The sequence below is a fragment of the Shewanella putrefaciens genome (assembly GCF_016406325.1).
In the GTDB taxonomy this organism is placed as follows: Bacteria; Pseudomonadota; Gammaproteobacteria; order Enterobacterales; family Shewanellaceae; genus Shewanella; species Shewanella putrefaciens.
In genome coordinates this window covers 2,997,198-3,227,883 of record NZ_CP066370.1, presented here as the reverse complement: position 1 = coordinate 3,227,883, position 230,686 = coordinate 2,997,198, and the positions used below count along the sequence as shown (strand labels likewise).

Sequence of the window (230,686 nt, the reverse complement as noted above, 5' to 3'; positions counted from 1 at the left end):
AGCTTCAATCGCTAGGCCGTATTTTTTTGCAAATTCAAAGTCACGTTGGTCGTGCCCAGGAACTGACATTACGGCACCTGTGCCATAGTTCATCAACACAAAGTTAGCTGCCCAAATCGGGACTTGTTTACCAGTGATAGGATGAATGGCGAAAAGCCCTGTAGCGACACCGCGTTTTTCCATAGTCGCGAGTTCGGCTTCAGATGTTGTGCTGTTTTTGCACTCATCGATAAAGGCGGCAAGGTCAGGATTCGTTTGCGCGGCGATTTCTGCCAATGGATGACCTGCGGCAATCGCCACATAGGTCACGCCCATTAAGGTATCTGGACGTGTGGTATAGATATCGAAGCTTTTATCGTGACCTGCAACGCCGAAGGTCATTTCTACGCCTTCACTGCGACCAATCCAGTTACGTTGCATGGTTTTGACCTGTTCAGGCCAGCCATCTAAGGTATCGATATCGTTTAATAATTCTTCTGCATAGGCGGTGATCTTAATAAACCACTGTGGAATTTCTTTTTGTTCCACAGGGGTATCACAGCGCCAGCAGCAACCGTCTTGTACTTGCTCGTTCGCCAGCACGGTTTCATCGTTTGGACACCAGTTGACGGAAGCGGTCTTTTTATAGACTAGGCCCTTCTCGTACAACTTAGTGAAGAACCATTGTTCCCAGCGATAATATTCTGGGGTACAAGTGGCGATTTCACGGCTCCAATCGTAACCAAAACCTAGCAGTTTTAGCTGGTTTTTCATGTACTCTATGTTTTCATAGGTCCATGGCGCAGGTGCTGTTTTATTATTAATCGCGGCATTTTCTGCAGGCAAACCAAAGGAGTCCCAACCAATTGGTTGCAGCACATTTTTGCCTTGAAGACGCTGGAAGCGCGCAACGACGTCACCTATGGTATAGTTGCGAACGTGTCCCATGTGGAGTCGGCCAGAAGGATAGGGAAACATCGAAAGGCAATAAAACTTTTCTTTGTTTGCGTCTTCAGTGACTTCGAAGGTTTTGTTGTCATGCCAGTGCTTTTGCACTAAGGCTTCAATTTCTGAGGGATTATATTGCTCTTGCATCACTCTATTTCCGGCAGTGCCGCCTATTTATTTGATCTAACGCCATATCGGCGCGAATAAGATCTGCATAGAATAAACTAGAAGTGATGCATTAAAAAGGTTCCTATGAAGGAGTATTGGTTATGAATGAGAGAAGTGGCGAACTACTAGGACTGTACCAAGCCTTAATTACCGAGGTGAAATCGCAATTTGCAGAAGATAACACGCTGACTGCAAAGAATTTATTTAAATCTGTCACACAAGGTAAGGAGTTTTTGCGTCTAAAAGAACAGGCCAAAGAAGATGAGCTTGCTTTGGTGGAACAATTTTTAAAGCGTGATATTGCCAGCTTTCTTCGAGAACAAAATGCCGATAGTCTCAGCCATAGTCCCAGTTTAATCGTGCTGGAAAATACACTCTGGCATTGGTTAAGTGAGATTACTGATCGTAGCCAAGTGGAATGGCATGAGTTAACACAGGATTTTAAACACCACGGTTATTACCAGAGCGGTGATATTGTTAATCAAGGTATTATGGTCTGCACCAATTGTGGCCATGAAATGAGCATCGAATTTCCCAGCGAAATTCCAGATTGTCCTGAATGTGATAATGAAGAATTTACCCGCGAGCCGCTAACACCTTAACCAAGGTGATGATGTTATGCAGTTAAAACGACGCCTCAGCGTCGTTTTTTTTGGGATTGATTAGACCTAAATTGCTCATATTTGCATTCACTAGGCAATATCAACTGTTGGTTCGAGAGTAGCTGAGGATTTGCCCACCGAAAGGCGCTAATAAAAATTCAGTGTGAATGGGTTTATGTTGTGAGTGTTCGTAACCTAAGGTCACCATACGTTTACTGAATTTTGCATGATTGCCGCGACCAGGGTCGACCAAAATCACATCGCAAATAGGTTTGGCGTGTTGCTCAATAAATTGCGAAAGCAAGTCTGCATGTTCCTGCTCATACAGCAGATCACTGCCGATAATTAAATCAAATAACCCTAATTTTGATGTTTCATCTGCCCAACCCGTTCGTACAAAGGGAATAGTACGCCCCTTATTCAAGGCTACATTCTGTGAAAGAAAGCTGCCTGTTTCTGGGTGATAGTCAGTTGCCGTGATATCGGCGAGCCTATGATTCAGTACTAGACTGGCGAGCCCTATACCGCAACCTACTTCTAAAATGCGTTTACCCTCAATTGGGTAGTCCAACATATGATGCGAGAGAACTTGCTCAGATGGCCAGACTATGCCAAATAATGGCCAAGTTGCAGATGAGATACCGAGCTTTTCTGCCTCGCCATTAATATCTTCAAATTCCTGATTGTCTCTTAGGGTACGAATATGAATATCGAGGACACCAAACTCATGGGTTTGGTAGCGGATCCTTAAGGGAGCCATAGATTTGCCTTAGTAAAATGATACGAGGCAATAGAACTCGGCCGCGAATGATGCTGCACTCTAGCGCGAAACGAGGGCGTGTCCTAATTTATTTTTAGGCAGATTATAAGCAGTTTAACAGCCTTGTAGATTGAGATCATACAGAGGTGGGGTATTGGCATCCGTTGCCTGAGTATAACGGAAATAACATTGATCATCATTCACTAAGGTATTGTTGTTAAGATCGTAACCTATATAAGTGATATTAATCCCTTGATACTGAATAATGAGCTTATCATCTGATGTAATCCATTTTTCTACATCGGTATTATCAAGATAACCCCATTTAAGACGCGTCTCTGCCGTACCATCACCATCTAAATCGATATCAATAATATCGTCACGATTCACTACTGCTTGGCTCTTAAGGCTGGACATTTGGGTTTTAGAATAGACTAACGTGTTTGCCGTTTTGACACTGGCCTGAAGTTGGAGCAAGGTTTTCTCCCGAGCTTCTTTGCTTAAGCCAATAAATTTCGGTGCGGCGATTACCGTCAAAATACCAAGGACAATAATGACTATAACCAGTTCAATCAGGGTAAAGCCTGCCGTTTTTTTATTATTGACATTAAGGTACATAGTCTAAATCCTATCGTGCTTTGAAGCATCGTTGAAGGCCAAAAAGCACGAGTAAGCCACAGAGTATCAGCAGGGGATTTTGGCCCATTTTAGCAAACCAGGTTTGGCCTGCGACCAGTGGAATAGTGGCACGCAACACGCCCGTTTCAAATTGAGGCAGCGCAGCGGTGATATTGCCATTTTCATCAACGACGGCGGTGACGCCATTATTGGTGGCGCGCACCAAAGGTCGGCCTAATTCAATGGCACGCATTTGGGCAATTTCCATATGTTGTAATGGACCATTTGAAGTACCAAACCAAGCATCGTTAGAGACAGTTAAGAGTAAATCGGTCCCTTGATTGACGCTATCGCGTAACTGCTCAGGGAAGGCGATTTCATAGCAAATAGCGGGTGCAACTTTATGTCCTAGGGCACTCAAATTCGGTTGTTGATATTCGCCTCTTGCAAAGGAAGACATGGGCAAATTAAAGAAAGGGGCAATCGGGCGCAGTAGTGTTTCAAAGGGCACAAACTCGCCAATTGGTAGTAGGTGATGTTTCTTAAATTGATTGCTGCCATCGCCCTCATAGTCAGGAGCGGTTTGTTGTTTCTGACTATGATTACCAAGCACGATTAATGAATTATAAAACTCATTATGTTGATGGCTAATAATGCCTGTGATGATCGAGGTGTCGTTTAGGTTAGCGACTTTATTGGCATTATCTAAAAAGTCTTGCACCATGGATTCAGGTGCTGGAATCGCCGCTTCGGGCCAAACAATAATGTCTGCATCAAAATGTTCGCGGGATAAATCCATGTATTTTAATAGCGTCGGCCACAGCGCTTCGGGTTCCCATTTCATACTTTGGGGAATATTGCCTTGTACTAATGCGACTTTAACTGTTTCACCCGTAGGATGAATTTCGAAAAGTTTGGGGGCGGTCCAAGCCGCCAATGCAATAATGGGGATTAAAAGTAATAAGCTTTTAAAGCGTTTAGCAAAACAAAGGGCTAAAGCACCTGACAACATAGCGATAAGAAAACTGAGTCCTAAAGCACCAATAATACTCGCAAGGGGTTTTAATGGGCCTTGGGTTTGAGAGTAACCCGCCCAAAGCCAAGGGAATCCTGTCATCACCCAACCTCTCGCCCATTCAGTCAAGGTCCAAAGGGCAGGGAACAGAGCAAGATTACGCCAAAATGGGTTGATTTTACCCTGACTCAGCCACGAGAGCGCGCATCCCGTTATTGCGGGATATAAGGATAAATACAAGGCTAATAAGGCCATCAAGCCGATGGAGGCGATAAGCGGCATACCACCAAAGGTATCAATGCTCACATGCACCCAACTGATCCCGACAGCAAAACAGCCAAATCCAAAGCTTAACCAATAGTAAAAGTTCGCTTTAGGGCTTAAGGATTCACTCTGCCAAAGGGCTAACGCCATGGCGATAGGATAGATGATCCAGAAGGAGTAAGGCGCAAAGGAAAGCGCCGTACTGGCGCCTAAAATAAACGCCAGTACGAGTCGTAACGCACTCAGTCGGGACTTTTGTTGGGCAAAAGCCCGAATGTTAGTTAGCACGGATCATTCTTCTTACACGGAGAGTTATTTTTACGCAGAGAGTTATTCTACGTCTTCGCCAATATTAGGATCGGGGAGTTTAACTCTGAGTTGGATTAAACGCCTAGTGTCAGCATTGATAACTTTAAATTCAATGCCTTCAATTATGATACTTTCGTTACGCTCTGGCAGATGGCCGAAGGCATGGGAGACTAAGCCACCGACAGTATCAAATTCTTCATCGCTGAAATCAGTATTGAACTCTTCGTTAAAATCTTCAATTGGCGTTAAAGCCTTTACCATATAAACCGTGTTGCCGACTTTGCGGATCTCGGTTTCTTCGGCGCTATCGTGGTCGAACTCATCTTCAATCTCACCGACGATTTCTTCCAGAATATCTTCGATGGTTACAAGTCCAGATACGCCGCCGTACTCATCGACAACAATCGCCATATGGTAGCGTTGTGAACGGAATTCTTTAAGCAACACATCGACGCGCTTGCTTTCTGGTACAACCACAGCGGGACGGATCACGCGGCTGAGGGAAAACGGCTCATCACTGTTTGAGAAACCGTATGGGATCAAATCTTTAGCAAGTAAGATACCTTCGATATGATCTTTATCTTCATTGACGACAGGGAAGCGCGAGTGGCCTGAACCGATAACGGTTGAGAGCAATTCTTCTACAGTGTTATCGATTTGTATTGCAACAATTTGCGCTCTTGGGATCATAATATCCCGAACACGCATATCAGAAACTTCTAATACACCTTTGATCATTTCGCGGGTATCTTGGGTGATCAAATCGCGCTGCTCCGCACCATCAATCACGTCCACTAGATCTTCACGATTTTGAGGTTCGCCCTGGAATAACTGACTTACTCTATCAAACCAGCCTTTCTTATGGGCGTTCGTACTCGGGGGGATATCGTCACTCATAGTTTTCTCATTAACCTCGACAGATCTTATCTTAGTTAATTATTGTTCCTTGTATGGATTGGTAAAACCTAAGCTTTCAATGAGTTGAGTCTCCAACGACTCCATATCTTCAGCTTCTTCATCTTCAATGTGATCATACCCTAGCAGATGCAAGCAACCATGTACAACCATGTGTGCCCAGTGGGCTTCTAGGGTTTTATTTTGCTCACGGGCTTCATTTTCAACGACTGCGGCGCAAATGACAAGATCCCCAAGCAAAGGAAGTTCAATTTCTGCTGGTGCTTCAAAGGGGAATGACAGTACGTTGGTCGGTTTATCTTTGCCGCGGTAAGTACTGTTTAGCATTTGGCTTTCACGGCTATCGACAATGCGAATTGTTAATTCAGCCCTATCCATACCGTTGCCAATCGCTGTTTTTGCCCAAAGCATAAGCAGCTCTTCTGTGGGCAGCCAATCACTTGTTGTTGCATATTGGACATCTAATGCTAGCTCAAGACTCATGTTTTAATGCTTCCTGCTGCAGTTGTTGGTAGTGGCTTTCTTTCTTTGCTTTTAAGGCTTGCTCTTTTTGATCGAAAGCTTCATAGGCTTCAACAATGCGTGCTACCACAGGGTGACGCACAACGTCTTGGGAGACAAAAAAGTTAAAGCTGATTTCTTCGACTTGGCTTAAGACTTCAATCGCGTGGCGCAGTCCTGACTTGATGTGCTTAGGTAAGTCAGTTTGAGTGATGTCGCCCGTGATCACCGCACGAGAGTTAAAACCGATGCGGGTTAAGAACATTTTCATTTGTTCTATGGTGGTATTTTGGCTTTCGTCGAGAATGATAAAGGCATCGTTTAAGGTACGACCGCGCATATAGGCAAGTGGCGCCACTTCAATCACATTTTTCTCGATTAAGCGTTCTACTTTTTCAAAGCCGAGCATTTCAAACAACGCATCGTATAGTGGGCGTAAATAAGGATCGACCTTTTGACTTAAGTCACCGGGTAAGAAGCCGAGTTTTTCACCCGCTTCAACCGCAGGGCGAGTGAGTAAAATACGGCGCACTTCTTGGCGCTCCAATGCATCGACTGCGGCTGCAACCGCAAGGTAGGTTTTGCCTGTACCTGCAGGCCCAATTCCAAAGGTAATGTCATGGCGCACAATATTTGCCACATAAGCGCTTTGGTTTGGATTGCGCGGTTTAATCACACCGCGGCGGGTTTTAATCTGCAGGGCTTTATCGTCACCGCTGTCATCCTGTTCAAGGGAAATGGCCTCTTGAATGGCAATGTGGACTTGCTCTGGCTCGAGATCTGGCGTACTACCTTTTACAGTCTGGGTTTCGATATAAAGTTGCTTAAGTAAGTTATTAGCACTTAGACAATTTCGTGGTAATCCAGTGATTTGAAAGTGGTTGTTTTTTCTAACGATCTCTACGCCTACGCGACGTTCTATCTGTTTGATATTGTCATCGAATGGGCCGCAAAGTGATGCCAAACGGCGTGTTTCTGCAGGTTCGAGATACAGATTCATTGTGGTTAATTTACTGGACAAATAGCACTCCCAATAGCAAATAAGAAAGTAAGGTACGAGGTTGGTTAACCATTGCAATACAATTTCAGTTTACGAGCCATAGCCGATAATTGCTAACGGAAAATAGCAATTGCCTCGGTAGACTTAAACAAAAGTGTGTAAAAGCAAAAGGGCGACTAAGTCGCCCTTCTTTATTATACCCAAGCTACCTGAATCCTTTATCTTCAGGTTGTTTGGGTATATATGTACTGTTTCATCCAATTTAAAGCTTATGGCTTAAATTGAGTCACACCCAGTTCATCATCTTGCTTGCGCTTGGCCAAAATTTCAGCAGGGCGCAGGCTACGACGCAGATCCATTTCATCTTCACCACGGATAAACTTACCGCGTAATGAATTAGTGTAAACGTCGACGATTTCGACATCCACAAAGGTACCTATGTGTTTAGGCAAACCTTCAAAGTTCACTACCCGATTGTTTTCAGTACGGCCGCGTAGTTCCATAGGATTTTTTACCGATGGACCTTCTACCAGAATACGTTGCACCGTGCCCATCATATGGCGGCTATAACGCATGGCTTGCTGGGTGATACGGTCTTGCAGAATGGCCAGACGCTGTTTTTTCTCTTCCATATCGACATTATCGGGTAAGTCTGCCGCTGGCGTACCCGGACGTGCGCTGTAGATAAAACTAAAGCTGTGGTCAAAACCGATTTCTTCAATCAGCTTCATAGTATCGGCAAAATCTTCCTTGGTTTCGCCAGGGAAGCCAATGATAAAATCTGAGCTGATTTGAATACCTTCACGGGCTTTACGTAGGCGGCGGATGATTGACTTATATTCAATCGCCATATGGCCGCGTTTCATTGCCGTGAGAATACGGTCAGAACCCGATTGTACTGGTAAGTGCAAGAAGCTCACAAGCTCAGGGGTATCTTCGTAAACGTCGATAATATCCTGTGTAAACTCAATAGGGTGACTGGTTGTAAAACGGATACGGTCGATACCGTCAATTGCTGCAACAAAACGCAGTAATTCCGCAAAGCTACAAATTGAACCATCGTGAGTCGCACCGCGATAGGCATTCACGTTTTGGCCGAGTAGATTGACTTCACGCACTCCTTGCTCTGCTAATTGGGCGATTTCAAGAATGATATCATCCAGTGGACGGCTGACTTCTTCACCGCGAGTATAAGGTACCACGCAGAATGAGCAGTATTTGCTGCAACCTTCCATGATAGACACAAACGCCGTTGGGCCTTCGGCGCGTGGCTCTGGAAGACGGTCAAATTTTTCGATTTCAGGGAAGCTGATATCGATAACGGCTTTGTCACCGCGGCGTACTTGCTCGATCATATCGGGCAAACGGTGTAAGGTTTGTGGACCAAAGATAATGTCGACGCATTGTGCTCTGTCTTTAATGGCTTTACCTTCTTGCGAGGCAACGCAACCACCCACACCAATGATCAAATTGGGATTTTTATCTTTAAGCGTCTTCCAGCGTCCTAGCTGATGAAACACTTTTTCCTGCGCTTTTTCGCGGATAGAACAAGTGTTGAGCAGGAGAATGTCGGCTTCAGACGCATCTTCAGTCAAGGTGTAACCTTGATATTCGCCTAACAGATCAGCCATCTTGGATGAGTCATACTCATTCATTTGACAGCCCCAAGTTTTAATATGGAGTTTCTTACTCATCAGTTGTATCGCCCTAAGATGCCCAGTAAAAATAGCGCGACATTTTACCTGCAGTTATAGCTGCTGACCAGCTTTGTCCGCACTTTTACCTGTTCGCTTTTATTGTTTTGGGTACCCACATTAATGGTAGGTTTTTACTGGCGTTGTTACCAATAGTGACTAATGCCGCGGATAGGTTGTGCATTAACCATTATCATCAAGCAGTTGCACACTTGAATGCTCATGTTATCTTGAATTTAGGTGCGAAAGATGCTGAACATTTCCGTGATATCTTGATATAAGGCATAATCGACATGCTTTGATACTCTGTCCAACATTTTCTAGCCGTATTGGACACAAATATAAAGAAGGGAATAAACCGTGGTCACTAAGATGAGCGAGACTAAACATGCAGTTACACAGGTCGTGTCCGATACACACTGTGGCGATGTGATCCTATTTGATGTCATTTTAGTGGGTGGGGGCATGGTCGGTGCCACTACCGCAATTGGACTGGCACAAATGGGGCTGAAAGTCGCGGTCATAGAGTCTTTGGTGCCAGAGGCTTATCATGCCGAACAGCCGTTAGATGTTCGTGTATCTGCTATTAGTGTGGCTTCTGAAGCATTACTTGAACGCTTAGGTGCTATGGACACGTTGCTTAAAATGCGTAACGCGCCTTATCTAGGCTTAGAAACTTGGGAGCTCGATGGCTGCATCACCCAATTCCACAGTTCACAAATTGGCGCCAGCCATTTAGGCCATATAGTAGAAAACCGTTTAATCCAACTTGCCCTGTGGCAACAAATGGCCCAATTGAATAGCATCACGTTATTTTGTCCCGATAAAGTGACTGCGTTTGCTCGAGAAGCTGATGGCGTGAGTGTGTGCTTACAATCAAGTGTTAAACTTGTGGCTAAGTTATTGGTTGGCGCCGATGGTGCAAACTCACAGGTCCGCCAGTGGGCGGGAATTGGTATTTCAGGTTGGGATTATGCTCAATCGGCCATGCTGATCAATATCAAGACTGCGCAGGGGCAGCAGGATGTGACTTGGCAGCAGTTTACGCCTAAAGGGCCACGTTCTTTATTACCTCTGCCAGGGAATAACGCTTCGCTGGTGTGGTACGACGATGCCAATCGAATTAAACAGTTAATGCAGCTTAATCACAAACAGCTCGCAGAGCAGATAAGAGTGCATTTCCCTGCGCGTTTGGACGCTGATTTCACCGTTGAGAATAAAGGCAGTTTTGGCCTCACTCGTCGCCATGCTCAGCGCTATTATGCTAATAATGTGGTGATTCTAGGGGATGCCGCCCACACCATTAATCCGCTAGCGGGCCAAGGTGTTAATCTTGGTTTTAAGGATGTTGAAGCACTTTTAGCGGTAATAAAAGAGGCGTTAGCTCAAGATCAATCTTGGTGGAACCAGGCGGTTCTTGCTCAATATGAACGTCAGCGTTACCGCGATAACCAATTGATGATGACGACTATGGATATGTTTTACGCAGGATTTAGTAACGATATTTTGCCGCTTAAACTGTTACGTAATGGCGCGTTAAAGCTGGCTAACATCAATTCACCCATCAAAAAAATCGTACTTAAATACGCTATGGGGCTTTAGTTATTTGGCTTTTCCCCAACAAAAGAACACGGCATTTGTTGACTTTGGCTTTGAGTGCTAAAATGCCGCGTTTTTAGCAGCTATGGCCAGCACTGATGATATTTTATGCTGGTTGCCATCGACCAAATAACGATTTTGAGTGTCATGAGCGAAATAAAATTAATAGTGGGCCTTGCTAATCCGGGGGCAGAATATGCTCAGACCCGCCATAATGCGGGCGCTTGGTATGTTCAAGAGTTAGCTCGAATTTGCGGCGTAACATTAGTCCCTGACAGCAAATATTTTGGCTTAACCGCCAGAGCGGTACTACAGGGTAAAGATGTTCGCTTGTTGATCCCAACGACGTATATGAACTTAAGTGGTAAAGCCGTAGGTGCTTTGGCTAATTTTTTTCGTATCACGCCTGAAGAAATTTTAGTCGCCCACGATGAGCTTGATATGCCGCCTGGTGTCGCTAAATTTAAGTTGGGTGGTGGCCATGGTGGCCACAATGGTTTAAAGGATATTATTGCTAAATTGGCTAACGATAAAAATTTTTATCGTTTACGCATAGGTATTGGTCACCCCGGCGATAAAAACCAAGTCAGTGGTTACGTACTCGGTAAAGCACCTGCGAAAGAGCAAGAGCTTATTGAGGCCGCTATTGATGAGGCGGTACGTTCCACTGAAATTTTATATAAAGAAAACATGGTTAAAGCCATGACTAGATTACACTCCTTCAAAGCGGAGTAGAGTGATATTTGGCAAAATGCCGAATGTCACTATAACAGTTTTATGATTCAGTCATGTGTTGCCATTGGGTAGCACAACTAAAACTCGCTGGTGAGTGTGACTTGCTAGCTAATAATTGAGAGAAAGGTAAGCATATGGGTTTTAAATGCGGCATTGTTGGTCTTCCTAACGTAGGCAAATCAACGCTTTTTAATGCGTTAACTAAGGCTGGCATCGAAGCGGCTAACTTCCCGTTTTGTACTATTGAACCTAACACGGGTGTGGTACCTGTGCCAGATCCACGTTTGGATGCGTTAGCTGCAATTGTCAATCCCCAACGTGTATTGCCAACAACGATGGAGTTTGTGGATATCGCAGGCTTAGTTGCTGGCGCATCTAAAGGCGAAGGTTTAGGTAACAAGTTCTTAGCTAACATCCGTGAAACCGATGCAATCGGTCATGTTGTGCGCTGTTTTGATGATGACAACATTGTTCACGTGGCCAATAAGGTTGATCCTGCGGGCGATATTGAAGTGATTAACACTGAATTAGCCTTGGCTGACTTAGACAGTTTAGAGCGTGCCGTTCTGCGTCAGCAAAAACGGGCTAAAGGTGGCGATAAAGACGCTAAGTTTGAAGTGGAAGTATTAGAAAAAATGCGTCCAGTGCTCGATGAAGCCAAAATGTTGCGTTCAATGGATTTATCAAAAGAAGAATTGGAAGCCGTTGCTTACCTTAACTTCTTAACCTTAAAACCGACAATGTACATTGCCAACGTGGCGGAAGATGGTTTTGAAAATAACCCGCATTTAGATGCAGTTCGCGCCATTGCGGCGACAGAAAATGCCATTGTTGTTGCCGTGTGTGCGGCGATTGAATCTGAACTGGCTGAGATGGAAATCGAGGAGCGCGATGAGTTTATGGCCGATCTTGGGTTAGAAGAGCCAGGTTTAGATCGCGTTATTCGTGCGGGATATCAGTTACTTAATCTGCAAACGTACTTTACTGCTGGCGTAAAAGAGGTTCGCGCTTGGACTATTCCTGTAGGAGCGAGTGCTCCACAAGCTGCGGGCGTTATTCATACTGACTTTGAACGTGGCTTTATTCGTGCGCAGGTGATGGCGTTTGAAGACTTCATTACCTACAAAGGGGAAGCTGGTGCCAAAGAAGCGGGCAAACTACGCGTTGAAGGTAAAACTTATATCGTGAAAGATGGCGATGTTATGCATTTCTTGTTTAACGTATAAGCACGATTATTCAATGGCTAAGCATTCGTAAATTAGACTAGATAAGGGCAATAGGGCGCAATTTAGCGTATCTGTTGCTCAGTTTGGTGAAGTAATAGCCGAATAGCTTAAGCTAAGGGAAATAGCGAAAAAAAGCTGTTGACCTAGATAGATCGAATAAGCATAATACGCCCCGTTCCTCGCTACGAGGGGCGTGCAATACCGAAGTGGCAATGTAGCTCAGCTGGTTAGAGCACAGCACTCATAATGCTGGGGTCGCAGGTTCAAGTCCCGCCATTGCTACCATCTTTTAAAGATGAGGTTATTGCTACTAGGTAGTTGCTAGCATCCTTTCAAGATGTAAAATTGAGACTGTGCGGGAATGGTGAAATTGGTAGACACGCCAGATTTAGGTTCTGGTGCCGAAAGGTGTGAGAGTTCAAGTCTCTCTTCCCGTACCATTATTTAAAAGACATCGGCGATAGCGGATGTTTGAAACAGAGTTTAGTTGGGGTATCGCCAAGCGGTAAGGCACCGGGTTTTGATCTCGGCATCCCTAGGTTCGAATCCTAGTACCCCAGCCATTTTTTAGTTTCTTAAGTTGTTTGGGGTATCGCCAAGCGGTAAGGCACCGGGTTTTGATCTCGGCATCCCTAGGTTCGAATCCTAGTACCCCAGCCATTGGCAATGTAGCTCAGCTGGTTAGAGCACAGCACTCATAATGCTGGGGTCGCAGGTTCAAGTCCCGCCATTGCTACCATATTTAATCCATGTTAAATCTTTTGATTTATCTGGGAAAAATCCAGAGCTGTTTTTATGAGCATTTCTGGTACATTTTTGATGCGGGAATGGTGAAATTGGTAGACACGCCAGATTTAGGTTCTGGTGCCGCGAGGTGTGAGAGTTCAAGTCTCTCTTCCCGTACCATCAAAATGTCATCTTCGAGAGAAGATAAAAGTAAAAAGTTTATTGGGGTATCGCCAAGTGGTAAGGCACCGGGTTTTGATCTCGGCATCCCTAGGTTCGAATCCTAGTACCCCAGCCATAATAAAAAGCCCGTCCTATGACGGGCTTTTTGCTTTCTGAGTTTCAATATCCGCTATTATTCCCACTTTCTCTTCTGCAATGATCTTTATCTTTACTCTGTATAATACTTTTTTAAATTCAGTAGATTAACTTTATTGAGTGGAAGTTAAAGAATTCATAAACAGTGTTTATACCAGCGTGGCCCATGAATAGGCCACTCTGGTTGTTATATTTACTGTTTTTTTTACTTCAGGTATAACAGGTTGCGTTATTTCTGCTGGAACAATTGGAGCGGTTATCGTGGTTGCGGCTTCTGTTACTGGAGTTGTAATGACTGCGTCTTGAACTGCCTTAACATCCCCAGTTGCTAATGCTTTGGTTGCATTAAGTTCAGCAGGGCTTACATCTAGTTGCTGTTGTACTTGATTTGTGCCTGCTTCAATCACTTTTTGCTGCAGTTTTTGCGGATCGGTATAGTCGGCGAGTTCTTTTGGCCAACTAGGAACGAGTTTCTCAGCCTGATCCGTAAACTGCTCAGAGATAATTTTGGGTGAGCCACCAGTTAGCAGCATCACTGCCATTTGGTTAGTATCCGAGTTCCATACAAATCCGGCTTTCTCGGCCATTTCTGGTACAGGGGTGTAAGTGGATACAAGGTAAAATAACGGCCCTTCTTGCTGTATTTTATCTGCTGTTTTTAACAGTGACACGGTTGTTTCATACTTATCACCTAAGAGTGACTTCAGACGATCTTTAATCAATGGCTGTTCAAACAGTCCGACATCATTAGGGTTTAAACCGACAAGGGGTTTAAGTAATGCCCACATCAATTGACCTTGAGGTGACATTAATAAGAGGGGGGCGACACAGGCATTAAGCATCATTGCGAGCAAAACAATGTGTAGGCAACGCAGTTTTTTGAGCAGAGATGTACTCAAGATAAATTTTCCTTTGGAAGTACCAGCAAGTCACCGGCGGCGGAATTGTAGCCGATTCTGACGGGGTAAACGAGAGGTGATAAAGGTAAATTTTAACATTCTGAAATGGTGATAATGTTGATTTAATGGCCTATTAAGATGGCTGTTTTTACAGACGTTGCATGGGGGGAGTTTGAGGGGGGCTATTCTTAACAATTAAATCAACCAACTGTGAAAAAGTGGTTTTTCAGTACTCAATATGTAAAGTTTGTAAACTTGGTACTGTTTGATAATAAATATCATTTAATCTTCGGGCCATTAATTTTGTTTAATGCGATCGTAAATCCTGTTGCGTAATAAAGGCTGATATTGAAGTTTTGAGGTTCAATTCAATATGGTCTCTTTTAGAGAATGTGTCATTGAAATTAAAAGTCAGTAAGTCATCGTTATCCTATGCCCGTATTATCCATGTTTATGTTTCTATGGCGTTATTATTGCTGATGCTGTTTTTCGCGGTAACAGGAATAACATTAAACCATCCAAATTGGTTTTCAGGAGCAGATCAGGAGCCTTTGCGTGAGCAAGTTGCAATTCCTAGTTATTTACTCCCTGTCGATGCGCAAGATCCACAGTGGCGTTTAGCCGCTGGGCATTGGCTAAAAAGTGAATGGGCGATGGATATCGCGAGCGCTGATATCAGTGACGATGAAATTAGCCTCGTCAATAAAGGGCCTGGAACCTATCGCAGTGTGACACTGGATTTACTTGATGCAAAAGCCTATGTCGAAAGTATTGATTATGGTGTTGTGGCGGTACTCAATGATTTGCATAAGGGGCGAAACACCGGGACCGTTTGGGCTTGGATACTCGATCTGAGTGCAGTGCTCATTATCTTATTTTCGCTGACGGGGGCTTACCTTTTGCTCCCACAAACAAAACGTCTTAAAAAATCATTGCTATACATGGTGTTAGTCAGCGGAAGCTGCGGACTTGTGTATGTTTATTTTGTTCCATAAGGAGTGTAGGCGAGTATGCGTTATCTTATTTGCACCATTGCAGCCAGTGCAATGTTAATGAGCTCAGCGGCATTTGCTGCGCCGAAAATGACAGTTGATTTGACTTTACCTGAAATTACCGAAGGGCAATACCATAGGCCTTATGTTGCTGTATGGGTTGAAAACGCCCAAGGGCAACCTGTTAAAACCTTAAGTCTATGGGTATGGAATGAAGGGTATAAATGGCTAAAAGATATTCGTCGCTGGTGGCGTAAAGCGGGGCGTGAAGATATGAGTTTTGTGGATGGTATCGCGTCAGCTACCCGTCCAGCAGGCCGATACAAAATTGATTGGGATCTAAAAGATGACGCTGGTAAATCCATAGAACTTGGTACTTACACACTCTTTGTTGAAGTGGTGCGTGAGCATGGGGGGCGTGATTTAGTGCGTCAAAATATTGATTTGAGCGCGGGGGACTTTTCGGTACAGATCCCTGCAACAACTGAAACTGGCATTATCGATATCCGCTTAAGCGGAATGACTCGCTAAGCTCGCTATAGTTGATTGTTTAACTTAAGGAAAAAATATGAAATTACGTCTGATTGCATTATTCACCTCGCTCTGCATTAGCCCTTTGGCAAGCAGCCATGACAGATGGATTCTACCTAGCCATTTTAATGTTTCCGCCGAAAGCCAAGAGGCTGTGTGGATCACTTCCGATGTGTCGGCCAGTAATCAAGTTTTTATGATGGATAAACCTTATACTGCCAGCGATGTAAGGGTATTACAGCCCAACGGAAAATCAACGTCTCCAAGCTCAAGTTACACTGGAGGGCGTAAATCGGTGTTCGATGTGCAGTTAACACAAGATGGTACCTATAAGTTTGAAAAAGAAGTATCTCCGCGTTATTTTTCTCAATATAAAGTCAAGGGAAAGGAGGGCGTTGTCCGTAGTCGCTTAGATAAAAAATCAACGGCAGCGGCTATGCCTAAAGGGGCCTATGATCTTGAAAGTGCCTTAAATGTGTCGCGGGTTGAAACCTACGTAACACGTAATAAGCCAACCGATGAAGTGTTAAAGCCTAAAGGCGAGTTTTTAGAGCTAGTGCCTGTAACCCATCCTGCAGATATCGTTGAAAATGAAGCCGCTATATTGCAATTTGTTTTCGATGGTAAGCCTGTTGAAGGCGTAAAAGTCGCCATTATGAAAGACGGTAGCTTATATCGTAACAAGCCAGAAGAAATCGAATTCACCTCAGATAAAGAAGGTAAAATTTCAATGACCTTACCTTCAGCGGGACGTTATCTCTTACATGCGGCGATTGAGCGCCCGAATTCAGATAAATCCCTTGCTGATAAAACCGTAAGCGAAATATTTTTAACCTTCGAGGCGGGGCTTGAATAGGCGGGTTAACTGCTATTTGAGGTTTAAATTTTAAGTATTTATGCCCACTCTCTTAATGGCGAGTGGGCATTTTTTATTGCCATTCCATACTAAAATTTGTGCGAAACTTCCCTAGATATACAGATTTGAATTTCAATGCTGGTAACTCTGCTTCAGGTTGGGTAAGCTGCGTGAACGCATCGTTCTTGATGCATCAAAAGCGCATAACGATTAGAATAGCGCAATTCCACCTTCATTTGACTGTGCTGACCTCAGCGTTGGCACGGGTTGCTTTTGTTTTAAAGGAGACGAAAGAAGTTATGACTAAGGTTCCTATGACAGTTGTCGGTGCAGAGCAGCTGCGTAAAGAGTTAGATATTCTCAAGTTTGAGCGTCGCCCAAAAATCACTGAAGCGATTGCCTCAGCCAGAGAATTAGGTGACCTAAAAGAAAATGCGGAATATCATGCGGCCCGTGAAGAGCAGGGTATTTGTGAAGCCCGTATTCGGGATATTGAGGGAAAACTCTCTAATGCGCAGATTATCGATGTGACTAAGATGGTGAATAACGGCCGGATTATTTTTGGCGCCACAGTCACCATTTTAAACCTAGATACCGATGCTGAAGTGACTTATCGTATCGTCGGTGACGATGAAGCTAATATTAAAGAGAATCTGATTTCGGTTAATTCACCTATTGCCCGTGGTCTTGTGGGTAAAAATGAAGGTGATGAGGTCTCTATTACCACTCCAGGCGGAGTAACCGATTACGAAATCATCTCCGTACAATATATATAGCCTGCTTAACATGCTTGAGTGTGGCTCGTTGCTGTTCTCAAACCGCCTTTGGGCGGTTTTTGTTATCCGCTAGTTAAAGTGTGTATCTTTGTTTAGGACTTGAACTGGCGCTTTCATCCATGGCTTTGGTCAAGAATAAATAGATAAGATGGATAAAGATTAATTTGTCTCTTGGTCAGTTTTTACTTAAGCTTCAAAGCTCGCGATATCAACATTAGCATATAGATATATTGTTGATTTTGCGTATTTAGAACCACTTTTTTCATCATCAACTAAAATGTTATTTTAATTTTAATGATTTTTCTTGTGTTTTAAGAGGGCAAGCTTTGGTAAAGCATTGGTGGACGGGATTGATGTTAGTTTGCGTGGCGATCATGTTGATTGCCCACTCGGCTGCCAATATTCAAAAAAACTATGTGCAGCGCAGTGATGTAACTCACCAGCATGTTTTGATGCAGCATGTATCAACACACAATCTAAAACCAAACACTGCTCCTCATCGCCCTTCAGATACAAGCCCCATAGCCCTATCTAATGCGCAAACTGTTGAAAACTGCAGTTTATTGAATACTCATGATATTAATCTAGCCAGCGCAAATTTGGCATCCTTGCCATCACCTTGTCCGAGTTCTGATTATGTTAGCCATTCGGACGACTTAGATTTTGCCCCCATAAATTCGGCGCGATTTATCAGTCTTGCCCAGCACGATGTGCGAGAGGTCAAGCCGGAATATTTGCTCGCACTGGATTTTACTTCAGAATCCGCGCCTAATATCGTGGAATTGCCCAAGCTTGATATCACATCCGATTGGACGCTTTCGGCTGTATCTTCCCCTGCGCGAATTTCGGGTTGGAAAGTCTCCAATCTTCAATATCGATTTAGCCAACAAGCCGCTTAATTCGCCTATTTAGGTGTGCCATCAACTGGAGTCTGCTCCCGTTGAGCTTGCATACCATTGCATTTTTGTTCTCACCGAAACTTTTGTTTGCGGCTAAATAGGGCGTGATGACTTGAGCCTTACGAGCTTAGCTGCTGGTACTTAATAACATGTTTCGGACTGATATCAATATGTTCGTTTAGCGATTTGACTCAAATGCTGAGCGATAAATAGCGAGTTAATCCCATGGAAAGAAAACCCAATCAACGGCTGTTAAATCACTATTCAGCCTGGAAATACGTAGTCTTGGTTGTTACTCTCATTGTGATGTTATTCAGTGCCTTGCCAACATTTTATGGTGAGGATGCCGCAGTGCAAGTGGGCGCGAAGGCGGGGTTAACACTCGCGCCTGTTGCCCTTCGAGATAAGCTGCAAGCTGAAGGCGTGACGGTAAAACGTATCGACCAAAAGAATGGTGAAACCTTAATTGTCCTCGATGAGGATAGCCAACAAACCTTAGTCAAAACTTTGGTTTCTTCTATGGTGACAGAGCCAAAAGAGTTGACTTTATCCCTTGCCAGTGCGGCGCCAAGTTGGTTACAAAACTTAGGCTTTCAGCCGATTAAACTCGGGCTCGACTTGCGCGGTGGCGTACAGTTCTTACTCGATGTGGATGTTGAACCTGTGTATCAAACTCAGGCAGAAGCACTTGTCGATTCACTACGCCAATTTATCCGTGAGCAGAACATTCGTGGCGCTAGCGTGCATTTGGATCAAAGCAGCCAATTGAATGTAACCTTGCCCGATAATGATGCTCGCGCGGCCGTGCGTCAGATGATGAAACAGTCCTATCCCAATTGGCAGTTATCTAATGCAGATGATGCTGGTTTACAGATTAAGTTGAGCCAAGAAGAACAAACGAAATTGCGTAATTTAACCGTGCAGCAAAACCTGCAGGTTATGCGTAGTCGTATTGAAGAACTTGGCATCACTGAAGCCTTAGTGCAGCGCCAAGGCGAGCACCGAATTCGGATTGAATTGCCTGGAGTACAAGATCCTGCCGCCGCCAAAAACGTGATTGGTGCTACAGCGAGCTTGGCTTTCTTCGAGGTGAAAGAGTCTGGCTCTGTGAATGCTATGGTACTTAAAGATAAGTCAGGTAATTCGGTTTATGTTGGTCGCACACCAGTGCTGGGTGGCGATCATATTGTCGATGCGAGGGCAAGCATAGGCGAGATGGGTATGGCCGAGGTGAACATAAATCTTGACCGTGTCGGCGGGCAGAAAATGTCTGAGTTTTCCCGTACCAATATTGGTAAGCCTATGGCGACGTCTTACAGTGAATACAGCCGTGATGAGCAAGGTAAAGCCAAGCAAACTCAAGAAATTATCAGCGTCGCGACCATTCAATCTCAGCTTGGGGATCGTTTTCGCATCACTGGTGCGGGCACCTACCAAGAAGCACAACAATTAGCCCTCTTACTGCGTGCGGGTTCTATGACGGCGCCTGTGACTATCGTTGAGGAGCGCACCATTGGTCCGACATTAGGTGCTGAAAATATTGAAAACGGTTTTGCCGCGCTCGGTTTGGGTATGGGTATTACCTTGTTGTTTATGGCGCTTTGGTATCGCCGTCTCGGTTGGGTGGCAAACATTGCACTGATTAGCAATATGGTGATCCTGTTTGGTTTACTGGCGCTTATCCCTGGCGCTGTATTGACCTTACCCGGTATTGCCGGCCTAGTGTTAACTGTGGGTATGGCGGTTGATACTAACGTGCTGATTTTCGAGCGGATAAAAGATAAGTTAAAAGAAGGTCGCAGTTTCGCGCTGGCGATTGATACTGGGTTTGATAGCGCATTTTCTACCATTTTCGACGCTAACTTCACCACGATGATCACCGCTGTTGTGCTTTATTCCATTGGTAACGGTCCGATCCAAGGTTTTGCCTTGACCTTAGGTCTAGGTCTATTGACCAGCATGTTTACCGGTATCTTTGCTTCAAGGGCCTTGATCAACTTAGTTTATGGACGTGATGCTAGCCGTCATGTGAGGGTATAACCATGAAAAATATCAATCTAACGGGCCAATTAACTCAGTGGCGCTATATTTCGAGCGCGATTTCGATCTTTTTAATGCTGGCATCGTTAACCATTATCGGCGTGAAGGGCTTTAACTGGGGCTTAGATTTTACCGGTGGTGTGGTTACCGAAGTGCAGCTCGATAGAAAAATTACCAGCAGTGAGTTGCAACCTTTACTCAACGCTGCTTATCAACAAGAGGTCAGTGTGGTTTCTGCCAGTGAGCCGGGGCGTTGGGTGTTACGTTATGCTGACACTGCACAAAGCAATGTGGATATTGCGCAAACCTTAGCGCCATTGGGCGAGATACAAGTGCTAAATACCAGTATTGTTGGCCCGCAGGTAGGTAAAGAATTGGCAGAGCAGGGTGGTTTAGCACTGCTAGTCGCTATGCTGTGTATTTTGGGGTACTTAAGTTATCGCTTCGAATGGCGGCTTGCTTCTGGTGCACTATTCGCGTTAGTGCATGATGTGATTTTTGTGCTTGCTTTCTTTGCGCTGACGCAGATGGAGTTTAATTTAACTGTGCTCGCTGCTGTGCTGGCGATTTTAGGTTATTCCTTAAATGACTCGATTATCATTGCTGATCGTATTCGTGAGTTATTAATTGCTAAGCCAAAACTTGCGATTCAAGAGATTAATAATCAAGCGATTGTGGCGACGTTTTCCCGCACTATGGTGACATCAGGGACCACCTTAATGACGGTTGGTGCACTGTGGATCATGGGTGGTGGGCCGCTGGAGGGGTTTTCGATTGCCATGTTTATCGGTATTTTAACGGGAACATTCTCATCTATTTCTGTTGGTACTTCATTACCTGAACTGTTAGGTTTATCGCCAGAGCATTATAAGGTGCAAGTCATTTCAGATACGCCTTAATCGTTCAACGTAAAGTGAAAACAAAGAGGCCACTCAATTGAGTGGCCTCTTTGTTAACACGATAAAAATTAAGAAAAATTACTTTGCCTTTGGCAGAGCAATCTTCATTTCCGGCGATTGACGATAAATCACCAGAATATGACCAATAAGTTGCACTTTTGCGGATTGAGTTTCACGTACTATGGCATCAACGATGGCATTTTTTAGCTCTCTGTCGGCAGAGGCTACTTTCACTTTAATCAATTCATGATAAGCGAGTGCGCTTTCAATTTCAGCGAGTACACCTTCAGTCAATCCATTGGCACCAAGCAGCACCACTGGCTTTAGCGGATGCGCTAGACCTTTTAAATGCTGTTTTTGTTTGGTTGTTAAGTTCATTTCTACCAACTTTTGCTGAGTTACTGTTGAAAAACGGCTATTCTACCCTTATATAGCCCTTGTGTAACTCTCAATTGTTGCGGATTTTAAATGTCAGGTAAAAAACGTACGGCCAGTTCCAATCGCTGGATGCTGGAACACTTTGATGATCATTATGTCAAACTAGCACAGAAACGGGGATTGCGTTCTCGCGCTGCGTTTAAGCTTGAAGAACTTCAGCAAAAGGATCAACTTATTCGCCCTTGTATGACGGTAGTCGACCTGGGGGCTGCACCAGGTGGCTGGTCACAGGTAGCGGTTAAGTTGGTTGGAGATAGGGGAAAGGTTATCGCCTGTGATATTTTACCCATGGATCCCATCGTTGGGGTAGACTTTTTGCAAGGGGATTTTCGTGAAGAAAAAGTCCTTGAAGCATTGCTTACCCGCGTCGGTGCAGATAAGGTTGACGTTGTGTTGTCAGACATGGCGCCTAACATGAGTGGTTCAGACGGTGTCGATCAGCCGCGCGCTATGTATTTAGTGGAACTCGCCTTAGATATGTGTCATCAAGTATTGGCACCTAATGGGAGTTTTGCGGTGAAAGTCTTTCAGGGGGAGGGCTTTGACGAATACATGAAAGCGGTTAAAGAAGCGTTCAAAGTAGTTAAAACACGTAAACCGGACTCTTCTCGGGCGCGTTCCCGGGAAGTCTATCTTGTGGCGACTGGGTACAAGTTGTAGTAACCTAGCGTTAATCATCGCAAGACTTAATGAGGTCTAGTAATTTGAGTGACATGGCAAAAAATCTAATACTCTGGGTTGTCATCGCCGTTGTGCTGATGTCAGTGTTTCAGGGTTACTCCCCCTCTTCTTCGTCATCGCAGAAGATGGATTATTCTACCTTCTTAGACAATGTTCGTGATGGACAAGTCGCTACGGTCGAAGTAAAAAGCGACCAACGTACTATCGAAGGTTCTAAACGAACTGGTGAAAAATTCACTACTATTATGCCGTTATATGACCAAGATTTAATTAATGATCTTGATCGTAAAGGTATCACAATGAAGGGGCAAGAAGCCGAAGAGTCAGGGTTCCTAACCCAAATCTTCATTTCTTGGTTCCCGATGTTATTGCTTATCGGGGTATGGATTTTCTTCATGCGCCAAATGCAAGGCGGCGGTGGCAAAGGCGCAATGTCCTTTGGTAAGAGCAAAGCCAAGCTGATGAGCGAAGATCAGATTAAAACCACTTTCGCCGATGTTGCTGGTTGTGACGAAGCAAAAGAAGAAGTGAAAGAGCTGGTTGATTATCTGCGTGACCCCACTAAATTCCAAAAATTGGGCGGCCGTATTCCAACGGGCGTGCTGATGGTGGGTCCTCCTGGTACAGGTAAAACCTTGCTGGCAAAAGCCATTGCGGGCGAATCTAAAGTACCTTTCTTCACTATCTCGGGTTCGGATTTCGTTGAAATGTTTGTTGGTGTCGGTGCATCCCGTGTGCGTGACATGTTTGAACAAGCGAAAAAGTCTGCACCTTGTATCATCTTCATCGATGAAATTGATGCGGTCGGTCGTCAACGTGGCGCGGGTTTAGGTGGGGGGCACGATGAGCGTGAGCAAACACTGAACCAAATGCTGGTTGAGATGGATGGCTTTGAAGGTAATGAAGGCGTTATCGTTATCGCGGCGACTAACCGTCCAGACGTACTCGATTCTGCGCTATTACGTCCGGGGCGTTTTGACCGTCAAGTGGTCGTTGGCTTACCTGACGTTCGTGGCCGTGAGCAGATTTTGAAAGTGCATATGCGTAAAGTTCCGCTTTCAGAAGATGTAAAGGCAAGCGTTATTGCCCGTGGTACACCAGGTTTCTCGGGTGCTGACTTAGCTAACTTAGTGAACGAAGCTGCCCTGTTTGCGGCTCGCGGAAATCGCCGAGTTGTAGGCATGGAAGAATTTGAGCGTGCAAAAGATAAAATCATGATGGGTGCTGAGCGCCGCTCTATGGTGATGTCCGAAGCCGAAAAAGAAATGACCGCTTACCATGAAGCGGGTCATGCGATTGTGGGTTGTTTAGTGCCAGAGCACGATCCTGTGCACAAGGTGACTATCATTCCTCGCGGTCGTGCACTGGGCGTGACTTTCTTCTTACCTGAAGCAGACTCAGTCAGTCAAAGCCGTCGCAAGTTAGAAAGCCAAATTTCAGTCGCTTACGGTGGTCGTTTAGCTGAGGAACTCATTTACGGTAGCGACAAAGTGTCGACTGGCGCATCACAGGACATCAAATACGCGACATCTATTGCGCGTAACATGGTGACTCAGTGGGGCTTCTCGGACAAGCTAGGTCCATTGCTGTATGCCGAAGAGGACGGTGAAGTGTTCTTAGGCCGTAGTATGGGTAAAGCCAAAGCCATGTCCGATGAAACGGCAACTATTATCGATGCAGAAGTGAAAGTCTTTATCGACAAAAACTACGCCAGAGCGAGACAGATATTGACGGATAACCTCGATATTCTGCACTCAATGAAAGAAGCCTTAATGAAGTATGAAACCATTGATTCACTTCAAATTGATGATTTGATGAATCGCCGGGAAGTGCGTCAGCCTGCCGATTGGCAAGTGGATGACAATGGTTCTAACGATAAAGGCAATGGCCATGGTGAACCAGCTGCGAAAGCGGAAGACAGTGTTATTGCAGCACCTGTTGAGCCAGAACTGAAAGATCCTGATGAATCTCCAGCTAAATAACGTGTTGTGAAACCAAAGAAAACCCCGTAAAGGGGTTTTCTTGTTTTACCTTGTTAGCAATTTGACGGCACTGTCATTAATATTGTCTATCACGACAGATATTTGTCCTTTGACATTAGTTAGTTCGAATAGAAAGTGATAGCTTAAAAGTAATGACGCAAGTGATGCCAGCGAGTAAAATCGTACGTGTTCGTATTACAGGAGTAAATGCGTGTTTGAACTGATTGCTGGCACTAAACGCCTCGCATTATCTTCGCCCATTGTGATGGGTATTCTTAATGTCACTCCCGATTCTTTTTCCGACGGTGGTCAATATTCTTCCTATGAATTAGCCTGCCAACATGCCGATGACATGGTGGCTCAAGGCGCGGGAATGATTGATATTGGCGGTGAGTCGACAAGACCGGGTGCCGCCGAGGTGAGCTTAGCCGATGAGCTTGCGCGGGTGATCCCGTTAGTGAAATATGTTGCGGCGCACCACGATGTGTGGATTTCGGTCGATACCAGTAAAGCTGAAGTGATGCGTCAAGCTGTTGCTGCAGGCGCACATTTGATTAACGATGTGCGCGCCCTGATGGAACCTGGAGCGCTTGAAGCCGCCGCAGAGTTGCAAGTCCCCATATGTCTGATGCATATGCAAGGTGACCCCCAAAGCATGCAGTTTTCTCCGACTTACCATAATGTTATTGAAGACGTTTCTGCCTTTTTAACTGAACGGATTGAGACTTGTTTGCGAGCGGGGATCTCCCGTGAGTTATTAATACTCGATCCGGGATTCGGTTTTGGCAAAAGTTTAGAACATAACTATGAATTACTGGCAAAACTAGACCATTTTTCCAAGTTTGATTTACCGATATTAATAGGATTATCTCGTAAGAGCATGATAGGAAATCTCTTAGCAAAACCGACCTCAGAACGTCTTGCTGGGAGCCTTGCTGGCGCTTTGATAGCGGCCCAAAAAGGCGCTCATATCATTCGCGTGCATGATGTTGCGCAAACTGTGGATATGCTCAAGGTGTTACAAGCGACACAAGCGTATTTTTAAGCATCGTTATGCTCTCGTTAAGCATTTAATTAATATTATGATCCCAAATCATTGGGACACATTTGAGTTTGTGGAGCGATATGAAAGAACGTAAATTTTTTGGAACTGACGGTATTCGGGGAAAGGTCGGTTCAGGTCAAATGACGCCTGAGCTTGCGCTTAAGTTAGGTTGGGCGGCGGGGCGTGTGTTATCCCGCAGTGGTACCAAAAAGGTGATTATAGGTAAAGATACCCGTATTTCTGGTTATATGTTTGAGTCAGCATTAGAAGCGGGCCTTTCTGCTGCAGGCCTTAATGTGATGTTAATGGGACCAATGCCAACGCCAGCTGTAGCCTATTTGACGCGTACGTTTCGCGCCGAAGCTGGGGTGGTGATCAGCGCGTCACACAATCCGTATTACGATAACGGTATTAAGTTTTTCTCCACCGACGGCAGTAAGTTAGACGATAACCTAGAGCTAGAAATTGAAGCCGAGCTTGAAAAGCCCCTCGTTTGTGTTGAGTCGCATCTATTGGGGAAGGTATCGCGTATTGAAGATGCCCGTGGCCGTTATATTGAGTATTGCAAAGGTAATTTTCCTGCAGAACACACGTTAACTGGGCTAAAAATTGTGGTCGATTGTGCCCATGGTGCAACTTATCACATAGCGCCAGCTGTGTTTCGTGAGCTAGGCGCCGAGGTGATTGCCATTGGTGATAAACCCAACGGGATGAACATCAATGATAAAGTGGGCGCAACGTCCATGGGCAAAATTTGTGAAACCGTTTTGGCCGAAAGTGCCGATTTAGGTATCGCACTCGACGGTGACGGTGATCGTATTATGATGGTCAACAGCAAAGGCGAAGTCATCGACGGCGATCAAATTTTATATATTCTAGCCTGTGATGCGAAATCCCGTGGCGTATTACGCGGTGGTGTTGTTGGTACGTTAATGTCAAACCTTGGGCTCGATCTCGCCTTGCAAGCATTAGATATCCCCTTTGCGCGTTCGAAAGTGGGCGACCGTTATGTGATGGAACTACTTAAAGAACTTGACTGGCGCATCGGTGGTGAAAACTCAGGGCATATTCTTAACCTTGACCATGGTACGACGGGTGACGGTATTATTGCGGGGATTTTAGTGTTAGCGGCCATGCGTCGTCAGAATGCCACGCTAGAAGAATTGACCTCAGCGATGGAAATGCTACCCCAAGTTTTAGTTAATGTGCGCTTTGAAGGCGAACACGATCCCCTAAAGTCTGATAAAGTTAAAGCGGCGCAGGCACAGGTTGAATCTCAATTGGGCGTACGTGGTCGTGTGCTATTACGTAAGTCAGGCACTGAACCTTTGATCCGTGTCATGGTGGAAGGTGACGATCATAGTGCAGTATTGGCGCACGCAAATTTGATTGCGGATGCGGTAAAATCGGCAAGCTGATATTTTCCTATTTTGTAATGAGTGCGGCTGATACCAATTTAAAATGAAGGTGTTAGCTGCACAAATGAACAGAAAATAGCTTGGTCGTGTAAAAAGTAAGCATCCCGACCAGGTAACTGAAAAAAATCGAATTTAGCTATTGTAACTTAATAAGTGGTTCGCTATTATTCACGCCGCTTTCAGAGGAGACAGTGATGGCACTCAGACGTCCTATGGTAGCTGGCAATTGGAAGATGAACGGCAGTGCAGCATTAGCACAAGAGTTGTTCAAAAAATTTGCCTCTAAGCTCCAAAATGATTCAGCTGAAGTGGTTTTATGCCCGCCTTCTATCTATCTAGAGAGCGTTAGGCAACTGCTAGAAGCAAACAAGGAAGCGTTAGACGGTTCACTTGTTAGGATGGGCGCACAAAACCTAAGTCAACACGACTTTGGCGCTTATACCGGAGAAGTTTCAGGTCAGATGCTAAAAGATTCAGGATGTCGATATGTGATTATCGGACATTCAGAACGTCGCCGTATGTACGGAGAGACGAGTAATATTGTAGCGGAGAAATTCGCCGCTGCACAAAAGCACGGCTTAACCCCAATATTGTGTGTGGGAGAGTCAGGTCCAGCGCGTGAAGCAAGACGTACCTTCGAGGTAATTGCGGAAGAGTTGGATATAGTGATCCAGAAAAATGGCACTATGGCTTTTGATAACGCCATTATCGCCTACGAGCCACTATGGGCTGTAGGGACAGGTAAAAGCGCTACACCAGAGCAGGCTCAAGAAGTTCATGCGTTTATTCGCAAACGTCTCTCTGAGGTATCTCCATTTATCGGAGAAAATATCAGGATTCTCTACGGTGGTAGTGTGACGCCGAGTAATGCTGCAGATTTATTTGCCCAACCTGATGTTGATGGTGGACTGATTGGCGGTGCTAGCTTAAACTCTAGCGAGTTTTTAAGTCTGTGTACCATAGCGATGAGCGCATAATATGTATGAAGTTCTACTAGTTATTTACTTGTTGGTTGCATTAGGGTTAATTGGCCTAGTTTTAATTCAACAAGGTAAGGGAGCTGACATGGGGGCCTCGTTTGGCGCCGGTGCATCAGGTACTCTGTTTGGTTCAAGCGGTTCAGGTAATTTTCTGACACGCACTACGGCGATTCTTGCCATTGCGTTTTTTACCTTAAGTCTGATTATCGGTAACTTAAGTGCAAACCACGCAAAAAATGAAGATTCATGGAAAAATTTAGGTTCAGATACTGAACAGGTCACTCAACCTGTTCAAGATGGAACTGAAAAGTCAGAAACAAAAATTCCTGACTAGTAAAAGGTGTCGCCGAGGTGGCGAAATTGGTAGACGCGCAGCCTTGAGGTGGCTGTGGCCTAACGGTCGTGCGGGTTCAAGTCCCGCTCTCGGCACCAAATATAATTAAGATTGACGATCTAAGTTCAGTCTTAGTTATTGCAAGAAAAGACGATAGTCAATATACTTGCACACAGTTGACGCGGGGTGGAGCAGCATGGTAGCTCGTCGGGCTCATAACCCGAAGGTCGTCGGTTCAAATCCGGCCCCCGCAACCAGCTCCTAGTAACGAATAGTGTTTGAATTCGTTATGGTTTACAGGTTCTTGACACTAAAAACCTCGTGATTACGGGGTTTTTTGTTATCTAGGACTTTTAAATTTGTCGTATATATTCTTTACGACGTTTTACTAGGGCTATTTAGCCCTTTTTTGTTTTTTCCGGGGGTCAATTTTGGCAACATTAGAATCCAGACTGGCAGAAATGCTCAAAGTGCCTGTGGAAGCATTAGGCTTTCAACTCTGGGGCATTGAATATGTTCAAGCGGGTAAACATTCAATACTGCGCGTGTTCATCGACGGTGAAAATGGTATCAATATCGAAGATTGTGCTAATACCAGCCGCCAAGTCAGTGCTGTACTCGATGTTGAAGACCCTATTTCGACCGAATATACCCTAGAGGTTTCTTCACCTGGTGTGGATAGGCCGTTGTTTACTGCCGAGCAGTATGCAGCCTATGTAGGGGAAGATGTAAAAGTTCAACTGACTATGCCCGTCGCGGGCAGTCGTAATTTAAAAGGCGCCATTACAAAGGTCGAAGGGCAAATGCTCTCACTGAATGTGAATGGTAAAGAGCTAGTTGTCGCCCTGGATAATATCCGTAAAGGCAACGTAATCGCTAAGTTTTGATAGTTTCAAGGTGAACGAGGCAAGACGAGATGAATAAAGAGATCCTGCTAGTCGCTGAAGCGGTTTCAAATGAAAAGGCCGTTCCACGCGAGAAAATTTTTGAAGCGCTAGAGATCGCTCTGGCTACTGCAACCAAGAAAAAATACGATGGCGATATTGATGTCCGCGTTGCGATTGACCGCAAAACGGGTGGCTATGAGACATTCCGCCGTTGGATGGTCGTTGATGATCACGGTGAAGCCTTAGAAAACCCATTTCGCGAGATTACGCTTGAGGCGGCTCGTTATGAAAATCCGGATATTCAACCGGGTGAGTTTATCGAAGACGATATCGAGTCTGTTGTATTTGACCGCATTACGACTCAAACCGCCAAACAAGTGATCGTACAAAAGGTACGTGAAGCTGAACGTGCTCAAGTGGTTGAGCAGTTCAGAGATAAAGAAGGCGAACTGATCACTGGCGTTGTGAAAAAAGCAACCCGTGAAAGTGTCGTGGTCGATTTAGGCAATAATGCTGATGGCGTGCTGTTCCGTGAAGATTTAATTTCACGCGAATCTTTCCGCCCTGGTGACCGTGTGCGTGCATTATTGTACTCAGTACGTCCAGAAGCTCGCGGTGCACAATTATTCCTAAGCCGTACTAAACCCGAAATGCTGATTGAGCTTTTCCGTGTTGAAGTACCTGAAATCGCTGATGAATTGATCGAAGTCATGGGCGCAGCCCGTGATCCAGGCGCACGCGCTAAGATCGCGGTTAAGTCGAATGATCGCCGTATCGATCCTATCGGTGCGTGTGTTGGCATGCGCGGCGCACGTGTACAAGCAGTATCAAATGAACTGGGTGGCGAGCGTGTTGATATCGTATTGTGGGATGATAATCCAGCACAATATGTGATCAATGCCATGGCGCCAGCTGATGTAGCTTCTATCATCGTCGACGAAGATAACCATTCAATGGATATCGCGGTTGAGGCTGATAGTTTGGCACAAGCCATTGGACGTAATGGCCAGAACGTACGTTTAGCAACTCAACTTACGGGTTGGGAACTGAACGTAATGACAGTGGAAGACATGAATAAGAAACATCAGGCTGAAAGTGCCAAAGTGGTGAGTCTGTTTATTAATTCACTGGATGTCGATGAAGATTTTGCACAAGTACTAGCGAATGAGGGCTTTACGTCGCTTGAAGAGGTCGCTTATGTACCTGTGTCTGAATTATTGGCGATAGACGGTTTCGACGAGGATCTCGTTGAAGCTTTACGTGAACGTGCAAAAGCTGCGATCTCGACAAGAGCGCTCGCATCTGAAGAAGCACTGGATGGTGTGGAGCCAAGTGATGAGTTGTTAGCACTTGAAGGTGTTGAAAGACACTTAGCCTATGTTTTAGCAAGCAAAGGTATTGTGACTCTAGAAGACTTGGCTGAACAAGGCATTGATGATTTGATCGAAATTGAAGAATTGACAGAAGAAAAAGCAGGTACGCTCATCATGGCTGCCCGCAACATCTGTTGGTTTGGCGAAGAAGCATAAGTCGATCAACAGGGGGATTTAACTGATGGCAGATACTACCGTAGAGAAATTGGCCACGGAAGTGGGTAAAAGTGTTGAACGTCTGATAGAGCAATTCTCTCAGGCAGGAATTAAGAAAGGCCAAGCCGATAACGTATCTGAAGCCGAAAAGCAGCAGTTACTCGATTATCTGAAAAAGCAGCACGGTGCTGATAGTGCACCGACTAAGATGACGCTGCAACGCAAAACGGTATCAACCCTGAGCGTGGCGGGTAATGGTGGTCAATCTAAAGACGTTAAAGTGGAAGTGCGTAAAACCCGTACTTTTGTTAAACGCGATGTGAATGACACAGTGCTAAAAGCAGAAGAAGAGGCGAAAGCCGAAGCTGAAGCATTAGCAAAAGCAAAGGCCGAAGCGGAAGCGGCTCAAGCGGCCAAAGCGAAAGCAGAGGCAGAAGCTAAGGCAAAAGCAGAAGCTGAAGCCAAGGCAAAGGCCAAAGCGGCGGCAGAAGTAAAAGTGACTAAAGAGTCTTCACCAGAAGTAGAAGCAGCGCGTCTAGAGGCTGAACGTCTTAAAGCGGCTCAAGAAGCAGCAACTAAACGTAAGCAAGATGAAGAAGCGGCGAAAGCGGCTGAAAAGGCCCGTTTGTTAGCTGAAGAAAACTCTAAGCGTTGGGCAGAAGAAGAACGTCAGCGTCTAGAAGCCGAAAGAAACGGCGATCATCACATCACTACCTCTAAAGTGGCTCGTGCCGCTGAAGATACCTCTGATCTGGATGAAGAAAAACGCGGACGTCGTGCTCGTAATAAGAGCAACGCTAAAAAACGTGGTGGCAAAGATGCGCGTGATGGCCGTGAAAAGCATATGCGCAACCGAAGTACTGCGCCTGAGTCTATGGCCCATGGCTTTAACAAGCCAGTCGCTGCCGTAAGCCGTGATGTGCGTATTGGTGAAACAGTGACCGTTTCTGAACTGGCGCATTTAATGGCCGTTAAAGCGACTGAAATCATCAAACAGATGATGAAAATGGGCTCAATGGTTACGATCAACCAAGTGTTGGATCAAGAGACTGCCCAGCTAGTTGCCGAAGAAATGGGTCACAAAGTGGTGCTTATCCGTGAAAATGAACTTGAGCACCAAGTGCTGCAAGACCGTGATGACGAAGATGGCATCAAGCTAGAATCTCGTGCGCCAGTTGTAACTATCATGGGGCACGTTGACCATGGTAAGACTTCGTTACTCGACTATATTCGCCGCGCTAAAGTGGCCGCTGGCGAAGCTGGTGGTATTACGCAGCATATCGGTGCATACCATGTTGAAACCGAAAATGGCATGATTACTTTCCTTGATACTCCTGGTCACGCCGCGTTTACCGCCATGCGTGCTCGTGGTGCCAAGGCAACGGATATCGTGGTACTGGTTGTGGCTGCCGATGACGGTGTAATGCCACAAACTATCGAAGCTATTCAACATGCTAAAGCTGGTAACGTGCCATTAATCGTGGCCGTGAACAAGATGGATAAGCCGGAAGCGGATATTGATCGCGTTAAGAGCGAACTGTCACAACACGGCGTGATGTCTGAAGATTGGGGCGGAGATAACATGTTCGCCTTCGTATCGGCTAAGACAGGTGAAGGTGTTGATGATCTGCTTGAAGGTATCTTGCTGCAAGCTGAAGTATTAGAGCTTAAAGCGGTACGTGATGGTATGGCTGCGGGTGTGGTGATTGAATCCCAACTGGATAAAGGTCGCGGCCCTGTTGCAACGATTCTGGTTCAAGAAGGTACACTGCGCCAAGGTGATATCGTTCTATGTGGTTTAGAGTACGGTAAAATCCGTGCAATGAAAGACGAGAACGGTCGTTCAATCACTGAAGCGGGCCCATCAATTCCTGTTGAAATTCTGGGTCTGTCTGGCGTACCGTCAGCCGGTGATGAAGCAACCGTCGTACGTGACGAACGTAAAGCTCGCGAAGTTGCCCTGTATCGTCAAGGTAAGTTCCGTGATGTTAAATTAGCGCGTCAGCAAAAATCTAAGCTAGAAAACATGTTCGCGAACATGACAGACGGCGAAGTGAAAGAGCTGAACATCGTTCTGAAAGCGGACGTTCAAGGTTCACTCGAAGCGATTACAGACTCATTAACGGGTCTGTCTACCGACGAAGTGAAAGTGAACATCATCGCTCGCGGTGTAGGTGCACTGACCGAAACCGACGCAACCTTAGCGGCAGCGTCTAACGCGATCATGGTTGGCTTTAACGTACGTGCCGATGCACAAGCTCGTAAGGTTATCGAGAGTGAAAGTGTTGACCTACGTTACTACAGCGTAATCTATAATTTGATTGATGAAGTGAAAGCGGCGATGACAGGTATGCTGTCTCCTGAATTCAAACAACAAATTATCGGTCTGGCTGAAGTACGTGATGTGTTCAAGTCGCCGAAACTTGGTGCAATCGCCGGTTGTATGGTGACTGAAGGCACCATCAAGCGTAGCGCACCTATTCGCGTACTGCGTGATAACGTGGTTATTTTCGAAGGTGAACTCGAATCCTTACGTCGCTTTAAAGATGACGTTGCCGAAGTTCGCAATGGTATGGAATGTGGTATTGGCGTTAAGAACTACAACGATGTTCGCGTAGGCGACCAAATCGAAGTATTCGAAACCGTCGAAGTGGCACGTACACTTTAACGATAAGGAGGGCGGCATTAGCCGCCCTTTCGATTTAATGACATTAGCTATGGTACAAATATTATGGCAAAAGAATTCAGTCGTACACGTCGTATAGCACAGCAACTTCAGCAAGAACTTGCTCAGGTGTTACAACGCGACATGAAAGATCCTCGTATTGGCTTTGTTACCGTAAATGACGTAGACGTCTCACGCGATCTCAGTTACGCCAAAGTCTTTGTGACTTTCTTCGAGGAAGACAAAGCTGTCGTTCAAGAAAAGCTCAACGCTCTCATCAGCGCAGCCCCTTACATCCGTACCTTAGTGGCGGGACGTATGAAATTGCGTGTTATGCCTGAGCTACGTTTTGTTTATGACAGCTCATTGGTTGAGGGGATGCGTATGTCTAACCTCGTTAGCCAAGTCATCAACCAAGACAAAGCTAAGCAGCAGCAGTTTGGTAGCGCAGATGAAGTCCTTAATGAGGATGAGGGTGCTACCGACGATACAGATGATACAAAAGGTAAAGATTAATGGCTCGTCGTCCAAAAGGCCGTTTTATCGATGGGATAGTGTTACTGGATAAATCCACTGGCATGAGTTCTAACTTTGCCTTGCAAAGGGTAAAGCGCTTTTTTAATGCGAATAAAGCTGGGCATACGGGCGCACTCGATCCGTTAGCGACAGGTATGTTACCTGTGTGCCTAGGTGAAGCGACTAAGTTTTCCCAGCACTTATTAGATGCTGATAAACGTTACTTAGTGACAGCAAAACTGGGCGAGCGTACCGATACCAGTGATTCAGATGGTGAAGTGGTTCAGACGCGCCCAGTTACATTTACTGAGGCGCAACTACTGAGTGCGCTTGAGCACTTTCGTGGTGACACTCAGCAAGTGCCTTCTATGTATTCCGCGCTGAAATATCAGGGGCAGCCTCTGTATAAATATGCGCGTGAAGGCATAGAAGTGCCGCGAGAATCTCGCCCTATTACGGTATTTGAGCTTAATTTCATCAGTCTTGAAGGTGATGAGCTGACCTTAGACATTCATTGCTCTAAAGGAACTTATATTCGCACCATCATTGATGATCTCGGTGAAATGTTAGGTTGTGGTGCCCATGTGATTATGTTGCGACGAACTCAAGTTGCACAGTATCCCTATGCCAAAATGGTTACACTAGAACAGCTCGAAGCACTTGTCACCCAAGCACATGAACAACAGATAGATCTGAGTGTATTACTCGATCCTCTCTTATTACCCATGGATACGGCAGTGGCTGACTTTCCTGAGGTCAATGTGCCTGAAGCGAGTGCGGCTTATTTGATGCAAGGCCAAGCGGTACGTGTGACAGGTCTAAAAGCTGACACATTAGTGCGTATCACCTTAGGGGATGCGCATAGATTCGTTGGTATTGGTTTAATGAATGATGATGGCCTTTTGGCGCCGAAACGGCTCATAGTGATCCATGACGAGCCGATAGTAACAGATTAATTCATTCTGCCAATTCGAAATACGCTCGCCTTTTTATTGCGCTAGGGTTGGATTATGGGTAGAATAGCGCGCCCTCTGGCTGAGTTAGTGATCGGCTAGAGATTCATACTATATATTTGGAGAGACACATGTCACTAAGTACTGAAGCGAAAGCAAAAATCCTGGCTGAATTTGGCCGCGGCGAAAACGATACAGGTTCAACTGAAGTTCAAGTTGCCTTGTTAACTGCACAAATCAACCATTTGCAAGATCACTTCAAAGAGCACATCCACGATCACCACTCACGTCGTGGTCTGTTACGCATGGTTAGCGCGCGTCGTAAGTTAACTGCTTACCTGAAGCGTACAGATGCTGAGCGTTACACTGCACTGATCCAAAAGTTAGGTCTACGTCGTTAATCTCACGTCGACTAACGTAAAAAAGGAGGCTTAGCCTCCTTTTTTATTGCGCGCAGATTAAGTTATACCGTTTTGCCTATGCTCTGCTGTCGATACTTGTGATTGTTGCAGTTTGGCTGGCGATATATAAGGTTTCAAATTCTGCTTGCGGTAATGGCTGACTAAAATAAAACCCTTGGCCTATCTGACATTGGTTTTCCTTAAGCCAGTCTAACTGTAATTCATTTTCAATCCCTTCTGCCACAATGGTCAGATTAAGTTGCTTACCTAACATCAAAATTGTCGATGCAATTGCGCTGTCTTCCGGTAAATCGGATACAAAACAACGGTCGATTTTCATAGTGGTGATGGGGAGATGACGTAGATAGGATAGCGAAGAATAACCTGTGCCAAAATCGTCAACGGCGATACCAAAACCTGCCGACTTGAGTTGCTCAAGCTTATTGATGGCCAACTCAATATCATTCATTAATGAGGTTTCTGTAATCTCAATTTCGAGTAACTCTGGTTGAATTTGGTAGCGCAACGCCATTTGTTTGATATCAGATACTAAACTTGCATCAGCAAATTGTTGTGATGCAACATTAATAGCGATGGGGATCGCGAAGTGATACTTTTTTTGCCATTCCCTTAATGTTTTACAGCTTTGCTCTATCACCCAGCGGCCAATAGGAATAATGATCCCAGTTTCTTCTGCAACAGGAATAAATGACATAGGACTAATCAAGCGCCCATCTTTTTGCCAACGAATTAAGGCTTCACAGCCAGTGACTTTACCTGTTTGTAGGTCTAGTTTAGGCTGGAAATAGAGCAGAAATTCATTATTTTTTAAAGCATCATGTAGTGATGCCTCGGTGCGCAATCTTACCGCAGCACGCTCTGTCATTTGCTGTTTAAAAAAGGCCCATTGATTTGAACCGGCCGCTTTTGCACTATACATGGCGATATCGGCATGACGGATTAGATCTTCGGCACTATTGCCATCTTCGGGGTAAATTGAAATGCCAATGGATGCCGCTGGGTGAATCGCATGTTCATTCAATTGAATGGGCACATTAAGTTGCACAAGAAGTTTATCGACAAAGTCGGCAGCTTGGTCGGGTGAATGTACGGCATCGGCTAAAATAACAAATTCATCGCCACCTAGGCGTGACACCGTTCCCTTATCACCGACAACACGCTCAAGAATGCGTGCAATACGAGCTAAAAATTGATCGCCGAGTGCATGACCGAGAGAGTCATTAATATTTTTAAAACGATCTAAATCGATAAACATGAGTGCAAAGCTACGTTTGTGTACACGCGACCGTTGGATAGTAACGGCAATCGTTTCGAGTAATAGTGTACGGTTTGGCAGTCCTGTGAGCGGATCTCTTGTTGCCATCTTACGTAGTTTTGATTGCGTTTGACTAAATTGAATAAGGATCTGATTAAATTTTGACGTCACTAAACCGAGCTCGTCATCTTTGTGTGCATTGGACACTGGAAGCAGATTTTCATCCGGTGAGTCGGGGTCAATTTTATCAATAGCTTCACTGATCCTCGCGATGGGTTGGGTTAGAAAACGATGAAATACAACCGATAACACGAGGGTGAGTAAGAGGGCTCGCGCCAAAGTTGCGAAGAAACCGAGTTTGAGTTGTGAAAAGAGAGTGTCTGTTAGCTCTTGAGTATCATAGAAAAGAGTCAGTGTACCGATGAGCTGTTGTTTTTGTGTTCCTTCAAAATAGAAGGGGCGGTACAAAGGTCGGGATATTTCTTTTAATTCATCGAAGAGTTTATTACTCAGCGTTACAAACGTCTGAGAATTATTACTTTTAGTATTGCTGACAGAGACAAACATTGAACCATCATCAAGTTCGATAACGGCAGAGCCAACATGCTCAACTTTGATGGCGCCTTCTAGGGTTTGTCTCGCTAAGTTGTCATCAAGAGCCCATACCGCATTAGCCGCGGGTTGCTCAACTGAATTAAGTAATTCTTGTTGAGTGGTGGTGAGCTGCTGTTTTGTTGATAATACAACAAGGGCTATTTCAACTATAAAAATAGCGATGGCAAAAAATAACGCAGTAAAAACAACGAGGTTAGTTTGCTTCCATGTTAGGGATTTAAAGCGACCCGTCATAAAGCTTGTCCTTTATTGTTGTTTTTCACCATAAGGTAGATTTTCCGTATCAGTTTGAAGTACAACTCTTTATCAATTTGTCCACTTTAGTGAAAAGATAGGTCTTTGTCATCATTATCTGCTCTTTATCTATTGTCCTTAATTGCAGTATACTTACGCGCGTAATTCAAGGTCATTAATTAAGGAATGGGTCACGTGAATCCAATTGTAAAGAGTTTTGAGTATGGTCAACATACAGTCACCCTGGAAACAGGCGTTATAGCGCGTCAAGCTGATGCCGCTGTGTTAGCAAGTATGGGTGACACAACAGTGTTAGTCACTGTTGTTGGTAAAAAAGAAGCCGAAGCCGGTCGTGATTTTTTCCCTCTGACTGTTAACTATCAAGAAAAAACCTACGCAGCAGGTAAAATTCCTGGCGGTTTCTTTAAGCGTGAGGGTCGTCCTTCAGAAGATGAGACATTAATTGCTCGTCTTATTGACCGCCCAATTCGTCCTCTTTTCCCTAATGGTTTCAAAAACGAAGTTCAAGTTATCATCACAGTTGTATCTGTCGACCCACAAATTGAGCCAGATATCATCTCTATGATCGGTACTTCTGCTGCATTGGCCATTTCTGGTATCCCGTTTAGCGGTCCTTTGGGCGCTGCTCGTGTCGGTTATATCAATGGTGAATATGTATTGAACCCAACAGTGGCTCAAATTGAAACGAGCCAATTGAACTTAGTGGTTGCTGGTACAGCAAGTGCAGTGTTAATGGTGGAATCAGAAGCCCAAGCATTACCAGAAGAAGTGATGTTAGGTTCTGTTGTTTATGGTCACGATCAACAACAAGTGGTTATTAACGCGATTGCTGAGTTTAAAGCTGAAGCGGGTAAACCAATGTGGGATTGGACTGCGCCAGTGCAAGATGAAACGCTTGTTGCTCAAATTAAAGAGTTGGCTGAAGCGGGTTTAGGCGATGCGTATAAAATCCAAGTTAAGCAAGACCGTTATGCTCAAGTTGCTGTAGTTAAAGCTGCAACGAAAGAAGCGTTATTAGCAAGCAATCCAAATATTGATTTACGTGAAGTAGACAATTTACTGGGCAGCTTAGAGAAGAAAGTCGTTCGTGGTCGTATTATTCGTGGCGAGCCGCGTATCGATGGTCGTGAACCCGATATGATCCGTGCGTTAAGTGTATTAGCGGGAGTATTGCCACGTACTCACGGTAGCGCCTTGTTCACTCGCGGCGAAACCCAAGCCTTAGTAACTTGTACTTTAGGTACTGAACGTGATGCACAGAAGATCGATAGCATCATGGGTGAGCGCACTAATCGTTTTATGTTGCACTATAACTTCCCTCCTTACTCTGTTGGTGAAACCGGTATGGTGGGTTCACCTAAGCGCCGCGAAATCGGTCATGGAAAGTTAGCATGGCGTGGTATTAACGCTGTGATGCCATCGGCAGAAGAATTTCCATACAGCGTGCGCGTTGTATCTGAAATTACTGAATCTAATGGTTCAAGTTCTATGGCGTCTGTCTGTGGTACTTCCCTTGCGCTGATGGATGCGGGTGTACCTATCAAGACTTCTGTAGCAGGTATTGCTATGGGTCTTGTAAAAGAAGGCGATGATTTTGTCGTACTTTCAGACATCTTAGGTGATGAAGATCATTTAGGTGATATGGACTTTAAAGTGGCGGGTACCCGTGGTGGTATTACTGCACTGCAAATGGATATCAAGATCGAAGGTATCACCAAAGAAATTATGGAAATTGCACTACAACAAGCCTATGGCGCACGTGTGCATATTCTAAATGTGATGGATCAAGCGATTGGTTCGCACCGTGATGATATTTCTGATCATGCTCCACGTATCACTACAATCAAAATTAACCCAGAGAAAATCCGTGATGTTATCGGTAAAGGTGGCGCAGTTATTCGTGCTCTGACCGAAGAAACTGGCACTACGATTGAGCTGGAAGATGATGGTACGGTAAGAATTGCCTCTTCAAATGGTGAAGCGACCAAAGAAGCTATCCGCCGTATTGAAGAAATCACTTCAGAAGTCGAAGTGGGCCGTATCTATAATGGTAAAGTGATCCGTATCGTTGATTTCGGTGCATTTGTGAACATTCTGCCGGGCAAAGATGGTTTAGTACACATTTCACAAATCAGTGATGAACGTGTGGCTAACGTGTCTGATCACCTTGAACTTAACCAAGAAGTTGCTGTTAAGGTAATGGAAGTGGATCGTCAAGGTCGTGTACGCTTATCAATCAAAGAAGCACAAACGAAAGAAGCTGCAGCAGAATAACTGAGCCATAGGCTCAATATTCCATGTGCTTTTAAGTGATTGCATAGAAAGGAGATCAATTGATCTCCTTTTTCTTGGGTCGAATTTAATATAATTGTGATTAATGCTATTCGTTAATAGAAGTCCTCTGGTGGGATTGCTATGATGAATACTCTTCTGCATGTGTTGGGAATCTAAAAAGGTAGAAATGGATGAGTCTTAAAATTAGAACCGCGGTTGTTGCTGTGCTGGCGGGTGCCAGCCTGATGTTGGCTGGATGTGCGACGACCACTCAGTCCCCTTTAGATAACCACAATGATCTTGAAGGCAAGTTAGTCGTAGCGCCTGTGATGCCTGACTATAAAGTCGAGGTCACACTCGCTAAGCTTAATGAGATTTTATCTGCCGTCGAACTGACAAATGAACAGAGAGCCAGATTTCATTATGATCGCGGCGTAATATACGACAGTGTAGGTTTAAGGCTATTGGCGCGTATCGATTTTATGCAAGCACTTAAACTGCAGCCAGATCTTGCTGACGCTTATAATTTTCTTGGTATTTATTATACCCAAGAGGGCGAGTATGACAGCGCCTATGAAGCTTTCGATGGCGTATTGGAACTTGCTCCTAATTACGATTATGCCTATCTAAACCGTGGGATAGCACTTTACTATGGCGATCGAAATGCGCTTGCCATTAAAGATATGCAAGCCTTTTATGCTGGTGATAATAAAGACGGTTATCGTGCATTGTGGTTATATTTGATAGAGTCCAAAGATAATCACGAACAAGCCAAACAGCGGTTATTAGAAAATCGTAAGAATCTTGATAACGGAGTATGGTCAACGGTTATTGTCGATTATTATTTAGGACACAAGCGCCGTGATGATGTGTTTAATGCAGCCAAAGAAGGTTTAACTCATCCAAAAGAATATGCAGAGCGTTTATGTGAAGCGTATTTTTATCTTGCAAAAATGGCGATAGAGCAAAAGCAATATCAAGATGCAGCAAATTACTTACGGCTTACACTCGCGACTAATATCTATGATTTTGTTGAACACAGATATGCCCGAATTGAGCTAGCAAAAGTTAAGGGTTTGCTCGAAGACACAAAATAACCTCTTCAGCCCGGGCTCATCTCGGGCTTTGCCTAGCCAAGTGAGAACTGAGGCGCTATAATTTGCGCCTTTTTAGCGATACTAGTGCATAGGTTAATATGTCAGGCAATAAAGTAGAGGTGGATAAACGTCGCACCTTCGCGATCATATCGCACCCCGACGCGGGTAAAACAACCATTACCGAGAAAGTGCTGTTATTCGGAAACGCTTTACAAAAAGCGGGTACGGTTAAAGGTAAAAAATCGGGTCAGCATGCAAAGTCTGACTGGATGGAAATGGAGAAAGACCGCGGTATTTCGATTACTACGTCTGTCATGCAATTTCCCTATGGTGGCGCCCTCGTTAACCTACTCGATACGCCTGGTCACGAAGACTTCTCCGAAGATACTTATCGTACTTTGACTGCGGTTGACTCATGTCTGATGGTGATCGACTCTGCAAAGGGTGTCGAAGACCGAACAATCAAGTTGATGGAAGTGACTCGTCTGCGTGATACGCCGATCGTGACTTTTATGAACAAACTCGACCGTGATATCCGTGATCCTATCGATCTGATGGATGAAGTCGAAAACGTACTGAATATTGCCTGTGCTCCTATTACTTGGCCTATTGGCAGCGGTAAAGAATTTAAAGGCGTATACCATATTCTGCGTGATGAAGTCGTGTTGTATCAAAGCGGTATGGGTCATACGATTCAAGAACGTCGTGTGATTGAAGGCATTAATAATCCAGATCTTGATAAAGCGATTGGTAGTTATGCTGCCGATTTACGTGATGAGATGGAATTAGTGCGCGGTGCGTCGAATGAGTTTGATCATGCGGCTTTCTTGAAAGGCGAATTGACCCCCGTATTTTTTGGTACCGCTTTAGGTAACTTTGGTGTTGATCATATTCTTGATGGCATTGTGGAATGGGCTCCTAAGCCATTACCACGTGAAAGTGACACTCGGGTGATCATGCCTGATGAGGAAAAGTTCACTGGGTTCGTGTTCAAGATCCAAGCAAACATGGATCCCAAACACCGTGACCGTGTTGCCTTTATGCGTGTCTGTTCAGGCCGTTATGAACAGGGTATGAAGATGCACCATGTGCGTATTGGTAAAGATGTTAACGTCAGTGATGCCTTGACCTTTATGGCGGGCGATCGTGAGCGTGCCGAAGAAGCCTATCCTGGGGATATCATTGGCTTACATAACCATGGCACCATTCGTATTGGTGATACCTTTACTCAAGGTGAGAAATTCCGTTTTACAGGCGTACCTAATTTCGCCCCTGAAATGTTCCGCCGTATTCGTCTGCGTGATCCACTTAAGCAAAAACAACTACTAAAAGGCTTAGTTCAGTTATCTGAAGAAGGTGCTGTACAGGTATTCCGTCCTCTTGATACCAATGATTTAATTGTTGGTGCGGTGGGGGTACTGCAGTTTGAAGTGGTTGTGGGACGTTTGAAGAGTGAGTATAACGTCGAGGCGATTTATGAAGGCATTAGCGTGTCGACTGCCCGCTGGGTTTATTGTAAAGATGAGCGTAAGCTAGAAGAGTTTCGCCGTAAGTGCAGCCAAAACTTGGCGCTTGATGGCGGCGACAACTTGACCTATATTGCGCCAACGATGGTTAACCTCAATCTTTCGATGGAAAGATATCCTGATATAGAGTTTGCGAAAACTCGCGAACATTAACTCTGTTAGGGTGATCATAGTTGTTGAAATGGCGGTAATTTACCGCCATTTTTGTATCTAATTTACTTTTCTGGATGCGGTTATGGCTAATTGGATCACAAAATCATGGCAAGCTTACATCCGGTGGTGTGATCGGATGGGATTAACACCTGAGAATCGTCGTTGTTGTATGCCGAGGCTTGAGGATCCTCCTTTAGTTTCAAAGCGTTCTTCCTGTTTGACGGAAGATAAGCAGGTTTCATCGCCTACTGATAAAACGTCTGAATGAGGCATTTTCTGTGCTAGATACCCATGCTCATTTGGACTTTGCCGAATTTGATGCGGATCGCAGTGAAGTTGTGCTAAAAATGCATCGAGCTGGGATAAAAAACCTGATTATTCCTGGCGTTTCCCCTTCTCATTGGCAAAAACAACTTACCGTTGCAGAGCAATATCAAGCCTACTTTGCACTGGGTATTCACCCTTGGTTCTGTCCGCAGGATATCGATGCATCACTTCAAGCATTAGCATCTGAGGTATCAAGATGGATTGGGTGTTCTCGATTTGTAGCTATTGGTGAGTGTGGTTTAGATAAACTTTATTCTGTGACTTGGCCGCAACAACTGGCTTTTTTTGAAGCTCAATTACGGTTAGCAAAAGCCGTTAATTTGCCTGTTATTGTCCATAGTGTTAAAGCCCATTCAGAGACTTTAGATTGCTTAAAAAGATATCAATTACCTCGAGGTGGCGTAATACACGCTTTTTCTGGTAGTCCTGAAATCGCCCTCGAGTATATTAAATTAGGTTACAAGTTAGGAATTGGTGGTTTAATTATGAACCCCAATGCTAAAAAATTACTCAAAACGGTATGTGAACTCCCTCTCGAAAATTTCCTGCTTGAGACCGATTCGCCCTCAATGGCGCCAATAAATGTTACTGAAAAACGTAATCAACCGGCGAATGCCGCTCTTTTTATAGACAAAATTGCCAATTTGCAAAAAAAATCAAGTGTTCTAATATCAGAACACTTGATGTTGAATGCTATGCAACTGTTTGACCTTTAGTTGTTTTTAATTAAACAGGTGTATGTCGCATTAGCATTCTTCACTAAGCGATTGAAATTAAACTCCAAAAATTTGATCAAAACGACGATTTTCGACTTTTCCTCGGGTATAATCTGACGCGGAAATAGGTTGATTAACAACATAATTAAAAAGTGTTAACAATAGGGTGATGGTTAATGAATATATTGATGAGTTTAGTAGGGGTGGTCACCCTACTTGCGATAGGTTTCCTCCTATCGAATAACAAAAAAGCAATTAATTTACGTACAGTGGGTGGTGCGTTAGCCATTCAAGCCGCCTTCGGTGGTTTTGTTCTGTATGTTCCCGTAGGTAAAGATATTCTGAAAAGTGTATCTGACGCCGTATCTAGCGTTATTGGTTATGCACAAAACGGTATTAGCTTCCTGTTCGGCGATTTAGCTAACTTCAAACTTGGTTTTATTTTCGCTGTTAACGTGTTGCCTGTTATCGTGTTCTTCTTTTCTTTAATCGCGGTACTGTACTACCTAGGTGTAATGCAGTGGGTCATCCGTATCATCGGTGGCGCGCTACAAAAAGCATTAGGTACAAGCCGTACTGAGTCTATGTCAGCAACTGCTAACATTTTCGTTGGTCAAACTGAAGCGCCTTTAGTGGTTCGTCCGTTTATTCCTACGATGACGCAGTCTGAACTGTTTGCGATCATGGTGGGTGGTTTAGCATCAATCGCGGGTTCAGTGTTAGCTGGTTACGCGCAAATGGGCGTGCCTATCGAATACTTAGTTGCCGCTTCATTCATGGCAGCACCAGGTGGCCTATTAATGGCGAAACTGATGCACCCAGAAACAGAAGCCGCTAAGAACGATATGGATGAATTACCAGAAGATCCTGATAAGCCAGCGAACGTGTTAGACGCTGCGGCTGCGGGTGCTTCATCTGGTATGCATTTAGCGCTGAACGTTGGTGCTATGTTGTTAGCCTTCGTAGGTTTGATCGCGATGATCAACGGTATCATCGGTGGTGTAGGCGGTTGGTTTGGTGTTGAAGGTTTAACACTTGAGCTGATCCTTGGCTACATTTTCATGCCATTAGCATTCTTAATTGGTGTGCCTTGGAACGAAGCGTTAGTAGCAGGTTCTTTCATCGGTCAAAAGATCGTTGTTAACGAATTCGTCGCTTACTTAAACTTTGCTCCATACTTAAAAGACATCGCTGATGGTGGCCTAGTTGTGGCTGAAACTGGTTTAGCAATGACTGACAGAACCAAAGCGATTATTTCGTTTGCACTGTGTGGTTTCGCTAACTTGTCTTCAATTGCGATTCTACTGGGTGGTTTAGGCGCTATGGCTCCTAACCGTCGCCATGATTTAGCTAAAATGGGTATTCGTGCGGTTATCGCCGGCTCTTTAGCTAACTTAATGAGCGCAACACTTGCTGGCTTATTCTTAGCTATCTAATTGTTAGCTATCTAAGTTTAAGGGGATGCGCTCCCCAAAACTGGGTCCAGCCCATTGCTGGACTGGACCCAAGTTAATTCAACCATTTTCCAATAGTGATTTCTGTCGTGAATTGTTTTTGCGATTACTAAGGCCAGATCACATCTACACTTGAGTTGTTATTCTGCCTTACCTATCGTCAATTCATGGTTAGGTTGGTTAATTGTGAAAAATAGGTCGCGACTTTGTTCACAATTAAGAATTTTGTGTTCGTGATTTTACGCTAGATTATTGAGATTTTTTTTAATCGAGGTAAAATGCGAGCGCCACAAAAAGAACGCTACCCTTGATGGTAGTAAACAAGATAAATGGGGTTGATGATGAAAAACGTTAAAACTTTAGCTTTAGCCGCTACCGCAGTAGCAGCAATCTCTGGTAACGCATTTGCCGCAGACCGTACAGACCTTCACGGCTCTGATTACAAGTGGATGCAGTTCAACGCTATGTACTCTATCGGTGAAAAACCAGAGAACCCAGCGTCTGGCGATCAGCACAACTACTTAGAAATGGAGTTTGGTGGTCGTTCTGGTATTTTCGATCTTTATGGTTATGTTGATATTTTCAACTTAGCGAATGAAAAAACTAGTAATGGCGACAAGAACCCAGGTTCTAAAACTAGTAAGCTATTTATGAAGTTTGCCCCACGTGTATCTATTGATGCATTAACAGGTAAAGATTTGTCTTTCGGCCCAGTACAAGAAGTTTACTTCTCTACTCTATTCAACTGGGACGGCCTAAACGGTGAAGGCGTTAACTCCACATTCTGGGGTGTTGGTGCCGATGTAAACGTACCTTGGTTAGGCAAAACTGGTATGAACCTATACGGTTACTACGATATGAACGCTAAAGAATGGAACGGTTACCAATTCTCTGCGAACTGGTTTAAGCCTTTCTATTTCTTCGATGATAAGAGCTTCCTATCATTCCAAGGTTATATCGATTACCAATTCGGTGCAGACGAAGCTTATTGGCCTGCAGTTGAAAATGGTCCATTAGTTAAAGGCAAGTCAACTAACGGTGGTAACATTTTCTTCGGTCTATACTGGCACTCAGAACGTTATGCTCTGGGCTATGGCCTAAAAGGCTTTAAAGATGTTTACTTGCTGACCGATGATGGTGCTACTGGTCTAGAATCAACAGGTTGGTCACACTACCTGTCTGCAACTTACAAGTTCTAATATCTTGTAAGACTTGTTGGAGCCGCATTTTGCGGCTCCATATTTAATGTGTCATGAATCTTTATCTAAACCCATTAAATGTTTGAGCAGTGTGTTTATATAAAGGTTTGTGTTTTTCTCGCGCTAAAATGGATTTTTCGCGGAAAAGTAGGAACAAGATTTTATTCGTATCCTCTCTTCCGGTCTTCAAGGATTCAAGTCGTGACCACTTATAGTCAGTTTAAGTGTCAGGATGCGTATGTGTTATGCATAGGCAAGATTGAATACCTAATAAAACGTAATTTGCCCTACACAAATTACTCGGCATCGCCTGAAGGCCCGGCCATAAAAATAATCACAATAATGCCACTTCTACGCGTTGCTTTATGCGACTGATTTCTATTTATTTTTCTTTTGGAGAGCTATTATGACTGATTTAAAAAAAGCTGCACAACGCGCCATTGAGTTAATGGATTTAACCACATTGAATGACGACGACACCGATCAAAAAGTCATCGATTTGTGCCATAAGGCGAAAACGCCAACAGGTAACACCGCTGCAATTTGTATTTATCCACGTTTTATTCCTATCGCCCGTAAAACCCTAGATGAAATTGGTGCTGAAGATATCCAAATCGCCACTGCCACTAACTTCCCACACGGCAATGATGATATCGCCATTGCAGTATTAGAAACCCGTGCTGCTGTTGCCTATGGTGCCGACGAAGTTGACGTAGTATTCCCATACCGTGCGTTGATGGAAGGTAATGAAACGGTGGGTTTTGAGTTAGTGAAAGCCTGTAAAGAAGCCTGTGGTGAAGTCTTATTGAAAGTCATTATTGAATCAGGTGTATTAGCCGATCCTGCGCTTATTCGCCGTGCTTCTGAGCTTTCAATCGATGCGGGTGCTGATTTTATTAAAACCTCTACTGGTAAAGTACCTGTCAACGCCACACTTGAAGCGGCTGAAATCATGTTAACTGTGATCAGCGAGAAGAATACCCAAGTAGGCTTTAAGCCGGCTGGTGGCGTACGTGATGCTGCACAAGCGGCTGAGTTTTTAGGTGTTGCAGAACGTATTCTAGGTGCTGATTGGGTGTCTCCACGTACCTTTAGATTTGGTGCTTCAAGCTTATTAAACAGCTTGTTACACACACTAGAATTAGCCGATGCGCCTAAGCCGACTCAAGGTTATTAATCGCAAACTATCGCTGATTAATACTATCAGCCTATAGCGAGCCCAATTAAGTGTGACCTAAATCTATTTGATAAACTCAAAACTTCGATAGTATGAACTTGTAATATTGCTACAGTTTTGATGTTTCATTGCAAAGGTAAGCACTAGCGACAGGGTTGTTAGTGCCTATCTTGGAGGCAGTATCATGTTTCTAGCTCAAGAGATTATTCGTAAAAAACGTAATGGTTTAGCGCTAAGTCCTGCAGAAATACAGTTTTTTGTTCAAGGTATCACTACTAACGCAGTATCCGAAGGCCAGATCGCTGCATTCGGTATGGCAGTGTACTTTAATGACATGAATATGGATGAAAGAATCGCTTTGACGACGGCAATGCGTGATTCTGGCACTGTACTTAATTGGCAATCATTGGGACTCAATGGCCCTGTTATCGACAAACACAGCACTGGCGGTGTGGGCGATGTGATTAGCCTTATGCTTGGCCCTATGGCTGCGGCTTGTGGTGGTTATGTGCCTATGATTTCTGGGCGTGGCCTAGGCCATACGGGCGGCACGCTCGATAAGTTTGATGCGATTCCAGGTTATCAAACTGAGCCATCAAGCGAACTATTTCGCAAAGTCGTTAAAGAGGTCGGTGTCGCCATTATTGGTCAGACAGGTGATCTCGTTCCTGCCGATAAACGCTTCTATTCTATCCGTGATAATACCGCTACCGTTGAATCTATTTCCCTCATCACAGCGTCGATTCTGTCTAAGAAATTAGCCTGCAATTTAGATGCACTCGCTATGGATGTAAAAGTCGGTAGTGGCGCTTTTATGCCTACCTATGAGGCTTCTGAAGAGTTAGCGCGCAGTATTACTGCTGTAGCCAATGGTGCGGGAACTAAGACCACAGCATTACTGACCGACATGAACCAAGTGTTAGCCTCCTGTGCCGGTAACGCGGTTGAAGTGAAAGAAGCCATTGACTTCTTAACGGGGGCTTACCGTAACCCACGTCTATATGAAGTGACTATGGGCCTTTGTGCTGAGATGTTGCTCCTTGGCGGTCTTGCAAGCAATGAAACTGAGGCTCGCGCTAAACTCAATCGTGTTTTGGATAACGGCCGCGCCGCTGAAATTTTTGGCAAGATGGTCTCAGGGCTTGGTGGGCCAGTCGATTTTGTTGAAAACTACAGTAAGTACCTGCCGCAATCACAGATTATTCGCCCTGTATTTGCCGATGCAAAGGGTTATGCCTATAGCATGGATACCCGAGAGCTTGGTTTAGCCGTGGTGACTCTCGGTGGTGGCCGCAGAAAGCCTGGCGATGCACTAGACTATAGTGTTGGTTTAACCCAAGTCTGTGCCCTTGGTGATAAAATTGATTCATCAACGCCTATTGCTGTTATCCACGCACAGTCTGAAGCAGCCTTTACAGAAGCGGAAAATGCGGTGAAAAAAGCGATTCACATAGGTGAAACCGCTCCAGAAAAAACACCTGAGATCTACGCTTACATTCGTGCAGCGGATCTTTAAGGAAAAATGATGAAACGTACCATTATTATGATGTTGGACTCCTTTGGAGTCGGTGCTTCTGCTGATGCAGCAAGCTTTGGTGATGTCGGTTCCGATACCTTTGGTCATATTGCTAAAGCGTGCGCTGAAGGCAAAGCCGATATAGGCCGAGAAGGCCCACTTAAATTACCTAATTTAGCGCGCTTGGGCTTAGGCCATGCGGCTATGGAAAGTACGGGAGCCTTTGCGCCTGGTTTTGGCGACAATGTTGAGCTGATTGGTGCTTATGGTCACGCTCAAGAGTTAAGTTCAGGTAAAGATACCCCGAGCGGCCACTGGGAGATGGCGGGTGTTCCCGTGCTATTCGAGTGGGGCTATTTCAGCGAGCATCAAAATTCTTTCCCTAAAGAATTGACGGATAAAATCTTAGCAAGAGCTGGGCTTGATGGATTTTTAGGTAATTGCCATGCTTCAGGTACGACAATACTTGAAGAGTTAGGCGAAGAACATATGCGTTCTGGTAAGCCTATTTTTTATACCTCGGCGGATTCTGTTTTTCAAATCGCCTGCCATGAAGAAACTTTCGGTTTAGACAATCTTTATCGTCTTTGCGAAATCACCCGTGAAGAGTTAGCGCCTTATAACATAGGTCGCGTGATTGCCCGTCCATTTAATGGTACTGGCCCAAGTGATTTTGCCCGTACTGGTAACCGTAAGGATTACTCCTTAGAGCCTCCAGCAAAAACCGTTTTAGACAAGCTGAAAGCGGCTGGCGGTGAGGTGGTGAGTGTGGGTAAGATTGCCGACATTTATGCTTACTGTGGTATCACTAAAAAAGTGAAAGCGAATGGTCTTGAAGACCTCTTTGATGCCACCTTAGCCGAGGTGAAATCTGCTGGCGATAACACTATAGTGTTTACTAACTTTGTTGATTTCGACTCCCATTACGGTCATCGCCGTGATGTTGCGGGCTATGCTAAGGGGCTGGAATATTTCGATGCCCGTTTACCTGAAATGCTCGCATTATTGGGTGAAGATGATTTGCTGATTTTAACGGCTGATCATGGCTGCGATCCAACATGGCAAGGCACTGACCATACCCGTGAGTATGTACCAGTACTGGCCTATGGCGCGGGTTTAAAAGCAGGATCGCTTGGCCGTCGTAACAGCTTTGCCGATATCGGCCAATCCATTGCTAGCCATTTTAAGCTTGAGCCAATGGCCTATGGCGAGTCGTTTATCTAATTACACATACAAGATATCGATTTGGCGGCTGACATTGAGTCGCCAGTAAACAAAGACTTAAGTCTTAATAAAATAAACAGGGGTTATTTCGATGGCAACACCACACATTAATGCTGTAGAGGGCGCATTCGCTGAGACAGTTTTGTTTCCTGGCGATCCATTACGTGCAAAATATATTGCTGAAACATTCTTAGAAAATGTTGAGCAAGTGACTGATGTTCGAAACATGCTAGGTTTTACTGGTACCTACAAAGGTAAGCGTATTTCTGTTATGGGTTCAGGCATGGGGATTCCTTCATGCTCTATCTATGCAACTGAATTGATTCGTGATTATGGCGTTAAAAACCTGATCCGAGTGGGTACTTGCGGCGCGATCAGCACTGACGTTAAAGTACGCGATGTGATCATCGGTATGGGCGCATGTACTGATTCACAAGTAAACCGTTTACGTTTTAAAGGTCAAGATTTTGCTGCTATCGCTAACTATGAGCTGATGAATGCGGTTATCGAGTCAGCTAAAGTCAAAGGCACTAAAATCCGCGTAGGTAATATTTTCTCTGCTGATCTGTTCTACACTCCTGATCCACAAATGTTCGATGTGATGGAAAAAATGGGCGTATTAGGCGTAGAGATGGAAGCCGCTGGTTTATACGGCGTTGCCCATGAGTTTGGTGCGCGCGCCCTGTGTGTTGTGACTGTATCAGATCATATCCGCACTGGTGAAAAGACGTCTGCAGAAGAACGTCAAACTACATTCAATGACATGATCATCATGACGTTAGAAGCGGCGATTACACTGTAAATTTTACTTTGTAAGAATGTGCTAATAAAAAGGGTTCGCATTGCGAACCCTTTTTTATGCCAACTTTTAGCGGCTTTCTATTCGACTTTATTATTAATAGGTTGGTTATTAGAAATTGGCTGTTTATTGCTTATCTAGAGTTTAGCTATCTAGAGTTTTGATTTGTCCTATCTACCGAAATAGAGATTAACCTGTTGAATCAGTGTCGAGATCACTTAGCTCATTGGGCGCCGAGGTTTCAGTCGTTGCTTTATTTGCATGTTTTACCTTACGGACACTTTTAACTTTAGGTTTTACTTTTACAGGCGTTGCCTGAGCCGCATTGTTTGTCGCGTTTTCAACTTCGCGACTTGCTTCTAATGTTAATAATTTTTCTGACGTTTTTTCGGCCTTAGTTTGCACGCTTGCCTGAGTGGGCTTATCAACACTGGTCTCTGTCACTGCTTTTGGTGCTTTAGTAGGCTTAGCTGCTTTTTCTTGTGGATTATCAGTGGTCGACACCGCTTTATCTTCGGTTAGCTCTTGCGCCAAACCATCATTAACACTTTCTGATGGCTCTTCAGCTGATGATCGTTTCTTAGGTTTTTTCGGCGCTTGACGCAACTTAACCCGAAAGCGGCGGCGGTCGAAGTCGGCACGTTTGAAAGACAAAGAGCGCGAAAGCAACATGCCTATTAAGCCTGCAACCAGCAGCATGATTTGCTGCTGCTCCATATTTAAACTATGCGCTTCTTTAATTTCGTTAAAGAACAGTTTGGTATCGAGTCTAACTTCGACATAACCTAGGTTTTTACCTTCTTGAAGTACGGGTTCTACATAGGGAGGATACTTACTGAGGAGCTGAACCATTTCCTCTGAATCAGGATCTAACACATCTTTGGTGATGCTTTGCGCGAAGGATAACCGAATACCTTGATCACTGAATATGGCTGCGGACATCACCTTTGGATCTTCAACAAGCGCACTTGCTAGCCATTGTAATTGCTCATCATTTTGCAGTTGTAGCGCGGGTGCAGCACCGTAAGCCGTTTGCTGAACCAGTAATCTGGCCATCTTTTGTGTTTGGGACTTTAGAAGCAACTGACCTTGTAGTAGGCTTGTCTGCCACAATTGCACTAAGCCCACCATCAAGGTCAAGGCAATGGCGATTTGGAGTAGCCTGCTAATTTTATGGCTTTTCTTAAGCCCTTTAAGATATAACACTTTGACCCTTAACATTTAGAGCGCTTACCTAATCATAATGGATTATGAGTAAGCCCGATAGTTGGAGAACACGAGTCCTATGGAAAGCTTGAACCAAGATGCGCTTTTTTTATGGTTAGCGACTAACCCTTCGCCACGGTTTGAATACCAAGGGCATCTCTTTGAGGCTTATCAAGAGTCTGATACTCCACCATCGGGAACGCTTGTGCGTGTTAGGATTATTTATCAAGAGATAAGTGCACAAAAATCCCTTGCTGAGTGGCTAATCGCATTAGCGAGTACGCTCAAGTTACCCCATGTTTATATTGCGTCAATCAAACGTCAAGTGGCTTTGCATTGTATTGAACTTGCTTTACCCCTTGAGCTATCGTCCGATAGGGTAACGATGTTTCCCTATGATTTGGCAGAGTTGCATGTTTTTAATACTGATTTACCCAAATTAAGTGTACCAGGGTTACTTGTGATGGATATGGATTCAACTGCGATTCAAATCGAATGCATCGACGAATTAGCCGCGATGGCCGGCGTTGGGGAGCAAGTGGCGGCAATAACCGAAAGGGCCATGCAGGGGGAACTTGATTTTGAGCAGAGCTTACGTCAACGAGTCGCTCAACTTAAGGGGGCAGATGCCAATATTATTACGACGTTATGCCACCAATTACCATTGATGCCAGGACTTGAATCTATGCTGGCTGAACTTAAATCCCATGGTTGGCGTTTAGTGGTGGCATCTGGTGGCTTTACACCTTTTGTGGGGCACTTAAAGCAACTGTTAAATTTAGATGCGGCCTTTGCTAATGAGTTAGTGATTACTGACGCTAAACTGGCGGGCGCAGTGACGGGTAAGGTCGTTGATGCACAATATAAGGCTGATGTCGTAGCGCATTGCAGCGCGCAGTGGAATATCCCTCGGGGACAAAGAGTGGCTATTGGTGATGGTGCCAATGATATTCCTATGGTGAAAGCGGCAGATTTTGGCATTGCATTCCATGCTAAACCTAAGTTAGCTGCAGCGGCGGATGCCAATATTCGCCATCTCGACTTGCGGGTGTTGCCTTACTTGTTACAAAACTAAGTTATCCATTTATTGAAATTAATTGATATAAAAACAGGGGTTAGAGTAATGACTCTTGTTTTTTCAATGTGAACTGGTAGTTTAGTTCTACTTAATAAACTGCCAGTGACTTATTTTGACTCCGTTTATTGCTAGTGGGACTTCAGCCATTTCACAAACTTCACTCTATATTCCCTATCGGGATGGACAGTTACATCTGCGTCAGTTATTACCCGCGAAACCTCATTTCTCAAAAACTCCCATTCTAATGCTCCACGGAGCCATGTCTAATGGAAGGGTGTTTTATAGCCAAAGTGGTCGTGGTCTTGGGTGTTTTTTGGCCAGGGCTGGTTTTATCGTTTATGTGCTTGATACCGCCGGAAGAGGACTTAGTGTTCCCAAGATTACCCGAGGATTTACCTTAGGCCAGGGAGAAGTTATTCGTGAGCAGATCCCTTTAGTGCAGCAGTTTATTTTGAATTTACATCAAAAGGCCTGCCACGATCTTGCTGTTACTGCGCCATCGCAAGTGCATTGGTGCGCGCATTCTTGGGGCGGTGTGTTAATGGCGAGTAGCTTGGCCCGTTACCCAGAGCTACAACAAAACGTTCGTTCATTGCTCACTTTCGGCAGCAAACGTACTATCCGAGTAAAGTCTTTTAAAAAATGGTTGATGGTCGATGTCTTCTGGAATCGACTTGCTCCGAGTCTAGCGATGGGGCAAGGTTACCTTGCTGCAGATAAATTGCGTGTTGGTATGGATAATGAGAGCCGTGCCTCGTTAGTTCAAAGTATCGATTGGGTGCGGGGTGAATGGTGTGATCATGATGATGGATTTGATTATGCAAAGGCTGCAGCCAATACCCAATGGCCGCCAGCTTGGTTTATTGCGGGGCAAAATGACACTGTATTAGGTCATCCAGAAGATGTCGCCGATATGATTACCGAATGTGGATTCAAACGGGTTAAATTTACTTTATTATCAAAAATAAACGGTTTTAAACAGGATTATGGGCATGGGGATATGTTGACCCATTTAGATGCAGTAAGTGATCATTTTCCGTTGATCCGTGACTGGTATTTAGCTTTTGATCTTTGTGTATTAAAGGATTAGTTACGCATAGCATCAATTAACACTTTTTTGATGTAATGCAGGATATCTCAGTTCTACTTCTTGGGTGATATCCAGTAATTCCCCCACACCAATAATGCGCCATAGTTGTTCTTCTAGCTGTTTAGCTTTGTGATTTGCATGAATATTAATATATTCAAGCTCGCGGCGAAGATAGCTCATATCGGGTTTTTCCGTTGCACCGCGGTAGATGCGTAATGCCATAAATCGTCCCGCAATTTTACTCTGATGAATAAAAGCGAGCTTCACTTGTGTGTTAATCATTTCGTTTGCTAGTACGCATTTTAGGTGGATTTGCCCTCGAGATTGGCGTGTCAGTTGGATGAATACTTCAATAAAATCCATATCTTGTTGGGGTTTCATTTGACGTATAGGATCGAGAATATCACGCTTAAAAAAGCCATCCTTGAGCAGCGGCCCCAAATTGTATTGCAGTATATCTGAGGTGCCAGCAGCAAAAATAGCACTGATATCATCCTGTTCTGTACCAATACCAAGGCAGGCTATTTGAGCTGATTTAGTGGTTTTTTCAACAAAATAGGGTACAGAACATAGATGATGCAGCAGAATGTTTTTTAAGCCATCGGCGAGTTCTTTTGCTTCGTTATCGTTTTGTGTCAGTTGTTCGAGTTTTTCCTTATTGTGGGCAATGAGTTTATTTAAAAACTCGACCCCTACATGGGGGGTATGACCCATAATGGCAGTTAAATGCAAGGTGACACCATTTTTTCGCGTTCTCACTAAACGATAGGGAAGGTGATCGAGTTGAGTTTTACCCGCAATCGTTTGTAACTTTGGAAAGCTGAGCATCAGAGGTTTATTCGATGAGAACTCCGTTGGATGATCTAGGGTTAACTGCATACCTCTACTGGATATATCTAGGCTAATTCCCGAGGCCTTTAGCTCATCTTGTGAAATATTCACTAAGGTTTTAAAAGCAAAACGGGCTTCTTGTCTACGCTCACTAAACTGCATTGAAATGGGTTTAATTGGGTGTGTGGTTAGCTTTTGTTGGGCAAAGGTTTTCAGAGCATTGACATTACTATTATCTTGCCAAGCTTTATAGTCAGCCCTTGCTTCTTCATTTGTAAGATCGACAAGTTGTAGCAAATGGCTGAACTGAGCAAGTTGCTGTTCGACGATGGGGCTGTATTTAGCTTCATCCCCCGGTAATGTAGCGCGACGGTATCCCTTAGCGTGGCAGATTTTATCTTGGGTGAGCTTAAAGATGCGCCAACTTGGTTTTGTCGATGCAAAACCTAAAAATAATGGCATCATGCCCTTAGCTTTTAGCTCGGCTAAGGTTGCAGAATAAAAACATAAGCACCCCTGAGCGTTATAAGTAAAGCTAAAAAATAATCCATGATCTGGATCTTCAGGGTGATTGAGTAATGCGGATAGCCTAGTTTGCGTTAGCATGGCGGGTAATTGGCTGACATCATTTTCATCCTGAAAATAATGTACTATTTGTTGGTTATCGCGGCTGAGTAACATATGACTCAAGCCTTGGGTTTGGCTATTGAAGTAGAGCGGTAAATGTGGCAAATGCGGTAAATAATGGCGCTCCAATCCTAAACCAGAAGCGGTAACCAGGACATCGTTAACATCTAATTTATAACGTAATTTGTAACCACGGATCAAATTGCTGAGCATTTGCCCAAGGGCCTCAGTGCCACTAATACGTTTAAGTCTTAACCAAATAAACTCACTATTGGTTTGTTTGTCGACGATTTCGTAGTCGACACCGAGTTGGAGGTCTGGATAATAGTATTCTTCACTAAGCTCAAGCAGTTTTACTTTTAACGGTTTATCAAGATCAAATGGATGATTCGCCGGAAGTCGAATACGAGCGCCATTGACGGAGAGATCGGCTGTAATGCCTGGCAGCTCTCCACGTCCAATTTGTGAGGCCATAATACGAATGCTGTAATTCATTCGTTCTTCAGTGCGATTAAAATAACTTCCCAAAACAACGCCTGGCACCATAAAAGGCTCAGGTTCTATCGCAGCATCCGCTTGTTGTATACCTTGGCGTAATTTTTGGCGACGTTGTTGATGAGCCGCGATAACATATTCATATACTCCTAGCGTATATTGATTACGATAAAGTGACATGGCTTCTTGAAGACTGTGTTTGGCGGGTTCATCTAAAAAGTGGCGTTGTTGGCCGAGCATAGCTTCAGTGCAGGGAAGCTCAGATTTATCCCTAAGATCGATAATGCGTGTACAAGGCGACGCCAAACGATTGAGTTCCATTTTTAATAGAAAACGTGTCGAATTGGTTTCATCAATCGTTAGCTGCTGGAAAATCTCTTGGAAGTTAGGTTCCATGAGCAGCGGCTTAAGTTGTTCGATGAGTGCACTGTGGTTATCTAAACTCATATAGGGTTCTTTTCTAATGCTTATTAATACCCAAGCTACCTGAATATACGAGTTTCAGCATCTTCAGGTTGTTTGGGTATATGCCGTGCTGTGTTAGTCTTATGTCGGCAGTATTCACAGTTACTTAAATTTATTTTATACAGATTTTAATGAGTTATGGCAAAGAATAAAACTGCGTACGTGTGTAATGAGTGTGGGCAAGACTTTCCTCGTTGGCAAGGCCAATGTAGCGCCTGCCAAGAATGGAATACGATTACCGAAGTTAGACTCGGTGCTGCTTCGCCTGGGCGAGGGACTAAGTTTGCAGGTTATGCAGGGGCAAGTAGTAGTGAAGTCAAAACCTTAGATCAAATCGATTTGAATGCGTTACCGCGAATTTTGAGTCACTTTGGAGAACTCGACCGAGTGCTGGGGGGCGGGATTGTCCCGGGTTCAGCGATTCTTATCGGTGGTCACCCTGGAGCCGGTAAAAGTACCCTGTTGTTGCAAACGCTCTGTTATTTGGCTGAACAAATGCCTGCATTATACGTAACGGGTGAAGAGTCTTTACAGCAGGTTGCCATGCGCGCCCATCGTTTGGGTTTACCGACCAATAAATTACGGATGTTATCGGAAACCAGTGTCGAGCAAATTTGTGAAGTTGCCCTAAAAGAATCACCTAAGGTGATTGTGGTTGATTCGATTCAGGTCATGCATATGAGTGATGTGGCATCAAGTCCTGGCAGTGTGTCGCAGGTACGAGAGTCTGCTTCTTATTTGACGCGTTTTGCGAAACAAAATGGTATAGCCGTGATCATGGTGGGTCATGTCACTAAGGACGGTAGCCTTGCAGGCCCTAAGGTGCTTGAGCATTGTATTGATTGTTCAGTGATGTTTGAGGGGGATAGTGACAGTCGTTACCGTACCTTGCGTTCCCACAAAAACCGTTTCGGTGCAATCAATGAGTTAGGTGTATTTGCCATGACAGAGCGCGGCTTAAAAGAAGTCGCTAATCCTTCAGCTATCTTCCTTTCCCGTGGTGAAGAGGAATCGTCTGGTTCTTTAGTGATGGTGGTGTGGGAAGGTACGCGTCCGCTGTTAGTAGAACTGCAAGTGCTGGTGGATAACTCGGCTATGTCTAATCCGCGCCGCGTGGCTGTTGGGATGGATGCAAACCGTTTAGCCATGTTACTGGCGGTTATGCATCGCCATGGCGGTTTGCAAATGTCGGATCAGGATGTGTTTGTTAACGTAGTCGGCGGCGTTAAAGTGACGGAAACCAGTGCGGACTTAACCCTATTACTGGCAATGGTATCGAGTTTTCGTGGCGAGATTTTACCCAGTGATTTGGTCGCATTTGGTGAAGTCGGGTTATCGGGCGAAATTCGGCCAGTGCCAAATGGACAAGAGCGATTAATCGAAGCGGCTAAACATGGTTTTAAACGAGCGATAGTCCCTAAGGCTAATGTGCCTAAAAAGCCTCCTATAGGGATGGAAGTTATCGGTGTTTCAAAACTATCAGAAGCCTTAGAGGCGATTTAGCTTAGTGGTTGAGTGCACCCCAATATAAGCAATGCTTATATTGGGGTTAATAAGTGCGCTTAATGGGCGTTATTGTGTTCTTCAATAAAAAATGCAAGTTCTCGGTTAAGCAGAGTAGCATCGCCAAGATTGAGCTCAACCATGCGTTTAAGATGGCTAATGCTATCGACATCAATAAAGTTACATTTTAAACCAAGCTGGGCGTTTCTTTGATGGACTAACTCGGTTTCCATTTGCAGTTCAATATCGGATTCAGGCAGGGTAAAACTTAGCTGAATCGGTTTTCCTGAGTTAATAAAGTCATGTGGTTCTTCAACCAATGCGCCATTAAGGCTGAGGTCGAGAATGGTGGTTTGCCAATGCTCGTTTCCTTGGTGCAGTGATGCGCTGGCAGCGAATAAAATCCGCGAAAATTTGCGTCTCTCGTCCATAACCAATTCTTTTCCTTTCATAGTTTTACCAACGGTAGCCTTAATGTGGAGAGTTCTAAGCATAAGTCATATTCATCTGGCTGTAAAAGCGAGTGCGTTTTTTATTCAATAACCCAACTTAGATCGCATATTACATTTTCATTAATAGTGAATTGTGAGCGTGTTTTGATGTCAGGTGTTTTGTGCATCTGATTAGTTTGGTCTTGTTCTGACAGAGTATTAATGGTTTTTCCGTGATCTAAAACGACAGTGATGCCATAAGATTTGGTTGTTTGTTGAACAACTGATTTCGGATTTTATCACTAATTTTTTATCGAAGTGCTGGCGATGTCTTAGCTATCCTTGGGATATTCCAGTATCATCCGCGGCCAACAACGGCTGCGTCAATATGGTTAATGTGTTTTAGCCATTGCGAAGTATCACTGCTTGCAGATCATGGATTTTTCCCGCAGTAGGAAAATGATGTGGATCTCTCACCCAAATTCGATGAATTTGGGGCTCTAATCTGCCGCAGCCAGCGTCGCCAATCGTGTTTTTTACACTCTGGTATCGACCCTAATTTTAAGAGATCACAAGGTATAACTACATTATGTCTGAGCACTTAAGTTCAACAACCGTATCCTCAGGTTCATTTCTAAACCGTTACTTTTCAATTCATCAACGTGGTAGCACAGTTCGCCAAGAAGTCATTGCAGGGTTAACGACCTTCCTTGCCATGGTTTATTCAGTGATTGTGGTACCCAATATGCTGGGACAAGCAGGATTTGATCCCGGTGCTGTATTTGTCGCAACCTGTTTAATTGCTTCTTTCGGTTCTTTGCTGATGGGATTATGGGCCAACTTACCCATGGCGATTGGTTGCGCCATTTCACTCACGGCCTTTACCGCATTTAGTTTGGTACTAGGTCAGGGCATGTCGATTCCTGTCACCTTAGGCGCGATTTTCCTGATGGGTGTGACATTTACGCTTGTGAGTGTGACAGGCATTCGTCAGTGGGTGCTCGCTAATTTACCTAAAGGCATTGCCCATGGTACTGGTATAGGTATCGGTTTGTTTTTACTCTTGATTGCTACTAACAGTGTGCAGTTGATTGTGGCAAATAGTTCAGGCTTACCCGTAAAGTTAGGTGATATTAACAGCTTACCTGTTATCGCTACTGTTATCGGTTTAGCAGCGACAATTGGTTTAGAGCGCCGTGGTGTACCAGGCGGTATTCTGTTGGTCATTATTGTGTTATCGGTATTTGGTTTAGTGTTCGATCCGAGCGTGAAATACCAAGGCTTATTTGCCTTCCCCGATTTTACCTCTGAGCATTCACTGATTGGGCAACTCGATATTATGGGCGCCTTTAATCCTGTAGTATTACCGATCGTGCTTGCTTTAGTGATGACGGCCATTTTCGATGCGACTGGCACTATTCGTGCTGTGGCAGGGCAAGCTAACCTACTGGATAAAGATGATAATATTGTTGGCGGCGGTAGAGCACTGACATCGGATTCTGTGAGTAGTATGTTTGCAGGCGTAGTCGGTGGCGCCCCAGCCGCTGTGTATATCGAGTCAGCCGCAGGCACTGCCGCGGGTGGTAAAACCGGTTTAACGGCAACGATTGTTGGCGTGTTGTTTTTGTTTATGGTTTTCCTCGCGCCTTTGAGCTACTTAGTCCCTGCCTATGCAACGGCCCCCGCGCTGATGTACGTAGGTTTATTGATGCTGAGTAATGTGGCAAAGCTCGACTTTAACGATAAAGTTGATGCTATGGCGGGATTGACCTGCGCAGTATTTATCATTTTAAGCTGCAATATTGTGACTGGCATTATGCTGGGCTTTGTCACTTTAGTGATTGGTCGTATTTGCAGTGGTGAATGGCGTAAGTTAAAGGTGGGTGTATTAGCCATTACCTTAGGCTTAGTTGTGTTTTATATGGGCGGATGGGCGATTTAACGTCACTATCTGAACGTCACTATCTGAACATTACTATCTGATTGTAGAAAAGCCTTATTGTCGAAAAGCGAGTGCTGCCAAGGTTTAGCACTCGCTTTGATTTTGAGCACGACATTCACAATAGGCTCTTAGTAAATCCTTCCAAGTGACAATTCCGACCAAGTTCCCATTCTCTAGTACGGGTAAGCAGCCAATATTGTTATCCAGTAACAGGCGAGTTGCTGTGTCCAAGTTGATGTGAGGAGCCACTGTAATCGGGTCACGGGTCATCACTTGATGCACCCGTTTTTGCAAGGTCTCTAAATCTTTGATGGTTTCGGCGCTACTGCCAAGATTAGGACTAATTGCTCGCAGTAGATCTCGCTCAGATAGCACACCCTCTAATTGATACTCATCAACAACCAGCAAATGATGGAAACTTGCTTGATCGAATATTTCCTTTGCCACAGTGAGCCGATCGTCCATTTCGACTGTGACGACTCGGGTACTCATAATATCGGCGATGAAGATCGTCATGGTACTTCCCCTGTTAATGCACTGCATTACAGATACTTATAACAGAGTGATGTTTAATTATCCAACTCATTATTACAAAGTCTTAACCTTTAGCTGCATTAAGATTAAGTTGTACTTTGCTAAGCTAGTCCTGATCATCGTTGTCATCTTCCGGTGCGATAAACATACGCTCAGCTTCAGGTAAATGCACGCCAATGTAGCGTTGGTATTTTTTACCTTTTAGCTTATGGGTATCGACCAGTACTAGGCCATCAATACAATCTCCAAAATCGGCATCAATACCAAAAGCGAGGAATTTAACCCCGTCAGCCCGACAGAGTTCGCCATATTGTTTGTAAAGCGTTGGAACTGCGGCGCCCATGCTCGCCAGCATTTGTTTAAGCTGTTTGAAATTATTTTGATAATCATCATGATGATATAAGTTATCTAATTGTGCTTTTTGCTGTTGTGATAGCCCAAAGGGTGACATAGAAACTGCCATCGCTTGTGTTGGAGCAAATTCTCTCGAGTAAAAGTGCACAAGCATTTCCCGTGCACTGCCGGGAAGCTGATTACTGATGGATACAGGGCCAAATAAATAACGATATTCAGGATGTTTAGCCAGAAACGCCCCAATGCCAAACCACAGGTAGTCTAAGCTACGTTTTCCCCAATATTTTGGCTGCACAAAACTGCGACCGAGTTCTAAACCTTGTTTGACATAGGGCATAAAACTATCAGCATATTGAAACAGGGATTGGCTATAAAGCGCGTTATCGCCGTATTGAGCTAACACCTTATCACCACTAGCAAAACGATAGGCACCAACAATTTCGAATAGTTCTTTATCCCACAGGACAAGATGCTGATAGTAAGAGTCGTATTTATCGATATCACGGCGTTTACCTGTTCCTTCTCCCACAGCACGAAAAGCGATTTCTCTTAAGCGACCAATTTCCCTCATGATGGGATTGCTATCGTGATGCTGGTAGAGATAGATCTGTTTCTTATCTTGAGTTTCACCCAAAAGCTCACAGTGTTGTAATGCGCTTTGTAACTCTCTTCTGGATTCAGGATGAGCGATAGCACTCTGGGTAATAAACAGCGGTTCTTTATCTTTACCTATTCGATATAAATGATTCTTCAACAGTTTTATTTTGGTTTTAAGCGGAAAATCCATCGAACGCACGGCTTCGTTGGGAATAAGCTCACCAATGCGGATAGGCATATTGCGTTTGGCTTGTTTGAACATCTCTTTGACTAATAGTAGTGTCGCCAGCGGTTTATAAATCATGGATGCGCCGTAGAAGGTGGCTGAATTTTTGGCATCAAGATAGATAGGCAATAAAGGTGCATTGCAGGAAATGGCCATTTTTAAAAAACCCGAATGCCATTGGGTATCTCTTACCCCGTTGGGTCGCAGGCGCGAGACTTCGCCCGAGGGGAAAATCAGCACAGCACCTTCATTACGCAGATGCTGGTGGATATTCTCTAAGTGCTGTTTTGGTGTGCCACCTGTCATATTGCGTACGGGGAGCAGAATGGAATGTAAAGGCTCCAATGCCATCAGGAGTTCGTTGGCAACGACTTTAATATCGGGACGAATTTCGCTGATTAACTTAATCAGTGCTAGCGCATCCAGTGAACCTATCGGATGGTTTGCGAAGATAACGACTCGTCCTTCACAGGGGATGTTTTCAATCTCATTGGCTGGGACAGTAAAGCTAAAATCGAAACTTGCTAATACTTGCTCAACAAAGTCGATACCTTGTAAGTAAGCAAATTGATTAGCAATATCATTACATTCTTTCTCATTAAGAAGATAACGCAGCATAGCTTTGGCGGGTTTAGCGAGCCAAGGCTTGCCATTGATCGTGGGGAGGTTATGTTCAACTACGTTATCGACGGTAAAAATCATGGTATTTGCCTTAAACGCAGTCAGCGGCACAGTTTGGTTGTTATCGCTAAGGCTGCTGTTTAGCACTGGTTTATTGTGTTTTATAGCGTTATGTAATTGATTCATAATGTTAGGCAACATCCCTTGGGCGAATTTCACCAGTATTTGTGTTTGGCACCTGTTGCGGAGCCGTTTTTTGTTGTTTGCTTTTGGGCGTTTCAGGCGGCTGTTGAACTAATGCGATACTGTTGAGAATATCGAGATTGAGCGTTTGTTCATTCCAGCGGCAAAGCTGTAATTCACCTGTGAGGGTTTCAATAATTAAGCTGCAGTTTTCGACCCAATCCCCGTCATTAGCGTAAATAATCTGACGCTTACCTGGCGTACTGTTATTAACCGATCTTGGGTGAGTTGATAGCTCGGGTTGATGTATATGGCCGCAGATAACACCATCAACATCAAAGTGTTGGGCATAGTTGATCACGGCTTGACGATAGCGGCTAATGGCAATCTGAGCTTTACCCACTCTGGATTTGATGTAACTTGCCAGTGACCAATAGGGGTAACCAAAGCGTTCACGTAGACGGTGAAGATGACGATTTAGAAATAACAATAAATCGTATAAGTTATCACCCAACATGGCATAAAAACGACCGACACAGACATCGGCATCAAATTGATCACCGTGGAGCATCAATAGCTTATGACCACCAATCCCTTGGTGAATATGTTGGCGGGCAATTTTGATATTCCAAAGGCTAAGCTCGGCATAGGGTTTTATCAGTTCGTCATGGTTGCCTGGTAGATAAATCACTTGGGTACCGTTTTGCGCCAACTCGATGATTTTTTGCAACACTTTGTTGTGGCTATCTGGCCAATGTAATTTACGTTTAAGCGCCCATAAATCGACTATATCTCCCACTAAATACAAGTGCTGGCAGCGCACAGTTGTGAGCAAGCTAAGTAGATAATCAGCCTTACAATCTTTACAGCCTAAATGGATATCCGAGAGCCAAAGGGCGTTAACTGTTGTAGTGTGGCTGTTAGCTGCATTGATTAAGCTGGGAATGGTTGGCGTTGAGAAGGAGACGGTGTTAATAGTGGATGGGTTGTTGGGATAGTTACTGGGACGGTTGCGGGGATGGTTGAGTGTGTGGCTAAGCGTGCGCTCAAGCCCTCTGTTGTTGGCTCCAGTCATCTGATATTCACCCTATGCGGCTGTTGACTGCCTTAGAGAGTAGTCACGTGCTTTGACTGAATGATGAAGCTTAAGTGACATGCAGATGACAAAAAGGTGGATTAGCCTAGACTTAACCTGTCAAGATTCACATCAGGATGCCAGGATGCAATGAGAGCCGATAGGTTGAGTTAACTCACTTTTGCCCCAAAGCGTGTTTGAAATGGATATCTATCGAGGTTTAGCCATTTGTATTTTCCCTCAATAATCTAATATTAGCTTTAATAGAGTGGCCAGACTCGCTATACCATTACAGTGAGTATCCCTGGAGGTGAATGGATGGTAGGAGCCTCTAGCTGGGAAGGTGAAATCGCTGACCTATTCCGAGGTGATATTGCTGAGATCCGCATTGTTGATAGGCCGTTGCCAGCGTCTGAATGGCTTAATGCTCAATAATATATAGTACAGCTAAATTAGAGGTGGCAGATTAGCTGCCATCCATATCAAATAATGATATTTCAACACATGAACCAGATGAAGTAAGTCTGGTTCATTGAATCATAGATTAATAAACGCAAAGTCACAGCGTGTCATTATAATTGGGACAAGAAGCTAATTGCGGTTTAGTGCTTCAAGCTCCAAAAACTAATATCGATAGAACCTCCCTCCATGAACTTGCCTAGAGTCAATAAACTTGTAATATGCCGTGTAGGTTATGAATATGCAGCTTTTGAGAAGCTACTTAACCATTGCAGTCTGTAGTTTGAAGCTGGTCAATACGCAGCCGTCTAACAAATAAGGAAGAATCGTGAAAATCTTGGAATTACAAATAGAACGAGGCATAGAACTGCCAAGCGATTATCTTGAGTTTGTCGCAGGTATCGACGCTGGCGAAGATTACTGTTTTAACGAATACCCAGATGAATACCCTGAATTCAAGGGAAGGTGCTGGGCATTTTTTGACGAAGAGTTACTTTGTGAAAACATTAAAATGTCAGGAGTAGGCAATGCTCCAGCACATCGACAATTGGAACTATATCTAAAATGCTACCAAGAGTTCTCGAACAGTGAGTTTGTTCACTCATCAGAGGGTAAGCTTCCTATAAACAGAGTAGCCAATGGGTTTGTTGTTGCAGAAGAAAACGGGGATCTATTGTACTTAGACCCAGAAGACAACTTCTCAGTATGGATATTCCATCATGATGGTAGTGATGTTAAAAAGGTATCAAATTCAATGAGCGAGTGGCTGGCTCGTACCACTAACGCTTAACAAGTCGAAACGCTCTGGCTGAAGCATTGCACTAATAAAATGTTAGGTGTCTGAAAATATGAATCGAAATACGTACCACATTATCGTTACATGGAGAGAAGGAGACTCTTCTATTCAGTCATTAAATGAAGATGACTTTGAGTCTATGCGACGAGGCATGATCGATGGGGGATTTAACAATCTTCAAATTGAGTGGTACGAATCAGGCAACTTAAATCTACCAGATCGAGTTTTGGTTTTCGTATATTGGGAAAATCCGGACACCGCGCCGGATTATGAACAGGTGCGTAAATGGGGCAGAGAAATAGCAGAATCGCACCGCATATAGGGCCCTAGGATGCAGATGAAATGAAACGGGGCGAAGCGTATTAATTTAGTGATCTCAGTACACTTGCGCTACAGCGCGGATACCGGGCTAGTCAGTATCCACAATAGAATGGGTGAAAAAGAGGTTAGCAAGATGACGGGTAACCAAAAGGGAGGTTATTAATGCGCTGGATACTATTATTGCTGCTGTTGCCATTGACCACAGCTTGTCAGACTGTTCCAACTGAGCCAAAAAATCTAGAGTGGCGCCATATGGTGGGTTCCAACTCAGATGAACTTTGGGTAACCGAGGTACTCTTTTATCGTCAGGGTAAGTTGGTGGATGCCTCAACCAATGGTTCTGCCGGATTTTTCGGGGCTGAAGGGTTAAAAGAAAAAGACTATCGCTGGAGTATTTCTAAAGGAAGTCACACCACACGGCCGATTCCGGACCTGGTGGAGCTAGAGTGGATTTCATTTCACGACAAGAAGCGCTATCGCATAAGTTTGACGTTGCCAGCAGAGTTAGAAAGCATAATTGCGCAACCTTATCGCTTCAAAGTAAGGGATGTGTGGCGTGAAGAGCGTCGTAGGAATATTGGGCTGGGTATGGCGACCGGAGGTTATGTCGAGGCGTTTTTAACCAATGCCAAAGTGAAGCCTGATATCCTGCTGGCTAGGGGGATTGCTAAGGAAATGCAAACCTCGCAAGACAAGGAAAATCCCATCACCAAAGTCTACAAAGTGTGGTTCGACGATTTTGATAAAGCATATCGTGATGCCTATCAACAGTACCCTACACCCAGTGGCATGGCCTGGGCTCCAATCATGGACGCTTACCGCGCTGCACAACCCAAAACAGATACAAACCCCGTGCAATGATGATATCAATGAACTGGATACTCTTACTGCAGCTATTGCCATTGACCATAGCTTGTCACGCCGGTCCATCTGGGATAAAAATCAAGAGTGACGCCATATGGTCGGTTCCAATTTGGATGAACTTTGGGTTACCCACCAAACTGAATAAAAAACTGCTACCGCAACAAAGCCAATTCCTTTAGCATCATTTATACCAATTGACACGGATGTAGCTACTGGCAAGTCCAAAACGCAATTTATGCCCTATTCCTTGTTAGCAAAGTGGCATCTAGCTAACTCCAACATCAAAACATTGACCCAATTTTAGTAATGCTACAGAGCTCTGGCCTTATCAGTTTTATCCAACCGCAATCATGTGAGCCAATGAGGAAATGTCATACGAGTATCAGCCTGAATGTGGGCTCCAAATGCTGTTAACCAAGGTCAATAATCAGTCGAAAGTGAGCGTAAAAGCATGAGAAAGCTAAAACGATATCAAGTGATTACCCATCAAATGGTATAAAAAACCGCTACCGCAAAAAAGCAAATTCCTATAGCATCATTCATACCCATTTACACGGATGTGGCAGCGGCCAAGTCCAACAAGCGATTTATGCCCTGCAAACAGCACAGCGCATAAATACTAAGACGTTAAGTCTTCAATCAGAGGTCAGGGAACGATGAAAATATCTAAAGTATCTATAAGCAATTTCAGGTCTATCGGCGAAGCTCATTTTGATTGTGATAACTTCAATATCTTTGTAGGTCAAAATAACGCAGGCAAGACTAATTTCTTCGAAGCGGTTGAATGGTTTTTCAATGGAACTTCTAAGGGTGTGTCTATGAAGGATTTACACCCAAAAGGAGATACATCAAAAACCATTTCAGTAAAAATTGAGTTTACAGGTGCATTGCATGGCGCTGAAAATATGCGCAATGAAGCCAATAAGACTAAAATGTTAGGCGTGTTAAACGGTAACGATAAGTTAGTTGTTGAAAGATCAAGCGAAGAGCCTAGCAAAAGAAAAATAATAATAAATGGAGAAGAGTTAGCTAAAAATCCAGCAGGTTTTGATAAAGCGTTTAACGATTTTCTACCAAAGTTCGAATATATACATACCAAGCAATATTTTGATGAAGTGGCAAAATATTCTGCGAAGACTCCGGTTGGCATTATGCTGTCTTCTGTTCTTGAAGAGATTCTGCAAGACAACCCTCAATACAGAGCTTTTAGAGACAAGTTTGATGAGTTGTTTGATGATGAAGGCTCAGCTGTAAAGTTGGAGTTTGATCGTTTAGGCGACAATGTTAAAACTCATTTGGAAAAACAATTTGCTGAATGCACAAAGGTTAGTTTCGAAGTAACAAGTCCAGAATTCAATGATTTGCTAAAAAACTTCCAGACTAGAGTTGATGATGGTGTAGAAACATATGCATCTGAAAAAGGTGATGGCATGCAGAGGGCTCTTATGCTTGCCATTATCCAGGCGTATGCAGATTACAGAAAAGGTAGAGAAGATGCAGGCAAGTCTTTTTTATTCTTCATTGATGAAGCAGAACTTCATTTACACCCAACCGCACAGCGGAAATTAAAAGAAGTACTCCTAACATTGAGCGCTGAGCTAGATCAAGTATTTATAAATACCCATTCATCGGTATTTGTAGCAGACGAGCATCCATCACAAAAAATTTATAAAGTAGAGAAAGAAGATAGCATTACTCATTTTAAGTACGTCGATCAACTGGATAAGCCCTACGTTGTCTTTGAATTACTAGGTGGAAGCCCGTCTGATCTTTTGCTTCCTCGTAACTTTTTAATAGTAGAAGGACCGAGCGAGGTTGAATTGTTAACCCGTGTAATTAAACGCTTTTATTCCGGCAAGCCGACAATTCAAATAATTTCTGCTGAAGGAGATACTCATCAAGCTAAGCGCTCAATTAATGCAATAAGAAAGGCATTTAAACCTCTTGAGAGTTCTATATTCGAAGAAAAGATGGTTGTCTTGTGCGATGCGCCAACTCAAAAGGCGCAAGGCGGCTTTGATGAGTTCATGAAGGAGTTTAGAAGATTTAATGATCGAAGGCAGATTAAAGTCTTAGCCCACGGCTCATTGGAGGAGTGCTATCCAAATCACTTGGACTGGAGAAGAACGGATCAGCAAGTTGCAAGTATGACGGGCAAGCAGAAAACAAGTCTGTCAAGACGAGTTGGTGATGAAATTACGAAAGAACAATTCGAAACGGAAATGAAATCTGTATTTGAGACACTTTTACGCGCATGGGAGTTGTCGTTTTGAAACTTAACAAGCCACTCCATACGGAAATTTTACTCGCTACGCTCCCAAAATTCCGGTGAGTGGAGCGTTATCTCTATAGAAATTTTAATCCGAAACTCAATAATTAGAGTTGGGAATCTAACATGCTTTTGTCCAAAAACAAGTCGCATATCTACTTTAAAACAAACAGGCTACACCGATGTTAAACAGGTGAGCCATGGTGATTGGCGAGACGACCGTCCGCCCCATGGACGGGGCGGTCGAGCATCCACGGATGGACTCGCTGCGTGTCGGTGAGCGAATGCCATGGCTCATCATAAGCCAGCACTTAAAGAATTAAATGACCAAGTTTGATCCTCAGCAGTGCTATCCAGAAATTCTTAAAGTACTTCTGTCCAAAACTGAGTTGTGTGGTTACGAGTGGCGTTTGTACGCTTTAGTCACACTATATAATCAAAACTGTCAGTTCGTATATGAGTGAGTACAAAAAAATGGGGAGTCAGTTAACCTGACTCCCCTTGAGCTTTTCAAAGGTTTTTGCGTTTAGAATAGCAAGTGAGCAACACCCGCAATCACTGGCAGCGTCACTAAGGTACGCAGGATAAACACCACGAATAGCTCAATAAAGTTCACCGGAATTTTACTGCCGATCAGCAGTGCGCCCACTTCACTCATATAAATCAACTGAGTCACAGATAACGCCGCAATCACAAAGCGAGTCATATCCGACTCAATTGAGCTTGCGAGGATAGAAGGAATAAACATATCGGCAAAGCCAACAACGATAGTTTTAGAGGCTTCAGTCGCTTCAGGAATATGCAGTAATTCAAGTAATGGAATAAATGGCATACCTAAATAGTTAAAGATGGGCGTATGTTCGGCGATAATCAGTGCCAGAGTACCGATTGCCATTACCACGGGGATAATGCCAAACACCATATCAACAACGTTTTTAATACCCTCATGTAAGACGGTTTTAATTCCTCCTGCACTGGCGGCTTTTTCTAAAGCTTTATCAAAGCCCCAAGAAAAAGCACTGTGCCCCGCTGGAATAATTTCATCATCGGGTTTACGGGGGGTATCGTCGATATAATGATCTTTTTTCCACGAAAGAGGCGGTAACTTTGGCACAATCACTGCGGCGGCAAAACCCGCTAAGCACACGGTTAAGTAAAATGGCACAAACATATGCTCTAACTTCACTTGTGAGATCACTACTAAGCTGAAGGTGATTGATACTGCGGAGAAAGTGGTGCCAATAACCGCGGCTTCTCTCTGGGTATAAAAGCGTGCTTCGTATTGCTTGCTGGTGAGTAGAATCCCCACGCTGCCATCACCTAACCACGAAGCCATACAGTCGATAGCACTGCGACCCGGTAGATTGAATACGGGGCGCATAATCTTAGTTAATAGCGTGCCAAAAAGTTCGAGCAGACCAAAGTTGAGTAGTAGCGGTAACAACATTCCTGCAAATATAAATACGCAAAATAACACTGGCAGCAGGTCATTTAAAACCAGCGCACCAGTGCTTGATGAGTTAATTACTTCAGGGCCAATAACACCGTAAGTGAGTACGATAAACACGGCACCCACAATACGAGTGGTTAGCCATAAAGGGCTAATATTGAGTAGCCCATTGAGAAAATGGTTATTAAGGACGAACTTAGGTTGAACTATTTTTGTGAGCAATGAGGCCAAAGCCATTGCCACGACAATAATAGTCACTATTAAAGTGAGTACTTCACTCAATGCACTTTGTAATGCTTTAGATATAATAGCGATAGGGATAGTGATCGCATCGTTGTAGCTGAGTGGGGTCATAAACAGCAGCAGACCTATCAGCGAAGGGACGATAAAGGTGAGTATCGTCTTCATATTGCGGTTTTTATGTTCAGTAGCCAATGGTGTACACCTTAAAGTACGAGTCGCACAAAATAAATTTGAATAAGCCGCAGTCCAAACTGTTTTTAATGCCAGTTAAGGTGCATTTTCATTCAACTCAAAAACGAGAAGGGGGAAGATTACTCGCTTCGCCTTCCTATGTAAAACGATTCGCTTGTTAGTTTGATATAAGCAGCAAAACAGCATAGTTATTTTTTACGTACTCCACTTTAGTCTATAGTCATTTTTATCAAGCTATCACTATGCTATATTAAATTAATCAATTGGTTAGCTCGTTATTGTTCATGCACTTTTTATAAGCGTATTATCGTGTCACCGATTATGTGATCTGTTCAGGATCGAGTAAAAAATATCATGTTCAGGACATGAAATGCAGCCTCTGGTGATTTTTTAGTCGTTATTGCCAAATGGCTGGAGGGGAATAGAAAAATAGCATGACCAGCCGCAGGCGTGGCCCGTTTTAACCTTGATATGACGTTACTGTTGAGCGAGATTACATTTTTATGCGCAATTTAGTGGCATGCTCAATCGTTTTATTGGTTTTTCTGGGAAGCTATTGTTCTGCTTAAGGATGACTAAAAAATCAAAAATTATGGAGAAAGTAAAAAATTATCATAAAGCGGATGTGTGCCGCTTTAAATCTTTCTATTTCCATGTAAGTTAATGTTATTCCCATTCGCTAATTTACTTATGACTGTTACGATAAGAAGCGTCAAATGAAAAAGAGTTCTGCACTTGCCACTAAATTTGGTTTTCTTGGTATCTTTGGGTTATTGCTCGGGATTATTGTGTCGGTACTGGGTTTTCATTCTTCAAATGAGCAGTATTTCAACTTTCTCAATCATACTTTAAGTGAATTAGGGACATATGGACATTCTCCCTTCGCAGTTATCCTAAATGGTGGATTATTCTTCGGCAGTTTAAGTATCGTTTTTTATTGTTTGTCTTCATTACAGAATGTCACTTCATGTTGGGGATATCCTTTTTTTATCTGTTTAGCCCTAACCTTCTTTGCGTTAGCTTGGGTCGGTTTATTCCCCGTTAATGTATACCATTTACATATTTTAGGGCTGAAATGGTTTTTTTATTTTGGCAGCCTAAGTGCAATATTCTATTTAATCTTGGCCAGTGTTGGCCGTTCTGCATTCGGACGTTGGACTTGGTTATTAGCCTTGATAGTGCTCTGTAGCATGATGATGTTTTTGTACGCGCCGCAATTGGAATTGGGCTTAACAGAAGGCGATAGGCCTTTCTATCAAGAAATGGTGCAACAACTTCCAAGACCCACACCATGGTGGCCAGCGCTACTAGAATGGATAGGGCTTGGTAGTTTATTGTGTTGGATGACGGTACTGCTTTTAAGTCAACTAACCTATAACCCAAAGGTTGATCATTGAGGCTGACTTCGTTGGCGTCAGTTACTAGGTTGCGTGATGAATAGTCAGGCCAGCTTCACCAAACCAATAACCATCACATTGTTCACCGTTTATAGGAGCATTGAGTGCCATTTCTGGCGTGTTAAGGGTTTCGATTAAGGTTTCGGCTCGCGCGATCGATTCTGTACCGCTAGGTGAGACTCTAAATACATCCACTCCCATTGTATTCATTGCTGCGATTTCACTGCTTAAATCTAAACAAGCTGCAGATTGGGTTTGAATACCATTAAGCCTTAATAGCGGCTGCATCTCTTGGGTTTGAGCGAGCAGCCCCTTGCTATATTGGCGGCAAATTGTTTCACAACTGTCTTTAGTGAGTTGTTTGTGTCTTGCAGTAAAACAGCGCGCTGAATGAGCCAGAGGTAAATAGCCATGGCCAAAAACTTCTACCTCAAAAGCGGGTTTATTTTGTATAACATGCTGTAGCCAAGCCTTAGATAATTCCACAGGCATCACAAATCGTTGCATACCAAAGCCATGTAAAATATCTAGGCTAGCTCGGTTATAATTGTTGATACTCGCACCGCAGACAAAGGGTAATTTGTGTTCTTTGGCGAGGTAGACTGCAGCCATGTCATTAGCTTCTATCATAAATTCGCCATTATCGACTTGACGCTTAAGCTCGGTATATTCCGATGACGCTTCAATTAATGCCAGTGTTGAAATCACCACTTCTTTACCAGCCTGCTTGAGCATTTGCGCAAGCTCAAAATAATCCCCCCATTTGAGTTCGCGTCTGCGGCTACAGACAGCTTCTCCTAAATAGACGAGCGGAATTTGGCTGGCTGCAACTTGTTGGTAAAAGGCCATGACCTGTTGTTTTTGCCAGCAATACAGTAATGGTCCTAGGGAAATACGCATAACTCTTCCTTACTTTCAGTCTGTTGGTTGAGCATTTCTGCTTATTGCCAGTTGCGCTCGTAGGCACCAAGCGTTGTGATCTGCCCTTCAGAAACCTTCGCTAAGGCCTGTTCCCAATGGGGTTGACTGTGAAATTTATCGGGATTTTCCAGATAGGTATCGATGGCTTGACGCCAGACTTTAGTCACTTGCTCAACATAAGCAGGGCTACGCTGACGGCCTTCAATTTTTAAGGACACTATGCCAGCCTTAGCCAGTTCAGGCAGAAGGCTTAAGGTGTTTAAACTGGTCGGAGACTCAAGTAAATACTGGGGCGAGTCCTGATCTTCGGTGAGATAACGGCCTTTACAGACCACGGGGTAACCCATTTGCTCATCTAAGGCTGATTTATCAATAAGGACATCATTGAGTCGAGTTAATCTATCTTGTCCTTCTTCTTGCCAGCGTACGTGTTTGGCTGGTGAACAAGAACCGCCCGTGTTGGGCGATTGCCCAGTAACATAGGAGGACAGATGACACCGCCCTTCAGCCATAATGCACAGACTGCCAAAGGCGAACACTTCTAAATCTACGGGGCTGACTTTAGCAAGATCGCGCACTTGTTTCATCGAGAGCACCCGAGGTAAAACCACGCGGGCAATATTGAAGGCGTCTTTATAAAAACTCAGGGCACCCAGATTGGTCGCGCTTGCCTGCACAGAAAGATGCAGTGGCAACTGCGGATAATGTTTATGGGCATAATCGAGCAAAGAAAGATCGGCAACAATCAATGCATCCATATTGAGTTTGGCGGCTAAATCTATTGCTTGATACCAACGGTGTTCTTCACCTGGTTTTGGAAATGTGTTTAAGGTTAAAAAGATTTTCTTACCGCGTATATGTGTAAGCTCAGTGGCTTCCTGTAGCTTTGCTGGGGTGAAGTTTAATCCCGCAAATGAACGTGCATTGGTATCGTCTTTTAACCCTAGATACACAGCGTCTGCACCGGCTTGCAGTGCCGATTTGAGTGAGGCCAAATTGCCTGCTGGACACAAAAGCTCCATATTTATGCTCCCGATAAATAGATAGCCGCTGAGTTTAGGCAAGATTGAATCGTGGTGAATTGATTTAAAACAGGTTTAAGATCATAAAATCCCGCTAAACTGGGACATATCGTGTTTTATTTTTGTAGGGTATTGATTATGTCCGCTGTTTTTTCAGCAAAATTAGCAAAACAACTCCTTGAAATTACACCTAAGTTGATGAGTTTTCCCCTCGCAAAAGTCCCTTTTAGCCTTAAGGCTAAAGTGATTAGCCAATTGCTTGGGCTTTTGCTTGCTTCGCAGGCAGCGGATGATGAACTGGACTTTTTAGCAGGAAAATGGGTTGCTATTCGAGTTGAGGATTTACACCTGAATTTTGAAGTGACTTTTGATGGTCAATGGCAAGTGAGAGAGTTAACTCAGGCGCAGGTTACCTTTAGTGCCAACTCTGCAGAATTAGTGTTAGTTGCAGCAGCCAAAGAAGACCCTGACACGTTATTTTTTCAGCGTAAGCTGAATATTGAAGGGGATACAGAATTGGGGCTTGAGGTGAAAAACCTATTACTCAGCATCGAATTTTCAACAATGCCAACGCCGATACGTCTGAGTATCGAAAAGCTGGCAGCGATCATTGAGCGATTACAAATAGAGGCTAAGCCAACGGTGATTCTGAGTAAATCCCCCAGTTTTAACTAGGGCGTGTTGATATTTCGAGATTAATATTGTTTGGTAGGGATAAAGCAAAAGCCCTGAGTTTACTCTCAGGGCTTTTTGATTAGTGGCACCTATGACTAGATCTTTTGTGTTAGCACTGCAAATTTGACTAACAGTTCGTCCTGCGACTCAACGTGATTCGGATCGGGGTCGATGCAATCAATTGGGCAAACAGAGACGCAGGTCGGTTTATCATAATGACCAACGCATTCAGTGCAGCGATCAGGGTCGATTTCATAGATCTCTTCACCCATAGTGATCGCCTGATTAGGACACTCAGGCTCGCACATGTCGCAGTTGATGCAGCTATCGTCGATCAGTAATGCCATACCTTAACCTAGTTCATGTGGGTTGCGAGTATCCTGACCTTGGGGCAGGTTACGCAGTAAAATACCGTGGCTTAAATCGACTTCCTTCGGTACGGGCAGATATACAGTGTGCCCTGAACCAAGACCTGCTTCAACCGCTTCAGCTTTGCGATTTTCTAGGTGTTCAATTGTTAGGTTCATATTACCCTGCGGCGTCATTAGCTCAACACTGTCACCCACGGAAAACTTGTTTTTTACTTCGATTTCAGCAAGGCCTGCTAGGTTACGTTTGCCTGTCAGTTCACCCACAAATTGTTGTGTGTCACTGACTGAGTAACCATAGTCGTAGTTTTGATATTCATCATGCACATGGCGACGTAAAAAGCCTTCGGTATAGCCGCGATGGGCGAGCCCTTCTAACTGGTTCATCAGGCTACGATCAAAGGTTTTGCCCGATGCAGCATCTTCAATGGCTTGGCGATAGAGCTGCGCAGTACGCGCGACATAATAGAAAGACTTAGTACGGCCTTCGATTTTGAGTGAGTCAATCCCCATTTTAGTCAGGCGCTCTACATGTTGGATTGCACGTAAGTCCTTAGAGTTCATGATATAAGTGCCATGTTCGTCTTCAAAGGCTGGCATATATTCGCCGGGGCGATTAGCTTCCTGTAACAGGAAAATTTGATCTGTCGGAGCGCCTGCCCCTAAGGTGGTGGGCGTTTCAATTTGCACCGCATTAGGCATAGCAATAATATCGCCACTGTCGTTTTGCTGCGCTTCGTGTACATCGTATTTCCAGCGACAAGCGTTAGTACAAGTGCCTTGGTTAGGATCGCGTTTGTTGATATAACCCGAGAGTAAACAACGGCCAGAATAGGCCATACACAGAGCGCCATGGACAAACACTTCGAGTTCAATATCAGGGCAGCGCTGACGAATTTCTTCAATTTCATCTAAGGACAATTCGCGGGACAGGATCACGCGCTTAATCCCTTGGGTTTGCCAAAACTTGACCGAGGCCCAGTTGATGGCATTCGCCTGCACGGATAAATGCACCACTTGATCGGGAAAGGCCTCACGCACCATCATGATTAAACCCGGATCTGACATGATCAGCGCATCTGGCTTCATCGCCACTACGGGTTCCATGTCCTTGATATAGGTTTTGAGCTTGGCATTGTGGGGGGCAATATTGCTGACCACATAGAGCTTCTTACCGAGCGCATGGGCTTCTTCAATACCAGTGGCAAGGTTTTCCATCTTAAAGTCGTTATTACGTACCCTTAAGCTATATCTTGGCTGACCGGCATACACTGCATCTGCACCATAGGCAAAGGCGTAGCGCATATTTTTCAGCGTCCCGGCAGGGGATAGTAGCTCTGGTTTAAACATAATGACTCTCGAATTGATTAGTACGATAGAGGCGCAGTGCGCGGGGGCGGCATTTTACACAATGGGGGTAGGGTTATGCAAATGGCGGCGCCTAACTTTAGTTGTTCTTCACACTTTGCGAATATAAGCGTTTTAATCTTTAAGACATGGGTGAGAAAAGTGTTCTACGGGGAAAATGAATACTGTCATCTTACAAATTATTAACCTCTGCTGCTTTTTCTACCCATCTCATCACAGCCAACTGATATACTCCAACTATCCAATGTTTATGTTGATATGTTGATAGATTGATGGGAGCTAAGATGTCTACTGAACATCTACTGTTAGTCGGACTATTAAAAAAACTAAAAGAGGATGCCCTCGTGTTACCTACCTTGCCAGAAGTGGCAATGCGGGTGCAGGAAGTTGTCGGGCGCCCAGATGCAAGCCTTAAACAAGTGGCTGAAGTGATAGGCCAGGATGCGGCGATTTCAGCTCGTATTATCAAAGTAGCCAATAGTGCTTTATACAGCCGTGGTGTTCCCGCAGAAAGTATTAGTGGCGCGGTTTCCCGAATTGGGTTAATTCAGATCAAAAGTATTGCGACTTCTGTGGCGATGGAGCAACTCTTTATCTCCACCAATGAAATGGTGTGGGAAGTGATGGATGAAGTGTGGCGTACTTCGATTGATGTTACTGCCGCAGCTTGCGCTATATTGCACATGTACAATAAAAGTAAACCCAATAGTGGGCTTAACTTTGACACTCTAACCTTGGCGGGATTAGTCCATAATATTGGTGCTTTACCCGTGCTTACCGAGGCTGAGACACATCCAGAGCTGTTTGCCAGTATCGAACAATTAAGATCTTTAGTGCGAAAAATGCAGGGCCCGCTTGGGCGCGCGGTATTAAAAAGTTGGGACTTTGCACCTGACGTTATGGCCGTAGTTGAACGTTGGGCCGATTTGCCTTATCTACCAGAACATGTCACTTACTTAGATTTTATCCGTGCAGCCGCTTTTTATACTGGTGAATTACGTGCAGGTACCGAGCTTGAACAGCGCCTTGATGTGTTTGTTGCTAGGGGATTACCTGTGACAGCGGATGCGTTAGCCAGTGATGAGTTTATGGAAAAATTCCATTCAATTAGAGAAAGTTACCAATAGCAGTTAGGCTGCGCGCTAAGGTTGAGGCCTAGGTATGATCAGGATGGAATTTATCGCTATAGCATTGCTTATTATCCTGATAGGCGTGCTATATATTCTGCTGACAAAATATCACTCGCAACGTCTGCAACAACGGTTTTTGGCTCAACTATGTTGTCAACTTGATCAGCAAAAGATTGAGCGTCGGCCCCTTAACATTTCTGCGGTTCCCCAAGAGTTTGCACCGCTTTATGATTCCTTAAATGAGATGCTAACCGCTCTGCCTGCTGGAATGGGTAAAGATAAGCTTACTGGGCTGAGTAATCGAGTGGGCCTAAAACGTACTTTAGCCACTATGATGCCGCTTACTCGAGGGACTATGGTTTTAGTTGATATTTATCGCTTTCGCTATGTTAATGATCTCTTTGGTTTTGTCTTTGGTGATATTTTACTCAAGCAGTTTGCTGAGCGTTTATATTCCCTAAGCCTTAATCCTAGATTCATTGCTCGTTTAAACGGTGATGAATTTTTTCTTTACTATGACCAAAACCTGACGGAAGAACAATTACTGCATTTACGTGGTCGTTTACAAGTGCCTTTTCGTATCAATGATACGCCAGTGAGTGTTCGTGTGCAGATAGGATGTTTGCAGCTTCAATCACATCATGCTGATGCAAGCCAAATGTTACGAAGGCTCGATCTTGCCCTTAAAAAAGCGCGTATAACACGCAGTGCTATTGCCTGTTACAGTGAGAATGATGATATAAGGCAACTGCGAGAACTCAAAATTATTGATAGTCTTCCTAAAGGGTTACAGCAAAATCATTTATATATGGTGTACCAACCTAAGCAAAATATACAAACGGGGTTGTGTACCCAAGTCGAAGCCTTAATACGTTGGCAGCATGAGGAGCTTGGGACTATTTCTCCTGGAGAGTTTATTCCTCTGGCTGAATATGCCGGAATGATTGACTTGGTGAGTCAATGGGCCCTTGAACAGGTTTTAGCTCAACAGGCAAAATGGCGTACCGCGGGGATTAATTTATGTGTAGCGGTTAACCTTTCTACACGGGATCTAGACAGTGAAACCTTACCCCAAGAAATTGCATCGCGCCTTGCTTATTATCATTTACCTCCCGAATCTTTAATGATTGAAATTACGGAAAGTACGCTGATGGCTGACTTAAATAAAGCCGTAGAAACCCTAGATAAAATTCGTGCGTTAGGGGTTAGTCTCGCGATTGATGATTTTGGTACGGGCCATTCTTCTTTGGCTTATTTAAAGCATTTGCCCGTCAATGAAGTCAAAATTGATAAAGCCTTTTTACAGGATCTTGAACGGGATAAGGCATCTGAATATATCCTCGAAGCCAGTATCAATATCGCCAAAAAATTAGGTTATCAAGTGACCGTCGAAGGTATTGAAACGCTCGAGATTAGGGATAGGTTAGTGGCGATGGGCGTTGATACCCTGCAAGGTTTATATTACGCAAAGCCCATGAGTGCTGCTGAGCTTGAAATGAACTGGGCACAGTTGCATTATGCGACGTAATTTGCCACTCAATCTAACCAGTTATGTAGTCGTTACTTAATGTCGTAATAGTGCAATATAGTGCACGTTAGTGTTATTCGTTTGAGTCGAAATCAAGGCTTAAGACGGCGATTAAATCTGCGGGCATAGGTGCTAGTTGGCGGGCTTTATTCATACATACCATCTCAATGGTTGCAGTAACCGCAGGCTTTTTACCCTGTGGACGCCAAATCTCTTGCTGCCATACAGTGCGGTACTTGCTTTCAAAATAAAACTGAGTACGCACATCAATAATATCGGCAAACTCTACACCTTCATGGCATACCATATCGGTACGATACACGGCAAAACCCAATTGACTTTGTTGCCATAGTGCATTTAACCGCTCGGCACCAATCACATGCTCACGGGCACGCTCGAAATATTTCAAAAAGTTAGGGTGGTAAACCACGCCAGAAAAATCGGTATCTTCGTAATAGATTTGTACAGGGAAGGAAAACGTAGAGCTAAATTTCGGCATGGGGTTATGGCTATTTTCGAAGGGTTTTATTGCCCGCTAGTTTAGCGGCTTATCTCTTAAAACAAAACCTATAAACAAAACTGCTAATACACAGAGACAAAACCCAGTCACCTATATTTATCACCTTTATCAGTAAGTAAAATCACCGAAAAGTCACACTATCATGCCTAATGTATAAATCCCTTCCTATACTGATCATTAAACATCTTTATCATGTTGATTAGCTAGGTTGAGAGTTTGATATGAACGAAATTAAAAAATCAGAAATATTGACTGAAAGTGGCACTAATGAACTCGAAATTATTGAGTTTCATCTGCATAAAGTCCTGCCTAACGGTGGGCATAAAGTGTGTCATTACGGTATTAATGTCGCCAAAGTGAGAGAAGTGATTAGGGTGCCAGAAACCTCAGATTACCCCAATGCCCAGCGGCATATGGTTGGGGTATTTTCGCTGCGAGAAAAGCTGATCCCTTTAGTCGATCTTGCTGGTTGGTTAGGGATACCAACCCCTGCGGATTTAAGTCATAAAGTCGTTATTGTCACCGATTTTAATAAAATGATTAATGGTTTTTTAATTGATAGCGTTCGTAGTATTCATCGAGTGTCGTGGGAGCAGGTTGAATCACCGAGTCAATTTTTAGAAGCCGGTGAAAATGATTGTGTCGTTGCCGTAGTTCGTCGTGATGGCATGCTCATTATGATCTTGGATTTTGAGAAAATTATTGCCGACATTAATCCTGAACTGAGTATGGATAAGTACGATGTCACGCTCGATAGGAGTGTCGTGATTAATGACAAAATGCTGGCAAAACGTGAAGCAAAAACGATTTTAATTGTCGATGATTCCGCTTTTATTCGTAAGATGATCGAAAATACCCTTCGCAGCGCAGGTTACAACATTATCACAGCCAAAGATGGTGGTGATGCCCTTGAAATGCTAATGGAATTTGAGACCCTTGCTGATCAAGATAATGCCTCTATTTCTGATTTTGTCAGCGCCATTATTACGGATGTTGAGATGCCTCGCATGGATGGCATGCATTTGGTGAAACGCTTAAGAGAATCTAAGGCGTACCGACAAATGCCGATTGTGATGTTTTCATCTCTTATGAGTGAAGATAACCGTATTAAAGCTATCTCATTAGGGGCAAATGATACTATCACTAAACCCGAAATTGGCCGTTTAGTCGGTATGATAGATAAGTACGTATTCGGAGAGTAATACCATTTCATTTAGCGGTGATATTTGAATACCAGGGATTCAAATAGTTGCTACCAACGTCTTGAGTGATTTTTGAATGGTGAATGCTATAAAAGTAAAAAGCCATATTCACCGAGGCGAATATGGCTTTTTTGTAGGGTAAACGTTCGACTAGCGAATGATCATTTGATCACGCTCAGGTCCTACAGAAACCATACTGACGCGCACACCCATTAACTCTTCAATACGTTCAACATAGTGTTGTGCGGCGACAGGCAGGCTTTCGAAAGTACGACAACCGGTAATATCTTCGTTCCAGCATGGCATTTGTTCATACACTGGGCTTAACGCCGCAGTTTGTGGCCAAATTGGGTTCTCAGTGTGTTCACCTTCATAGGCAACACAGATTTTTAGATCTTTCATACCAGAAAGACAATCAATCTTCGTCAGGGCGATTTCGGTTGCCGCTTGTAGTTCAACTCCATTACGGGTGGCAACAGCGTCAAAGTAACCCATATCACGTGGACGGCCTGTTGTTGCACCAAACTCGTTGGCATTTTCGCGGAAGGCGTCTTGCTCTTCCATTGCGGTCACTAAAGTGCCAGTACCCACAGATGAACTAAAGGCTTTCGCGACAGCAATTACACGCTCAGGACGCAGTGCGGGTAAACCACTGCCGATACCCGCGTAAGCTGCCGTCACGTTTGAAGACGTAGTGTAAGGATATTCGCCGTAGACTAAGTCACGGCCAGCCCCTAATTGTGCTTCAAACAGCAAGCTAGCATCTTGTTTTTGTAATGCTTTTAATGGTTCAGTCACGTTACAAATAAATGGACGCCAAGGGGCTGTCACGTCTAATAACCATGCAGTCATTTCTGCGGCGGTTTGATTAAAATCGCAGCTTGGATAAAGTGCCTTTAACTGTGGCAATTTCCAGTCGAGCATAAATTGAATACGCTCTTGCAGCACTTCAGGTTGGTTTAACCAGCCAACTAAAATGCCTTTTTTCATCACACGATCGCCATAGGCTGGTGCAATCCCTTGACGGGTTGAACCATAGGCGAGATCGCCAAGACGTTGTTCTTCTAAGGTATCTTCTAATGCATGCAATGGTAAGCACAGAGTAGCACGGTCAGAAATGCACAGTTTGACTTCAACACCTGTCGCTTGTACTTCAGCAATTTCTACACTGAGTTTTTCAGGGCTGATCACCATGCCTGGGCCTAATACTGCAATGCAGTTAGGGTTGAAAATGCCACTCGGTAATTGGTGTAATTTAAAGGTGCCGTAGTCGTTGACGACGGTATGTCCGGCGTTGTTACCGCCTTGAAAGCGAATACTGGCAGCGGCATCCGCAGCTAAATAATCTACGATGCGGCCTTTGCCTTCATCACCCCAATTTGCACCCACAACCACGATCGACGGCATAACAACATCTCCTCATTGATTAAGCGGTTATGCTAGACCTTCAGTAGGAATAAGAGAAATTAATTATAGTTATCGTGCTGATAAGAATTTCATATATAATTGGCGATAATTAACTCTATTTCTGTCGGGATGGTGGTGCAATGCTCGATCTTCATTGGTTAAAGACTTTTGTCACTTTGGCTGAATGTAAGCATTTTGGTAAGGCAGCCGCTGTGCTACATATGACTCAGCCCAATGTTAGCTTGCATATCAAGCAGTTAGAGCAAACCACTCGGGTAAAGCTGATTGACCGTAATCCCTTTCGATTGACACAGGCGGGGTTTCGTCTGTTAGAAAGCAGCCAAAAAACTCTGATGGAATTACAAATTTGCCAGGCGGATTTGAATGCAATTAACGATCTTAGCCAAGGCACTCTCACCATAGCAGCGAGCGATATTATCTCGCGGTTACTCTTGATCCAACCGTTTCAGCTCTTTAAGGCGGAGTTCCCAGGAATTGACTTTTCACTGCTTAATACCACGTCTTCACAGGCCTCTGAGTTAGTGACCAATGCTGAAGCCGATTTAGGCTTTGTGATCGCGCAAAAGGAGAGTCAACCACTGCATTTTACTGAATTACAACAGATTAAATGGTGCGCAATCGGTGACCATTTGCAGCAATGGCAGCAAACAAAACTGTCCGTGGATACACCTTTAGCCGAGCAACCGACCTTGATTTTATTAGGCCATGATACGCGAACCCGCGAGTTATTGGACCCTGCGCTACCTTCCTTGAACTTACCCAATTATAGGATTATGGAAGTTGGCAGTGTTGACGCACAAATCGATTGGGCAGAGGCGGGATTTGGGGTAGCGATAGTGCCAGAGTTTTCTGTATATACGAAAGCGAATTTGACCACGAAAGTCACCCCTTTGCCGCAATTCCCTACAACGAGTTTAGGTTATATTGTGCGTCAAAATCAGATCTTGTCGAAAGCTATCAAGCAGTTGTTATATTGGGTGAATCAAGAAATTATTCGCTCGCAGCGATAGGACTCAATGAGAATAGTTTTTCATACTGGCCAGTGGCTTTGAGTTGGGATAAACCAGCATCAAGTTGGCTTGCTAGGGTATGTGCCTGTGGATTTTCCTTCGAGAAAGCCAGATAAATATTACTGCTGTGATTAGCAAATATCGGAATGATTTCATCATCAACGCCCATTGTCTGAAGGTTATCCTTCGCGACTAAATCGAACATCAATGCGGTATCTATACGACCAATTAATAGTAAATTAATGAGTTGTAGTTGGTTGGCTACAGCAACAATATTAAGCTGTTGTTGTTTAACGAGCGCAGGAAAATCATCGCCATATTCATAGCTTTTAACGATCCCAACAACTGTACCTCTAGGGAGAGCCCATTTATTGTCTGCCAGAATTGATTTTTGTTTCTTTTGATAAAAAGAGGCTGTTGCAACAAATAAAGGGAACTGTCCAAAAACAAAACGTTGTTCAGTGCTCGCTTCGCGGGTGACATTGAACACACCATCTACATCACCTTTCTCTGCCATCATTAAGGCGCGGGTATAGGGAACGACTAAGCTATTAATTTCAATGTGAGATTGTTTAAAAGCGGCTTTGATTAAGCGATGGGAAATACCTTGGCCAAACTGATTAGCAAAAGGAGGCCAGCTATCTTCGGCGGCTAAGATAATAGTCTTGTCTTGAGCGGGTAGGGGTATGGCATCCGTTTCTTGAGCCATTGCTATACCATAAAAGTGAGTAAGAGATAGCAAAACGGCGGCGAGTATAAATGAAAAGCGCAAATTATATGCTCGCTGTATTTTCATACTGACGTTACTCCCTATCCGCATTTTGCATCCATTTTACTTTGCTCAAGATAGGGCGTTTATAACATAACTGTTTATAGGTAGGCTAATGATATTAGGGCGGTATATTTATTTTGTGAAATGTATGGCTAATAAAAAATTTCTCATGAGTTTGTGATCTCTGCGGATGATTTTAATTAAATCAATTATTAGTATAATCTGATTGAATAAAATCTAATGGAGTGTTTTGCAATGCCAGATAAAGTCGTAGAAGTCACCACCCATATGGCAAGCGATTGGAAAGTCACCGCGCAGGTTCGTGAGCATCTTTTAGTGATAGATCAACCGAGTGCGACTAATGAAGGAGCAAATCCCTTAGAGACCTTTCTGTTTTCATTGGGAGGTTGTATTTCTGCGATTGCCAAGATGGTGGCGCGGGAAAGGCATATTGAGTTACGTCAGTTTGATGTGAATGTGCGTGCCCTAATGAACTCTGCAGGTTTACTAGGCCAGCCTTCGGAAGATCCTGTGGGCTTTAAAGACATTACCATTAACGCCAGTATTGATGCTGATCTTTCAGAAGATCAGAAACGAGAGTTTTTAGATATTGTGTGTAATCGTTGCCCAGTGCATGACAATCTATTACGTCCCACACTTGTCACCCATGTGGTTAGAGACTAAAAATTTGTGGAAAATCCCCTCTGCAAAGGCAGAGGGGATGGTGTTCTAGCAATGGCTCTGAATCCGTTAAGCTCAAGTAGCGTCTTTATCATTATGATTGATGTGATTCCGTGGAAAGTTAGCGAGTGTCAACTCTGCTACCTGACGCAGTTCATTTGGGCAAATTCCATTGGTCGCTTGTACGGCCATGCCTTGTAATACCGTGCCTATGTAACGTGCAAGCAAGAGCGGATCAGCATCCGCGGGTAAATCCCCTTCATCTTTGGCGCGTTGCAGCCGTTCGCACAGGGCGATTTCACCGTCGCGGCGTCGGTTAATTAACGTATCCTTGATAGCTTGCCCTGCTTCACTACAGGTGAGAGCGCCTTGGACAATCAAACATCCCTGAGGATGGCTTTTATCCACCAAAGAATCAGCGGCACCGAGTAGCATGGACTCGACGACCAGATAGGCGGTCTCTTTTTCCAGTGCCGGATAGAAAAATGCACAGGGACGCTGTTCATATAACTCTATTGCTTTGAGAAATAACTGTTCTTTATTGCCGAAGGCGGCATAAAGACTCGGTTTATTTATGCCCATCGCTTGGGTGAGATCGGTTAACGATGTACCTTCAAAGCCTTTGCGCCAGAAGACTTCTAAGGCTTTAGCTAATGCATCTTCAGTGTCAAAAGCTCGTGGGCGACCTACACAGGGCGTCTGGGTGACGGTTGACATCATTAGGCTCCTCCATTCTCAATTGCCCCTAGGATAGACATGGGTTTGGCCCATGTCCAGCCACACTTACTGACAGATGACTGACTAAGAAGAGTTGTTTACTGAGTCATCCAAGGTGTCACCTGAGTCTTGCATTCACTCCATATCAGTTGGTTTCGCTTCAATATTCATAAAAGACTTTGAGGATCAAATGTATGGATTTCTGCCTAATGGAATATTGCAGATGTAATGTAAATGCGTATTTTTAATTTAATACCAGTCGGTACATAAATTTGTTGACAGAGTCATTTTACGCTATATATTACCGTTCAGTACAGAATATTTTTTACCAGTCGGTATTTAATCGGTTTGGTTTGTAACACAGCGGCATGTGTGTGGTTCGAACAGCGTGAAATGCCCGCCACCTTGAGGATAGTAATATGATGAGTAACAAACCTTTACGAATAATGATGTTAACGGCGGTGGCGGCTTTCGTCCTTTCAGCTTGTGGTGAGCAAACAACGCAGCAGGGGCCTGCACCGACTGCACCTAAGGTGGATGTTGCTCAAGTATTGCATGAGCGAGTTACCGAATGGGATGAGTTTACTGGCCGTTTACAGGCACCAGAAAGTGTCACCCTTATCCCACGAGTATCTGGTTACATTGAATCAGTAAATTTTAAAGAAGGCGCCTTAGTGAAGAAAGGTGACGTACTCTTTCGCATCGATCCAAGCGTGTTTGAAGTGGAAGTGGCCCGGTTAAAAGCGGATCTTGCTAGCGCTATTTCTGCTGAGCAACTGGCCACTAATGATTTGGAGCGTGCCCGTAAGTTATTTGATCAAAAGGCAGTTTCTGCAGAATTACTCGATACCCGTGAGTCAAACAAGCGCCAAACTGCGGCGGCGGTTGCGTCGGTGAAAGCAGCACTCATGCGCGCCGAGCTTGATTTAGCTTATACCCAAGTGCAAGCGCCGATTGATGGCCGCGTGTCCTACGCCAACGTCACAACGGGTAACTATGTCACTGCAGGGCAGAGTGTGCTAACCAGCTTGGTTTCTACGGCCAGCATGTATGCCTATTTCGATGTGGATGAACAAACCTACCTTAAATACGTAAAGCTAACAGCCGAGAAGAAACGTAACGATCCTCGTGCTGGTGATAACCCCGTGTATATGGCTTTAGCCAATGAGCGCGATTATCACCATATTGGCATGGTCGACTTTGTTGACAATGCGATGGATAAGCAGACGGGCACAATTCGAGTTAGAGCCACTTTTGACAATGAAGACAATAGATTATTGCCTGGCTTGTTTGCGCGTCTTCGCACCGCGGGCAGCGGCGCCTATGAGGGGATCTTGATCGACGATAAAGCCGTTGGCACAGATCTCAATAATAAGTTTGTGCTGGTCGTCGGTGATGATGGCACGGTCGAATATCGTGGCGTGACCTTAGGTGAGAAAGTTCAAGGGCTTCGTATCGTAACTCAAGGTTTAGCTGCTGAAGACAAGATCGTCGTCAACGGTATGCAGCGTGTTCGCCCTAAGATGCAAATTGAGCCAAATATGGTGGATATGGTCGACAGCGAGAAACTCGAAGCATTGCGCCAAGCCCAGTTAATGCTCGATAAAAACCAAGATCATTTGACGGCGCAAGCGGTTGAAACGGCGAGCCGCGGTTAAGGAATAACACACTATGTTGTCGCAATTTTTCATTAAAAGACCGATATTTGCAGCCGTGCTGTCATTGCTGTTTCTTATCACTGGGGCGATTGCCGTTTGGCAGTTGCCTATTACCGAATATCCAGAGGTGGTACCGCCAACGGTAGTGGTCACCGCAAACTACCCTGGCGCTAACCCTAAAGTGATTGCCGAAACGGTTGCCTCGCCCCTAGAGCAAGAAATCAACGGCGTCGAAGATATGTTGTATATGTCATCCCAGGCGACCTCTGATGGACGGATGACCTTAACCATCACTTTTGCCATTGGCACCGATGTCGATAGGGCACAAACCCAAGTGCAGAGCCGAGTGGATAGGGCTATGCCACGTTTGCCTCAGGAGGTACAACGTCTTGGTATTGTTACTGAAAAATCATCGCCAGACTTAACCATGGTGGTGCATTTGTTATCGCCGGATAACCGTTACGACATGTTGTACCTGTCTAACTATGCGGCGCTAAATGTAAAAGATGAGTTGGCACGCATTAAAGGCGTGGGTGCGGTACGTTTGTTTGGTGCAGGGGAATATAGCCTGCGTATTTGGCTCGATCCGAATAAAGTCTCGGCGCTGGGTTTATCGCCTGCGAACATTATTGCCGCTGTGCGTGAGCAAAACCAACAGGCGGCAGCGGGCAGTTTAGGCGCACAGCCCAGTGGCAGTGCTGACTTTCAACTTTTGATTAACGTGAAAGGCCGTTTAACTGAACTGTCTGAATTTGAAGATATTATCATCAAAGTTGGTCAAAACGCTGAGGTGATCCGCCTTAAGGATGTGGCGCGGGTGGAACTCGGGGTAACGAGCTATGCGCTGCGTTCATTGCTGGATAATAAGGATGCGGTGGCGATTCCGGTATTCCAAGCATCGGGCTCGAATGCGATTCAGATTTCCGACGATGTGCGCGCAGAAATGGCCAGACTCGCCAAGTCCTTCCCTGAAGGACTGCAATACGAGATTGTGTACGACCCTACAGTCTTCGTGCGTGGCTCGATTGAAGCCGTGGTAAAAACCCTGCTCGAAGCCGTGCTGCTGGTGGTGTTAGTGGTGGTGCTATTCCTGCAAACTTGGCGTGCCTCGATTATTCCGCTGGTGGCTGTGCCTGTGTCTTTGGTGGGTACCTTTGCCTTTATGCATCTGCTCGGTTTCTCGTTAAATGCCTTGTCGCTATTCGGGCTGGTGCTCGCTATTGGTATCGTGGTTGATGATGCCATCGTCGTGGTGGAAAACGTTGAGCGTAATATTGCCGCAGGGTTAAGCCCTGTTGCGGCAACGCAAAAGGCGATGAAGGAAGTGACTGGCCCGATTGTGGCAACCACCTTAGTGCTGGCGGCGGTGTTTATTCCAACGGCCTTTATGAGCGGTTTAACCGGGCAGTTCTATAAACAGTTTGCCTTGACTATTACTATCTCGACCTTTATCTCGGCGATTAACTCACTCACTTTGAGTCCGGCATTATCGGCGCTGTTACTCAAGAGTCATGATGCACCTAAGGACGGCTTAACCCGTCTAATGGATAAGTTGTTTGGTGCTTGGTTATTTGTGCCTTTTAATCGTTTATTTAACCGTGCATCCGATGGTTATGGCTACTTAGTGCGTAAGGTGATCCGTTTTGGCGGCATTATTGGCCTAGTGTATTTAGGCATGGTGGCGTTAACGGGAGTGCAATTTGCTAATACACCAACGGGTTATGTGCCCGGCCAAGATAAACAGTATTTAGTGGCCTTTGCTCAGTTGCCCGATGCCGCATCCCTTGAACGTACCGATACAGTGATCAAGAAAATGTCTGAGATTGCGCTAAATCACCCCGGTGTGGCGCACTCGATTGCCTTCCCAGGCCTTAGCATCAACGGTTTTACTAATAGTCCTAACTCAGGCGTGGTGTTTGTCGCACTCGATGATTTTGAGTTACGTAAGAGTCCTGAACTGTCGGCGAATGCCATTGCAGGACAGCTGAATCAGCAATTTGCTGACATTCAGGATGCGTTTATTGCCATCTTCCCGCCGCCACCTGTGCAAGGCCTCGGCACTATAGGAGGGTTCCGTTTGCAAATTCAAGACAGAGCCAACCTTGGTTATGAGGCCTTGTATCAGGTGACCCAACAAGTGATGTACAAGGCGTGGGCCGATCCACAATTAGCGGGGATATTTTCCAGTTATCAAGTGAACGTGCCACAACTTGAATTGGATATCGATCGGACTAAAGCGAAACAGCAGGCAGTGTCGCTCGATCAAATTTTCCAGACATTACAAACCTATATGGGTTCAACCTATGTCAACGATTTCAATCGTTTTGGCCGAACCTATCAGGTGAATATGCAAGCCGACGAGGCGTTCCGTCAAAGCCCGCAGCAGATAAGTCAGTTAAAGGTGCCGAACGTGAATGGCGATATGATCCCACTAGGCTCCTTTATCAATGTGAGCCAGAGTGCGGGGCCCGATCGTGTGATGCACTATAACGGTTTTACGACCGCTGAAATCAACGGTGGCCCAGCGCCCGGTGTGAGCACAGGCCAAGCGCAGGCGGCGATTGAGAAAATCCTCGCCGAGACCTTGCCCATAGGGATGACCTACGAGTGGACTGGGTTGACCTATCAGCAAATCTTAGCGGGCAATACTGGGTTATTGGTGTTCCCTCTGGTGATCCTGCTGGTGTTTATGGTGCTGGCGGCACAATATGAGAGCTTAAGCCTGCCATTGGCGATTATCTTAATCATCCCAATGACACTGCTTTCAGCCCTTAGTGGTGTGCTGATTTACGGTGGGGATAATAATATTTTCACCCAGATTGGTCTGATAGTGCTGGTGGGGCTGGCGACAAAGAATGCGATTTTAATTGTCGAGTTCGCAAAGGAGAAACAAGATCACGGTATGGCACCTATGGAGGCGATATTAGAGGCGGCAAGATTACGTCTACGCCCTATTTTGATGACCTCTATCGCCTTTATTATGGGAGTGGTGCCAATGGTGTTCTCCACTGGCGCGGGTGCTGAGATGCGTCAAGCCATGGGCGTCGCGGTATTCGCCGGTATGATAGGGGTAACAGTGTTTGGTCTTATCCTAACGCCGCTGTTCTACTACGCACTGGCAAAGAGAGGCAGTAAAAATGTCGTGCAGTTAGAAGGTATTTCTACAAACCAACACCATGAAAAAACATAAGCTTCTATCTATGATTTTGATGTGAGTTTATCGTGTTAAAGGCCTGTGAAAACAGGCCTTTTGCTTTGTGGTGCTGATGTCGAATATACAGTCACGGTTTTTAACTTAAAGCAGTAACGCCTCATCTATCGGATGAAATTGAGACGCTGCATCCCTTAAGGATTTTGCCGTCAGGGTAGGGACGCCATACACTTGAGTTTCAACCCCATATTTTTGATGGATTTTTTGCAGTAATAAATCGAAGTCGCCATCCCCAGACAACAAAATTACAGTATCGACTTCACTCGCCGCTTCCATAATATCGATAGTGATCCCGACATCCCAGTCACCCTTGGCCGAACCATCGCTGCGTTGGATAAACGGCTTTAACTTTACCTCAAAACCAATGTGCTTTAGCGCGTCTTGGAATTTCAATTGCCCATCGTCACCTTTGTGGATGGCATAAGCAACAGCTAACACTATGTCTCCTTCATAGCCTAAGTGTTGCCACAATTTACGGTAATTAAATTGACGACCATAGGCTTCGCGGCAGGTGTAATAGATGTTTTGCACATCGACAAATAAAGCGATTTTTTTCAAGGGATTTGTATATTGCTATTTGGGCTAAGAGTCCTTGCACTATAACACAATAAGTCGCTAAAGGCCGCGAAATGGGAGGGTTTGCACTTGGTTAAACGGGTAAACTGCCTCATTTGAGTTGTATTGGAGGGGGATTTAATATTTCGCTAAACACTAGGAGATTTAAAATATTGCGCTGGTGTGGTGCCAGTATATTGCTTAAAAAAGCTGATAAAGGCACTGTCACTGGAAAATTGTAAATTAAAGCCCACCTGCGCCACCGATACTCCCGCCGCTAATTGTTCAATGGCGGAGAGTAAACGCCATTGCTGGCGCCATGCTTGATAAGCCATTCCCGTCTGTGCGTTAAAAATACGGCTAATCGTGCGTTCACTGGCGCCAATTTCAATGGCCATCTTTTTAAGATTGGCAGGTTGTTTCTTTTGTTGCAGTTGCTTAAGCCAAGTTTTCAAGCGCTTATCCTGCGGTAGAGGTAAGACTAGATTTTCTGCCGTAGCATTTTCCAACTCTTCGCAAAGCAGGGAAAAGGCATTGTGTTGACTTTGTCTGGGTTTGTCCCACGGCCAAAATGACATAGTGTCGATGAGTGCTTTGAGTAACGGATTAACATGGAAAATCGTGACTCGACTCGGCAAAGACGCAACAGTTTCTGGCTCAAAGTAGAGTGAGCGATAGGCAGCCACATTGCGCATGGTGACATGGTGTACAACGCCTGCGGGTAGCCAAGCCGCACGGGTTGGCGGTAGTACAACTTGGGTATCAGCCAAGTAAAACCTCATACAGCCAGCAGAAGCATAAAGCAGTTGAGCTTTGCTGTGGTGATGCGCGCCTGAATCGTGCTCCCCCATATCCGCAGCAATCCCTATCACTAGGTTGTCTAAGGTGTCGGGGTTGAATTGCAGATCGGGTTGAATAAAAGCCATCTTGTCCTATTTTTGATGTTTTTTGTTTAAGTATTATTAATTGTCATGTTTGGATTTTATCTATACTGCGTCCTCTTTGACAAGTATGGAGTGACATTTCGGTAAACCAACTCATTTTGTTTACTAAAATTCAATTGAAATCATGAATATAAAACCCCCTTTAGGGCTCGCTGTGCTGCTAATGATATTTCCGCAAGCTATGGAAACCATCTATAGCCCAGCATTGCCGAATATTGCAGAAAACTTTGCCGTGTCGGTTGCTGGCGCATCGCAAACCTTATCTGTGTACTTTATTGCCTTTGCCATAGGCGTATTTTGCTGGGGCCGCTTAGCCGACATTATTGGTCGTCGCAAAGCTATGCTCGCGGGATTAGTATGTTATGCCATTGGCTCAGCGTTAGCCTTGATGGTGAGCGATTTTAGCCTGTTGTTGCTGGCCCGCGTATTGTCGGCCTTTGGCGCGGCAGTGGGTTCTGTGATTACCCAAACTATGATGCGTGACAGTTATAGTGGAGAAGAATTAGCCAAAGTCTTTTCTGTGATGGGAATGTCACTTGGAATTAGCCCTGTTATCGGATTGCTACTGGGCAGCGTTCTCAGTGCGTATTGGGGGTATCAAGGTGTGTTTGTCGCACTTATGGTTTCTGCCATAGTGCTGTTGTTTTTGTCGGTAAAATCCTTACCTGAAACCAAACCCGCACATAGCCAGAAAATAGCGATAGGTGAGTTAGCGTTTAAGATGCTTACCGACAGCGGGATTATTAAGAACACCTTCTTGGTGGCGGCGTTTAATCTGATGTGGTTTAGCTACTTTTCACTGGCACCATTTATGTTTGAGGCGCAAGGATTATCGACGCTTGCCTTCGGAACTAGTGGCTTACTATTAGGCTTTGGCGCATTCCTTGGCAGTTATTTTAATAGAATATTGCTAGGTCGAGGCCACACCAGCGTCTGGCTGATTCGCTTAGCCAGTGCAATCGCACTTGTCGGTGGATTGGGTATTTGGCTATTTCAATCGACTGTAATAGGACTGAATAGTGTTTACTTTTTAGCGCCTATGCTCTTGATTGTGATTGCTTATGGGATCGCGATTCCAAACATACTCAGCTCGGCTCTGGCAAACTACTGTGCTTATGCGGGCTCTGCTGGCGCACTCTTTGGACTGTTTTATTATATTTTGCTCGGAGCGGGATTGGGCTTTGTGGGCATGATTAACCATCTCGGAGGCGTCATTACGTTGGCGGCATTGCTCTGTACTGTGCTCTGTATTCGCGTCAGTACCGAGCAGGTTATTAACTCATCTCAGGCATAAATCAAAAAGCCAAGGTATTTGTACCTTGGCTTTTTATCATCTGAGCTGACGTTTTGTTTCTCTTAGTTTTCGTTCACAGTTTTGTTATCAAGCTTTTGCCGTTTGTTCCTGTTGTTTGGCAGCCTCCTGCGCTGCTAATTCTTGGGCCTTAATGGCCGCTTCGAGTTTTGCTTCAACATAACCTGGTGAATGGGTGGCAGCCGAGATTAATCGATACATGGCTGGGATCACAAATAGTGTGACAAAGGTGGCAAATGCCATCCCAAAGAACACCACTGTACCTACGGCAATACGACTTTCTGAGCCAGCACCTGTCGAGAAAATCAGGGGGATAGCACCGACAAGTGTGGTGAAGGCCGTCATTAAGATTGGCCGTAAACGCCGTGTAGATGCATCAATAATGGCTTTATCGAGTTCAAAACCTCTGTCTCGTAATTGGTTAGCAAATTCAACAATTAAAATACCATTTTTAGTCACCATACCAATCAACATGATCATGCCAATTTGGCTGTAGATATTGATACCTTGGCTGGTGATCAGTAGACCTAAGAACCCCCCAAACACGCCCATAGGCACAGTAAACATCACGACTAATGGGTTAATAAAGCTTTCAAATTGAGCCGCTAAGACCAGATATGCTACGAGTAACGCTAAGCCAAATACAATCAGAATACTACTTTGGTTTTCTTTAAATTCTTTGGATTCACCCGTGTAGCCAACGGAAATATCCTTAGGTAATAATTCGACCGCCTTATTTTCCAAAAATGCGAGTGATTCACCTAGGGTATAACCTTCACTGATATTGGCCTTTAGCGTGATTGATTTTTGCTTATTGGTGTGACTGAGTTTTTGCGCCGAGGCCACTTCCTCAATATGGGTCACAGTATCTAAAGTGACTAATTCACCTTTTGCGGAGCGCATATAGATTTGGCTTAAGTCTCCGACGTTATTAAAGCTGTTTTCATCACCGCGAAGATAGACATCGTATTCTTCACCGCGATCCACATAAGTGGTTTCTGTTCGGCCACCGAGCATGACTTCTAAGGTTTGCGAGACTTCATCAACACTGATCCCAAGTTCCGCGGCGCGTTCTTTATCTACGGTCACAATTAACTCAGGCGTGGTTTCCGCATAATCTAAGTCAGCGCCTTCCATCATAGGGCTCGCGTTTGCTTCCTCTTTTAAGATCTGCGCCCATTTAAATAGCTCAGTATAATCGGAGCCGCCAAGCACAAATTGTACGGGTTCGCTCGATTGCCCTCTAAAGCCCGGCATCATGGGGCGAACCATCACATCGGGGATATCTTTCAAGGCTGAGCTAATAATACCAAGGGCTTGCTGCGCCGTGACATCTCTGTGTTCCCAATCCTCTAACTGCATGATAACAAAACCGGTTTGATCGCCTGCACGGCCACCAAAAGCGGGGGCTTGTACGCTAAAAGATCGCAAGACCCCTTGACCGAGTAGAGGCATGAGTCTGTCTTCGACTATGTCCATATTGGCTGTCATACGGTTATAGCTGGTACCTTCAGCGCCCTTTACAAAGGCGTATAACACGCCGCGGTCTTCCTGTGGCGCGAGTTGTGACGGTACTTGTTGCATTAACCAAGCACTGCCACCTATGCAAGCCAAAATCACTAATGGGGCAATAAGACGAAACTGAATCGCTCTTGATACGGCAGCACGGTACACCTTCTCCATTCGTGCAAAACCACTATCGACCCAACGATTAAAGCGATTGGGCTTCACATTCGCTTTGAGCAATTTGCTGCTAAGGACGGGGGTGAGGGTTAATGCGATAAGGGATGAGAACATAACCGATACGGCAAGCATGACCGAAAATTCGGTAAATAGCAGCCCGACCATACCTTCCATAAATGATATAGGTAGAAAGACCATCACTAATACAGCCGTTGTGGCAACAACCGCAAAACCCACTTCACGGGTGCCTTTATAGGCCGCAAGCAGCGGTTCTTCCCCTTTTTCTATATGGTGGAATATGTTTTCCACCACCACAATGGCATCATCGACAACTAGACCAATAGCGAGAATTAATGCCATTAAGGTCAATAAGTTAATCGAGTAACCAAACATATTAGCAGCGATAAATGCCGAAATAAGTGATACGGGAACCGTCACTGCAGGAATGAGTGTCGCCCTTGCTTGCCCAATAAAGATATAGAGCACTAATACGACTAAGGCGCCCGTCACAAACAGGGTGTTATAGACTTCGTTAATAGAACGGTCAATAAACACCGTTGAATCGAAATCAACAACGAGGCTTGTTCCTTCTGGAAGAAAATTTTGTACGCGGTCGACTTCTTTGTGTACCTCTTGGGCCACCACTAACGGGTTGGCATCGGACTGAGTAATAATCCCTAAACTGAGGTTTACAATACCATCGCTCTTAAAGGTCGAGTTTTCATTCTGTGCGCCAACAGCGACATCGGCGACATCTTTTAAATAAATAGGCGTGCCATCGCTGGCTGTGCGTACCACTAAGTAGTCAAAATCCTTTGGTGTGTAATATAGACGTTTCGTTCTCACTGACATGACAGTGGTATCATTACGCACTTGCCCACCGGGTGTTTCGACGTTTTCCTTACGTAATGCATTGGTGATATCCGTGACGGTCACGTTACGTCCTGCCATTTGCTCGGGTCTGAGCTTGACGTACATAACCTTATATAAACCACCTGAAATACTAATTGAACTCACACCGCTGATCAGGCTGAACCTATCTTCCAATACGCGCTGGGCATAATCGGTCAATTGGGTACGGTCCATAATACTCGAACTTAAATTGACATAGACAGAGGGTTCTCCTGAACCATTATCCTTAGATACAACGGGGTCCTTCGCATCTTCAGGGAGCCTACGTTGGGCGCGGGCAACCGCATCACGGACATCGCTTACACCTTCTGTTAAATTCCAGCCAAGCAGGAATTTAACCGTGATGCGCGAGCTACCATTACGTGTAGTAGAGGTGATTTCATCTATGCCGCTGATCCCTGTTAATTCATCTTCCAGAGTTTTAGTGATTTGGCTTTCCATAATGGCCGCAGAAGCACCTGAATAGCTGGTGCTGATGGTGACCACTGGGCTTTCGACATCGGGCATTTCACGCACCGATAGCTTAGTGAAAGATACAAACCCGAATACGCATAACAATAGGCTTAATACGATTGCAACGACGGGGCGTTTAACTGAAACATCGGATAGCCACATTATTTGGTCTCCGTCGCTTTAGTATTTGAAGGTGTTGCTGCTCGTTCTGAACTATCGGTATTTTTAGAACCGAGTGTAACCTCATTGATTTTTAAGCCATCGCGCATATTCACTAAGCCCTGCACGACGACTTTATCACCAATCTTTAAACCGTTATCAATAAGCACTTGATCGCCAATACGCGCCCCTAAAATTACCTCAGTACGCTTAGCAATATGGTCGTCGCCAACGACATAGACATAGCGTTTAGTGCCTGAATATTCCAAGGCTTGGACTGGCACTATGGGTGCTGATATGGCGGGAAATGTGATGGTCGATGACATCATCATGCCAGGCTTTAAGCGATCTTTAGGGTTATCAAATTGTACGCGGATCTTAAGGTTTAAGGTTTCTTCGTTTACGCGAGGATCGATTGCCACCACTTTGCCCATAAAGGTTTCGCCAGGCCAAGCGCGACTTGTGGCTGAGACGGGCATACCAATGCTGAGCTGCGCTAAATAATGCTCCGGAACTTGCAGGTCAAGGCGCATGCTGGATAAATCATCCAATGTCATCAACTCTGTTCCCACACTGACCATTTTACCTTCGCTGAAATTAATTAACCCCGTTTTACCTGCAAATGGCGCAATCAGTGAGTGATAATGTAAATCTGCTTGGGCGGAGGTTAAGCGTGCTTGTGCAATATCAACACTAGCTTTTTGTGCGTCAATTTCGGTTTGAGTAATGGCATTACGGCTGATCAGTTTTTCAAATTCTTTAAGTTTACGCTTTTCGTCATTGAGGTATGCGTTGGCTTCGGCCACTGCGGCCTGTGCTTTCATATCATCAAGCTCGATTAAGAGTTGGCCTTTTTTCACGGCTTGGTTGGATGTGACGGCGATTTGTTTTATTTTCCCCGTCACTTGAGGGGCTATCACTACAGCGCGTTCTGCCGCGAGTTTGCCTATAAGCGAAATAGATTGAGTCAGCGGATGTTCAACCACTTCACCTGTCACCACGGGAACGGTACGCATCAGATGTGGTGCGCTCTCGGGTTTAGCCGCTAGAAGGACATCACTAAAACTGACTGCTGTGGCAACAACCGCAAGCAGGGTTATGGCAATAATGGTTTTTTTCATTTGTATGATTATCTCGCACAAAGGCTGTTAAGAGGGCGATAGCACTATGATGGCTATTCTAGTGAATAACGTACGCTTATTGGGTAAAAGTTTGTAAAGTTAAGCTCACGAAAGTGAAAGAAATTGTGTTTTTCATTCAATTAAGGCAATTAATGGAATGACTAGGGTGTTTTTTGTACTATGGCAGTGTTGGTTAAACGCAATATATTGAAAAAATGAATAATACGGTTAAGGTGTTTTAGGTAGCAAGTTACAAGGCAAGCTTATGATATGAGCTTGCCTTGTTATATGATGTTTGTTCTATTATTGCATGGCATTGATAACGGATTGGCTATCCACAAACTGTTCAAAGCTGATGATTTTACCTTGATGTAATTGCCAAAGATGAGCAACTCGTGCGCTAAAGGTTTTGCCCGTTTTTACATAACGACCGCTATAAGTACCGTAGGCAAATACTTTATTTCCTTGAGCGACATAGTCTTCAATAATGACGCGATAGTTATCCCATTCGCTTCCTAGTCTATCAAATACATTGTTGGCTATATCGCTAAAACCTATGTAAGTACCTGCATAGGGAAACCCAACCGCCTCAGTCCAGCGCGCATCTTCCGCCAACGCTTGTTTCAGATTACGGGCGTTTTCGGCTGAATTTTGTCCTTCGTAGGTACTTTTTACGATGGCGAGATTATCCTCGGTTTGCTTTAATAATATGGCTTCAGTGGTTAAATGTGCCTGTGAGTCCTGTTTTTCAATCATATGCCTTTCGGTTTGCGTGGTTATATCCGTATCAGGGTTATTCATTTTGATCACCAAATTGATCTTTAAGGTAGCTTAACCACTGGGCGGGTTTGCCATAAAAGCGGTTGATATTAATGGCGATTATGTTGCCGTTATCAGCCTCTATCGCTATCGAAGGAAAGCCTTGGGCACCTATCTGGTTGAGCAGCGCCCGTGATTCGACTATATGCTTATCGAGTTTGCCTTCAGCTTGCGCATATTGTGCTGCGAAGGCGTTGGGGCTAAATCCCTGCACTGTGGCTAATCTTGCGAGATTGTCTTTATCACTAGCATTGTGGCCATCACGGTAATGGGCCAGTTGTACTGAGAGTAGATAGGCCAAACTGTTGCCGCCCATAGCATCGACTGCCAGCATGGCTTTAATGGGCGGCGCCGAGTCGAGTAGGATTGTTGTATCGCGCAGCAAACCATTAAAGTAGTTTTCGCCAAAAGGCTGGCCGGTTAGCTCAGCAATACGCAAATCGTGGGGCATAACATAGTCGCGCCAGTTAGCATCGATTTGTTTGCGTCTTGGGCCCGTGAGCATACCGCCGCCGTGCAGCTTAATGGTAAAACCTGCTTTTGCTGCAGCATCAAGCAGTGGCGCTGCCGCATAGCACCAACCACATAAAGGGTCGATAATGGCGTGCAGAGTGCGCGTTTTGGTTTCTGGAGTGCTGTTGGTTGAATTTGCTAAATGAGCCGCTGGGTGAGTCATAGTGTTAAACCTTTTGGGCTTAAATAGTACTTAAGTTAGTTACTAAAAGCCTTTTAAAATCATCGATTAAAATTGTTAGGTTGGTACAGTGTAAGAGGCACGCAGTTACTTACGTGCCTGTATCTACAAAATGATCTACAAAGTGTGTCTGGCTTACATAGGCCAGGTCATTTCGCCCATGTAAACTTTGGCGCTGATCTCAAGCCCTGCATCGGCTGGCATTTGTGGGTATAGCGCCAGCATCTTTTGGATTAATTCGGCTGAATCTTTCGAGGCTTTTGCTGCGACTTCAAAGGCTTTCACATATTCACGGGTAAAACCAATGGCGCGGGTATCAAATCGCGCTTCGCCTAAGTAGTGCCCAGGGATAACGGTAGTCGGCAACAGTTTTTCCATTGCATCTAAATGGGCTAGCCATTCTTGACGCTCAGAGGCAGTTTGAGTGTCAGCCATCCAAACATGAGTGTTATCAAATACTTCTACGCCACCTGTAATGGTTTTTGCCGATGGCACCCACAGGAAAGTGTGTTTAGGGTGTTTATCATTAAAACCTTTGATAATAACTTGCTCACCGTCGATAGTGAAAGTGTCACTGTGAATCGCCTTAGGTAACACTAATTCCTTTGGTGCATTGTCTTTTAAAATCGGTCCCCAGTAGGCGAGTTTGCCTTCCATTGAGGCTTTAATAGCATCGACAGTGGTTTGAGTCGCGACGATTTGTGCATCGGGGAAGTGCTTTTTAATCACGGCTAAACCGAAATAGAAATCAGGATCGCTATGGCTGATATACACCTGAGTCAGCTTTTTACCGCTGGCTTTGATGGTGTCGACCAATTTTTGGGCATCGTTATTTTGAAATTGCGCATCGACTAACATCATTTCATGTTCGCCGCTGATAAAGCTTGATGACACGGCAAAGATGCTATTTTCGCCCGGATTAAAATGGCTCACTTGCAATGGCGCAGCATTGACTGCACTGAACCCCGCCAGCAGCAAAGTGGCAGCTAGGCTGATGTTAGACGAGGCCTTCAATGTGGCGTTAACTGTGTTGCGTATTGCATAGGTCGATGTGTTCATTTGTGGCTCACTTATATTCAAGGTTTAAGTCGTTGATTTGCAGTTGTTGCAAAAGTGAGTAAAGTATAGGTTGCAAAAATTACTAGATAAATGCGTTAAAATGCCCATATTTGTTGCATAAATCGGACGAGTTGTAGTGCGCTCTTGAGTCTATAAATGAGACTTTGAGTGATTGAAAGTGAGCGGAGATAGGTAATGGACAGACTCGAAGCGGCTAAGGTGTTTGTGACTATTGTTGAGCGCGGCAGCATGATCAGCGCCGCTAATGCTTTAGACATGTCACGCTCTATGGTGACCCGTTATTTGAGCGAAATGGAAGACTGGTCTGGTGCTAGGTTGTTGCATCGCTCGACGCGTAGCCTCAGTTTAACGCCTGCGGGTGAGCAAGTGCTGGATTATTGCCATCGGCTGCTCGAACTGGCTAACGAAGTACCGGCGGTCAGTCATGCTGGTGTGACGATCCCGCGGGGATTGCTTCGCATTAGCTGCTCACAATTTATGGCACATCAGATTTTAGCGCCTGTAGTGCGCCAATATTTAGCCAGTTATCCGCAGGCGAGCGTGAATTTCCACGTGAGCAGCCAAACCGTCGATCTGGTTGCTGAGCGGATTGATCTGGCTATTCGCATCACCAATGAACTCGATCCCAATCTTATCGCTAGGCGCTTGGGTGAATGTGAGTCTGTGGTGTGCGCAGCACCGAGTTATCTTGCCGCGCGCGCCACCGTGCTGCATCCCGAAGATTTAACTCAGCATAACTGCTTAACCTATTCCTATTTTGGCGATGTGATGTGGCGCTTTTATCAAACCGATGTAGGGGTGAAACAGGCTCAGGCGCTGAACCCTGAATCTAAGTTAAACCAAGGGCAGGCGTTTAATGTGCCAGTGAATGGTAATTTTAGCGCCAATGATTCCATGGTGGTGCTTAATGCCACGCTGGCGGGCGAGGGGATTGCGATGCAACCGCTATGGGCGGCGAAACCCTATTTAGACTCGGGTCAGTTAGTGCCTTTATTAACTGAGTTTAAACCTCAGTCCCTCGGTGTGTATGGCGTGTATCAATCCCGCAAACACATGCAACCTGCACTTAGGGTGATGATGGATATGCTGGTGGCCTACTTTGCCAGCTTGAATTTAAATAGTGCCAGTTTGAAATAGTGCCAGTTTGAAATAGCGAAAAATTCACGCTCTAAATTGAATGGAATATTGAATTGAATAAAAAGGAGCTTAACCTTTTCGAGTTAAACTCCTCAGATTTACACTTGTCTAGATTCTAGATTCTAGATTCTAGATTCTAGATTCTAGATTCTAGATTTACTTTATCATCCGCTTATATTTCAAGCGGTGTGGCTCAACCACATCGGCGCCATAGGTGTTCTTCAACCATGCCGAATATTCGGTGTAGTTACCTTCGTAGAAGTTCACTTGGCCTTCGTCACGATAATCCAGAATGTGGGTCGCGATACGGTCGAGGAACCAACGGTCATGCGAAATAACCATAGCGCAACCTGGGAATTCCAGAATCGCTTCTTCCAATGCGCGCAAGGTTTCAACGTCTAAGTCGTTGGTGGGTTCGTCGAGTAACAAGACGTTACCGCCCGCTTGCAGCAGTTTGGCTAAATGCACGCGGTTACGCTCACCGCCCGATAGTGTGCCGATAATTTTTTGCTGATCCGCACCACGGAAGTTAAAGCGGCCCACATAGGCGCGGCTTGGGATTTCCATGTTGTTGATGCGCATGATGTCTTGGCCACCTGAAATTTCTTGCCAGATAGTGTTCTTATCATTCATCGAATCGCGGAACTGCTCAACCGAGGCCAGTTGTACGGTTTCACCCAGTTCAATCGTGCCGCTGTCTGGCGTTTCAGCGCCCGATAACATGCGGAACAGGGTCGATTTACCCGCACCGTTGGCACCGATAATGCCGACGATAGCGCCCTTAGGTACAGAAAACGACAGATTATCAATAAGGACGCGGTCACCATAGGACTTAGTCAGGTTATTCACTTCGATAACTTTGTCACCTAAACGCGGTCCGGGCGGAATAAACAGCTCGTTGGTTTCGTTGCGTTTTTGGTAATCGTTAGTATTCAGTTCTTCAAAGCGCGCCATACGGGCTTTGCCCTTAGACTGACGGCCTTTAGCGCCTTGGCGCACCCATTCTAATTCTTTCGCAATGGTTTTTTGACGGGCGCTTTCTGCGGCAGATTCTTGCTTCAGACGGGCGTCTTTTTGCTCAAGCCATGAAGAATAGTTACCTTCCCATGGGATACCTTCACCGCGGTCGAGTTCTAAAATCCAGCCAGCAGCATTGTCGAGGAAGTATCTGTCGTGGGTGATCGCGACCACAGTACCGGCATATTCCTGCAGGAAGTGCTCAAGCCATGCCACGGACTCAGCATCCAAGTGGTTGGTGGGTTCGTCGAGGAGTAGCATTTCTGGCTTTTCAAGCAGCAAGCGACAAATCGCCACGCGGCGACGTTCACCACCCGATAACACTTCGATTTTCTCATCCCAATCTGGCAGACGCAGGGCGTTAGCAGCACGCTCAAGGATATGCTCTAAGTTATGGGCATCTTGGGCTTGAATAATGGCTTCGAGTTCGCCTTGTTCTTTGGCAAGGGCATCGAAGTCTGCATCGGGTTCTGCGTAGGCAGCATAAACTTCGTCTAAGCGTTTTAAGGCGTTTTTGGCTTCAGAAACCGCTTCTTCAATCGCTTCACGCACGGTTTGTGTCGGATCGAGTTTAGGCTCTTGCGGCAGGTAACCAATCTTGAGGCCCGGCATTGGGCGCGCTTCACCTTCAATTTCGGTGTCGATACCCGCCATAATGCGCAGTAGGGTGGATTTACCTGAACCGTTGAGGCCTAATACGCCAATTTTGGCACCGGGGAAAAAGCTTAAAGAAATATCTTTAAGGATCTGCTTCTTAGGTGGAACAACTTTACCCACTCGCAGCATGCTGTAAACAAACTGAGCCATTTTTCTCTATCTTAAGTGACTAATGATGCGGCTAATTCTACTCGATTGCGCGCCGAACTCAACTCGACAATGAGCCAAGTTCAAGCACTATCTGCAGGAATTTCATGTTTCAAATACTGGGATTGTGACCGCGTTCCGAGTAGAATACCGCGCAACCCTACCTATAAGAATTGGCAGCTGGAGTAAGCAATGCTGAAAAAAGATATGAATATCGCAGATTATGATCCGGAACTGTTTAACGCAATTCAGAATGAAACTCTGCGTCAAGAAGAGCATATTGAGCTGATTGCTTCTGAAAACTACACCAGTCCACGCGTGATGGAAGCGCAAGGTTCACAGTTAACCAATAAGTACGCTGAAGGCTATCCAGGCAAGCGTTACTACGGTGGTTGTGAGTATGTGGACGTAGTTGAAACCTTAGCGATTGAACGTGCTAAACAATTGTTTGGCGCAACCTACGCTAACGTACAACCTCATTCAGGTTCTCAAGCAAACAGCGCCGTTTACATGGCATTGTTAAAACCTGGCGATACCGTACTGGGCATGAACTTAGCCCACGGTGGTCACTTGACCCACGGTTCACCGGTTAACTTCTCTGGCAAACTGTACAACATCATTCCTTACGGTATCGATGAGTCTGGCAAAATCGACTACGACGAGATGGAACGTATTGCCATAGAACATAAGCCTAAGATGATGATCGGCGGTTTCTCTGCCTATTCAGGTATCGTTGATTGGGCAAAAATGCGTGAAATCGCAGATAAAATCGGTGCTTATTTATTTGTAGACATGGCACACGTTGCCGGTCTTATCGCCGCGGGCGTTTATCCAAACCCAGTACCACACGCGCACGTTGTGACGTCAACGACCCATAAAACCTTAGCCGGTCCTCGTGGTGGTGTGATCCTATCTGCTGCCGATGATGAAGAGCTATATAAAAAGCTCAACTCTGCTGTATTCCCTGGTGGTCAAGGTGGTCCATTGATGCACGTTATCGCCGGTAAAGCGGTGGCGTTCAAAGAAGCCCTAGAGCCAGAATTTAAAGTGTACCAACAGCAAGTGGTTAACAATGCTAAAGCTATGGTTGAAGTATTCCTTGAGCGCGGTTACAAAATCGTCTCTGGCGGAACCAGCAACCACTTAATGCTAGTTGACCTGATTGGTCGTGACTTAACGGGTAAAGAAGCCGATGCTGCCTTAGGTAGCGCCAACATTACCGTGAACAAAAATTCAGTGCCAAATGATCCTCGTTCACCCTTTGTGACATCAGGTGTGCGTATCGGTACGCCAGCCATTACACGCCGCGGCTTTAAAGAAGCGGAAGCAAAACAATTAACTGGCTGGATCTGTGACATTCTCGATGATGCTCACAACCCTGCAGTGATTGAGCGAGTGAAGGGCCAAGTATTGGCACTGTGCGCACGTTTCCCTGTTTACGGTTAATTTGTAAATAGTCTCCTTTTTGTGGTGCAGAGTCTAACCACCATCAGATGGTTAACCTCAGCCCATAAATAGGATAAAATCCCATGGCCGCATCTTGCGGCCATTTTTATTGCTAAAATCTTAGACTTAAACCAAACAGGCTAACCTTAGATAACATAGTAAAGCCAACGGCTTTACGTCATTCACTGGCAGGAGGCTCAATGCATTGTCCATTTTGCAGCGCGACAGATACTAAAGTCATCGATTCTCGATTAGTGGCGGAAGGCCATCAAGTGCGCCGTCGCCGAGAATGCACCGAATGCCATGAAAGATTTACCACCTTTGAAGGTGCCGAGTTAGTCATGCCTAGGGTGATCAAGCGCGATGGTTCACGCCAACCCTTCGATGAAGAAAAACTCCAAAGTGGAATGTTGCGCGCCGTTGAAAAACGTCCTGTGTCTATGGATGAAATCGAGCAAGCGCTCAGCAAAATCAAGTCCACTCTGCGCGCCACGGGCGAGCGGGAAGTGCCGTCAGAAATGGTGGGTAACTTGATGATGGAACAATTGATGAACCTCGATAAAGTTGCCTATATACGTTTTGCTTCCGTATACCGCGCCTTCGAAGACGTGTCTGAATTTGGCGAAGCCATCGCCAAACTGCAAAAGTAGTTATTCAGCTTTTGTCGCCTTAGAAGGTTGACGTGCAGTTGTCGCAGACGTAAAAAACAGATTTATAAGACAGGTGAAAGCCGAAACCTTTAACAACAGGGTTGAACATGAGCTTGAACATAACTTGGTCCGCACTCGATATCCAAATGATGAGCCGCGCGATTCAATTGGCACGCAAAGGCTTTTATACCACTCGGCCCAATCCTAGTGTGGGCTGCGTTATCGTTAAAGATAACCAAATCATCGGTGAAGGTTATCATCAAAAAGCGGGTGAACCCCACGCCGAAGTGCATGCGCTACGTATGGCTGGTGAACGCGCCCGCGGCGCAACAGCCTATGTCACCTTAGAGCCATGCAGTCATTATGGTCGCACACCGCCCTGCGCCTTGGCGCTGATCAATATTGGCGTTAAACGTGTGGTGGTGGCGGTAGAAGATCCAAATCCGCAAGTGGGGGGGCGCGGTATTCAAATGCTGCGTGACGCCGGCATTGAAGTGGATGTGGGATTACATCGCGATGAGGCCTATGCCTTAAATTTAGGCTTTATGAAGCGGATGGAATCAGGTTTACCCAGACTTACGGTAAAATTAGCCGCGAGTCTTGATGGAAAAACTGCGCTGTCTAATGGTGTGTCTAAATGGATAACTGGCCCAGAATCCCGCCGTGACGTGCAGCGCTTACGCTTACGTTCTTGCGCGCTAGTTACGGGGATCGAAACCATACTGGCAGACGATCCTTTGCTTAATGTGCGTTATCAAGAGCTTGGTAGCTTAAAAGACAGGGTAACCGAGGCGCAATTACTTCAGCCATTAAGAGTCATACTCGACAGTCGCGCCCGTTTGCCGTTATCTGCTGCATGTTTGGCTATTGTATCGCCGATACTCTTGGTCTCGACCGTGGCTTATCCCGCAGAGTTTCAAGCACAATTGCCCTCCCATGTGAGTTGCCTCCTGTTACCTGCAATTGAAGGTCGCGTCTCGCTTCCTGAACTATTAAGCTATTTAGGCCAAAGTTGTAATCACGTGCTGGTGGAAGCGGGGGCAACCTTAGCGGGCGCATTTTTAGCCGAGGGGCTTGCCGATGAGTTAGTGCTATACCAAGCGATGAAAATCCTCGGTGGGTATGGGCGTAATCTGCTGCAACTGCCCGATTATCAAACCATGGCACACATTCCTGCACTCACGTTGGTCGATGAGCGTAAATTAGGGCCAGATACCCGTTTAACCTTGAGCGTTAAGCTTGATACTTCTTTATTTAATTAAGTGAGTTGACCATGTTTACTGGGATTATTGAAGCCGTTGGCACCCTTCGCAAACTGGAGCGTAAAGGCGATGATATTCGTCTTACCGTGGCGAGCGGCAAACTGGATTTAACCGATGTGCGTTTAGGCGACAGTATTGCCACCAATGGCGTGTGCTTAACGGTTGTGCAGCAACTAGCCGACGGTTATGTGGCTGATGTTTCAGCAGAAACAGTGAGTCTAACCGGGTTTGCCAACTATAAAGTGGGCACTAAAGTGAATCTTGAAAAGGCCGTTACTCCCACCACGCGTTTAGGTGGCCATATGGTCAGCGGCCATGTGGACGGTATTGCAACGGTTGAGCAACGCTTAGTGCGTGGGCAAGCCATCGAGTTTTGGTTAGCCGCACCCGCAGAGCTTGGGCGTTACATAGCCCACAAAGGTTCCATTACCATTGACGGCGTGAGTCTGACGGTGAACGAAGTGGACGGCAGTCGATTCCGCTTGACCATAGTTCCCCATACCGCAGGTGAAACCACCTTAATCGACCTGCAAGCGGGCGATAAGGTGAATATCGAAGTGGATTTAATCGCCCGTTATCTTGAACGCTTAATGAATTATGATGGCAAAGACAGCAAGAGCGGTGGCGTCACCATGGAAATGTTAGCCCGTGCCGGGTTTGTGCGTTAGTGCACTGGCAATCGTTCTGCTAAGAGATAAAATTTCATAACAAGTCACATTATAAAGGTCCTACAATGGCGCTGCACAGTATAGAAGAGATCATCGAAGATATTCGTCAAGGCAAAATGGTTATTTTGATGGATGACGAAGATAGAGAAAACGAAGGTGATTTGATCATGGCGGCCGAAATGGTCACGCCAGAAGCGATTAACTTTATGGCCAAATATGGCCGTGGACTCATTTGCCAGACCATGACTAAAGCCCGTTGCCAGCAGTTAAATCTGCCTTTAATGGTGACGAATAATAACGCTCAGTTCTCGACTAACTTTACGGTTTCTATTGAAGCGGCTGAAGGTGTGACAACTGGTATTTCGGCCCACGATCGCGCTGTGACGGTAAAAACGGCTGTGGCTAAAGACGCTAAAGCGTCTGATTTAGTGCAACCTGGGCATATCTTCCCGTTAATGGCACAGGACGGCGGCGTATTAACCCGCGCAGGCCACACTGAAGCGGGTTGTGATTTAGCCCGTCTTGCGGGACTTGAGCCATCGGGCGTTATCGTTGAAATTTTAAACGAAGACGGCACTATGGCACGTCGGCCAGATTTAGAGATTTTCTCCGAGTTGCATGGCATCAAAATCGGCACTATCGCGGCTTTAATCGAGTATCGCAATACCAAAGAAACCACGGTTGTGCGTGAAGCTAAATGCAAACTACCGACCCGTTTCGGCGAGTTCGATATGGTGACTTTTAGAGACACTATCGACAATCAACTGCATTTCGCCTTAGTCAAAGGAGAGGTGAAAGAAGATTGTTTGGTGCGCGTGCATTTGCAAAATACTTTCAACGATTTACTCCACTCAGAGCGCGATCAGCAACGCAGCTGGCCACTCGAAAAGGCGATGGAGCGTATTTCTGCAGAAGGTGGTGTATTGGTTTTACTCGGGAATCAAGAGCATCCCTGTGAAATCCTTTCTAAGGTGAAAGCCTTTGAAGCCGAAGATCAAGGCCAAGCGCCTGCTTCTGCAAAATGGCAGGGGACGTCGCGCCGTGTGGGTGTGGGTTCGCAAATCCTCGCTAGCCTTGGCGTGACTAAGATGCGTCTGCTCAGCTCGCCTAAACGCTACCATTCACTTTCAGGCTTTGGCCTTGAAGTGACTGAGTATGTGGCGGACTGAAACCCAAAGTTACACTGAAGTAAAATTAACAATTTCTGATAATTTGCATAGGGCTCTGGGCAATTGGCTGTGATATCATGTCGCCACTTTTCGCCCCGAGCTGGGTGCTTTAGCAAAATTTAGGTAAGATAATGAACATAGTTCAAGGTAATATCGAAGCGAAAAATGCCAAAGTTGCGATTGTAATTTCGCGTTTCAACAGCTTTTTAGTTGAGAGCTTGCTTGAAGGTGCACTTGACACGCTGAAACGTTTTGGCCAAGTCAGCGACGACAATATCACTGTTGTCCGTGTACCAGGTGCGGTTGAGTTGCCGCTAGCTGCGCGTCGCGTCGCTGCCAGTGGTAAATTCGACGGTATTATCGCATTAGGTGCGGTGATCCGTGGTGGTACTCCTCATTTTGATTTTGTTGCAGGCGAATGTAATAAAGGTCTAGCTCAAGTTGCTTTAGAATTTGATCTGCCTGTTGCCTTCGGTGTGTTGACCACAGATACCATAGAACAAGCTATTGAACGTTCAGGTACCAAAGCGGGTAATAAAGGCGGCGAAGCTGCTTTAAGCCTGCTTGAAATGGTCAATGTTCTGCAAGAACTTGAACAACAGTTGTAATAGTAGGAAAAATAATGAAGCCTTCTGAGCGCCGCAAGGCCCGCCGTTTAGCCGTTCAAGCCATCTATTCATGGCAACTAAGCGGGAATAATATTGCCGATGTCGAGCATGAGTTTTTAACTGAGCAGAGTCTCGACGGTGTTGATGTAGCTTATTTTCGTGAGCTATTTTCAGGCGTTGCAACGAAGAAAACCCAGTTGGATGAGCTGATCATCCCGCATCTGGAGCGCCCGATTGATGAAGTGTCTCCTGTTGAGAAAGCCATAGTACGTTTAGCGACCTATGAGCTGACTTTCCGTAAAGATGTGCCCTACAAGGTCGCTATTAACGAGGCGATTGAGTTGGCAAAAGCTTTCGGTGCGGACGAGAGTCATAAGTTTGTGAACGGACTGCTCGACAAACTGGTTGCACGCAAGTAATAAAGACAAACGGTATCTTAGGATACCGTTTTTCATTGCTAACAAAGGTGGCCGATGTAAGTCGTGCCAAACTGTACAGTGAAAGAATTCCAATTAATTGAATGTTATTTTAGCAACCGCGGCCCCACTCGCCGTGATGTGAAGCTTGGCATCGGTGACGATTGCGCTTTAGTGCAACCCGCAGAAAACAAGTCGATTGCTATCTCCTGTGACACCTTAGTCGAAAATGTCCACTTCTTCCCCGATATGCCTCCCGCTGCCTTAGGTTACAAAGCTTTAGCGGTAAATTTATCTGATCTGGCAGCCATGGGCGCTGAACCCGCGTGGATGACGCTTGCCTTAACGCTACCCGAAGTCGATGAAACTTGGCTAAGTGGTTTTAGTGAAGGCTTGTTTGAAGCCGCCGAGTACTATGGCATCGCCTTAATTGGTGGTGATACGACTCGTGGTCCACGGGCGATTAACATCACAGTGCACGGCCAAGTCCCACAGGGTAAGGCACTCACGCGCCATGGTGCCAAAGTGGGAGATTGGATCTATGTTACGGGCACACTCGGAGATTCGGCCTTAGGTCTGGATATCATTCGAGGCGCGCAACAGGCCAGAGCCGAGCATAAAGAATTCCTGATTAATCGCCATTATCGTCCAACACCAAGAGTTTTAGCGGGCCAAGCTTTGCGTTCGCTTGCCTCCAGTGCTATCGACCTTTCTGACGGGTTTATCTCGGATATAGGCCATATTCTTAAGGCTTCTGGTGTGGGAGCCATTGTCGATGTGGCTAATATTCCTCTGTCCCGTGCGATGCAAGATACCGTTAGTGAGGAGCATGCCTTAGGTTATGCGCTGACCGGTGGCGAAGATTATGAACTGCTGTTTACGGTTCCTGAGTCCCAAAAGGGCGCGCTTGAGACCGCCTTGAGTCATGCGGGGGCAAAGTTTGTCCGTGTTGGCCAGATTTGTGCGGGCAGTAAACTCAAGTTGCAACGCAATGGTGAGCCGTTTACGCCGCTGTATCACGGTTTCGAGCACTTTTAAGCGAAGATCATATTAATGAAATGGTTGTCAAAGGATCAGGTGCTAACGCGCCTATCATTAAAAAATCCTGTCCACTTTTTGGCACTCGGTTTCGGTAGTGGGCTCGCCGCAAAGGCGCCGGGTACTTTTGGTACTTTAGCCGCAATCCCTTTATATTTACTCTTAGCACCGCTGCCTTTGGGGTGGTATTTAGGTTTGACCGTATTCGCTGCTTTGGCAGGCATTTACATTTGTGGTCAAGCCGCTAAAGATATGGGGGTGCATGACCATGGTGCGATTGTATGGGATGAAGTAACTGGACTACTCATTACTATGATAGCGGCACCAGCAGGTTGGGGTTGGTTGTTAGTCGGCTTTGGTCTATTTCGCTTTTTCGACATCATCAAACCTTGGCCTATTCGATGGCTCGATGCCAAAGTTCATGGTGGCTTTGGTATTATGATTGACGATGTCTTAGCGGGTGTATTTGCCTTTATCTGTCTGCAAGGGCTAGTCTGGTGTGTTAGCTAACATGATAGTTAACATGGCCAACAACTAACCCTTAGTTTTGATTTTGCATTTTTCTGATTGAAGCGTGATTGAAGGGATTAGCTGAACATCCCTTATCCCTTTTCTGCTTGATTCTACTATTGCAGCAGTTCCCTTGCGTTTGCTAGGGTATTGCTGGTGATAGTATCGCCGCCTAACAGTCTTGCCAATTCTTGAATGCGTTGCTCACGATCGAGCGATTTCATTGTGGTCTCAGTACTACCTGCCTTATTAAATTTATCGACAAACATGTGTTGATGACCATTGCCCGCGACTTGTGGCAAGTGAGTCACACACAGGACTTGGGTCGATTCCCCTAAGCTGCGCAACATGCGGCCCACCACTGCGGCGGTGGGGCCGGAAATCCCGACATCTACCTCATCGAAAATTAATGTCGGTGTGGCAACTTTCTTCGCGGTAATCACTTGTATCCCTAATCCTATGCGTGAAAGCTCACCGCCAGACGCGACTTTCGAAATCGGTTGTAAGGGTTGGCCAGGGTTTGTTGTTACCATAAATTCGATGTTGTCACTGCCGTTGGCTGACATTTGCTCTGGATGGAAATTGACTTCGATACTAAATTTACCCTTAGGCATATTCAGTTCATGGATTGACTGCGTCACCAGTTTGTCGAGTTCCTTGGCGTAACGAGCACGGCTTTGGCTGAGCTTTTGGGCATTGCTAAGGTAAGCTGCTCTGCTCGCCTCGACTTGTTGCTGAACTTCTTCGAGTTTACTTTCATCACTGTCTAAGCTGCTGAGCTCTGCCTTTAATGCTAGATGATGTTCCGCCAGCTTATTCGGGCTGACATGGTGTTTGCGCGCCAGTTGCATGGCTTTTGATAGCCGTTCTTCTAAATAGGCGAAATGGGTCGGATCGAGTTCGAGCTTACTTAAATAGTGCTGTAATTCGCCTGCACTTTCTTGCACTAGGATTAAAGCATCATTGAGCATAGTGTTGATGTTGCTTAATGCGGGATCGTAGCTTTGCAGATCTTCGGCGAGGGAAACGACGCGATTAAGTAGTGACTCAATATTATTTTCTTCGCCATCTGTCAGTAGATCAAGACTCGCCTGACAGGTGGTAATTAACTCAGTGCCATTGGCTAAACGTTTGTGTTCTTGTTCAATTTCATCGAACTCGTCGACTTTAAGATCAAACTCATCGAGTTCTTCCACTTGATATTGGACTAATTGCTTACGGGCAATACGTTCATGCTGGGAGGCTTCGAGTTGTTTTAGGTCGGCCTCAATTTGCTTGCAGCGTTGAAAGCTAGCGGCAACTGTGTCGATAAGTAATCTGTGGTTGGCATAACTGTCGAGCAGGGTGAGCTGATGTTCACTCTTTAACATTGCATGGTGGGCATGTTGGCCGTGAATACCTATAAGCAACTGACCGAGTAATTTGAGTTGCGTCAGCGGTACTGGATTACCATTGATGTAGGCGCGCGAGCGGCCATCGCTACTAATGGTTCGGCGTAAAATACACTCATCATCGAGTTCAAGATCGTTATCTTCTAACCAACGCTTTGCTAGCGGAATATCATCTAAGGAAAAGCGGGCGCTGACCTCAGTTTTACTGGCACCAGGGCGAACACAACTGGCATCGGCGCGATTGCCTAGGCATAGACCTAGCGCATCGATGGCGATCGATTTACCTGCACCGGTTTCACCAGTGATGCTGGTCATTCCTGGGCGAAAATCCAGTTCTAAAAAACGGACGATAGCGAAGTTATTAATGCTGAGTTGGCAAAGCATAGTCAATTCCTGTCGAAAAATATACCAAACCACTGTATTGATAAACAGTATATACTGATTTTATATACAGTAAAGTGGATTGGGTAAATAATCGGCATTATCGCAGTAAATATTTTTAATTAACTGATTATGCATGAGTTCTTACTAGGCTTTCTAATATGGGCAGACTGAAAAAAGTGACTAAGGTGCCAAATAGAATGCCCTGAGCACTGGTTGAAGCTTGGGTATTGTAACGCTGTGCCAGTAAGTAAACGCTAGCTGCAGTGGGCAGTGCGCTGAGGATAACGCCCATGATCAGATAATCACCATGTACACCGCAGTATCTCAGCATAAAGTAGACTAGCGCGGGCTGTATACCCAGTTTAAAAAGGTTGATTAGACTTAACTCTAAAAAGTTTGAGAGACTAAAAATTTTGCTATCTTTTTGATATCGCATTGCTTTTGCTAATACCATACCAATAGCAAAAAGGGCACAGGGGCTTGAGGTATTGCCTATCTGCTGGATCATTAGCGCGAGACCTGATGGTAATTGAATGCCACTGGCGGATATTGCAACGCCAATCAAACTGCCAATTACGATAGGATTTTTACCTACCGCCATTGCCATTATCACTAAGGCATGGTGCTGTCTTTGAGTGTTAGTGGCAAGTTCTAATGATACTAGCGCGACTGCAAACATCAGTACCGATAGCAGGCTAGCAATGGCCGCTGCCACTAAGGCGTTTTGTTGTTGTGGAAAGATAATCATCAGTAATGGAATACCAATAAACGCGGTATTACCAAAGGTGGCATTTAGGGCTCTAATTGTCGCAATCGCGTGCTCTTTTGGGTTGGCTATCAGTGAAATACCTAAACAAATGAGATAGGTAATTAGCATTGCTGCACTATAGCCTGCAATAAATCCCCATTGTAAGATTTCGTTAATTGGCTGCTGAGCTAGGGCGATTAGCATGATCGCAGGAAAGGCAATGTAGTACACATATTGGTTTAATACTTGATCCGTTTCCACGGGGAGAAGTTTCAATTTTTGTACTAGTGTACCTAGTAACATGATCCCGAAGACGGCAAACAGCGGGGTTAATAATGTCATTCCCTCACTCATCCTTATGATAGGGTCTTTCCTGTGTAAGACAGACTCATAGCGTACGATTTTTATTCAAAAATATATATCGGTACTGAACATCACTCGTCGCACATAAATACCGATAATTGAATGGATAATATTCGAGCTAGCGCAGTAAATTATCCAGCAAAATAACATACCATGGGCAGCCGATACTATTAAGCTATGGTCGTATATACCTAAACGACTTTAAAATAGGGTTTTTATAAAGCCTAAGAAGCTTCAATTTAAGCTGGATCAATGACTGAATATCGGCTTTTGAGTTGATGTACCATGGACAGTTTGAATTACAATTCGTTAACTATGTAGACCTAAGTAGCCTATAAAAATTGGGATGTGATATGAGTGATGATTTGGGCAGTGAATTACAGCTTCTTTATCTTTTTGTGCACTTAGTGAATGCGGGAAGTTTTTCACAGGCGGCCAAAGAGTTGGATATGCCTATTGCGACCGTGAGTCGTAAGTTAGCCAAATTAGAAGAAAAGCTCGATAAGCAACTCTTTATGCGTAGCACTCGTAAACTGAGGTTGACTGAAGAAGGCTTAGCCTTATTTCAGCGTTATCAGAGTGTCATAGCCCAGTTTGATGAGCTTAGTGGCGTGGGAAGTGATAAACCCGAAGGGACGTTAAGAATTGCCGCGCCGATTTCTATTATCTCTATCATCTTTATCCGAGCTCTTAATGAGTTTGGTCGTTTGTATCCCGATATTCGCCTGCATATATCCCAGAGTAATGAGTTGGTTGATTTGATCGACAAAGGGATTGATGTGGCGATTGTGGGTGGCGCTCAGCCTGATTCTTCATGGGTGTCGAGTACATTAGGTGAGTTAGATTACTGTTTATTTGCTACGCCAGAATATTTAGCACAGGCACCTAAGTTGACCCACCCCAATGATTTAGAAGCGCATCAGCTTATTAAAGTCTGGCCCTTATTTAATTGGCATTTAAAGCATCCGAACGGTGAGTCCTTCTACTTTAATGGTCCAACCAAGCTCACATTGACGGATTTACACGGTGCTATTGAGTCGGCATTGGATCATGGTGGCATTTTGTACGGTCCTGAATTGTTTGTAAAACAGCAGATTAAAGAGGGCCGACTCAAAGTATTATTACCTGAATGGGTGGGTGAGCAGCGACGGATTTCAATCTTGTATCATCAACGCAGCCAACAACCGCTAAAGGTGAGAGTGTTTATTGAGTTTATGCAGTCGAAGGCGCCAGAATTGTTTTCCATGGCTTGAGTTGCCTTTGATATTGAGCATTTGCATCGCTCAAGGCATTGTTTAATGAAAATTATCAGCGATTCGACTTTGTAGGTCTATGGTTTGTTTATGCCTATATAACCTTCGCGAGTCGAGCCTCGATAAGCAATCTTGCTTATCGAGGATTGCTGTTGGATTGTGGTAGTAAGCCAATGATGACTTCTTTATGCCGTGTTATTTTAACGTGGTTTAACACTTTGGAATAACACGGATTAACCTGAACAAATGGGGTCACGGGCGTTAGGCGATGCTAATACCAATATTGGATACACCTGCTTCGATGATGTCTTTGCGTAGACCTTTTACCAATTCCGCAGTGATTTTTGGATTTTCTTCAATAATTTCGAGCAGAGAATTTTGTAACTCTTTCTCTTCTTCCATCACTTCATGGGCGAAGACGAAATCATCTAGGGCATCATCGACAAGATCAACATCACTGATGGCTTCAATATAGTTCGCCACAGTACTGGATGATAACTTACTGATATTAATTATATCTTCTTCATTTTTATCTTGAATTGCACTCAATAATGTTGAAAGTGCCACAACTGCATCCATGGCCGGATAGACGCCATAGGCTTCAAAGTCGACAGGATCAGGTGTGTTATCTTCTAATCGTTGTAGATGGACATCAATATTAAATTTGAGTTTATTGTCGTATTGAGATTGCCATAATAATTCTAATACTGTGTTTAATACTGCGGGATCACCAAATTCGCAGACTTCTGAAAACAGTTGATAGTTGGGCAACATACGCTGACAAAGAGCAATGGCAAAGAGTTGTTTTTGAGGTAGTTCTAACGCTTTAAGGCGCTTAAAGAAGCCCGTTTTTTTGGTCATCTGTTATTTCCGCTGATAGCTGTGATAGCACTTGTTTTACCGCTGATTCTACCTTAGTTAACTCATCAAGTAACTCTAGTATTTCAGGTTCGAGATCTTCCACAGGGGTTTGACGTTTTAACGCGGATTCAATCTCTTGGCATAATCTTTGAGTTGTCGGGACGCCGCAATAGCAGCTTGCACCATGCAGCTTATGGATTGTACTGAGCATTGTGGCCTGATCATTTTGGCCTAGCGCCGTTTGAATTTTCTCTACCGTTTCAGGTAGTGAGTCCAGCAGCATTTTTAACATCTCAAGGGCGAGGTTCGATTTATGATTTGCTTGGGTTAAGCAAAGATCCCAGTTCAGCGTATGCAGGTCAAAATGGGTGAATTTAGGTCTTGTGATCCAGCGATGGATAACGTCTTTTAGTGCAGCTTCATCGATAGGTTTAGGTAAATAGCCATCCATGCCACTGCCTAAAATCAGCTCACGCTCTTCGGCAATGGCATGGGCTGTCACGGCAATGATCGGCGTGTTGCGGTTCATCGAGCCTTGGCGTATTTGCTTTGTTGCACTAATGCCATCGGTCCCCGGCATTTGGATATCCATAAAAATCAAATCAAAAGTACGAGTTTTAGCCTGTTTGACCGCTTCATCCCCATTATTAACAGCAATCACAGTGGTGACTAATTCATTGAGTAAGGTATCAATCAGTTTTAAATTGGCAAAGTTATCATCTACTGCCAATACCGTTAAGGATTGCCGCGCTGCAGGTGCCGAGATTGTGATGGGAGCCTGTATGTCATATTCGAGTGGAGGATAGAGCATATTACGGGCAAGTTGATGCTCACTGACAGGCAGTGATAGCACGACATCGGCATTAGGTCGTATAAACTTGCTCAAGGCATCTTGCTCTTGGCAATCGTAGAGTACGATTAAACAGTCCGTTTTCGTTTTCGCAAGATTTAAAGTGCCAACCAATTGTGTTGCATCTGTAAAACCATGACAACTTAACAGAATATAATCGTATGCTGCTTCGGTGTTTGCGAGTGTCGTCAATAGGTTAGGGATATGCTGATGATGTGTCACTTTGGTATCCCATAGGCGCAATTGGCGGCTTAAAACAGCATGGGTGAGTACTCTTGGCTCATAAAAAAGAATGGTTTTATCTTTGAGTTTTTCTAATGGTAGCGAATCACCAATTTGGAATTGACCTAACCCCAGTGGCAGAGTGAACCAGAAATTTGAGCCTTTATCGACAGAGGAGGTAAAACCTATTTGTCCCCCCATTTGGTTAACTAAACGCTTAGTGATCACTAAGCCAAGTCCTGTTCCACCGAAACGTCGCGAGATCGATGAATCGGCTTGCCCAAAGGCTTGGAATAAAAAGTCCTGTTGGCTTTCATCGATCCCGATACCTGTATCGATGACATCACAACGCAGGATCACTTGTTCCTCCGATTGACTTTGTAATTCAAGCTTTACGAGCACGCTACCTGAGTCGGTAAATTTGATGGCATTACCGACTAAGTTATTGATGATTTGGCATACGCGCATGGCATCACCATTCACATGGTCAGGTATATTAGGGGCGATATCGACCACAAGCTCCAAGCCCTTCGCTTGAGCACTGCCTGAAATCAAGGTCATAGTGTCGCCAAGGGTTTCTCTAAGACCGAAGGGCATATTTTCTAGCACCATTTTTCCCGCTTCGAGTTTCGAAAAATCGAGAATATCGTTGATGATAGCGAGTAGATTAGTGGCGCTGCGCTCAATGGTATTGATGTAGTCAACTTGACTTGAATGCAAAGGTGTTTTTACCAATTGGCGAGCAAAGCCAATCACACCATTCAGTGGCGTACGTAACTCGTGGGACATATTGGCCAAGAATTCAGATTTAATCCGGCTAGCTTCTAAGGCGCGTTTTTTCGCCAAATCTAGCTCGACGTTTTGGATTTCGATTTGTTCTAAGGTTTCCCGTAAATCTGAGGTAGCTTGGTCGATATTTTGCTGCATCTCATCATGGTATTCCGACAGTGAGCACGCCATTGCATTAATACCGCGTTTAAGTAAATCCAATTCACCAATCAAATTGCCATCTAGACGCGCATCTAATTTTCCTTCACGAATTTTTGCGACAACACGTACCATCTCGGTAATAGGTTGAGTGACATTTTTTACTAACCTAAAAGTAAATAATAGGTTTAATTGAACGCCCAGTAATACCATGATAAAAGCGGCAACGGCGGCTCTATGCTGTTCGAGTAGCGCGCGTTCCTTATTGATAATAACTGAGATATAACCCAGTAATTCACCGTCATCGGTTTGGATGTCTACATTAGCGAGAGTCGCTGAAGGTGTACTCGCAAAAATGGGTGTTCGTAAAATAAGGCTGTCGCCAACATGTTCTATTTCGGTTTTATGTAAATTGGTGAGCGCTTCTTTATAGCGCATCATTTCAAAATCTTTGTGGTAATGGGATGTGATAAACAGTTGATTTTGGATATCGAAAATGGCGATCGATTTGACTAAGGTTGATTTATTGAGTTGTGCTGCGGCGAGTAACCTTTTAGTGGCTTCACGATCATTTCCTATTAATCCAACTTCACTGGCAATTGCTAATGGTTCGATAATATTACTGCCTTGTTCAATCAGCGTATCTTCGAGCTCATAAAAGCGGTTTATGGTAAAGTAGCTGCCCAGAAGAAGACCGACCAAAATTGTTGGCGCGAGCGCCAGCACAAGAACCCAAGAACGTAGGCTGTATTTGGTCATGTTGTTGACAGGGGTCATAGCAGCGGCGGTGTTTCCTGAAACAAATACGATAATAGTGTTATAAGACTGCCAGAAAAAGGCCCGTCTTTGCCAGTTTTTTATTGATTTAGAGGCCGAAATGGCACAATTTTTTAAAGCAAAACCAAATAGTTCCAAACAGTTGTCAGCTAAGTTGTCGCTGAATGTGGATCAGCTCGATCACTTAGGCGCTGGCATTGCTCAGTATCAAGGTAAAGTCGTGTTCATTCCCGGCGCTTTGCCCAATGAAACCGTGACAGTACAGCTCACCGAACAAAAGAAAAATTATGCCCGTGCCAAGTTGATTAAAGTCGATACCCAGAGCTCTGAGCGCGTCGAGCCTGAGTGTCCACACTATCATACTTGTGGCGGCTGCGACTTACAGCATATGTCATTATCGGGTCAACGTGAGCATAAAGAAGCCGCGTTGCTGGATATTATGGCAAAATTTGCAGGTACTGAAGGCGGTGCTTTATCACCTGCATTAACGGGTGAAGGCTGGTATTATCGCCGCCGCGCCCGTCTTGCAACCTTATTTGATAAAAATACCAAGCACTTAAGTTTAGGCTTTCGCGCGGCGAGCAGCAGTAATGTGGTGCCTATTAGCCAATGCCAAGTATTAGCTAAGCCGTTATCGGACTTGATCGTGCCCTTTGCTAAGTTGCTAAATCAATTGTCGGCTAAAGCCAGCTTAGGCCACCTTGAGTTGATTGCCGCCGATAATGGTCACTTCGCCGTGCTGCGGATCACTAAGGCGTTAAACGATAAGGATCTCGCTAAGCTGTCAGCATTTGCCGAGCTGCATCAGATCCATATTTGTCTGCAGGATAACGAAGGCCAATTCCAAGGCGTCGGCGTCGAGTTAGTGTTACCAGTTTATCAACTGTTAGATGAAAATGCGCAGTCGGATGCGGTGAGTTTAAGTTTCACCCCCGGTAACTTTGTGCAGGTCAATGGCCAAATTAACAAGGCCATGGTCGCTCAAGCGATGGATTGGTTAGCGCCTGCTTCAGATGAGCGCATTTTGGATTTGTTCTGTGGTATGGGGAACTTCAGTTTGCCCTTAGCCAAAATGGGCGCGGAGGTGATAGGCGTCGAAGGGGTTGCCGAAATGGTAAGCCAAGCGCGGGTGAACGCCAAAGCTAACAATCTGGATAAAATCACCTTTTATCATGGCGATTTAAGTGCAGATTTATCCCTTGAGCCTTGGATGGGCAAGATTGATAAATTACTGCTCGATCCTGCTCGTGCGGGGGCATTTGAAAGCTTGCAATGGCTAAAGAAAATGAAGCCGCGTAAAGTTGTGTATGTGTCTTGTAATCCTGCCAGCTTAGCCCGTGACAGTGCTGTACTATTAGAGCGCGGTTACCGATTACAGCGATTGGGACTTATCGACATGTTCCCACAAACACACCATATTGAAGCCATGGCACTGTTTGAATTAACCAAGTAATTTGCGCTAACAAAGTAAGCAAAGCGTTTGAATAACGTAAAAAATGTGAATATTTGGTCAGTTAGGTTTGACAAGTTCGCGCCAATGCTGAAGATAGGAGAGCCGAAGTGGTGCCCACTTTCTCTCTGAGCACGGATAAGGAAACAAATTAGATGGTCTCTGTTCGCGAAGCACACTTTAACGATCCCGATTTTAATCTAGACGATTGGGTGGCTCGTTATGTCAGTCAGGCAGATGAGGCGCAGATGCTGCTCTCCTTGATAGGGCAGGTTGATGCCTTACCTGCCAAGAGTCCTGCGGCGAAGAGAGAACTGCTCGAACGTGCCCGAGAGATGATCGAAATCCTCGCACCGCTAAACATGGACATTGAAACCCTGCAAGCGGCGATTCTTTTTGTGGTGTTCGATGCTGGGTTATTGACTGAAGAGGCTATCAAAGAAAAATTTGGTGAGCCGCTGGCGCGTTTAGTCGCGAGTGTTGTGACCATGAACGCCATCGGCGCCTTGAAAATCAACCCTAATAGTCGTTCAACTGAGCCGCAAATCGACAATATTCGCCGCATGTTGCTGGCGATGGTCGAAGATGTGCGCGCGGTCGTGATTAAACTGGCAGAGCGTGTGTGTTTGCTACGGGCAGTGAAAAATGCCGATGAAGAAACTCGCGTGCTGCTGGCCCGTGAAATTGCCGATATTTACGCGCCGCTGGCTAACCGTTTAGGGATTGGTCAGTTAAAGTGGGAATTAGAAGATATTTCCTTCCGCTATCTGCATCCAGATACCTATAAAGAAATCGCTAAGCAGTTAGATGGCAAACGACTGGATCGTGAAGTTTTTATCGAAAAATTTGTTAGCCAATTACAACAACGACTCGATGAAGATCATATCCGCGCAAAGGTCTACGGCAGACCGAAACACATCTACAGTATTTGGCGCAAGATGAAGGGTAAGCACCTCAAATTTGATGAGTTATTTGATGTGCGCGCGGTGCGTATCGTGACTGAGCGTTTGCAGGATTGTTATGGCGCATTAGGTGTGGTGCATACGCTTTGGCACCATATTCCGCGGGAATTTGACGACTATGTCGCTAACCCTAAACCTAACGGTTATCAATCGATTCATACCGTAGTGGTGGGGCCAGAGGGCAAAACCGTTGAAATTCAAATTCGTACCCAAGACATGCATGAAGATGCAGAGCTTGGTGTGGCTGCGCATTGGAAATACAAAGAAGGCAATCATTCCGGTAAGCAAAGCGGCTACGAAGAAAAAATTAACTGGCTGCGTAAAATTCTGCAATGGCAGGAAGACGTGGTCGAAAGTGGCAACTTGGTTGAAGAAGTGCGCAGCCAAGTGTTTGAAGATAGAGTCTATGTGTTCACCCCAAGCGGTGAAGTCGTCGACTTGCCACTGGGCTCAACCGTGCTCGACTTTGCCTATTACATTCACTCCCAAGTAGGGCATAAATGTATTGGTGCTAAGGTCGATGGCCGTATTGTGCCGTTCACCTATCAAGTTGAAACGGGTGAGCGAATCGAAATCATCACTTCGAAACAGCCTAATCCCAAGCGTGACTGGCTTAACCCTAACTTAGGTTATATCCGTACGGCGCGGGCGCGCTCGAAAATCCAGCATTGGTTCAAGCAGCAGGACAGAGACAAGAATATTGTCGCCGGCAAAGAAATGCTCGAGTCAGAACTGGCGCGGGTGAGCCTTAAAATTAAAGACGCCGCCATCGCGGTCGAGCGCTTTAATATGGCGAGCATGGATGACTTACTGGCGGCCATTGGCGGCGGTGATGTGCGTCTGCATCAAGTGGTTAACCATATTCAAAGCCGTCTGCGACTCGACGAAGTGTCAGAAGAAGATGCCGTCGAAGAGTTAGTTAAGAAAGGCCAACATAAGCCGACCTCCAGTGGCCGTGGTCAGGTTGAAGTCAACGGTGTAGGTAACTTGCTTAACCATATTGCCCGTTGTTGTCAGCCAGTTCCCGGTGATGAGATCTTAGGTTTTATCACTAAGGGCCGTGGCATTTCTGTACATCGTGCTGATTGTGAACAAGTTAAAGAGTTAATGCGGGTTCACCCAGAGCGCGGTGTCGATGTGGTCTGGGGCGAAAATTACTCCGGCGGGTATCGGATGCGTTTGCGGGTATTAGCCCACGATCGCAGTGGCTTATTGCGGGATTTAACCTCAGTGCTGGCGGCCGAAAAATCCAATGTATTGGCCATGAGCTCCTCATCGGATACTAAAAACCAGACTGCCGCAATTGAGTTGGAACTGGAGCTTTATAACCTCGATGGGCTATCGCGGGTGTTATCTAAGTTATCTCAGGTCGATAGCGTGATCGAGGCAAGACGGCTTTAAGTTCCGTAATGCCTTTCGAAGCGAATAGCCTTGAAATCACTAGCAATATAGAAGATATAGAGAAGCTATCTAGAAGCAGAGATAAAGGATTGGGGCAGCAGGGAGGCTCTTCATCATTCTGAGACATGGTTTGCCATGGCATTTGCTCCCCGACGCGCAGCAAGTCCGTCCTTGGATGCTCGACCGCCCCGTCCATGGGGCGGACGGCCGTCTCGCAAATCACCATGGCTCACCTTTCACGTATTAGCGTAACCAGTAGGTTCAAAAATTAAGTCATGAGTATTTTGCTAAATTGTTCAACCTGATTAGGTTCGAGTGAAGTCATTCGATTGAACATAAGAAACTTTTGGACATTTCCGAGTTAGACTTTTAGCTCAAATTAGTGAGTTTTGAATTAAAATTTCTATGGGTAACGTTTGGTTAAGGGGCGGGCTTTACCCCAGTGAGCGAAAAGAGCGATTTGAACCACTACAGTTTTATACGAGGTGAAGGTTTATATGTGTCAGGATGGAGTGATTTTCATGAATTTACCATTGATGTATTTATAAAGATGAATGGCATCAAGGTGCTGGTGTTGATGAAAACATTTCCAAAATGAATAAAGTCCCTTCTTCTCTTTTTTTGGTGATGGCCAAAAGCCTAAATAAAAATTATTAGTTTCATAAGTATTTGATTTTAATATTAACTCCGCATATTCAAGACGACCTGCTATATATTTATTAATGCCTCCGGTAGTCGTTTGGTTTAGGCCGTTAAGGTATAGCTTTACGTCAGAGTTGATGTGTAAGATTTTCGCAAAATCTTCGTCAAAAGATTTTTTACTTGTATTACTTTCTGACTCTAAGGCAAATGCTATTTTTTGTATGAAGGAGTTTTTTGTTTTTACAATGCAGCAATCTAGTAGCCATTCACCAGGTTTCTTTACGAAATAATCATCCACTCCTATGGTTTTTAATGCGTGCTCTGCATCAAAAATAGTTTGGTGTATGGACTTAGAAACCTCATGAACAAAAATTGTTGATATTAGTTGATTGGATATTGTTTCCTGTTTGTGGAATTTTTCCTTCGCGTTATAGAAGCCAGCGTTTATAGCTTGTAATAATTTTTGGTCCATCGTTGTCTCGGTATTTTGGAAAGAGCTTAATGCTACATTAAGCAAACTAAAATGGTTGGTTGTAACATGGAACGAATAGTGGTCTAACTTACTGTTTTAATTTGGCTTAAATTTCTTGCTAGCTGTAAATTAAACGTGCATGCTTTCATTATATTTGTTACCTAACTTACCAAAAAATGAGTCAAGTAAATACTGATTATCGACAGATATATTGGCTTCCCCTGATTATCTAGAGAGATTAACTAATAAAGAATTTGTCTCTCCTAAGGTTAGCTCTACATTTACTCTTTTAACATTTTTACGCTTATCCATTAAATCGTGTTTGATTAACAATTATTTTTTAAATTGTGATTTATTTGCTAATTTAAAATCAAAAATGAAATTAAATTCAGCCGCGTTAAAGGTAAGCGTCACCTTTTGGTTATGACTACCCATTTATATTACCGTACAGCTAACGCCCGCTTGAAGTGTTTGTTATAAAAACGTTTGTCACCTACCAAAGTTTACTTTTACAACATTCGGATACTCTGTCTGTTCCACTAGTGTTTTACGTTTCCATACAAGATTTTGTTTCCACTGTATTCCACTATTTTGAATTACTACACCACCACCACAGTGTGACGATAAGCAACCTGTCATCTGAATACCACCTAACTGAGAACTTATAGGGGTGAGTTCTATGCGAGTACCAGCAATTGTCATATTGACTTCAACAGCTGTGATCGGAAAAGTTATACCCTTAAATACATCGGTCCCATATCGCTGTTGCGCTTGCTCAAATGATTCAAGCTCTATAAATCGTAAATATAGATAGTCACCATTATGGTAACTCACCTCAAGCTCTTTACCTTGAGGAGGACTCCGTAAATCGAGAGGTGATCCGATATTTTCCCACGAGTTTTCCTCGATAATTATACGTTCATCTGACTCCAAACTTAGCATATTGATGTTTAATCGAAGATACCCATCTTGATCACGTACCAAAGAAACTAAATCGATGTTATCAATTGTTATTATTCTTGGGGTTTCATAGTAGAAATTACCTCCTACTACGGCCAGCAAGTCTTTACGCAACCAATCTAAACTACCTTTAACTAACTTTGCATTTGCTTTGTCTTTCTTAAGCTCATGCAGTTGTTCTGTGGTATATGCCCCACCATCCGCTTTTTTATGATGTTGAGCACATAGTGCAATCATGCCTTCTGGTTCGTTATGAGGTTTGACACTAACCGGAGGGTCAAAATGGTGGTATTCGAGGTAAGGGTTACCACACCCTTTAACAGGACAGCCAAATCCGACCTCAGAACGAAGTACCTTTTTCACACTTTTAGGAATAGGTTTTCTTTCTGACATTGTTTTCAAACTCCGAAATTTATTAGTTTCAACATTTTATTATTGTGCATGCGCGTTTACCTCATTAGACCAGTAAAAACACGCACAGTTTAATTACTTGTAATAAAAGAACTTATCAGATTTTTATTAAATACACTATCCGCAAAAATGCGCATTTTCCAAACCTATTATCTAACTGTATTAGTAGATCAGGCCACCCATTTTAAATTAACAACCTAATGTACTTTCGGTTTGCCTACAACCTGCTCTGGCTAAAATGGTTTGAATGAGAGTTACCAAAAGTAGCAGGACTGCATCTGAGGAAAAAACGAGCTAATTCATTAAGACATGGTGTATTTCAGACATGCTAACTACTGCCCATTATACGAATGGGTAGTGATTGGGGTGATCGCTATTTAAGGTTGGGTGTCTATGTTCTTTAGTCTCAACTTCCTAGCTATAGTCCAGCAAGATCTATAAAAGGTAATTCATCAAACACACTGAGCGACTTTGGTAGGCTTAGTTTTTACGCCAACGTTCCATTTTATCAACTAGTCCAGAATACCGAACTGATACAATGTAAATTGATGGCAATATGAAAATAATTACACAGCCGAGTTCGACTATTGCCTTTTTAAGTTCAGAAAATTCGAGAAAATAAGTGGTATCCCATAACTTCTGCATAAAAAACACTGCGAACAATGCAAGAGGAATTGTAAGGAAATAGTGCATAACTAAACTAAATGCGTTTTTTTCATTTGCAATGATTTTCATTTGGATACGACAATGAATTTCTACAATCAGCGCAGAAATCATAGTAAAAATGAACATCATAATTATAAGATTAATCATAGCTACCTATACTCATAACTTTAAAATGTGAGACTAAAACGAGGCAAAATTTGCGGCCGCTCAGGCTTAATGTGTGTAGTTCATTTACGGGCACTTTGTATCATTACTAATTTTAGGTCAAGTAGTGAACACTCACGAAGCTATCTTTCGGTCTCGAAATACACTATGGGCAAGTGTGCAAGCGGCAATATTACGAACTGGTTCTAGGGAGGGCGAACTCGAAAATAGATAAATATATGACTGTCACTGCTTTCCTGCTTTTCCCTATCCCAAGTTCAGGTTAATCCACAAAGCCATGCTAATTGATCATGAATATGGCTCATGTTGTATGTGAAATAAAACCGTTTTTGTTCATGTGCTGAACCACGTATAAATGACTCCAAGCGAAATATTAGACAAGCTTGAAGTTGCACACTAGCTGAGCCATCAGGACTTAAGTCATCGGCACTTAAGTTAAATAGAACCTCAGACAGAACACGAATAATGTCTATCAGAGTCGGGTCGAGAAGCTAGAAGCGCAGGGCATAAACTCAGGTTTGAAATCAGACAATGGGATACTGGAACACTATGAATAAGCATTTTACATTTACGATTAACAGCATTTGTCTTGATGAAAATTATCATCCCTCAGACAAGACGCGTATCACGACCAACTTTGCTAATTTGGCCAGAGGCAGTCATCGCCAAGCGAACTTACGCAACGCGTTAAAGATGATTGATAATAGTTTTAATGCCTTAGCGCATTGGGATAACCCTAAAGGCGATCGTTATTCTGTCGAACTTGAAATTATCTCCGTTAATTTGGATATTGACGGCAGTGGTCAAACCTTCCCATCGATTGAAGTATTGAAAACCAATATTGTTGATCATAAAACCAATAAACGTATTGAAGGCATTGTAGGTAATAATTTTTCATCTTACGTACGCGATTATGACTTTAGCGTATTACTGGCAGAACATAATAAGGGCCAAGCCAAATTTAGTATTCCAGATGATTTTGGTGGACTACATGGCAAGCTATTTCAGTCTTTTGTTAATTCTGATGCTTACAAACAGAATTTTAATAAGCCACCGGTTATCTGCCTCAGTGTGTCGGATAATAAAACCTACCATAGAATTGAGAATCAGCATCCAGTATTAGGGGTTGAATATCAGCCAAATGAGTCGTCTTTAACTGAGCAATATTTCAAAAAAATGGGCTTACAGGTGCGCTATTTTATGCCGCCAAATAGTGTGGCGCCTTTAGCTTTTTATTTCTTTGGTGATTTACTGAATGATTACACCCATCTTGAGTTGATAAGCACCATCAGCACTATGGGCACCTTTCAAAAAATCTATCGGCCAGAGATTTATAACGCCAATGCCGTTGCAGGGAAATGCTATCAACCTAATTTGAAAAACTTGGATCATTCACTGACTCAAATTGTTTATGACCGAGCAGAACGTAGCCAATTGGCGAATGAGCAAGGCAAATTTGCAGCGGAGCACTTTATCAAACCCTATCAAACGTTTTTTGAACAATGGTCTGCTAATTATCTTTAGTCGCTCTGCGCCTAATTGTCACGCTCATTAATTAATCCAATACGGCATCATTATTATGACAACACGACTTAATAAAACATCGCTTAACCAGACACTGTTACCGACTTCAACTGCGGGCAGTTTGCCTAAACCTTTATGGCTTGCAGAGCCTGAAACACTTTGGTCTCCATGGAAATTGCAAGGAGAGGAATTAATTACCGGTAAACACGATGCACTGCGTTTGTCATTACAGGATCAACAGCTAGCAGGGATTGATATTGTCAGTGATGGTGAGCAAACGCGGCAGCATTTTGTCACTACCTTTATTGAACACCTCAACGGCGTTGATTTTTCAAAACGTAAAATCGTTAAAATTCGTGATCGCTATGATGCGAGCGTGCCCACGGTTGTCGGCCCAGTGAGCCGCCAAAAGTCGGTGTTTGTTGAGGATGCCAAATTTTTACGCAAGCAAACCACGCAACGGATTAAATGGGCGCTGCCTGGCCCTATGACCATGATAGATACGCTTTATGATGACCATTATAAAAGTCGCGAAAAGCTCGCGTGGGAATTTGCCAAAATTCTTAATGAGGAAGCCAAAGAATTAGAAGCGGCGGGTGTTGATATTATCCAATTTGATGAGCCTGCCTTTAATGTGTTTTTTGATGAGGTAAACGATTGGGGTATTGCGTGTTTAGAAAGAGCCATTGAAGGGCTTAAATGCGAAACGGCGGTGCATATTTGTTATGGTTACGGCATCAAAGCCAATACAGAGTGGAAAAAAACCTTGGGCTCAGAGTGGCGCCAATATGAAGAAGCGTTTCCTAAACTGCAAAAGTCTAATATCGATATTATCTCGCTAGAATGTCACAACTCCCATGTGCCAATGGAACTACTTGAACTCATTCGCGGTAAAAAAGTCATGGTCGGTGCGATTGATGTTGCCACCGACACCATTGAAACCGCTGAGGAAGTGGCTGACACCCTACGAAAAGCCCTTAAATTTGTCGATGCCGACAAGCTCTATCCTTGCACCAACTGCGGCATGACGCCCTTATCGCATCAAGTCGCAAGAGGTAAACTCAATGCCTTAAGTGCAGGCGCAGAGATCGTCAGAAAAGAACTCTTGGCATTAAGATAAGACGCGTTAAGTGTTGCTGTCTGTTTTACAGCAGCATGTTTTATAGCAGCATGAGTCTAGCTTTGTTGAAAAGGTATTGACGTCGGTATTAAAAAAACGGGATTGGCATTCTGGTGCAAATCCCGTTTTCATTTTTAAGCTCATACATTTAGTGCTTGGGCTTATGCATTGTCTTAGCGCTTATTGGCCAAGCTTTGGTGTGCGCGGCGGAATCATGCGCCTGTCACCTGTTGACTCAAATGCACCTGCAAATTTAAGCAGGTTGTTATCGTCATAGGCGCGGCCTGCGAAGGTCAAACCAACTGGCATACCAATATCGGCCATCACGCCCATAGGTACAGTCACAGTTGGTACGCCTAAGTGACGAATCGCAAGGTTTCCGTTTGCTACCCAAACCCCGTTACTCCATGCGATATCGGCAGAAGCCGGATTCACATGGGCATCGGCGGGGCCCACATCGGCCACGGTTGGGAACAGCACGGCATCAAGCTTTAGCCCGTCCATCCAGTCTTCGAGATCCAGCTTACGCGTCTTCTCTAAGCCACGCAGACCATCGGGAATGCTGTCGATCTGGTCGAAGGATTTAAGGCCACGCTTGGCCATGTTGACATACTCTTCCATGCCTGCCGCTAAGTCTCCTTCACGGTTAGGCAAGGTGCCAAGATCATGAGGGAATATCAAATGCCCAACCACATCTTCAAGCTTGTTGAGTTTAGGGTCATTGTTAGCACGCAGGAATTCATCGAACGCCCAACCTGAGAGTTCCCATAATTCATCATGGAGGAATTGGGGCGTAACGATACCGCGGTTAAACACCGTCGGCGCACCCGGGCGGTCACCTTCACAATTGGAAACCAGCGGAAAATCGACTTCAATCACTTCGGCGCCAGCGGCTTCTAAGGCTCTACGCGCCGCTTCCCACAAATCGATAACCGATTGGCGGGTATGAATCCGTTGACCAGTTGGGCCGCCAATACCCGGATTTTCGCTGGTACCCGCCAATTCATCTTTATTGATGTACATGCGCGGCACCCCAAAACGCTTACCTTTGAGCGTATCGGCGCTAGCCGCCAGCGCCAGATAAGATTCTGGGCGAATTGTGGAGGCTTTAGGGATTTGGACCCAAGGTTGCAGACGCCAGAGATCGCCACGAGTAATGGGGTCATCGGCCACAATCACATCCAACACTTCGAGCATATCCGCCATTGTGCGAGTATAAGGCACGACAACATCCATGGTCGGGGTTAACGGCCAGTTGCCACGCACGGAAATCACGCCGCGAGACGGCGTATAGGCGCATAAACCATTATTGGACGCAGGGCCACGGCCACTTGACCACGTTTCTTCTGCAAGACCGAAAGCCGAGTAACTTGCCGCCGTACCTGTGCCCGCTCCATTGGAAGAGCCCGAAGCGAATGGTGCAGTAAGATACTCAGCATTGTATGGGCTTTCAGCGCGGCCATAGTGACCACGCTGCATACCGCCATTGGCCATGGGGGGTATATTGGTTTTGCCTAAGCAAATGGCACCCGCGGCGCGTAGGCGCTCAACGGCAAAGGCATCGTACTGGGCCACTAAATCTTTAAAGGCTGGGCTGCCAGACGCCGCCGTCAGCCCATTCACCAAATAGCTATCCTTGGCGGTATACGGAATACCCTCAAGTGGGCTTAAGGTTTCACCACGGGCGCGGCGCGCATCTGAGGCTTCGGCTTCTTTCAGCGCATCGGGATTATGTACCACTAACGCATTGAGCTTAGTCTTTGTCGCAGGGCCGTCATAGGCCTCAACCCGCGCGAGATACGACTTAACCAACTCAACTGCGGTGGTGCGGCCAGATTCGAGCGCTGCACGCAGCTCGGCAATAGAAACTTCAGTGACTTCAAACATCTTACGCCCTCCCGCAGAAAGCCAATTGTGGTGCAATAACAGTGACATTAATCGTCATGCTGTTCTCCTTGGGTTACTTTCCAGCAGGGATTTGCTGAGTAATACAATGGATATTGCCGCCACCTAATAAAATCTCACGGGCTGGCACACCCACAATCTCATGCTCTGGGAAGATTTCCTGCAGTTTTTGGGCGGCGATATCATCGGTTGCAGGGTCAAGCAGCGGGAACACGATGCGATTATTGGTGATTAAAAAGTTCACATAAGAACCTGCTAAACGCTCACCCGCCGTGCGTGGCACGCCAGTGCCTTCGGTCACACCTTTTGATTCTTCTTCGCTGCAATACAGCGGCCCCGGTTGTGGCAACAGATGGATTTTTAACTTACGGCCTTTGGCATCCACGGTATTTTGCAACACCTCTAACGCGGCTTTTGAACGTGGATATTGTGGATCAGTTTCATCATCGGTCCAGTGCAGAATGACTTCACCAGGGCGGGCAAAACAGCACATATTGTCGATATGGCCATCGGTCTCATCCATATAAACGCCATCTTGTAACCAGATAAACTGCTTAACATTCAAATAGTCACGCAGTAAGTCTTCAATCTGTTCTTTTGTCAGTTCAGGGTTACGGTTGGCGTTGAGCAAACATTCGGCACTCGTCATACAGGTGCCTTCACCATCGACATGGATGGAGCCACCTTCGAGGATCAGCGGCGCGCTGTAACGGGCAAAACCATGCTGCGCAAGCATTTGCTGTGCGACTTGCTCGTCCTTATCCCATGGGAAGTACAAACCACCGTTATGGCCGCCCCAAGCATTAAAACCCCAGTCAACACCGCGGCATTCGCCATGAGCATTTACAACTACTGTTGGCCCAGTGTCGCGAGCCCAGCAATCGTTACTGTCCATTTCAACCAAAGTGACGTGGGATGGCATTACCGCTTTAGCTTCGGCTAAAAAGGCTTTAGGGACACCCATATACACTGGAGTTGCCGCGCCAATGGCATCGGCCACCTTGGCAAAGGTCGCCTGAGCATAGGCACCAGCTGCGCGCCAGTTATCAGGACGATAGGGCCAAATCATCCACACCGCTTGCTGCGCAGCCCATTCGGCGGGCATATAAAAACCATCTTGGGATGGCTTAGTCGTTAACGGCGTGACATCCACATTCACGTTTGTCATGAGTTTTGTCTCCAGTAATGCTGAAATCTATAGAGGCGTACGCCCTAATATAGGACGATAGAATAGAGAAACGCCTAGTATAATCAAATAAATAGATCGAATAACCGCATTCATCACGCGGCGCTCCTCATGTGTATTCATCACATGTAATAGTTTGGCCGAAATTGTCAGGTCTTCACTCGGTGAGTTTTAGCTTCATTGAAGTATTGCTGCGTATCTTATCATTTAAGATGGCTTGCGCTAAATACTTGTATGCAGGACATAGATGAGAATTTGCAGGGTAACAAGGTTGTCAATTTATTGCTCACGAGATGAGTGAATTACGAAATGGAGCGAACGCTCTTTCGTTAAAATAAGTCTTAGTTGAAATACGGCACTAAAATCTGATCTCAGCATCAAAATAGCGCTTTTATTTTACCTAGCTTATCATCATCGCTTTATTATAGCCTTTCGCTAATAAGCACTGCTGAGGCGTATTTTTTGTTCTTTCTCAATATTCGCCCGTTGCAGTATTTATCTTTAAAGGACATCTGCATGACTTCCCACACGGCGCCATTAACCTCATTTTCTACTACTGAACCTTCTATGACTGAAACTTCTACAACGGAACCATCTACAACGGAACTGTCTATAACAGATGTAGAGCCGCTACTTAAGATAATGGAAAAACTGCGTGATCCGCACACGGGTTGCCCTTGGGATAAAGCGCAAACCTTTCAAACCATAGTGCCTTTTACCTTAGAGGAGGCCTATGAAGTTGCCGATACCATAGAACGTTTAGCCTGGGATGAGTTACCCGATGAACTCGGGGATTTGTTATTTCAAATCGTATTCTATTGTCAGCTCGGCAAAGAGCAGGGGTTATTTGATTTTTCGAGCGTGATTGAGAAAATCAGCGACAAGTTAACCCGTCGTCATCCCCATGTGTTTGGTGAGCAAAATGTACAAATTGGCGATAGCGCCAAAGCGATGAAAGCCAATTGGGAGGCGATTAAGGCGAGTGAACGTGAACAAAAGGCACAGCAAGTGGCGGGTGAAACCCAAGCCGATATTATTGTTTCAGCGCTAGACAATATTCCTCGCTCACAACCCGCGCTGTCACGTTCAATCAAAATTCAGCAAAGGGTGGCGCGAGTCGGGTTTGATTGGGCCGAGCTTGAGCCCGTGGTCGCTAAAATCCATGAAGAAATCGATGAAGTCTTGCATGAAGTGAATCAAGACGAGCAAGACCAAGCTAAAGTGCAGTCCGAAATGGGCGATTTGCTGTTTGCCGTAGTGAATTTAGCTCGACATCTTAAGGTCGATCCTGAACAAGCGTTGCGCCAAGCCAATCTTAAATTTGAACGCCGTTTTCGCGGCGTTGAACAGTTGGCCAGTGACAGCGGTAAAAGCATGGAAGAGCATACATTAATGGAGCTCGATGCCTATTGGGACCAAGTAAAAGCGATGGAGACGAGATAAACGGCAAATTATCCCGATTGGTGTTTGTCGAATCGCGCCGCCTTTGGTATACTACTGCCCCGTCCTAGTGCTTTCTTACAAGCACGTATTTTCAAACTCATTTTCTCAGGTTCAGCATGACTACAAGGTATATCTTCGTTACTGGTGGCGTTGTTTCATCACTAGGTAAAGGCATTGCAGCAGCATCATTAGCTGCAATTTTAGAGGCCCGCGGTCTCAATGTAACCATCATGAAACTGGACCCTTACATTAACGTTGATCCGGGTACCATGAGCCCAACCCAACATGGCGAAGTATTTGTTACTGAAGACGGTGCAGAAACAGATCTCGACTTGGGTCACTACGAGCGTTTTATCCGTACTAAGATGAATCGTCGTAACAACTTCACTACCGGTCGTATTTACGAAGAAGTACTACGTAAAGAACGTCGTGGCGATTATTTGGGCGCAACCATTCAGGTTATTCCACATATCACTAATGCGATTAAAGAAAAAGTATTAGCAGGTGGCGAAGGCCATGATGTGGCTATCGTCGAAATCGGCGGTACTGTGGGTGATATCGAGTCCTTGCCGTTCCTTGAGTCTATCCGTCAGCTCGGCGTTGAGCTTGGCCGCGATCGTACTCTGTTCATGCATTTAACCTTAGTGCCTTTCTTAGGTGCGGCTGGCGAAGTGAAAACTAAGCCAACTCAACACTCAGTAAAAGAGTTGCGTTCTATTGGTATTGCACCCGATGTGTTGATTTGCCGTGGCGATCGCGCAATTCCAGCAAACGAGCGCGCGAAGATTTCGCTATTCTGTAATGTTGAAGAGCGTGCGGTTATTTCATTAAAAGATGTTGATAGTATTTATAAAATCCCAGCACTGCTGCGTTCACAAGGTTTGGATGACTTAGTGGTTAAGCGTTTCGGTTTAGAATGCCGTGAAGCTGACTTATCTGAGTGGGAAAATGTGATTTACCAAGAAGCTAATCCAAACGGCGAAGTCGTGATTGGTATGGTGGGTAAATACATTGAACTGCCAGATGCCTATAAGTCAGTCAACGAAGCATTAAAACATGCAGGCCTTAAAAACCGCGTATCTGTGACCATCAAGTATATTGATTCACAAACCGTAGAAGCTAAAGGCGATGAAGTCCTACAGGGCTTAGACGGTATCTTAGTACCAGGTGGCTTCGGCGAGCGTGGTGTTGAAGGTAAGATACTGGCGGCAAAATTTGCCCGTGAAAACAAACTACCTTATTTCGGTATTTGTTTAGGTATGCAAGTTGCTCTGATTGAGTTTGCCCGTAATGTTGCTGGTATGACTGATGCTCATTCAACGGAATTCAATAAAGAAACGCCATTCCCAGTAGTAGGTTTAATCACTGAATGGGTTGATGAGGAAGGTAATGTTGAGCAACGCCATGAGGCTTCTGATTTAGGTGGCACTATGCGTTTAGGCGCACAATTGTGCCATTTACTTGAAGGCTCTAAAGCGGCACAAGCCTACAAAGGCAATAGCTGTATCGAACGCCATCGTCACCGTTACGAAGTGAACAACAAGTACAGAGAACGCTTAGAGCAAGCTGGCATGGTGTTCAGTGGTTTATCTTCCGATCGCAAGTTGGTAGAAATGATCGAATTAAAAGATCACCCATGGTTTGTTGCGGGTCAATTCCACCCTGAGTTCACCTCAACGCCACGCGATGGTCATCCATTGTTCGAAGGCTTTATTGCCGCAGCGAGCGCACACCAAAAACGTGATCTGAAGTAACAATATTTAAGGCCAGAACCGCGACAGTGGGACTGGCCTTTTGTTACACTCAAGCCGCTTTGATATGAAAAGAACTCGTACCCATGTGTATAAATGACACACCGATAGATGGAACAATAAACGACGTTTTTGCCGATATTTGCATCTGTTTATTCCCATAGGTATTGGTTTTTTCTTTTATTTTTAAACTTAAATCGAGGGTAATATGGCTAAGATTATTAACGTGATTGGTCGCGAGATTATGGATTCTCGTGGTAACCCAACAGTTGAAGCCGAAGTGCATTTAGAAGGTGGTTTTGTGGGTATGGCGGCAGCGCCATCTGGCGCATCAACCGGTAGCCGCGAAGCGTTAGAATTACGTGATGGCGATAAGAGCCGTTATTTAGGCAAGGGCGTGTTAACCGCCGTTGCCAACGTCAACGGTGTCATCCGCACTGCGTTACTAGGCAAAGATGCCACTGCACAAGCTGAGCTTGATCAAATCATGATCGACTTAGACGGCACTGAAAACAAAGACAAGTTAGGCGCAAACGCTATTCTGGCTGTGTCTTTAGCGGCAGCCAAAGCAGCAGCAGCATCTAAAGGTATTCCTTTATACGCACATATCGCTGAATTAAACGGCACCCCTGGCCAATATTCTATGCCTGTGCCTATGATGAACATCTTAAACGGTGGCGAGCACGCGGATAACAACGTTGATATCCAAGAATTCATGGTGCAACCTGTTGGCGCAAAAACCTTCCGTGAAGCACTGCGTATGGGCGCTGAAATTTTCCATACGTTAAAAAAAGTATTACACGACAAAGGCCTAAGCACTTCTGTGGGTGACGAAGGTGGTTTTGCACCTAACTTAGCGTCAAACGCTGATGCGTTAGCTGTGATTAAAGAAGCGGTTGAACTGGCGGGCTACAAGTTAGGTACCGATGTGACTCTGGCATTAGACTGCGCCGCCTCTGAATTCTATAAAGATGGTAAATACGATTTAGCGGGCGAAGGTAAAGTCTTTGACTCGAACGGTTTCTCTGATTTCTTAAAATCATTGGCAGATCAATATCCAATCGTGTCTATCGAAGACGGCTTAGACGAATCAGATTGGGATGGTTGGGCTTACCAAACTCAAATTATGGGCGACAAGATCCAATTAGTGGGCGACGATTTATTCGTAACCAACACTAAAATCTTAACCCGCGGTATCGAAAACGGCATTGCTAACTCAATCCTTATCAAGTTTAACCAAATTGGTTCATTGACAGAGACTTTAGCGGCCATTCGTATGGCGAAAGAAGCAGGTTATACCGCAGTGATTTCACACCGTAGTGGTGAAACTGAAGACGCGACCATCGCCGATTTAGCTGTGGGTACAGCGGCAGGTCAAATCAAAACGGGCTCACTGTGTCGTTCTGACCGTGTGGCTAAATACAACCAATTGCTGCGCATCGAAGAGCAATTAGGTGAAAAAGCCCCATACCGTGGTTTGAAAGAGATCAAAGGTCAGGCGTAATTTAACGTTTGATGCAAAAAGGCCACCACTTGGTGGCCTTTTTTGTTGTACTATCTGCGGTATATTTTATTAATCCAAGATACTGACGCTAATTCCTCCATGAAATTTTTTGTCATTGCACTCATAGTGCTACTCGGTTTATTGCAATATCGGCTATGGTCGGGAAGCAACAGTCTGCCCGAATACTTTGTCTTGCAAAAACATATTGCGGTTCAGCAAGAAGGTAACGATAAACTCAATGAGCGTAACCAAGTGCTGAAAGAAGAAATTATCGACCTTAAAAGCGGTACTGAGGCCATTGAAGAACGCGCGCGTAACGAGCTCGGTATGGTAAAAGAAGGTGAAACTTTCTACCGTGTGGTGGGTGGTGAACGCTCAGTATCGAGTCCTTCTCAGTGACGGAGTTAATGCGTATGGATATCGCATTAGAAGAGCGACCCAATCTCGAACATCAGCATCAAATGATGAAAGCAAATCCAGATCCCCAAAGCGTTGTCGCGATCGTGCCCGCAGCAGGAATTGGTAGCCGCATGGGGGCCGATAAACCCAAGCAATATCTTGAGGTATTAGGTCAAAGTATTCTTGCCCATACGTTAGATACACTATTGTCGCATCAACAAATCACCCAAGTGATTATTGCACTACATCCTAATGACTCATTTTTTTACGCATTACCACAAGCGCAGCATCCAAAACTTATCACAGTGCTTGGTGGCGGTGAGCGTGCTGATTCAGTGTTGGCGGCGTTGATGAAAGCGCCTGAAGATAGTTGGGCCTTGGTACATGACGCAGCAAGGCCCTGTTTAACCTTGGCTGATATCGATAAATTACTTGTGTCACGTGCCGATTTCCCCCATGGGGCGATATTGGCAATGCCAGTGCGTGATACGATGAAGCGTGCTAATCAAAAAGGGGAAATAAATGCAACTGTTTGCCGCGATAATTTATGGCATGCGTTGACGCCGCAATTATTTCCAACATCTGAGTTGAAAATGCATCTTCAAGCGGCAATCCTAGCTGGTGTAACGGTTACGGATGAAGCCTCAGCCATGGAATGGGCAGGGATATCACCGGGGCTGGTTTCTGGCCGTGCCGACAATATCAAAGTCACACATCCCGATGATCTGGAGCTGGCTGAACTCTTTTTAATGCGCGTGGCAAAATAGTTTATCTAGCATGTTACTAAAGTAAGTTAGGAAATAATAAATGAAAATCCGTATCGGTCATGGTTTCGATGTTCACAAATTTGGCGAAGATCGGCCCTTAATATTGTGTGGTGTTGAAGTACCCTATGAGACTGGGCTCGTCGCACATTCCGATGGTGATGTGGTGTTGCATGCAGTGTCTGATGCCATTCTGGGAGCGATGGCTCTCGGAGATATAGGCAAACATTTTCCCGATACGGATACCGCCTATAAAGGCGCTGATAGCCGCGTATTATTGCGTCATTGCTATGATTTGGCAAAGCAAAGGGGTTTTGAACTAGGTAATGTTGATGTCACTATTATTGCCCAAGCGCCCAAAATTGCACCCCATATTGAAGCTATGCGCCAAGTGCTTGCCACCGATTTAATGGCCGAATTGGATGATATTAACGTCAAAGCCACCACTACTGAAAAGTTAGGTTTTACAGGACGTAAAGAAGGCATTGCGGTAGAAGCAGTTGTGTTGATGAGCCGTAAACAAGATTAATTAACGAGATAGATAAGTCCCATGAGCGAACTGCATTACTTATATGGCAAACCACTCGGCACTGCCGATTTACGTACTCAAAATAGCGATTTTATCGTGAAAGAGATTTTGCCCTTTAGCCCAACAGGAGAAGGGGAGCATCATCTCTTACATATCCGTAAAGACGGGCTGAATACGGTTCAAGTGGCAGAAATGATTGCCAAGTTTGCAAAGGTGCATCCAAAGGAAGTGACCTATGCGGGCCAGAAAGATAAAAATGCCATTACTGAACAATGGTTTGGTGTACGCATTCCGGGTAAAGAAACTCCCGCTTGGGCAGAACTTAACAGTGAACGATTAACGCTTCTCTCTAGTAGCCGCCATAGCAAAAAATTACGCATCGGTGCACTACTGGGTAATCGCTTTATTTTGACTTTGCGTAATGTCACTCACGCTGAAGATATCATTAGCCGGATTGAGAAAGTGAGTCAAATCGGTGTCCCCAATTATTTTGGTGAGCAGCGTTTTGGCCATGATGGTAAAAATCTCGTCATGGGACGCCAAATGTTGGCGGGTAAAAAAGTGAAAGACAGAAACAAACGCAGCATGTATTTATCTGCTGTGCGCTCAAACTTGTTTAATACCGTCGTGTCATACCGCTTAGCCAACCATGGTACTAAACCTTTAGCGGGTGATTGTGTGATGTTGGCGGGTAGCAAAAGTTTCTTCGTGACACCCGAATGGGATCTGGTGGTGTTGAAACGTCTGATTGAAAAAGATATTCAACTATCAGCACCTTTGTGGGGTCGTGGCATGATGTTGCCTCAAGGCGAAGCCGCGGCGATGGAAACCTTAGCGATGAGTGAGCTTAGCGATGACTGCTATGGTTTGGAACATGCAGGATTGGAGCAGGAACGTCGTCCATTACTGCTTGAGCCTCAAGGGCTTAAATACGAAATAACAGAAGATAGTTTAGTGTTAGAGTTTATTTTACCAGCGGGTAGCTTTGCGACATCTTTACTTAGGGAACTGGTTAATTATCAGGATGTAAAAGAGCAGCAGTGGCAAGCAACAGTTACGTCAGAGGCTAACGCTGTTAACGGTAGTGATGACGCTGCATCATGATCCGCATTCTTGTTAGTAATGATGATGGTGTCAATGCACCTGGCATCAAAGCCTTAACAGAAGCACTCGTTGAAATAGCCAACGTGATGACAGTCGCGCCTGATCGTAATTGTTCGGGGGCCAGTAACTCACTAACCTTGACTAATCCATTAAGAATTAATAGGTTAGATAATGGTTATATTTCTGTACATGGTACGCCGACAGATTGTGTTCACTTAGCTATCCGCGAGCTCTGTGATGGTGAACCCGATATGGTCGTTTCTGGCATTAATGCCGGTGCAAATATGGGTGATGATACCTTGTATTCTGGGACCGTCGCTGCGGCAATGGAAGGGCGATTTTTAGGCTTTCCAGCAGTGGCTATTTCTCTCAATGGCCGAGAGTTTAAGCATTATCAATCTGCGGCTGTTTATGCACGGCGCATCGTGCAGGGACTTTTATTACACCCATTAGCGAGCGATCAAATTTTAAATATCAATGTACCAGATTTACCGCTTGATGAGATTAAAGGGATTAGAGTGACTCGGCTTGGCGCAAGGCATAAAGCTGAAGGCATAGTGCGGACAAAAGATCCTGCGGGGCGAGAGATTTTTTGGCTCGGCCCACCAGGTCTTGAACAAGATGCTACCGAAGGGACAGATTTTCATGCAGTTGCCAATGGGTATGTGTCAATTACCCCTTTGACGGTTGATCTCACAGCCTACAGACAATTATCGGTATTGCAGAATTGGGTAGATAAAATATGACTCGAGTTGCCTTAACATCGGCGGTGAATCTCGCTAAAAAGCTTTCTGATGCGGGGATCCGTAATCAAGCCGTGTTAAAGGCGATATCGCAAACCCCGCGTGAAATGTTTCTCGATAATGCGTTAGCCCATAAAGCCTACGAAAATACCGCCTTGCCAATTGGTCAAGGTCAAACGATTTCTCAGCCTTATATCGTTGCCAGAATGACCGAACTATTACTCAGTAATATGCCAAAAAAGGTGCTAGAAGTCGGAACGGGGTCGGGTTATCAAGCCGCCATATTAGCCCAGTTAGTGCCAGAGCTTTGTACGATAGAGCGTATTAAAGGCTTACAAATTCAAGCTCGGCAAAGATTAAAACGGCTCGATCTACATAATGTGTCATTCAAATATGGCGATGGCTGGCAAGGATGGTCTAACCGTAGCCCGTTTGATGCCATTATGGTGACCGCTGCCGCAGCGACAGTACCCGAGGCACTTTTATCCCAACTGGTCGATGGCGGAGTGTTAGTGTTACCAGTGGGAGAGAACACACAGCAATTGATGCGGATCACACGTCATCGCGAGCGTTTTAGTTCAGAAAATATTGAAACGGTAAAATTTGTGCCATTAGTTAATGGTGAATTAGCATAAATTGGATTGCAACTTCATCACTTGTTAGTGATGTTTAGAGGAAGTGTGTTTCTCATCATAAACAGTAATGCAACTTAGTAGAGGAGTTTTTATTGTTGAATGCGGGTTTACTTTTAAACCTCAGCTTATTGTTTATGCTTGTAGGCTGTAGCTTTCAGGCGAGCCACCCTGCGCCTGTCGAAAGTCTTTCTCCCCACCTCTCAAAACACAGTAAAGGCCATCTTAAATCCGATTCTTATAAAGTAAAAAAAGGCGATACGCTTTATTCTATTTCATGGGCGGCAGGGAAGGATTTTGTTGAAATAGCTAAAATTAATCAATTAGATAAGTCCTACACTATTTACCCTGGGCAGATCTTGTATTTAACACAGCCTCGGATTGTTAATCAGTCCAACACTAAGACTTTAGGTGGATATTCTTCTGCTTTGAAAAGTCAAAAATCAAATAATTCTCAGGAAAAACAATCAAATAATAATAATTTGCAAATAAGTGCTTCACAGAAAAAAACACTTGATCAGAAAGCTAAGCCTGCGTATTCTGCAACAAGTGGCCAACAAAATATTAACCCTACAATCGTTGCTCCTACTTCGACACTGCCTGACAGTGTGAGCCAGTGGCAATGGCCTGTAAGAGGTAAATTAGTTGGGACTTACTCTGCTAATGAGCAGGGGAATAAAGGCATTAAGATCGCAGGTCAAAGGGGAGATATCATCAAAGCCGCAGCAGACGGGAGGGTGGTATATGCAGGTAGTGCTCTTAGGGGTTATGGTAATTTAGTCATTATTAAACACAGTGAAGATTACCTTAGTGCTTATGCTCATACGGATCAGATCTTAGTTGAAGAAAAGCAACATGTCCTCGCTGGACAAACAGTTGCTAAAATGGGTAGTACAGGAACCGATCAAGTAATGTTACGATTTGAAATTCGTTATCATGGTCAATCTGTTAACCCACTTAATTATTTGCCTAAGCAATGATTGCTTAGGGCCTTGTTGGCAAATGGAGGATAGGAAATTGCAATAGTTCAAGCAGTTTAATTAGGTTTAGGAGATTTGATCATGAGCCGTATAAATAGCACTGCCGCAGAAGAATTAGTCGATTTTTCCGTTGAAACCGCAGAGTTTGATCTCGAAAAAGAGGATATTGCTACAGATTTAGTTCAAGAACTTGGACTAGAACAACAGGTTCAAGATGACCTGCAAAAAAATCTTGATGCCACGCAACTCTATTTAGGTGAAATAGGGTTTTCCCCCCTGCTTAGCGCAGAAGAAGAAGTTTACTTTTCTCGTAAAGCCTTAAAAGGCTGTGAAAAATCCCGTAATCGCATGATTGAAAGTAATCTTAGACTTGTTGTTAAGATTGCACGTCGTTATAACAACCGAGGATTAGCACTCTTAGATTTAATCGAAGAAGGGAACTTAGGACTTATCCGCGCGGTAGAAAAATTTGATCCCGAAAGAGGTTTTCGTTTCTCAACCTATGCAACTTGGTGGATTCGTCAAACGATTGAACGTGCAATTATGAATCAAACTCGCACCATTCGTTTACCTATTCATGTTGTTAAAGAGTTGAACGTATATTTAAGAACCGCTCGGGAATTAGCGCAAAAATTAGATCACGAACCGACAGCTGAAGAAATTGCTGAAAAATTGCAAGTCCCTAGTGCAGATGTCAGCCGTATGTTGAAGTTGAATGAAAAGATTACCTCAGTCGATACGCCTTTGGGGGGCGATAATGACAAAGCGCTGATCGATATATTGGCCGATGATGACAGTGTAGGCCCTGACTATAAGGTACAGGATGAAGATATCTCAAACTCGGTAGTGAAATGGCTCAATGAGTTAAATACTAAACAAAGAGAGGTATTAGCTCGTCGTTTTGGATTATTAGGCTATGAGCCATCGACATTGGAAGATGTCGGTGCAGAGATAGGGTTAACCCGTGAGCGTGTTCGTCAAATTCAAGTTGAAGCCTTAAAACGTCTGCGTGATTTACTCGGTTCACAAGGCCTATCTGTTGAAGCGTTGTTTAGAAATTAATGTTATTGGGCAAAGTAAGACGGTAATGATCAAGCAATTTAAGTCCCTATTAAAAACGCCCACAATAGTGGGCGTTTTGTTTTTTAATTTAATTGATTAGCTCAAGCGCTTTAATTCGTAGAGTAAATCAAGTGCTTGTTTAGGCGTTAAATTATCGGGATTTATTGCTTGTAACTTAGTTAGAGCGGGATTCTCAGCCGGCTCAGGTAGGGCGAGTAGGGTTTGAATGGGCGTTTTTGTGCCCTCAAGCTGATGATCGCGACTTTCTAATTGCTGCAACTTGTGTTTGGCTGCCTTAATGACTTTCGCTGGTACGCCCGCGAGTGCTGCAACCTGTAAGCCGTAGCTTTTACTGGCGGCGCCTTCTTGTACCGCATGCATAAAGGCGATGGTATCCTCATGTTCTATCGCGTCTAAATGGACGTTATAGACACCAGCCATAAGTTCCGGCAGTTGGGTTAGCTCAAAATAGTGGGTAGCAAATAACGTCATGGCACCGATTTGTTGGGCGAGATACTCTGCAGCAGACCAAGCTAGAGATAAGCCATCGTAGGTCGATGTACCGCGGCCAATTTCATCCATTAATACCAGACTTTGAGCCGTTGCATTATGGAGGATATTGGCAGTCTCAGTCATTTCGACCATAAAGGTTGAACGGCCTGAAGCTAAATCGTCCGATGCACCAATACGAGTAAATATGCGATCAATAGGCCCTATCACAGCTCGCTCTGCCGGTACAAAACAGCCAATATGAGCCATAAGCGTGATTAAGGCGACTTGGCGCATATAAGTCGACTTACCCCCCATATTGGGTCCTGTCACTATCAACATGCGTCTTTGATTGTGCAAGGTGACTGGATTGGCGATAAAGGGTGTTTGACTGACGCGTTCAACGACGGGATGTCTGCCTGCATCAATCTGGATGCCGATATCCTGGCTTAGCTGAGGACAGATATATCCTAAAGTTTCAGCGCGTTCGGCAAAATTACTTAATACATCAAGTTCAGCAGCCGCTCTAGCAAAAGCTTGTAACTCATGTAGTTTGGGCAGAATAAGATCGAAAAGCTGTTCCCATAGCTGTTTTTCAAGGGCCAGCGCTTTACCTTGGCTTGAGAGCACTTTTTCTTCGTACTCCTTAAGTTCGGGCGTGATATAACGCTCCATATTTTTAAGCGTTTGGCGTCGTTGATAATTGAGCGGCACTTGTGAAGATTGCAAGCGGCTGACTTCAATATAATAACCATGTACGCGGTTATAGCCGACTTTAAGTGTATTGATGCCAGTACGTTCTTTTTCCCTTGCTTCAAGTTGAATCAAATAGTCGCTGGCCCCCTCACTCAGACCGCGCCATTCATCAAGTTCATTATTGTAGCCTTCGCGGATCACGCCACCATCACGAATAAGCATAGGGGGATTATCAACAATGGCGCGCTCGAGTAGGGCCTGTTCTTCGGGAAATTCACCCAAATATTGACATAGTTTGACGGTATGAGGTGCATTTAGCACGCTTAAGCTTTGTTGTAATTCAGGTAATAAACTCAATGCTTGACGTAGGCGTGCAAAATCCCGGGGTCGAGCAGTACGCAGCGCAAGCCTTGCCATAATACGCTCAATGTCACCCAGTGCCTTAAGCTGTTCATGGAGTGGTTCATGTGTGCCTGTCTTAAGTAATTCATTCACAGCCGTTTGGCGGGCGATAATTTGATTAGGATCCCGTAATGGCTGATGGATCCAGCGCTGCAGCATACGGCTTCCCATTGCTGTCGCAGTATTATCTAATACGGTTGCTAAGGTATTATCACGGCCACCCGCTAGATTCTGGGTGAGTTCCAAGTTACGGCGGGTTGCGGCATCAAGTACTATACTATCCGCTTGATTAAAGCGAATTATGGCATTGATATGGGGCAGGGCAGTACGTTGTGTATCTTTAACATACTGCATTAAGCAACCAGCGGCTTGCAGTGATAGACGCGCATCGCTAATGCCAAAACCATGAAGATCTTTAGTGCCAAATTGTGCAAGTAAAAGTTTGATGCTGGTGTCGTAATCAAATTCCCACTCGGGACGACGACGTTTGCCTTTGAAGTGGCTTAGCAAGCCAAGTTCACCAAAATCTTCACTGTAAAGAATTTCGACTGGATTTGTACGTTGTAATTCGGCTTCTAAGGATTCCCTTGTATCAAGCTCTGCAATCACAAATCGGCCAGAGGAAACATCGAGGGTCGCATAGCCAAATCCAACTTTACCTTGATAAACTGCGGCTAAAAGATTGTCTTGGCGTTCTTGTAACAGGGCTTCATCGGTTAAGGTGCCGGGTGTTACTATGCGTACGACTTTACGCTCAACCGGACCTTTAGCGGTCGCGGGATCGCCAATCTGCTCGCAAATTGCAACAGATTGACCAATTTGAACCAATTTAGCCAAATAACCTTCAACCGCATGATAGGGAATGCCAGCCATTGGGATTGGATCGCCGCCACTCTTTCCGCGGGCAGTCAGGGAGATGCCTAATAACTCAGAAGCACGTTTAGCGTCATCATAGAAGAGTTCATAGAAGTCACCCATTCGATAAAACAGTAGCATATCGTGATGTTCTGCTTTCATCGTCAAATATTGACGCATCATGGGGGTATGTTTTTCTAAATCATCGGTATCAATTACATTCATTAAATCGTTATCGTCCGTTGTGGCTGCCCTAAAAGCGATATCAATCTGTGTGGATATAGCGTAAAACCTTGGAAGTTTGTGGCTATTCCTACTCAAAATAAGTTGCGCCAATCTTAGCAATATTTTACTGACAATTAAGCCACCAAATGTAGATATTCCCTTATTATGATAATTTATTTGCCCAATATTAATGTAAAAGTGCGTAAGTATAAGGAAATTACCCCATTGAAAAATAATTCGTGCACAGGTCTTGATACTGTATGATTGTACAGTATACTAGTCAGCATATTAAGACAGAAAGCCTCGCTTTTTGAATTGCCCGCTTTACTAAATTGAATATCACTTTTGACAGCCTAGATGCTGCCTAGATGAGGGAACAGGAATGAAGGTCGATCCAAACAAAGAGAAAGCACTCGCAGCGGTATTGAGCCAGATTGAAAAGCAATTTGGTAAAGGTTCTATCATGAAGCTGGGCGAAGATCGCTCTATGGATGTCGAAACCATTTCTACTGGTTCGTTATCTCTAGATGTCGCTTTAGGTGCTGGTGGCTTGCCAATGGGGCGTATTGTTGAGATCTATGGTCCTGAATCATCTGGTAAAACGACACTGACTTTAGAAGTGATTGCCGCTGCGCAGCGTGAAGGTAAAACCTGTGCTTTTATCGATGCAGAACATGCGTTAGACCCAATCTATGCTAAAAAATTGGGCGTAGATATTGATAATTTGCTTTGTTCACAACCGGATACTGGCGAGCAAGCGCTTGAGATTTGCGATGCATTAACTCGCTCGGGGGCCGTTGATGTTATCGTGGTCGACTCAGTCGCAGCATTAACGCCTAAAGCTGAAATCGAAGGCGAAATTGGTGATTCTCACATGGGCCTAGCGGCGCGTATGATGAGCCAAGCCATGCGTAAACTTGCTGGTAACTTGAAACAATCCAACACCTTACTTATCTTCATCAACCAAATTCGGATGAAGATTGGTGTGATGTTCGGTAACCCAGAAACGACAACCGGTGGTAACGCGCTGAAGTTCTATGCTTCTGTTCGTTTGGATATTCGCCGCACAGGTGCCATTAAAGACGGCGATGAAGTTGTCGGTAACGAAACTCGCGTTAAAGTGGTGAAAAACAAAGTTGCGGCTCCATTTAAGCAAGCTGAGTTCCAAATCCTTTACGGCCAAGGTATTAACCGTACAGGTGAGTTAGTCGACTTAGGTGTAGCCCATAAGTTGATTGAAAAAGCGGGCGCTTGGTACAGCTATAAAGGTGATAAAATTGGCCAAGGTCGTGCAAATGCGGGTAAATATCTGACTGAAAACCCAGCAATTGCCGCCGAAATAGACAAGACATTACGTGAGTTACTGTTAAGTAATCCAAGTGCCCTAGCATCATCTGCATCCGATGATGAAAGCACAGAAGGTAATATTGACTTAGAGACAGGCGAAATATTCTGAGTCAGTCCGCATACCAAATCGCGGTAGCGCTGCTAGCGCGCCGCGATTATTCCCGCCAACAAATTCGTGATAAATTGCTCGATAAAGGTTTCGAACTTAACGATATAGAACCTGTACTCGATGCTTGCGAATCCTCTGGTTTTATTAATGATGCGCGTTATGCAGAGTTGTTGGTGCGTAGCCACATCAGTCGAGGCCATGGTGCAATACGCATCCGCCAAGCAATCGCACAGAAAGGCTTATCTAAAGACTGCATTGAAGCCGCTTTGGTCAATTGTGATTGTGATTGGTTTGAGCTAGCAAAAGACAAAGCTACAAAAAAATACGGTGTTCCCCGCGTGACAGAAGTGAAGGGCTCTAAAGCTCGGGAACTTATTGCAAAGGAAAAGGCTAAACGTGTGCGTTTTTTAATGGGCCAAGGCTTTAGCTACGATCAAATCAGTTATGCATTAGATTCAGATCCCAATGATCTCGACGAAGATGATTAACGCCCTAATTCAAAAGTGATGATTTGAAGCTAAAGCTGTAAAAACTCATCTACATATCACCTACGGGCTTTGAAGCCTTCTGGTTTCTCGTTGTGCTCACTTGCTTTAAAATTGTCCTTATCGCGACAAACCTACACTGTCTTCAATTATTCCTTATCCTGCCGTTTTGCCTCTAGTGGCTCTGGTGTAGCCTATTCAAGCTAAAATATTAAATTCCTGATGTGTATATCACCAATCAAGACTGGTTGTCTTTCCTTAGTCTGCTTATAATGCTGGGCAAATAGAAATGCGGCTGCCCTATGGTGTAGCTGGTAATGCTTATCCAATTCAGGACGATTTCATGTATCAAACTACAGCAGAGCTTAGAAGTGCTTTCCTCGAATTTTTCCGCAGCCACGGTCATCAGGTTGTGGACAGTAGTTCATTAGTGCCAGGCAACGATCCAACTCTTTTATTTACCAATGCGGGCATGAACCAATTTAAGGACGTGTTTCTTGGCATGGATAAACGCAATTACACGCGTGCGACCACTGCTCAACGTTGTGTACGCGCTGGCGGTAAACATAATGATTTAGATAATGTGGGATATACCGCCCGTCACCATACTTTCTTCGAAATGTTAGGTAACTTCAGCTTTGGGGATTATTTCAAAGAAGAAGCGATTCGTTTTGGTTGGTCATTTTTAACTGAAACCTTAAAGCTGCCGAAAGAACGTCTGTGCGTCACTATTTACCAAACTGACGATGAAGCCTTTGAAATTTGGAATAAAAAGATTGGTGTGGCCGCTGAAAATATCATTCGTATCGGTGATAACAAGGGCGCACCTTACGCTTCGGATAACTTCTGGCAAATGGGTGACACTGGTCCTTGTGGTCCTTGTACCGAGATTTTCTACGACCATGGTGATCATATTTGGGGTGGACGTCCTGGTAGCCCAGAAGAAGATGGCGATCGTTTCATCGAAATTTGGAATATTGTATTCATGCAATACAATCGCCAAGCTTCAGGCGAAATGTTGCCGCTACCAAAACCTTCTGTCGATACAGGTATGGGAATCGAACGTATTGCTGCGATTATGCAAGGCGTACATTCTAACTATGAAATCGATATCTTCCGTGCTCTTATTGCCAAAGCCGCAGAAATTATCGGCGTGACTGATTTATCCAATAAATCACTACGCGTTATTGCTGACCATATTCGTTCATGTGCATTTTTAGTGGCCGATGGTGTAATGCCATCTAACGAAGGCCGTGGTTATGTGTTGCGCCGTATTATCCGCCGCGCCGTGCGTCATGGTAATAAGTTAGGTGCGACAGAAGCCTTTTTCTACAAATTAGTTCCGACGCTGATTGATGTGATGGGGGATGCAGCCAAAGGGCTCGCTGAAACTCAAGTTATTGTTGAAAAAGCACTTAAAGCGGAGGAGGAGCAGTTTGCTCGTACTTTAGAGCGTGGTTTAGGTATTTTAGACGCAGCCTTAAGCGAATTAACTGGTGACACTTTAGACGGTGAAACCGTATTCAAACTCTATGATACCTACGGTTTTCCAATGGATTTAACCGCAGACGTTTGTCGTGAGCGTAATATTATTGTCGATGAGGCAGGTTTTGAAGCGGCAATGGCCGAGCAACGTAGCCGCGCCCAAGCTGCGGGTAACTTTGGTGCCGATTACAATGCGGCATTGAAAATTGACGCCGAAACAGCATTCTGCGGTTACACCGAACTTGTGGGTCAAGCAAAAGTCACCGCGATTTATCAAAACGGCGAGTCAGTGACGGCTATTAAAGCGGGTGATGAAGCGGTTCTTGTGCTAGACGTGACACCTTTCTATGCTGAATCGGGCGGTCAAGTGGGCGATAAAGGCCAATTGGTTGCGAACGGTATTGAATTTACGGTAAACGATACGCAAAAGTATGGTCAAGCAACAGGCCATCAAGGTGTCTTAGTCGCAGGGAGCTTGAGTATTGGCCAAATGGTTGAGGCTAAGGTTGATAAAAAATTACGTCACCGTACTCAGTTAAACCATTCTGTTACGCATTTATTGCATGCCGCACTGCGCCAAGTGCTTGGTACGCATGTCACGCAAAAAGGGTCGCTGGTTGACCCTGAGCGTTTACGTTTCGATTTCTCTCATTTCGAAGCAGTCAAACCTGCTGAACTAAAGAAAGTCGAAGAATTAGTGAATACCCAAATTCGCCGTAACCACGAGCTGAAAGTCGCTGAAATGGCGATTGATGAAGCTAAAGAAAAAGGTGCTATAGCACTCTTTGGTGAGAAGTACGATGCACAGGTTCGTGTTGTCACTATGGGCGATTTCTCTATCGAATTGTGTGGTGGTACCCATGTGGGCCGCACTGGCGATATCGGCTTATTTAAGATCACCTCAGAAGCGGGCATTGCAGCAGGTGTGCGCCGTATAGAAGCTGTGACAGGGGCCGCGGCTATGGCTTATGTGGCGCAGCAACAGGCTGAGCTGGAAGAGGCGGCTGCCTTGTTAAAAGGCGATACTCATTCAGTGGTTGCTAAGTTAAAAGCACAACTCGATAAAATGAAACAACTTGAAAAAGACATGGCGCAGCTAAAAGATAAATTAGCGGCGGCTGCGAGTGCTGACTTAGTGGGCGATGCTGTGGTTGTTAATGGCGTGAATGTACTTATCAAAAAACTAGATGGCGTTGAGGCTGGTTCACTTCGCGGTTTACAAGATGAATTAAAGCAAAAACTAAAATCTGCCATTATTGTGTTGGGTACGGCTCAAGAAGGCAAAGTGAATCTGATTGCTGGCGTGAGTAACGACTTAGTTGGCAAAGTCAAAGCGGGTGAGCTAGTCGCTATGGTCGCTGCACAAGTGGGCGGCAAGGGCGGTGGTCGTCCAGATATGGCGCAAGCGGGTGGTAGCCAACCAGAAAATCTGGATGCGGCCTTAGCTCAAGTATTACCTTGGATTACTGAGCGTTTAGCTTAAGAGGTTGCTGTGCCTGAAAAACGAAAGCTTAGTCGTAGCAAGCTTTTTGTGAAAAAGTTTGGTGGCACTTCGGTGGGTTCTATAGAACGTATTGAAGTGGTTGCCGAACAGATTGCAAAGTCCGCTCGCAGTGGTGAACAACAGGTACTCGTGCTCTCTGCTATGGCAGGGGAGACAAATAGACTTTTCGCACTTGCCGCGCAAGTTGACCCCCGTGCTTCGGCGCGGGAACTCGATATGCTTGTCTCAACAGGCGAACAAGTGAGTATCGCATTGATGGCGATAGCTTTGCAGCGACGTGGTATTAAGGCTAAGTCGCTCACGGGAGATCAAGTTCAAATCCATACCAATAGTCATTTTGGTCGCGCAAGTATTGAGAATGTCGATACTGGCTATCTAGAGTCACTGCTTGATGATGGAATTGTGCCGATAGTCGCAGGGTTTCAAGGGATTGATCCTAACGGAGATGTAACGACCCTTGGGCGTGGAGGGTCTGATACCACTGCGGTTGCGTTAGCTGCTGCACTTAACGCTGATGAGTGCCAAATTTTCACTGATGTTGCTGGTGTCTTCACAACCGATCCAAATATTGATAGTAATGCGCGTTGTCTTGATGTCATTGGCTTTGATGTTATGCTCGAAATGGCCAAACTGGGAGCTAAGGTGTTACATCCTGACTCGGTTGAATATGCCGAACGTTTTCGAGTGCCTTTGCGAGTGTTATCTAGTTTTGAAGTTGGTCAAGGTACCCTAATTCAATTTGGTACCGAATCTGACGTGATAAGTGCTTCCTTGGTGCAGGGGATTGCGATCAATAAAGCGTTAGCAACATTAACGATTGATGGCTTATTAACGACGAGTGAACATTACCAAGCCTTGTTAGCTTGTTTGTCTCGCCTTGAAATCGATGTGGAGTTTATCACCCCGCTCAGATTAAATGAGGATGCTCCCGCAGGGTGTGTAAGTTTTATGCTTGCAGAAGCAAAAGTGGATATTTTATTGCACGAGCTTGAAGCATTGAGTACAAGTCTTGAGCTTGGTCAATTGATTGTTGAGCGTCAACGTGCAAAAGTATCTTTAGTTGGCAAAGGTTTACAGGCAAAAATGGGATTATTGACTAAGATGTTAGATGTCTTGGGTAATGAAACAATCCATGCTAAGTTACTCTCGACGTCGGAGAGTAAATTATCAACCGTTATCGATGAAAGGGACTTGCACAAAGCGGTTCGGGCGTTACATCACGCTTTCGAGCTAAATAAGGTGTAATTAAATAACCGTTTGAGTATTGAATACTATTAATTTGTACTAAGCTGACCTTATAATAAGCCCATCTACCGGATGAGTGCCGTGTGTAAGCTGAATTAAGAAATAAAGGAGCTATCGAATGCTGATTTTGACTCGTCGTGTTGGCGAAACACTGATGATTGGTGACGAAGTCACTGTTACAGTGCTGGGGGTAAAAGGAAATCAGGTGCGTATCGGTGTTAACGCACCTAAAGAGGTTTCTGTTCACCGTGAAGAAATCTATCAACGTATCCAATCTGAAAAATCGGGTTCACCATCGGAAGGTGGTAACTTTTAATACTGCGCTATGGCGAGGGTATTACGGCGACAGAAGAGTCAGTTTTTTAACTGACTTTTTTATTTTTTAGACCGAAAGATTGGCGTAAATCAATACATTGGCTTGATATAACAGCAATGTGATTAAAAACAGTTCAAATGGGATCTGTTTCTGAAAAAGGGTTTGACTTATTTTCGTCAAACAGTAATATGTGCGCCAAGAAAACGGAGAGGTGGCCGAGTGGCCGAAGGCGCTCCCCTGCTAAGGGAGTATGGGCTTTAACTCCCATCGAGGGTTCGAATCCCTCCTTCTCCGCCATTTCTTACCGATAGAAAACAGTGCGCGTGTAGCTCAGCTGGATAGAGTACCTGGCTACGAACCAGGCGGTCGGAGGTTCGACTCCTTCCACGCGCACCATTTTTTATTGAAGCAATACAAGTCGCGCATGTAGCTCAGCTGGATAGAGTACCTGGCTACGAACCAGGCGGTCGGAGGTTCGACTCCTTCCATGCGCACCATCTCTGCATTAGTTAATCTTTAACTCATCAGTTTTGAATTTCAATTTGAAATTTTGTAGTTAGTTGCTTCTAGTAAGTTATAAAAATGCGCGTGTAGCTCAGCTGGATAGAGTACCTGGCTACGAACCAGGCGGTCGGAGGTTCGACTCCTTCCACGCGCACCAATTAAATCTCAATGCTTTTGTGTTGCGATAAAAAGTTAAAATGCGCATGTAGCTCAGCTGGATAGAGTACCTGGCTACGAACCAGGCGGTCGGAGGTTCGACTCCTTCCATGCGCACCAAATTAGTTGATAAGCAGTATGGTCTATCAGCGAAAAGTAAAAATGCGCGTGTAGCTCAGCTGGATAGAGTACCTGGCTACGAACCAGGCGGTCGGAGGTTCGACTCCTTCCACGCGCACCAATTATGTAAGCATTGCTTACAAATGTAGATTTTGCGGAGAGGTGGCCGAGTGGCCGAAGGCGCTCCCCTGCTAAGGGAGTATGGGCTTTAACTCCCATCGAGGGTTCGAATCCCTCCTTCTCCGCCATTCTATTTCTTAGTCGAAGAAATAGATTTGCGAGATAAAGATACTTATTCTAGACTCAATTTCGGTTGGCTCTAGTTAGAAGTAAAAAACAATTTTTGCGCATGTAGCTCAGCTGGATAGAGTACCTGGCTACGAACCAGGCGGTCGGAGGTTCGACTCCTTCCATGCGCACCATATAGATAAGCCCTGCAAGCAATTGCAGGGCTTTTTTATTAGCTGTCTAAGCCTTTACTTCCCACCTCTTTTAAATTCATATCCTGCCGACTGCTCACTATGGGAAATTAGGTATTCAGGATTTTCATCTACTTCGCTTTAAGAATCGTTAAGTGGTTTTAATGCGGTGTAGTAGGTAATGAAGCCATGTTTAGAATTGGTTTGGATTTAAGAAAGCGTCAGACTTAAGATAACCTGTGGTTTCAGTGTCTATACATACAAGAAGGGCAGCCACTAGGCTGCCCTTCATTCAGTTGAATCAGTCAATCATAGCAAGTCAATCAGAGCATGAGAGAAGGTTAAGCTTCTAACTTAGCGAACTCAGATTTTTGTTCGTTGAGCTTGTCCATATCTCGCTTGAGATCGGCCATCTTAGCGCGCTCTTTGTCGATAACCTCGGCTGGGGCTTTTGCCACAAAACCTTGGTTCGACAATTTACCTTCGATGCGAGCGATCTCTTGGCCGAGCTTTTCAAGCTGTTTGTCGATACGGGCCATTTCGGCGGCAACATCGATTAAACCTGCCATTGGGATTAACAGTTCCATTTCACCAATCAAACCTGTGGTCGACATAGGCGCAGTTTCGCCATCGGCTAAAATGGTCATGCTTTCTAGGCGAGCAAGCGTAGTAAAGAAGGTTTGGTTTGCTTCAACACGGGCTTTATCCTGCGCGCTAACACCACGAAGTAGGGCATTTAATGGCTTAGATGGGGCAATGTTCAGTTCGGCGCGAATGTTACGTACAGCGACAATCACTTGCTTAACCCACTCTAAATCGGCCATTGCTGCGCTATCGACTTTAGCGGCATCAAATGTTGGGAACGGTGCCAGCATAATGGTATCACCAGCGACACGAGCTAACGGTTTAACGCGTTGCCAAATGGTTTCAGTAATATATGGCATCATAGGGTGCATCAGGCGCTGCATCGCTTCGAGCACCGTCACTAAGGTGTGGCGAGTACCGCGCATTTGCGCTTCACTGCCGTTTTGCAATACCGGTTTAGTTAACTCTAAGTACCAGTCACAGAACTGGTTCCAAGTGAACTCATACAGGGTATTGGCCGCTAAGTCGAAACGATAGGCCGCCATGTGATCGTCAAAGGTCTTAACGGTTTGATTGAACAAGCCGATAATCCAGCGATCGGCTAGTGATAGTTCTAGCTCGCCACCTTTGTATTTTGGTGAGCCAGGGCCACAATCTTGATCTTCTGTGTTCATCAGCACGTAGCGCGAGGCGTTCCACAACTTGTTACAGAAGCTGCGGTAACCGTCTAAGCGCTTCATATCCCAGTTGATGTCACGGCCCGTTGATGCCATAGCGGCAAGCGTAAAGCGCAGCGCATCAGTACCGTGGGCTTCGATGCCATTTTCAAACTCTTTGCGGGTGCTCTTTTCTATTTTTGCGGCCAGTTGTGGCTGCATCATGTTGCCGGTACGTTTTTCAACTAAATCTTCAAGTCCGATACCGTCGATCATATCTAATGGATCGAGTACGTTACCCTTAGATTTTGACATTTTGTTACCCGCTTCATCGCGGATAAGGCCAGTTACGTAGACAGTTTTGAACGGGACTTGTGGCTTGCCGTCTTCATCTTTGATGAAGTGCATGGTCATCATGATCATACGGGCAACCCAGAAGAAGATGATGTCAAAGCCTGTCACCAACACGTCGGTTGGGTGGAAGGTTTTTAAATCTTCTACATTGTCAGGCCAGCCTAAGGTTGAGAAAGTCCACAGGGCTGAGCTGAACCAAGTGTCCAGTACATCTTCGTCTTGGCGTAATGTCATTGAATCGCTGATATTGTGCTTAGCACGGACGTCGGCTTCGTTGCGGCCGACATAGACTTTGCCATTTTCGTCGTACCATGCAGGGATGCGGTGACCCCACCATAATTGACGCGAAATACACCAGTCTTGAATATCACGCATCCAAGAGAAGTACATGTTCTCATATTGCTGCGGCACAAACTTGATGCTGCCATTTTCAACGGCTTCGATAGCGGTTTTCGCCATTGGCGCAACAGCCACATACCATTGGTCGGTCAGCATCGGTTCGATAACTACACCTGAACGATCACCATAAGGGACTTTTAAGGCGTGAGGCGCGATTTTTTCGAGCAATCCTAAGGTTTCAAATTCGGCGACGATAGCGTCACGCGCTTTAAAACGGTCAAGTCCGGCAAAGCGTTCAGGTAAGCTGCCATCGAGGGTTTTGTTAAAGGTACCGTCAGAGTTCACCACTTCGGCGCTCACGCGAATGGCGGCATCTAAGGTCAGCACGTTGAACATGGGCAGGTTGTGACGTTTACCGACTTCATAGTCGTTAAAGTCATGGGCTGGGGTGATCTTCACGCAACCTGTACCAAAGGCCATATCGACGTAATCGTCGGCCACGATAGGAATGCGGCGATTTACTATTGGCAGCAGAATATATTTGCCAATCAACGCTTGATAACGTTCATCATCGGGATGCACTGCAACCGCACTGTCGCCGAGCATAGTTTCTGGACGTGTGGTAGCGACTTCTAAGTAGTCTTTACCATCGGCGGTTAGCTCACCGTCGGCCAGTGGATAACGCAGGTGCCACATATGGCCCTGTTTTTCTTTGCTTTCCACTTCTAAATCAGAGATAGCCGTGTGCAGCTTTGGATCCCAGTTGACTAAACGCTTGCCGCGATAAATCAATTCGTCTTCGTACAGACGCACAAACACTTCTTGCACGGCCTTGGACAAGCCTTCGTCCATAGTGAAACGCTCGCGGTCCCAATCAACAGAGGCGCCCATACGACGTAGCTGCTTCGTGATAGTGCCACCCGATTGCGCTTTCCATTCCCACACTTTATCCATAAAGGCATCGCGACCTAGGTCATGGCGATTTTTGCCTTCTTCGGCTTCAAGTTTACGCTCTACCAACATTTGGGTGGCGATACCCGCATGGTCAGTACCGACTTGCCATAGGGTATTTTTACCTTTCATCCGCTGGTAACGGGTCAAGGTATCCATGATGGTGTCTTGGAAGGCATGGCCCATATGCAAGCTCCCCGTCACGTTGGGTGGGGGGATCATGATGCAATAATTGCCTTTGGATTCATCACCGTGTGGTTTGAAGTAACCTTGCGCTTCCCAGTTTTGGTAAAGCGTTTGCTCGATGGATTGCGGATCGTATGTTTTTTCCATGGGAACGTATCTGTCTCAAACTAAATTAAGTGGATGTGTTGCTAAATTATGGGTCGTTAATTCGATCCCTAGGTCGCGATATTGCCTATAGCGTTCACGGGCAACGGCTTTATGCTGATCGTCATTGGCAACAAAATCGATGATTTGACCAAAGTTTACCGCAAATGGGGGGGCTTGGTCTGCAATATTAATCAGAAGTTGACGACTTTTATTGGCCCCAAGGCGGTCAGAACCTATTTCAACTGGGGCACCAGTGATAGGTCCTTCACCTTTCAAGTTGTGAGGTACAAATGCTGTTGGCTCAAATTGCCATAATAATTCATCAATCTCTAAAGCTAAGTTTTTGTCTTGACAATGAATATAGACTAATTGTTGCTTAATATAAGCTTGCTGAGCTAATTGACATGCAAAAAGGTGCATTGCTCCTAAAGCCGCATTGGTATTGGCTACAGTGCTTATGGCTGACTGGATCGCGATATGACCAGATTGTGCCACTGGTGGCATCAGATAAAACAGCGCTTGAGTCATAATTTCAATGCCTTGCATGAATGCGAACAACTAAGGGAGGAGTTTACACTAAAAGATGAGTTTGGTTAATGGAGCTCCGAGCGTTTTGATTCTTATGAGACTATTCATAAAATGAAAAAGCGCACCCGAAGGTGCGCTGGTTTTAGTATAAGATCTGGTCAAACGAGTTTATCCTCCTTATTAATCAGTGAATATGGAACCAAGTTTACCTTATTTATCAGTGTATTGTTTGCATACATTAAACAATTGTACTACTAACAACTAACTCACTTGTACTCGGTTTACATTTATCAATAAACGGTTTACGGCTTATAGTGTGTACTAGGTACATTTTTCTGCTAAGCAGTAGGGCCATATCACTCGTTTAGCTTACTTTAGTTTATCTTAGTTGTTACAATTGCAACTTTAACTTAAAGTGCTTAACATTTTTACTGTTTATCAAACTTACATACTAACATTGGAAATTACCGCTAAGTGAGTATTTATCTTAATCAAGCATAAACCACTCTCTTTAACACCCTCCTAATAATTTAGTGGATAACTATTTGACATATTAGCCTTGTTAGATTGAATACCTCTTAGTCTTGAGCGAAAACCTAAATTTAAAAACAGATACTTATTAGGATTTTCTGACTTTAGTGGTTATTTACTTAAGTTACTCCTTAAATATAAATGCTAAAGAGATATAACTACATTTTTGAAGTTCATTTTATCTGTTAAATACAATTGCTTTTGCTAATATAGTTGTTACATACTCCTTATATTCATGAAAACATAAACGTATTGAGTTTGTCTTAGGTGTTAGGGTAAATACTTTTAAGAACGATTAGTTTTTGTCAGTTACCTCCTTCTCTATCAAGTATGTTGGTTGAAAGTGGAGCCTGTAAAACTGTGTATATCAGTATAAAAGTCTATGATGCGTTAGATGAGATTAGCTAAATTTTTACTTGTTCAACGGTTAACTATGGTTTCATTAATTATGTTTCTGACGGCCTCCTATTGTTACATTAAGCTATTTACATTTTTTAATCTTTTTGACTTATATTCACATCACTTCGATTCTTGCTGTCACTTAGTAAAGTGTAGTAGGTATTTAATTGAACACCTAGTTTTTGCTCATCATAAAGATGATTTTATCTAGCTTTTGCATAAAACTGTGTCCAACGTAAATGACTTCTACTTTTATGCCTCTCAAAGTGATGTGTCTCGCACTTACATTAACACTAAATAAATTAAGCGGCATCTTCCTCCTCATATTCGTCAATTGCATCTACATCGTCAGTGTCGGTATGTACTAATGAAGCAAAACGCTGTGCTTCGGGTTTATGGGTTAATCGATTGAGTTGTTTCTCTAATTTTTGACCCATGGCAGTAATTGCTGCATAAAGGTTCTCGTGTTTTGCTTGAGCAAAAAGTTCTCCATTTGGGATGCCAACCGATGCTTCAATCTTGAAACCTGGTTTCTCCTCTGTAATGATCACGTGGGGATTAATCAACTGCACATCGTGTCTAGAAAGTTTCTCAAAACGGCTTTCAATACGTTCACGGATTGGGGCAGTGACTTCTAGTTGTTTGCTCGTAATCTTTAGCATATGTCGAACCTTCTGTTGTTTCCTTGGATTTCAGAGTACCAACCTTAGCTGTATAAAACGAGATCTAAGTCACAAAAATTCCCCATTTGGATACTGTTCACTGGATATTTGATCGCTTAGACAATTTTCAATTATTCTTAGCTTGAAAGCCTTGTATTCCTCACCGAACAGGGGCATATTCGATAAGTTAACTCTGCAGCCTTTTCCTGATTTTCCTATATTTACTTTAAATTTATCAGCAAATCCCTTTAAAATACGTCTACTTATTTTATTCGTTCGCTCGAGTAGGTCTTATTTATGAAAACCGAATATATCAAAGTTAAAGTATGGGATTTACCTACACGTATTTTCCATTGGGTTATGGTGATGCTCATGGGCTTGTTATGGTGGAGTGCGGATGCCGGTGAAATGCAATGGCATCAAATTTTTGCATACAGTTTGCTGAGCTTGATTGCTTTTCGATTTGTGTGGGGATTTGTTGGTAGTGATACATCTAAATTTAGCCACTTTATTTGTCATCCTAAAGTTGCGTTGAAATACCTCAATGAAGTGCGAACTAAGGGAATATCTTTTGTACTTGGGCATAACCCTGTAGGGGGGTATATGGTCATTGCATTGATTACTGTGATTAGCCTACAAATAGTGACAGGATTGTTTGCAACCGACGATATTTTTACTGAAGGGCCGCTATATAGTTATGTTAGTTCAAGTACAAGTGCATCAATGACTTGGCTACATAAGACGAACTTTAATCTTATTTTATTGTTGAGTGCTATCCATATATTGGCTGTCATTATTCATGCAATCAAAGGGGATAAATTGATTGGAGCCATGTTGACTGGTGATAAAAAGATTTCTAAGACGGAGTTGTCTTCATATCAACAAGTTAATCCATTGTTTAAATCCGGATGGATTGCCTTAGTACTTTTTGCTGTTTTGGCTGCTGTTATTTTTTCTTATTTAGTTTGGCCTATTGTACGAGTGCTTTAGTCATCACGTGGTAAATGTTACATGAGAAAAGTAAGTGATAAGGTTGCATTAACGAAAAAGCCTGCTTAAAGCAGGCTTTTTCGTTAATGCTTAAGAAAATTAGTCTTTCTTATAAGCATCGTGACAACCTTTACAGCTTTTACCTGTATTCATAAAGGCGTCTTTGATTGCAGCTTGATCGCCTTGTTGCGCAACAGTTGCTAAAATGGCGGCATTTTCTTGGAATGTTTTCATTTTTGCATCGAAATCGGCTTTATCTTGCCAGATTTTCGCTAAGGCTTCAGTATCACCTTTATCTGACCCTTCAATAAATCCCTCGATTGGTAGCATCGAAAGCGCAGCAACATTCGTTGCACGCATAGCGAAGGTTTTGGCTTCGAAAGGTTTTTTACCTTTCATCATCGCACCCATATCACCAAAATTATAGGCAATAAGGCTAAATGCAGATTGGCGGTATTCAATTGCATCTTTAGCATCTTCGAAATTATGTGCTTGTGCTGCTGAAACGAATAAGGTGCTAGCAACGAGGGTAAGTAGTAATTTTTTCATAGTATTCTCACAAATTAGCGTCGAAGTGTGACATTGCGCCTCTATTGTACACAAATTAACTTGATGTACTAGAAGCATTTTTGTCAGTTTTTGTCTAGATGTAATGAAGAAGCGTAACAAGTTATTTGTTAGAGAAACAAATCTGGTAAACTGCCATGTAATGCTTTAACAGTAGTTATGGGGCGATTATGCGAGCAAATTGGGACTTAGTATTAAACAAGATTTTGAGTCATGGAAATTATGAAGATCTTTTTATGCTCCCTCATTTACTGTTAACTGAAGATGAGCGAAGTGCCATTGCTGGGCGGCTTAAAGTTTTCCAGCTACTGCTAAATAGTGAAATGAGTCAACGTCAGATTGCAGCAGAATTTGAAGTCAGTATTGCCACTATTACTCGGTGCTCTAATTACCTTAAAAATATGACTCCCGAGCATAGAGCGAAAATTCAGACATTAATAAGTTAGTGGAAAGAGATGGTTTTAAGGAAAAGTTCAATAAAAATGAGGCGCTTCCTTTTTAAGAAAGTACCTCATAATGCAAAATTTGTGGTCGAGTTTATTTAAACTCGACCTATATCTATAAATACTGAGCTTAAGTGTTAAAGCTCAAACTAGCCTCGGCAACCACAGCCGCCATTGCCATCACAACCTGCTTTGGGTGTATCACAGGCTTCGTGATCATGCTCGTGGTGGTGATCATGGTCATGCTCTGAACCACCACAGCAACCACCTGTTTCCTTGCCGGAACCACCGCAGCATCCACCACCATGATCATGATCGTGTCCATGGCTGCCACAGCCACCTTGGGCATGAATGTGGCCATGAGCGATTTCTTCGGCTGAGGCTTCACGAACGTCAACGATTTCGACGCTGAAATTGAGCGATTGGCCCGCTAAAGGATGGTTGCCATCGACGATAACGACATTATCTTTTACTTCGATGACTTGAACAGGGCGTTGGCCCATTTCAGTTTCGGCGATGAAACGCATACCAGGGACGATATCTTCGATATCACCAAAGGCTTCTAATGGCACGGCTTGACGTAGGCCATCGTGATAAGGGCCATAGGCTTCTTCGGCACTAATAGTGACATCGAGTTTTTCGCCTTTGCTTTTACCGTCTAATGCGGCTTCTAAACCTGGGATCAGGTTTTCAGTGCCGTGTAGATATAGCATAGGTTCAGAGTCGAAAGAGTCTTCTAATAGTCTGCCTTCTTGATCTGATAAACGGTAATGAATGGTTACCGCGCTGTGTTGAGTGATCTTCATATCGCCTCCAATTCGTAATGTGCGCGCATAATAACGTGCTTTTTTAGTGCTGGCGATAATTTGAAGTGGCTTATGTTAGATATCGCACAGGTTTTTTTTAGGAAAATTTGTCGGTGCTTTACGGTAGAAAGGATGAGTAATGTGATTTTTGCTCGTTAGCCGGTCAATTTAGCCTGAGTGATGAGGTAGAACAAATAACGCATTATTTTAAAGTGCACTATAAATAATTAGATGTAAAACAAATGATTATCTAATGTTTTTCGTGCGGCATTACGTTAACGTCAACAGTTATCTATTGAGTAAATCGCATTTTTACCCCTAGAAAACTTCATATTAACGAATCTTGATGCAGTATTTTATCGAGCGTTAATATTTGCCTATAAATAATCCATTTTAGGGGTTGACAAGCGCGGGTAAAAAAAGCAATTCTGTTTATCAAGAAATTAACATGGATTAGCCCAAACACATGCATAGCCTAGGTTTCGTAGTAACTACCATTATTACAACCACCACTACAACAACAGTGGGGGCGGGCTGATACACCCTAAAGAATTTTAACGATGAGCCCGCTTCCCACAAAGAAGCGGGCTTTTTTGTTTCTAGCTCTTATTTCTAAGTCGGGCGCGGTACAGGAGAACAAGATGAAAGTAATGAAATTTGGTGGTACCTCGCTTGCAAATTGGCAGCGATTCTCGATGGCGGCGGATATCGTTGCCAAGTCATCTAAGCTTGAGCCAATAGCCACAGTGCTATCTGCCCCGGCGACTGTGACCAATGCGTTATTAGAAATGGTCGACGTTGCAGTTAAAGGCGAAGATTATTCCCCAGTGATACAACATGTTGAACGAGTATTTACCTCGCTTTACCAAGATGCGGTGGCTTCTGGACTCTCTAGCGCCCAAAGTGAGCACTTATTTGCAGGTTTAGCGAGTCAGTTGGCGTTATGGCACGATAGACTCCGTGGGATTGCCTTGTTGCAAGAGTGTCCCGATGGCATACGTGCTGAAATCGTGGTGGCAGGTGAGCGTTTATCTGCAGCCTTGATGGAACAAGTGATGCTATCTAAGGGGATCACGTCTGCTCAACTCGATCCGCGCGCCTTGTTTCTAGGTCGAGGTCGGCCGTTAGAATCCGTGGTCGATATCGCTGTGAGTAAGCCAAGGTTTCGTGCGTTGGCATTAGGTGAAAAACGCGTATGGGTAATGCCGGGTTTCACCGCCGCCGATGAACAGGGCAAAGTGGTGACATTAGGCCGTAATGGTTCGGACTATTCTGCTGCCGTGCTGGCCGCTTGTTTAGATGCGTCAAGTTGTGAGATCTGGACTGATGTTGACGGCGTTTATAATACTGATCCCCGTGTGGTTGCCGACGCTAAGCTGTTGTCACAACTCAGCTATCAAGAGGCGATGGAACTCTCCTATTTTGGCGCTAAAGTGCTGCATCCTAAGACGATTGCGCCCATCGCTCAGTTCCATATTCCCTGTTATATCAAAAATAGTTTTAACCCCGATGCGCCCGGCACTTTGGTATCAAACCAAGCCGATGAAACTGGCTTGCAGGTTAAAGCTATCTCCAATTTAGATAACCAGACCATGTTCGATATATCAGGCCCAGGCATGAAAGGCATGGTTGGCATGGCGAGCCGTACTCTCGCGGCGATTTCCCGCAGCGGCGTGTCTGTGTCTTTAATTACCCAAAGCTCCTCTGAATACAGTATTAGCTTCTGTGTGGCGACGTCTGACTCGGCCAAAGTGAAATGGGCATTAGAGCAAGAGTTTGAATTAGAAATAAAAAGTGATTTGCTTGAGCCTATCGCTATGCGCCATGAACTGGCAATTGTGTCCTTGATTGGTGATGGCATGCGCACCCATAAAGGGGTGGCGGCGCGTTTCTTCCAAGCGTTAGCGCAGGCAAGCGTGAACATTATCGCCATCGCCCAAGGTTCGTCCGAGCGCTCGATTTCGACTGTGATCGAGCAGCGTAAGACTAAGCATGCGGTGGCGGCTTGTCATCAAGGCTTTTTCGATGTGCAGCAGTATTTAGATGTGTTTTTAGTGGGTTGCGGCAATGTGGGCGCAGGCCTGCTCGAGCAGATAAAACAACAGTCCGCCATGCTTAAAGAGCAGCACATCAGTATCCGTGTTTGCGGCATAGTGAATTCGAACAAGATGCTACTCGACAGTGCGGGCATCGATTTAAGCAATTGGTCTAGCTTGCTTGCCGATAGTCAGCAAGCCTGCGATATCCCTGCGTTACTTGCATGGGTGAAAGAGCAACAATTGCTTAATCCTGTGCTGGTGGATTGCACCTCGAGTGAGCAAGTATCGGATCTGTATTTGGATGTGATGAACTCAGGATTGCATGTGGTCACGCCGAACAAAAAGTCGAACACTCGCGATTATGCTTATTATCAAGCACTTCGCCAAACGGCATTAAAACAGCGTCGCCAATTCTTATATGAAACTACAGTCGGTGCAGGTTTACCTGTGATCGATAACCTGAAAAAACTGTTATTTGCGGGTGACAAACTGCATAAATTTAACGGTATTTTATCGGGCTCTTTATCCTTTATCTTCGGCATGCTGGATGAAGGCATGACACTTTCTGAAGCAACCGGTCTTGCACGGGAAAAATGTTTTACTGAGCCCGATCCTCGTGATGATTTGAGTGGTATGGATGTGGCGCGTAAAGTGCTCATTCTTGCCCGTGAAGTGGGACTAAAGTTAGAGCTCAGTGATGTGCAGGTTGAATCGGTATTGCCAGCCGAGTTTGATGATTCAGGTGATGTTGAAAGCTTTATGGCACGATTACCGCAAGTTGATGCCGCAATTGCCGCAAAAGTGGCGCAGGCCAAAGCCCAAGGTAAAGTGCTGCGTTATGTTGGGCAAATTGAGGATGGTGTGTGCCGTGTGCGTATCGCCGAAGTCGATGCACAGGATCCGCTTTATAGCGTAAAAGGCGGTGAAAATGCCTTGGCGTTCTATAGCCGCTATTATCAGCCCATTCCCTTTGTGCTACGCGGCTATGGCGCAGGGACTGAAGTGACCGCTGCTGGCGCCTTTGCCGATGTATTAAGAACCTTGAATTGGACTCGTGAGGTGAGTGTATGAGTTTGACTGTTTACGCTCCAGCCTCTATGGGTAACGTGGGCGTCGGATTTGATTTACTGGGTGCAGCATTAGCGCCGATTGATGATAGTTTACTGGGCGACAGAGTGACTATCGCCGCGGCAGCGTCGGGTGTGAGTCTTATGCAAACCGGCGCTTGGGCCCATAAACTGCCTGATAATCCGCAAGACAATATTGTGTACCAATGTGCCGAATTCTTCTTAACAGCCGTGAGTAAGGAGTTTTTAACTGCGCAGGGTAAAGCTGATGAAGGCGTGGCACTCACACTGGAAAAGAACCTGCCCGTTGGTAGTGGCTTGGGGTCGAGTGCCAGCTCGGTCGTGGCGGCGTTATATGCCTTGAATGAACATTTTGACAGACCTTATAACGAGCAAGCTTTGCTGGAATTGATGGGCGAGTTTGAAGGGAAGATCAGCGGTAGTGTGCACTATGACAACGTCGCCCCCTGTTATTTGGGCGGCATGCAATTGATGCTTAATGTGCCGGGTACAGTTTGCGAAGCAATACCCAGTTTTAAAGAATGGTATTGGGTTGTGGCCTATCCAGGGATTTCACTCTCAACGGCAATGATGCGCAAACTCATGCCTGATCACTATGATAAAAGTGTCACTATCGATTTTGGCCGTTATTTAAGTGCCTTTGTGCATGCGTCGTACCAGCAGAATGCCAAGCTTGCGATCAGCGTATTAAAGGATGTGTTAGCCGAGCCCTATCGCGCCGCCGCGATTCCGGGTTACGACAAAGCAAGAGCCGCGTTAGCCGATTTAGGTATGTTGACGACGGGGATTTCGGGCAGCGGCCCAACGCTGTTTTCGATTACCGATGATTTAGCCACGGCCAACGCCGCTAAAGCCTGGTTAGAGGCGCATTATCTCACCGAGGTGGGTGGCTTTGCCCACGTGTGTCGCCTCGATGAGCAGGGCACGCGTAGAGTCGATTAATAGTTAATTTAGCTACGACTAAGTACCCAAATTAGTATTTAAGGTTTAGCATCAAAAGGTTGAGTTGAGCATGGAACTATATAATTTAAAACACCCTTCGCAGAAAGTGAGCTTTAAAGAAGCGGTACAACTGGGGTTAGGTAAAGACAGAGGTTTGTTCTTTCCTAGTCAAATACCCGTACTAGACGATATTGAAGGGCTGCTGGCGTTACCATTCGTTGAGCGCAGTAAAAAAGTACTCGGCGCATGGCTTGCCTCTGAGTTAGGCCAAGATGCGGTCGATGAATTAGTTGAGCGTGCCTTTAACTTTGATTTACCTTTGGTTGCCGTCGATGAGCAGCGCGCTTGCCTCGAATTATTCCACGGTCCAACACTGGCGTTTAAAGATTTTGGGGCGCGTTTTATGGCGCAATGTGTCAATGCCTTTGTGGGTGACACGCGTTTAACTATTTTGACTGCGACCTCGGGCGACACTGGCGCAGCGGTTGCCGATGCCTTCTATGGGCTTGAGAAAGTCAATGTGGTGGTGCTCTATCCTAAGGGCAAGATCAGTGAACTACAGGAAAAGATGTTCACGACGTTGGGCAAGAATATCCATACAGTCGCTGTCTCGTCCGATTTCGATGCCTGCCAAGATCTCGTTAAGCGCGCCTTTGATGATCCCGAAGTCCGTGATGGTCTGAGCCTGAATTCGGCTAACTCTATCAATATCAGCCGCTTACTCGCGCAAATTTGTTATTACTTTGAAGCCGTTGCCCAGTCTAAACAACGCCATGAAGCCGATCCTGTGATTTCTGTGCCAAGTGGTAACTTTGGTAACTTGACCGCAGGTTTATTCGCTAAAGCCATGGGATTACCGGTTAAACGCTTTATTGCCGCGACCAATGCCAACGATACAGTGCCGCGTTATTTAGACAATGGCCAATGGCAGCCCAATCCGACTCAAGCGACTATGTCCAATGCCATGGATGTGAGTGAGCCAAGTAACTGGCCGCGAGTGGAAGCCATTTGTGAGAAATTAGGCTGGCCACTGAGTAGCTTAGTGGGTATTCGTTTATCGGAGGAACAAACGTCACAGGCATTGGCCGAATTACAAGCTCAAGGTTATGTGTCTGAGCCTCACGCGGCGATTGCGGCTAAGGCCTTATCTTTAACTTTAGTGCCCGATGAAGTGGGCATATTTTTGGGGACGGCGCATCCCGCTAAGTTTAAGGATGTTGTGGATAGGGAGCTAAAGCTTAATTTACCACTGCCTGCCGAGCTTGAAGCTGTTGCCAATAAGCCTATCTTATCGGCGGAATTAGCACCTGATTTTATCAAATTAAAAGCACATCTATTTAAAGTATTGGTTTAATGTTTTATTGCTTTTAGTCAAGCGGTCATATTTTAAATTGTAAAAGGGAGCTGGGCTCCCTTTTTACATGTCTCGAATTTGAAGATGACGTAATGAATCTCATTGGGAACAATGGCGCCCATCTTAGGTGCCAACTATGCTTACTAAGCTATAAGCCAGTCTTTAAGTTGTCACGCTTCTTCCTTCACCCGTTGCCGCACATAACTTGAGAGGTCTTTAGCTTATGCTTTGGTTTAAAAGTGTCTCTTACTTGTTTATGTTTATCTTGCTAACCCATGGGGTATCGCAAGCCGAGAAACTTTTGCCTTGCACTAACACTATCCGAGTTGGTTACAACAACTGGCCTCCGTATGCCTGGCAAGATCCTAGGGGACAAGCCCATGGACTCGATGTTGATCTTATGCGGGCATTTGCACTTTACCTTGGGTGTGAAGTGAGTTTTATCAATGTGCCAGCCAAACGATCCCATCAGATGCTAAAAACTGGGGAGTTAGATGTGATGATGGGAGCAACGATGACAGATGCACGGCAAGCATATGCATTGTTCACTGTGGATTATCGAGATGAAGAAGTACGTTTTTTTGTACTTGATGAACAAAAAGATCTGATTAATGTTGAGAGTTGGGCGGATATTTTTACTCGAAAATTACGATTGCTTGTTCCTTCTAGTGGTTGGTATGGCGCTGATTACCATAGACTCCAATACCAACTAGAACGGGAGTATTTGCTCGTTTTAAGTCCTGATGCAAGTAAATCAGTACAAATGCTTACCTATGGTAGAGGCGATATAATTTTGGGCGATGCGATGGCGGTTCCCTACATTGCTAGCCAGTATCAGAATATTAAGTTAGTTCCATTAACATTAGTGTTAGACAAAAGTCATATCCATTTAATGCTAAGTAAAATGAGCATGACACCTTTACAGCTTGCTCAGTTCAATATTGCGATTAATGCGTTGAAGGACAACGGAGAAATTACCAAGGTTATTCATAAGTGGCAGTTACTCTCTATTGCGAAGCAATCAAACATGAGTCAGCAAAATTATCCTATCAACATTCTATATGTTTCTGATTTTTAATATTTTAAGTTTTTTTAATTATATGCCGTCATTTTCATCTAAGGCGGTTTAATCCAATGACCTTTCATCAGTTTTAGTCGCTAGTTTCAATTGTATTCATTTGTCCTTTCGGTATCGCCTTGGCGACACATTTGCTAAAACTTCTCTCTATTGACGTTACTGAACTTCCTATCAAATTCTGCTAGTTTGTGGGAATCATTATCAGATTTAAAGTTTGCTTCAAGCGCATTATTAAAAGCCCATCGCTGAACATAATAATAGGATAGAGACAATACATGAAACTTCGCCATTCCGTTGCCTGCTGCATGCTTGCCCTAGGCACATTAACAGCGTTCCAAACCATCGCTGCCGATGCGGTGAGCAATCAAGGGTATTACCGCGCGCCAGCGTTGCACGATCAAACCTTAGTCTTTACTGCAGAAGGGGATTTATGGGCTCAGACCTTAGGTCAAAAAGCGGCTACTCGCTTAACGAGTTTACCCGCAGAAGAGCTAGGGGCGACTATTTCGGCCGATGGTAAGTGGGTTGCTTATGTTGCCAACTATGAAGGCGCGAGCGAAGTGTATGTGATCCCCATTACGGGCGGTGTGGCTAAACGGGTGAGTTTTGAGAATAGCCGTGTACGAGTTCAGGGCTGGACTGCCAAAGGTGAGATTTTATATTCCACCGACACGGGCTTTGGTCCTGCTAATAATTGGATGCTGCGCAGCGTCGATCCTCAAACCCTCACCACCACAGATTTACCCTTAGCCGATGCAGTTGAAGGTGTGATTGATGATCGCAACGAATACGTGTACTTCACCCGCTTTGGTCTGCAAGTGACTGGCGATAATGCCAAAGTTTACCGTGGCGGCGCAAAAGGTGAATTATGGCGCTTTAAACTCGGCAGTAAAACCGAAGCACAGTTGCTCAGCGGCCAACACGATGGCTCAGTGCGCCAACCTATGCTATGGCAGGACAGACTCTATTTTATTAGCGACAGCGATGGCAACGACAACCTCTGGTCGAGTGCGCTCGATGGTTCAGATGCAAAACAGTTAACTCAATTTAAAGATTGGCAGGTCCGCGGTGCGCGGATGGACCAAGGCAAAGTGGTATTCCAGTTAGGTGCGGATATCCATGTGTTTGATATTGCGGCCGCTAAAGACTCGTTACTCAATATTGAACTCACTTCCGATTTTGCCGAGCGCCGTGAGCATTGGGTAAAAGATCCTATGGATTACGCTTCTTCAACTAATTTGGCCCCCGCTGGCGATAAAGTGGTGATCACCGCCCGCAGCCACGTGGCGATCGCGGGTGTTGATGGCTCGCGTTTAGTTCAAGTTGCACTGCCGGGGACTTATCGCGTAAGGGAAGCGGTGTTGAGCCAAGATGGCAAGTCGGTTTATGCGATTAGCGACATGACAGGTCAGCAGGAAATTTGGCAATTCCCTGCTGATGGCAGCAGTGGCGCTAAACAGTTAACCAAAGATGGCCATACTTTAAGAATGAGTCTTAATTTGTCCAGTGACGGTCGATTTATCGCCCATGACGATAACGATGGTAATGTTTGGCTGCTTGACTTAAAGAAAAATACCAATCAAAAAATCATCACTCACGGCGAGGGACTTGGGCCTTACGCCGATATCCGCTGGTCCAGTGACAGCCGTTTTATTGCATTAACTAAGTCGGAAATCGGTAAACAACGTCCGCAAATCGTCCTGTATTCTGTGGATGAAAATAGGGCCGAGACGCTCACAAGCGACAAATACGAGTCCTATTCGCCAACCTTTAGCAGTGACGGCCAGTGGCTATATTTCCTATCGAATCGCCAATTCAGCGCAACACCAAGTTCACCTTGGGGCGATAGAAATATGGGCCCAGTGTTTGATAAACGCAGCCAAATTTTTGCCATCGCACTGGTCAAAAATGCCAAGTTCCCCTTTAGTAAACCCAATGAACTCGAATCGAATCAAGTTGAAAAAACCGATGCTAAGGATAAACCGAGTCCAGTAAAAATCGATTGGGCGGGGATCTCTCAGCGTTTATGGCAAGTGCCTGTCGATTCAGGCAATTACAGTAAGCTGCGCGTCGTCGATGATAGACTTTATTTGTTAGATCAAGCTATTGGCGACGATGTCGCACCTAATTTAATGACCATCAAATTTGACCGATTAAGCCCCAAAGCCGAGGTTTTTGCCGAGGACATTGGCCAATATGAGGTTTCTGCCGATGGTAAAAAGCTGATGCTACGCAAGCACAGTAATGATAAATCACTCTTGATTGTTGATGGCGGTGATAAATTAGGTGATACGGATAATGCCAAAGTGCAAACGGAACAATGGCAGTTAGCGATTTCTCCCCAGCTTGAATGGCAGCAAATGTTTGAAGATGCGTGGTTAATGCACCGAGAATCTTTCTTCGACAAGAAAATGCGCGGCCTCGATTGGCAAGCCACTAAGGCTAAGTATCAGCCTTTGCTCGACCGCCTGACCGATCGTAACGAACTGAATGATATCTTCATGCAAATGATGGGCGAGTTAGATTCTTTGCACTCACAGGTGCGCGGTGGTGATTTGCCTAAAGATCCCGATGCGGCTAAAGCGGCAAGCCTTGGCGCGCGTCTACAACAAACGGCAGATGGCGTTAAAATTGCGCACATTTACAGTAGCGATCCTGAACTACCTGCTAAGGCTTCACCACTTAATCGTATCGAAGTCGATGCCAAAGAGGGGGATATATTGTTGGCCATTAACGGTACGCCAGTAGAAAATGTAGCTGATGTCACGCGTCTTTTACGTAATCACCAGGACAAGCAAGTCTTGCTGCAGCTTAAGCGTGGTAGCCAAACCCATAAAACCATCGTCATACCCGTTAGTGCCATGGTGGACAGTGAGTTACGTTACTTAGATTGGGTGAGCCATAATGCGGCAGTGGTCGAGGATGCGAGTCAGGGCAAGATGGGGTATTTGCATTTATATGCCATGGGCGGTGGTGATATTGAAAGTTTCGCCCGTGAGTTTTATGCCAATTACGATAAAGAGGGTTTGATTATCGACGTTCGCCGTAACCGCGGTGGCAATATTGATAGTTGGATTATTGAGAAGTTATTGCGCCGCGCTTGGGCGTTTTGGCAACCCACCCACGGCACGCCAAACACCAATATGCAGCAAACCTTCCGCGGCCATTTAGTGGTGTTAACCGATGAATTGACCTATTCCGACGGCGAAACCTTCTCCGCTGGGATTAAAGCGCTCGGTATTGCACCGCTGATTGGTAAGCAAACGGCAGGGGCGGGGGTGTGGTTATCTGGGCGAAATGCGTTGACCGATAAAGGGATGGCGCGGGTGGCCGAGTATCCACAGTATGCAATGGATGGCCGCTGGGTGCTTGAAGGCCATGGCGTGACGCCGGATATTGAAGTCGATAACTTACCTTTCGCTACCTTTAATGGCAAAGATGCGCAGCTTGAGGCTGCAATAAGTTACCTAAAAGATGAGCTAGTGAAACAACCTATTCCTGCCTTAAAGGCGCAACCTATGCCGGTAAAAGGAATGGCACAAGATATTAACGCTAATTAGTTAGAGATTAAGATGCGATATTTAACTGAAATTTAAGTTAATGTCGTTACTATAATGGTGTACAAATTTAGGGTGTTGTCTCATTGTTCCCGAGACAACACCCATTTTTATTCTCACCAGTATTAAAACTTGATGTGAATGTCCGTCGCTAACGAGTTGGCGATAAAGCAGTTTATATGTGCTTTTTCGTGCATTTTTTCAAGTGTTTCTTGGCTAACCTCAACGCCCTCGGCAAAAATTATCTTTGGATTAAGCACGATTCTTGTGATGGCGAGTTTACCTGCTTCATTTTTCCCTAGTTCGGCAGTGGCGGCATCGATATAAGATAAAACCGGTAAGCGTTTTAGGTGAGCAATGGCCAAAAACGTCAGCATATGGCATGACGAAAGCGCAGCTAGCAAGCTTTCCTCTGGGTTTACATAGTGTTCATTGCCTTTATAATCTGGCGCTGAAGAAGCCTGAATCGTTTGGCCGCTACCAAATGTAATACTGTGGTCTCGGCAAAACTCCCCTTCTTGTGCAGGCGAAGTTTGCCAGTTAACCGTTATGTTAAAGCCCATTATTTTCTCCTTAACTGAGATACTCATGGGCACTATAGCTTAGGCATCCACCTCAAACCACCTTAAGATTCCTATGTTTGCGTTTAAATCAATGTGAGAGCTAATAAATGGCTTATGGTATATCAATCTAAGCCAGCCTGCTCCACCTAATGACTCTGTCCAGTGGTGTTTTGGTGATACAGGCTTATACGCTAATCTATAAGGGGATACCAGCACTCAATATTAATCCTCCGGTTAACACACTTCCGGTAACAATACCTATCGGCAAATGACGTGGACTATAGCTTAACGTCAGAATCACCAACATCGCGGCAAGAGAAATGATCCCCATAAATAAAATACTCCCATAGGCCCAGCCTTGGTCGCTTGCACAGGCACTTAAACTAAACGCAAGTAATAACCAAGCAAATAAGGTTAACAAATGGCTTTGCCATTGTGCTGGTGGACGGTTAAATACATCCTTAAAATGCCCAAATTTTGCTAAGGCAAAAAGGGATAAGGAGAGGTAACTTAGACCTAAAATCCCTAGCACGGGAATCATTTTGGGCATCATGATTTGGCTTCCTCCAATGACGAACTCAGTTCGGTTGCTACGGATGATGTCTGCGCACTAGGGCGGTTTCGAGAGGACCTTTCTGGACGCTTAGCAGGTGTCGTCGCAATCAACGTCAGTTTTTGGCTAGCAAACAACATAAGGCCACCTAACAGCAATGTAAGTAGATCGAAACCAACGAGGGCCCATTGGTTTGATTGGATATTGTCGACGATATTATGGGGAGATGTGAGCGCATTGAGCACGGGGAGAGTACAGCATAATATGCCCGTCATCATTAACGCCATTTGCCAATGACGGCGTGAGCGGCCATAAATAGCCCAAATCCCCATCGATGCCAGAGCGATAAAGAAGCTGTGAACTTCCCATTCAGCGCGGCCTATTAGCTGGGCGGGTAATAAACGGTTAGCGTAAAAGAATGCAACGGTTCCTAATGGTAGTCCGATAATAAACATAAAGTTTAATCCTTCTACCAAACGTAAGCCAAAGCTTGGTTTTTCACCTTTATCTATTTCTTTTTGTTGCTTTTGACGTATACGAATCGCCCACATGAGTGTGCCTGTTGCCACCATAGCGCAACCTAATAAACCACAGAAAAAGAATAAAATTCTGAGTAATGCCCCAGCAAATCGTGCTGTGTGAAGCGACATCATAGTATCATAAGTTGTTAATGCACCCGATGCATCGTGGGGGTTAGCATATTTAAGCTCACCCGTTACACCACTAAATATCAAAATATTTGCTTCGTCTGTGACATCCTTTCCTGTGTTTTGATAAAAGGTTACTTGGCTATTTTGATCGTTGGGATTTGACAGAATGACTTGTTTTATGGGGGAATCTCCCCAAGCAGCCTTTACCTGAGGCACTAATTGACTCAACTGTATAGATGGTGCTGCAATTCCTGCTGGTTTCTCAGTTTGTCTTGCAGGATTCAGATCCTGTAAAAATGCTTGATTATCCCCAGAGTAGGCGGTAGTCACTGTCCAAGGGATATAAAGTAACATCAGGGTGATAAGTCCAGTGTAGGTGATCATGATGTGGTAGGGCAGCGCGATCACTGAACTCACATTATGGGCATCTAACCAAGAACGAGCACCTTTTCCACGTCTAAAACTGAATAGATCCTTGAAAATACGCTTATGTATCACTATGCCGCTAATTAGGGCGATTAGCATAAACATAGTACAAAAACCGACAATATAGCGGGCCGTAATGGCGGGCATATAATGCAAGTCAAAGTGTAGACGATAGAAAAAATTGCCTCCGCGACTCTCTCTTATGTCGGAGAGAGTCGCGCTACCATCAGCCAAGGCAACATGTTCCTCTATCTTGCCACGACGCTGGCCTTTTTCTGGCGGCAATTGCCAACTATAACTCAACAATGGTTGACGCTCAGTTGGAAAACTTATCATCCAACGCTGTGCCAATTGAGGGGAATGTTCTTCTATATAACCTTGGCCCTTATCTAGCTGTTTTTCGATTGAGGAGGATTGATATTCTTGATAAACACCACTGTGTAATTCGGGTTTAGTCCACTGTGTAATTTCGTGGCGAAAATAGCTCAAGCTACCAGCGAAAAAGATCAACAATAATACCCAACACACCAGTAAACCAGCCCAAGTGTGAAGCCAAGATAAGGTTCTAAAAAATGTTTCTTTCATCTTACTATCCACACACCTTAATCAATCCAAAACACAATAAACTCACTAGGCCTAGATCTCGCCATGCATGCCAAGTTTTACGTACACAGAAGGCGTAAATAATTGCGATGGCATAAAATAAAAAAGACAACATATTTGCTGTTAATGTGCTTTCAAACTTTGGCATTGGCAGTAGGAGTGTCAGCAAACAAGCTAAGGTTGCTGCGGCGAGATACCCTGCTAACATCGCAGCGCTGGCGCGGGCGAACACTTTAAGGGCATATAGGGATTGCTCTTGCTTAAACCATTGCAGTATTCCCGATAAAAATATGGGGAAACGCAATGGCGTGCTTGAAGAATGTGTTGATGTGTCGGACGCTGGCATATTAGGCATACGTGTTAATTCTCATTTTTAGCCCATTTGGGTCAGATATGACTTCCCATCACAATCCAAACCACTTTTTAGATTTCATGCCACCCACAAAAAATAGTGTGTCTACTTACGAATGTGTTGGTGACAATGGGAATGATATAAATTTCAATGTCGCGCAGTATAACTTAGTTGGTGCAAATGATAAACGATATCATTTAGATTGAAGTGTAAAGTTGTGATATATCGCCGAGTCTATTTTGGGTTTGTCTTACCTAAAGTGGAGAGTGTGATATTGATTAAGCCTAGTGAGATGATAATGAGGGGTAAGTCACAATTGTTTGTTTTTATAGGTGCTTGTTGGTTTTTATGCTAATGCTTGTTTAGCATTTGGTTAACTTTTCTACTGTCATTGTGAGCTTAATCAACGTAGGTTGACTTTCCTTTTGGCAAAATGCCATTCACATTTTTACCGAGAGCCAACCCTTAACCCTATGCAAACACATCCTACAAAAGGTGAGAAACACCTGTCTGATAATGCGATTTTACTCTCTACCACGGATTTGAAGGGAAACATTAAGTATGTTAACCAGACATTTTCAAATATCAGTGAGTTTAACGTCGATGAGTTGCAGGGGAGTCCCCATAATATCGTGCGTCATCCCGATATGCCTGCTGCGGCATTTAAGATGCTCTGGGAGCGGATAAAGAGTGGCAAGCCCTGGATGGGGATAGTTAAAAATCGTACTAAGAGTGGCGATTACTATTGGGTTAATGCCTACGTTGCTCCTGTATATGAGAATGGTGAAATTCATGAATATCAATCTGTTCGCCGCCAAGCGACGCCTGAGCAGATTAAAGCTGCCGAGAGTATTTATCAGGATATTAATCAAGGTAAAAAACCTAAAGCTTTGAAAAAAGACAAGTTAGGATTTAGTGGGAAAATACTGGCTGCGATGCTTTTCTCCATTATGATCACCGCTTATGTTGCCAGTTATTCTCCATTACTTGCGGCTTTTAGTGGCGGGATACTTGCGGTTATTGCTTGGTTTGTTTTGATGAAGCCACTACATAATCTTGTCTCTATTGCGACAAATATTATTGATGATCCTGTTGCTATGGGGGTGTATACGGGGCGTCAAGATGAAATCGGTAAGCTGGATCTGGCTTTACGCTTCTTAATCACAGAAATTGGTGGTGTGGTCGGGCGAATGGCTGATTCAGCGAGTGAAATTCAGCAGCAGAGTGTCAGTTTAAAGCAAACCATTACTAATACATGGGAACATGCTGATAGTCAGAGCGAACAAACGACCCAAGCCGCCACGGCAATGGAGCAAATGAGTGCGAGTTTTGCTGAAGTGACGGGCAATATTCATCGTACCGCTTCGGAAATGGTATCTAGCCATCAGGCGGCTCAGCGTGGACATTCACGTCTTGAAACGGTAATCGATGCGATACATCAATTGAGTGTACAGGTAAGCCACTTTTCAGATGTGGTTGCAACGATTGAAGAAGATAGTCGTGCCATTCATCAGGTATTAGAAGTGATCCGCGCTATTGCCGATCAAACCAATCTATTAGCCCTTAATGCTGCGATTGAGGCGGCTCGTGCTGGGGAGAGTGGTCGTGGTTTTGCTGTTGTTGCTGATGAAGTACGACAACTATCAAGCCGTACGAGTCAGTCAACCTCACAAATAGAAATGATTGTAGGCCGATTTAGGGACAGCACCCAAAAAGCAACGTCCACCATGATGGCAGGACAAGAGCAGGTCAAACGGTCCGTTGCGCTTGCAGAGGATGCCAGTGTGGCTTTTGGTGAGTTATTGTCATCGATTACGCGGATCAACTCTTTGAGCGATGATAATGCCGCAGCAATGACCCAACAGGCGTCGGTTGCTGCCGAGATCAGTCGCGCAATTCATGTCATCAGTGACTTAGCTCATCAGAGTCTACAACAAACCCAAGATGCAGCGGCGAGGGGCGACCAAGTCTCGCGTTTATCCACTAAAACCCATCATTTATCCCAGCAGTTTTGGCAACAGAGTGTACAACGTAAATATTGAGGCTGATTTGGTATTAGCTTAGCGGTTGATTTATAAATTGTTAGTTGTATGTAAATCAACCGCTTGATTTTATTTTCTGCACTTATCCCATGATGTTTCTTTGATGTAACTCACATTTAGAAGACGCTAATATCTGCATTAGTCTAAATATTTGTCGATAGGGCTTGTGTTTTATCCTGCATGCCCCAAGCTCTAATAGTGAAGCGAAAATAAAAGTAATGACAATATAAAGGGACAACCTATGAAAATAAATCTTTCTGGTCACCATGTCGATGTTACTGATTCTGTTAAAGAACATGTCAACGAAAAGTTTTCAAAAATCGCCACTCATTTCCCTAGTTTGATCGCGCTCGATATCATTATTGCGAAAGAACATGGCGAGTTTCAGGTTGAAATTCGAACAAATTATGAAGGTAGTCGCATTTCTGCTTCGGGTACCGATGAGGTGATGTATCCCGCAATTAAAGCGGCTGCCAAGAAGTTAGATGCAGCACTTAAACACCGTAAAGGTCAGCTTAAAGCCGATTTACATGAAACGCCTAGCTGCACAACGCCTGCGATAGCCCATGAAATTATCCAAGAGATGGACTTACGTTAGGCACTCACCTGCGATAATTTCTCTTGAATTAAAAGAGCTTGATGATAAAAAACGCAGCCAAAGGGCTGCGTTTTGTTTTCAGGCGAGAGGCGGTTACTCTTCAATTTCTGCATTGTGATAGACGTTTTGCACATCGTCACAATCTTCTAATGCAGCGATAAACTTATCGAATACTGCAACATCTTCCCCTGTCACTTTTGTCATGGTTTGTGGGACGAAGGTGATATTTTCGATTTCAAAGTTAATGTCTGGCATGGCATCGGTCAGTGCCGTTTTCACTTTGAAGAACTCTGTATGTGGCGCAAATACGCTGATCATGCCATCTTCGACTTCAACGTCACTAACATCCACATCGGCCATCATTAGGATTTCTAAAATGGCATCTTCATCATCGCCAGGGAAAACAAATACGGCAGAATGATCAAACATATGGCCAACAGTACCAGGGCCACCGAGCTTAGCATCGTTTTTGACGAAGGCTTGACGAACTTCAGTAAAGGTTCGTTTTGCGTTATCGGTTAGGCAATCCACAATCACCATACAGTTACCAGGGCCAAAACCTTCATAACGGGCGGTATCGTAATCTTCACCGCCACCACCTTTGGCTTTTTCGATAGCACGTTCGATAACGTGCGCCGGAACTTGATCTTTCTTCGCACGCTCAATTAAACGGCGTAGTGATAAGTTACCATCAGGCTCTACACCACCTTGTTTAGCGACAACGTAAATTTCTTTCCCGTAGCGTGAGTAAAGGCGGGTTTTCTGACCTGCAGTTTTCGCCATGGATTCTTTACGATTTTGATATGCTCTGCCCATCTTGATCTCGTTAGCTCAAAAAATTGCGCCGATATTAGCAGTTTTCTTGATGGATGTGCAGCCGTCTATGTGGGATTTATTGTACAGAAGACGATGGAGTACGCATTTCTGAACAGCTAGGGTGACAGCCTTTCTAAAGGCGTGAGTGCAAGATGGGCTTTTTCATACTAATGTCTAACGCCATAAGGTCGATAGACTGTTGATGATAACCCTTAGTCAGATTGGATTTTACTTAAGAGTGAATATCTTAAATTGATCATAGGGATAAACTAACCGTTATTGTCTCGAACCTAAAATGCGGTCTATTTCCAGTTTAGCCATTAAACTTTCTAAAATGAAAATACAGTATGGCTTGACCCTTGGATAAGTCTCTTCGTTGGCCGTTTCATTTTTCACCTTGTGTCCTTGCGAGATTATATATATGGAAATACAGCATAAAATTATGGTTGCGCTCAGTTTTATTCTGGTCATGCTGTGCAGCTTATTGCTTGCAGGACTCGGTATACCTAATGTTGTGCAAGCTATTATTTTAGGTTTCTTAGCTTGCGGCCTCGTCTTGTGGGTTGTGTTACGTTCATCTGCCACGCAAGCACAGCTAGATGAACTTATTGCTCAAAAGCTGAAATTGCAAAATACACCGGCGCACGATATCAGTGTGCAAACGAGTAAAATAGCCATTGGTTCGGCAGAGGTTTCACATTTTATTGATTTACTAAATAAATCGATAGAATCAAATGGTGAGCATGCCAGTGCTATTGCGGTAGCCGCAGAACAATTAAGCCATACCACTGCTCAATTAGGGGATAATGCGGCTGATATTTTAGTTCAGGCTCAGGAGGCTGAACGATTTAGTGTGCAAGGCCGAACCCAAGCGCAAAAAGGGGTAGAGTCCATTCATTCACTTAGTGCGGACATTGATACTGCTGCCGAACAAGTTCAGGCTTTGAAGTCTAAAGCAGAACAAATCCAAAAAATCACTGAAGTTATCAATTCCGTAGCAGAGCAAACCAATTTGCTTGCACTAAATGCAGCCATTGAAGCAGCAAGAGCAGGAGAGCAGGGGCGAGGTTTTGCAGTGGTAGCAGATGAAGTCCGAAGCCTTGCGGGCAAAACTGCAGTTGCAACCCAAGATATTGGTAAGATGTTATTAGAAATTCGCAGCGAGACCGATAAAACCTCTGGTTTAATGGAGCGAGTCGTTTCTCAAACCGCGGACGTGGTGGTTGCTATGGGGGAATTAGACGAACACTTTACCGAAATATCAACATCTGTGACACGTTCAGCCCATGCTTTAGGTGAGATGGAAGACTCGCTAAAGCAATACAATCATACGACAAACGAGATTAGTCGCTCCGTCTCACAGATCCGCGACTCATTGAATTCCACGGGTAAGCAGAGCCACAAAGTGTCAGAGCAGGCGTTTACCTTGTCATTAACAACCGAGGGCATTTTTAAGGCATTGTCTCATTGGGATACACAAACCTTTGATCAGCAAGTTTTATTATTGGCCAATGATGCTGCTAAAGCCTGTGGAGAGAAACTTGCTCAAGGTATCGAAAATGGCAGTTTTAGCGAGGCTGATTTATTCAATCCCCAATATCAACCGATAGCAAATACCAAACCCCAGAAATATAGCACGGCTTTTGACCGTTATACCGATCAGTATTTCCCTGGGATTCAAGAACCTATTTTAGAGAAGCACAGTGAAATTATTTATGCTGGGGCTGTAGATAAAAAAGGCTATTTTCCGACACACAATAAACGCTTTAGCCAAGCGCTTACAGGCCGGGCAGAGATGGATATAGTACATAATCGAACCAAACGGTTGTTTAACGATCCAACGGGGATCCGCTGTGGTACACATACTGAGCCTGTGTTATTACAAACCTATAAACGGGATACAGGGGAGGTAATGCACGACTTGTCTGTGCCAATTTATGTGAATGGGAAACACTGGGGCGGATTTAGGGTAGGGTTCAAAGCTAAATAAAGGTATCTCGTCAGGTATCCGTTTATTTATGTTAAACGGGAACGGGATCGGATATTTTATAAACGTGATCAGTTACCCGTAATGACTTTATGGTATGTAAATATGTTGGTATTTTGTTGTTGCGATGTTTAAAATGCACAATATTAATGACGCTAAGATGGTCTAACACAAACAACTCACAGTGGCATAGGGTTAGGTACTGACTGTTAGGTCTTAGTAAATTGATTTTAAATGGTAAAACGTATTTTTAGATGTTTTACAACTCTAAGAGTTGAAGGATGCTCTTATCACGTTAGTCAATAGCAGTAGATGCTGCTTAATGCGAGTAAAAGTGATGCAAGCAACACAAGCGACTGTAACCGTTTTGTATTATGACGCACCAGTAGGGTTGATTATGCACAATGCGGTACTTAATGGTTTATCTTTGAGTGAGTCTGGTCGTGTGATGATCCCTGCCAGTTTCCGCAACGGAAAGTCAATTATTGCCGTACTCGAAGGAGAGTGTAAGATTTTGAACTCCTTGGGGGAACGTGTTTTTGCACAGGCGAATATTGGCTGATAACCTGAGTTCTTCAGGCTAATGTCATTTCAACATTAACTGGATGAAGATGACCTTAATCAATGGATTATTGACACACTTCAATGAAGAGTTGATTGGCGAGCTGTTGTAAGGTTTTGGCTTCTGGATGTGTATGGGCAAACGTTCTAAGACCATATATCCCCATCATCAGGTATTGAGCTCTTTGCTCGCTATTACGTTCACCTTTAAGTTTTTTTTGTTCTTGAGCAGTCTCAAATTGCTCTGAGAGCGCACGTTGCCAAGATTGTAAATATTGGTTAATGATCCCTTGGATCTCATGATCTTGCTCCGCTATTTCATTCAATGCCTTGGTAAGCAAGCACGCTTGACCACTGTCACAGCTTAAACATTCAACAACAATTTCATCTAAGTAATGTTTAAGATTAGCGAGTACATCCTGACCGCTTGCAAAGAAATGATTAAATTGTAAATTTCTATCCTGCTGATACTGCTCGATGGCAGCAATAAGTAATCCACGTTTGTTGGTGAAAGCACAGTAAATAGAGCCCGGATGTAAGCCCGTCGCTTGGGTAAGATCCTGCATGCTTGTTTTGGTGTAACCTTTATGCATAAAGGCTGTCATCGCACCGCGAAGAACTTGTTCTCTGTCGAACTCGGCATTACGCATCGAATTTATTTCACTACTCTAGAAACACTTAGGACGGATTCTACCTAGTTTTGAACAAACATTCAAAAATGAACTTGAATGTTCATTCAAATAATAATATCTTGAATGCACATTCAAGAATAAGGCCGGAATAATGAGCATACAATCTTCACCCAATCGATTGGAAAACCTGTTTGAAACCTACCAGCTTAATGAAACCATTACTTTAAATAACCGCATCTTAATGGCGCCGTTAACCCGTTGTATGGCAGATGCTGAACTTGTGCCTACCGCCGAAATGGTCGCTTACTATGCTCGCCGGGCTGATGCAGGATTGATCATCACCGAAGCCACTATTATCCGCCCAGATGGTCAAGGCTATCCCAATACTCCAGGTATTTTTACCCAGTCGCAAATTGCCGGTTGGCGCAAAGTGACCGATGCGGTACATGCCAAGGGCGGTAAAATTTTTGTGCAGCTATGGCACACGGGTCGAGTAGCGCATCCGCACTTTTTTGGTGGCGGAGATGTACTTGCCCCTTCTGCACAGAAGATTGAAGGCTCTGTGCCAAGAATGCGTGAGCTAACCTATGTCACACCAAAACCAGCGACACTTGAAGATATTCAAGGATTAGTACGCGATTACGCAAAAGCCGCTGAAAATGCTATCGAAGCAGGATTTGATGGTGTGGAAATTCATGGTGCCAATGGCTACTTGATTGATGCTTTCTTACACCATGACAGCAACCGTCGCACGGATGAATATGGTGGTACACCTGAAAAAATGTCGCGTTTTGCGCTTGAAGTCGTAGACGCGATCATTGCACGCATTGGTAAGGACAGAACGGGGTTACGCCTTTCTCCTGGAGCCTATTTCAATATGGCGACCGATAGCCGCGATCGCGCCGTCTTCGACTACTTACTGCCAGAATTAGAAACGCGTGATATCGCTTTTGTACATATTGGGATCTTTGATGACTGTATGGAATTTGACTATTTAGGTGGCCGAGCTTCTAGTTATGTGCGAGCACATTATGGCAAAACTTTAGTAGGAGTAGGGAGTTATAGTGCTGAAACAGCAAGTGAGGCTATTGCGGCAGACAAGTTTGATTTGATTGCTATTGGTCGCCCCTTTATTGCAAACCCTGACTATATCGCTCGTGTTCGTGATGGGCTTGAACTTGTCCCTTACAGCGATGAAATGCTGGCAACATTAGTATAAATTTTGTCCGTGAGAGTATTTAAAGACAAAGGGTTAGCCATTGGCCAACCCTTTTTTATCACTTCATTCTCGGCTTAAAAAGCTTAGACTTTAATCGGCTTTACTCAACATTCTTAGTGTGGTGAGTTTTTGTTGTGCTATACCAAAAATGCTCTCAGGTGAATATTGCTCTTGGTTTGGTGATGGTTCTTGCTGCAAGAAGCTACCTGCATTTTTGCCGAGTAACAGTGCCATCGCTTGAGTGACATGGGTTATCGCCCAAATATGGAATTCACCCTGTTCAACGGCATCGACAATATCTTTACGCAGCATAAGATTGGCAATATTTGATGCGGGAATAATCACGCCTTGGCTCGATAAGCGGCCCTTTATTTTACAGACATCGAAAAACCCTTCAATTTTCTCATTAACACCACCAATGGGTTGGGCTTCTCCAAATTGATTCATCGAACCTGTGATCGCAATATCTTGCCTGATAGGCAGTTCACTGATGGCAGAGATAATAGCGCAGCATTCGGCCATAGAGGCACTGTCCCCATCAACGCCACTATAGGATTGCTCAAAGGTGAGGTATGTGGTTAAGGGGATTTGTGCCGTCTTGCCTAAAACCGAAGCTAAATAAGCGGTTAAGATCAACACTCCCTTAGAATGGATCCGCCCACCCAGTTTGACTCTGTGCTCAATGTCTAACACTTCACCTTTACCAAAAGCCGTTGTCGCGGTAATACGATTAGGCATACCAAATTGATGGTCAGAGGTGGAAATAACGGATAAGGCATTGATCTGACCAATAACGTCACCTTGGGTGTTAATTAATGTTGTACCATTAATAAAGCTTTGCATTATGTTGTCGTGTAGGCGTGAAACCCTCTGCTCTTGGTTGCGAAGTGCTTGCTCTACATCAGGCGCACTAATTTGCTTGCTACCCGCCGATTTTGCACAATAGTTTGATTCACGGAGCAGATTGGCAATGTTCGCTGAATGCAACGAGAGTTTTTGTTGATCTTCTGCTTCACGGGAACTGTATTCGATGATCCGTGCGATAGCGCTTCTATCACAGTGCAGCATATTGTTATCGTGGACTATGCTGGAAATGAAGCGGGCATAATGGGCTTCAGAGGCATCGGTTCTGTCCATCACATCTTCAAAATCAGCGGTAACTCTAAATAATTCACTAAAATCTGGATCATAGTGTTGTAAGAGTTGGTAGGTTTCATGATCACCAAATAGGATGATTTTGACATCTAAGGGGATAGGTTCAGGTGCCAGCGATATTGTACCCGATAGCGACACTTCACGTTCTAATGAGCTTAAATCGAGTTTACGCGAACGTAGGGCGCGTTTAAGACCATCCCAGACATAGGGACGCTCTAATACTTTTACCGCGTCCATCAATAGCACGCCACCATTGGCCTTATGTAAACTGCCTGAGCGGATGAGGGAAAAATCGGTAAATACAGTGCCCCTGAAGGTCGCATTTTCGACATAACCAAATAAGCTGTGATAACTCGGGCTTTCTTCAACCACGATCGGAAATTTTTGTGCGCCTTGGCAAACCAGTACGTTGACTTGGTAGCGACGTGGCATTTTCTTTTCGAGTGAAGCATAGGCGAGGGCGAGTTGTTCTTCACTTTCTTCTAAAAAGATATCCAGGTTATCTAAAATATCTGCCTGCATACCGGTTAAAAATGCACGCACTTCAGGTTGATGTTTATATTTATCCTTAAGGGGTTTAAAAAAGTGGATCAGTACATCTTTTGCAACTTGTTCATCATGTTCTTGTTGAGTGTCACTAAATTCTTCTTCCCACTCAGTATTTTGGCGGATGATGTTGCGCAATTTGACTTCGAGTCCATTGATATTACTTTCAAATTGATTGCGTTCTGTTTCAGTTAATGCCGTAAAGGAGTGTTCATCATGGGGTTCTTCGCCGTTTAGGGCGATCATTTGATAGTCACCCTGTAAGGTTAAGCTAAGGCTAATTCCCTTTTGTTTGGCTTCTTCGCTTAATTCGGTGAGCGCCGCTTCTTGCTTTTGTGCCAGTTGGCTTTTAAGTTTTTCAGCACGGGCATAATACATTTCATTATCAAAGGCTAAAGGAAGCGCTTTGACCAACTTAAGCATCAATTTTTCGATGGCTTTTTTAAACTCTAGCCCAGATCCTGCAGCGAGTTTTAGCACTTTAGGGCTGCGGGTATCATCAAAATTTACCACATAGCACCAATCGTATAGGCTGTGCTCACTTGGCTCATGTCGATTGAGGTAACGTAGCATCATAGTGCGTTTACCTAAGCCATTTTGACCGATAGCGTAGATATTGTAGCCCTTTTCCTTTATTCCCATAGCGAACTCAACGGCTTGTTGAGCGCGTTCTTGGCCGACAATATCATCCAGTGGTGTCAGTTCTGCGGTTGATTGACAGTCGGTGCTTAATTCTTTGAGATCACATTTACGGTACAGTTGTTGACTGGTTAATGGTGCTGCTTGGCTCGGCTTGATCTGAAATGAGTGGTCAGTGGGCATAAATATCCTTGGTGTTTCAGCCTTAATATTTCCATTGTAGACAATAAGATAGCATTTTTGTCAATCAATACTCTGTAAAATATTAATAAGTTGTAGCTTCTGCCTCGCTGGTATTCGCGTCTCAGTGAAGTCAATCTTGATACCCTATTTATACATTACTTCCATCGGTGGTGACCTATTATTGAGGCTATGACAGTTGCTCGTGTGGTTAATGTCGATTGCATTGGAGGAATGCTTTGCTTTTGCGTCTAGGCGCGACTATGTCGTATCTGCTAACATTAATGCCATGATGTTATTTGGTGATTTCCAATGTCTTTCAGTTCCTTATCTTTAAATGCCACTCTAGTGAATACCATAACCGAACTGGGTTACTCGTTACCCACACCCATTCAATCGGAAGCAATTCCAGTCATTTTAGCCAAACAAGATGTGATGGCCGGCGCACAGACAGGTACGGGTAAAACGGCTGCATTTGCACTCCCTATTTTGCATCTGCTTATGGCTAAAAATGTAGAACAGAAGGCTGAGAGGGTAAAAACCGTACAAGCATTAGTGTTAGTACCAACACGTGAGTTAGCGGTACAAGTACATCAAAGCTTTGTTAAATATGCTAAAAATACAGATATTCGTATAGGTATAGCCTATGGCGGCGTGAGTATTGATGCGCAGGTCGATGTATTTAAAACAGGTATTGATGTGCTAATTGCAACCCCAGGGCGATTGCTCGATCATCTTCGTCAAGGAGTATTAAACCTTAATCAACTCAGTACATTAGTTTTCGATGAAGCCGACCGTATGCTTGATATGGGGTTTATGGATGAAATTAATGCAGTGCTTAAAAAAGTGCCTAAGGACAGACAAACGCTACTTTTTTCTGCCACCTTAGATGATGCGATATTTGAGTTGAGTAAATCTTTACTACGTGAGCCTAAATTAATCGAAGTGACTAAACGTAATACGACCGCAGCACAGGTTGAACAACGAGTGTATGCCATTGATAGCGATCGTAAAACTGAGTTTGTTAGTCACTTGATTCGTTCGAATCATTGGCACCAAGTGCTTATTTTTAGTCGTACTAAGCAAGGTGTTGATAGACTTGTACAGCAGTTAAATAAACTGAGTATTGTCACTCATGCCTTCCATGGTGATTTGTCCCAAGGCGCACGGGAAAAAGTATTACAAGCATTTAAACTGGGTAATATTCAGGTGTTAGTGGCCACCGATGTTGCTGCCCGTGGGCTAGATATTGTTGAATTAAAATATGTGATTAATTTTGAATTGCCCTTTATTGCTGAAGACTATATTCACCGTATCGGCCGTACGGGGCGAGCGGGGAGTGCAGGCCTTGCTATCACGCTGTTTAGCCAAGAAGATACATTATTACTAGAAGAAGTCGAAGTTGTGCTTGATAAGCGCTTGCCGCAACAATGGTATCCCGGTTTTGAGCCAGATTTTAATAAGATGGAACCTGAACCCAGGCGTAACGGTAAAGCGGCACAAAAACAACGTGCCAAAAAACGAGCCTTTGGCAGTAAAAAGCCCTCTCGGTGAGTCGCCATTGGATTAACAATGCCAAACAAGCCTTTAGGGACTCACTTGTGAGCGCAATAGCCTTGGGGTTGGGCAATGGTTTATTTGCTAACCTCAGTATTTAGCGTATCAACTGTAATGAACTTCAGCTTGGTTATTGCGTTGTCGCTCTTCATTTTTTTCCGTTGATTCTTTAATGAGTTCTACTTTTTGGGCTTGAAGTAGCTCTATTTGCTTAGATTTTTCTTCTTCTGATAGATTTTCGTCAGCGGCAATTCTCTCCATTTCTTCTTCTATTTTCTTCAGTTTTTCCCTATCGAGACCTGTACGTCTATCTAGAATAGCTTGCATGGCTTCATCTAAACGATTGGTGTCTTTTTCAGGTTCTTTTGTTCCCGCTATGTTTTGCACATTACTTGTATAACTCTGTTTAGCATTGGATGCTAAATGACTATAAGTATCAGCAGGTTGTGCAGTGGTCCCAGTAGAGGACAAGGTCACTTTATCTTGAGTTGATAATACCGTTGCTGAAGCTGTGGTGGCCGATACAAGTGCATCTTCAAACTGATTCTGGCTTGACTTGACCTGAGCGAGCGTAACGGCTGTGAAGGTATTAGGGTGAGTAACGATCATTTTTGTGTGGCTCCTTTGATTGCTGTGTCAAATGTCGGGTTATTTTTAAGCAATATTGAGGCCAAATGCGCAAAATCATCGTTTAGTTAATTTCACTGTTACTTATAAATATTTGTACAAAAACTTGATCTTTGTACAACTCTGGTCCGTAATGTAAGTCATAGTTATACAAGGAGTCAGATTATGTATAAGTTTAACCCGCAGCGAATTCAGATTGGGATCAGTGCTTGTCTATTGGGTGAAAAAGTTCGCTTCGATGGGGGGCACAAAAATTCTTCCTATTGTAATCAAGAGATTAAAAATTTTTTTGATTATGTTCCCATTTGTCCTGAGATGGCGATTGGTCTAGGTGCACCTCGTAAAAGCATACGTTTAGTGCGTGATGGTGAAACCATACTTGTTCAAAGCGGCGATGGTAGCTTAGATGTCACCGACAGACTGAATGCTTACAGTGAAAGCAAAGTACAAGAGCTAGATTTTTTAGGGGGATACTTGCTCTGTGCTAAATCGCCTACATGCGGTATGGAACGGGTGACTGAGTACAAAATAGGCACGAATAACGGCACAAAATCGGGTATCGGTGTGTTTGCTCGCAAGTTAATGGAGCGTTATCCATTACTACCCGTGGAGGAGGAGGGGCGCTTACACGATATGGTATTACGGGAAAACTTTTTTACCCGCGTTTATGCCTATCACGATTGGCACCAAATGAAGCACGAAGGATTAACTAAGCATAAATTGGTTAAGTTTCACTCCCGTTATAAATATCTGCTCATGGCCCACAGCCCTAAATGGTATCGCGAGCTAGGACCTATTATTGCCAATATTGATGATCTTGAAACCAGTGCGACTCGCTATTTTGAAGGCTTTATGACGGCACTTAAAATTAATGCGACCCGTAAGAATCACACCAGCACGTTACAGCATATTCAAGGTTATTTTAAAAAGCATTTGAGCAAAGAGCAAAAGACAGAACTATCTGAAGCGATTATGAAATATCGACAAGGCCTCTTGCCATTATTGGTGCCTATTACCTTGATAAATCATTATCTGCGGGAGTTTCCAACCCCCTATATTGAAGACCAAGTGTATTTGAATCCTCATCCTGAGGCGTTAAAACTGCGTTACGCATATTAATTTATGGTCGCAAGCAATTGTTTAACCAAATAAGTGATTAAGATGAAAGAAGATCAACCGTCCATGCCTGATGCAGAATACCGAGATGAAGTCTTACTCCCAATCGGGGAAGTATCTTCAATTACAGGGGTTAATGCGGTGACATTAAGGGCATGGCAGCGCCGTTTTGGTTTAGTGATCCCGGAACGAACTCCCAAGGGACACAGGTTATACACGGCAGAAAATATTAAAGAAATTCATGAGATCAATGCTTGGTTGGCTAAAGGGGTCGCGATTAGTAAAGTGAAACCTTTGCTGTTGAGTGCCGCGAAATCTTTGCCCTTAGAAGCCACTCAAACAGAAGTGACTGATATTTGGACTGAACAAATTGCAGCCTTGACGGCTGCACTGTTGGCATTTAATCAACATAAGTTACACCAGATATTGGATGAAGCAATCGGCTTATACCCGTTTCATTTAGTCAAAGATAAGTTATTGAATCCTTGGCTGAGTCATATTGATAGTTTACTAGTCGAACGGCTCGATGCTGAGTTAGTGACCGCATGGCTAAAGAGTGAATTACTTAGTCGGACAGGCGGACGTTTTGTGCTTGCAGGGCAAGCACATACGGCAAGAGTTGTTGTAATAACACTCTGCCGTAATACACAGTTATCAGCAAATGCAATACGGACTAATACCCTATTTTCACTCATTTTGTTACTTGAATTAGCGGCGTTACGAGTGTCGGTTATTGATCTTGGTGAGCAGGTTATTGGGAATTTAGCGCTCTTAAATGGCAGGCTCAAAGTCGATGCACTTTTAGTTATTCCTGATGCTAGTCATTCCGGTTCTGAGCAGGCTGAAATACTCGATACCCTAAAACAAATGGCTTTCCCATGCTGTGTCATTGGACCCTTTGCCCCCATGTATACCTCGTTATCCACATTTGCTATGCCAACGGTAGCGGCGTTGATTGATTCTGTGTCACCTAAATCGCAGGCTTCGACTCGGCATCAAACGGTCAATCTGCAGCAGGGTGTATAAGTAAAAGGCGGTATTAAAAATATGAGTGGAGATAACAGTGATATCACTTAAAGAACAAATGGCTACGTCAAATGTAGGCGATACACTGATGTGGTTTCGTCAAGATTTAAGACTTGCCGATAATCAAGCATTAACAGCGGCTTGCGATTGGGCAAGGGCGCAAGGTACTGCGCTTAGGGCTATATATATTGCAACTCCCATCCAGTGGGCATGCCATGATGTAGCGCCTATTCAATTAGATTTTATTGAACGTCATATTAATCTGCTTGCGAAAGGGCTTGGATGTTTAGGTATTCAGTTTGAGTTAATTCAATTAGAGCGTTTTGCGGATATCCCACAATTTATGCTTGATTATTGTCAGCAGCACAATATTACAAGGGTGTTTGCTGGCTCAGAGCCAGAGATAAACGAACGAGTTCGCGATCAGGCATGCATTGATGCGGGTGTGCCGCTGTTGTTAACTGATGAACATTGTTTGCTCGCGCTAGGCACAGTGTTGAACTTATCGGGTGAAATGTATCGAGTTTTTACCCCTTTTAGTCGAAAGTGGCGAGAAATTGCCGCCCGTCATGCCATTTTGCCACTCGGAGTTCCCGCACCACTTGGGCCCGTTTTACCAGAACCTAAAGCGTTAAATTTAGCCGTGAATAAAGTATCGAGCGAACAATGGGGCGCGGGAGAAGGGCAAGCTAAGCGTTTGCTGTGCGATTTTGTACAGCAAAAAGTGCAAGATTATAAACAGGATCGTGATTTTCCGGCCCTAGATGGGACGAGTTGTATTTCTCCTTATTTGGCGATTGGCGTGCTCAGTGCACGCCAATGTGTTGCCGCATTATTACAGCGTTTTCCTGAGGTGATCGTGGATGATACAAGCCTTGGCCGAACTTGGCTTAATGAGCTTGTCTGGCGTGAGTTTTATCGTCATTTATTAGTCGCATTTCCAGACTTATCTAAAAATTATAATTTTAATCGTCAAGCAGACCAAGTTCAGTGGCGTAATAATATTGAAGAGTTTAAGGCTTGGTGCGAGGGACGAACTGGTTATCCTATTGTTGATGCAGCTATGCGTCAGCTTAATCAAACAGGTTGGATGCACAATCGCCTGCGTATGGTGGTCGCCAGTTTCTTAACCAAACATTTGTTAATTGATTGGCGTTGGGGTGAGCGCTATTTCCGCCAAAAACTCATTGATGGTGACTTAGCGGCTAATAATGGTGGCTGGCAATGGTCTGCTGGATGTGGATGTGATGCCCAACCTTATTTCCGTATTTTTAATCCAATGAGCCAGAGTGAAAAGTTTGATCCAGATGGCAGCTTTATCCGTAAATACTTACCAGAGCTGGCATCTTGGGGAATAAAGCAACTGCATCAACCCAATACCGCTAAGACTCCTTTATTGTTTAAACAGCCATTATTTGCCGAACAAGCCGCTTATCCGAGTGCCATAGTGGATCACACCGAAGCAAGGGTTAGAGCATTAAGTGTGCTCGGCGTATTGAAAAAGGCTTCTGCCTTATAAATTTGGGTTCTGGAGTAATACAGCGATGACTGAAGTAAATGCAAATACACTTGTTGACAATTTTATTCAGCTATATCAAGCATTAAATAAAGACAATCTGCATTTGCTCGAGCGAGTTTACGATGACAAGATTATATTTGCCGATCCTATGCATCAGATTATCGGTTTACCTGCATTAACTCAGTACTTTGCTAAGTTATATAAAAATATTCAGCATATTCAGTTTGATATTAAAGAAGTACAACAGAATAACTCTCAGGCCTCACTATTTTGGCAAATGCAGTATTCCCACCCCAAGTTAAATAAGGGGGAAACTATTTTTGTCGATGGTATGAGCCAACTGAGATTCAATGAGAAAATCTTTTTCCACCGAGATTACTTCGACCTCGGGCAAATGCTATACGAGCACTTGCCTTGCATGGGAGGGCTAATTCGCTTACTTAAAGATAGGGCGGCAAAGTAATGGACAGTGTTAATTATCGTCCTGTCGATCAATCTAGCGCTATCAAACCGGCACAGCACAAAACTGTGCTTATTACTGGGGTAACTTCAGGGATTGGATTGCAACTAGCGCAGGATTACTTACAGCAGGGTTGGCATGTTATTGCCTGTGGTCGCGATCGGCAACGTCTGGATGCATTGGCATTAGTTGAGCTTTTAGGCGCCTCGATTATCGTGTTTGATATATCGCAGCGCGAGCAAGTTCAGCAAGCCGCGAAAGACTTAAGCCAGTTATTAATCCAAAAACATTGCCAACTCGATTTAGTGATTTTAAATGCGGGGAGCTGTGAATATATCGATGATGCCAAAGCGTTTGATGATGCATTATTCGAGCGTGTTATTCATACCAATCTGATTGCGATGGGATATTGCCTTGGTGCGTTTTTACCTTTGATGCCAAAAGGTTCACGTATTGGGTTAATGAGTTCGAGCGCGATTTACTTACCTTTTCCCCGTGCCGAAGCCTATGGCGCCTCTAAAGCTGGCGTACAGTATTTAGCCTCAAGTTTAGCGATGGATTTAACTCAGTTTGGCATTGGGGTGAGTTTGATTTGCCCAGGTTTTGTGGCAACCCCATTAACGGCTAAAAATAATTTCCCCATGCCGATGCAAGTGACTGTTGAAGCCGCTTCTAGGGCTATACGCCGCGGATTAAAACGTGGTCAGCGTGAGATTCATTTTCCAAGGCGTTTTACTTATTTACTGAAACTATTGTCATTTTTACCTGCTTTTTTATGGCAAAAGATGATGGCTACCAATACCAAGCCACTTAAGGATCCGAGTCTATGAAAAATATCGCTATTGTTGGCACTGGTATCTCAGGTTTAACCTGTGGCCATTTATTGAGTGAGTCACATAAAGTGACAGTATTTGAAGCCAATGACTATATTGGTGGTCACACCGCCACTGTCGATATTCATCATCAGGGACAAAATTACGCTATTGATACTGGTTTTATCGTATTTAACGACAGAACTTATCCTCGTTTTGAGCGTTTATTGGCTCGTCTTAAGGTAAAGATATTACCGACAGAAATGAGTTTTAGTGTGCACAATACGCTGACAGGACTTGAGTATAATGGTCATCACTTTAGTAGTTTATTTGCTCAAAAGCGGAATATTTTTAACCCTCGTTTTTGGACTTTTTTAAGAGAAATTTTACGCTTTAATAAAAGTTGCAAAGCGATTTATCAGCAAGATAAATATCCCGAGGGAAATTTGGGGGATTTTTTAGAGCGAGAACATTTTTCGCCTTTTTTTGCTGAGCATTATATTTTACCTATGGGAGCGGCGATTTGGTCTTCAAGTATTGAAGATATGCGAGCATTTTCACTGAGGTTTTTTATTCGCTTCTTTGAACATCACGGATTATTAAATGTCAGTGATAGACCTCAATGGTATGTGCTTGAAGGCGGTTCTCGTAGTTATATTCCTGATTTAATTGCCCCGTTTAAAGAGAGTATTCACTTAAACTCCCCTGTTAGTGCGATTGAACGGCAACACGATGGAGTGAGATTGCTCGTTAAAGGTGAGTGGCTTGAGTTTGATGAAGTTATTTTAGCCTGCCATAGTGATCAAGCACTTAGGATGCTTATGGATCCTACATCGACTGAGAAGGCCGTTCTCGGTGATTTGCAATATCAAGATAACGATGTTGTGCTACATACAGACACACGCATTTTACCTCAACGTAAAGCTGCTTGGGCTAGCTGGAACTATCGCTTAGATGGTGATTTAAAGCGCCCCGCATCAGTCACTTACAATATGAATATTCTGCAACAGTTGCCTGCTAATGCGCCGACGTTCTGCATCACTTTGAATCAGTCAGAATTGATTGATGAGGCTAAAGTATTGCGCCGTTTCACCTACGCTCACCCCGTATTTAATGAGGCCAGTCTCAAGGCACAAGCTCGGCGTGAGGAGATTTCAGGCCACAATCATACCCATTTTGCTGGCGCTTATTGGCACAATGGTTTCCATGAAGATGGCGTTCGTAGTGCCCTTGATGTGTGTGCACACTTCGGAGTGGAACTATGACGACGCTTAGCAGTGGTATTTATTACGGCACTGTATTCCACAGTCGTTTTACACCCATCAAGCATAATTTCAGCTATGAAATGGCATTGCTTGCGATTGATTTGGATGAGGTTGATAACATCAGTGCGATGGGGCGAATATTTGCCAGTCAGCGCCGTGCTTTATTGAGATTTAATCCAAAAGATTATCTTATTTCTTTTACAGCTAAAACGGGTGAAACCCGCGAACAGCAAATCACAGATTTGAGCACTGCGTCACTTAAAGCTCGTGTGCTTAGCCAAGTTGCCGAGCTAGGGGCGGATAAGTTATGTGACCGAGTGATGTTTGTTGGGCAAATTCGCCATTTTGGTGTGTATTTTAGCCCGGTTAATTTTTATTTTTGTTATCAAAATCAAAAGCCTTTATATATGTTGGCTGAGGTGAGTAATACCCCTTGGAACCAACGTCATTGTTATTTAGTGGATTTAACTGCGCCGCAGCCATCGGATAAGGTGTTCCATGTTTCGCCTTTTATGACATTGGATATGCGTTATGTTTGGCATGTCTCAGCACCGACGGAACATTTAAATATAGGTATTGAGAATAATTCAATACCTAAGGTGATTGGCAATCAAGAGGGGAAAAAGCTCTTTAATGCTTCTCTTGTAATGAAACGCCAGCCAATTAATGCGGTCAATCTGCGTTCATTTTTATTCCACTTTCCTTTTATGACACTAAAGATCTTCTTCGGTATTTATTGGCAAGCATTAAAACTCTTTTTCAAACGTGTGCCCTTTGTGCCGCATCCAGCTCAGGTGGAGAGATAATATGGAAAATACAGCTTCGCAAACTTCAGCTATCACAGGGAAGCTTCCTGACAGTCTTGCGCGTAAAGTATTACTTAAGGCGCTGGAAAGCTTGCCGCATGGATGTTTAACCTTAGTCGAAGGCGATAAGAGCTACCGTTTTGGCCAGAGTCATGCGGATTTACATGCCACTTTGGTGGTTAAGCACCCGAGTTTTTATCGGCAAGTGATGTTATCTGGCTCCATTGGAGCTGGTGAAAGTTTTATCCAAGGACATTGGGAAAGTCCTGATCTGACTAAGGTGGTGCAGCTTTTTGCGCGTAACCTCGCCTTGCTCGATAGGATTGAAGCCAAGTTCTCTTGGTTAACTGGCACGATAAACCGTGTGAAACATGTGCTGAATTGTAATTCTAAGGAAGGATCAAAGCGTAATATTTTGGCCCATTACGACTTAGGCAATGCCATGTATGAACAATTCCTAGACCGAGAAATGCTGTATTCCAGTGCGCTTTATCCCCATGAAGAAGCCAGTTTACAGGAGGCTCAGCAGTTTAAGTTGATGACTATCTGTGAGCGACTTGACTTACAACCAGGTCAAACTTTACTAGAGATTGGTACGGGGTGGGGGGGGCGCTCGCCATCTACGCTGCCAAGCATTATGGTGTACATGTCACCACGACAACCATCTCGGATGCACAATACGCCTATGCCAAAGCACGCGTTGAACAGGAGGGGTTAAGCGACAAAATCACACTACTCACAGAAGATTATCGTAATTTAACGGGGGAATACGACAGGGTTGTTTCCATTGAAATGATTGAAGCGGTTGGCCATGAATATCTGGCTGGATTTTTTAAAAAGTTAGCATCACTTCTAAAACCAAATGGAAGGCTATTGCTGCAGGCGATTACTATTGCCGATCAGCGTTATGACAGTTATCGCAAAAGTGTGGACTTTATTCAGCGCTATATTTTCCCTGGTGGTTGCTTACCATCAGTGAGCCAAATGGTGAATCACATGGCTAAGCAAACCGATATGGTGGTTTGGTCGGTAAATGATATGGGGCTGGATTATGCTAAAACGCTAAAACATTGGCATGAGAATTTTGATCATGCGATAGGTGAGATCCAAGCATTAGGCTATGGCGAAGACTTTATCCGTATGTGGAAATTTTACTTAAGTTATTGTGAAGGGGGGTTTTTAGAACGCACCACAAGTACAGTGCATCTTGTTGCTGTACGCCCTGACTATCGATTGTCAGTGATGCAATCTTGTTAAATGAGCGTTAACATGAAGCCCGTTTTAAGTATTCCTAGCGACCGATCAGCGTCTGCTTATGCTTTATTATCCCGTGACTGTCCTAAGTCTCGGGGATTTATCATTTATAATGCTGTCAGTTTTCAGCTGGTGTGGTGGTCTAGTGTACTTTGGCTGAATTTATCGCTTACTCTTACTATCCCATTATTATTACTGCATTTTATCTTGCTAATCGTACTGGGAAAACGCCAGTGCTATAAGCTTGATTGGATGCTAATCCTTAAACTCGCACCTATCGGAATGGCCATAGATACACTACTGGTGATTTTTGGGGTGTTTGAGTTTGCGGTATTCCCTTGGTGGCTCATTTGTCTATGGCTACATTTTATATTGAGTCTGCATTATAGCCTCGCGTTTATGCGGCATTGGCCCTTATTTTTACAAGTCATCATCGGCGGGATATTTGGTTGCCTGAGCTATGTGGCTGGCGCAAAAATGTCCGCGGTCGCTTTTCCCTTTGAACTTATCTCTACCAGCATAGTGCTTGCCATGATTTGGTGTTTACTCTTTCCCTTATTACTGCACCTTACGCATTCAAATAGCCTGATGGCTTTTAAGACGCTGTTATTGAGTTGCCAAAGAGTATTCAATCGTGGCACGGATAGAAGGTTATAACCTATGACGCTGAAAAAGTTAGTCTGTTTGTACTCTTACTTTGTATTTGTAGGAACTATGCCATTTGGGACATTATCTGCGCAGGATAAAGCCCCTCAATCTGCCAAGACTATATCCGTTCAGCATTTGAACTCACCTTTGATTGAAGTTGGGCGAGGAGAGATGGATTGGCTATGGTTGAGTTTATACAAAGCGAAGTTGATGACTGCTACAGGACATTATCAACAGGAGCAGTACCCCCAATTATTAGAGATTGAGTATTATCGCGACATTGATTCTGAGGATCTTTTGCAAGCAACACGGGAACAGTGGCAAAAACTAGGATTTTCTAAGACCGATATTGAACGCTGGCTGAGTGTATTAGCGTCTATCTGGCCCGATGTAAAGCAAGGTGATTACTTGAGCTTTATGGTTATCGATGGGAAAACTAGCCAATTTTTTTATAACCAGCAACCGCTTAATATGATTGATGATGCGCATTTTGCCCAAGCTTTTTTAGCCATTTGGTTATCACCTAAAACAAGCCGCCCGAGTTTGAGGGCACAATTACTCGGAGAAAAATCATGCGACTGTTAAAACACTTTTTGGGGCAAAAATGGATTTTGGTTTTATTGATGATTACGGGGCTTTCGAGTTGTTCATCGGTTGAGGTGACTGATTACCAAGAGACTCATCCAAAACTTATTTTGGAGTCCTTTTTTAATGGCCCACTAACTGCATCAGGCATAGTGCAAAACTTCGGTGGTAAAGTGATCCGCAAGTTTAATGTCATTATGGAAGCGAGTTGGCAAGGGGACATCGGGGTTATTAAAGAATGGTTTGTTTACGATGATGGTGAAACTCAAACCCGTGTGTGGCATATAAAAGCTTTAGGTAATGGGCGATATACAGGCACGGCCGATGACATTATTGGTACTGCTCAAGGTCAATCTAGTGGCAGCGCACTGCGTTGGAAATATGACATGCTATTACCTGTGGACGGCGATGAATACCAAGTTCATTTCGACGATTGGATGTACTTAGTCAATGATAATACTGTTATAAATCAGAGTGATATTATTAAGTTTGGTGTCACAGTCGCTAAGGTGACTTTAGTGATTCAAAAGTGAATCTTATGGTCTAAATTGAGTTTAACAGTATTGTTTAGCTAAAAATAAGCAAAGTGCTTTTAGGATAGGTAGCAACCTCAATTATCTCACTTGAGGTTGCTAGTATAACGGGGTAAAAATCTAGCCAGCTTGACGACTATTATCGATAGATTTTTTATCGTAATACTCAAAAGGAAATAAATTACGGATCCTCTGCTTAACATTGTCACTCACATTGGCGGAAATATGTAAGCGCACGTCTCCTGATTTTTCAGCCCTAACAGTACAAGTGAGTTTTTCGGCTTTAGCGATTTGGCGGCACTCTTTTTCAAACCTTTCAGGGATCTTGCCCTTATGCTGAGTCATGCGCCCATCTTTAAAATGCATTTCAAAAATTGTCATACCTTTTTTATTGCTAAAAATCAGTTTGTAAACGAGAAATAAGCCAATAACGACAAAAATGAGTTTAAAAATATTGGCAGTCATAATGCCTCCTATATTTATATCTGTAGGACAAAGATACTCTGTAGTCACTTGTTTTAACAGTGCGCTAACACGCAAATTCGGGCTGGTAATAATTCTATGCTAGTCTAAAATTCAAAGGTGATGGAGAAACAACCTCTAAGTTAAGGAAAACATTATGCACCTATCAAATGCTGAACGTTGGTCGTTACTGTGTAAAAAACAAATAGAAGTTATTGATAACCTTGCAACTCAGTTTCCTGAAAGAAAGGTTAACTTGAATGAATTAAGTCAATGCTGGCGCCATGTACAGCACCAAGTTCAGGTTGGTGATAGGCCAATACCCTTTGAGTTAATGAAATAATTGCTTGGATAAGAGCATTTTTATTGAGTTGTTTATATGGTGCCGGCACCAAGAGTTGAACTCGGGACCTACTGGCGTTATCGAGAGTAAGTCAGTTGCGATTCACTATTGATGAAGGGTGTTTTTATTCAGACGACAGATACAAAAAAGCCACTCAGTGAGTGGCTTCATTGTTTATATGGTGCCGGCATCAAGAGTCGAACTCGGGACCTATTGGCGTTATCGAGAGTAAGTCAGTTGCGATTCACTATTGATGAAGGGGATTTTATGCAAACGACAGATACAAAAAAGCCACTCAGTGAGTGGCTTCGTTGTTTATATGGTGCCGGCACCAAGAGTCGAACTCGGGACCTACTGATTACAAGTCAGTTGCTCTACCAACTGAGCTATGCCGGCGTAAAGCATTATAAAAAACTCTAGTGAGCTTATTACTTTAAAAGTGGTGCCCGAACCCGGAATCGAACCAGGGACACGAGGATTTTCAATCCTCTGCTCTACCGACTGAGCTATTCGGGCAACTAAACTAAGCGTTAGTTAACTACTTTATACTAAAGCGTAAAATACGCTGTCTGTTCAAAGTGCGCGTATAATATAGTGCTCGCTTTAGCTGCGCAAGCCCTTTTAAAGTGACTGATTAACTATTAAACAAAATTGAGGCATTTATTTTATTCTTACATTCTTCACGTATGTCGCTGTTGAAGTTTTCAGCAATCTTGAGGTTACAAATATTCTTTAAGGTTTAAGTATCCTTGCTTATTTCGTTTTTTGGGATAAGTCAGTTGCGATTCACTTTGATGACAGGTGTTTTTATGCAAACGACAGATACAAAAAAGCCACTCAGTGAGTAGCTTCGTCGTTATATGGTGCCAGCACCAAGAGCCGAATTCGGGATCTACTGGCGTTATCGAGAGTAAGTCAGTTGCGATTCCCTATTGATGGCGGGTGTTTTTATGCAAATGACAGATACAAAAAAGCCACTCAGTGAGTGGCTTCATTGTTTATATGGTGCCGGCACCAAGAGTCGAACTCGGGACCTACTGATTACAAGTCAGTTGCTCTACCAACTGAGCTATGCCGGCGTAAAGCATTATAAAAAACTCTAGTGAGCTTATTACTTTAAAAGTGGTGCCCGAACCCGGAATCGAACCAGGGACACGAGGATTTTCAATCCTCTGCTCTACCGACTGAGCTATTCGGGCAACTAAACTAAGTGTTAGTTAACTACTTTGAACTCTTTGGTTAAACCACATCGTGCGAAGTGCGGCTATATTAGCTAGGGTGTTTGAGCTCTGCAAGTGCTTTTTCCCAATAAATCACTCGTTCGGCTGTTTAATGCGCATCTTGGGTGTTTTTTATCTTTTATTCTGCAAATTCAGCTCATTTTCATTCGTTTGCTGTGTTTTTTAAATCAGATGGATACTGATGTTTACTATAGCTTTGTTCCCATTAATCCTGGTTTTTGACTTAATTTCTAAAATTTAGAAAGATATTAGCGATTTTTGCGGCTTTTAGTTTTTAAATTTAGACTTATGATAATGGATATTGTTTGATAGGTAATATGAGATAACGCGAGTATGGAGAGACTCTATGTTTCGAAATAGTAAATTGGCATATGGAATACCCGCTATTGTTATTCATTGGATCAGTGCATTAGTTGTGATTGGGTTATTCGCCGTAGGTGTGTGGATGGTGGAGTTAACCTACTACAGTACTTGGTACAAGACTGCACCGCATCTACATAAAAGTATTGGGATTCTGTTATTGGCGGCGACAATATTTCGTTTGGTATGGCGCTTAGTTAATCCTAGGCCTGCACCTGAGGCAAGCCATAAACCGTGGGAAAAGACGGCCGCACATTTGGCGCATTTTATTATTTATGTCTTGCTCTTTGTCATCATGATCGCTGGCATTTTAATCTCAACCGCAGATGGCCGTGGTATCTGGGTGTTTGATTGGTTTGAACTACCAGGATTGGGACTTTTGTTTGCAAACCAAGCTGATATCGCGGGTGATATTCACCAATATGCGGCTTACAGCTTGATCGCGCTGGTCGTTATTCACGCCGCGGGCGCATTAAAACATCACTTTATCGATAAAGACACCACCCTACTTAGAATGATTCAATTTAAACGAGGATAATACAATGAAAAAGCAACTGTTAAGCGCACTGATTGGTGTATCTCTATTGGTTCCTATGGCGGCTTCTGCTGCAGATTATGTGATTGATACAGAAGGTGCTCATGCTTCTATTACTTTTAAAGTAAACCATTTAGGTTATAGCTATGTGGTGGGGCGTTTTAATGATTTTAGCGGTGATTTTAGTTACGATGCGGCTAAACCAACAGCGATGACTGTAAATGTTACTGTGAATACATTAAGTGTCGATTCAAACCATGCTGAGCGTGATAAACACATTCGCGGCGAAGATTTTCTTAATACTGGCAAATTCGCTAAAGCGACCTTTGCATCTACTTCGGTGGAAGATAAAGGAAATGGCGATTTAGTGATTAACGGTAACTTAACTTTAAATGGTGTGACTAAACCATTAGCGATCAAGGCCCATGCTGTGGGTGAAGGTCAGGACCCTTGGGGTGGCTACCGTGCCGGTTTTACGGGCACAACCACTTTTGCGATGAAAGATTTCGGTATCAAGATGGATTTAGGTCCAGCATCTAGCCATGTTGAGTTAGATCTAGTGGTTGAAGGCGTGCGTAAGTAACTCTTTATTCTGCCATTTAGATAAACAAAAAGCGCCGAAAGGCGCTTTTTTGTAAGCTTTATACTTAGAGTCGACTAACGACCAGAATTAATCTTGGTCTTTTTCTGGTACAAAACCTTCAATTTCAACATCTTTACCTTCAAATAGGAAAGAGGTCATTTGTTCTTCAAGAAATTTACGATCATCAACATTCATCATGTTGAGTTTTTTCTCGTTGATCAGCATGGTTTGCTTTTTTTGCCATAGGCCCCAAGCTTCTTTGCTGATGTTATCAAAAATACGTTTACCTAAATCACCTGGATACAGTTGAAAGTCTAGGCCGTCGGCTTCTTTATTTAAATATACGCAATTGACTGTACGCGCCATGATTATTCCTTACTGACTGCGGATTGAACGAGTGATCCCAAATTGGCTAGCACGCGCTCGGTGGCTGCGGCCAGTCCCACTTTGGAAGGATGACTTATGTTATACCAGAGAGAATGGTTTTGTTCCATGACGCTCATCATTTGACTGTTGTTTTGCGTCTGATCTAAATTAAGCATCATTGGCTGAATATCTAAATGAAAGTGGCTAAATGTGTGTCTAAAGCCTGTTAACCATTCGAGCTGTTGGGCATCGAAGCCTTGCTCTTCAAGATGAGTTTCAAGTGCATCTTGAGTAGCGAATTCAGGGAAGCACCAGAGTCCGCCCCAAATTCCCGCTGGCGGACGTTTAGCTAAAAAGACTTGGTTGTCTTGCATCAGCACTAACATCCACGCCGCTTTGGTGGGTATGGTTTTTTTAGGCTTTTTGCCAGGGAAATCGGTTTGTCTGCCAATCAGTTGAGCTTTGCAATCAATCGCTACAGGGCAGAGGGCGCAGTTAGGTTTACTACGAGTGCAAATACTGGCGCCTATATCCATCATGGCTTGATTGTATTTCTGAATATCTTGCTGCGGCGTCAATGTATCCGTTAGTTGCCAAAGCTGTTCTTCAACCGTTTTTTGCCCCGGCCAACCAGCAATGGCGCCGTGTCTTGCTAACACGCGTTTTACGTTGCCATCGAGAATGGGGTGATGTTGCCCAAGCGACAGCGATAATACTGCGCCTGCTGTTGAGCGGCCGATGCCGGGTAGGGCGAGCACTTGCTCAAAATCCGTTGGAAATAATCCTTGATAATCGTCGCGGATCATCTTGGCCGCTTTATGCAGATTACGCGCCCTAGCGTAATAGCCAAGGCCGGTCCAATGATGCAACACCTCATCGTCTGGCGCGTTAGCGAGTGCTAACACATCGGGAAAACGCGCCATAAATTTAAGGTAATAGGGAATAACTGTCGCAACCTGAGTTTGCTGCAGCATGATTTCAGAAACCCATACGCGATATGGGGTTTTATCTTGCTGCCAAGGGAGGGTTTTACGACCGTGATTGTCGTACCAAGAGACGATACGTGTAGCGAAGGAGGCTGTAGATTTCATCGGCGCAGTGTAGCGGCAGTTATCTTCTTAGACAAGCTCAAAAGACACGTGAATAAAGCCTAAAAAGCCAAAAATCGCTGCTAAATTCGCACTCTTAAATAATCTTGGTATACTTTCGCCCCATTAGTGCTTGCACTGTATGTTGAACTTTGGATAATGCCCTTCTTTTATGATGGTGCTGTCCACTAGACGAGGCAAAAATGAGCGAAGTCACTACCGCTGAATTTAATGAAGAAGGCAAGTATCTGCGCAAGATCAGAAGCTTTGTCCTGAGAGAAGGTCGCTTAACTAAAGGCCAAGCCCAAGCTATTGAAAGCCAGTGGCCAACAATGGGTTTAGATTACAGCCCAGTGCCATTAAACCTTAGCGAGGTTTTTGGTCGTGAAGCCGATACTGTGCTGGAAATTGGCTTTGGCATGGGTGCCTCTTTAGTACAAATGGCAAAAGATGCACCGGAGCAAAATTTCATTGGTATTGAAGTACATAAACCGGGTGTAGGCTCTTGCCTCAGTGATGCTGCCATTGCCGGTGTGACTAATTTACGTGTATATCATCACGATGCCATGGAAGTATTAGAACATGCGATTGCTGACGGATCATTAGCTCGAGTGCAATTGTTTTTCCCCGATCCTTGGCATAAGAAACGTCACCATAAGCGCCGTATAGTGCAAGCTGAATTTGCCGAACTTGTTCGTCGTAAGCTGAAAATTGGCGGTGTGTTCCATATGGCCACTGACTGGGAAGAATATAGCGAGCACATGCTCGAGGTAATGAATGCTGCGCCCGGTTATAAAAACCAATCGGCCGATGGCACTGTTGTGCCACGTCCTGATCATCGCCCACTGACAAAGTTTGAAGCCCGCGGCCATAGATTGGGTCACGGTGTATGGGATCTGATGTTTGAGCGTATCGCTTAATCACGAACTCAATTTTAGCTAATTTTAAACACAAAAGGGAAAATCACTATGGCAACTAATCGTAGCCGTCGTTTACGTAAGAAAATGCGCGTCGATGAATTCCAAGAGTTAGGTTTTGATATGGCCTGGACTTTTGATGCATCTGTATCTGAAGCCGATATCGATGCAACGGTAGATAAATTTATCGACGAAGTGATCGAAGCCCGCAAATTAGGTTTTCACGGCGGCGGCCACATCGAATGGGAAGGGATTATCGCCACCCAAACGATTGGCAAATGTACCGAAGAAGATATTGCTGCAGTTAAGGCATTCTGGGCGACTCAAAAAGTGTCCCAGGTTGAAGTTAGCGAACTGTACGATATTTGGTGGGGTTAATGCCCGAGTTGGCATTACTTGAGGAAGTGGTCGAGAAAGTTCGACCCTTGCTCGGCCAAGGAAAAGTTGCAAATTATATCCCCGCACTGGCTAGCGTTGATGCTGGCAAATTAGGCATTGCCGTCACGACTGTTGACGGTGAAACTTTAGGTGCGGGCGATTACCTTGAGCCGTTTTCGATTCAAAGTATCTCTAAAGTTTTCAGCTTAACCTTAGCGTTAACTTTATATGAAGAAGCCGAAATCTGGAGCCGTGTTGGCAAAGAACCTTCGGGCCATTCCTTCAATTCTCTTGTTCAAGTCGAGTTAGAACGTGGCAAGCCGCGCAATCCCTTTATCAATGCTGGCGCGTTAGTGATTGCTGACTTATTGCAGAGCCGTTTAGGTGCGCCTAAACACAGAATGCTTGAGTTAGTTAGGCAACTCAGCCAAAACGATAAAGTGTGTTTTGATAAACAAGTGGCAGATTCAGAATATCAGCATAGTGCGCGCAATGCGGCTATCGCTTATTTGATGAAGTCGTTTGGTAATTTTCAAGGCGATGTTGATACTGTGCTGCGCACTTATTTTCATTACTGCGCCCTAAAAATGAATTGTGCTGATTTATCTAGGGCCATGTTGTATTTGGCGAATCGCGGCAAAACTGTGGATGGCACTGAGCTGATTTCTCAAGTTCAAACTCGGCAACTTAACGCTCTGTTGGCCACCTCGGGCTTATATGATGGCGCGGGTGAATTTGCTTATCGTGTTGGTATGCCTGGTAAAAGTGGCGTCGGTGGCGGTATTATTGCGGTTATCCCTGGCGAGTTGTCGATTTGTGTTTGGTCACCGGAGCTTGATGAGAATGGCAACTCACTTGCGGGTACTGCTATGCTTGAGCATCTAAGTCAGCGTCTTGGGCGCTCTATTTTCTAGCTTCCCTCGTTTTTATTAGCGCTATTAAGCTAAAACTAGCGAATTTCGCCATGTTAGCATTAGCGCTAACTTTTCTATATTCATCATAATCAATACGTTAAAAAGTTGGCGTATATCCTGCTATAGCTATTTAGTGGTGTAGGTCTATTGAATTTCTCAGATTAAAGGATTGTTAAAAAATGAACATAAATAAGCTATTAACTGGATGTGCATTATCTGGCGTTATTCTAGGATTATCAGGCTTACCGTTAGCGCAAGCGCAAACAGAACTTAAAATCGATGAACGTTGCGATGTGTCTTTAAATTATGATGTTAAGGTTGAGCCTAAAAAATTAGTCATGAGTGAGAAGGGGGCTGAGAAGTACCGTATAGAAGTTGATAAGTTATTTGTAGAAGGTAAGCAAGTTAGCTTAACCGACAAGCAGAAAAAATTGGTTACTCAATATGCCGATGAAGTGTCGACTCAAGTGCCTGAAGTGATCGAACTTATCAATGAATCGGTATCTCTTGCATCAAAAGCTGTTGGCATGGCGTTAACCCCATTAATGGGTGATGCGGCTGGCGCTAAATTTGATCAAATGATGGTTGGTGTACAAAAGCGGGTAGATACAATTGCTTACAAGCAGGGTGATAGTTTTTATTTAGCGGCCACAGAAGAATCGATGCAAAACACTTTTAATGATGAGTTTTCCCAAGAAATGGAACAAATTGTTCAAAATTCTATCGGGACTATTATGATGACACTCGGTAGTCAAATAATGTCGGCTAATGGTGATTCATTTGAGGCGAAGATGGATGCTCTTTCTAAAAAAATGGACAACTTAGGCCAGGATATTGAGCAACAAATTGAAAGCCAATCTAAGGGGTTGGAGGCTAAGGCGGATCGTTTATGTGATCGATTCGAAAATTTACTCGTGCTTGAAAATCAACTGCGTAAAGAGATACCTGCATTAGCACCTTATGCGTTGACGCAAAACACTGTCAATCAAGTACGCCAATAAAGCATTGTGTAAGTTTTATTTCTGTTAGCGCTCAATAATGATTCTGCCCTAATCACGGTAATCGTATTAGGGCTTTTTTATTTGAGGATCACGACAATAGAGGGATTTAACGAGAGTCGACTTGATAACTTGATGTGAATTAGCACGGAATGTTACATTCTAAAGGCTAATGTTTGATATACTCCTAAAATATAATGAAAAGCTGGCAATTCAGCCAGATATAACACTCTACTTCAGCGGACTTTTTCGGTCAAAATCTCTGCAATAAATGCTTTTGCTATGAGATATTAATGCAATAGTGAGCGTTTAACTGTGTTTGTGCTGCGCTCTTGCATTATACCGAAAGTTAATATCATTGTCGTAAACTGCTTAAGGCTACTTTCCATGCTAGAACTGTTAGAACCTATTGCGATTTTTACTCATGTGGCTAGAGCTGGTAGTTTTAGTGCCGCCGCAAGAAGGCTTGGGATCTCTAAATCTAAGGTCAGTACGCAGGTCGCCGATCTTGAACATAGACTTGGTGTTCAGTTAATACAACGTACTACTCGAAGCTTAAGCCTGACTGAAGCTGGGCATTTATTGTATCTGCAAGGTGAAGAATTGCTTCGTGATGCAGAGCAAGCGATTGCTAGTGTGCACAATTTAAATGATGCTACCCGCGGAGTACTTAAGGTTGGAATTTCACAATCTTTTGGTGCCATGCATATTATTCCAGCCTTACCGTCATTTATGGCAAAACATCCTGAGCTAGAACTACAAGTCAGTTTACTTGATCATAAAGTGGATGTGGTTAGCGAAGGATTAGATTTATTACTGACTATGTCTGAGCAGTTACCATTAGGCATGGTTGCCAGACCATTAATGAAATGTCAGTTCCTCTTGGTTGCCTCCCCTGATTATGTTGCTAAGCACGGTGAGCCTACTCGTCCAGAACAATTAGTTGACCATAATTGTTTAGTTTACCAAGGTGAGTGGCATGAACACAGTATGTGGCAATTTAAGAAAGGAGATGATTACTGTGAAATTGGCGTCTCGGGTAATTTTAGAGTCGATAACGCTCCAGCATTAAAATCTGCTGCTATTAGTGGCTTGGGTGTTGTGTATTTGGCAAGTTATTTGATGGAAGATGAGATTACTAAGGGGACGTTAGTTCCTTTACTAGAAGATTGGCAATTAACTCACCATTTACCACTACAAGCAGTTTATCCTCGTCGTAAACATCTTGCGCCTAAAGTGAGTGCCTTTATTGAATTTATTAAAGACCATATAGGAAATCCACCCTATTGGGATATTCCCTATGCAGAACTGTTCAGTAAACGTCAGTAAAAATGGAAACATTGTTCTTGAAATTGCCCTAATTAGTTTTGCATAAAATTGACATTCTATCTTTTTGTTTTTTATCAGTGGGTTGAGCTTTGGGTGTCCATGTATTTAAGTTCGGTTTTTAGCGGTTACTAAAGTGAAAAGCTGAAAGTAACTTGAACTCTGTTCTTATCTGAATACAATGGTGGCAGATGATCTGGGATTACCTGAGTCCTATACTTTTATTGGAAATGACCCCTTTCGATTTTGGTATACAGGTTGGCAGAAATGCAATTCTAGATCACCGCCAACAGTGGTTTGCGAACTAAAACAATGTTGGCTTTTAAAACCATCATCCTAGTTTTTGGTTTACCTCGGCTTACTCGGCTGAGGTAATTTTTTTATGATGGTTAAGTAATGGGGAAACGAGTTTTGTCTCTCTGTACCCTAAAGTCACACCGAGTATTAAGTTCTCGACGTTAATACATCAAATAAAGTGATCCACAGTGAGATAGGGTTTTATTACCGAATGGGTAATAAATCCAATAAAAAAGCCACGAAGTCGTGGCTTTTTTATTGGTTGTGAACCGTCCTAAATAGCGTTGACACTTTTCAAACTCATTTTGGAGAGTGTAATGACTTTAAAAGGAAAGACGAAAACCGCCTCCCTTAGATACTAATATTAGGTTTTGTTGACGCTGGCAATCCATTGATCGACTTGCTCTTCTAGCACATCTAAAGGTAGCGCACCGTTTGCTAAGACTAAAGTGTGGAAATCTCGAATATCAAACTTATTACCTAGTTGTTTTTCTGCTTTATGTTTAAGTTCCAATAACTTAATCATACCAACCTTATATGCCGTGGCTTGCGATGGCATAACGATGTGGCGCTCGACCATTTTCACTGCATCGGATTTAGCATTGGGCGTATTATCCACGTAATAGGCTATGCCTTGTTCGCGGGTCCATTGCTTGGCATGGATACCTGTATCGACGACCAAACGACAGGCTCGCCATAATTCCATTGCTAAGCGGCCAAAATCAGAATAAGGATCGGCATAGAGTCCCATTTCTTTTGGGAAGGACTCGCTGTATAAACCCCAACCTTCAATATAGGCGGTATAGCCTCCAAATTTACGGAACTTAGGGATGTCTTTAAGCTCTTGAGCGATAGCAATTTGCATATGATGACCTGGAATACCCTCATGGTAAGCGAGTGCCTCCATTTGGTATTTGGGCATGGCTTTCATATCATACAGATTCGCGTAATAACTGCCGGGTCGAGAACCATCGGGGGCTGGTTGTTCATAAAAGGCTTTGCCAGCGGATTTTTCTCTGAACGCCTCCACTTGCTTGACTATCATCGCCGCCTTCGGTTTTACTTTGAACACTTCATCTAAACGCGACTGAATATTATCGATGAGCTTAGTTGCCTCCGTTAAGTAAGCAGCTTTGCCTTCGGCGGTATTTGGGTAGTAGAACTGAGGAGCATCGCGCATAAATCCAAAAAACTCCTGTAGAGAGCCCTTATAATGTACTTTTTGCATAATAGTGCGCATTTCATTATGGATACGCGTTACTTCTGCAATACCGAGTTCATGGATTTGATCTGCGGTCATATGTGTTGTCGTAGTACGAGCTAATGCATTGTTATAAAATGCGGCTCCGTTTGGCAGCTTCCAAACGCCATCTCGAGTATCAGCTTGGGCAGCTAAAGTTTCTATATAATGTATCAGTTGGTTATAGGCAGGTTTTACCTTATCCACAAGGGCTTTTTCTGCTCCTGTGATGAGCGTCTTTTTCTCTTTTTCCTGAATATCTAAGGCATTGACCTTTTTACTAAAATCAGCGAGAAGGGCACTGTCGTCACCGTTGTCAAAAGGTGCGCCTTTGATGATGTTTTGACTGTCGGATATGACATAACTAAAGACAAACTTAGGTGCAATAATGTTCTTTTCTGCTCTAATCTCCAGCGCTTTTTGTAATTGATTTAGGCGCTTAGGAACACCATTTAAACGACTAATATAGGCTTGGGCATCACTGATATTATTAATTTGGTGCTGGTTAATTAAAAATGATGCAATCATTGAATGACCACCACGCATTTGATTCACTGGGTAATTATGGTAACGCCATTGATAGTCATCTATATCATTTTGTAGGTTTTGCTTAAGTAGCTTAAGACTTAGCTGTGTTTGTGGATCTAACTTAGTTGCATCAAGTTGATTAACCTCTGCAAGCTGTTTTTTCGTGCGGAGCAATTTTATCGCATCGGCCTCATCGCCTATGTCATCCCATTTAGCATAATCCTGTTTGATCCCCATATAAGTCTGAGCAATGGGACTCGCCATAATGTTCTCCATAAAAATAGCTTCAAAGAGAGCATTGGCTTTTTCGGATTCTGTTTGAGTTGTGGATTGTGTCGGTTCACTGGCATTTAGATGTACCATTGCTGCCGGCGCAGCTTGTACCGATAAAGCCATTGCAGCCGATAGTGCTAGGGCGACTAAGCTAATTTTAAGATTTAGCTTTTGGGATCTTTCCGTATTTGTTGTCGTTGTTATTGGCATGATTTGGCTTCCCTAGGGTTAGATTATCTAATTCTAAAGAAGCCAAGCAAAAATGTGTGGATATTAATGTTAGAAAATGTGTTAGTCGTAAAAGCATTAACTTAGATGATTAACAGTTAAGTGTTTGAAATTAAACAATTTTAACTTTTCTGCTAGCAGAATTGTGTCAGCAAATCGTTTACAAACATATGACCTTTATGGGTTAATTGCCAATATTCCGCCGATTCGGTGAGTAAACCACGCTGTTTGGCTTTTGCCATACCTTCAGTCAATGTTTCTCGATGTAAACCCGTTCGCTGTTCAAATTCTTGCTTAGGAATCGGCGTCATTAAACGCAGACGATTCATTAAATATTCGAGCGCTCTATCCTCCTCGGCAACTTCAGTCAGTTCGACAGTGTATTGGTTTGAACTCAAATAGCCTTTAGGGTGTTTAATTTTTACCGTGCGGATAATGCGATTTTGTTCTGGTAATGTCACTTTGCCATGGGCGCCACAGCCTATGCCTAAATAATCACCAAATTGCCAGTAGTTGAGATTGTGTCGGCATTGATAACCTGGTTTGGCATAGGCCGATATTTCATATTGCTCATACCCTAAGGCTGCCAGCCTTTGTTGCCCTTGTTCATAGATATGCCAGAGCGATTCGTCATCGGGGAGTTGCGGCGGTTTTGAATGAAATAGGGTATTGGGTTCAATTGTTAACTGATACCAAGATAGGTGTGGCGGGTTCAGCGCCGCGGCGGTGTCGATATCGGCCATGGCTTCATCAAAACTTTGGTTGGGTAATCCATGCATTAAATCGAGGTTAAAACTTAAGTATTTTGCTTGGCTAGCTTTTTGGGCCGCGATTTTAGCTTCGTTTTGATCGTGAATACGTCCGAGTAAGTTGAGCTTATCCTTGGCGAAACTCTGCACACCGATAGATAAACGGGTGATGCCAGCTGCGCGGTAGGCACTAAAGTCATCGTGCTCTAAGGTGCCAGGGTTGGCTTCCATGGTGATTTCGATATTGTCACTAAAGGGAATTAGTGCATTGGCACCATCGAGTATCCGCTTGATTTGTTTAGCATCAAATAATGATGGTGTGCCGCCACCGATAAAAATAGTATGAACTTGTCTGCCTTGGACTAAGTGCAGATCTTGACGTAAATCTTCAAGCAGGGCATCGACATAGGCCTCTTGTGGCAGCTCGCCATTTTGCCCGTGGGAGTTAAAGTCACAATAGGGGCATTTTTGTACGCACCATGGGATATGGATATACAAACTTAATGGCGGTAATACAAGCGTTGGGGATCGCATAGTGCTCGGTGACATTATTGCGTATTTCCGTTAGTCAAAATGCCCTGTGCTTTCATTGCTGCTAGAAGTTGAGTGAGGGCTTTACCGCGGTGACTTAAGGCATTTTTCTCATCACTGCTCATTTCAGCGGCGCTGCAAGTATGTTGTTCAGGGATAAAAATGGGATCATAACCATGGCCATTCTCACCTTTTTGTTCAAAGCCTATATGACCTTCCCAGGATGCTTGGCAAATGATTGGAGTGGGATCTTTGGCATGGCGCATATATACCAGTACGCATTGGAATCTTGCCCTGCGAGGTGCTGGCTGGTCTTTTAACGTCTCAAGTAGTTTCAATACGTTGTCTTGATCTTTGGCATTTTCGCCCGCGTAACGTGCTGAATAAATGCCAGGAGCGCCTTGAAGTAAATCGACTTCTAATCCTGAATCGTCTGCAATGGCGGCAAGCCCCGTAATTTGTGCTGCATGTCTTGCTTTAATAATGGCATTTTCTACAAAAGTGGTACCAGTTTCAGCCACTTCAGTAACATTAAATTGATTCTGCGGTAGTACTTCTACGCCATAAACGGCAAGCATTTGTTCAAATTCGGCAAGTTTACCTTTGTTGCCACTGGCAAGAACGATCTGTTGCATGGGATACCTATATCGAGGGGCTATTGTTGCGAAGGCAATGATACCCAAGCCGATAATGAAAGGACAGTGAAAGGATAGGGCGATGCTTTATCGCCCTAGATTGATTTGAATTAATCGACGTAAAACTTTTGCTTAAACTGCAAGTTAGTATTGAGTTCGTTACCGTATTTTATGGCGATATTAAAGTGTATTTCTTGATTATCGCGATAAGGCACTTGAGCGATATAGTAAATAGCATTGCCTTCGCGGATTTCTTTAAATTTTAAATCAATTCTGGTATCGAGTAGATTTTTGGCAACGCCGGTAATTTCAACAGGAACTGCGGGCGAACCTGTTTCACTGACATCCAATACCGCAATATTGATAATACCTGTGTAACTGCTGCGTTCAATACCATAGGCCTTAGCTATACTAGGCGTGATAAAAGTGCTACCTAATGCCATGTAATGAATATCGAAATTACCAACAGTTTCTTTTTGCTCGGCGTTAGCGATACCGCAAAGACTTGCTGTTAAGGCTAGCATTGCGAGGAGTTGACGAAACATAACTGCATTCCTTCATGTTAGGTGTACTTAAATAGAGATCGTAAGACCTCGTGTTTATTTGGATGAATGTATAGGACTTATTCTAAAAGCTCACTCACTTCAGGTGGGATCAGTTTTGGAGTCACGATTCGGATTTGTTTGTGGCGCCCAAGCTCACCTTTAATGATATACACATCACTCTTTGGCACTTTAAATGCCTTGGCTAAATATTTACTCAAATGAGCATTGGCTTTGCCATCTATCGGAGGGGCTGTTATCGCAACTTTGAGCTCATCACCATGGAGTCCAACTATCTGATCTCGGCTTGCTTTTGGTTGAATATATACATTAAGCAGCAAGTCACCTTGCTGCTGGACGACTGCACTCATTAAATGACAGCCCAATAGGGGATATATTGAGCAAGTAACATGTTGATAAAGTTCATGCCAATAATCAACAACATAACAGATAAATCTAAACCACCTATCGGCGGAATAATGCGGCGCACTGGGGCAAGTAAGGGTTCTGTTAACTGATCCATCACCATCACAATCGGGTTATAACCTTGGTTAAACCAGCTTAAGATAGCTCGAATAATAAGCATCCAAAATAGGAGTACACCCGCTTTTTTGACCACAGAGACTAAGGCAAAAATAAGGAATAAGACAACGTCTATGCCTCCGCCGGCAATAAGACTAATCAGCAAAACTTTTACCATGACTACAATGAGGGCGAGCACAAAAGAAGCTGTATCGAAGCGTCCCATTGAGGGAAGTATTCGGCGCATTGGGGCGATAAGTGGATGAGTAGCCTTAACAATAAACTGGCTGAAAGGGTTATAAAAATCGGCTCTAGCCAGTTGTAGCCAGATCCGTAATATCACCACCATTAAATACAGATCAAATAGCGTGCTAATTAAAAAGGTCAATGCATTCATTGAGATTTCTGCCTATGTGAGTTCGATAAAAACGCGTGAATGAATATTAAAATGTTTTTGCCATTTCTTCTGCACGATTAATACAGTTTTCCATGGCTTTTTTTACTAAGCCGCGCATATTTGCAGCTTCAAATGTCGCAATTGCTTGTGCAGTTGTGCCACCCTTAGATGTTACATTTTCCCTTAGTTGTCCAAGACCAAGTTCGGGATTTTGTTTTGCCATCATAGCAGCGCCGAGCGCGGCTTGCTGTACTAACATTCTGGCTTTGTACTCATCCATGCCCATTTGTTTACCTGCATCTATCATTGATTCCATCAGCAGGAAAAAATAAGCCGGTGAGCTGCCTGATAGAGCGATCACTTGATCTAATTCAGCCTCTTCATTTACCCAAACGATTTCGCCCCCGCTTGACATTAAACGATCGCAAATGGCTTTTTGATCAGTAGAAATGGCTTGAGGCGCATAAAGCCCTGTCATACCAACACCAATTTGCATCGGTGTATTTGGCATTGCACGGATAAGTGTAATGTCTTGTGCTAAATAGTCGCTATAACGCTGTGCTTTAACTCCTGCAGCGATAGTGATGACTAACTTTTTCGACATGTCGATAGCTTGTAATGCTTCGCATACTTGCTGCATTAGTTGAGGTTTCACTGATAGCACTATCACATCAGCGTTTTGGGCTGGGGATAAGTTGTCTTGAGAAACTAACACGCCAAAATCGGTTTGCAGTGCATCCAGTTTACCTTGACTAGGATTAGTCGCTTGGATGAGTTTAGCGGGATAACCGCTATGAATTAACCCGCTAATGATGCTGCGGGTCATATTGCCTGCCCCGATAAAGCAGATTTTCTGTTGTTCCATGTGATCCCCGTCAGTGAATTAACCGTTTAGCCGTAATTTATCCTGCTTGTTTTAAGCTTTAACGATTTTGGGATTAAAGTGATAGAGCCTAAACTTGACTCTCGCTATGCAATTATTGAGATAGTATTTGGGTATTAGCTTGTAAAAACAAGAGCAAAGCTGAGTTTATGAAGCTAAATCTTACTCAGCGTAGTGACGCTCACCAAAAATCGCACTGCCAATGCGTACCATAGTCGAGCCACATGCAATCGCGGTATCAAGGTCATTACTCATCCCCATAGATAGGGTATCAACATCAGCATAATGCTGTTTCAACTCATCGAATAATTGCTTTAGTTTAGTGCACTCTTGGCGTTGCAACGTTGAATTATCTGTAGCTGTTGGGATAGCCATCAGTCCCCTCAGTTTTAAATTAGGCAACTGCGAGATTAATTCTGCTAACGGCATCATTTGGTTAGCATCGATACCTGATTTTGTATCTTCATCACTGATATTGATTTGAATACAAACATTAAGAGGTGCCATGGATGTCGGACGTTGCTCGTTCAGACGAAGGGCAATTTTGTCCCGTGATACCGTATGCATCCAGTCAAAATATTGAGCAACAATATTGGTTTTATTTGATTGAAGTGGGCCGATAAAATGCCATTCAATGTCCGGATAGTTTTTGCTTAGTTCAGTGATTTTTGCGGCGCCCTCTTGAACATAGTTTTCACCAAAGCAGCGTTGCCCTGCATGGTAAGCTGCGATTATATCTTCAATGGGTTTTGTCTTACTCACTGCAAGAAGACGAATATTGTGAGCTTGGCGAGCACATTTTTGCGCCGCTTGGGCGATCCTACGCTGGGCGATTGCGAGTCTGTCTGCTATTGTTGTCATGATGTAATTATCTAGTTGCAAGGATATCCCAAACGATGGAAATCACTGAGTTATTAGCTTTTAGTGTAAAACACAAAGCCTCGGATCTACACCTCTCTGCAGGGATATCTCCCATGATCCGTGTTGACGGTGAAGTGAGAAAAATTAACCTACCAGCGCTCGATCATCGGGGCGTACACAGCTTAGTGTACGATATTATGAATGATAAACAGCGCAAGGACTTTGAAGAGCATTTAGAAATTGATTTTTCGTTTGAAGTGCCCAACTTAGCCCGTTTTCGTGTAAACGCATTTAACCAATCCCGTGGTGCCGCCGCAGTATTTCGTACCATTCCCAGTGATATATTGTCACTTGAACAACTTGGCGCACCGGAGATATTCAAAAAAATTGCCAGTTATCCGCGTGGTTTAGTGTTAGTCACTGGACCGACTGGCTCGGGTAAGAGTACCACACTTGCAGCAATGGTGGATTACATCAATGAAAACCGCCATGATCATATCTTAACCATTGAAGACCCAATTGAATTTGTCCATCCTAATAAACAATGTTTGATTAACCAGAGGGAAGTTCATCGGCATACACACAGTTTTAACGCTGCCCTCAGGAGTGCTTTGCGTGAGGATCCTGACGTAATTTTAGTGGGGGAGATGCGAGATCTTGAAACCATACGTCTGGCGATGACCGCTGCAGAAACTGGCCACTTAGTCTTCGGTACTTTACACACAACTTCAGCAGCGAAGACGATTGACCGTGTGGTGGATGTATTTCCTGCTGGGGAGAAAGACATGGTACGCACTATGTTATCTGAATCATTACAAGCGGTTATTTCACAGACGCTTATCAAAAAAATTGGCGGCGGCCGTGTCGCTGCACACGAAATTATGATGGGAACACCTGCAATTCGTAACTTGATCCGTGAGGACAAAGTCGCACAAATGTACTCTGCCATTCAAACTGGCATGGCTCATGGAATGCAGACTCTGGAGCAATGCCTGCAAAATTTAGTTAATCGTGGTCTGATCACCCGCGAAGATGCCATGTCGAAAAGCTCAAATAAACAAGCCACATTTTAAGGATTTATAATGGATGTACGTCCGTTTTTAAAAGTCATCGTTGAGCGTAAAGCCTCTGATTTGTTTATTACCGCGGGCTTTCCTCCCAGTGCAAAAATTGATGGCGAATTACGTCCCCTCGCCGAGAGTGCATTTACGCCTGCACAGTCTTTAGATTTTGTTGAGTCACTCATGACTGAAGCGCAGAAACAGGAATTTCACTCAACCCGTGAATGTAACTTTGCTTTTGCGGCAAAGGATCTCGGTCGTTTCCGAGTCAGCGCTTTTTGGCAAAGGGAATCACCAGGATGTGTTATGCGCCGGATTGAGACCAAAATTCCCGAAGTCGATGACTTAAAATTACCTCCTATTTTAAAAGATCTGGTGATGAGCAAGCGTGGGCTTATCATTATGGTCGGCGGCACAGGTACGGGTAAGTCAACCTCATTAGCAGCATTGGTTGGATACCGTAATGCCCATGCCCGTGGCCATATATTGACGATTGAAGATCCTGTTGAATTTGTTCACGATCATAGAAAAAGCATTATCACCCAACGTGAAGTAGGCATAGATACGGAGTCATTCGATGCAGCATTAAAAAGCTCCCTTCGTCAGGCGCCCGATGTGATCTTAATCGGTGAAATTCGTACCCAAGAGACGATGGAATTTGCATTGTCGTTTGCAGAAACAGGTCATCTTTGTATGGCAACCCTACATGCCAATAATGCGAACCAAGCACTCGATCGGATTATGCACTTAGTGCCTGAGAGTAAACATCAGCAGTTACTATTTGATTTATCCTTAAATTTACGTGGTATTGTGGCGCAGCAATTGATCCCCAAAGTCGATGGAACGGGGCGCCGCGCCGCGATTGAAGTGTTAATTAATACTCCAAGGGTGGCGAGTTTAATTGCCAAAAATGAACTGCATTTACTCAAGGAAACCATGGCAAAATCGAATGAGCAGGGGATGCAGACATTCGACCAAGCGTTACTGAAATTATATGTTGATGGTGAAATTAGTTATGCCGATGCCTTACACCATGCTGACTCACCAAACGATTTACGTTTGATGATCAAATTACAAAATAAAGAGCCTACTGGTTCAAGTTTTATGGAGGGTGTAACACTCGATATGGATTAAGGCTGTAGATTTAATCGACGGTTCAGATAAGTCGATTATTAGTCAGTGCTTACTATGAGCCTAACCCTAGCTTTTATTTTTAATTCAATATGATCTTTATCTCGAGCATTTACGTAATGCCAGATAAAGGAGAAAACAATGAATAAATTCACTCTAATATTAGCAGCGACAGCAAGCATCATCAGTGCGGGAGCCATGGCCGCCACTTGCCCAAATTATCTCGATCTGGAAGTACGTAAATTACATTCAGAGGATAAAATTAATCTGTGTGAGTTGACTCAAGGTAAACCCGTATTGATCGTCAATACTGCCAGTAACTGTGGCTATACCTCACAGTTTAAATCCCTAGAAGCTATTAATAAGGAATATAAAGACAAAGGATTAGTTGTGATAGGTTTCCCATCGGATGATTTTTTTCAAGAAGAAAATGATGAGAAAGACACGGCGAAGGTATGTTACATCAATTATGGTGTGACTTTTACTATGTTGGCCACATCGCCGGTCCGAGGAAATGATGCAAACAGTGTATTTAAATACTTGGCCGAAAAAACGGGTGCGCCAAAGTGGAATTTCTATAAGTATGTTGTCAGTGGTGACGGTACAGTTGTACAGCAGTTCAATTCAAAAGTGAAACCCAATAGTGCCGAACTTAAACAGGCTATTGAATCGGTTCTTTAATTTTAATACGTTAAATTATTTAAGAGGCTGTTTTGGCTAAATTTTCAGGATTATCAAAAGACATTGGGCATGCAAAGCGCGGCAGGGTTGGTGTACTGTTACTTAATCTGGGTACACCAGATGCTCCAACAGCATCGGCAGTAAGACGTTATTTAGCTGAGTTTTTATCCGATCCTCGTGTAGTAGAAATCCCTAAATTAATTTGGATGTTAATTTTACATGGGATTATTTTGCGAGTTCGTCCGGCTAAATCGGCGGCTCTATACGAAAAAGTATGGACCCAAGCGGGTTCTCCTTTAATGGATATCAGTTTGCGCCAAACGGCAAAACTTACGGATAAGCTAGCATCTGAGGGAATAGATGTATCTGTGCATTTAGCCATGCGTTATGGAAATCCTTCGGTTGCCAGCACATTGCAAAATATGCACAAGCAAGGGGTTGATAAGATTGTTGTATTGCCTTTGTATCCTCAATATGCGGCGCCGACGACAGGCTCTGCTTTTGATGCGATAGCAAAAGAGTTATCCCAATGGCGTTATATTCCATCACTTCATTTTATTAATACTTATCATGACCATCCCGATTTTATTGAGGCTTTAGCTGAGTCAATTCGAGTTGATTTTGAAAATCAAGGCAAGCCTGAAAAGCTGGTATTGTCATACCATGGTATGCCAGAAAGGAACTTGCATTTAGGTGATCCTTATTATTGTTTTTGTGCAAAAACTACACGCTTAGTAACTGAAAAGCTTGGATTAAGTCAGGATGAGTTTGTGATGACTTTTCAATCTCGCTTTGGTAAAGCTAAATGGCTACAACCTTACACCGATGCCACGATGCAAGCATTACCCAATGCGGGTGTTCGTGATGTTGCTATTGTCTGTCCGGCATTTAGTGCCGATTGCCTCGAAACATTAGAAGAAATTGTTGGTGAAAATGGCCATATTTTTACCGAGGCAGGAGGGAATAAGTTCCGTTATATTCCGGCACTTAACGATGATGATGCACACATTACTATGATGGCAAATCTTGTCAGGCCTTACTTATAACCTGACGTAGCTTAGACCTATGAAAATAAAAAAGGATAAGGCAACTTATCCTTTTTTAGATCTAGCGACCAAATTGGTTTTCGAAATAGCTTTCGATGATAAGCACTGCAGAAACCGCATCGACTTGACCTTTCGTTAAGGCTTTAAAACCACCTAACTCAAACAATCTTGCTTTGGCATCTGTTGTCGTTAATCTTTCATCTTGAGTCACAATTTTTACCCCAAATTTAGCATTGATCCTATTGGCAAACTTACGTGCTCTGTGGGTCATTTCTTGCTCAGTACCATCCATATTAAGGGGTAAACCAACAACAACGAGATCTGGCCGCCACTCTTTAATGAGATCCCCTATTTGATCCCAATTGGGGATGCCATCAACAGCCTTGAGTGACAGGAGTGGTGTGGCACTGGCAGTGATTTCTTGTCCAATGGCGACACCGATACTTTTTGTACCAAAATCAAAGCCTAAAACAGTTTTAGTATTCATAGTATGACTAATTATTGGGAATTATTTAGGTTCAAGCGTGGCCTGCTTGTGCTGATACTTGCCAAGCATCGAATCCAAGTGAGCGACTCGCCTGTGGCCAACGGTCCTCATGTTTTACATCGAACAGCAGAGCATTTGTGGCTGGTATGGTAAGCCAGGAATTTTCAGCGAGCTCTTGTTCTAGCTGATGTTTACCCCAACCTGCGTAACCAAGTGCTACGAGAAATTTATCTGGAGATCGCTTGCCTCCAATTGCAGTTAATACATCGCGAGAAGTGGTCAGCATTAATCCTGAACCCAGATCTGTGCTATTTGCCCAATAGGGTTGAGATGTATGGAGCACAAATCCGCGATCCTGTGAAACTGGACCTCCCATTAATACTTGAGCGTTTTGTGCAATATCCGCAAAAACCTGCTCTGCAGGTAAATCCATTTGTTCTAAGAGTGAGCTAACTTCAATACCTAACGGTTTGTTGATTACTATTCCCATCGCTCCCTTGTCATCGTGCTCACATAAATAAATGACTGAACGCTCAAAAAAGGTATCGTCTAGTGAAGGCATTGCGATTAAAAAATGGTTTTGTAAACTCTCCATTAAAAACTCCGTTCAGGCCAATAGGCATTAATCTACAAGTCGAACTAAAAGCAGAATTATTGAAATTATTCATTTAAAATGATTAGCTTACTGGTTATTTTAGCCAGTATTGTTAACCACCAGCTAATTTCACCTTGTAGCTTTGTTTTTCGAGTAACAGTTTCAGTTGTTCTCGATTGTCAGTTTGTATCTCGATAGTGAAATCCTTAACTGTACCACCACAACCACATTGTTTTTTAAGGGTTTGAGCAAGGGTTTTTAGTGCCGTCTCATCTAACCCTAATCCTGAGATAATTGATACGCCTTTGCCTTTACGCCCCTTACTATCTCGGTGGATCCGAACTATACCATCTGATTCTGGTATTGCTTTGGCAGTTGATTCTGGGCTAATACGGCCTTTATCGGTACTGTACACTAAGGATACGTTAGGATCTGCTTTCATAAGTAATTTTCATTGGATGTCAGTGACGTTATGCGGCGGTAGTTTATCAAATTCGTTGGCGTTCGGGGAGGTAAAAAAAGACCACTTAAAGATTGACTGTAAGTGGTCTGGAGAAAATGCCAACTCTTTGCAGGGAGGTAAGCATATTTTTGAAAGTTAGAACCTTTAGAAGCGCTGAGCCACCATCACTATCAATGCTATTGCTGTAAGTAGAGCACAGGGCATGATATAGCGGTGCAACTTAGGCAGTGCAATCAAACACGCAGTTGATACAAATCCGAAAGCCGCCACAGTGGCGTAATTCGCGCCATTTGTGATGGCGTTAATGACTAACCAACTGAGTACCATTATCGGTAATATCAATAAACTAAAAGGCAAGTGACGTTTGATTTTTGTACTATTAACTTCAAGAGGCGCTTTTTGCGGAGCGATAAAAAATATCGCAGATGCAACAATAAATGCGCTAATAAACCAATACATATCATTCTCCCTTTACCTTAATTGATAATCATTATCATCTAGATGCTTGCTGAAGTCAAGCTGAATGAGCTATAGCTTTTCCACCAATTGAGTTGTAGAACAATCAATAGCTCTGTAAGCTAAATCTATAATCTCTGATGCTTGTCTTTGTTCAGTTTGAACATTTGAGGAAAATAAGATGAAAAACATAATTGTTGGTTTAGCCGTACTGGCATTGAGTGCTTGTAGCTCACTCAAGTCTGGTTGGGACTATGATCCTAGTGTCAGTTTTACTCAATATAAAACCTATGCTTGGGTTGCTCAAAAAAATGATGAGTCTGGATATCATTTGGATGGCTTGATGGATCAACGGGTCAGAGATGCTGTTAATGCACAATTAGCAGCTAAGGGAATGAGCTTAGTTGATGCAAAAGAAGCGGATGTGCTAGTAAATTATCTCACAAAAGTCGATAAGAAGATTAATGTTGATACCTTTAATACTAACTTTGGCTATCATCCCTACTATGGCCCAGGTTGGGGATGGGGCGGGAATATGCAAACTCAAACGACAGTTAGAGAGTATGAAGTTGGTACATTAATAATTGATTTAATCGATAATAAAACCAGCAAGCTTATTTGGCGAGGTTCTGTTGCCGATACCATTCGTGATAAAAATACTCCATCAGAAAGAGTCCAAACTATCAATAAAGCCGTTGGTAGTGTAATGGCTAATTATCCCCCTAAACCTGATATTAAATAGTGATCAGAAGATACAAATTAAGCGACCTGTAGGTCGCTTTTTTTGACTGTTTTTATATTCTTAGTCGATAAAAATGCTTTTTATGCAGTTATTTACAATATTGACAAGTTCTCTTTATTTAAACTTATTGAAAAGATGATCCATCTTCAATGGTAATTTTTGAGTTAATACTGTTAGTTTACTGTTATTGTTGTTTTTATTATATGATTGTTGTATTCGGTTGCCATCCTCACATTTTATTATCTATTATTTTTTCTAATGATAACTTCAAAATTAAATCATTACATAACTTGAGTTTTATCAGGCAGAATCTGCTTCTTTTTACTGTAAATGACCGTTGAAATGCAAGAAACACAATTTATTGGATTACTATGGTTTGTTGGTATTCTTGCTGAAGCGATGACGGGGGCCTTGGCAGCTGGGCGAAAGCAGATGGATTTGTTTGGGGTTGTGATCATTGGCTGCGCAACGGCAATTGGTGGCGGTACCCTAAGAGATATGATGTTAGGAAACTATCCCCTGATCTGGGTTGAGAATGTACATTATCTTCTCGCCATAGCATTTGCGTCTTTATTGACAGTCGCCATCGCGCCTGTGATGCGCTATTTGTCTAAACTTTTTCTTGCTATAGATGCTTTAGGGCTTGCGGTATTTTCAATTGTTGGGGCACAGAAAACGTTAATGTTAGGATTTAGTCCCACAATTGCGGTTGTGATGGGGTTGGTTACAGGTGTATTTGGTGGCGTAATTCGCGATATTTTGTGCAATCAAGTACCTTTGATTTTTAAGAAGGAACTTTATGCTGTTATTTCACTTTTAACCGCTGGATTATATATTACCCTCAAAGCCTACCAGTTGACGGAATGGATTAACCTTGTGATTTGCCTTAGTATCGGCTTTAGTTTGCGGATGTTGGCGCTACGATACCATTGGTCAATGCCTACATTTGATTATCAAGCAAACAGTGATCAACAGTCCCACTAAATTTAAGAAGCAGGGAAGGCAAACTCCCTGCTTTTTTACTTTGGCGCTTACTGTTGGTTTTGGAGCGTTTTTAACGCTTCGAGTGCGGCATCATAGTTAGGATGATCAGTGACGTTTGGCACTAATTCTTGATATTGGAGCTTACCTTCAGCATCAATAATAAAGATGGCTCTAGCTAATAAACCATAATTCTCAATTAACAGACCGTACTTCTCGCCAAAATCACGCCAGACTGAATCAGAAAGTACTTTAATTTTGTCAACATTTTCAACTTTGCAGAAGCGCTTCTGTGCGAATGGAAGATCAGTGCTTATGGTCAAAATAACGACATCATCTGAAAAGTGGCTGACTTCGCTGTTAAAGCGTTTTGTCTGTAGGGCGCATACGCCAGTATCTAGGCTAGGTACAGCGCTTATTAGCACCATTTTACCTTTAAAGTCACTTAAGGTAACTGGGGTAAATTGCTCATCGACCACTTTAAATCCCGGTGCAATTTCAGCGAGTTGAGGTAGTTTACCTTTGAGGCTCACATGCTTCTCACCCATAAGTACCTGTGGTTTCTCATTAGCGAGAGCATTTGAACTCAGTAGTGCTAAACTATAAAAACAGCAGGTGGCAAAAAATGAAATAGACCCTTGCATTTTATCTCCTCGTATTCATCTTTCTGTATCAACTCACCATTAAGTTACACTAAAATAATTGTATGAGTTGTAAAAAAGGTCGGTATTAACCGACCTTTTTTAATATGAATTATTTATTTTCAGGTAATTGCTTTACATGAATATCCATTTGCGGAAATGGAATTTCAATATTAGCGGCATCCAGAGCATTTTTTATTTGCTCAAGGATCTCAAAACGTGCAGCCCAAAAATTAGGCGTTTTAACCCAAGGACGAACTACAAAATTAATAGAGGAATTTCCCAGTTCAGATAATCCAACGGTATAGGACGGATCTTTTAGTACATATTGGTTGTTATCTAAGATATCTGTTAATACTTTTTTAGTTAATGCAATATCTGCTTTATAAGATACACCGATAACAAGATCGATACGGCGATTTTCTAAGGCTGAGTAGTTCGTGATAGTGCCATTCATAATTGAGGAGTTTGGTGCCACAATAACTTTATTATCAGGAGTGCGTAGTTTTGTTGAAAAAATAGTGATTTCATCCACAGTACCAGCAATACCAGCGGCTTCAATATAATCACCTACACGGCATGGACGGAATAATACCATTAAGACGCCAGATGCAAAATTAGATAATGAACCTTGTAGCGCTAAACCTACAGCTAGACCTGCTGCACCGATAACGGCAACAAGTGATGCTGTTTGTACGCCAATTTGCCCTAATGTTGCAATAATAGTAAAGACAAACACAATCGCCCAGGTTAAGTTTGCAACAAAGGACACAACAGTTGGATCAACTTTACGGCTGTTTAGTAATTTACGTATAACCTTTTGCGCTACGCCTGAAAAATATTTACCGACAAAAAAGATAATAATAGCGAACAGAGTTTTTAGACCATAGGCCATCAATAATTCTGGTGCTTGATTTAATAAACCCTCTAGATTTTCCATTGAATAACTCCCTAAATAAAATACGCTAACAAAACTATTTATTATTGACGATAAATTGTACTCGTCGATTTAATCCGCGTCCTTCGCTAGAACGATTATCTGCGACAGGTTCAGATATACCTTTACCTACAATGGTAAATCGATTTGGGTTAAAACCATAGTCTTCAACCAAAATTCGTCTCACATTTTCAGCACGCTGTAGCGATAGCTGATAATTAAACTCAGGTGTACCGACAATGTCAGTGTGCCCAACTAAGATCAATGCGACATCATTATTGGCTTCTAAGAATGCTTTGACTAAAGCTAAAGATTTCCATTGCGATAAGTCTACCTCGGCAATCGCAAATTCAAAGTAAACGATTGCTGTCTCGATATTATGACAATCAGTACTTGAATAGGTACTAGGATCATTGATGTCACATTGAATATTGTGAGTGGTGACTTCTACTTCATGGGGGCAGCCATTTGCTAATACTTTTGTATTTATGGGGGTATCTGGACATGCGTCTTTAATGTCTGGTACACCATCTTGATCGGTATCCTGCCAAGCATAAACCTGTGATGTTAGACTTAGTCCTAATATCAAAAGTAAAGGCTTAATCCAATGCAATAGGGATATATTCACCATAAATCACCTTATATATTGTGGGTAGGGTAGTCAAAAATACCGATAAATTTACTCAGCTGTAGCATGACAACCTTCGCACTGCATTCTATCTATTTACGGGTAATTCGCCAAGCTCAACGCTGATTTTTCATTTGCTAGCTCATCTCTCAACCGCTGAAATAATCAGAGTATATTCATTTTTACTTTAATGTTTCTCAAAGTATAAATATAGCGACTTAGCAATGGTTATGTTGCTCTTGGCTTAGGCAAACTATACAAATTTTATCTTTGGCGTTAGAGTCACTAACTCATTGTGATTACGCAAATAAAATTGAGGGCAAGATGATAGATTTACGCAGTGATACTGTTACCCAGCCTACTGAAGCCATGCGGTTAGCTATGTCCAGAGCTGAAGTCGGAGACGATGTATATGGTGATGATCCTACCGTAAACAGCTTACAGGATATGGCTGCTGAGATGTTTGGTTTTGAGAGTGCGCTGTTTACGGTTTCTGGCACTCAAGCAAATTTACTTGCTTTAATGGCTCATTGTGAGCGTGGGGATGAGTATTTGTGCGGCCAACAGGCGCATAATTATAAATTTGAGGGCGGTGGTGCTGCAGTTTTAGGCAGTATTCAGCCGCAGCCATTGATAAATCAATTGGACGGCACTATTGCGCTTGCAGACATAGAGGCTGCGATTAAACCTGATGATATCCACTTTGCTCGCACCCGTTTATTGAGTTTAGAAAACACCATTGCGGGTAAAGTATTACCGCAGACCTATCTGGCAAATGCACAGGCTTTAGCTTTTCATCGTGGTTTGAAAATTCACCTTGATGGGGCGAGAGTAGCCAATGCTGCGGTAGCACAAAATATCCCTATTAGTGATATCACTGCGCATTTTGATTCCGTTTCCATCTGCCTTTCAAAGGGGCTTTGCGCGCCCGTGGGTTCATTACTCTTAGGTGATGAGCGTTTGATTAAAAAGGCAATACGTTGGCGTAAAATGCTTGGCGGTGGTATGCGTCAAGCGGGGATATTAGCTGCTGCAGGTAAACTGGCATTGACAGAACAAGTAGAGAGACTTGCTGAAGATCATGAAAGTGCAACTTATTTTGCCCAGAAATTAACCGAGTTTGCCGAATTTGAGGTTGATTTAACCACGGTACAAACCAATATGGTGTTTGCGACTTTGGCGCCGCATATTGACGCTATGTTATTGGCCAAACGGTGCCAAGAGGCTGGGATTTTAATTAGCCCTGGACGGACAATTCGTTTCGTTACACATAAGGATGTTACTCGTCAGGATATTGATAAAGTGCTAAATATCTTTAAGTTACATTTTCAAGCGTAATTGAACCTTCGCTATTTACTGTCCGAAAGGTTCGTCTGGCAAGTTCTTGTGCTTACCTTCGCCATGCGAACCACTCGTTATTTGAGTTGAATAACGATAGTTCATTCTTCGTTTAATTGTTATGACATCAGGATATATCACTGGGGTAGATATAGGTTTAAACCTGATAATAGTTCAAATAAAGGGTGGGTATTGAACAAACTTGAACGGTGATAAAGATGATGGCTGCACTGTGTTAGATGGGCAAATCGTTAGAAAAGCTTACCAAGGATGACGTTCTTCTCGCACTTCTAGGGCGTTGGTGATGCAGGATAATGCTTCGACTTCTCGCAATGAGCTAATGTGTGCATTACCGTATGTTTGCCGTAGAAAATTCAAATTACAAGATGATTAATTTTGAGTCATCAGTGCCAGTTTATTGGGTCAAGTTGATAGAAATGGCTGATTTCGCGATAAAGATTTGGATACTGCTGATACAGTGCTTCGGGTTTTTCAAAAAAAACTTCAGTGATAACAGCAAAAAATTCAGCAGGGTTAGTGGCGCCATAATAATTAAATAGCGAAGGGCGTCCAAGTGCCGCTGACTCTTCTAATTCGGCAAAAGTTTGGCTTAGTACGGTCGACCAAGTCAGGTAGTCAGCACTGTGTTGCAAAATGGGGGCTCCATTAGCGTGCCCATCTTCTTGATCGAGTTGATGGGCAAATTCGTGGATCACGACATTGTTGCCATCATGGGGATTGGCAGCACCATCGAGTGTATTTTTCCATGAGAGGACGACTTTTCCCTGCTCCCATGATTCCCCAGCGAGTATATTGCGTTGTTCCCACACAACACCATTGGTGTCTTGTTGTTGATTACTCACGATAAAGGCATCAGGGTAAACCAAAATTTGTTTCAGTTTGGGATAAAAGTCTGTTTTCCGATTTAATAATAACAGACAGGCTTGGGCGGCAATGGTGACTTTAACTTCATCATTAATCTCTAATCCATCGCATCCGATAAAGCTTTTTTCATCAATGAATATTTGAATATGCCGCTTAAGCTGAAGTTGAAGATCGCTTGGTAGTGCATGAAAATAAGGCAATCTTTGCTTGAGGATTGCGCGCCACACCTTAGGAAAGGGTTTGGCTATCACTTTACGTCTATGTAAGGTTTTGCGCCAACGACTCGAGAGTAGCCAAATGATAGCGCCAATGCCCAACATGAGAGTGAGTACAATAGCTAACATAGAGATCCTTTCACGTTGTGAGTATATTAGCAAATGGGGGTGAAAAGTTGAAAGTCAACTCCTTGGTTAAAAATAAAACGGATTTTCCTATAAACATGTCTTAGTAATAACGCAATGGAATGTTAATAAGCGTTTCAGTGCGATTGCGCCCCGTGAGTTTTGCGTGATAGAGGGCTTCGTCGGCTCGCTTTATTAGGCTATTTGTATCGAGTCGCTCGGGAGGATGCCAACAGGTAATACCTGCACTGATAGTGACAATACCTGCATGGGGAGAGTCTTCATGGGGGATCTTAAGATCTATAATCGTTTCCCGTAAATGTTCTGCAATTTTGTATGCATCTTCAAGGTGCCTTGATGGAAGTAAGATCATAAATTCTTCTCCACCATAACGGGCAAGGGTATCTGTTGGTCGCTGCAATATGGACTTGGCGGCATTGACGATTTGCTTTAGGCACTGATCTCCTATCACATGTCCATATCGATCATTAAATTGTTTAAAGTTATCGATATCAAACATCACAATACTTAGTGGTACTTGATGGTCGTTAGCATATAGCAATTCTTTTTCAATCTGATTATCTAAATAACGGCGGTTATAACAGCCTGTTAACCCATCGGTTTCAGCCATGGCTTTGACTTGTGCGGCATAGGTTTTTAAGGTCGCGAGTGAATTCACCATTTGCTGAAGCTCAAGGTTATCCGTTATGGGCATTGGAGTATCAAGTTTTTCATTGGCGATGGCATCCATCGCATCGCGTGTGGCAATGACGGGTTTAATGATGCCCTTATCGATAAAGTGCCAGCTTGTGAGCCAGATAAAAAAACAGTACAAGACGCCACCACAAAAGATAAGCAGAACAAATGCCGTACTATGGTTTTTAAGATCACCTCCGGCTTTTTGGATTTCACTGCCGACTTGTTCGACAAGGGTTTGTGTAAATGTAGCAACCAACTGTGCAGCATTTGCTTGATAGGTTAAATGAGCATTAGCAATATTATTGCTTTTCAATGCATTACGCGATAGTTCAAATAAATTATCATCTCCAACAACATTTTGTTTTATTTGCGATAGCCAATCTACATATATACTTTGATTTTTATCGAATGCGGCTAACACAGTTTCCATACTGATTAGATGGCGCATAGCCTCCCGTTGGAGTTGATTTAACGCGACAATATGTTCAGCATTTTTGACTTGGGTAAGTAATGTGAAAAGATGCTCCCCTTGATGAAGGTATTCAGATAGAAATTGATTTTCTTTAATATTATTTGAGATTGCATTGAGGTCTTTTTGGGTCATAAGTGGTGGGTAACTATTATGTATTTGTTTTAGTTGGACTTGCATCTTATCGCCAAAAGAGGATGCCAAACTGGTCAAGTTAGCTTGAATATTTCCTGCCTGTAACTTTGCTTGTAATGCATTATCAGTCAATGTGCTAAGTAGCGGTATTTGCTGCATATAATAAAGTTGAGTATCGATAATATTATTTATCGCTTGCTGTAATTGAGGGGAGGTCTCCAGCTTGGCGATTGTTCGAGAGCTATCAATAAGCAGCCCCCACTGTGTTGCTAGTTCACTTAAAAGCTGCAGACGTTGTAACTCATTATCATAGTGGTTGAGTCTGGTCGTGATGATTTGTAGCTTTTCAGTATCTTTAGCCAGTTCTAATGCAGTGCTGACTTTTACCACATCTTCAGTTACTAAATCTTCAATTTCGGTCCTTAATTGGTGGGAGAGTAAAAGCGCGATAATACCGTTAAATAGCGCCATGCCCACTATGATATAGAAGGCGAAGGTGATTTTATGTTTTAAACTTGTCAACCGTTTAGAGGTCATTTTTCATCTTTCTTGTCAATCGCAGGCACTTCCCCATAGGTATTTTGGAGATTTTTTATCTTAGTACTTAATTTGCTGAAAATATCAGTACTATCTGTCGTTTTATGGCTCGCGGCATAACATGCTTGAGTCAGTTCAGGGTAGATTTGCCCCATTGCTGTGGTCGTAAAGTGGCCAAAAGTTAATACCTTCGTTGACCAAAATAAATTTGCTATATGGCTGGCGTTGAATGCCCCTGCGATTTCTCTTAATGCTTCTTTATTAAATTCAGGGGCAGTGACAACATCCATACGACAGGGGTTACCTCCTCCAAGGGCATAGGCATACTGTGCTTCATAGGTTCCCATATATTTAAGGAGCCAATAGGCTGCTTGTGGGTTCTTGCTGTCATAGCTGACTGCAAAGGCATAGGCTCCGTTATAGGGGTGTCCTCCAGGAACCTGAGCGACCGCAAGGCGTGCGCCAGGGATATTTTTCTCAACACGAAAAGAGATTGGCCATAGGTTATTGTAAGCAAAGGGCCAGATAGCGGCTTGTCCTGTAGCAATGGCATTTGCGGCCTCATTAAAGGCAAATTGTTCATTTGCAGGCACTGAATATGCCATCAATTTGCGGTAAATCTCGGCGGTTCTTATGGCCTCATGATTAATCATTGGTACTTCAAAATGAGTAATTTTTTGTTGGTTATTAAATCGAGGCCACATCCAAGCTCCTCCTTGGCTCCAGAGTATGCTCGAAAACTCATCATTGATATGGGGTTTATTACCTGACATTAATGCAAGACCGTAAAAATCGTGCGATAAGGTTTTCCCCCCAAGTTCAGAACCTGCTTTGCGGGTAAAGAACATGGCTTGGTCGAGAAGTTCTTCAGGTGTTTTGGCGGGCGTTAATGGATAACCGAAACGTTCTAAAAAGCGAGCCTGCTCAGTGGGATGATTAAAAAGATCTTCACGGTAATGACTCCCCATTACATAGTTATTATAGGGAATGGCATGAATTTCGCCTGAATAAGATAAAATATTGAGCAGGGAGGGGTAATAAGGCTCAAGGTACCACTCCATCGCTTTTTCACCGTCGGGATCGTAAAGTTTTGCTAATTCTAAGAGGGGAACCGTATAACCATTCGATGCCCATTCTTTTGCCCATCCCGCTTCCATGGTGAGCAAATCATATGTTCCTTCGCCTTGTTTTAATGCCTGAGTTTGAAGGTTAAACATTAACTCAAGTTCAGTGCTGACCACTTTGACACTGACGCCCGTTTTTGCTGTAAATCTAGGTAGCATTTCTTGGGTGAGATAGTCCGTCCAAAATCCTTTTTCAGCCACGAGAGTGATAGGCGTTTTATTTGTCAGTGGTGGAATTTGAGCTAATGAAAATTCAGCCTTCAACGGCGTCACTAGCGTCAATCCAAATCCAATGAGTGCTACATGAAGCTTTTTTAACAAAAAATGCCCCTTATTTTTATCGGTAATACTAACGAAACGATTTTTTATGCTTGTTGTATGTTAATGATAGGCGGGATAAAAATTTATGCGGGGGTTTTTGAGGGTTTTATAGCATAAAAAACGATAACCTAAAGATTTTAAAAAGTTGAAGGGAGTTACGGCGTTTTTATCAGTCGAAAGTAGGTATGGAAATAGGTGTCAGTGTCATCAAACTGCCAAATAATCCCATTAATATCTCCATAGTATGCCGTCTAATCACCTTGATGTTTACCATTAGAGAAGGGATGCAAAATGGATATCAAAACTATTATGCCAATCGAATTTGAATTAGTTGAATCAGCGCCTTTATTCCATGAGTTACTCTATCTACGTGATGCCGTAGGACGGCCATCGATAGGGGTTGACCTCGCGGATCATCGGCAGTCCCAAGTATTGTACTGGGTTTCTGTACGGATTAAGGATGCAGCGGCGAAAATGCAGTCAAATGTGGTTGCAACAGCCTGTGTCTATCGAGATCGGCCTACGCATTTGGCCATTGAAGATTTTATTGTTCTTCCTGAATATCAACATTATGGGCTTGCAAAAATAGTCTTAGAACGGGTAATGACCTTTGTGGATGAGGAGGTTAATTCGGGTACTTGTGTGAGTATAAATGCCTATGGAGAAGATGAGCGCTTGTGTACTGAGTATGGTTTCGTGCATTCCCATTGTGCCAGTCTTGGTCCAAATTTATTGAAAATCTATGCCTAATGTAGGCATTCGCGGGAGTGTTTGTACTCCCCACGGTTTGGTGTGACTGCGTTATTTACTTTGCATTGTTAGTGATTGATGCAGGTATTTACTCAGTTTCTGATGTAGGATCTTGAACCATAGATTACGTATGGAGCATTGTCTCTAAGGTGATAATATGGATCAGCAACAGCTTATCGATGCCGTTAACCAAACTATGCCTTTTGGTAAATATGCTGGACGAAAACTGTTAGAATTACCTGAGCCTTATCTTGTGTGGTTTCATAAACAGGGGTTTCCTCAAGGAAAGCTCGGAGAACAGTTAGCGTTGATGTACGAAATTAAGCTTAATGGCTTGGAAGGAATGCTAAAACCGCTATTGAAATGAGTTCCCTCCCACGAGATAAAAATCATACTTTTGCGATAGGTGTTGTATTTCGTGATAGAGATTGGCGATTTATTGCTTTTGACATGCTTTAATGAAGCATATTAGCAAAACAAAAGGAACGTAGGCATGATGGCAAAATTAGTAAAATTAGCAGCAGTAGCAACCTTAGCCTTAGGTATGTCAAGTGCTTGGGCACAGGGCGTAACCCATG

201 protein-coding genes, 21 tRNA genes and 1 pseudogene (2 of these 223 only partly in view) are annotated in these 230,686 nt (G+C 44.0%); 142 read left to right on the top strand and 81 right to left on the bottom strand.

Annotation, left to right across the window (positions count from 1 at the left end; genetic code table 11):
• Window positions 1–1,074 carry the start of a leucine--tRNA ligase gene (gene leuS, locus JEZ96_RS14465; protein WP_061782753.1) on the bottom strand. It extends 1,506 nt beyond the left edge of the window, so only the first 1,074 of its 2,580 coding nucleotides appear in the window; the start codon lies at window positions 1,072–1,074; its stop codon lies beyond the left edge, outside the window.
• Window positions 1,075–1,196: 122 nt separating this feature from the next.
• On the opposite strand from leuS, the gene JEZ96_RS14460 reads away from it, so the two are divergent.
• A complete protein-coding gene (locus JEZ96_RS14460) occupies window positions 1,197–1,697 on the top strand; it encodes a zinc ribbon-containing protein (RefSeq protein ID WP_011788416.1) in 501 nt (166 codons plus the stop codon).
• 100 nt (window positions 1,698–1,797) lie between these two features.
• Here the strand turns inward: JEZ96_RS14460 and JEZ96_RS14455 are convergent, their stop codons facing one another.
• The 7 genes from JEZ96_RS14455 to miaB all read right to left on the bottom strand — a co-directional run bounded on the left by JEZ96_RS14455 (window position 1,798) and on the right by miaB (window position 8,773).
• Complete coding sequence (locus JEZ96_RS14455; protein WP_025008474.1) at window positions 1,798–2,457, bottom strand: class I SAM-dependent methyltransferase; 660 nt, start codon at window positions 2,455–2,457, stop codon at window positions 1,798–1,800.
• Between the two features lie 114 nt (window positions 2,458–2,571).
• Window positions 2,572–3,075, bottom strand: coding sequence for a type II secretion system protein (locus JEZ96_RS14450; protein WP_025008475.1), 504 nt, complete (start codon window positions 3,073–3,075; stop codon window positions 2,572–2,574).
• 10 nt (window positions 3,076–3,085) lie between these two features.
• Window positions 3,086–4,642 carry an apolipoprotein N-acyltransferase gene (lnt, locus tag JEZ96_RS14445; protein WP_025008476.1) on the bottom strand — a complete coding sequence of 519 codons (1,557 nt, stop codon included), beginning with the start codon at window positions 4,640–4,642 and terminating at the stop codon, window positions 3,086–3,088.
• 42 nt (window positions 4,643–4,684) lie between these two features.
• Window positions 4,685–5,560 carry a CNNM family magnesium/cobalt transport protein CorC gene (corC, locus tag JEZ96_RS14440; RefSeq protein WP_011788421.1) on the bottom strand — a complete coding sequence of 292 codons (876 nt, stop codon included), beginning with the start codon at window positions 5,558–5,560 and terminating at the stop codon, window positions 4,685–4,687.
• Window positions 5,561–5,599: 39 nt separating this feature from the next.
• Window positions 5,600–6,061 (bottom strand): rRNA maturation RNase YbeY, encoded by a 462-nt coding sequence (gene ybeY / locus JEZ96_RS14435; protein ID WP_025008477.1) that lies wholly within the window; start codon window positions 6,059–6,061, stop codon window positions 5,600–5,602.
• Complete coding sequence (locus JEZ96_RS14430; protein WP_025008478.1) at window positions 6,051–7,100, bottom strand: PhoH family protein; 1,050 nt, start codon at window positions 7,098–7,100, stop codon at window positions 6,051–6,053. The genes ybeY and JEZ96_RS14430 overlap by 11 nt, the downstream gene beginning before the upstream one ends.
• A 248-nt stretch (window positions 7,101–7,348) precedes the next feature.
• On the bottom strand, window positions 7,349–8,773 hold the full coding sequence (gene miaB / locus JEZ96_RS14425) for a tRNA (N6-isopentenyl adenosine(37)-C2)-methylthiotransferase MiaB (RefSeq protein ID WP_011788424.1): 1,425 nt from the start codon (window positions 8,771–8,773) through the stop codon (window positions 7,349–7,351).
• A 465-nt stretch (window positions 8,774–9,238) separates the two neighbouring features.
• Here miaB and JEZ96_RS14420 point away from each other — a divergent pair, with 465 nt between their 5' ends.
• From JEZ96_RS14420 to JEZ96_RS14375, 10 genes are all read left to right on the top strand, one after another.
• Complete coding sequence (locus tag JEZ96_RS14420) at window positions 9,239–10,375, top strand: FAD-dependent monooxygenase (protein WP_229781434.1); 1,137 nt, start codon at window positions 9,239–9,241, stop codon at window positions 10,373–10,375.
• 144 nt (window positions 10,376–10,519) lie between these two features.
• Window positions 10,520–11,107: an aminoacyl-tRNA hydrolase gene (gene pth / locus JEZ96_RS14415; protein WP_011919752.1), complete on the top strand. Its 588-nt coding sequence runs from the start codon at window positions 10,520–10,522 to the stop codon at window positions 11,105–11,107.
• A 134-nt stretch (window positions 11,108–11,241) separates the two neighbouring features.
• Window positions 11,242–12,333 carry a redox-regulated ATPase YchF gene (ychF, locus tag JEZ96_RS14410; protein WP_011788427.1) on the top strand — a complete coding sequence of 364 codons (1,092 nt, stop codon included), beginning with the start codon at window positions 11,242–11,244 and terminating at the stop codon, window positions 12,331–12,333.
• A gap of 208 nt (window positions 12,334–12,541) precedes the next feature.
• Window positions 12,542–12,618 (top strand) — tRNA-Met (locus JEZ96_RS14405).
• A 70-nt stretch (window positions 12,619–12,688) separates the two neighbouring features.
• Window positions 12,689–12,773 (top strand) — tRNA-Leu (locus tag JEZ96_RS14400).
• A 48-nt stretch (window positions 12,774–12,821) separates the two neighbouring features.
• Window positions 12,822–12,896 (top strand) — tRNA-Gln (locus JEZ96_RS14395).
• Window positions 12,897–12,918: 22 nt separating this feature from the next.
• Window positions 12,919–12,993, top strand: a tRNA-Gln gene (locus JEZ96_RS14390).
• A gap of 2 nt (window positions 12,994–12,995) precedes the next feature.
• Window positions 12,996–13,072 (top strand) — tRNA-Met (locus tag JEZ96_RS14385).
• 82 nt (window positions 13,073–13,154) lie between these two features.
• A tRNA-Leu gene (locus JEZ96_RS14380) sits at window positions 13,155–13,239 on the top strand.
• A gap of 43 nt (window positions 13,240–13,282) precedes the next feature.
• Window positions 13,283–13,357: transfer RNA gene (locus tag JEZ96_RS14375), tRNA-Gln, on the top strand.
• Window positions 13,358–13,526: 169 nt separating this feature from the next.
• On the opposite strand, the gene JEZ96_RS14370 is transcribed toward JEZ96_RS14375, so the two are convergent.
• On the bottom strand, window positions 13,527–14,276 hold the full coding sequence (locus JEZ96_RS14370) for a hypothetical protein (RefSeq protein WP_233058884.1): 750 nt from the start codon (window positions 14,274–14,276) through the stop codon (window positions 13,527–13,529).
• A gap of 398 nt (window positions 14,277–14,674) precedes the next feature.
• Between JEZ96_RS14370 and JEZ96_RS14365 the strand changes: the two genes are divergently transcribed.
• The 7 genes from JEZ96_RS14365 to secF all read left to right on the top strand — a co-directional run bounded on the left by JEZ96_RS14365 (window position 14,675) and on the right by secF (window position 21,269).
• Window positions 14,675–15,271, top strand: coding sequence for a PepSY-associated TM helix domain-containing protein (locus tag JEZ96_RS14365; protein WP_025008482.1), 597 nt, complete (start codon window positions 14,675–14,677; stop codon window positions 15,269–15,271).
• A gap of 15 nt (window positions 15,272–15,286) precedes the next feature.
• Window positions 15,287–15,799 carry a DUF2271 domain-containing protein gene (locus JEZ96_RS14360; RefSeq protein WP_011788430.1) on the top strand — a complete coding sequence of 171 codons (513 nt, stop codon included), beginning with the start codon at window positions 15,287–15,289 and terminating at the stop codon, window positions 15,797–15,799.
• 37 nt (window positions 15,800–15,836) lie between these two features.
• Complete coding sequence (locus JEZ96_RS14355; protein ID WP_011788431.1) at window positions 15,837–16,655, top strand: DUF4198 domain-containing protein; 819 nt, start codon at window positions 15,837–15,839, stop codon at window positions 16,653–16,655.
• A gap of 299 nt (window positions 16,656–16,954) precedes the next feature.
• Window positions 16,955–17,431 carry a transcription elongation factor GreA gene (gene greA / locus JEZ96_RS14350; protein WP_011788432.1) on the top strand — a complete coding sequence of 159 codons (477 nt, stop codon included), beginning with the start codon at window positions 16,955–16,957 and terminating at the stop codon, window positions 17,429–17,431.
• 353 nt (window positions 17,432–17,784) lie between these two features.
• Entirely contained in the window at window positions 17,785–18,330 is a 546-nt protein-coding gene (locus JEZ96_RS14345; protein ID WP_061782755.1) for a hypothetical protein, read from the top strand.
• Between the two features lie 225 nt (window positions 18,331–18,555).
• Window positions 18,556–20,370, top strand: a complete 1,815-nt coding sequence (secD, locus tag JEZ96_RS14340; protein ID WP_025008483.1) for a protein translocase subunit SecD — start codon at window positions 18,556–18,558, stop codon at window positions 20,368–20,370.
• Window positions 20,371–20,372: 2 nt separating this feature from the next.
• A complete protein-coding gene (gene secF, locus JEZ96_RS14335; RefSeq protein WP_014611118.1) occupies window positions 20,373–21,269 on the top strand; it encodes a protein translocase subunit SecF in 897 nt (298 codons plus the stop codon).
• Window positions 21,270–21,347: 78 nt separating this feature from the next.
• Here the strand turns inward: secF and yhbY are convergent, their stop codons facing one another.
• Entirely contained in the window at window positions 21,348–21,647 is a 300-nt protein-coding gene (gene yhbY, locus JEZ96_RS14330; protein WP_006082725.1) for a ribosome assembly RNA-binding protein YhbY, read from the bottom strand.
• Between the two features lie 90 nt (window positions 21,648–21,737).
• Here yhbY and rlmE point away from each other — a divergent pair, with 90 nt between their 5' ends.
• The 14 genes from rlmE to rpsO all read left to right on the top strand — a co-directional run bounded on the left by rlmE (window position 21,738) and on the right by rpsO (window position 35,098).
• Window positions 21,738–22,367, top strand: coding sequence for a 23S rRNA (uridine(2552)-2'-O)-methyltransferase RlmE (rlmE, locus tag JEZ96_RS14325; RefSeq protein ID WP_025008484.1), 630 nt, complete (start codon window positions 21,738–21,740; stop codon window positions 22,365–22,367).
• 29 nt (window positions 22,368–22,396) lie between these two features.
• Window positions 22,397–24,370, top strand: a complete 1,974-nt coding sequence (ftsH, locus tag JEZ96_RS14320; protein WP_061782756.1) for an ATP-dependent zinc metalloprotease FtsH — start codon at window positions 22,397–22,399, stop codon at window positions 24,368–24,370.
• A 211-nt stretch (window positions 24,371–24,581) separates the two neighbouring features.
• Entirely contained in the window at window positions 24,582–25,415 is an 834-nt protein-coding gene (folP, locus tag JEZ96_RS14315; RefSeq protein WP_011788438.1) for a dihydropteroate synthase, read from the top strand.
• 80 nt (window positions 25,416–25,495) lie between these two features.
• Complete coding sequence (gene glmM, locus JEZ96_RS14310; protein WP_014611115.1) at window positions 25,496–26,833, top strand: phosphoglucosamine mutase; 1,338 nt, start codon at window positions 25,496–25,498, stop codon at window positions 26,831–26,833.
• Between the two features lie 194 nt (window positions 26,834–27,027).
• Window positions 27,028–27,810 (top strand): triose-phosphate isomerase, encoded by a 783-nt coding sequence (tpiA, locus tag JEZ96_RS14305; RefSeq protein ID WP_006082720.1) that lies wholly within the window; start codon window positions 27,028–27,030, stop codon window positions 27,808–27,810.
• A gap of 1 nt (window position 27,811) precedes the next feature.
• Window positions 27,812–28,147: a preprotein translocase subunit SecG gene (secG, locus tag JEZ96_RS14300; protein WP_011788440.1), complete on the top strand. Its 336-nt coding sequence runs from the start codon at window positions 27,812–27,814 to the stop codon at window positions 28,145–28,147.
• Window positions 28,148–28,158: 11 nt separating this feature from the next.
• Window positions 28,159–28,245 (top strand) — tRNA-Leu (locus JEZ96_RS14295).
• A gap of 82 nt (window positions 28,246–28,327) precedes the next feature.
• Window positions 28,328–28,404, top strand: a tRNA-Met gene (locus JEZ96_RS14290).
• 174 nt (window positions 28,405–28,578) lie between these two features.
• The gene (gene rimP / locus JEZ96_RS14285) at window positions 28,579–29,034 is read left to right on the top strand and encodes a ribosome maturation factor RimP (protein ID WP_011788441.1); all 456 of its coding nucleotides are present in this window, start codon (window positions 28,579–28,581) and stop codon (window positions 29,032–29,034) included.
• Window positions 29,035–29,063: 29 nt separating this feature from the next.
• Window positions 29,064–30,563: a transcription termination factor NusA gene (nusA, locus tag JEZ96_RS14280; RefSeq protein WP_011788442.1), complete on the top strand. Its 1,500-nt coding sequence runs from the start codon at window positions 29,064–29,066 to the stop codon at window positions 30,561–30,563.
• A 25-nt stretch (window positions 30,564–30,588) separates the two neighbouring features.
• Window positions 30,589–33,231 carry a translation initiation factor IF-2 gene (gene infB / locus JEZ96_RS14275; RefSeq protein ID WP_011788443.1) on the top strand — a complete coding sequence of 881 codons (2,643 nt, stop codon included), beginning with the start codon at window positions 30,589–30,591 and terminating at the stop codon, window positions 33,229–33,231.
• A 63-nt stretch (window positions 33,232–33,294) separates the two neighbouring features.
• Window positions 33,295–33,744, top strand: coding sequence for a 30S ribosome-binding factor RbfA (gene rbfA / locus JEZ96_RS14270; RefSeq protein WP_011788444.1), 450 nt, complete (start codon window positions 33,295–33,297; stop codon window positions 33,742–33,744).
• Window positions 33,744–34,700 carry a tRNA pseudouridine(55) synthase TruB gene (gene truB, locus JEZ96_RS14265; protein WP_061782758.1) on the top strand — a complete coding sequence of 319 codons (957 nt, stop codon included), beginning with the start codon at window positions 33,744–33,746 and terminating at the stop codon, window positions 34,698–34,700. The genes rbfA and truB overlap by 1 nt, the downstream gene beginning before the upstream one ends.
• Before the next feature lie 128 nt (window positions 34,701–34,828).
• Window positions 34,829–35,098 carry a 30S ribosomal protein S15 gene (gene rpsO / locus JEZ96_RS14260; protein WP_011788446.1) on the top strand — a complete coding sequence of 90 codons (270 nt, stop codon included), beginning with the start codon at window positions 34,829–34,831 and terminating at the stop codon, window positions 35,096–35,098.
• Window positions 35,099–35,174: 76 nt separating this feature from the next.
• Here rpsO and JEZ96_RS14255 read toward each other — a convergent pair whose 3' ends face one another.
• The gene (locus JEZ96_RS14255) at window positions 35,175–37,223 is read right to left on the bottom strand and encodes a putative bifunctional diguanylate cyclase/phosphodiesterase (protein WP_011788447.1); all 2,049 of its coding nucleotides are present in this window, start codon (window positions 37,221–37,223) and stop codon (window positions 35,175–35,177) included.
• A 195-nt stretch (window positions 37,224–37,418) separates the two neighbouring features.
• Here JEZ96_RS14255 and pnp point away from each other — a divergent pair, with 195 nt between their 5' ends.
• From pnp to deoD, 11 genes are all read left to right on the top strand, one after another.
• The gene (gene pnp, locus JEZ96_RS14250; RefSeq protein ID WP_011788448.1) at window positions 37,419–39,518 is read left to right on the top strand and encodes a polyribonucleotide nucleotidyltransferase; all 2,100 of its coding nucleotides are present in this window, start codon (window positions 37,419–37,421) and stop codon (window positions 39,516–39,518) included.
• Between the two features lie 191 nt (window positions 39,519–39,709).
• Window positions 39,710–40,615, top strand: a complete 906-nt coding sequence (gene nlpI, locus JEZ96_RS14245; RefSeq protein ID WP_011788449.1) for a lipoprotein NlpI — start codon at window positions 39,710–39,712, stop codon at window positions 40,613–40,615.
• 98 nt (window positions 40,616–40,713) lie between these two features.
• On the top strand, window positions 40,714–42,294 hold the full coding sequence (gene prfC / locus JEZ96_RS14240) for a peptide chain release factor 3 (RefSeq protein ID WP_011919746.1): 1,581 nt from the start codon (window positions 40,714–40,716) through the stop codon (window positions 42,292–42,294).
• Between the two features lie 82 nt (window positions 42,295–42,376).
• Entirely contained in the window at window positions 42,377–42,562 is a 186-nt protein-coding gene (locus tag JEZ96_RS19635) for a hypothetical protein (protein ID WP_011788536.1), read from the top strand.
• Between the two features lie 10 nt (window positions 42,563–42,572).
• Entirely contained in the window at window positions 42,573–43,337 is a 765-nt protein-coding gene (locus JEZ96_RS14235) for a TatD family hydrolase (protein WP_061782759.1), read from the top strand.
• A 176-nt stretch (window positions 43,338–43,513) separates the two neighbouring features.
• The gene (locus JEZ96_RS14230; RefSeq protein ID WP_128090266.1) at window positions 43,514–44,773 is read left to right on the top strand and encodes a NupC/NupG family nucleoside CNT transporter; all 1,260 of its coding nucleotides are present in this window, start codon (window positions 43,514–43,516) and stop codon (window positions 44,771–44,773) included.
• A gap of 359 nt (window positions 44,774–45,132) precedes the next feature.
• A complete protein-coding gene (locus JEZ96_RS14225; protein ID WP_011788539.1) occupies window positions 45,133–45,990 on the top strand; it encodes a nucleoside-specific channel-forming Tsx family protein in 858 nt (285 codons plus the stop codon).
• A gap of 406 nt (window positions 45,991–46,396) precedes the next feature.
• Window positions 46,397–47,167, top strand: a complete 771-nt coding sequence (gene deoC / locus JEZ96_RS14220) for a deoxyribose-phosphate aldolase (protein ID WP_128090267.1) — start codon at window positions 46,397–46,399, stop codon at window positions 47,165–47,167.
• A 184-nt stretch (window positions 47,168–47,351) separates the two neighbouring features.
• Window positions 47,352–48,683, top strand: coding sequence for a thymidine phosphorylase (gene deoA / locus JEZ96_RS14215; RefSeq protein WP_011788541.1), 1,332 nt, complete (start codon window positions 47,352–47,354; stop codon window positions 48,681–48,683).
• Window positions 48,684–48,692: 9 nt separating this feature from the next.
• Window positions 48,693–49,907: a phosphopentomutase gene (locus JEZ96_RS14210; RefSeq protein ID WP_011788542.1), complete on the top strand. Its 1,215-nt coding sequence runs from the start codon at window positions 48,693–48,695 to the stop codon at window positions 49,905–49,907.
• A 91-nt stretch (window positions 49,908–49,998) separates the two neighbouring features.
• Entirely contained in the window at window positions 49,999–50,709 is a 711-nt protein-coding gene (gene deoD / locus JEZ96_RS14205; RefSeq protein WP_011919742.1) for a purine-nucleoside phosphorylase, read from the top strand.
• A gap of 186 nt (window positions 50,710–50,895) precedes the next feature.
• Here deoD and JEZ96_RS14200 read toward each other — a convergent pair whose 3' ends face one another.
• Entirely contained in the window at window positions 50,896–51,927 is a 1,032-nt protein-coding gene (locus JEZ96_RS14200) for an AhpA/YtjB family protein (RefSeq protein WP_025008849.1), read from the bottom strand.
• 64 nt (window positions 51,928–51,991) lie between these two features.
• Here JEZ96_RS14200 and serB point away from each other — a divergent pair, with 64 nt between their 5' ends.
• Together serB and JEZ96_RS14190 are read left to right on the top strand one after the other, a co-directional pair.
• Window positions 51,992–52,987: a phosphoserine phosphatase SerB gene (gene serB / locus JEZ96_RS14195; protein WP_061782761.1), complete on the top strand. Its 996-nt coding sequence runs from the start codon at window positions 51,992–51,994 to the stop codon at window positions 52,985–52,987.
• A 115-nt stretch (window positions 52,988–53,102) separates the two neighbouring features.
• Window positions 53,103–54,080, top strand: a complete 978-nt coding sequence (locus JEZ96_RS14190) for an alpha/beta fold hydrolase (protein ID WP_061782762.1) — start codon at window positions 53,103–53,105, stop codon at window positions 54,078–54,080.
• Window positions 54,081–54,092: 12 nt separating this feature from the next.
• On the opposite strand, the gene JEZ96_RS14185 is transcribed toward JEZ96_RS14190, so the two are convergent.
• Window positions 54,093–56,480 carry a PilZ domain-containing protein gene (locus JEZ96_RS14185; protein ID WP_061782763.1) on the bottom strand — a complete coding sequence of 796 codons (2,388 nt, stop codon included), beginning with the start codon at window positions 56,478–56,480 and terminating at the stop codon, window positions 54,093–54,095.
• Between the two features lie 156 nt (window positions 56,481–56,636).
• Here JEZ96_RS14185 and radA point away from each other — a divergent pair, with 156 nt between their 5' ends.
• Window positions 56,637–58,001, top strand: coding sequence for a DNA repair protein RadA (gene radA, locus JEZ96_RS14180; protein WP_061782764.1), 1,365 nt, complete (start codon window positions 56,637–56,639; stop codon window positions 57,999–58,001).
• A 59-nt stretch (window positions 58,002–58,060) separates the two neighbouring features.
• Here the strand turns inward: radA and JEZ96_RS14175 are convergent, their stop codons facing one another.
• On the bottom strand, window positions 58,061–58,432 hold the full coding sequence (locus tag JEZ96_RS14175) for a PilZ domain-containing protein (RefSeq protein WP_011919737.1): 372 nt from the start codon (window positions 58,430–58,432) through the stop codon (window positions 58,061–58,063).
• Between the two features lie 589 nt (window positions 58,433–59,021).
• Between JEZ96_RS14175 and JEZ96_RS14170 the strand changes: the two genes are divergently transcribed.
• Window positions 59,022–60,374 carry an NCS2 family permease gene (locus JEZ96_RS14170; RefSeq protein ID WP_061782765.1) on the top strand — a complete coding sequence of 451 codons (1,353 nt, stop codon included), beginning with the start codon at window positions 59,022–59,024 and terminating at the stop codon, window positions 60,372–60,374.
• A gap of 84 nt (window positions 60,375–60,458) precedes the next feature.
• Here the strand turns inward: JEZ96_RS14170 and JEZ96_RS14165 are convergent, their stop codons facing one another.
• The 3 genes from JEZ96_RS14165 to JEZ96_RS14155 all read right to left on the bottom strand — a co-directional run bounded on the left by JEZ96_RS14165 (window position 60,459) and on the right by JEZ96_RS14155 (window position 63,964).
• Window positions 60,459–60,890, bottom strand: a complete 432-nt coding sequence (locus JEZ96_RS14165; protein WP_011788551.1) for a CBS domain-containing protein — start codon at window positions 60,888–60,890, stop codon at window positions 60,459–60,461.
• Between the two features lie 124 nt (window positions 60,891–61,014).
• Window positions 61,015–62,907 (bottom strand): GNAT family N-acyltransferase, encoded by a 1,893-nt coding sequence (locus JEZ96_RS14160; RefSeq protein WP_025008847.1) that lies wholly within the window; start codon window positions 62,905–62,907, stop codon window positions 61,015–61,017.
• Window positions 62,897–63,964 (bottom strand): UDP-2,3-diacylglucosamine diphosphatase, encoded by a 1,068-nt coding sequence (locus JEZ96_RS14155; RefSeq protein WP_061782767.1) that lies wholly within the window; start codon window positions 63,962–63,964, stop codon window positions 62,897–62,899. Before JEZ96_RS14155 ends, JEZ96_RS14160 begins: the two co-directional genes overlap by 11 nt.
• A gap of 787 nt (window positions 63,965–64,751) precedes the next feature.
• On the opposite strand from JEZ96_RS14155, the gene JEZ96_RS14150 reads away from it, so the two are divergent.
• The 4 genes from JEZ96_RS14150 to JEZ96_RS14135 all read left to right on the top strand — a co-directional run bounded on the left by JEZ96_RS14150 (window position 64,752) and on the right by JEZ96_RS14135 (window position 68,677).
• Window positions 64,752–65,213, top strand: a complete 462-nt coding sequence (locus JEZ96_RS14150; RefSeq protein ID WP_025008846.1) for an SMI1/KNR4 family protein — start codon at window positions 64,752–64,754, stop codon at window positions 65,211–65,213.
• 489 nt (window positions 65,214–65,702) lie between these two features.
• The gene (locus JEZ96_RS14145; protein ID WP_011919828.1) at window positions 65,703–66,401 is read left to right on the top strand and encodes a DUF2931 family protein; all 699 of its coding nucleotides are present in this window, start codon (window positions 65,703–65,705) and stop codon (window positions 66,399–66,401) included.
• A gap of 8 nt (window positions 66,402–66,409) precedes the next feature.
• Window positions 66,410–66,583, top strand: a complete 174-nt coding sequence (locus JEZ96_RS14140; RefSeq protein ID WP_156471675.1) for a hypothetical protein — start codon at window positions 66,410–66,412, stop codon at window positions 66,581–66,583.
• 477 nt (window positions 66,584–67,060) lie between these two features.
• Window positions 67,061–68,677: an ATP-dependent nuclease gene (locus tag JEZ96_RS14135; RefSeq protein WP_025008844.1), complete on the top strand. Its 1,617-nt coding sequence runs from the start codon at window positions 67,061–67,063 to the stop codon at window positions 68,675–68,677.
• A gap of 522 nt (window positions 68,678–69,199) precedes the next feature.
• Here JEZ96_RS14135 and JEZ96_RS14130 read toward each other — a convergent pair.
• Complete coding sequence (locus JEZ96_RS14130; protein WP_014611097.1) at window positions 69,200–70,558, bottom strand: YjiH family protein; 1,359 nt, start codon at window positions 70,556–70,558, stop codon at window positions 69,200–69,202.
• Window positions 70,559–71,274: 716 nt separating this feature from the next.
• Here JEZ96_RS14130 and JEZ96_RS14125 point away from each other — a divergent pair.
• Window positions 71,275–71,955, top strand: a complete 681-nt coding sequence (locus tag JEZ96_RS14125) for a DUF998 domain-containing protein (protein WP_011788556.1) — start codon at window positions 71,275–71,277, stop codon at window positions 71,953–71,955.
• 24 nt (window positions 71,956–71,979) lie between these two features.
• Here JEZ96_RS14125 and JEZ96_RS14120 read toward each other — a convergent pair whose 3' ends face one another.
• Together JEZ96_RS14120 and ubiU are read right to left on the bottom strand one after the other, a co-directional pair.
• Window positions 71,980–72,855, bottom strand: coding sequence for a U32 family peptidase (locus JEZ96_RS14120; protein ID WP_128090268.1), 876 nt, complete (start codon window positions 72,853–72,855; stop codon window positions 71,980–71,982).
• Window positions 72,856–72,896: 41 nt separating this feature from the next.
• Window positions 72,897–73,898: a ubiquinone anaerobic biosynthesis protein UbiU gene (gene ubiU / locus JEZ96_RS14115; protein WP_011788558.1), complete on the bottom strand. Its 1,002-nt coding sequence runs from the start codon at window positions 73,896–73,898 to the stop codon at window positions 72,897–72,899.
• Between the two features lie 138 nt (window positions 73,899–74,036).
• Between ubiU and ubiT the strand changes: the two genes are divergently transcribed.
• Complete coding sequence (gene ubiT / locus JEZ96_RS14110) at window positions 74,037–74,573, top strand: ubiquinone anaerobic biosynthesis accessory factor UbiT (RefSeq protein WP_011788559.1); 537 nt, start codon at window positions 74,037–74,039, stop codon at window positions 74,571–74,573.
• Between the two features lie 95 nt (window positions 74,574–74,668).
• Here ubiT and JEZ96_RS14105 read toward each other — a convergent pair whose 3' ends face one another.
• On the bottom strand, window positions 74,669–74,920 hold the full coding sequence (locus JEZ96_RS14105) for a YfhL family 4Fe-4S dicluster ferredoxin (RefSeq protein WP_011788560.1): 252 nt from the start codon (window positions 74,918–74,920) through the stop codon (window positions 74,669–74,671).
• A 3-nt stretch (window positions 74,921–74,923) separates the two neighbouring features.
• A complete protein-coding gene (trhP, locus tag JEZ96_RS14100; protein WP_011788561.1) occupies window positions 74,924–76,291 on the bottom strand; it encodes a prephenate-dependent tRNA uridine(34) hydroxylase TrhP in 1,368 nt (455 codons plus the stop codon).
• A gap of 302 nt (window positions 76,292–76,593) precedes the next feature.
• Here trhP and JEZ96_RS14095 point away from each other — a divergent pair, with 302 nt between their 5' ends.
• Both JEZ96_RS14095 and JEZ96_RS14090 read left to right on the top strand, forming a co-directional pair.
• Window positions 76,594–77,436, top strand: a complete 843-nt coding sequence (locus JEZ96_RS14095; RefSeq protein WP_011919729.1) for an HDOD domain-containing protein — start codon at window positions 76,594–76,596, stop codon at window positions 77,434–77,436.
• A gap of 34 nt (window positions 77,437–77,470) precedes the next feature.
• Entirely contained in the window at window positions 77,471–78,967 is a 1,497-nt protein-coding gene (locus JEZ96_RS14090; protein ID WP_025008488.1) for a putative bifunctional diguanylate cyclase/phosphodiesterase, read from the top strand.
• A 73-nt stretch (window positions 78,968–79,040) separates the two neighbouring features.
• On the opposite strand, the gene JEZ96_RS14085 is transcribed toward JEZ96_RS14090, so the two are convergent.
• Entirely contained in the window at window positions 79,041–79,466 is a 426-nt protein-coding gene (locus JEZ96_RS14085; protein WP_025008489.1) for a thioesterase family protein, read from the bottom strand.
• Window positions 79,467–79,708: 242 nt separating this feature from the next.
• Between JEZ96_RS14085 and JEZ96_RS14080 the strand changes: the two genes are divergently transcribed.
• Entirely contained in the window at window positions 79,709–80,689 is a 981-nt protein-coding gene (locus tag JEZ96_RS14080; RefSeq protein ID WP_025008490.1) for a chemotaxis protein CheV, read from the top strand.
• Between the two features lie 150 nt (window positions 80,690–80,839).
• Here JEZ96_RS14080 and JEZ96_RS14075 read toward each other — a convergent pair whose 3' ends face one another.
• Window positions 80,840–82,096, bottom strand: coding sequence for an adenylosuccinate synthase (locus JEZ96_RS14075; protein ID WP_011788566.1), 1,257 nt, complete (start codon window positions 82,094–82,096; stop codon window positions 80,840–80,842).
• Between the two features lie 140 nt (window positions 82,097–82,236).
• On the opposite strand from JEZ96_RS14075, the gene JEZ96_RS14070 reads away from it, so the two are divergent.
• The gene (locus tag JEZ96_RS14070; RefSeq protein WP_011788567.1) at window positions 82,237–83,127 is read left to right on the top strand and encodes a LysR family transcriptional regulator; all 891 of its coding nucleotides are present in this window, start codon (window positions 82,237–82,239) and stop codon (window positions 83,125–83,127) included.
• Here JEZ96_RS14070 and JEZ96_RS14065 read toward each other — a convergent pair.
• On the bottom strand, window positions 83,108–83,947 hold the full coding sequence (locus JEZ96_RS14065) for a substrate-binding periplasmic protein (RefSeq protein WP_025008491.1): 840 nt from the start codon (window positions 83,945–83,947) through the stop codon (window positions 83,108–83,110). The genes JEZ96_RS14070 and JEZ96_RS14065 overlap by 20 nt on opposite strands.
• Before the next feature lie 207 nt (window positions 83,948–84,154).
• Between JEZ96_RS14065 and JEZ96_RS14060 the strand changes: the two genes are divergently transcribed.
• Window positions 84,155–84,583 (top strand): OsmC family protein, encoded by a 429-nt coding sequence (locus tag JEZ96_RS14060; RefSeq protein WP_061782771.1) that lies wholly within the window; start codon window positions 84,155–84,157, stop codon window positions 84,581–84,583.
• A gap of 72 nt (window positions 84,584–84,655) precedes the next feature.
• Here the strand turns inward: JEZ96_RS14060 and JEZ96_RS14055 are convergent, their stop codons facing one another.
• On the bottom strand, window positions 84,656–85,300 hold the full coding sequence (locus tag JEZ96_RS14055; protein WP_011919724.1) for a TetR/AcrR family transcriptional regulator: 645 nt from the start codon (window positions 85,298–85,300) through the stop codon (window positions 84,656–84,658).
• Window positions 85,301–85,716: 416 nt separating this feature from the next.
• On the opposite strand from JEZ96_RS14055, the gene JEZ96_RS14050 reads away from it, so the two are divergent.
• Window positions 85,717–86,955, top strand: a complete 1,239-nt coding sequence (locus JEZ96_RS14050) for an efflux RND transporter periplasmic adaptor subunit (protein ID WP_011788571.1) — start codon at window positions 85,717–85,719, stop codon at window positions 86,953–86,955.
• A 13-nt stretch (window positions 86,956–86,968) separates the two neighbouring features.
• On the top strand, window positions 86,969–90,145 hold the full coding sequence (locus tag JEZ96_RS14045; protein ID WP_128090269.1) for an efflux RND transporter permease subunit: 3,177 nt from the start codon (window positions 86,969–86,971) through the stop codon (window positions 90,143–90,145).
• Window positions 90,146–90,250: 105 nt separating this feature from the next.
• Here the strand turns inward: JEZ96_RS14045 and JEZ96_RS14040 are convergent, their stop codons facing one another.
• Together JEZ96_RS14040 and JEZ96_RS14035 are read right to left on the bottom strand one after the other, a co-directional pair.
• The gene (locus JEZ96_RS14040) at window positions 90,251–90,724 is read right to left on the bottom strand and encodes a LabA-like NYN domain-containing protein (protein ID WP_011919722.1); all 474 of its coding nucleotides are present in this window, start codon (window positions 90,722–90,724) and stop codon (window positions 90,251–90,253) included.
• Between the two features lie 146 nt (window positions 90,725–90,870).
• Window positions 90,871–91,647 (bottom strand): AraC family transcriptional regulator, encoded by a 777-nt coding sequence (locus tag JEZ96_RS14035; RefSeq protein ID WP_011788574.1) that lies wholly within the window; start codon window positions 91,645–91,647, stop codon window positions 90,871–90,873.
• Between the two features lie 142 nt (window positions 91,648–91,789).
• Between JEZ96_RS14035 and JEZ96_RS14030 the strand changes: the two genes are divergently transcribed.
• A complete protein-coding gene (locus JEZ96_RS14030; RefSeq protein ID WP_061782774.1) occupies window positions 91,790–92,959 on the top strand; it encodes a multidrug effflux MFS transporter in 1,170 nt (389 codons plus the stop codon).
• Between the two features lie 87 nt (window positions 92,960–93,046).
• Here JEZ96_RS14030 and JEZ96_RS14025 read toward each other — a convergent pair whose 3' ends face one another.
• The 5 genes from JEZ96_RS14025 to JEZ96_RS14005 form a co-directional block, all read right to left on the bottom strand.
• Window positions 93,047–96,187 (bottom strand): multidrug efflux RND transporter permease subunit, encoded by a 3,141-nt coding sequence (locus JEZ96_RS14025; protein ID WP_014611087.1) that lies wholly within the window; start codon window positions 96,185–96,187, stop codon window positions 93,047–93,049.
• Complete coding sequence (locus JEZ96_RS14020) at window positions 96,187–97,305, bottom strand: efflux RND transporter periplasmic adaptor subunit (RefSeq protein ID WP_011788577.1); 1,119 nt, start codon at window positions 97,303–97,305, stop codon at window positions 96,187–96,189. The genes JEZ96_RS14025 and JEZ96_RS14020 overlap by 1 nt, the downstream gene beginning before the upstream one ends.
• A gap of 303 nt (window positions 97,306–97,608) precedes the next feature.
• Window positions 97,609–98,106 (bottom strand): nuclear transport factor 2 family protein, encoded by a 498-nt coding sequence (locus tag JEZ96_RS14015; protein WP_025008493.1) that lies wholly within the window; start codon window positions 98,104–98,106, stop codon window positions 97,609–97,611.
• Window positions 98,099–98,800 (bottom strand): DsbA family protein, encoded by a 702-nt coding sequence (locus JEZ96_RS14010; RefSeq protein ID WP_061782775.1) that lies wholly within the window; start codon window positions 98,798–98,800, stop codon window positions 98,099–98,101. The genes JEZ96_RS14015 and JEZ96_RS14010 overlap by 8 nt, the downstream gene beginning before the upstream one ends.
• Before the next feature lie 153 nt (window positions 98,801–98,953).
• Window positions 98,954–99,877, bottom strand: coding sequence for an MBL fold metallo-hydrolase (locus JEZ96_RS14005; protein ID WP_014611083.1), 924 nt, complete (start codon window positions 99,875–99,877; stop codon window positions 98,954–98,956).
• A 195-nt stretch (window positions 99,878–100,072) separates the two neighbouring features.
• Here JEZ96_RS14005 and JEZ96_RS14000 point away from each other — a divergent pair, with 195 nt between their 5' ends.
• A complete protein-coding gene (locus JEZ96_RS14000; protein ID WP_025008494.1) occupies window positions 100,073–101,035 on the top strand; it encodes a LysR family transcriptional regulator in 963 nt (320 codons plus the stop codon).
• Between the two features lie 156 nt (window positions 101,036–101,191).
• Here JEZ96_RS14000 and ettA read toward each other — a convergent pair whose 3' ends face one another.
• A complete protein-coding gene (gene ettA, locus JEZ96_RS13995) occupies window positions 101,192–102,859 on the bottom strand; it encodes an energy-dependent translational throttle protein EttA (protein ID WP_011788582.1) in 1,668 nt (555 codons plus the stop codon).
• A gap of 189 nt (window positions 102,860–103,048) precedes the next feature.
• Here ettA and glyA point away from each other — a divergent pair, with 189 nt between their 5' ends.
• The 9 genes from glyA to JEZ96_RS13950 all read left to right on the top strand — a co-directional run bounded on the left by glyA (window position 103,049) and on the right by JEZ96_RS13950 (window position 110,623).
• Complete coding sequence (gene glyA / locus JEZ96_RS13990) at window positions 103,049–104,302, top strand: serine hydroxymethyltransferase (protein WP_011919713.1); 1,254 nt, start codon at window positions 103,049–103,051, stop codon at window positions 104,300–104,302.
• Between the two features lie 200 nt (window positions 104,303–104,502).
• Complete coding sequence (nrdR, locus tag JEZ96_RS13985; protein WP_011788584.1) at window positions 104,503–104,952, top strand: transcriptional regulator NrdR; 450 nt, start codon at window positions 104,503–104,505, stop codon at window positions 104,950–104,952.
• Between the two features lie 107 nt (window positions 104,953–105,059).
• Window positions 105,060–106,214 carry a bifunctional diaminohydroxyphosphoribosylaminopyrimidine deaminase/5-amino-6-(5-phosphoribosylamino)uracil reductase RibD gene (ribD, locus tag JEZ96_RS13980; RefSeq protein WP_061782776.1) on the top strand — a complete coding sequence of 385 codons (1,155 nt, stop codon included), beginning with the start codon at window positions 105,060–105,062 and terminating at the stop codon, window positions 106,212–106,214.
• 11 nt (window positions 106,215–106,225) lie between these two features.
• Window positions 106,226–106,882 carry a riboflavin synthase gene (locus JEZ96_RS13975; protein WP_011919711.1) on the top strand — a complete coding sequence of 219 codons (657 nt, stop codon included), beginning with the start codon at window positions 106,226–106,228 and terminating at the stop codon, window positions 106,880–106,882.
• 65 nt (window positions 106,883–106,947) lie between these two features.
• Window positions 106,948–108,051, top strand: a complete 1,104-nt coding sequence (gene ribBA / locus JEZ96_RS13970; RefSeq protein WP_061782777.1) for a bifunctional 3,4-dihydroxy-2-butanone-4-phosphate synthase/GTP cyclohydrolase II — start codon at window positions 106,948–106,950, stop codon at window positions 108,049–108,051.
• Between the two features lie 131 nt (window positions 108,052–108,182).
• Window positions 108,183–108,659 carry a 6,7-dimethyl-8-ribityllumazine synthase gene (gene ribH / locus JEZ96_RS13965; RefSeq protein WP_007646164.1) on the top strand — a complete coding sequence of 159 codons (477 nt, stop codon included), beginning with the start codon at window positions 108,183–108,185 and terminating at the stop codon, window positions 108,657–108,659.
• A gap of 14 nt (window positions 108,660–108,673) precedes the next feature.
• On the top strand, window positions 108,674–109,078 hold the full coding sequence (gene nusB, locus JEZ96_RS13960) for a transcription antitermination factor NusB (RefSeq protein WP_006082638.1): 405 nt from the start codon (window positions 108,674–108,676) through the stop codon (window positions 109,076–109,078).
• A 78-nt stretch (window positions 109,079–109,156) separates the two neighbouring features.
• On the top strand, window positions 109,157–110,113 hold the full coding sequence (thiL, locus tag JEZ96_RS13955; protein ID WP_061782778.1) for a thiamine-phosphate kinase: 957 nt from the start codon (window positions 109,157–109,159) through the stop codon (window positions 110,111–110,113).
• A 15-nt stretch (window positions 110,114–110,128) separates the two neighbouring features.
• Window positions 110,129–110,623: a phosphatidylglycerophosphatase A family protein gene (locus JEZ96_RS13950; RefSeq protein WP_025008496.1), complete on the top strand. Its 495-nt coding sequence runs from the start codon at window positions 110,129–110,131 to the stop codon at window positions 110,621–110,623.
• A gap of 116 nt (window positions 110,624–110,739) precedes the next feature.
• Here the strand turns inward: JEZ96_RS13950 and recN are convergent, their stop codons facing one another.
• Both recN and JEZ96_RS13940 read right to left on the bottom strand, forming a co-directional pair.
• A complete protein-coding gene (gene recN / locus JEZ96_RS13945; protein ID WP_025008497.1) occupies window positions 110,740–112,398 on the bottom strand; it encodes a DNA repair protein RecN in 1,659 nt (552 codons plus the stop codon).
• Window positions 112,399–112,525: 127 nt separating this feature from the next.
• Window positions 112,526–113,488 (bottom strand): AEC family transporter, encoded by a 963-nt coding sequence (locus JEZ96_RS13940; RefSeq protein WP_025008498.1) that lies wholly within the window; start codon window positions 113,486–113,488, stop codon window positions 112,526–112,528.
• 374 nt (window positions 113,489–113,862) lie between these two features.
• Between JEZ96_RS13940 and lldR the strand changes: the two genes are divergently transcribed.
• Window positions 113,863–114,762 (top strand): LysR family transcriptional regulator LldR, encoded by a 900-nt coding sequence (gene lldR, locus JEZ96_RS13935; RefSeq protein WP_014611076.1) that lies wholly within the window; start codon window positions 113,863–113,865, stop codon window positions 114,760–114,762.
• A gap of 261 nt (window positions 114,763–115,023) precedes the next feature.
• On the opposite strand, the gene JEZ96_RS13930 is transcribed toward lldR, so the two are convergent.
• A complete protein-coding gene (locus tag JEZ96_RS13930) occupies window positions 115,024–115,623 on the bottom strand; it encodes a YjaG family protein (RefSeq protein WP_011788594.1) in 600 nt (199 codons plus the stop codon).
• Window positions 115,598–118,399: a two-component sensor histidine kinase BarA gene (gene barA / locus JEZ96_RS13925; protein WP_198779814.1), complete on the bottom strand. Its 2,802-nt coding sequence runs from the start codon at window positions 118,397–118,399 to the stop codon at window positions 115,598–115,600. The genes JEZ96_RS13930 and barA overlap by 26 nt, the downstream gene beginning before the upstream one ends.
• 100 nt (window positions 118,400–118,499) lie before the next feature.
• Between barA and rlmD the strand changes: the two genes are divergently transcribed.
• Window positions 118,500–119,852, top strand: a complete 1,353-nt coding sequence (gene rlmD, locus JEZ96_RS13920) for a 23S rRNA (uracil(1939)-C(5))-methyltransferase RlmD (protein WP_061782780.1) — start codon at window positions 118,500–118,502, stop codon at window positions 119,850–119,852.
• A 152-nt stretch (window positions 119,853–120,004) separates the two neighbouring features.
• The gene (relA, locus tag JEZ96_RS13915; RefSeq protein ID WP_014611073.1) at window positions 120,005–122,212 is read left to right on the top strand and encodes a GTP diphosphokinase; all 2,208 of its coding nucleotides are present in this window, start codon (window positions 120,005–120,007) and stop codon (window positions 122,210–122,212) included.
• A gap of 502 nt (window positions 122,213–122,714) precedes the next feature.
• Here the strand turns inward: relA and JEZ96_RS13910 are convergent.
• Window positions 122,715–123,326 carry a hypothetical protein gene (locus JEZ96_RS13910; protein WP_025008499.1) on the bottom strand — a complete coding sequence of 204 codons (612 nt, stop codon included), beginning with the start codon at window positions 123,324–123,326 and terminating at the stop codon, window positions 122,715–122,717.
• Between the two features lie 489 nt (window positions 123,327–123,815).
• Complete coding sequence (locus tag JEZ96_RS13905; protein ID WP_128090271.1) at window positions 123,816–124,679, bottom strand: HNH endonuclease; 864 nt, start codon at window positions 124,677–124,679, stop codon at window positions 123,816–123,818.
• A gap of 1,398 nt (window positions 124,680–126,077) precedes the next feature.
• On the opposite strand from JEZ96_RS13905, the gene JEZ96_RS13900 reads away from it, so the two are divergent.
• Window positions 126,078–127,052, top strand: a complete 975-nt coding sequence (locus JEZ96_RS13900) for a DUF1852 domain-containing protein (protein WP_061782783.1) — start codon at window positions 126,078–126,080, stop codon at window positions 127,050–127,052.
• Window positions 127,053–127,107: 55 nt separating this feature from the next.
• Window positions 127,108–128,172: a methionine synthase gene (locus JEZ96_RS13895; RefSeq protein ID WP_025008502.1), complete on the top strand. Its 1,065-nt coding sequence runs from the start codon at window positions 127,108–127,110 to the stop codon at window positions 128,170–128,172.
• A gap of 180 nt (window positions 128,173–128,352) precedes the next feature.
• Here JEZ96_RS13895 and JEZ96_RS13890 read toward each other — a convergent pair whose 3' ends face one another.
• Both JEZ96_RS13890 and aguA read right to left on the bottom strand, forming a co-directional pair.
• Window positions 128,353–130,059 carry an amidase gene (locus JEZ96_RS13890; RefSeq protein ID WP_198779882.1) on the bottom strand — a complete coding sequence of 569 codons (1,707 nt, stop codon included), beginning with the start codon at window positions 130,057–130,059 and terminating at the stop codon, window positions 128,353–128,355.
• A gap of 73 nt (window positions 130,060–130,132) precedes the next feature.
• Window positions 130,133–131,245 (bottom strand): agmatine deiminase, encoded by a 1,113-nt coding sequence (gene aguA / locus JEZ96_RS13885; RefSeq protein ID WP_061782784.1) that lies wholly within the window; start codon window positions 131,243–131,245, stop codon window positions 130,133–130,135.
• A gap of 534 nt (window positions 131,246–131,779) precedes the next feature.
• On the opposite strand from aguA, the gene mazG reads away from it, so the two are divergent.
• From mazG to rpoS, 11 genes are all read left to right on the top strand, one after another.
• Window positions 131,780–132,706 carry a nucleoside triphosphate pyrophosphohydrolase gene (gene mazG / locus JEZ96_RS13880; protein ID WP_025008505.1) on the top strand — a complete coding sequence of 309 codons (927 nt, stop codon included), beginning with the start codon at window positions 131,780–131,782 and terminating at the stop codon, window positions 132,704–132,706.
• A 116-nt stretch (window positions 132,707–132,822) separates the two neighbouring features.
• The gene (locus JEZ96_RS13875; RefSeq protein WP_011788604.1) at window positions 132,823–134,460 is read left to right on the top strand and encodes a CTP synthase; all 1,638 of its coding nucleotides are present in this window, start codon (window positions 132,823–132,825) and stop codon (window positions 134,458–134,460) included.
• Window positions 134,461–134,665: 205 nt separating this feature from the next.
• The gene (gene eno, locus JEZ96_RS13870) at window positions 134,666–135,961 is read left to right on the top strand and encodes a phosphopyruvate hydratase (RefSeq protein ID WP_011788605.1); all 1,296 of its coding nucleotides are present in this window, start codon (window positions 134,666–134,668) and stop codon (window positions 135,959–135,961) included.
• 99 nt (window positions 135,962–136,060) lie between these two features.
• Window positions 136,061–136,360 (top strand): cell division protein FtsB, encoded by a 300-nt coding sequence (ftsB, locus tag JEZ96_RS13865; RefSeq protein ID WP_011788606.1) that lies wholly within the window; start codon window positions 136,061–136,063, stop codon window positions 136,358–136,360.
• A 62-nt stretch (window positions 136,361–136,422) separates the two neighbouring features.
• Complete coding sequence (gene ispD, locus JEZ96_RS13860; RefSeq protein ID WP_373291697.1) at window positions 136,423–137,127, top strand: 2-C-methyl-D-erythritol 4-phosphate cytidylyltransferase; 705 nt, start codon at window positions 136,423–136,425, stop codon at window positions 137,125–137,127.
• Between the two features lie 40 nt (window positions 137,128–137,167).
• The gene (gene ispF / locus JEZ96_RS13855; RefSeq protein WP_014611064.1) at window positions 137,168–137,653 is read left to right on the top strand and encodes a 2-C-methyl-D-erythritol 2,4-cyclodiphosphate synthase; all 486 of its coding nucleotides are present in this window, start codon (window positions 137,168–137,170) and stop codon (window positions 137,651–137,653) included.
• Window positions 137,654–137,674: 21 nt separating this feature from the next.
• Complete coding sequence (gene truD / locus JEZ96_RS13850) at window positions 137,675–138,757, top strand: tRNA pseudouridine(13) synthase TruD (protein ID WP_011788609.1); 1,083 nt, start codon at window positions 137,675–137,677, stop codon at window positions 138,755–138,757.
• Complete coding sequence (gene surE / locus JEZ96_RS13845; RefSeq protein ID WP_011788610.1) at window positions 138,754–139,503, top strand: 5'/3'-nucleotidase SurE; 750 nt, start codon at window positions 138,754–138,756, stop codon at window positions 139,501–139,503. The genes truD and surE overlap by 4 nt, the downstream gene beginning before the upstream one ends.
• Window positions 139,500–140,135, top strand: coding sequence for a protein-L-isoaspartate(D-aspartate) O-methyltransferase (locus JEZ96_RS13840; protein WP_011788611.1), 636 nt, complete (start codon window positions 139,500–139,502; stop codon window positions 140,133–140,135). Before surE ends, JEZ96_RS13840 begins: the two co-directional genes overlap by 4 nt.
• A gap of 92 nt (window positions 140,136–140,227) precedes the next feature.
• Window positions 140,228–141,112, top strand: coding sequence for a peptidoglycan DD-metalloendopeptidase family protein (locus JEZ96_RS13835; RefSeq protein WP_061782788.1), 885 nt, complete (start codon window positions 140,228–140,230; stop codon window positions 141,110–141,112).
• 81 nt (window positions 141,113–141,193) lie between these two features.
• Complete coding sequence (gene rpoS, locus JEZ96_RS13830) at window positions 141,194–142,174, top strand: RNA polymerase sigma factor RpoS (protein WP_011788613.1); 981 nt, start codon at window positions 141,194–141,196, stop codon at window positions 142,172–142,174.
• 96 nt (window positions 142,175–142,270) lie between these two features.
• Here the strand turns inward: rpoS and mutS are convergent, their stop codons facing one another.
• On the bottom strand, window positions 142,271–144,841 hold the full coding sequence (gene mutS / locus JEZ96_RS13825) for a DNA mismatch repair protein MutS (protein WP_061782789.1): 2,571 nt from the start codon (window positions 144,839–144,841) through the stop codon (window positions 142,271–142,273).
• Between the two features lie 382 nt (window positions 144,842–145,223).
• Between mutS and recA the strand changes: the two genes are divergently transcribed.
• The 13 genes from recA (at window position 145,224) to JEZ96_RS13760 (ending at window position 152,534) form a co-directional block, all read left to right on the top strand.
• Window positions 145,224–146,297 carry a recombinase RecA gene (gene recA, locus JEZ96_RS13820; protein WP_011788615.1) on the top strand — a complete coding sequence of 358 codons (1,074 nt, stop codon included), beginning with the start codon at window positions 145,224–145,226 and terminating at the stop codon, window positions 146,295–146,297.
• Window positions 146,298–146,314: 17 nt separating this feature from the next.
• A complete protein-coding gene (locus JEZ96_RS13815; protein WP_373291696.1) occupies window positions 146,315–146,785 on the top strand; it encodes a regulatory protein RecX in 471 nt (156 codons plus the stop codon).
• 340 nt (window positions 146,786–147,125) lie between these two features.
• A complete protein-coding gene (gene alaS, locus JEZ96_RS13810) occupies window positions 147,126–149,750 on the top strand; it encodes an alanine--tRNA ligase (protein ID WP_128090272.1) in 2,625 nt (874 codons plus the stop codon).
• Between the two features lie 9 nt (window positions 149,751–149,759).
• Window positions 149,760–151,016, top strand: a complete 1,257-nt coding sequence (locus JEZ96_RS13805) for an aspartate kinase (RefSeq protein ID WP_011788618.1) — start codon at window positions 149,760–149,762, stop codon at window positions 151,014–151,016.
• A gap of 118 nt (window positions 151,017–151,134) precedes the next feature.
• Window positions 151,135–151,332: a carbon storage regulator CsrA gene (csrA, locus tag JEZ96_RS13800; protein WP_007649794.1), complete on the top strand. Its 198-nt coding sequence runs from the start codon at window positions 151,135–151,137 to the stop codon at window positions 151,330–151,332.
• A gap of 205 nt (window positions 151,333–151,537) precedes the next feature.
• A tRNA-Ser gene (locus JEZ96_RS13795) sits at window positions 151,538–151,629 on the top strand.
• Window positions 151,630–151,651: 22 nt separating this feature from the next.
• Window positions 151,652–151,728: transfer RNA gene (locus JEZ96_RS13790), tRNA-Arg, on the top strand.
• Window positions 151,729–151,752: 24 nt separating this feature from the next.
• A tRNA-Arg gene (locus tag JEZ96_RS13785) sits at window positions 151,753–151,829 on the top strand.
• A gap of 87 nt (window positions 151,830–151,916) precedes the next feature.
• Window positions 151,917–151,993 (top strand) — tRNA-Arg (locus JEZ96_RS13780).
• Between the two features lie 42 nt (window positions 151,994–152,035).
• Window positions 152,036–152,112, top strand: a tRNA-Arg gene (locus JEZ96_RS13775).
• A gap of 44 nt (window positions 152,113–152,156) precedes the next feature.
• Window positions 152,157–152,233 (top strand) — tRNA-Arg (locus JEZ96_RS13770).
• A 35-nt stretch (window positions 152,234–152,268) separates the two neighbouring features.
• A tRNA-Ser gene (locus tag JEZ96_RS13765) sits at window positions 152,269–152,360 on the top strand.
• Window positions 152,361–152,457: 97 nt separating this feature from the next.
• Window positions 152,458–152,534, top strand: a tRNA-Arg gene (locus JEZ96_RS13760).
• 338 nt (window positions 152,535–152,872) lie between these two features.
• On the opposite strand, the gene JEZ96_RS13755 is transcribed toward JEZ96_RS13760, so the two are convergent.
• The 3 genes from JEZ96_RS13755 to hpf (JEZ96_RS13745) form a co-directional block, all read right to left on the bottom strand.
• Entirely contained in the window at window positions 152,873–155,749 is a 2,877-nt protein-coding gene (locus tag JEZ96_RS13755) for a valine--tRNA ligase (protein ID WP_025008724.1), read from the bottom strand.
• A gap of 15 nt (window positions 155,750–155,764) precedes the next feature.
• Window positions 155,765–156,277, bottom strand: coding sequence for a DNA polymerase III subunit chi (locus tag JEZ96_RS13750; protein WP_025008725.1), 513 nt, complete (start codon window positions 156,275–156,277; stop codon window positions 155,765–155,767).
• Between the two features lie 1,232 nt (window positions 156,278–157,509).
• Window positions 157,510–157,869: a ribosome hibernation-promoting factor, HPF/YfiA family gene (gene hpf / locus JEZ96_RS13745; protein ID WP_011788621.1), complete on the bottom strand. Its 360-nt coding sequence runs from the start codon at window positions 157,867–157,869 to the stop codon at window positions 157,510–157,512.
• A gap of 297 nt (window positions 157,870–158,166) precedes the next feature.
• On the opposite strand from hpf (JEZ96_RS13745), the gene JEZ96_RS13740 reads away from it, so the two are divergent.
• Entirely contained in the window at window positions 158,167–158,859 is a 693-nt protein-coding gene (locus JEZ96_RS13740) for a cytochrome b/b6 domain-containing protein (protein WP_014611053.1), read from the top strand.
• 99 nt (window positions 158,860–158,958) lie between these two features.
• Here the strand turns inward: JEZ96_RS13740 and JEZ96_RS13735 are convergent, their stop codons facing one another.
• Entirely contained in the window at window positions 158,959–159,408 is a 450-nt protein-coding gene (locus JEZ96_RS13735; protein ID WP_011788623.1) for a c-type cytochrome, read from the bottom strand.
• Window positions 159,409–159,596: 188 nt separating this feature from the next.
• Between JEZ96_RS13735 and trpR the strand changes: the two genes are divergently transcribed.
• Window positions 159,597–159,872: a trp operon repressor gene (gene trpR, locus JEZ96_RS13730; RefSeq protein WP_128090273.1), complete on the top strand. Its 276-nt coding sequence runs from the start codon at window positions 159,597–159,599 to the stop codon at window positions 159,870–159,872.
• 146 nt (window positions 159,873–160,018) lie between these two features.
• Here trpR and slyD read toward each other — a convergent pair whose 3' ends face one another.
• Window positions 160,019–160,675 (bottom strand): peptidylprolyl isomerase, encoded by a 657-nt coding sequence (gene slyD / locus JEZ96_RS13725; protein WP_011788625.1) that lies wholly within the window; start codon window positions 160,673–160,675, stop codon window positions 160,019–160,021.
• A gap of 641 nt (window positions 160,676–161,316) precedes the next feature.
• Here slyD and thrA point away from each other — a divergent pair.
• From thrA to JEZ96_RS13700, 5 genes are all read left to right on the top strand, one after another.
• On the top strand, window positions 161,317–163,785 hold the full coding sequence (thrA, locus tag JEZ96_RS13720) for a bifunctional aspartate kinase/homoserine dehydrogenase I (protein ID WP_061782792.1): 2,469 nt from the start codon (window positions 161,317–161,319) through the stop codon (window positions 163,783–163,785).
• Window positions 163,782–164,744 (top strand): homoserine kinase, encoded by a 963-nt coding sequence (thrB, locus tag JEZ96_RS13715; RefSeq protein WP_025008726.1) that lies wholly within the window; start codon window positions 163,782–163,784, stop codon window positions 164,742–164,744. Before thrA ends, thrB begins: the two co-directional genes overlap by 4 nt.
• 70 nt (window positions 164,745–164,814) lie before the next feature.
• Complete coding sequence (gene thrC, locus JEZ96_RS13710) at window positions 164,815–166,098, top strand: threonine synthase (protein ID WP_025008727.1); 1,284 nt, start codon at window positions 164,815–164,817, stop codon at window positions 166,096–166,098.
• 223 nt (window positions 166,099–166,321) lie between these two features.
• Entirely contained in the window at window positions 166,322–167,176 is an 855-nt protein-coding gene (locus tag JEZ96_RS13705) for a substrate-binding periplasmic protein (protein WP_061782793.1), read from the top strand.
• 275 nt (window positions 167,177–167,451) lie between these two features.
• Window positions 167,452–170,736: a S41 family peptidase gene (locus tag JEZ96_RS13700; protein WP_198779813.1), complete on the top strand. Its 3,285-nt coding sequence runs from the start codon at window positions 167,452–167,454 to the stop codon at window positions 170,734–170,736.
• 122 nt (window positions 170,737–170,858) lie between these two features.
• On the opposite strand, the gene JEZ96_RS13695 is transcribed toward JEZ96_RS13700, so the two are convergent.
• The 4 genes from JEZ96_RS13695 to JEZ96_RS13680 all read right to left on the bottom strand — a co-directional run bounded on the left by JEZ96_RS13695 (window position 170,859) and on the right by JEZ96_RS13680 (window position 173,883).
• Complete coding sequence (locus JEZ96_RS13695) at window positions 170,859–171,296, bottom strand: OsmC family protein (RefSeq protein ID WP_014611044.1); 438 nt, start codon at window positions 171,294–171,296, stop codon at window positions 170,859–170,861.
• Between the two features lie 196 nt (window positions 171,297–171,492).
• The gene (locus JEZ96_RS13690) at window positions 171,493–171,849 is read right to left on the bottom strand and encodes a DUF3325 domain-containing protein (RefSeq protein WP_011788632.1); all 357 of its coding nucleotides are present in this window, start codon (window positions 171,847–171,849) and stop codon (window positions 171,493–171,495) included.
• Window positions 171,846–173,510, bottom strand: coding sequence for a PepSY-associated TM helix domain-containing protein (locus JEZ96_RS13685; protein WP_061782795.1), 1,665 nt, complete (start codon window positions 173,508–173,510; stop codon window positions 171,846–171,848). The genes JEZ96_RS13690 and JEZ96_RS13685 overlap by 4 nt, the downstream gene beginning before the upstream one ends.
• Before the next feature lie 4 nt (window positions 173,511–173,514).
• Window positions 173,515–173,883 carry a DUF3649 domain-containing protein gene (locus JEZ96_RS13680; protein WP_011788634.1) on the bottom strand — a complete coding sequence of 123 codons (369 nt, stop codon included), beginning with the start codon at window positions 173,881–173,883 and terminating at the stop codon, window positions 173,515–173,517.
• 470 nt (window positions 173,884–174,353) lie between these two features.
• Here JEZ96_RS13680 and JEZ96_RS13675 point away from each other — a divergent pair, with 470 nt between their 5' ends.
• Together JEZ96_RS13675 and hpf (JEZ96_RS13670) are read left to right on the top strand one after the other, a co-directional pair.
• Window positions 174,354–175,922, top strand: coding sequence for a methyl-accepting chemotaxis protein (locus tag JEZ96_RS13675; protein WP_025008729.1), 1,569 nt, complete (start codon window positions 174,354–174,356; stop codon window positions 175,920–175,922).
• Window positions 175,923–176,163: 241 nt separating this feature from the next.
• Window positions 176,164–176,520 carry a ribosome hibernation-promoting factor, HPF/YfiA family gene (gene hpf, locus JEZ96_RS13670; RefSeq protein ID WP_011788636.1) on the top strand — a complete coding sequence of 119 codons (357 nt, stop codon included), beginning with the start codon at window positions 176,164–176,166 and terminating at the stop codon, window positions 176,518–176,520.
• A gap of 93 nt (window positions 176,521–176,613) precedes the next feature.
• On the opposite strand, the gene JEZ96_RS13665 is transcribed toward hpf (JEZ96_RS13670), so the two are convergent.
• Window positions 176,614–177,336 (bottom strand): YebC/PmpR family DNA-binding transcriptional regulator, encoded by a 723-nt coding sequence (locus JEZ96_RS13665; protein WP_198779812.1) that lies wholly within the window; start codon window positions 177,334–177,336, stop codon window positions 176,614–176,616.
• Between the two features lie 421 nt (window positions 177,337–177,757).
• On the opposite strand from JEZ96_RS13665, the gene JEZ96_RS13660 reads away from it, so the two are divergent.
• Together JEZ96_RS13660 and JEZ96_RS13655 are read left to right on the top strand one after the other, a co-directional pair.
• Window positions 177,758–179,326 carry a methyl-accepting chemotaxis protein gene (locus JEZ96_RS13660; protein WP_025008730.1) on the top strand — a complete coding sequence of 523 codons (1,569 nt, stop codon included), beginning with the start codon at window positions 177,758–177,760 and terminating at the stop codon, window positions 179,324–179,326.
• Window positions 179,327–179,660: 334 nt separating this feature from the next.
• Window positions 179,661–179,885: a TIGR02922 family protein gene (locus JEZ96_RS13655; RefSeq protein WP_014611040.1), complete on the top strand. Its 225-nt coding sequence runs from the start codon at window positions 179,661–179,663 to the stop codon at window positions 179,883–179,885.
• 67 nt (window positions 179,886–179,952) lie between these two features.
• Here the strand turns inward: JEZ96_RS13655 and JEZ96_RS13650 are convergent, their stop codons facing one another.
• Complete coding sequence (locus JEZ96_RS13650; RefSeq protein ID WP_011788640.1) at window positions 179,953–180,534, bottom strand: TetR/AcrR family transcriptional regulator; 582 nt, start codon at window positions 180,532–180,534, stop codon at window positions 179,953–179,955.
• 133 nt (window positions 180,535–180,667) lie between these two features.
• Here JEZ96_RS13650 and JEZ96_RS13645 point away from each other — a divergent pair, with 133 nt between their 5' ends.
• On the top strand, window positions 180,668–181,735 hold the full coding sequence (locus tag JEZ96_RS13645; RefSeq protein WP_061782796.1) for an alkene reductase: 1,068 nt from the start codon (window positions 180,668–180,670) through the stop codon (window positions 181,733–181,735).
• A 90-nt stretch (window positions 181,736–181,825) separates the two neighbouring features.
• On the opposite strand, the gene JEZ96_RS13640 is transcribed toward JEZ96_RS13645, so the two are convergent.
• Entirely contained in the window at window positions 181,826–184,258 is a 2,433-nt protein-coding gene (locus JEZ96_RS13640; RefSeq protein WP_025008732.1) for a Lon protease family protein, read from the bottom strand.
• Window positions 184,259–184,567: 309 nt separating this feature from the next.
• Here JEZ96_RS13640 and JEZ96_RS13635 point away from each other — a divergent pair, with 309 nt between their 5' ends.
• Window positions 184,568–185,809 carry a DEAD/DEAH box helicase gene (locus JEZ96_RS13635; protein WP_025008733.1) on the top strand — a complete coding sequence of 414 codons (1,242 nt, stop codon included), beginning with the start codon at window positions 184,568–184,570 and terminating at the stop codon, window positions 185,807–185,809.
• 108 nt (window positions 185,810–185,917) lie between these two features.
• Here JEZ96_RS13635 and JEZ96_RS13630 read toward each other — a convergent pair whose 3' ends face one another.
• Window positions 185,918–186,421 (bottom strand): hypothetical protein, encoded by a 504-nt coding sequence (locus tag JEZ96_RS13630; RefSeq protein WP_011788644.1) that lies wholly within the window; start codon window positions 186,419–186,421, stop codon window positions 185,918–185,920.
• 183 nt (window positions 186,422–186,604) lie between these two features.
• Between JEZ96_RS13630 and JEZ96_RS13625 the strand changes: the two genes are divergently transcribed.
• From JEZ96_RS13625 to JEZ96_RS13575, 11 genes and pseudogenes are all read left to right on the top strand, one after another.
• Window positions 186,605–187,558 carry a YbgA family protein gene (locus tag JEZ96_RS13625; protein WP_014611035.1) on the top strand — a complete coding sequence of 318 codons (954 nt, stop codon included), beginning with the start codon at window positions 186,605–186,607 and terminating at the stop codon, window positions 187,556–187,558.
• Window positions 187,559–187,600: 42 nt separating this feature from the next.
• Window positions 187,601–188,581, top strand: a complete 981-nt coding sequence (locus JEZ96_RS13620) for a MerR family transcriptional regulator (RefSeq protein ID WP_011788646.1) — start codon at window positions 187,601–187,603, stop codon at window positions 188,579–188,581.
• A gap of 58 nt (window positions 188,582–188,639) precedes the next feature.
• The gene (phrB, locus tag JEZ96_RS13615) at window positions 188,640–190,100 is read left to right on the top strand and encodes a deoxyribodipyrimidine photo-lyase (RefSeq protein WP_061783218.1); all 1,461 of its coding nucleotides are present in this window, start codon (window positions 188,640–188,642) and stop codon (window positions 190,098–190,100) included.
• Window positions 190,101–190,125: 25 nt separating this feature from the next.
• Window positions 190,126–190,563 carry a nuclear transport factor 2 family protein gene (locus JEZ96_RS13610; protein WP_011919694.1) on the top strand — a complete coding sequence of 146 codons (438 nt, stop codon included), beginning with the start codon at window positions 190,126–190,128 and terminating at the stop codon, window positions 190,561–190,563.
• Window positions 190,563–191,390 (top strand): SDR family NAD(P)-dependent oxidoreductase, encoded by an 828-nt coding sequence (locus JEZ96_RS13605; protein ID WP_128090275.1) that lies wholly within the window; start codon window positions 190,563–190,565, stop codon window positions 191,388–191,390. The genes JEZ96_RS13610 and JEZ96_RS13605 overlap by 1 nt, the downstream gene beginning before the upstream one ends.
• Complete coding sequence (locus JEZ96_RS13600; protein ID WP_011919692.1) at window positions 191,387–192,637, top strand: NAD(P)/FAD-dependent oxidoreductase; 1,251 nt, start codon at window positions 191,387–191,389, stop codon at window positions 192,635–192,637. Before JEZ96_RS13605 ends, JEZ96_RS13600 begins: the two co-directional genes overlap by 4 nt.
• Window positions 192,634–193,443, top strand: a complete 810-nt coding sequence (locus JEZ96_RS13595; RefSeq protein ID WP_128090276.1) for a DUF1365 domain-containing protein — start codon at window positions 192,634–192,636, stop codon at window positions 193,441–193,443. The genes JEZ96_RS13600 and JEZ96_RS13595 overlap by 4 nt, the downstream gene beginning before the upstream one ends.
• Window position 193,444: 1 nt before the next feature.
• Window positions 193,445–194,700, top strand: a pseudogene (locus tag JEZ96_RS13590) (class I SAM-dependent methyltransferase).
• 12 nt (window positions 194,701–194,712) lie between these two features.
• A complete protein-coding gene (locus JEZ96_RS13585; RefSeq protein ID WP_164841992.1) occupies window positions 194,713–195,354 on the top strand; it encodes a DUF2878 domain-containing protein in 642 nt (213 codons plus the stop codon).
• A 3-nt stretch (window positions 195,355–195,357) separates the two neighbouring features.
• Window positions 195,358–195,930 carry a chalcone isomerase family protein gene (locus JEZ96_RS13580; RefSeq protein WP_025008736.1) on the top strand — a complete coding sequence of 191 codons (573 nt, stop codon included), beginning with the start codon at window positions 195,358–195,360 and terminating at the stop codon, window positions 195,928–195,930.
• The gene (locus JEZ96_RS13575; RefSeq protein ID WP_011788655.1) at window positions 195,918–196,463 is read left to right on the top strand and encodes a DUF3833 domain-containing protein; all 546 of its coding nucleotides are present in this window, start codon (window positions 195,918–195,920) and stop codon (window positions 196,461–196,463) included. Before JEZ96_RS13580 ends, JEZ96_RS13575 begins: the two co-directional genes overlap by 13 nt.
• Window positions 196,464–196,583: 120 nt before the next feature.
• Here the strand turns inward: JEZ96_RS13575 and JEZ96_RS13570 are convergent, their stop codons facing one another.
• Window positions 196,584–196,928, bottom strand: a complete 345-nt coding sequence (locus tag JEZ96_RS13570) for a DUF3634 family protein (RefSeq protein ID WP_011788656.1) — start codon at window positions 196,926–196,928, stop codon at window positions 196,584–196,586.
• A 154-nt stretch (window positions 196,929–197,082) separates the two neighbouring features.
• Here JEZ96_RS13570 and JEZ96_RS13565 point away from each other — a divergent pair, with 154 nt between their 5' ends.
• Complete coding sequence (locus tag JEZ96_RS13565) at window positions 197,083–197,268, top strand: hypothetical protein (protein WP_011919688.1); 186 nt, start codon at window positions 197,083–197,085, stop codon at window positions 197,266–197,268.
• 320 nt (window positions 197,269–197,588) lie between these two features.
• Here the strand turns inward: JEZ96_RS13565 and JEZ96_RS13560 are convergent.
• The 4 genes from JEZ96_RS13560 to JEZ96_RS13545 form a co-directional block, all read right to left on the bottom strand.
• Window positions 197,589–197,664 (bottom strand) — tRNA-Thr (locus JEZ96_RS13560).
• 44 nt (window positions 197,665–197,708) lie between these two features.
• Window positions 197,709–197,784 (bottom strand) — tRNA-Phe (locus JEZ96_RS13555).
• A gap of 487 nt (window positions 197,785–198,271) precedes the next feature.
• A tRNA-Thr gene (locus JEZ96_RS13550) sits at window positions 198,272–198,347 on the bottom strand.
• A gap of 44 nt (window positions 198,348–198,391) precedes the next feature.
• Window positions 198,392–198,467, bottom strand: a tRNA-Phe gene (locus tag JEZ96_RS13545).
• Between the two features lie 388 nt (window positions 198,468–198,855).
• On the opposite strand from JEZ96_RS13545, the gene JEZ96_RS13540 reads away from it, so the two are divergent.
• Together JEZ96_RS13540 and JEZ96_RS13535 are read left to right on the top strand one after the other, a co-directional pair.
• Entirely contained in the window at window positions 198,856–199,407 is a 552-nt protein-coding gene (locus tag JEZ96_RS13540) for a cytochrome b (protein WP_011919687.1), read from the top strand.
• A 4-nt stretch (window positions 199,408–199,411) separates the two neighbouring features.
• On the top strand, window positions 199,412–199,987 hold the full coding sequence (locus JEZ96_RS13535) for a YceI family protein (protein ID WP_011788658.1): 576 nt from the start codon (window positions 199,412–199,414) through the stop codon (window positions 199,985–199,987).
• Between the two features lie 87 nt (window positions 199,988–200,074).
• Here JEZ96_RS13535 and JEZ96_RS13530 read toward each other — a convergent pair whose 3' ends face one another.
• Both JEZ96_RS13530 and mutY read right to left on the bottom strand, forming a co-directional pair.
• Entirely contained in the window at window positions 200,075–200,353 is a 279-nt protein-coding gene (locus JEZ96_RS13530) for an oxidative damage protection protein (protein WP_011788659.1), read from the bottom strand.
• Window positions 200,354–200,355: 2 nt separating this feature from the next.
• The gene (mutY, locus tag JEZ96_RS13525) at window positions 200,356–201,444 is read right to left on the bottom strand and encodes an A/G-specific adenine glycosylase (protein ID WP_025008691.1); all 1,089 of its coding nucleotides are present in this window, start codon (window positions 201,442–201,444) and stop codon (window positions 200,356–200,358) included.
• Between the two features lie 200 nt (window positions 201,445–201,644).
• On the opposite strand from mutY, the gene trmB reads away from it, so the two are divergent.
• The 5 genes from trmB (at window position 201,645) to JEZ96_RS13500 (ending at window position 205,977) form a co-directional block, all read left to right on the top strand.
• Window positions 201,645–202,361: a tRNA (guanosine(46)-N7)-methyltransferase TrmB gene (gene trmB / locus JEZ96_RS13520; RefSeq protein ID WP_011919684.1), complete on the top strand. Its 717-nt coding sequence runs from the start codon at window positions 201,645–201,647 to the stop codon at window positions 202,359–202,361.
• A gap of 48 nt (window positions 202,362–202,409) precedes the next feature.
• A complete protein-coding gene (locus tag JEZ96_RS13515; protein WP_061783207.1) occupies window positions 202,410–202,736 on the top strand; it encodes a YggL family protein in 327 nt (108 codons plus the stop codon).
• Window positions 202,736–203,650 (top strand): glutaminase B, encoded by a 915-nt coding sequence (glsB, locus tag JEZ96_RS13510; RefSeq protein WP_011788663.1) that lies wholly within the window; start codon window positions 202,736–202,738, stop codon window positions 203,648–203,650. The genes JEZ96_RS13515 and glsB overlap by 1 nt, the downstream gene beginning before the upstream one ends.
• 179 nt (window positions 203,651–203,829) lie before the next feature.
• Window positions 203,830–204,651 carry a YggN family protein gene (locus JEZ96_RS13505; protein WP_011919683.1) on the top strand — a complete coding sequence of 274 codons (822 nt, stop codon included), beginning with the start codon at window positions 203,830–203,832 and terminating at the stop codon, window positions 204,649–204,651.
• 384 nt (window positions 204,652–205,035) lie between these two features.
• Window positions 205,036–205,977, top strand: a complete 942-nt coding sequence (locus tag JEZ96_RS13500; RefSeq protein WP_041420577.1) for a LysR family transcriptional regulator — start codon at window positions 205,036–205,038, stop codon at window positions 205,975–205,977.
• Between the two features lie 658 nt (window positions 205,978–206,635).
• Here the strand turns inward: JEZ96_RS13500 and JEZ96_RS13495 are convergent.
• The 8 genes from JEZ96_RS13495 to JEZ96_RS13460 form a co-directional block, all read right to left on the bottom strand.
• Window positions 206,636–208,522: a DUF885 domain-containing protein gene (locus tag JEZ96_RS13495; RefSeq protein ID WP_061783208.1), complete on the bottom strand. Its 1,887-nt coding sequence runs from the start codon at window positions 208,520–208,522 to the stop codon at window positions 206,636–206,638.
• A gap of 152 nt (window positions 208,523–208,674) precedes the next feature.
• On the bottom strand, window positions 208,675–209,838 hold the full coding sequence (gene hemW, locus JEZ96_RS13490; protein ID WP_025008693.1) for a radical SAM family heme chaperone HemW: 1,164 nt from the start codon (window positions 209,836–209,838) through the stop codon (window positions 208,675–208,677).
• On the bottom strand, window positions 209,838–210,455 hold the full coding sequence (gene rdgB, locus JEZ96_RS13485) for an RdgB/HAM1 family non-canonical purine NTP pyrophosphatase (protein ID WP_025008694.1): 618 nt from the start codon (window positions 210,453–210,455) through the stop codon (window positions 209,838–209,840). The genes hemW and rdgB overlap by 1 nt, the downstream gene beginning before the upstream one ends.
• Window positions 210,456–210,565: 110 nt before the next feature.
• Window positions 210,566–211,000 (bottom strand): DUF4426 domain-containing protein, encoded by a 435-nt coding sequence (locus JEZ96_RS13480; RefSeq protein WP_025008695.1) that lies wholly within the window; start codon window positions 210,998–211,000, stop codon window positions 210,566–210,568.
• Between the two features lie 77 nt (window positions 211,001–211,077).
• The gene (gene yggU / locus JEZ96_RS13475; RefSeq protein ID WP_011919678.1) at window positions 211,078–211,368 is read right to left on the bottom strand and encodes a DUF167 family protein YggU; all 291 of its coding nucleotides are present in this window, start codon (window positions 211,366–211,368) and stop codon (window positions 211,078–211,080) included.
• Complete coding sequence (locus tag JEZ96_RS13470; protein ID WP_061783209.1) at window positions 211,368–211,916, bottom strand: YggT family protein; 549 nt, start codon at window positions 211,914–211,916, stop codon at window positions 211,368–211,370. The genes yggU and JEZ96_RS13470 overlap by 1 nt, the downstream gene beginning before the upstream one ends.
• Window positions 211,917–211,962: 46 nt before the next feature.
• The gene (proC, locus tag JEZ96_RS13465; RefSeq protein ID WP_014611018.1) at window positions 211,963–212,781 is read right to left on the bottom strand and encodes a pyrroline-5-carboxylate reductase; all 819 of its coding nucleotides are present in this window, start codon (window positions 212,779–212,781) and stop codon (window positions 211,963–211,965) included.
• A gap of 180 nt (window positions 212,782–212,961) precedes the next feature.
• The gene (locus JEZ96_RS13460; protein WP_128090277.1) at window positions 212,962–213,660 is read right to left on the bottom strand and encodes a YggS family pyridoxal phosphate-dependent enzyme; all 699 of its coding nucleotides are present in this window, start codon (window positions 213,658–213,660) and stop codon (window positions 212,962–212,964) included.
• A 35-nt stretch (window positions 213,661–213,695) separates the two neighbouring features.
• On the opposite strand from JEZ96_RS13460, the gene JEZ96_RS13455 reads away from it, so the two are divergent.
• From JEZ96_RS13455 to hemH, 4 genes are all read left to right on the top strand, one after another.
• Window positions 213,696–214,733 carry a type IV pilus twitching motility protein PilT gene (locus JEZ96_RS13455; protein ID WP_011788674.1) on the top strand — a complete coding sequence of 346 codons (1,038 nt, stop codon included), beginning with the start codon at window positions 213,696–213,698 and terminating at the stop codon, window positions 214,731–214,733.
• Between the two features lie 9 nt (window positions 214,734–214,742).
• Complete coding sequence (locus JEZ96_RS13450) at window positions 214,743–215,855, top strand: PilT/PilU family type 4a pilus ATPase (RefSeq protein ID WP_011788675.1); 1,113 nt, start codon at window positions 214,743–214,745, stop codon at window positions 215,853–215,855.
• A gap of 138 nt (window positions 215,856–215,993) precedes the next feature.
• A complete protein-coding gene (locus tag JEZ96_RS13445) occupies window positions 215,994–216,533 on the top strand; it encodes a glutathione peroxidase (protein ID WP_025008699.1) in 540 nt (179 codons plus the stop codon).
• 32 nt (window positions 216,534–216,565) lie between these two features.
• Entirely contained in the window at window positions 216,566–217,579 is a 1,014-nt protein-coding gene (gene hemH / locus JEZ96_RS13440) for a ferrochelatase (protein WP_011788677.1), read from the top strand.
• A gap of 61 nt (window positions 217,580–217,640) precedes the next feature.
• Here the strand turns inward: hemH and ruvX are convergent, their stop codons facing one another.
• The 4 genes from ruvX to JEZ96_RS13420 form a co-directional block, all read right to left on the bottom strand.
• Complete coding sequence (gene ruvX / locus JEZ96_RS13435; RefSeq protein WP_025008700.1) at window positions 217,641–218,066, bottom strand: Holliday junction resolvase RuvX; 426 nt, start codon at window positions 218,064–218,066, stop codon at window positions 217,641–217,643.
• A gap of 31 nt (window positions 218,067–218,097) precedes the next feature.
• On the bottom strand, window positions 218,098–218,661 hold the full coding sequence (locus JEZ96_RS13430; RefSeq protein ID WP_011788679.1) for a YqgE/AlgH family protein: 564 nt from the start codon (window positions 218,659–218,661) through the stop codon (window positions 218,098–218,100).
• A 112-nt stretch (window positions 218,662–218,773) separates the two neighbouring features.
• Entirely contained in the window at window positions 218,774–219,103 is a 330-nt protein-coding gene (gene yciH, locus JEZ96_RS13425; protein ID WP_014611015.1) for a stress response translation initiation inhibitor YciH, read from the bottom strand.
• Window positions 219,104–219,268: 165 nt separating this feature from the next.
• Window positions 219,269–219,583: a hypothetical protein gene (locus tag JEZ96_RS13420; protein WP_011919670.1), complete on the bottom strand. Its 315-nt coding sequence runs from the start codon at window positions 219,581–219,583 to the stop codon at window positions 219,269–219,271.
• Between the two features lie 178 nt (window positions 219,584–219,761).
• Between JEZ96_RS13420 and JEZ96_RS13415 the strand changes: the two genes are divergently transcribed.
• Both JEZ96_RS13415 and JEZ96_RS13410 read left to right on the top strand, forming a co-directional pair.
• Window positions 219,762–220,322, top strand: coding sequence for a DUF4136 domain-containing protein (locus tag JEZ96_RS13415; protein ID WP_011788682.1), 561 nt, complete (start codon window positions 219,762–219,764; stop codon window positions 220,320–220,322).
• 342 nt (window positions 220,323–220,664) lie between these two features.
• Window positions 220,665–221,306, top strand: coding sequence for a trimeric intracellular cation channel family protein (locus tag JEZ96_RS13410; RefSeq protein ID WP_041412371.1), 642 nt, complete (start codon window positions 220,665–220,667; stop codon window positions 221,304–221,306).
• Between the two features lie 47 nt (window positions 221,307–221,353).
• Here the strand turns inward: JEZ96_RS13410 and tpx are convergent, their stop codons facing one another.
• From tpx to JEZ96_RS13395, 3 genes are all read right to left on the bottom strand, one after another.
• Complete coding sequence (gene tpx, locus JEZ96_RS13405) at window positions 221,354–221,947, bottom strand: thiol peroxidase (protein WP_011788684.1); 594 nt, start codon at window positions 221,945–221,947, stop codon at window positions 221,354–221,356.
• Between the two features lie 109 nt (window positions 221,948–222,056).
• Window positions 222,057–222,884, bottom strand: coding sequence for a mechanosensitive ion channel family protein (locus tag JEZ96_RS13400; protein ID WP_011788685.1), 828 nt, complete (start codon window positions 222,882–222,884; stop codon window positions 222,057–222,059).
• A gap of 34 nt (window positions 222,885–222,918) precedes the next feature.
• Window positions 222,919–223,512 (bottom strand): OmpA family protein, encoded by a 594-nt coding sequence (locus tag JEZ96_RS13395; RefSeq protein ID WP_061783210.1) that lies wholly within the window; start codon window positions 223,510–223,512, stop codon window positions 222,919–222,921.
• Between the two features lie 321 nt (window positions 223,513–223,833).
• Here JEZ96_RS13395 and ltaE point away from each other — a divergent pair, with 321 nt between their 5' ends.
• Window positions 223,834–224,847 carry a low-specificity L-threonine aldolase gene (gene ltaE / locus JEZ96_RS13390; RefSeq protein ID WP_011919667.1) on the top strand — a complete coding sequence of 338 codons (1,014 nt, stop codon included), beginning with the start codon at window positions 223,834–223,836 and terminating at the stop codon, window positions 224,845–224,847.
• A gap of 404 nt (window positions 224,848–225,251) precedes the next feature.
• Here ltaE and JEZ96_RS13385 read toward each other — a convergent pair whose 3' ends face one another.
• The 3 genes from JEZ96_RS13385 to JEZ96_RS13375 form a co-directional block, all read right to left on the bottom strand.
• Window positions 225,252–226,076, bottom strand: a complete 825-nt coding sequence (locus JEZ96_RS13385) for a M90 family metallopeptidase (RefSeq protein ID WP_014611011.1) — start codon at window positions 226,074–226,076, stop codon at window positions 225,252–225,254.
• A gap of 100 nt (window positions 226,077–226,176) precedes the next feature.
• Window positions 226,177–227,913: a diguanylate cyclase gene (locus JEZ96_RS13380; RefSeq protein WP_025008703.1), complete on the bottom strand. Its 1,737-nt coding sequence runs from the start codon at window positions 227,911–227,913 to the stop codon at window positions 226,177–226,179.
• Window positions 227,910–229,358 (bottom strand): ABC transporter substrate-binding protein, encoded by a 1,449-nt coding sequence (locus JEZ96_RS13375; protein ID WP_025008704.1) that lies wholly within the window; start codon window positions 229,356–229,358, stop codon window positions 227,910–227,912. Before JEZ96_RS13375 ends, JEZ96_RS13380 begins: the two co-directional genes overlap by 4 nt.
• Window positions 229,359–229,649: 291 nt before the next feature.
• On the opposite strand from JEZ96_RS13375, the gene JEZ96_RS13370 reads away from it, so the two are divergent.
• From JEZ96_RS13370 to JEZ96_RS13360, 3 genes are all read left to right on the top strand, one after another.
• Window positions 229,650–230,108 (top strand): GNAT family N-acetyltransferase, encoded by a 459-nt coding sequence (locus JEZ96_RS13370; RefSeq protein ID WP_014611008.1) that lies wholly within the window; start codon window positions 229,650–229,652, stop codon window positions 230,106–230,108.
• 157 nt (window positions 230,109–230,265) lie between these two features.
• Window positions 230,266–230,475: a DUF3820 family protein gene (locus tag JEZ96_RS13365; protein WP_011788692.1), complete on the top strand. Its 210-nt coding sequence runs from the start codon at window positions 230,266–230,268 to the stop codon at window positions 230,473–230,475.
• Window positions 230,476–230,601: 126 nt separating this feature from the next.
• Window positions 230,602–230,686: the start of a hypothetical protein gene (locus JEZ96_RS13360; protein ID WP_011788693.1), read on the top strand. Its footprint extends 218 nt past the window's final position; the window shows 85 of its 303 coding nt (coding positions 1–85); it begins with the start codon at window positions 230,602–230,604; its stop codon lies beyond the right edge, outside the window.

Excerpts from the sequence above, each read along its gene's own strand:
- JEZ96_RS14460 (WP_011788416.1), top strand. The coding sequence starts at position 1,197 with ATGAATGAGAGAAGTGGCGAACTACTAGGACTGTACCAAGCCTTAATT.
- JEZ96_RS14455 (WP_025008474.1), bottom strand. The coding sequence starts at position 2,457 with ATGGCTCCCTTAAGGATCCGCTACCAAACCCATGAGTTTGGTGTCCTC.
- JEZ96_RS14450 (WP_025008475.1), bottom strand. The coding sequence starts at position 3,075 with ATGTACCTTAATGTCAATAATAAAAAAACGGCAGGCTTTACCCTGATT.
- corC (WP_011788421.1), bottom strand. The coding sequence starts at position 5,560 with ATGAGTGACGATATCCCCCCGAGTACGAACGCCCATAAGAAAGGCTGG.
- ybeY (WP_025008477.1), bottom strand. The coding sequence starts at position 6,061 with ATGAGTCTTGAGCTAGCATTAGATGTCCAATATGCAACAACAAGTGAT.
- miaB (WP_011788424.1), bottom strand. The coding sequence starts at position 8,773 with ATGAGTAAGAAACTCCATATTAAAACTTGGGGCTGTCAAATGAATGAG.
- JEZ96_RS14420 (WP_229781434.1), top strand. The coding sequence starts at position 9,239 with ATGGTCGGTGCCACTACCGCAATTGGACTGGCACAAATGGGGCTGAAA.
- pth (WP_011919752.1), top strand. The coding sequence starts at position 10,520 with ATGAGCGAAATAAAATTAATAGTGGGCCTTGCTAATCCGGGGGCAGAA.
- ychF (WP_011788427.1), top strand. The coding sequence starts at position 11,242 with ATGGGTTTTAAATGCGGCATTGTTGGTCTTCCTAACGTAGGCAAATCA.
- JEZ96_RS14360 (WP_011788430.1), top strand. The coding sequence starts at position 15,287 with ATGCGTTATCTTATTTGCACCATTGCAGCCAGTGCAATGTTAATGAGC.
- JEZ96_RS14355 (WP_011788431.1), top strand. The coding sequence starts at position 15,837 with ATGAAATTACGTCTGATTGCATTATTCACCTCGCTCTGCATTAGCCCT.
- greA (WP_011788432.1), top strand. The coding sequence starts at position 16,955 with ATGACTAAGGTTCCTATGACAGTTGTCGGTGCAGAGCAGCTGCGTAAA.
- JEZ96_RS14345 (WP_061782755.1), top strand. The coding sequence starts at position 17,785 with ATGTTAGTTTGCGTGGCGATCATGTTGATTGCCCACTCGGCTGCCAAT.
- secD (WP_025008483.1), top strand. The coding sequence starts at position 18,556 with ATGGAAAGAAAACCCAATCAACGGCTGTTAAATCACTATTCAGCCTGG.
- secF (WP_014611118.1), top strand. The coding sequence starts at position 20,373 with ATGAAAAATATCAATCTAACGGGCCAATTAACTCAGTGGCGCTATATT.
- yhbY (WP_006082725.1), bottom strand. The coding sequence starts at position 21,647 with ATGAACTTAACAACCAAACAAAAACAGCATTTAAAAGGTCTAGCGCAT.
- rlmE (WP_025008484.1), top strand. The coding sequence starts at position 21,738 with ATGTCAGGTAAAAAACGTACGGCCAGTTCCAATCGCTGGATGCTGGAA.
- ftsH (WP_061782756.1), top strand. The coding sequence starts at position 22,397 with ATGAGGTCTAGTAATTTGAGTGACATGGCAAAAAATCTAATACTCTGG.
- glmM (WP_014611115.1), top strand. The coding sequence starts at position 25,496 with ATGAAAGAACGTAAATTTTTTGGAACTGACGGTATTCGGGGAAAGGTC.
- tpiA (WP_006082720.1), top strand. The coding sequence starts at position 27,028 with ATGGCACTCAGACGTCCTATGGTAGCTGGCAATTGGAAGATGAACGGC.
- secG (WP_011788440.1), top strand. The coding sequence starts at position 27,812 with ATGTATGAAGTTCTACTAGTTATTTACTTGTTGGTTGCATTAGGGTTA.
- nusA (WP_011788442.1), top strand. The coding sequence starts at position 29,064 with ATGAATAAAGAGATCCTGCTAGTCGCTGAAGCGGTTTCAAATGAAAAG.
- infB (WP_011788443.1), top strand. The coding sequence starts at position 30,589 with ATGGCAGATACTACCGTAGAGAAATTGGCCACGGAAGTGGGTAAAAGT.
- rbfA (WP_011788444.1), top strand. The coding sequence starts at position 33,295 with ATGGCAAAAGAATTCAGTCGTACACGTCGTATAGCACAGCAACTTCAG.
- truB (WP_061782758.1), top strand. The coding sequence starts at position 33,744 with ATGGCTCGTCGTCCAAAAGGCCGTTTTATCGATGGGATAGTGTTACTG.
- rpsO (WP_011788446.1), top strand. The coding sequence starts at position 34,829 with ATGTCACTAAGTACTGAAGCGAAAGCAAAAATCCTGGCTGAATTTGGC.
- JEZ96_RS14255 (WP_011788447.1), bottom strand. The coding sequence starts at position 37,223 with ATGACGGGTCGCTTTAAATCCCTAACATGGAAGCAAACTAACCTCGTT.
- nlpI (WP_011788449.1), top strand. The coding sequence starts at position 39,710 with ATGAGTCTTAAAATTAGAACCGCGGTTGTTGCTGTGCTGGCGGGTGCC.
- prfC (WP_011919746.1), top strand. The coding sequence starts at position 40,714 with ATGTCAGGCAATAAAGTAGAGGTGGATAAACGTCGCACCTTCGCGATC.
- JEZ96_RS19635 (WP_011788536.1), top strand. The coding sequence starts at position 42,377 with ATGGCTAATTGGATCACAAAATCATGGCAAGCTTACATCCGGTGGTGT.
- JEZ96_RS14230 (WP_128090266.1), top strand. The coding sequence starts at position 43,514 with ATGAATATATTGATGAGTTTAGTAGGGGTGGTCACCCTACTTGCGATA.
- JEZ96_RS14225 (WP_011788539.1), top strand. The coding sequence starts at position 45,133 with ATGAAAAACGTTAAAACTTTAGCTTTAGCCGCTACCGCAGTAGCAGCA.
- deoC (WP_128090267.1), top strand. The coding sequence starts at position 46,397 with ATGACTGATTTAAAAAAAGCTGCACAACGCGCCATTGAGTTAATGGAT.
- deoA (WP_011788541.1), top strand. The coding sequence starts at position 47,352 with ATGTTTCTAGCTCAAGAGATTATTCGTAAAAAACGTAATGGTTTAGCG.
- JEZ96_RS14210 (WP_011788542.1), top strand. The coding sequence starts at position 48,693 with ATGAAACGTACCATTATTATGATGTTGGACTCCTTTGGAGTCGGTGCT.
- deoD (WP_011919742.1), top strand. The coding sequence starts at position 49,999 with ATGGCAACACCACACATTAATGCTGTAGAGGGCGCATTCGCTGAGACA.
- JEZ96_RS14200 (WP_025008849.1), bottom strand. The coding sequence starts at position 51,927 with ATGTTAAGGGTCAAAGTGTTATATCTTAAAGGGCTTAAGAAAAGCCAT.
- serB (WP_061782761.1), top strand. The coding sequence starts at position 51,992 with ATGGAAAGCTTGAACCAAGATGCGCTTTTTTTATGGTTAGCGACTAAC.
- JEZ96_RS14185 (WP_061782763.1), bottom strand. The coding sequence starts at position 56,480 with ATGAGTTTAGATAACCACAGTGCACTCATCGAACAACTTAAGCCGCTG.
- radA (WP_061782764.1), top strand. The coding sequence starts at position 56,637 with ATGGCAAAGAATAAAACTGCGTACGTGTGTAATGAGTGTGGGCAAGAC.
- JEZ96_RS14175 (WP_011919737.1), bottom strand. The coding sequence starts at position 58,432 with ATGGACGAGAGACGCAAATTTTCGCGGATTTTATTCGCTGCCAGCGCA.
- JEZ96_RS14170 (WP_061782765.1), top strand. The coding sequence starts at position 59,022 with ATGTCTGAGCACTTAAGTTCAACAACCGTATCCTCAGGTTCATTTCTA.
- JEZ96_RS14165 (WP_011788551.1), bottom strand. The coding sequence starts at position 60,890 with ATGACGATCTTCATCGCCGATATTATGAGTACCCGAGTCGTCACAGTC.
- JEZ96_RS14160 (WP_025008847.1), bottom strand. The coding sequence starts at position 62,907 with ATGTTGCCTAACATTATGAATCAATTACATAACGCTATAAAACACAAT.
- JEZ96_RS14155 (WP_061782767.1), bottom strand. The coding sequence starts at position 63,964 with ATGACTGGAGCCAACAACAGAGGGCTTGAGCGCACGCTTAGCCACACA.
- JEZ96_RS14145 (WP_011919828.1), top strand. The coding sequence starts at position 65,703 with ATGCGCTGGATACTATTATTGCTGCTGTTGCCATTGACCACAGCTTGT.
- JEZ96_RS14140 (WP_156471675.1), top strand. The coding sequence starts at position 66,410 with ATGAACTGGATACTCTTACTGCAGCTATTGCCATTGACCATAGCTTGT.
- JEZ96_RS14135 (WP_025008844.1), top strand. The coding sequence starts at position 67,061 with ATGAAAATATCTAAAGTATCTATAAGCAATTTCAGGTCTATCGGCGAA.
- JEZ96_RS14125 (WP_011788556.1), top strand. The coding sequence starts at position 71,275 with ATGAAAAAGAGTTCTGCACTTGCCACTAAATTTGGTTTTCTTGGTATC.
- JEZ96_RS14120 (WP_128090268.1), bottom strand. The coding sequence starts at position 72,855 with ATGCGTATTTCCCTAGGACCATTACTGTATTGCTGGCAAAAACAACAG.
- ubiU (WP_011788558.1), bottom strand. The coding sequence starts at position 73,898 with ATGGAGCTTTTGTGTCCAGCAGGCAATTTGGCCTCACTCAAATCGGCA.
- ubiT (WP_011788559.1), top strand. The coding sequence starts at position 74,037 with ATGTCCGCTGTTTTTTCAGCAAAATTAGCAAAACAACTCCTTGAAATT.
- JEZ96_RS14105 (WP_011788560.1), bottom strand. The coding sequence starts at position 74,920 with ATGGCATTACTGATCGACGATAGCTGCATCAACTGCGACATGTGCGAG.
- trhP (WP_011788561.1), bottom strand. The coding sequence starts at position 76,291 with ATGTTTAAACCAGAGCTACTATCCCCTGCCGGGACGCTGAAAAATATG.
- JEZ96_RS14095 (WP_011919729.1), top strand. The coding sequence starts at position 76,594 with ATGTCTACTGAACATCTACTGTTAGTCGGACTATTAAAAAAACTAAAA.
- JEZ96_RS14090 (WP_025008488.1), top strand. The coding sequence starts at position 77,471 with ATGATCAGGATGGAATTTATCGCTATAGCATTGCTTATTATCCTGATA.
- JEZ96_RS14085 (WP_025008489.1), bottom strand. The coding sequence starts at position 79,466 with ATGCCGAAATTTAGCTCTACGTTTTCCTTCCCTGTACAAATCTATTAC.
- JEZ96_RS14080 (WP_025008490.1), top strand. The coding sequence starts at position 79,709 with ATGAACGAAATTAAAAAATCAGAAATATTGACTGAAAGTGGCACTAAT.
- JEZ96_RS14075 (WP_011788566.1), bottom strand. The coding sequence starts at position 82,096 with ATGCCGTCGATCGTGGTTGTGGGTGCAAATTGGGGTGATGAAGGCAAA.
- JEZ96_RS14070 (WP_011788567.1), top strand. The coding sequence starts at position 82,237 with ATGCTCGATCTTCATTGGTTAAAGACTTTTGTCACTTTGGCTGAATGT.
- JEZ96_RS14065 (WP_025008491.1), bottom strand. The coding sequence starts at position 83,947 with ATGCGGATAGGGAGTAACGTCAGTATGAAAATACAGCGAGCATATAAT.
- JEZ96_RS14060 (WP_061782771.1), top strand. The coding sequence starts at position 84,155 with ATGCCAGATAAAGTCGTAGAAGTCACCACCCATATGGCAAGCGATTGG.
- JEZ96_RS14055 (WP_011919724.1), bottom strand. The coding sequence starts at position 85,300 with ATGATGTCAACCGTCACCCAGACGCCCTGTGTAGGTCGCCCACGAGCT.
- JEZ96_RS14050 (WP_011788571.1), top strand. The coding sequence starts at position 85,717 with ATGATGAGTAACAAACCTTTACGAATAATGATGTTAACGGCGGTGGCG.
- JEZ96_RS14045 (WP_128090269.1), top strand. The coding sequence starts at position 86,969 with ATGTTGTCGCAATTTTTCATTAAAAGACCGATATTTGCAGCCGTGCTG.
- JEZ96_RS14035 (WP_011788574.1), bottom strand. The coding sequence starts at position 91,647 with ATGGCTTTTATTCAACCCGATCTGCAATTCAACCCCGACACCTTAGAC.
- JEZ96_RS14030 (WP_061782774.1), top strand. The coding sequence starts at position 91,790 with ATGAATATAAAACCCCCTTTAGGGCTCGCTGTGCTGCTAATGATATTT.
- JEZ96_RS14025 (WP_014611087.1), bottom strand. The coding sequence starts at position 96,187 with ATGTGGCTATCCGATGTTTCAGTTAAACGCCCCGTCGTTGCAATCGTA.
- JEZ96_RS14020 (WP_011788577.1), bottom strand. The coding sequence starts at position 97,305 with ATGAAAAAAACCATTATTGCCATAACCCTGCTTGCGGTTGTTGCCACA.
- JEZ96_RS14015 (WP_025008493.1), bottom strand. The coding sequence starts at position 98,106 with ATGAATAACCCTGATACGGATATAACCACGCAAACCGAAAGGCATATG.
- JEZ96_RS14010 (WP_061782775.1), bottom strand. The coding sequence starts at position 98,800 with ATGACTCACCCAGCGGCTCATTTAGCAAATTCAACCAACAGCACTCCA.
- JEZ96_RS14005 (WP_014611083.1), bottom strand. The coding sequence starts at position 99,877 with ATGAACACATCGACCTATGCAATACGCAACACAGTTAACGCCACATTG.
- JEZ96_RS14000 (WP_025008494.1), top strand. The coding sequence starts at position 100,073 with ATGGACAGACTCGAAGCGGCTAAGGTGTTTGTGACTATTGTTGAGCGC.
- ettA (WP_011788582.1), bottom strand. The coding sequence starts at position 102,859 with ATGGCTCAGTTTGTTTACAGCATGCTGCGAGTGGGTAAAGTTGTTCCA.
- glyA (WP_011919713.1), top strand. The coding sequence starts at position 103,049 with ATGCTGAAAAAAGATATGAATATCGCAGATTATGATCCGGAACTGTTT.
- nrdR (WP_011788584.1), top strand. The coding sequence starts at position 104,503 with ATGCATTGTCCATTTTGCAGCGCGACAGATACTAAAGTCATCGATTCT.
- ribD (WP_061782776.1), top strand. The coding sequence starts at position 105,060 with ATGAGCTTGAACATAACTTGGTCCGCACTCGATATCCAAATGATGAGC.
- JEZ96_RS13975 (WP_011919711.1), top strand. The coding sequence starts at position 106,226 with ATGTTTACTGGGATTATTGAAGCCGTTGGCACCCTTCGCAAACTGGAG.
- ribBA (WP_061782777.1), top strand. The coding sequence starts at position 106,948 with ATGGCGCTGCACAGTATAGAAGAGATCATCGAAGATATTCGTCAAGGC.
- ribH (WP_007646164.1), top strand. The coding sequence starts at position 108,183 with ATGAACATAGTTCAAGGTAATATCGAAGCGAAAAATGCCAAAGTTGCG.
- nusB (WP_006082638.1), top strand. The coding sequence starts at position 108,674 with ATGAAGCCTTCTGAGCGCCGCAAGGCCCGCCGTTTAGCCGTTCAAGCC.
- JEZ96_RS13950 (WP_025008496.1), top strand. The coding sequence starts at position 110,129 with ATGAAATGGTTGTCAAAGGATCAGGTGCTAACGCGCCTATCATTAAAA.
- recN (WP_025008497.1), bottom strand. The coding sequence starts at position 112,398 with ATGCTTTGCCAACTCAGCATTAATAACTTCGCTATCGTCCGTTTTTTA.
- JEZ96_RS13940 (WP_025008498.1), bottom strand. The coding sequence starts at position 113,488 with ATGACATTATTAACCCCGCTGTTTGCCGTCTTCGGGATCATGTTACTA.
- lldR (WP_014611076.1), top strand. The coding sequence starts at position 113,863 with ATGAGTGATGATTTGGGCAGTGAATTACAGCTTCTTTATCTTTTTGTG.
- JEZ96_RS13930 (WP_011788594.1), bottom strand. The coding sequence starts at position 115,623 with ATGACCAAAAAAACGGGCTTCTTTAAGCGCCTTAAAGCGTTAGAACTA.
- barA (WP_198779814.1), bottom strand. The coding sequence starts at position 118,399 with ATGACCCCTGTCAACAACATGACCAAATACAGCCTACGTTCTTGGGTT.
- rlmD (WP_061782780.1), top strand. The coding sequence starts at position 118,500 with ATGGCACAATTTTTTAAAGCAAAACCAAATAGTTCCAAACAGTTGTCA.
- relA (WP_014611073.1), top strand. The coding sequence starts at position 120,005 with ATGGTCTCTGTTCGCGAAGCACACTTTAACGATCCCGATTTTAATCTA.
- JEZ96_RS13910 (WP_025008499.1), bottom strand. The coding sequence starts at position 123,326 with ATGGACCAAAAATTATTACAAGCTATAAACGCTGGCTTCTATAACGCG.
- JEZ96_RS13905 (WP_128090271.1), bottom strand. The coding sequence starts at position 124,679 with ATGTCAGAAAGAAAACCTATTCCTAAAAGTGTGAAAAAGGTACTTCGT.
- JEZ96_RS13900 (WP_061782783.1), top strand. The coding sequence starts at position 126,078 with ATGAATAAGCATTTTACATTTACGATTAACAGCATTTGTCTTGATGAA.
- JEZ96_RS13895 (WP_025008502.1), top strand. The coding sequence starts at position 127,108 with ATGACAACACGACTTAATAAAACATCGCTTAACCAGACACTGTTACCG.
- JEZ96_RS13890 (WP_198779882.1), bottom strand. The coding sequence starts at position 130,059 with ATGTTTGAAGTCACTGAAGTTTCTATTGCCGAGCTGCGTGCAGCGCTC.
- aguA (WP_061782784.1), bottom strand. The coding sequence starts at position 131,245 with ATGACAAACGTGAATGTGGATGTCACGCCGTTAACGACTAAGCCATCC.
- mazG (WP_025008505.1), top strand. The coding sequence starts at position 131,780 with ATGACTTCCCACACGGCGCCATTAACCTCATTTTCTACTACTGAACCT.
- JEZ96_RS13875 (WP_011788604.1), top strand. The coding sequence starts at position 132,823 with ATGACTACAAGGTATATCTTCGTTACTGGTGGCGTTGTTTCATCACTA.
- eno (WP_011788605.1), top strand. The coding sequence starts at position 134,666 with ATGGCTAAGATTATTAACGTGATTGGTCGCGAGATTATGGATTCTCGT.
- ftsB (WP_011788606.1), top strand. The coding sequence starts at position 136,061 with ATGAAATTTTTTGTCATTGCACTCATAGTGCTACTCGGTTTATTGCAA.
- ispD (WP_373291697.1), top strand. The coding sequence starts at position 136,423 with ATGATGAAAGCAAATCCAGATCCCCAAAGCGTTGTCGCGATCGTGCCC.
- ispF (WP_014611064.1), top strand. The coding sequence starts at position 137,168 with ATGAAAATCCGTATCGGTCATGGTTTCGATGTTCACAAATTTGGCGAA.
- truD (WP_011788609.1), top strand. The coding sequence starts at position 137,675 with ATGAGCGAACTGCATTACTTATATGGCAAACCACTCGGCACTGCCGAT.
- surE (WP_011788610.1), top strand. The coding sequence starts at position 138,754 with ATGATCCGCATTCTTGTTAGTAATGATGATGGTGTCAATGCACCTGGC.
- JEZ96_RS13840 (WP_011788611.1), top strand. The coding sequence starts at position 139,500 with ATGACTCGAGTTGCCTTAACATCGGCGGTGAATCTCGCTAAAAAGCTT.
- rpoS (WP_011788613.1), top strand. The coding sequence starts at position 141,194 with ATGAGCCGTATAAATAGCACTGCCGCAGAAGAATTAGTCGATTTTTCC.
- mutS (WP_061782789.1), bottom strand. The coding sequence starts at position 144,841 with ATGAATGTAATTGATACCGATGATTTAGAAAAACATACCCCCATGATG.
- recA (WP_011788615.1), top strand. The coding sequence starts at position 145,224 with ATGAAGGTCGATCCAAACAAAGAGAAAGCACTCGCAGCGGTATTGAGC.
- alaS (WP_128090272.1), top strand. The coding sequence starts at position 147,126 with ATGTATCAAACTACAGCAGAGCTTAGAAGTGCTTTCCTCGAATTTTTC.
- csrA (WP_007649794.1), top strand. The coding sequence starts at position 151,135 with ATGCTGATTTTGACTCGTCGTGTTGGCGAAACACTGATGATTGGTGAC.
- JEZ96_RS13755 (WP_025008724.1), bottom strand. The coding sequence starts at position 155,749 with ATGGAAAAAACATACGATCCGCAATCCATCGAGCAAACGCTTTACCAA.
- JEZ96_RS13750 (WP_025008725.1), bottom strand. The coding sequence starts at position 156,277 with ATGACTCAAGCGCTGTTTTATCTGATGCCACCAGTGGCACAATCTGGT.
- hpf (WP_011788621.1), bottom strand. The coding sequence starts at position 157,869 with ATGCTAAAGATTACGAGCAAACAACTAGAAGTCACTGCCCCAATCCGT.
- JEZ96_RS13740 (WP_014611053.1), top strand. The coding sequence starts at position 158,167 with ATGAAAACCGAATATATCAAAGTTAAAGTATGGGATTTACCTACACGT.
- JEZ96_RS13735 (WP_011788623.1), bottom strand. The coding sequence starts at position 159,408 with ATGAAAAAATTACTACTTACCCTCGTTGCTAGCACCTTATTCGTTTCA.
- trpR (WP_128090273.1), top strand. The coding sequence starts at position 159,597 with ATGCGAGCAAATTGGGACTTAGTATTAAACAAGATTTTGAGTCATGGA.
- slyD (WP_011788625.1), bottom strand. The coding sequence starts at position 160,675 with ATGAAGATCACTCAACACAGCGCGGTAACCATTCATTACCGTTTATCA.
- thrA (WP_061782792.1), top strand. The coding sequence starts at position 161,317 with ATGAAAGTAATGAAATTTGGTGGTACCTCGCTTGCAAATTGGCAGCGA.
- thrB (WP_025008726.1), top strand. The coding sequence starts at position 163,782 with ATGAGTTTGACTGTTTACGCTCCAGCCTCTATGGGTAACGTGGGCGTC.
- thrC (WP_025008727.1), top strand. The coding sequence starts at position 164,815 with ATGGAACTATATAATTTAAAACACCCTTCGCAGAAAGTGAGCTTTAAA.
- JEZ96_RS13705 (WP_061782793.1), top strand. The coding sequence starts at position 166,322 with ATGCTTTGGTTTAAAAGTGTCTCTTACTTGTTTATGTTTATCTTGCTA.
- JEZ96_RS13700 (WP_198779813.1), top strand. The coding sequence starts at position 167,452 with ATGAAACTTCGCCATTCCGTTGCCTGCTGCATGCTTGCCCTAGGCACA.
- JEZ96_RS13695 (WP_014611044.1), bottom strand. The coding sequence starts at position 171,296 with ATGGGCTTTAACATAACGGTTAACTGGCAAACTTCGCCTGCACAAGAA.
- JEZ96_RS13690 (WP_011788632.1), bottom strand. The coding sequence starts at position 171,849 with ATGATGCCCAAAATGATTCCCGTGCTAGGGATTTTAGGTCTAAGTTAC.
- JEZ96_RS13685 (WP_061782795.1), bottom strand. The coding sequence starts at position 173,510 with ATGAAAGAAACATTTTTTAGAACCTTATCTTGGCTTCACACTTGGGCT.
- JEZ96_RS13680 (WP_011788634.1), bottom strand. The coding sequence starts at position 173,883 with ATGCCTAATATGCCAGCGTCCGACACATCAACACATTCTTCAAGCACG.
- JEZ96_RS13675 (WP_025008729.1), top strand. The coding sequence starts at position 174,354 with ATGCAAACACATCCTACAAAAGGTGAGAAACACCTGTCTGATAATGCG.
- hpf (WP_011788636.1), top strand. The coding sequence starts at position 176,164 with ATGAAAATAAATCTTTCTGGTCACCATGTCGATGTTACTGATTCTGTT.
- JEZ96_RS13665 (WP_198779812.1), bottom strand. The coding sequence starts at position 177,336 with ATGGGCAGAGCATATCAAAATCGTAAAGAATCCATGGCGAAAACTGCA.
- JEZ96_RS13660 (WP_025008730.1), top strand. The coding sequence starts at position 177,758 with ATGGAAATACAGCATAAAATTATGGTTGCGCTCAGTTTTATTCTGGTC.
- JEZ96_RS13655 (WP_014611040.1), top strand. The coding sequence starts at position 179,661 with ATGCAAGCAACACAAGCGACTGTAACCGTTTTGTATTATGACGCACCA.
- JEZ96_RS13650 (WP_011788640.1), bottom strand. The coding sequence starts at position 180,534 with ATGCGTAATGCCGAGTTCGACAGAGAACAAGTTCTTCGCGGTGCGATG.
- JEZ96_RS13645 (WP_061782796.1), top strand. The coding sequence starts at position 180,668 with ATGAGCATACAATCTTCACCCAATCGATTGGAAAACCTGTTTGAAACC.
- JEZ96_RS13640 (WP_025008732.1), bottom strand. The coding sequence starts at position 184,258 with ATGCCCACTGACCACTCATTTCAGATCAAGCCGAGCCAAGCAGCACCA.
- JEZ96_RS13635 (WP_025008733.1), top strand. The coding sequence starts at position 184,568 with ATGTCTTTCAGTTCCTTATCTTTAAATGCCACTCTAGTGAATACCATA.
- JEZ96_RS13630 (WP_011788644.1), bottom strand. The coding sequence starts at position 186,421 with ATGATCGTTACTCACCCTAATACCTTCACAGCCGTTACGCTCGCTCAG.
- JEZ96_RS13625 (WP_014611035.1), top strand. The coding sequence starts at position 186,605 with ATGTATAAGTTTAACCCGCAGCGAATTCAGATTGGGATCAGTGCTTGT.
- JEZ96_RS13620 (WP_011788646.1), top strand. The coding sequence starts at position 187,601 with ATGAAAGAAGATCAACCGTCCATGCCTGATGCAGAATACCGAGATGAA.
- phrB (WP_061783218.1), top strand. The coding sequence starts at position 188,640 with ATGGCTACGTCAAATGTAGGCGATACACTGATGTGGTTTCGTCAAGAT.
- JEZ96_RS13610 (WP_011919694.1), top strand. The coding sequence starts at position 190,126 with ATGACTGAAGTAAATGCAAATACACTTGTTGACAATTTTATTCAGCTA.
- JEZ96_RS13605 (WP_128090275.1), top strand. The coding sequence starts at position 190,563 with ATGGACAGTGTTAATTATCGTCCTGTCGATCAATCTAGCGCTATCAAA.
- JEZ96_RS13600 (WP_011919692.1), top strand. The coding sequence starts at position 191,387 with ATGAAAAATATCGCTATTGTTGGCACTGGTATCTCAGGTTTAACCTGT.
- JEZ96_RS13595 (WP_128090276.1), top strand. The coding sequence starts at position 192,634 with ATGACGACGCTTAGCAGTGGTATTTATTACGGCACTGTATTCCACAGT.
- JEZ96_RS13585 (WP_164841992.1), top strand. The coding sequence starts at position 194,713 with ATGAAGCCCGTTTTAAGTATTCCTAGCGACCGATCAGCGTCTGCTTAT.
- JEZ96_RS13580 (WP_025008736.1), top strand. The coding sequence starts at position 195,358 with ATGACGCTGAAAAAGTTAGTCTGTTTGTACTCTTACTTTGTATTTGTA.
- JEZ96_RS13575 (WP_011788655.1), top strand. The coding sequence starts at position 195,918 with ATGCGACTGTTAAAACACTTTTTGGGGCAAAAATGGATTTTGGTTTTA.
- JEZ96_RS13570 (WP_011788656.1), bottom strand. The coding sequence starts at position 196,928 with ATGACTGCCAATATTTTTAAACTCATTTTTGTCGTTATTGGCTTATTT.
- JEZ96_RS13565 (WP_011919688.1), top strand. The coding sequence starts at position 197,083 with ATGCACCTATCAAATGCTGAACGTTGGTCGTTACTGTGTAAAAAACAA.
- JEZ96_RS13540 (WP_011919687.1), top strand. The coding sequence starts at position 198,856 with ATGTTTCGAAATAGTAAATTGGCATATGGAATACCCGCTATTGTTATT.
- JEZ96_RS13535 (WP_011788658.1), top strand. The coding sequence starts at position 199,412 with ATGAAAAAGCAACTGTTAAGCGCACTGATTGGTGTATCTCTATTGGTT.
- JEZ96_RS13530 (WP_011788659.1), bottom strand. The coding sequence starts at position 200,353 with ATGGCGCGTACAGTCAATTGCGTATATTTAAATAAAGAAGCCGACGGC.
- mutY (WP_025008691.1), bottom strand. The coding sequence starts at position 201,444 with ATGAAATCTACAGCCTCCTTCGCTACACGTATCGTCTCTTGGTACGAC.
- trmB (WP_011919684.1), top strand. The coding sequence starts at position 201,645 with ATGAGCGAAGTCACTACCGCTGAATTTAATGAAGAAGGCAAGTATCTG.
- JEZ96_RS13515 (WP_061783207.1), top strand. The coding sequence starts at position 202,410 with ATGGCAACTAATCGTAGCCGTCGTTTACGTAAGAAAATGCGCGTCGAT.
- glsB (WP_011788663.1), top strand. The coding sequence starts at position 202,736 with ATGCCCGAGTTGGCATTACTTGAGGAAGTGGTCGAGAAAGTTCGACCC.
- JEZ96_RS13505 (WP_011919683.1), top strand. The coding sequence starts at position 203,830 with ATGAACATAAATAAGCTATTAACTGGATGTGCATTATCTGGCGTTATT.
- JEZ96_RS13500 (WP_041420577.1), top strand. The coding sequence starts at position 205,036 with ATGCTAGAACTGTTAGAACCTATTGCGATTTTTACTCATGTGGCTAGA.
- JEZ96_RS13495 (WP_061783208.1), bottom strand. The coding sequence starts at position 208,522 with ATGCCAATAACAACGACAACAAATACGGAAAGATCCCAAAAGCTAAAT.
- hemW (WP_025008693.1), bottom strand. The coding sequence starts at position 209,838 with ATGTCACCGAGCACTATGCGATCCCCAACGCTTGTATTACCGCCATTA.
- rdgB (WP_025008694.1), bottom strand. The coding sequence starts at position 210,455 with ATGCAACAGATCGTTCTTGCCAGTGGCAACAAAGGTAAACTTGCCGAA.
- JEZ96_RS13480 (WP_025008695.1), bottom strand. The coding sequence starts at position 211,000 with ATGTTTCGTCAACTCCTCGCAATGCTAGCCTTAACAGCAAGTCTTTGC.
- yggU (WP_011919678.1), bottom strand. The coding sequence starts at position 211,368 with ATGAGTGCAGTCGTCCAGCAGCAAGGTGACTTGCTGCTTAATGTATAT.
- JEZ96_RS13470 (WP_061783209.1), bottom strand. The coding sequence starts at position 211,916 with ATGAATGCATTGACCTTTTTAATTAGCACGCTATTTGATCTGTATTTA.
- proC (WP_014611018.1), bottom strand. The coding sequence starts at position 212,781 with ATGGAACAACAGAAAATCTGCTTTATCGGGGCAGGCAATATGACCCGC.
- JEZ96_RS13460 (WP_128090277.1), bottom strand. The coding sequence starts at position 213,660 with ATGACAACAATAGCAGACAGACTCGCAATCGCCCAGCGTAGGATCGCC.
- JEZ96_RS13455 (WP_011788674.1), top strand. The coding sequence starts at position 213,696 with ATGGAAATCACTGAGTTATTAGCTTTTAGTGTAAAACACAAAGCCTCG.
- JEZ96_RS13450 (WP_011788675.1), top strand. The coding sequence starts at position 214,743 with ATGGATGTACGTCCGTTTTTAAAAGTCATCGTTGAGCGTAAAGCCTCT.
- JEZ96_RS13445 (WP_025008699.1), top strand. The coding sequence starts at position 215,994 with ATGAATAAATTCACTCTAATATTAGCAGCGACAGCAAGCATCATCAGT.
- ruvX (WP_025008700.1), bottom strand. The coding sequence starts at position 218,066 with ATGAATACTAAAACTGTTTTAGGCTTTGATTTTGGTACAAAAAGTATC.
- JEZ96_RS13430 (WP_011788679.1), bottom strand. The coding sequence starts at position 218,661 with ATGGAGAGTTTACAAAACCATTTTTTAATCGCAATGCCTTCACTAGAC.
- yciH (WP_014611015.1), bottom strand. The coding sequence starts at position 219,103 with ATGAAAGCAGATCCTAACGTATCCTTAGTGTACAGTACCGATAAAGGC.
- JEZ96_RS13420 (WP_011919670.1), bottom strand. The coding sequence starts at position 219,583 with ATGTATTGGTTTATTAGCGCATTTATTGTTGCATCTGCGATATTTTTT.
- JEZ96_RS13415 (WP_011788682.1), top strand. The coding sequence starts at position 219,762 with ATGAAAAACATAATTGTTGGTTTAGCCGTACTGGCATTGAGTGCTTGT.
- JEZ96_RS13410 (WP_041412371.1), top strand. The coding sequence starts at position 220,665 with ATGCAAGAAACACAATTTATTGGATTACTATGGTTTGTTGGTATTCTT.
- tpx (WP_011788684.1), bottom strand. The coding sequence starts at position 221,947 with ATGCAAGGGTCTATTTCATTTTTTGCCACCTGCTGTTTTTATAGTTTA.
- JEZ96_RS13400 (WP_011788685.1), bottom strand. The coding sequence starts at position 222,884 with ATGGAAAATCTAGAGGGTTTATTAAATCAAGCACCAGAATTATTGATG.
- JEZ96_RS13395 (WP_061783210.1), bottom strand. The coding sequence starts at position 223,512 with ATGGTGAATATATCCCTATTGCATTGGATTAAGCCTTTACTTTTGATA.
- ltaE (WP_011919667.1), top strand. The coding sequence starts at position 223,834 with ATGATAGATTTACGCAGTGATACTGTTACCCAGCCTACTGAAGCCATG.
- JEZ96_RS13385 (WP_014611011.1), bottom strand. The coding sequence starts at position 226,076 with ATGTTAGCTATTGTACTCACTCTCATGTTGGGCATTGGCGCTATCATT.
- JEZ96_RS13380 (WP_025008703.1), bottom strand. The coding sequence starts at position 227,913 with ATGACCTCTAAACGGTTGACAAGTTTAAAACATAAAATCACCTTCGCC.
- JEZ96_RS13370 (WP_014611008.1), top strand. The coding sequence starts at position 229,650 with ATGGATATCAAAACTATTATGCCAATCGAATTTGAATTAGTTGAATCA.
- JEZ96_RS13365 (WP_011788692.1), top strand. The coding sequence starts at position 230,266 with ATGGATCAGCAACAGCTTATCGATGCCGTTAACCAAACTATGCCTTTT.